This window comes from Caulobacter sp. Root343 (assembly GCF_001425745.1).
Classification (GTDB): domain Bacteria; phylum Pseudomonadota; class Alphaproteobacteria; order Caulobacterales; family Caulobacteraceae; genus Caulobacter.
Window position 1 is genome coordinate 556369 of record NZ_LMDF01000005.1, and the last position, 228597, is coordinate 784965.

Annotated in this window: 194 protein-coding genes, 1 tRNA gene and 7 pseudogenes (2 of these 202 cut by a window edge); 118 read left to right on the top strand and 84 right to left on the bottom strand. The window is 68.7% G+C overall.

Going from position 1 to position 228597, the window contains the following annotated elements; genetic code table 11:
• The 3 genes and pseudogenes from ASC70_RS06620 to wrbA form a co-directional block, all read right to left on the bottom strand.
• The coding region annotated (locus ASC70_RS06620; RefSeq protein ID WP_082547411.1) for a flagellin crosses the window boundary (this coding region is incomplete at its 5' end): on the bottom strand, positions 1–102 show 102 of its 635 nt. 533 nt of the annotated region lie to the left of the window's left edge.
• Position 103: 1 nt separating this feature from the next.
• Positions 104–389 (bottom strand): annotated as a pseudogene (locus tag ASC70_RS24405) (flagellin); the annotation flags it as partial.
• Between the two features lie 611 nt (positions 390–1000).
• Positions 1001–1600, bottom strand: a complete 600-nt coding sequence (gene wrbA / locus ASC70_RS06630; RefSeq protein ID WP_056047822.1) for an NAD(P)H:quinone oxidoreductase — start codon at positions 1598–1600, stop codon at positions 1001–1003.
• A gap of 141 nt (positions 1601–1741) precedes the next feature.
• On the opposite strand from wrbA, the gene ASC70_RS06635 reads away from it, so the two are divergent.
• Positions 1742–2674 carry a LysR family transcriptional regulator gene (locus tag ASC70_RS06635; RefSeq protein ID WP_056048491.1) on the top strand — a complete coding sequence of 311 codons (933 nt, stop codon included), beginning with the start codon at positions 1742–1744 and terminating at the stop codon, positions 2672–2674.
• Positions 2675–2760: 86 nt separating this feature from the next.
• On the opposite strand, the gene ASC70_RS06640 is transcribed toward ASC70_RS06635, so the two are convergent.
• The 5 genes from ASC70_RS06640 to ASC70_RS06660 all read right to left on the bottom strand — a co-directional run bounded on the left by ASC70_RS06640 (position 2761) and on the right by ASC70_RS06660 (position 12237).
• Positions 2761–5904: a TonB-dependent receptor gene (locus ASC70_RS06640; protein WP_056047825.1), complete on the bottom strand. Its 3144-nt coding sequence runs from the start codon at positions 5902–5904 to the stop codon at positions 2761–2763.
• Between the two features lie 113 nt (positions 5905–6017).
• A complete protein-coding gene (locus tag ASC70_RS06645) occupies positions 6018–7010 on the bottom strand; it encodes a FecR domain-containing protein (protein ID WP_056047828.1) in 993 nt (330 codons plus the stop codon).
• Positions 7010–7621, bottom strand: coding sequence for an RNA polymerase sigma factor (locus tag ASC70_RS06650; protein WP_200939240.1), 612 nt, complete (start codon positions 7619–7621; stop codon positions 7010–7012). Before ASC70_RS06650 ends, ASC70_RS06645 begins: the two co-directional genes overlap by 1 nt.
• Before the next feature lie 227 nt (positions 7622–7848).
• Positions 7849–9168, bottom strand: coding sequence for a BNR repeat-containing protein (locus ASC70_RS06655; protein ID WP_056047830.1), 1320 nt, complete (start codon positions 9166–9168; stop codon positions 7849–7851).
• Positions 9169–9321: 153 nt separating this feature from the next.
• Complete coding sequence (locus ASC70_RS06660; RefSeq protein WP_056047833.1) at positions 9322–12237, bottom strand: TonB-dependent receptor; 2916 nt, start codon at positions 12235–12237, stop codon at positions 9322–9324.
• Positions 12238–12417: 180 nt separating this feature from the next.
• On the opposite strand from ASC70_RS06660, the gene ASC70_RS06665 reads away from it, so the two are divergent.
• The gene (locus tag ASC70_RS06665) at positions 12418–13089 is read left to right on the top strand and encodes a hypothetical protein (protein WP_156396144.1); all 672 of its coding nucleotides are present in this window, start codon (positions 12418–12420) and stop codon (positions 13087–13089) included.
• A gap of 55 nt (positions 13090–13144) precedes the next feature.
• On the opposite strand, the gene ASC70_RS06670 is transcribed toward ASC70_RS06665, so the two are convergent.
• The 4 genes from ASC70_RS06670 to ASC70_RS06685 all read right to left on the bottom strand — a co-directional run bounded on the left by ASC70_RS06670 (position 13145) and on the right by ASC70_RS06685 (position 20490).
• A complete protein-coding gene (locus ASC70_RS06670; protein ID WP_200940380.1) occupies positions 13145–14479 on the bottom strand; it encodes a 2-hydroxycarboxylate transporter family protein in 1335 nt (444 codons plus the stop codon).
• On the bottom strand, positions 14476–16425 hold the full coding sequence (locus ASC70_RS06675) for a CocE/NonD family hydrolase (protein ID WP_056047839.1): 1950 nt from the start codon (positions 16423–16425) through the stop codon (positions 14476–14478). The genes ASC70_RS06670 and ASC70_RS06675 overlap by 4 nt, the downstream gene beginning before the upstream one ends.
• 19 nt (positions 16426–16444) lie before the next feature.
• The gene (locus ASC70_RS06680) at positions 16445–19276 is read right to left on the bottom strand and encodes a TonB-dependent receptor domain-containing protein (protein ID WP_235519280.1); all 2832 of its coding nucleotides are present in this window, start codon (positions 19274–19276) and stop codon (positions 16445–16447) included.
• Between the two features lie 92 nt (positions 19277–19368).
• Positions 19369–20490 carry an ABC transporter substrate-binding protein gene (locus tag ASC70_RS06685; protein ID WP_082539838.1) on the bottom strand — a complete coding sequence of 374 codons (1122 nt, stop codon included), beginning with the start codon at positions 20488–20490 and terminating at the stop codon, positions 19369–19371.
• A 71-nt stretch (positions 20491–20561) separates the two neighbouring features.
• Between ASC70_RS06685 and ASC70_RS06690 the strand changes: the two genes are divergently transcribed.
• Together ASC70_RS06690 and ASC70_RS06695 are read left to right on the top strand one after the other, a co-directional pair.
• Entirely contained in the window at positions 20562–21221 is a 660-nt protein-coding gene (locus ASC70_RS06690; protein ID WP_047408020.1) for a response regulator transcription factor, read from the top strand.
• Positions 21221–22600 carry a sensor histidine kinase gene (locus ASC70_RS06695; RefSeq protein ID WP_056047844.1) on the top strand — a complete coding sequence of 460 codons (1380 nt, stop codon included), beginning with the start codon at positions 21221–21223 and terminating at the stop codon, positions 22598–22600. Before ASC70_RS06690 ends, ASC70_RS06695 begins: the two co-directional genes overlap by 1 nt.
• Before the next feature lie 35 nt (positions 22601–22635).
• Here the strand turns inward: ASC70_RS06695 and ASC70_RS06700 are convergent, their stop codons facing one another.
• From ASC70_RS06700 to ASC70_RS06720, 5 genes and pseudogenes are all read right to left on the bottom strand, one after another.
• Positions 22636–24264 carry an ABC-F family ATP-binding cassette domain-containing protein gene (locus tag ASC70_RS06700; RefSeq protein ID WP_056047847.1) on the bottom strand — a complete coding sequence of 543 codons (1629 nt, stop codon included), beginning with the start codon at positions 24262–24264 and terminating at the stop codon, positions 22636–22638.
• Between the two features lie 159 nt (positions 24265–24423).
• Positions 24424–27374 (bottom strand): annotated as a pseudogene (locus ASC70_RS06705) (TIM-barrel domain-containing protein).
• Entirely contained in the window at positions 27275–28915 is a 1641-nt protein-coding gene (locus ASC70_RS06710) for a DUF5597 domain-containing protein (RefSeq protein ID WP_056047854.1), read from the bottom strand. The pseudogene ASC70_RS06705 and the gene ASC70_RS06710 overlap by 100 nt, the downstream one beginning before the upstream one ends.
• A 336-nt stretch (positions 28916–29251) precedes the next feature.
• Complete coding sequence (locus tag ASC70_RS06715; RefSeq protein WP_056047857.1) at positions 29252–30769, bottom strand: tryptophan halogenase family protein; 1518 nt, start codon at positions 30767–30769, stop codon at positions 29252–29254.
• A gap of 154 nt (positions 30770–30923) precedes the next feature.
• Entirely contained in the window at positions 30924–33854 is a 2931-nt protein-coding gene (locus tag ASC70_RS06720) for a TonB-dependent receptor (RefSeq protein WP_056047859.1), read from the bottom strand.
• 330 nt (positions 33855–34184) lie between these two features.
• Between ASC70_RS06720 and ASC70_RS06725 the strand changes: the two genes are divergently transcribed.
• From ASC70_RS06725 to ASC70_RS06780, 12 genes and pseudogenes are all read left to right on the top strand, one after another.
• On the top strand, positions 34185–35921 hold the full coding sequence (locus ASC70_RS06725) for an IlvD/Edd family dehydratase (RefSeq protein ID WP_056047864.1): 1737 nt from the start codon (positions 34185–34187) through the stop codon (positions 35919–35921).
• Positions 35921–36835, top strand: coding sequence for a 2-dehydro-3-deoxygalactonokinase (locus ASC70_RS06730; protein WP_056047866.1), 915 nt, complete (start codon positions 35921–35923; stop codon positions 36833–36835). The genes ASC70_RS06725 and ASC70_RS06730 overlap by 1 nt, the downstream gene beginning before the upstream one ends.
• Positions 36836–36840: 5 nt before the next feature.
• A complete protein-coding gene (locus ASC70_RS06735; protein WP_056047868.1) occupies positions 36841–37452 on the top strand; it encodes a 2-dehydro-3-deoxy-6-phosphogalactonate aldolase in 612 nt (203 codons plus the stop codon).
• A gap of 49 nt (positions 37453–37501) precedes the next feature.
• Positions 37502–39073, top strand: coding sequence for a sodium/sugar symporter (locus ASC70_RS06740; RefSeq protein ID WP_056047870.1), 1572 nt, complete (start codon positions 37502–37504; stop codon positions 39071–39073).
• A gap of 188 nt (positions 39074–39261) precedes the next feature.
• On the top strand, positions 39262–39990 hold the full coding sequence (locus ASC70_RS06745; protein ID WP_056047871.1) for a FadR/GntR family transcriptional regulator: 729 nt from the start codon (positions 39262–39264) through the stop codon (positions 39988–39990).
• A gap of 139 nt (positions 39991–40129) precedes the next feature.
• A complete protein-coding gene (gene mgrA, locus ASC70_RS06750) occupies positions 40130–41167 on the top strand; it encodes an L-glyceraldehyde 3-phosphate reductase (protein WP_056047875.1) in 1038 nt (345 codons plus the stop codon).
• Between the two features lie 181 nt (positions 41168–41348).
• Positions 41349–41402, top strand: a pseudogene (locus ASC70_RS25500) (hypothetical protein); the annotation flags it as partial.
• Positions 41403–41622: 220 nt separating this feature from the next.
• Positions 41623–41967, top strand: coding sequence for a hypothetical protein (locus ASC70_RS25505; protein ID WP_047408062.1), 345 nt, complete (start codon positions 41623–41625; stop codon positions 41965–41967).
• 197 nt (positions 41968–42164) lie between these two features.
• Positions 42165–42521: a hypothetical protein gene (locus ASC70_RS06765; protein ID WP_056047880.1), complete on the top strand. Its 357-nt coding sequence runs from the start codon at positions 42165–42167 to the stop codon at positions 42519–42521.
• A gap of 95 nt (positions 42522–42616) precedes the next feature.
• The gene (locus ASC70_RS06770) at positions 42617–43075 is read left to right on the top strand and encodes a hypothetical protein (protein ID WP_056047881.1); all 459 of its coding nucleotides are present in this window, start codon (positions 42617–42619) and stop codon (positions 43073–43075) included.
• A gap of 198 nt (positions 43076–43273) precedes the next feature.
• Complete coding sequence (locus tag ASC70_RS06775) at positions 43274–44374, top strand: efflux RND transporter periplasmic adaptor subunit (RefSeq protein ID WP_235519281.1); 1101 nt, start codon at positions 43274–43276, stop codon at positions 44372–44374.
• A gap of 10 nt (positions 44375–44384) precedes the next feature.
• The gene (locus ASC70_RS06780) at positions 44385–47474 is read left to right on the top strand and encodes an efflux RND transporter permease subunit (RefSeq protein WP_056047887.1); all 3090 of its coding nucleotides are present in this window, start codon (positions 44385–44387) and stop codon (positions 47472–47474) included.
• Between the two features lie 257 nt (positions 47475–47731).
• Here ASC70_RS06780 and ASC70_RS06785 read toward each other — a convergent pair whose 3' ends face one another.
• A complete protein-coding gene (locus ASC70_RS06785) occupies positions 47732–48397 on the bottom strand; it encodes an arylesterase (protein ID WP_056047890.1) in 666 nt (221 codons plus the stop codon).
• Between the two features lie 76 nt (positions 48398–48473).
• Between ASC70_RS06785 and ASC70_RS06790 the strand changes: the two genes are divergently transcribed.
• Positions 48474–49802 carry a sorbosone dehydrogenase family protein gene (locus ASC70_RS06790; protein WP_056047892.1) on the top strand — a complete coding sequence of 443 codons (1329 nt, stop codon included), beginning with the start codon at positions 48474–48476 and terminating at the stop codon, positions 49800–49802.
• Here the strand turns inward: ASC70_RS06790 and tetR are convergent.
• A complete protein-coding gene (tetR, locus tag ASC70_RS06795; protein WP_056047896.1) occupies positions 49786–50409 on the bottom strand; it encodes a tetracycline resistance transcriptional repressor TetR in 624 nt (207 codons plus the stop codon). The genes ASC70_RS06790 and tetR overlap by 17 nt on opposite strands.
• An 87-nt stretch (positions 50410–50496) precedes the next feature.
• Here tetR and tet point away from each other — a divergent pair, with 87 nt between their 5' ends.
• From tet to ASC70_RS06865, 15 genes and pseudogenes are all read left to right on the top strand, one after another.
• Positions 50497–51723, top strand: coding sequence for a Tet(A)/Tet(B)/Tet(C) family tetracycline efflux MFS transporter (gene tet / locus ASC70_RS06800; RefSeq protein WP_056047897.1), 1227 nt, complete (start codon positions 50497–50499; stop codon positions 51721–51723).
• A 73-nt stretch (positions 51724–51796) separates the two neighbouring features.
• Positions 51797–52435 (top strand): hypothetical protein, encoded by a 639-nt coding sequence (locus ASC70_RS06805; protein ID WP_056047903.1) that lies wholly within the window; start codon positions 51797–51799, stop codon positions 52433–52435.
• A gap of 68 nt (positions 52436–52503) precedes the next feature.
• Complete coding sequence (locus ASC70_RS06810) at positions 52504–52830, top strand: hypothetical protein (RefSeq protein WP_056047906.1); 327 nt, start codon at positions 52504–52506, stop codon at positions 52828–52830.
• Between the two features lie 57 nt (positions 52831–52887).
• Positions 52888–53196, top strand: a complete 309-nt coding sequence (locus ASC70_RS06815; RefSeq protein WP_056047909.1) for a hypothetical protein — start codon at positions 52888–52890, stop codon at positions 53194–53196.
• A 53-nt stretch (positions 53197–53249) separates the two neighbouring features.
• A complete protein-coding gene (locus tag ASC70_RS24855) occupies positions 53250–53396 on the top strand; it encodes a hypothetical protein (protein WP_156396145.1) in 147 nt (48 codons plus the stop codon).
• 144 nt (positions 53397–53540) lie between these two features.
• The gene (locus ASC70_RS06820) at positions 53541–54935 is read left to right on the top strand and encodes an NAD(P)/FAD-dependent oxidoreductase (protein ID WP_056047912.1); all 1395 of its coding nucleotides are present in this window, start codon (positions 53541–53543) and stop codon (positions 54933–54935) included.
• 126 nt (positions 54936–55061) lie between these two features.
• On the top strand, positions 55062–55313 hold the full coding sequence (locus ASC70_RS06825) for a DUF2164 domain-containing protein (protein WP_056047917.1): 252 nt from the start codon (positions 55062–55064) through the stop codon (positions 55311–55313).
• A gap of 92 nt (positions 55314–55405) precedes the next feature.
• On the top strand, positions 55406–56041 hold the full coding sequence (locus tag ASC70_RS06830) for a TetR/AcrR family transcriptional regulator (protein ID WP_047408821.1): 636 nt from the start codon (positions 55406–55408) through the stop codon (positions 56039–56041).
• 19 nt (positions 56042–56060) lie between these two features.
• Positions 56061–57128, top strand: a pseudogene (locus tag ASC70_RS06835) (alpha/beta hydrolase); the annotation flags it as partial.
• A 131-nt stretch (positions 57129–57259) separates the two neighbouring features.
• The gene (locus tag ASC70_RS06840; protein ID WP_162247188.1) at positions 57260–58255 is read left to right on the top strand and encodes an NADPH:quinone oxidoreductase family protein; all 996 of its coding nucleotides are present in this window, start codon (positions 57260–57262) and stop codon (positions 58253–58255) included.
• Positions 58256–58483: 228 nt separating this feature from the next.
• Entirely contained in the window at positions 58484–58618 is a 135-nt protein-coding gene (gene rpmH, locus ASC70_RS06845; protein WP_012284717.1) for a 50S ribosomal protein L34, read from the top strand.
• Positions 58619–58711: 93 nt separating this feature from the next.
• Complete coding sequence (gene rnpA, locus ASC70_RS06850; protein WP_056047927.1) at positions 58712–59173, top strand: ribonuclease P protein component; 462 nt, start codon at positions 58712–58714, stop codon at positions 59171–59173.
• Between the two features lie 7 nt (positions 59174–59180).
• Positions 59181–61040, top strand: a complete 1860-nt coding sequence (gene yidC / locus ASC70_RS06855; protein WP_056047931.1) for a membrane protein insertase YidC — start codon at positions 59181–59183, stop codon at positions 61038–61040.
• Positions 61037–61720, top strand: coding sequence for a ribosome biogenesis GTP-binding protein YihA/YsxC (yihA, locus tag ASC70_RS06860; protein WP_082539836.1), 684 nt, complete (start codon positions 61037–61039; stop codon positions 61718–61720). The genes yidC and yihA overlap by 4 nt, the downstream gene beginning before the upstream one ends.
• A 230-nt stretch (positions 61721–61950) precedes the next feature.
• On the top strand, positions 61951–62427 hold the full coding sequence (locus ASC70_RS06865; RefSeq protein WP_056047933.1) for an ASCH/PUA domain-containing protein: 477 nt from the start codon (positions 61951–61953) through the stop codon (positions 62425–62427).
• A 167-nt stretch (positions 62428–62594) separates the two neighbouring features.
• Here the strand turns inward: ASC70_RS06865 and ASC70_RS06870 are convergent, their stop codons facing one another.
• From ASC70_RS06870 to ASC70_RS06885, 4 genes are all read right to left on the bottom strand, one after another.
• Positions 62595–63047, bottom strand: a complete 453-nt coding sequence (locus ASC70_RS06870; protein WP_047408125.1) for a chemotaxis protein CheW — start codon at positions 63045–63047, stop codon at positions 62595–62597.
• A gap of 142 nt (positions 63048–63189) precedes the next feature.
• Positions 63190–63309, bottom strand: a complete 120-nt coding sequence (gene cydX, locus ASC70_RS06875; RefSeq protein WP_035043223.1) for a cytochrome bd-I oxidase subunit CydX — start codon at positions 63307–63309, stop codon at positions 63190–63192.
• A gap of 14 nt (positions 63310–63323) precedes the next feature.
• Complete coding sequence (gene cydB / locus ASC70_RS06880) at positions 63324–64475, bottom strand: cytochrome d ubiquinol oxidase subunit II (RefSeq protein WP_056048499.1); 1152 nt, start codon at positions 64473–64475, stop codon at positions 63324–63326.
• Between the two features lie 12 nt (positions 64476–64487).
• A complete protein-coding gene (locus tag ASC70_RS06885) occupies positions 64488–66053 on the bottom strand; it encodes a cytochrome ubiquinol oxidase subunit I (RefSeq protein ID WP_056047936.1) in 1566 nt (521 codons plus the stop codon).
• 123 nt (positions 66054–66176) lie between these two features.
• On the opposite strand from ASC70_RS06885, the gene cydD reads away from it, so the two are divergent.
• From cydD to fixJ, 4 genes are all read left to right on the top strand, one after another.
• Positions 66177–67808: a thiol reductant ABC exporter subunit CydD gene (gene cydD / locus ASC70_RS06890; protein ID WP_056047939.1), complete on the top strand. Its 1632-nt coding sequence runs from the start codon at positions 66177–66179 to the stop codon at positions 67806–67808.
• Entirely contained in the window at positions 67805–69382 is a 1578-nt protein-coding gene (locus ASC70_RS06895) for an amino acid ABC transporter ATP-binding/permease protein (RefSeq protein ID WP_056047942.1), read from the top strand. Before cydD ends, ASC70_RS06895 begins: the two co-directional genes overlap by 4 nt.
• A gap of 312 nt (positions 69383–69694) precedes the next feature.
• The gene (locus tag ASC70_RS06900; RefSeq protein WP_056047945.1) at positions 69695–71170 is read left to right on the top strand and encodes a PAS domain S-box protein; all 1476 of its coding nucleotides are present in this window, start codon (positions 69695–69697) and stop codon (positions 71168–71170) included.
• Positions 71163–71771 carry a response regulator FixJ gene (gene fixJ, locus ASC70_RS06905; RefSeq protein ID WP_056047951.1) on the top strand — a complete coding sequence of 203 codons (609 nt, stop codon included), beginning with the start codon at positions 71163–71165 and terminating at the stop codon, positions 71769–71771. The genes ASC70_RS06900 and fixJ overlap by 8 nt, the downstream gene beginning before the upstream one ends.
• Before the next feature lie 102 nt (positions 71772–71873).
• Here fixJ and ASC70_RS06910 read toward each other — a convergent pair whose 3' ends face one another.
• The gene (locus ASC70_RS06910; RefSeq protein WP_235519284.1) at positions 71874–72197 is read right to left on the bottom strand and encodes a nucleoside transporter; all 324 of its coding nucleotides are present in this window, start codon (positions 72195–72197) and stop codon (positions 71874–71876) included.
• A 156-nt stretch (positions 72198–72353) separates the two neighbouring features.
• On the opposite strand from ASC70_RS06910, the gene ASC70_RS06915 reads away from it, so the two are divergent.
• Positions 72354–72998 carry a helix-turn-helix domain-containing protein gene (locus tag ASC70_RS06915; protein ID WP_056047957.1) on the top strand — a complete coding sequence of 215 codons (645 nt, stop codon included), beginning with the start codon at positions 72354–72356 and terminating at the stop codon, positions 72996–72998.
• Positions 72999–73131: 133 nt separating this feature from the next.
• Here the strand turns inward: ASC70_RS06915 and ASC70_RS06920 are convergent, their stop codons facing one another.
• Positions 73132–74457 (bottom strand): MFS transporter, encoded by a 1326-nt coding sequence (locus tag ASC70_RS06920; protein ID WP_082539835.1) that lies wholly within the window; start codon positions 74455–74457, stop codon positions 73132–73134.
• 127 nt (positions 74458–74584) lie between these two features.
• On the opposite strand from ASC70_RS06920, the gene motA reads away from it, so the two are divergent.
• From motA to mnmD, 3 genes are all read left to right on the top strand, one after another.
• A complete protein-coding gene (motA, locus tag ASC70_RS06925) occupies positions 74585–75451 on the top strand; it encodes a flagellar motor stator protein MotA (protein WP_056047961.1) in 867 nt (288 codons plus the stop codon).
• Between the two features lie 128 nt (positions 75452–75579).
• Positions 75580–75927, top strand: a complete 348-nt coding sequence (locus tag ASC70_RS06930; RefSeq protein ID WP_056047965.1) for a hypothetical protein — start codon at positions 75580–75582, stop codon at positions 75925–75927.
• A gap of 207 nt (positions 75928–76134) precedes the next feature.
• Positions 76135–77946, top strand: a complete 1812-nt coding sequence (gene mnmD, locus ASC70_RS06935; RefSeq protein WP_056047969.1) for a tRNA (5-methylaminomethyl-2-thiouridine)(34)-methyltransferase MnmD — start codon at positions 76135–76137, stop codon at positions 77944–77946.
• 248 nt (positions 77947–78194) lie between these two features.
• Here mnmD and ASC70_RS25825 read toward each other — a convergent pair whose 3' ends face one another.
• Entirely contained in the window at positions 78195–79427 is a 1233-nt protein-coding gene (locus ASC70_RS25825; RefSeq protein ID WP_056047971.1) for an OmpA family protein, read from the bottom strand.
• A gap of 294 nt (positions 79428–79721) precedes the next feature.
• On the opposite strand from ASC70_RS25825, the gene ASC70_RS06945 reads away from it, so the two are divergent.
• Positions 79722–81644, top strand: coding sequence for a M10 family metallopeptidase (locus tag ASC70_RS06945; RefSeq protein ID WP_235519296.1), 1923 nt, complete (start codon positions 79722–79724; stop codon positions 81642–81644).
• A 108-nt stretch (positions 81645–81752) separates the two neighbouring features.
• A complete protein-coding gene (locus ASC70_RS06950; protein ID WP_056047976.1) occupies positions 81753–82010 on the top strand; it encodes a DUF5961 family protein in 258 nt (85 codons plus the stop codon).
• Between the two features lie 4 nt (positions 82011–82014).
• Here the strand turns inward: ASC70_RS06950 and ASC70_RS25780 are convergent, their stop codons facing one another.
• The 6 genes from ASC70_RS25780 to cpdR form a co-directional block, all read right to left on the bottom strand.
• A complete protein-coding gene (locus ASC70_RS25780; protein WP_255355011.1) occupies positions 82015–82137 on the bottom strand; it encodes a hypothetical protein in 123 nt (40 codons plus the stop codon).
• A gap of 2 nt (positions 82138–82139) precedes the next feature.
• Positions 82140–82334, bottom strand: a complete 195-nt coding sequence (locus ASC70_RS06955) for a DUF3606 domain-containing protein (RefSeq protein ID WP_056047978.1) — start codon at positions 82332–82334, stop codon at positions 82140–82142.
• A gap of 49 nt (positions 82335–82383) precedes the next feature.
• Complete coding sequence (locus ASC70_RS06960) at positions 82384–82776, bottom strand: hypothetical protein (protein WP_056047979.1); 393 nt, start codon at positions 82774–82776, stop codon at positions 82384–82386.
• A 112-nt stretch (positions 82777–82888) separates the two neighbouring features.
• Entirely contained in the window at positions 82889–85570 is a 2682-nt protein-coding gene (locus ASC70_RS06965; RefSeq protein ID WP_056048502.1) for a TonB-dependent receptor, read from the bottom strand.
• Positions 85571–86048: 478 nt separating this feature from the next.
• A tRNA-Val gene (locus ASC70_RS06970) sits at positions 86049–86123 on the bottom strand.
• Positions 86124–86235: 112 nt separating this feature from the next.
• On the bottom strand, positions 86236–86592 hold the full coding sequence (gene cpdR, locus ASC70_RS06975) for a cell cycle two-component system response regulator CpdR (RefSeq protein ID WP_004616083.1): 357 nt from the start codon (positions 86590–86592) through the stop codon (positions 86236–86238).
• Positions 86593–86760: 168 nt separating this feature from the next.
• Between cpdR and ASC70_RS06980 the strand changes: the two genes are divergently transcribed.
• The gene (locus ASC70_RS06980; protein ID WP_056047981.1) at positions 86761–87693 is read left to right on the top strand and encodes an N-formylglutamate amidohydrolase; all 933 of its coding nucleotides are present in this window, start codon (positions 86761–86763) and stop codon (positions 87691–87693) included.
• A 166-nt stretch (positions 87694–87859) separates the two neighbouring features.
• Here ASC70_RS06980 and ASC70_RS06985 read toward each other — a convergent pair whose 3' ends face one another.
• Positions 87860–88246: an energy transducer TonB gene (locus tag ASC70_RS06985; protein ID WP_369815093.1), complete on the bottom strand. Its 387-nt coding sequence runs from the start codon at positions 88244–88246 to the stop codon at positions 87860–87862.
• 597 nt (positions 88247–88843) lie between these two features.
• Here ASC70_RS06985 and typA point away from each other — a divergent pair.
• Together typA and ASC70_RS06995 are read left to right on the top strand one after the other, a co-directional pair.
• A complete protein-coding gene (gene typA / locus ASC70_RS06990) occupies positions 88844–90679 on the top strand; it encodes a translational GTPase TypA (protein ID WP_047408173.1) in 1836 nt (611 codons plus the stop codon).
• A 221-nt stretch (positions 90680–90900) separates the two neighbouring features.
• Entirely contained in the window at positions 90901–93318 is a 2418-nt protein-coding gene (locus ASC70_RS06995; RefSeq protein ID WP_082539832.1) for a bifunctional diguanylate cyclase/phosphodiesterase, read from the top strand.
• Positions 93319–93472: 154 nt separating this feature from the next.
• On the opposite strand, the gene ASC70_RS07000 is transcribed toward ASC70_RS06995, so the two are convergent.
• Positions 93473–93718: a GlsB/YeaQ/YmgE family stress response membrane protein gene (locus tag ASC70_RS07000; protein ID WP_056047986.1), complete on the bottom strand. Its 246-nt coding sequence runs from the start codon at positions 93716–93718 to the stop codon at positions 93473–93475.
• A 99-nt stretch (positions 93719–93817) separates the two neighbouring features.
• Between ASC70_RS07000 and ASC70_RS07005 the strand changes: the two genes are divergently transcribed.
• Complete coding sequence (locus tag ASC70_RS07005) at positions 93818–94978, top strand: aminotransferase (protein WP_056047988.1); 1161 nt, start codon at positions 93818–93820, stop codon at positions 94976–94978.
• Here the strand turns inward: ASC70_RS07005 and ASC70_RS25930 are convergent.
• The 4 genes and pseudogenes from ASC70_RS25930 to ASC70_RS07020 form a co-directional block, all read right to left on the bottom strand.
• A pseudogene (locus ASC70_RS25930) lies at positions 94973–95056 on the bottom strand (hypothetical protein); the annotation flags it as partial. The gene ASC70_RS07005 and the pseudogene ASC70_RS25930 sit on opposite strands and share 6 nt — an antisense overlap.
• Before the next feature lie 94 nt (positions 95057–95150).
• A complete protein-coding gene (locus ASC70_RS07010; protein ID WP_056047991.1) occupies positions 95151–97703 on the bottom strand; it encodes a response regulator in 2553 nt (850 codons plus the stop codon).
• A gap of 300 nt (positions 97704–98003) precedes the next feature.
• Complete coding sequence (locus ASC70_RS07015; RefSeq protein ID WP_056047993.1) at positions 98004–98768, bottom strand: SDR family oxidoreductase; 765 nt, start codon at positions 98766–98768, stop codon at positions 98004–98006.
• A 317-nt stretch (positions 98769–99085) separates the two neighbouring features.
• Positions 99086–99271: a hypothetical protein gene (locus ASC70_RS07020; RefSeq protein ID WP_047408186.1), complete on the bottom strand. Its 186-nt coding sequence runs from the start codon at positions 99269–99271 to the stop codon at positions 99086–99088.
• 129 nt (positions 99272–99400) lie between these two features.
• Between ASC70_RS07020 and ASC70_RS07025 the strand changes: the two genes are divergently transcribed.
• Positions 99401–99883: an SRPBCC family protein gene (locus tag ASC70_RS07025; RefSeq protein WP_056047995.1), complete on the top strand. Its 483-nt coding sequence runs from the start codon at positions 99401–99403 to the stop codon at positions 99881–99883.
• A gap of 144 nt (positions 99884–100027) precedes the next feature.
• Here ASC70_RS07025 and ASC70_RS07030 read toward each other — a convergent pair whose 3' ends face one another.
• A complete protein-coding gene (locus ASC70_RS07030; RefSeq protein WP_056047998.1) occupies positions 100028–100780 on the bottom strand; it encodes an extensin family protein in 753 nt (250 codons plus the stop codon).
• 160 nt (positions 100781–100940) lie between these two features.
• Here ASC70_RS07030 and ASC70_RS07035 point away from each other — a divergent pair, with 160 nt between their 5' ends.
• Positions 100941–102320 (top strand): MFS transporter, encoded by a 1380-nt coding sequence (locus ASC70_RS07035; RefSeq protein WP_082539892.1) that lies wholly within the window; start codon positions 100941–100943, stop codon positions 102318–102320.
• 116 nt (positions 102321–102436) lie between these two features.
• On the opposite strand, the gene ASC70_RS07040 is transcribed toward ASC70_RS07035, so the two are convergent.
• The 3 genes from ASC70_RS07040 to ASC70_RS07050 form a co-directional block, all read right to left on the bottom strand.
• Entirely contained in the window at positions 102437–104425 is a 1989-nt protein-coding gene (locus ASC70_RS07040) for a protein meaA (RefSeq protein WP_056048004.1), read from the bottom strand.
• A gap of 28 nt (positions 104426–104453) precedes the next feature.
• Positions 104454–105269 carry a hypothetical protein gene (locus tag ASC70_RS07045; RefSeq protein ID WP_056048007.1) on the bottom strand — a complete coding sequence of 272 codons (816 nt, stop codon included), beginning with the start codon at positions 105267–105269 and terminating at the stop codon, positions 104454–104456.
• A gap of 64 nt (positions 105270–105333) precedes the next feature.
• Complete coding sequence (locus ASC70_RS07050) at positions 105334–106065, bottom strand: enoyl-CoA hydratase/isomerase family protein (protein WP_056048010.1); 732 nt, start codon at positions 106063–106065, stop codon at positions 105334–105336.
• A 269-nt stretch (positions 106066–106334) separates the two neighbouring features.
• On the opposite strand from ASC70_RS07050, the gene ccrA reads away from it, so the two are divergent.
• The gene (gene ccrA, locus ASC70_RS07055; protein ID WP_056048012.1) at positions 106335–107609 is read left to right on the top strand and encodes a crotonyl-CoA carboxylase/reductase; all 1275 of its coding nucleotides are present in this window, start codon (positions 106335–106337) and stop codon (positions 107607–107609) included.
• Between the two features lie 170 nt (positions 107610–107779).
• On the opposite strand, the gene ASC70_RS07060 is transcribed toward ccrA, so the two are convergent.
• Together ASC70_RS07060 and ASC70_RS07065 are read right to left on the bottom strand one after the other, a co-directional pair.
• Positions 107780–108970, bottom strand: a complete 1191-nt coding sequence (locus ASC70_RS07060; protein ID WP_056048015.1) for an MFS transporter — start codon at positions 108968–108970, stop codon at positions 107780–107782.
• 245 nt (positions 108971–109215) lie between these two features.
• Positions 109216–110568 (bottom strand): M1 family metallopeptidase, encoded by a 1353-nt coding sequence (locus ASC70_RS07065; RefSeq protein ID WP_056048019.1) that lies wholly within the window; start codon positions 110566–110568, stop codon positions 109216–109218.
• Between the two features lie 98 nt (positions 110569–110666).
• On the opposite strand from ASC70_RS07065, the gene ASC70_RS07070 reads away from it, so the two are divergent.
• The gene (locus ASC70_RS07070) at positions 110667–110888 is read left to right on the top strand and encodes a hypothetical protein (RefSeq protein WP_056048022.1); all 222 of its coding nucleotides are present in this window, start codon (positions 110667–110669) and stop codon (positions 110886–110888) included.
• Position 110889: 1 nt separating this feature from the next.
• Here ASC70_RS07070 and ASC70_RS07075 read toward each other — a convergent pair whose 3' ends face one another.
• Entirely contained in the window at positions 110890–111219 is a 330-nt protein-coding gene (locus tag ASC70_RS07075; RefSeq protein ID WP_056048025.1) for a hypothetical protein, read from the bottom strand.
• 327 nt (positions 111220–111546) lie between these two features.
• On the opposite strand from ASC70_RS07075, the gene ASC70_RS07080 reads away from it, so the two are divergent.
• From ASC70_RS07080 to ASC70_RS07095, 4 genes are all read left to right on the top strand, one after another.
• Positions 111547–113025: a M20 family peptidase gene (locus tag ASC70_RS07080; protein WP_056048028.1), complete on the top strand. Its 1479-nt coding sequence runs from the start codon at positions 111547–111549 to the stop codon at positions 113023–113025.
• A gap of 286 nt (positions 113026–113311) precedes the next feature.
• The gene (locus ASC70_RS07085) at positions 113312–114430 is read left to right on the top strand and encodes an aromatic ring-hydroxylating dioxygenase subunit alpha (RefSeq protein WP_056048031.1); all 1119 of its coding nucleotides are present in this window, start codon (positions 113312–113314) and stop codon (positions 114428–114430) included.
• 153 nt (positions 114431–114583) lie between these two features.
• Positions 114584–115105 carry a type II CAAX prenyl endopeptidase Rce1 family protein gene (locus ASC70_RS07090; RefSeq protein ID WP_056048034.1) on the top strand — a complete coding sequence of 174 codons (522 nt, stop codon included), beginning with the start codon at positions 114584–114586 and terminating at the stop codon, positions 115103–115105.
• A gap of 52 nt (positions 115106–115157) precedes the next feature.
• Positions 115158–115889, top strand: coding sequence for a hypothetical protein (locus tag ASC70_RS07095; RefSeq protein WP_056048037.1), 732 nt, complete (start codon positions 115158–115160; stop codon positions 115887–115889).
• A 163-nt stretch (positions 115890–116052) separates the two neighbouring features.
• On the opposite strand, the gene ASC70_RS07100 is transcribed toward ASC70_RS07095, so the two are convergent.
• Positions 116053–116673 carry an SH3 domain-containing protein gene (locus ASC70_RS07100; RefSeq protein WP_082539831.1) on the bottom strand — a complete coding sequence of 207 codons (621 nt, stop codon included), beginning with the start codon at positions 116671–116673 and terminating at the stop codon, positions 116053–116055.
• A gap of 254 nt (positions 116674–116927) precedes the next feature.
• On the bottom strand, positions 116928–117554 hold the full coding sequence (locus ASC70_RS07105; protein WP_056048041.1) for a glutathione S-transferase family protein: 627 nt from the start codon (positions 117552–117554) through the stop codon (positions 116928–116930).
• 123 nt (positions 117555–117677) lie between these two features.
• On the opposite strand from ASC70_RS07105, the gene ASC70_RS07110 reads away from it, so the two are divergent.
• From ASC70_RS07110 to ASC70_RS24860, 5 genes and pseudogenes are all read left to right on the top strand, one after another.
• Complete coding sequence (locus tag ASC70_RS07110; protein ID WP_056048044.1) at positions 117678–119384, top strand: acyl-CoA dehydrogenase family protein; 1707 nt, start codon at positions 117678–117680, stop codon at positions 119382–119384.
• Between the two features lie 206 nt (positions 119385–119590).
• Entirely contained in the window at positions 119591–121198 is a 1608-nt protein-coding gene (locus ASC70_RS07115; RefSeq protein WP_056048047.1) for a serine hydrolase, read from the top strand.
• Positions 121199–121337: 139 nt separating this feature from the next.
• Entirely contained in the window at positions 121338–127169 is a 5832-nt protein-coding gene (locus ASC70_RS07120) for a HAMP domain-containing protein (RefSeq protein WP_056048050.1), read from the top strand.
• A 5-nt stretch (positions 127170–127174) separates the two neighbouring features.
• The gene (locus tag ASC70_RS07125; RefSeq protein ID WP_056048053.1) at positions 127175–129169 is read left to right on the top strand and encodes a response regulator; all 1995 of its coding nucleotides are present in this window, start codon (positions 127175–127177) and stop codon (positions 129167–129169) included.
• Positions 129170–129172: 3 nt separating this feature from the next.
• A pseudogene (locus tag ASC70_RS24860) lies at positions 129173–129342 on the top strand (hypothetical protein); the annotation flags it as partial.
• Between the two features lie 8 nt (positions 129343–129350).
• On the opposite strand, the gene ASC70_RS07130 reads toward ASC70_RS24860, so the two are convergent.
• Positions 129351–130259, bottom strand: coding sequence for an AraC family transcriptional regulator (locus ASC70_RS07130; protein ID WP_056048056.1), 909 nt, complete (start codon positions 130257–130259; stop codon positions 129351–129353).
• A gap of 195 nt (positions 130260–130454) precedes the next feature.
• Between ASC70_RS07130 and ASC70_RS07135 the strand changes: the two genes are divergently transcribed.
• A complete protein-coding gene (locus ASC70_RS07135) occupies positions 130455–131495 on the top strand; it encodes an NAD(P)-dependent alcohol dehydrogenase (RefSeq protein WP_056048059.1) in 1041 nt (346 codons plus the stop codon).
• A gap of 99 nt (positions 131496–131594) precedes the next feature.
• Positions 131595–131670: pseudogene (locus ASC70_RS25935) on the top strand (cysteine methyltransferase); the annotation flags it as partial.
• Here ASC70_RS25935 and ASC70_RS07140 read toward each other — a convergent pair.
• The 3 genes from ASC70_RS07140 to ASC70_RS07150 form a co-directional block, all read right to left on the bottom strand.
• Positions 131664–132272: a TetR/AcrR family transcriptional regulator gene (locus tag ASC70_RS07140; RefSeq protein WP_056048062.1), complete on the bottom strand. Its 609-nt coding sequence runs from the start codon at positions 132270–132272 to the stop codon at positions 131664–131666. The pseudogene ASC70_RS25935 and the gene ASC70_RS07140 overlap by 7 nt on opposite strands.
• Before the next feature lie 78 nt (positions 132273–132350).
• A complete protein-coding gene (locus ASC70_RS07145) occupies positions 132351–132998 on the bottom strand; it encodes a TetR/AcrR family transcriptional regulator (RefSeq protein WP_047408244.1) in 648 nt (215 codons plus the stop codon).
• Positions 132995–133222 (bottom strand): hypothetical protein, encoded by a 228-nt coding sequence (locus ASC70_RS07150; RefSeq protein WP_047408247.1) that lies wholly within the window; start codon positions 133220–133222, stop codon positions 132995–132997. Before ASC70_RS07150 ends, ASC70_RS07145 begins: the two co-directional genes overlap by 4 nt.
• A gap of 366 nt (positions 133223–133588) precedes the next feature.
• Here ASC70_RS07150 and ASC70_RS07155 point away from each other — a divergent pair, with 366 nt between their 5' ends.
• Both ASC70_RS07155 and ASC70_RS07160 read left to right on the top strand, forming a co-directional pair.
• The gene (locus tag ASC70_RS07155; protein WP_047408250.1) at positions 133589–133789 is read left to right on the top strand and encodes a twin transmembrane helix small protein; all 201 of its coding nucleotides are present in this window, start codon (positions 133589–133591) and stop codon (positions 133787–133789) included.
• A 40-nt stretch (positions 133790–133829) separates the two neighbouring features.
• Positions 133830–134408 (top strand): cob(I)yrinic acid a,c-diamide adenosyltransferase, encoded by a 579-nt coding sequence (locus tag ASC70_RS07160; protein ID WP_056048064.1) that lies wholly within the window; start codon positions 133830–133832, stop codon positions 134406–134408.
• Between the two features lie 211 nt (positions 134409–134619).
• Here the strand turns inward: ASC70_RS07160 and ASC70_RS07165 are convergent, their stop codons facing one another.
• A complete protein-coding gene (locus ASC70_RS07165) occupies positions 134620–134907 on the bottom strand; it encodes a hypothetical protein (protein WP_056048067.1) in 288 nt (95 codons plus the stop codon).
• 207 nt (positions 134908–135114) lie between these two features.
• Here ASC70_RS07165 and ASC70_RS07170 point away from each other — a divergent pair, with 207 nt between their 5' ends.
• Together ASC70_RS07170 and ASC70_RS07175 are read left to right on the top strand one after the other, a co-directional pair.
• Entirely contained in the window at positions 135115–135861 is a 747-nt protein-coding gene (locus ASC70_RS07170; protein WP_056048072.1) for an electron transfer flavoprotein subunit beta/FixA family protein, read from the top strand.
• The gene (locus ASC70_RS07175) at positions 135861–136802 is read left to right on the top strand and encodes an electron transfer flavoprotein subunit alpha/FixB family protein (protein WP_056048076.1); all 942 of its coding nucleotides are present in this window, start codon (positions 135861–135863) and stop codon (positions 136800–136802) included. Before ASC70_RS07170 ends, ASC70_RS07175 begins: the two co-directional genes overlap by 1 nt.
• A 228-nt stretch (positions 136803–137030) precedes the next feature.
• On the opposite strand, the gene ASC70_RS25785 is transcribed toward ASC70_RS07175, so the two are convergent.
• Complete coding sequence (locus tag ASC70_RS25785; protein ID WP_255355012.1) at positions 137031–137159, bottom strand: hypothetical protein; 129 nt, start codon at positions 137157–137159, stop codon at positions 137031–137033.
• A gap of 143 nt (positions 137160–137302) precedes the next feature.
• On the opposite strand from ASC70_RS25785, the gene gcvA reads away from it, so the two are divergent.
• Positions 137303–138184 (top strand): transcriptional regulator GcvA, encoded by an 882-nt coding sequence (gene gcvA, locus ASC70_RS07180; RefSeq protein WP_047408264.1) that lies wholly within the window; start codon positions 137303–137305, stop codon positions 138182–138184.
• Positions 138185–138187: 3 nt separating this feature from the next.
• Here the strand turns inward: gcvA and ASC70_RS07185 are convergent, their stop codons facing one another.
• On the bottom strand, positions 138188–139063 hold the full coding sequence (locus tag ASC70_RS07185; protein WP_056048078.1) for a PhzF family phenazine biosynthesis protein: 876 nt from the start codon (positions 139061–139063) through the stop codon (positions 138188–138190).
• A gap of 123 nt (positions 139064–139186) precedes the next feature.
• On the opposite strand from ASC70_RS07185, the gene ASC70_RS07190 reads away from it, so the two are divergent.
• Positions 139187–140077 (top strand): LysR substrate-binding domain-containing protein, encoded by an 891-nt coding sequence (locus tag ASC70_RS07190; protein ID WP_056048081.1) that lies wholly within the window; start codon positions 139187–139189, stop codon positions 140075–140077.
• A gap of 11 nt (positions 140078–140088) precedes the next feature.
• On the opposite strand, the gene ASC70_RS07195 is transcribed toward ASC70_RS07190, so the two are convergent.
• Entirely contained in the window at positions 140089–141087 is a 999-nt protein-coding gene (locus ASC70_RS07195) for an NAD(P)H-binding protein (protein WP_056048084.1), read from the bottom strand.
• Positions 141088–141179: 92 nt separating this feature from the next.
• Here ASC70_RS07195 and ASC70_RS07200 point away from each other — a divergent pair, with 92 nt between their 5' ends.
• From ASC70_RS07200 to ASC70_RS07210, 3 genes are all read left to right on the top strand, one after another.
• Positions 141180–142094, top strand: a complete 915-nt coding sequence (locus tag ASC70_RS07200; RefSeq protein ID WP_056048087.1) for a LysR family transcriptional regulator — start codon at positions 141180–141182, stop codon at positions 142092–142094.
• Positions 142095–142219: 125 nt separating this feature from the next.
• Positions 142220–146242, top strand: a complete 4023-nt coding sequence (locus ASC70_RS25830) for a hypothetical protein (RefSeq protein WP_056048089.1) — start codon at positions 142220–142222, stop codon at positions 146240–146242.
• A gap of 130 nt (positions 146243–146372) precedes the next feature.
• The gene (locus tag ASC70_RS07210; protein ID WP_056048092.1) at positions 146373–148853 is read left to right on the top strand and encodes a TonB-dependent receptor; all 2481 of its coding nucleotides are present in this window, start codon (positions 146373–146375) and stop codon (positions 148851–148853) included.
• A 187-nt stretch (positions 148854–149040) separates the two neighbouring features.
• Here ASC70_RS07210 and efp read toward each other — a convergent pair whose 3' ends face one another.
• Positions 149041–149607 carry an elongation factor P gene (gene efp, locus ASC70_RS07215; protein WP_047408280.1) on the bottom strand — a complete coding sequence of 189 codons (567 nt, stop codon included), beginning with the start codon at positions 149605–149607 and terminating at the stop codon, positions 149041–149043.
• Positions 149608–149727: 120 nt separating this feature from the next.
• Here efp and epmA point away from each other — a divergent pair, with 120 nt between their 5' ends.
• The 4 genes from epmA (at position 149728) to ASC70_RS07235 (ending at position 153744) form a co-directional block, all read left to right on the top strand.
• Positions 149728–150786, top strand: a complete 1059-nt coding sequence (gene epmA, locus ASC70_RS07220) for an EF-P lysine aminoacylase EpmA (RefSeq protein ID WP_056048095.1) — start codon at positions 149728–149730, stop codon at positions 150784–150786.
• Between the two features lie 142 nt (positions 150787–150928).
• Positions 150929–151969 carry a lysine-2,3-aminomutase-like protein gene (locus ASC70_RS07225; protein ID WP_056048099.1) on the top strand — a complete coding sequence of 347 codons (1041 nt, stop codon included), beginning with the start codon at positions 150929–150931 and terminating at the stop codon, positions 151967–151969.
• A gap of 138 nt (positions 151970–152107) precedes the next feature.
• Entirely contained in the window at positions 152108–152986 is an 879-nt protein-coding gene (locus ASC70_RS07230) for a 3-hydroxybutyryl-CoA dehydrogenase (RefSeq protein ID WP_056048102.1), read from the top strand.
• Positions 152987–153057: 71 nt separating this feature from the next.
• The gene (locus ASC70_RS07235) at positions 153058–153744 is read left to right on the top strand and encodes a hypothetical protein (protein WP_056048105.1); all 687 of its coding nucleotides are present in this window, start codon (positions 153058–153060) and stop codon (positions 153742–153744) included.
• Here ASC70_RS07235 and feoB read toward each other — a convergent pair.
• Complete coding sequence (gene feoB / locus ASC70_RS07240; protein ID WP_056048108.1) at positions 153741–155657, bottom strand: ferrous iron transport protein B; 1917 nt, start codon at positions 155655–155657, stop codon at positions 153741–153743. The genes ASC70_RS07235 and feoB overlap by 4 nt on opposite strands.
• A 4-nt stretch (positions 155658–155661) precedes the next feature.
• Complete coding sequence (locus ASC70_RS07245; RefSeq protein ID WP_082009241.1) at positions 155662–155985, bottom strand: FeoA family protein; 324 nt, start codon at positions 155983–155985, stop codon at positions 155662–155664.
• Between the two features lie 300 nt (positions 155986–156285).
• On the opposite strand from ASC70_RS07245, the gene ASC70_RS07250 reads away from it, so the two are divergent.
• On the top strand, positions 156286–157554 hold the full coding sequence (locus tag ASC70_RS07250; RefSeq protein WP_197056690.1) for an EAL domain-containing protein: 1269 nt from the start codon (positions 156286–156288) through the stop codon (positions 157552–157554).
• A 171-nt stretch (positions 157555–157725) separates the two neighbouring features.
• Here the strand turns inward: ASC70_RS07250 and ASC70_RS07255 are convergent, their stop codons facing one another.
• Positions 157726–158349, bottom strand: a complete 624-nt coding sequence (locus ASC70_RS07255) for a glutathione binding-like protein (RefSeq protein WP_056048111.1) — start codon at positions 158347–158349, stop codon at positions 157726–157728.
• 80 nt (positions 158350–158429) lie between these two features.
• On the opposite strand from ASC70_RS07255, the gene ASC70_RS07260 reads away from it, so the two are divergent.
• The 3 genes from ASC70_RS07260 to ASC70_RS07270 all read left to right on the top strand — a co-directional run bounded on the left by ASC70_RS07260 (position 158430) and on the right by ASC70_RS07270 (position 160566).
• Positions 158430–159056 (top strand): TetR/AcrR family transcriptional regulator, encoded by a 627-nt coding sequence (locus ASC70_RS07260; RefSeq protein WP_056048112.1) that lies wholly within the window; start codon positions 158430–158432, stop codon positions 159054–159056.
• 101 nt (positions 159057–159157) lie between these two features.
• Positions 159158–159883: a methylated-DNA--[protein]-cysteine S-methyltransferase gene (locus ASC70_RS07265; RefSeq protein WP_056048117.1), complete on the top strand. Its 726-nt coding sequence runs from the start codon at positions 159158–159160 to the stop codon at positions 159881–159883.
• Complete coding sequence (locus ASC70_RS07270) at positions 159880–160566, top strand: 2OG-Fe(II) oxygenase (protein ID WP_056048120.1); 687 nt, start codon at positions 159880–159882, stop codon at positions 160564–160566. The genes ASC70_RS07265 and ASC70_RS07270 overlap by 4 nt, the downstream gene beginning before the upstream one ends.
• A 160-nt stretch (positions 160567–160726) precedes the next feature.
• Here the strand turns inward: ASC70_RS07270 and ASC70_RS07275 are convergent, their stop codons facing one another.
• Positions 160727–161293: an NnrU family protein gene (locus ASC70_RS07275; protein WP_056048122.1), complete on the bottom strand. Its 567-nt coding sequence runs from the start codon at positions 161291–161293 to the stop codon at positions 160727–160729.
• Between the two features lie 146 nt (positions 161294–161439).
• Between ASC70_RS07275 and ASC70_RS07280 the strand changes: the two genes are divergently transcribed.
• From ASC70_RS07280 to ASC70_RS07310, 8 genes are all read left to right on the top strand, one after another.
• Positions 161440–162300, top strand: a complete 861-nt coding sequence (locus tag ASC70_RS07280; RefSeq protein WP_056048125.1) for a TIGR01459 family HAD-type hydrolase — start codon at positions 161440–161442, stop codon at positions 162298–162300.
• Between the two features lie 58 nt (positions 162301–162358).
• Complete coding sequence (locus ASC70_RS07285) at positions 162359–162784, top strand: MaoC family dehydratase (RefSeq protein WP_162247192.1); 426 nt, start codon at positions 162359–162361, stop codon at positions 162782–162784.
• The gene (locus ASC70_RS07290) at positions 162784–163737 is read left to right on the top strand and encodes a bifunctional riboflavin kinase/FAD synthetase (protein WP_056048128.1); all 954 of its coding nucleotides are present in this window, start codon (positions 162784–162786) and stop codon (positions 163735–163737) included. The genes ASC70_RS07285 and ASC70_RS07290 overlap by 1 nt, the downstream gene beginning before the upstream one ends.
• A gap of 190 nt (positions 163738–163927) precedes the next feature.
• Positions 163928–165019, top strand: a complete 1092-nt coding sequence (locus ASC70_RS07295) for a S1C family serine protease (RefSeq protein WP_056048131.1) — start codon at positions 163928–163930, stop codon at positions 165017–165019.
• A 148-nt stretch (positions 165020–165167) separates the two neighbouring features.
• On the top strand, positions 165168–165212 hold the full coding sequence (locus tag ASC70_RS25265; RefSeq protein ID WP_181242883.1) for a hypothetical protein: 45 nt from the start codon (positions 165168–165170) through the stop codon (positions 165210–165212).
• Between the two features lie 77 nt (positions 165213–165289).
• Positions 165290–168190, top strand: coding sequence for an isoleucine--tRNA ligase (ileS, locus tag ASC70_RS07300; RefSeq protein ID WP_056048135.1), 2901 nt, complete (start codon positions 165290–165292; stop codon positions 168188–168190).
• Positions 168191–168315: 125 nt separating this feature from the next.
• A complete protein-coding gene (lspA, locus tag ASC70_RS07305) occupies positions 168316–168840 on the top strand; it encodes a signal peptidase II (protein ID WP_082539829.1) in 525 nt (174 codons plus the stop codon).
• A 109-nt stretch (positions 168841–168949) separates the two neighbouring features.
• Complete coding sequence (locus ASC70_RS07310; protein WP_056048141.1) at positions 168950–169522, top strand: DUF3035 domain-containing protein; 573 nt, start codon at positions 168950–168952, stop codon at positions 169520–169522.
• A 135-nt stretch (positions 169523–169657) separates the two neighbouring features.
• Here the strand turns inward: ASC70_RS07310 and ASC70_RS07315 are convergent, their stop codons facing one another.
• Together ASC70_RS07315 and ASC70_RS07320 are read right to left on the bottom strand one after the other, a co-directional pair.
• Positions 169658–170605 (bottom strand): TraB/GumN family protein, encoded by a 948-nt coding sequence (locus tag ASC70_RS07315; protein ID WP_056048143.1) that lies wholly within the window; start codon positions 170603–170605, stop codon positions 169658–169660.
• 54 nt (positions 170606–170659) lie between these two features.
• Positions 170660–171664, bottom strand: a complete 1005-nt coding sequence (locus ASC70_RS07320; RefSeq protein ID WP_369815092.1) for a TraB/GumN family protein — start codon at positions 171662–171664, stop codon at positions 170660–170662.
• 155 nt (positions 171665–171819) lie between these two features.
• Between ASC70_RS07320 and mutL the strand changes: the two genes are divergently transcribed.
• Both mutL and ASC70_RS07330 read left to right on the top strand, forming a co-directional pair.
• Positions 171820–173721, top strand: coding sequence for a DNA mismatch repair endonuclease MutL (gene mutL / locus ASC70_RS07325; RefSeq protein ID WP_056048150.1), 1902 nt, complete (start codon positions 171820–171822; stop codon positions 173719–173721).
• 163 nt (positions 173722–173884) lie between these two features.
• The gene (locus tag ASC70_RS07330; protein ID WP_056048153.1) at positions 173885–174295 is read left to right on the top strand and encodes a VOC family protein; all 411 of its coding nucleotides are present in this window, start codon (positions 173885–173887) and stop codon (positions 174293–174295) included.
• 6 nt (positions 174296–174301) lie between these two features.
• Here the strand turns inward: ASC70_RS07330 and ASC70_RS07335 are convergent, their stop codons facing one another.
• On the bottom strand, positions 174302–175624 hold the full coding sequence (locus ASC70_RS07335; RefSeq protein ID WP_056048157.1) for a hypothetical protein: 1323 nt from the start codon (positions 175622–175624) through the stop codon (positions 174302–174304).
• 88 nt (positions 175625–175712) lie between these two features.
• Entirely contained in the window at positions 175713–176309 is a 597-nt protein-coding gene (locus ASC70_RS07340) for a GNAT family N-acetyltransferase (RefSeq protein ID WP_056048160.1), read from the bottom strand.
• A gap of 145 nt (positions 176310–176454) precedes the next feature.
• On the opposite strand from ASC70_RS07340, the gene ASC70_RS07345 reads away from it, so the two are divergent.
• A complete protein-coding gene (locus tag ASC70_RS07345) occupies positions 176455–177759 on the top strand; it encodes an acyl-CoA dehydrogenase family protein (RefSeq protein WP_056048163.1) in 1305 nt (434 codons plus the stop codon).
• 175 nt (positions 177760–177934) lie between these two features.
• Positions 177935–178453: a methylated-DNA--[protein]-cysteine S-methyltransferase gene (locus ASC70_RS07350; protein WP_056048506.1), complete on the top strand. Its 519-nt coding sequence runs from the start codon at positions 177935–177937 to the stop codon at positions 178451–178453.
• Here the strand turns inward: ASC70_RS07350 and ASC70_RS07355 are convergent.
• Positions 178450–178875 carry a DUF4345 family protein gene (locus ASC70_RS07355; RefSeq protein ID WP_047408351.1) on the bottom strand — a complete coding sequence of 142 codons (426 nt, stop codon included), beginning with the start codon at positions 178873–178875 and terminating at the stop codon, positions 178450–178452. The genes ASC70_RS07350 and ASC70_RS07355 overlap by 4 nt on opposite strands.
• 29 nt (positions 178876–178904) lie before the next feature.
• Entirely contained in the window at positions 178905–179288 is a 384-nt protein-coding gene (locus tag ASC70_RS07360) for a VOC family protein (RefSeq protein ID WP_056048166.1), read from the bottom strand.
• Positions 179289–179462: 174 nt separating this feature from the next.
• Between ASC70_RS07360 and groES the strand changes: the two genes are divergently transcribed.
• From groES to ASC70_RS07380, 5 genes are all read left to right on the top strand, one after another.
• Positions 179463–179753, top strand: a complete 291-nt coding sequence (groES, locus tag ASC70_RS07365; RefSeq protein ID WP_010918572.1) for a co-chaperone GroES — start codon at positions 179463–179465, stop codon at positions 179751–179753.
• A 58-nt stretch (positions 179754–179811) separates the two neighbouring features.
• Positions 179812–181455 (top strand): chaperonin GroEL, encoded by a 1644-nt coding sequence (groL, locus tag ASC70_RS07370; protein ID WP_056048168.1) that lies wholly within the window; start codon positions 179812–179814, stop codon positions 181453–181455.
• Positions 181456–181621: 166 nt separating this feature from the next.
• The gene (locus tag ASC70_RS07375; protein WP_056048174.1) at positions 181622–182449 is read left to right on the top strand and encodes a hypothetical protein; all 828 of its coding nucleotides are present in this window, start codon (positions 181622–181624) and stop codon (positions 182447–182449) included.
• Between the two features lie 170 nt (positions 182450–182619).
• Positions 182620–182751 carry a hypothetical protein gene (locus ASC70_RS25540; RefSeq protein WP_235519285.1) on the top strand — a complete coding sequence of 44 codons (132 nt, stop codon included), beginning with the start codon at positions 182620–182622 and terminating at the stop codon, positions 182749–182751.
• Positions 182752–182803: 52 nt separating this feature from the next.
• Positions 182804–183118 carry a hypothetical protein gene (locus tag ASC70_RS07380; RefSeq protein ID WP_056048179.1) on the top strand — a complete coding sequence of 105 codons (315 nt, stop codon included), beginning with the start codon at positions 182804–182806 and terminating at the stop codon, positions 183116–183118.
• Position 183119: 1 nt separating this feature from the next.
• On the opposite strand, the gene ASC70_RS07385 is transcribed toward ASC70_RS07380, so the two are convergent.
• Positions 183120–184142, bottom strand: coding sequence for an IMCp domain-containing protein (locus tag ASC70_RS07385; protein ID WP_082539828.1), 1023 nt, complete (start codon positions 184140–184142; stop codon positions 183120–183122).
• Positions 184143–184301: 159 nt separating this feature from the next.
• Between ASC70_RS07385 and ASC70_RS07390 the strand changes: the two genes are divergently transcribed.
• A complete protein-coding gene (locus ASC70_RS07390) occupies positions 184302–185480 on the top strand; it encodes a DUF3089 domain-containing protein (RefSeq protein ID WP_056048182.1) in 1179 nt (392 codons plus the stop codon).
• Positions 185481–185560: 80 nt separating this feature from the next.
• Here ASC70_RS07390 and ASC70_RS07395 read toward each other — a convergent pair whose 3' ends face one another.
• Complete coding sequence (locus tag ASC70_RS07395) at positions 185561–185743, bottom strand: DUF1328 family protein (RefSeq protein WP_047408368.1); 183 nt, start codon at positions 185741–185743, stop codon at positions 185561–185563.
• 108 nt (positions 185744–185851) lie between these two features.
• Between ASC70_RS07395 and cobT the strand changes: the two genes are divergently transcribed.
• The 4 genes from cobT to ASC70_RS07415 all read left to right on the top strand — a co-directional run bounded on the left by cobT (position 185852) and on the right by ASC70_RS07415 (position 189952).
• Positions 185852–187789, top strand: coding sequence for a cobaltochelatase subunit CobT (gene cobT / locus ASC70_RS07400; protein WP_056048185.1), 1938 nt, complete (start codon positions 185852–185854; stop codon positions 187787–187789).
• Complete coding sequence (locus ASC70_RS07405) at positions 187786–188871, top strand: esterase-like activity of phytase family protein (protein WP_056048187.1); 1086 nt, start codon at positions 187786–187788, stop codon at positions 188869–188871. The genes cobT and ASC70_RS07405 overlap by 4 nt, the downstream gene beginning before the upstream one ends.
• 205 nt (positions 188872–189076) lie before the next feature.
• Positions 189077–189388: a hypothetical protein gene (locus ASC70_RS07410; protein ID WP_056048190.1), complete on the top strand. Its 312-nt coding sequence runs from the start codon at positions 189077–189079 to the stop codon at positions 189386–189388.
• A 264-nt stretch (positions 189389–189652) separates the two neighbouring features.
• Positions 189653–189952, top strand: a complete 300-nt coding sequence (locus ASC70_RS07415) for a hypothetical protein (RefSeq protein ID WP_047408380.1) — start codon at positions 189653–189655, stop codon at positions 189950–189952.
• 151 nt (positions 189953–190103) lie between these two features.
• Here ASC70_RS07415 and ASC70_RS07420 read toward each other — a convergent pair whose 3' ends face one another.
• Complete coding sequence (locus tag ASC70_RS07420; RefSeq protein WP_156396146.1) at positions 190104–190442, bottom strand: hypothetical protein; 339 nt, start codon at positions 190440–190442, stop codon at positions 190104–190106.
• Positions 190443–190645: 203 nt separating this feature from the next.
• Complete coding sequence (gene rpmB / locus ASC70_RS07425) at positions 190646–190948, bottom strand: 50S ribosomal protein L28 (RefSeq protein WP_047408390.1); 303 nt, start codon at positions 190946–190948, stop codon at positions 190646–190648.
• A gap of 278 nt (positions 190949–191226) precedes the next feature.
• Here rpmB and ASC70_RS07430 point away from each other — a divergent pair, with 278 nt between their 5' ends.
• On the top strand, positions 191227–191712 hold the full coding sequence (locus tag ASC70_RS07430) for a DUF3617 family protein (RefSeq protein ID WP_056048196.1): 486 nt from the start codon (positions 191227–191229) through the stop codon (positions 191710–191712).
• A gap of 370 nt (positions 191713–192082) precedes the next feature.
• Here ASC70_RS07430 and ASC70_RS07435 read toward each other — a convergent pair whose 3' ends face one another.
• Positions 192083–192658, bottom strand: coding sequence for a methylated-DNA--[protein]-cysteine S-methyltransferase (locus ASC70_RS07435; protein ID WP_056048199.1), 576 nt, complete (start codon positions 192656–192658; stop codon positions 192083–192085).
• Between the two features lie 81 nt (positions 192659–192739).
• On the opposite strand from ASC70_RS07435, the gene ASC70_RS07440 reads away from it, so the two are divergent.
• The 4 genes from ASC70_RS07440 (at position 192740) to ASC70_RS07455 (ending at position 198847) form a co-directional block, all read left to right on the top strand.
• Complete coding sequence (locus ASC70_RS07440) at positions 192740–194371, top strand: amidohydrolase (protein ID WP_056048203.1); 1632 nt, start codon at positions 192740–192742, stop codon at positions 194369–194371.
• 780 nt (positions 194372–195151) lie between these two features.
• A complete protein-coding gene (locus ASC70_RS07445) occupies positions 195152–197698 on the top strand; it encodes a helicase-related protein (protein WP_056048206.1) in 2547 nt (848 codons plus the stop codon).
• On the top strand, positions 197695–197994 hold the full coding sequence (locus tag ASC70_RS07450) for an RNA-binding S4 domain-containing protein (RefSeq protein ID WP_056048209.1): 300 nt from the start codon (positions 197695–197697) through the stop codon (positions 197992–197994). Before ASC70_RS07445 ends, ASC70_RS07450 begins: the two co-directional genes overlap by 4 nt.
• Positions 197995–198046: 52 nt before the next feature.
• Entirely contained in the window at positions 198047–198847 is an 801-nt protein-coding gene (locus tag ASC70_RS07455) for a hypothetical protein (RefSeq protein ID WP_056048211.1), read from the top strand.
• Positions 198848–198941: 94 nt separating this feature from the next.
• On the opposite strand, the gene ASC70_RS07460 is transcribed toward ASC70_RS07455, so the two are convergent.
• The gene (locus ASC70_RS07460; protein WP_056048214.1) at positions 198942–199886 is read right to left on the bottom strand and encodes a pepsin/retropepsin-like aspartic protease family protein; all 945 of its coding nucleotides are present in this window, start codon (positions 199884–199886) and stop codon (positions 198942–198944) included.
• Between the two features lie 155 nt (positions 199887–200041).
• On the opposite strand from ASC70_RS07460, the gene ASC70_RS24420 reads away from it, so the two are divergent.
• Entirely contained in the window at positions 200042–200392 is a 351-nt protein-coding gene (locus ASC70_RS24420) for a hypothetical protein (RefSeq protein ID WP_200939239.1), read from the top strand.
• A gap of 54 nt (positions 200393–200446) precedes the next feature.
• Here ASC70_RS24420 and ASC70_RS07465 read toward each other — a convergent pair whose 3' ends face one another.
• Positions 200447–202531 (bottom strand): bifunctional diguanylate cyclase/phosphodiesterase, encoded by a 2085-nt coding sequence (locus ASC70_RS07465; RefSeq protein WP_056048218.1) that lies wholly within the window; start codon positions 202529–202531, stop codon positions 200447–200449.
• 266 nt (positions 202532–202797) lie between these two features.
• Here ASC70_RS07465 and fdxA point away from each other — a divergent pair, with 266 nt between their 5' ends.
• Positions 202798–203139 carry a ferredoxin FdxA gene (gene fdxA, locus ASC70_RS07470; protein ID WP_047408863.1) on the top strand — a complete coding sequence of 114 codons (342 nt, stop codon included), beginning with the start codon at positions 202798–202800 and terminating at the stop codon, positions 203137–203139.
• Positions 203140–203503: 364 nt separating this feature from the next.
• Complete coding sequence (locus ASC70_RS07475; RefSeq protein WP_047408402.1) at positions 203504–204007, top strand: CarD family transcriptional regulator; 504 nt, start codon at positions 203504–203506, stop codon at positions 204005–204007.
• A 72-nt stretch (positions 204008–204079) separates the two neighbouring features.
• Here ASC70_RS07475 and ASC70_RS07480 read toward each other — a convergent pair whose 3' ends face one another.
• Together ASC70_RS07480 and ASC70_RS07485 are read right to left on the bottom strand one after the other, a co-directional pair.
• Positions 204080–204289: a hypothetical protein gene (locus ASC70_RS07480; RefSeq protein ID WP_056048221.1), complete on the bottom strand. Its 210-nt coding sequence runs from the start codon at positions 204287–204289 to the stop codon at positions 204080–204082.
• Positions 204290–204664: 375 nt separating this feature from the next.
• Positions 204665–206404: a bifunctional diguanylate cyclase/phosphodiesterase gene (locus tag ASC70_RS07485; protein WP_082539825.1), complete on the bottom strand. Its 1740-nt coding sequence runs from the start codon at positions 206402–206404 to the stop codon at positions 204665–204667.
• A gap of 188 nt (positions 206405–206592) precedes the next feature.
• On the opposite strand from ASC70_RS07485, the gene ASC70_RS07490 reads away from it, so the two are divergent.
• Positions 206593–208341: an ATP-binding protein gene (locus ASC70_RS07490; RefSeq protein ID WP_056048224.1), complete on the top strand. Its 1749-nt coding sequence runs from the start codon at positions 206593–206595 to the stop codon at positions 208339–208341.
• Between the two features lie 12 nt (positions 208342–208353).
• Here ASC70_RS07490 and ASC70_RS07495 read toward each other — a convergent pair whose 3' ends face one another.
• Positions 208354–209106 (bottom strand): FadR/GntR family transcriptional regulator, encoded by a 753-nt coding sequence (locus ASC70_RS07495; RefSeq protein WP_056048225.1) that lies wholly within the window; start codon positions 209104–209106, stop codon positions 208354–208356.
• 212 nt (positions 209107–209318) lie between these two features.
• Between ASC70_RS07495 and dgoD the strand changes: the two genes are divergently transcribed.
• Genes dgoD through ASC70_RS07510 form a run of 3 tightly spaced genes read left to right on the top strand, consistent with a single transcriptional unit; the run spans position 209319 to position 212620 of the window.
• A complete protein-coding gene (gene dgoD, locus ASC70_RS07500) occupies positions 209319–210479 on the top strand; it encodes a galactonate dehydratase (protein ID WP_056048227.1) in 1161 nt (386 codons plus the stop codon).
• A complete protein-coding gene (locus ASC70_RS07505) occupies positions 210473–211204 on the top strand; it encodes an SDR family NAD(P)-dependent oxidoreductase (RefSeq protein WP_056048229.1) in 732 nt (243 codons plus the stop codon). The genes dgoD and ASC70_RS07505 overlap by 7 nt, the downstream gene beginning before the upstream one ends.
• Positions 211205–212620 carry a sugar porter family MFS transporter gene (locus ASC70_RS07510; protein WP_200939238.1) on the top strand — a complete coding sequence of 472 codons (1416 nt, stop codon included), beginning with the start codon at positions 211205–211207 and terminating at the stop codon, positions 212618–212620.
• Positions 212621–212860: 240 nt separating this feature from the next.
• Here ASC70_RS07510 and ASC70_RS07515 read toward each other — a convergent pair whose 3' ends face one another.
• Together ASC70_RS07515 and ASC70_RS07520 are read right to left on the bottom strand one after the other, a co-directional pair.
• Positions 212861–215743, bottom strand: coding sequence for a sugar-binding domain-containing protein (locus ASC70_RS07515; protein WP_056048232.1), 2883 nt, complete (start codon positions 215741–215743; stop codon positions 212861–212863).
• A gap of 182 nt (positions 215744–215925) precedes the next feature.
• Positions 215926–217989: an MHYT domain-containing protein gene (locus ASC70_RS07520; protein WP_056048234.1), complete on the bottom strand. Its 2064-nt coding sequence runs from the start codon at positions 217987–217989 to the stop codon at positions 215926–215928.
• Between the two features lie 292 nt (positions 217990–218281).
• On the opposite strand from ASC70_RS07520, the gene ASC70_RS07525 reads away from it, so the two are divergent.
• The gene (locus ASC70_RS07525) at positions 218282–219571 is read left to right on the top strand and encodes a DUF5690 family protein (RefSeq protein WP_056048237.1); all 1290 of its coding nucleotides are present in this window, start codon (positions 218282–218284) and stop codon (positions 219569–219571) included.
• 1 nt (position 219572) lies between these two features.
• Positions 219573–220757: a Na+/H+ antiporter NhaA gene (gene nhaA / locus ASC70_RS07530; protein WP_056048241.1), complete on the top strand. Its 1185-nt coding sequence runs from the start codon at positions 219573–219575 to the stop codon at positions 220755–220757.
• Positions 220758–220850: 93 nt separating this feature from the next.
• Here the strand turns inward: nhaA and ASC70_RS07535 are convergent, their stop codons facing one another.
• Positions 220851–221354, bottom strand: coding sequence for an Lrp/AsnC family transcriptional regulator (locus tag ASC70_RS07535; protein WP_056048244.1), 504 nt, complete (start codon positions 221352–221354; stop codon positions 220851–220853).
• Positions 221355–221455: 101 nt separating this feature from the next.
• Here ASC70_RS07535 and ASC70_RS07540 point away from each other — a divergent pair, with 101 nt between their 5' ends.
• The 4 genes from ASC70_RS07540 to ASC70_RS07555 all read left to right on the top strand — a co-directional run bounded on the left by ASC70_RS07540 (position 221456) and on the right by ASC70_RS07555 (position 224371).
• Positions 221456–222439 carry a pyridoxal-phosphate dependent enzyme gene (locus ASC70_RS07540; protein WP_056048248.1) on the top strand — a complete coding sequence of 328 codons (984 nt, stop codon included), beginning with the start codon at positions 221456–221458 and terminating at the stop codon, positions 222437–222439.
• Positions 222436–223056, top strand: coding sequence for a glutathione S-transferase family protein (locus tag ASC70_RS07545; RefSeq protein WP_056048251.1), 621 nt, complete (start codon positions 222436–222438; stop codon positions 223054–223056). Before ASC70_RS07540 ends, ASC70_RS07545 begins: the two co-directional genes overlap by 4 nt.
• 74 nt (positions 223057–223130) lie before the next feature.
• Positions 223131–223517 carry a DUF6491 family protein gene (locus ASC70_RS07550; protein ID WP_197056692.1) on the top strand — a complete coding sequence of 129 codons (387 nt, stop codon included), beginning with the start codon at positions 223131–223133 and terminating at the stop codon, positions 223515–223517.
• Positions 223518–223579: 62 nt separating this feature from the next.
• The gene (locus ASC70_RS07555) at positions 223580–224371 is read left to right on the top strand and encodes a YciC family protein (RefSeq protein WP_056048253.1); all 792 of its coding nucleotides are present in this window, start codon (positions 223580–223582) and stop codon (positions 224369–224371) included.
• A gap of 22 nt (positions 224372–224393) precedes the next feature.
• Here ASC70_RS07555 and ASC70_RS07560 read toward each other — a convergent pair whose 3' ends face one another.
• The 5 genes in view from ASC70_RS07560 to ASC70_RS07580 are tightly spaced (at most 4 nt apart) and all read right to left on the bottom strand, a layout consistent with a single transcriptional unit that may run on beyond the window.
• Positions 224394–225281, bottom strand: a complete 888-nt coding sequence (locus ASC70_RS07560; protein WP_056048257.1) for an RDD family protein — start codon at positions 225279–225281, stop codon at positions 224394–224396.
• Entirely contained in the window at positions 225274–226281 is a 1008-nt protein-coding gene (locus ASC70_RS07565; protein ID WP_056048259.1) for a stage II sporulation protein M, read from the bottom strand. The genes ASC70_RS07560 and ASC70_RS07565 overlap by 8 nt, the downstream gene beginning before the upstream one ends.
• Positions 226278–227588 carry a DUF58 domain-containing protein gene (locus ASC70_RS07570; protein WP_056048263.1) on the bottom strand — a complete coding sequence of 437 codons (1311 nt, stop codon included), beginning with the start codon at positions 227586–227588 and terminating at the stop codon, positions 226278–226280. The genes ASC70_RS07565 and ASC70_RS07570 overlap by 4 nt, the downstream gene beginning before the upstream one ends.
• Positions 227585–228541, bottom strand: coding sequence for a MoxR family ATPase (locus ASC70_RS07575; protein ID WP_056048511.1), 957 nt, complete (start codon positions 228539–228541; stop codon positions 227585–227587). Before ASC70_RS07575 ends, ASC70_RS07570 begins: the two co-directional genes overlap by 4 nt.
• 4 nt (positions 228542–228545) lie before the next feature.
• Positions 228546–228597, bottom strand: partial view of a DUF4350 domain-containing protein gene (locus tag ASC70_RS07580; protein ID WP_056048266.1) — the 3' portion only. Its footprint extends 1163 nt past the window's final position; the window shows 52 of its 1215 coding nt (coding positions 1164–1215); the start codon falls outside the window, past its right edge; the stop codon is at positions 228546–228548.

Below are 228597 nucleotides of genomic sequence, written 5' to 3' on the forward strand. Positions count from 1 at the left end.
TTTCCTTCATCTTGCCCAGCAGGTCGGTGATGGTGTCGCCGGCGGCCAGCGCGACGTCGATGGTGGACTGACCGCGTTGCAGCGAGTCCTTCACGGCGTTCANTTTCCTTCATCTTGCCCAGCAGGTCGGTGATGGTGTCGCCGGCGGCCAGCGCGACGTCGATGGTGGACTGACCGCGTTGCAGCGAGTCCTTCACGGCGTTCATGCTGTTGGCGGTGGCGGTCTGGCCCTTGGCCATGGCCCAGATGGCGCCGTTGTCCTTGGCGCTACCGACCTTCTTGCCGGTGTTGATGCGCTGCTGGACGGTCTGCAGTTCGGCGTTCGTCGCGTTCAGGTTTTGCAGGGCGATCAGGGCCCCGCTGTTCGTGTTGATGCTGTTCAGCGCCATGACGAAACAACTCCTATTCGAGGTGTTCCGGCGTCATTTTGACGGCCGGTGGGCATTTTACCCACGGCCAGTATCCAAGCTTTAGCTTTCTACTTCGTTGAGGAAATAATGTCGCATGCTTAAGATTAGGAACTATTTTATTAATGATCAAATGAGCAGAAAGTAAAAACTCGACCTCGAAATGAGTCGAGATTGTCTCAAAATGGCACAACTAATCTATGACTCTTCGGGCTGGCAGACTCGCTCGATTCAGCTCGATTAAGGCGCGCAGAGTCTAGGCGATTCAGGCGTCCCGGCGCCGGCGCGAGATCCACGGAATCCTTGTGGGGCGGCTCTTCAGCATGCGTCCGGACGCACCGACGGCGCTCAGCGACCGGCCAGGTATAGGCGTCGCGACCGATAGGGTTTGGCGACCGCGCGCAGGGTCAAGACGAAGACCACGGCCTTCCAGAGCTCGAACAGGAAACTGAACCGACGACGCATCGAGAGACTCCTTTTCCTAACTCAACGAAGAAAAGGCCGACCGGCTCCCGGGAGGGGGAAAGGAACCGGCCGGCCTCCGACGGCCGGTCGCTGGGAAATGCGGCCGGCCTACAGCGCGGTGACTTGGATCAGCCGTGCAGCTTGATGGCGGTCTCGGCGATCTTGCGGCCCTGGTAGCGGGCGCCGACCAGTTCGTTCTCGCTGGGCTGACGCGAGCCGTCGCCGCCGGCGATGGTGGTCGCGCCGTAGGGGCTGCCGCCGGTGACCTCGTCCAGGGTCATCTGGCCCGCGTGGCCATAGTCCAGGCCCACGATTGTCGTGCCGAAGTGCAGCAGGTTGGTGATGATCGAGAACAGGGTCGTCTCCTGGCCGCCATGCTGGGTGGCGGTCGAGGTGAAGGCCCCGCCGACCTTGCCGTGCAGCGCGCCGCGCGCCCACAGGCCGCCGGCGGCGTCAAAGAAGGCGGCCATCTGCGAGGCCATGCGGCCGAAACGGGTCGGGGCGCCGACGACGATGGCGTCGTAATTGGCCAGGTCCTCGACCGAGGCGATCGGGGCTTCCTGGTCGAGCTTGAAGTGAGCGCCCTTGGCGATGGCTTCCGGAACGGTTTCCGGCACGCGCTTGATGTCGACGGTCGCGCCGGTTTCGCGCGCGCCCTCGGCGATGGCCTTGGCCATCGTTTCCAGGTGACCGTAGGACGAATAGTAGAGAACCAGAACCTTGGCCATGACGGCCTCCTTGCCTTGAGATCGGAGGCGAGGACGTCGCGTCCCCGTCGTTGAGGGAGGTTTTGGCGCCGGTTGGACTTGCGCGATATCCGAATAAAATCGTCTATAACGTTCGGATAATTCGAACGATGGCGAGCCATGATGAGCGAACCCGGAACCCCGACCCTGGACCAGCTGACCGTCTTTCTGGCGATCGTCGAGACGGGCGGTTTCGCGGCCGCCGCGCGGCGGCTGAACCGGGCCAATTCGGTGGTCAGCTACGCGATCGCCAATCTCGAGGCGCAGCTGGGCCTCACCCTGTTCGACCGCGCCGCGGCCAAGACGCCGGTGCTGACCGAGGCCGGCAAGGTGGTGCTGGCCCAGGCCCGGGTGATCGCCGGCGACGTCGCCGACTTGAAGGCCAAGGCCAAGGGCCTGCTGCAGGGCCTGGAGGCCGAGGTGCATCTGGTGCTGGACGTCATGCTGCCCACGGCCCGGGTGGTCGACGCGTTGCGGGCCTTCCGCGAGGCCTTTCCGACCGTGACCCTGCGCCTGCATGTCGAGGGCCTGGGGGCGGTGACCCAGATGGTGCTGGACCGCGGCGCCACCCTGGGCGTGGCCGGGCCGCTGGACGTGGTCAACGGCGGCGACGAGTTGGTCACCATCGCCATCGGCTCGACCCTGCTGATCCCCGTGGCCGCGCCCAGCCATCCGCTGGCCCAAGGCGCGAACCTGCCGGGCGCAGGCCGTAGCCACACGCAGTTGGTCCTGACCGACCGCTCCAAGTTGACCGAGGGTCGCGACTTCGCCGTCGCCAGCGCTCACACTTGGCGGCTGGGCGACCTGGGGGCCAAGCACATCCTGCTGAAGGAGGGCCTAGGCTGGGGCAACATGCCCGAACCCATGGTCCGCGAGGACCTGGCGGCCGGCCGCCTGAAGCGGCTGGACATGCCCGAGCTGGTCGAGGCGCACTATCCGCTGCACGCCATCTATCGTGGGGATACGCCGCCGGGGCCGGCGACGGGGTTCCTGATCGAGCGGCTCAGAGGCCAATCCAACGACCCTTATCCCTCGGGGGAATCTGGCCGTCCTTGACGACCAGCCCCCCGCTCGACCTCGTCAACGCATATCGGCAAGCCGGATCAACCGCGACCAAGCGGCGACCGGCGAGAACGCGCGATCTAGAAGGCGCCGCGCAGGGAGACCGTCACGGCGCGACCGTCGTAATCGTTGGCGCGCGGAACCTGCTCGATGTTCTGGTATTGAGTGCGCCGGGCGTTGGTCAGATTGTAAACGTCGACGGCGAGGTTCAGCCACCCGTTGGCGGCGAAGGCGATCGAAGAGTCGACCTGCCCCCGCGCCTTGACCCGGCTTGTCCCGCCCGTGAACGTGTTCAGCCCCGAGAGGATGTACTCGTCCCGATAGTTGTAGACGACGCGCACGCCCAGGCGCTTGGTCTCATAGTAGCCGATGACGTTGTAGCTACCCGCTGACACGCCCGGCAGGATGGCTGGCGATCCATCTGGATTGCGGCCGTCGATCCGGGTCCGGGAATAGTTGACGACGCCGCCGAAGTTCTTCCAGAAGCCGGGCAGGAAATCCAGGTTCTGCTGCAGGCTGAACTCCAGCCCCGTCACGCGCAGCGGCCGCACCTGGTTGAAGGCGCCCGACGCGGTGATCACCGCGCGTTGTCCGTTGACTAGAATATCGCTGAGGCACTGGTCGCCGCTGATCGTCAGTCGCCCCAGCCCGAAGGCGGCGGCGTCGGCTGGGCAGAGTTTCTCCAGCCGGTTTTCGATCGTCGCGAGATTGCGGATATTCTTGCGGTAGAGGTCGAGCGACACCATCCCGCCCGAGCGGTTGTACCACTCCAGGGACACGTCGTGGGACACGGCGGTGAACGGCTTCAAGTCATAGCCGCCATAGACGATGTTGAAGCCCTGGTCGGTGGCGGTCACCGAGCTGGCGGGACTGAGGTTGCGCGGCTGCGGCCGGACAAAAGTCTTATAGGACGCCAGCCGCAGGACGACGGTGTCGCTGAGATCGGCCGCGACCAGCAGGGACGGCAGCCACTCGCCGTAGTCGCTCTCGAAGCGGGCCGGGTCGTAGCGGATGTCGCCTGACAGCGCGGTGCTGCGGTTGAGCGTGACGATGGTCTGCTGGGTGTGCTCGTACCGCAGGCCCACGTTTCCTCGGACGGGAACACCAAGGGCGCGGCGGTCGAAACGGCCCTGGACGTACAGCGCGCTGGTCAGGCCGGACACCCGGAAATTGTTCGCCGAATAGGACTCGTTGGACGGATCGTTGACCCAGCCGGTCTGGGTGAGGGTGTCGCCCGGCTGAAGGCTGACGGGTTGCAGGCGCGCGACGGCGTAGTCGTAGTCGATGCTGGTGAACGGGTTGAGATAGCCCTTGGCGGCTCCGCCGAAGAAGTCGGCGGCATAGGCGCTGCTCTTGAGGAAACTGGCGTCGATGTTGTCGGTGCGTATGCCCTTGGCGCTGGCGCGGTAGCCGCGCGAGACGAACCGGGTGCGCTCGAGCCTCGCGCCGCCGGAGACGGCCTCGAACAGGCCGCCCGGCGAGGCTTGGTCGAGATCCAGCTGCGCCGCGTCGATCGCGTTGCGCGTATAGCCGGCCGTCCCGGCGACGATCAGCTGGTCGCCCAGGCTGTTCTGCTGGAAGGCGGGATTGGCCGCGGCCAGCCAGGTCCAAGGACCCGGCGTGACCTGCGGGACCGACCGCGGCGACAGGGTCAGGACGTAGTTTCGGATGTCGCCGCCGCCCGAAAAGAAGGTTCCCGACGTGCCGTTGCCACCGGACTTGGAGACGTTGCGCCAATCGATCTGGGTCTGGGTGTAGTCGTAGGCGCCGCGCGAACTGACCAGTGATCCGGTGGCGGTCCAGGGCCCGTCCGACCACAGGGCGCGGCCGCTCAGGCTCCAGGCCTCCTGAACGATCGGCTCCGATCGGTAGGAGGTGTTGATCTGGGCGTTGGAAAAGGTCAAGGCGTCGACATAGGCCATGCCGTCCGACAGTCGACTCACGGGACTGGTCGGCGCGACGATGGTCGTCATCGGTCGCATGTCGACCTCGTTCATCTCGGTGAAGTTCTTCGCCAGGTCGCGGCGCGTGAAGAACCCGTCGAGGCTGAGCTTGAGGGTCGCCGAGGGGGCGAACTCGACACCGGCGGCGGCCGTGAGCAGCGTGCCTTTGTTCAGCTTGACCACCTGGCGGACGTCCGACGGGAACAGCACGCCGGTGCGCGCCAGCCGCCCCGTGCCCATGGCGCTGCAGGCTTCCGCGCGGGCGCAGGTCCCGTCCGGCGCCGGCGGAGCGAAATAGTCCGCGTAGAGGGCCGCGAACCCCGGCGAGAGGTCGTTCAGCGGCGTGTACTGGTTGAAGTTGATCGAATCCCGCCGAAACCGCTCCTGCTTGAAGGCCACGACGCCGAATGCCGCCAGGTTGGAGCGAAAGTGATGGGCGGCGGACAGGGTCACGGCGGGCGCGCCCAGCTCGCCCAGGCTGTCCTTCTCGTAGGAGAGCTTGTAGGCCGCGCCGTCCCGGCGGCTGAGCGCTGGCTGAATCTTCAGGTCGATGTTGCCGCTCAAGCCGCCGGACTGGTCCGAGGCGGACGGGGACTTGTTGATGGTGATCGCCGAGAAGATGTCGGAGTTGAACGCGCCCAGCGGCGTCGAGGAATCCAGCATAGGCTCGGCGAACGCCTGGCCGTTGATGGTCGTCCGCGCGAACGTGCCGGGCAGCCCGCGCAGGTTGATCGTCGCGTTGCGGGAGTCGGCTTCGCGGTTGATCTGAACGCCCGTGATGCGCTGGATCGCCTCGCCGACATTGAGATCGGGAAACCGCCCGAGACCGTCCGACGAAATGGAATCCGTGATCCCCGGAGCGGCGCGCTTCATGCGGATGGCGTCGGCGTAGCTCTGGCGGAAGCCCGTGACGACGACGCTCGTCACGATCGTCGGCTCTTCGGCGGCCGCGATGGGCTGTTCGGGCTTCGGCGGCGCGGCCTTGACGATCAAGACCGTCCCGTTCGGGCGAGGCTGGGCCTCCAGTCCCGTGCCTTGCAGCAGGATCCGTAGCGCCGCGTCGGTCTCGAACGCTCCCGTCAGGGCCCGGGTGGAGACGCCCTTGAGGTCGGCGCCGTTGGCCAGGACCTGGAGGCCCGACTGGCGGAAGAAGGCCTGCAGGGTGTCGACCGCCGGCCCCGCGGCGATGTCGAAACGCTTCGGGCGGGCCTGGGTCGGCGCGGAGGTCGTGGTCTGGGCCTGGGCGTGACCGGAGGCCAGCAGGAGGCAGGTCGCGATCACCAGCGACAGCCTCTCACCTCCCCGACCGCGACTGGTCGCCCCCATCCAGCGCTCACCCCTTCGTTCCGGCTTCTTCGACCGCTAGGCGATCGCGAGCCTTTCTGGCCCTTGGACTAGCTGCGGTCCGAGGGCATGTTCGCGGAGCCTCTTCCGCCGATCGTGAGGTGGTCGCCCACCCTGGCCACGGGGACGCCCAGCAGGGCCTGGACCGCATCGACGAACTGCTCCGGCTGGTCGGCGCGATACTGTCCGACCAGGCGGTGCGATCCCAGCGCCGGATCGGCGATGACGATCTTCAGCCTGTTGTAGCGATTGAACTCCAGCGCGGCCTCGGCCAGCGTCTGGTTGTTCAGGATGATGTCGCCTTCACGCCAGGCGAGCTGGCGCTCGATCTCCTGGGGCGCGGCGCGCACCGAGATCGGCTCGGCGCGATAGGGCACGAAGGCCTGCTCGCCGGCCGAGATGCGCCGGGCGCCGCCCGTCCCGCCAGCGTTCCACGCCTCGACCACGCCCTCGGTCACCAGGACGTCGGCCCCCGTCGTCCGCCGCCGGACGCTGAACGCCGTCCCGACGGCCCTGACGGAGACCTCGCCGGCCTCGACGACGAACGGCCTCTCGGGGTTCTTGGCGACTTCGAACAGGGCTTCGCCGCTGACGAGGACGACGCGGCGCAGCTTCGGCGTCATGCTCACCTCGAGGTGGCTGTCGCTGTTCAAGCTGGCGATCGTCCGGTCCTCGAGCGGAACTTTGCGGACTTCGCCAAGGGTCGTCCTCAGGGTCGCGCCGCCGGTCAGGCGCGGGCCCAGCACCACCGCGACCAGGCCCGCCGCCGCGCTGGTCGCAACGCCGGCGGCCAGGAGCGCGCGACGAGATGGCCGATGGACGGCGCGCGCCTTGGCGCTTCTCCGGGTGGCCTCGGGCCGCAGGTCGGCCTGGACGGTGGCCTTGTCGAGGCTGCGCCAGATCGCCTGGGCCCGCAGATAGGCGCCCTGCTGTCGCGAGCCGGTGTCGTACCAGGCCTCGAACGCAAGTTGAGAGGCCGCGTCGAGCGGGCCCGACGCCTGCCGCACGACCCAGTCCGAGGCTTCTTCGTCGATCGTCGACATCAGCGGCCGCTTCGCGCCGGGACGCTCGCGCCACCCGCTTGGCGCCGAGCGTCCTGGTGGCTGGAAACGCTCACCCGCGCGACCGTGTCGGAGATGATGTGCATGCCACGCATGGTCTCCTTCTCGACGACATTCTCGCTCAGGCCAAGCTGCTGCGCGGTTTCAGCCTGGGACAGGCCGTAGACCTTGCGCATCTGAAAGACCTCCCGGCATCGTTCCGGCAGCTTGGCGATCACGCCCAGAACCCACTTCAGTTCGGCTCGCGCCATCGCCACGCGCTCGGGCGACGGGGCGCCGTCGAAGACCGCCAGTTCGTCCAGGCTCTGCGCCGCTTCGATATTGACCACCCGCTTGCGGCGAAGGTGGTCGATGACGAGGTTGCGGGCCATCTGGAAGACGTAGTTCCGTGGATCGTCGATGTGATCGACCGACCGCATCTTGAGGAAGCGATAGTATATTTCCTGCACGAGGTCGTCGACTTCGTGCGCGGTTCCGCAGATGTGCCGGAGCTTCTGACGCAGATCCGCCTCGAACGGCACCACGTGCGAGCTGACCCAGGCGACGATCTCCGGATCAGCGCCGCGCATGGTGTGTCCCAAGACGTCCAGCATCCATGTTCGTCCCTCCCGAGGCCCTGCCCTATTCCAAGGGCTTGAGGGCCGTGTGACGTCCCGGCGGGGCCGGCGGCCGACATGGCGTCGGCCTAAACAACCTATGCGTTCCATTATTTGGAACGGAAAGTCATATATTGACATCATCTTTAAGGCGGGCGGAGTCGTCAATCGAATAGCGCGCCGGGCAGGTAAAACGCCCCGGAAGATCTCTGGCGCGCGAGCCTTCAACGTGCCTGGGACCGCAGGGTCATGAACAGCAGGGTGGTCGGGTCCGGGATGTCCGCGGCCGGCAGGTCCCGATGCGGCGGCCGGGCGTTCCAGACCAGGGCGTAGATCTCGCCATGGTCGCCCTCGACGTTGACGATATTGACCTGCATATCGTCAGGCGTCTTGACTGTCTTCTTCAGCTGGTCGGCCAGCGAGAGAACGGGCCGCGCCTCGACCAGGGACAGGTCCGAAGAGCGCACGATGAAGTCGATCGACTGGCCAAGCCGGATCACCGGGACCTTCAGCAGCCCGCCGCCGATCGGCTGGGCGCCGCCGACAAAGATCTCGGACTTCAGCGACCCGCCGCCGGAAAAGTCCCAGCGGTAGTTCGTCCACTGGCTGATCTGGGCCCGTTCCCAGCCCGTCTTCGAGGCCTTGCCCAGGTAGCGCGCCAGGTAGATCTGCGTGTTCCCGGCGGAATCGAACTTGTGATAGGTGATCGTCGGCCGCCCCTGCTCGTCGAAACCCAGCAGCGTGTTGTTGTTGATCATGCCGCCCCGCTCGGGGACGGGATCGACGATCTCGGCGTCCTTCAGCTTGATCGGCAGCGGCAGCGGCGTCCCGTCCGCCTTGAACCAGTGGATCAGGTCCGGGCTCTTGGCGTAGCTGAGATCGTGGTTCGTCTCGGCCATCGGCGTCTCGCGCCACACCCAGGCGATGTGGAACCAGTTGTCCGGCCCGATCACCGGACCCATGAAATAGGCGTTGCGCTGGCCCTCTCCGTCGACGAGCGGCGCGGCCGTGAGGCGCGCCCATTTCCCCGTCTCGGCGTCGAGCACGTCGTAGATTTCGTCGCCATTGCCGCTGGAGCCGTTGCGGTATTTGAAGATCAGGCGGCCGGCCCGATCGCGCAGAAAGATCGGATAGGTCGCCGCCCGCTCCAGCGCCTCGTCGACCAGCACGGGAACGCGCTTGAGGGTGCGCACCGCCCCCGAGGTATCCGAGACGAACATGGTCATCGGGCTGGAATGCATGTTGGCCGCCACGTGCAGGCGACCGGCCGGGTCCTCGGCGATGGCGATGTAGTTGTGGCTGTCCCAGTCGTTCCAGGTGTCCAGCTTCTGGTAGGTCCACCCGCCGCCGGTCTTGCGCCGACGCGCCACGGTCAGCTGGCGATTGGCGTCGTAGTAGCCGATCACGATGTCGGTCTTGGTCGTCACCAGGGCGAATCGGACGCTGTGTCCCGACCAGACCCGGTCGATCGCCTCGGTGGAGACGACCTCGGCGCTCATGGTCGGCGAGGCCCCGGGCGACGGGGTGAAGGTCTGGGCGTTCACCCCGCCACACCAGAGCGCAGAAACGACAAGCAAGCTCGATATGAAACGATTCATCGCGAAGGGACGTCCTGATCTGGTGGCGCGAGCCGGCAAGAGCGGTGGTGAGGCAAAAAATCGCCAGGCGGGCGGGACGACCCGCCTGGCGCAGTTAGCCTAGAACGAGCCGCGCAGGGTCAAGGTGTAGGTCCTGCCGTCGTAGTCGTTGGCGCGCGGCATGGTCTCGACATTCTGGTACTGGGTGCGGCGCTGGTCGGTCATGTTGTAGGCGTCGAACGACAGCGAGAAGCGATCGTTGAGCGTGTAGGACAGCGACGCGTCCAGCTGCCCGCGCGCCTTCACGCGGCTGGCCCCGCCGGTGAAGGTGTTGCCGCCGGCCAGGATGTACTCGTCGCGATAGTTGTAGACGATGCGCGCGCCGTACTTCGCGGTCTCGTAGAAGCCGATGAGGTTGAAGGCGTTCTTCGAGACGCCGGGCAGGATCGCCTTGGTCCCGTCGGCATAGGTCCCCGAGATCTTGGCGTACGAGTAGTTGAACACGCCGCCGAAGTTTTTCCAGAAGCCGGGCAGGAAATCGAAGTTCTGCTGGATGCTGATCTCGACGCCGTCGACCTTGATCGGCTTGTCCTGGTTGTAGTTGCCGCTGATCTGGACGACGGCGGGCTGGCCGTTGACCAGGATGTCGCTCTGGCAGGTCGTGCCGTTCAGCGACAGATGACCCAGGCCATAGGCGGTCGCGTCGGCCGGGCACAGGCGGCTGAGACGGTTCTCGGCGATCACCAAGTCGTTGATCGTCTTGTGATAGACGTCGACCGACACCAGGCTGTTGGCGCGATTGTACCACTCCAGCGAAATGTCGTGTGAGATGGCCGTGTAGGGCTTCAGGTCATAGCCGCCATAGGCCAGCTGGAAGCCATTGCCCGTCTTGGTCAGCGAGGTCGTCGGGCTGAGGTTGCGCGGCTGGGGCCGGACGAAGGTCTTGTACGAGGCTCCGCGCAGCACCAGCGTGTCGGTCAGATCCGCCGCCAGCATGATCGACGGCAGCAGGTTGTCGTACTTCTGCTGGTAGATCGTCGGCGTGTAGGTGACGTTGCCGGCCGCGTCGAACGTCTTGTTCAGAGCGTTGATCGTCTGGTCGGTGGACTCGTAGCGCGCGCCGAAATTGCCGCGCACGCGGACGCCGAGCACCTCGGTGTCGACCTTGCCCATCAGATAGGCCGAGGTGATGTCGTTCTTGACCGAGAAATTGAACGCCGAATACGAGCCGTTGGTCGGGTCGTTGATCCAGCCCGATGGCGTGACCAGGTCGCCCGCCGTGGTCGTCACCGGCTGCAGGCGCGAGACCGCGCGGGCGTAGTCGATGCTGTACCAGTTGCGCGCATAGGCGCCGCCCGAGCCGCCGAAGAAATCATCGGCGTAGGGGCTGAGCTTCAGGAAGCTGCTGTCGACGTTCTGGCCCTGGACGCCCTTGGCGCTGGTCCGGTAGCCCCGCGACCTGAACTCGGCGCGTTCGGCCCTCAGGCCGGCGACGATGCTGCTCAGCGGGCCGTTCTCGATGTACCGCTCGATGTCGCCCTGGGCCGAGTTGAGCTCGTTGGTCAGATAGCCCAGGCTGCCGGCCACGATCAGCTGGTCGCCGGCGGCGTTCTGCGCCGTGGGGCTGTTGCCAGCGCCTTGCCAGACATAGGGGCCCGCCGTGACCGTCGGCGCGCCGCTCGGGTTGAGCGACATCAGGTATTTGCCGATATCGCCGTTGCCGGAGAAGAAGCTGCCCGACACGCCGTTACCGGCGGCCTTGGCCAGGTTGCGGACGTCGATCTGGGTCTGGACCAGGTTGTTCGAGGCCTTGGACGTCACCAGCGTACCGGTCAGGCGCCAGTCGTCGGTGCGGTACTCGGCGTTGGCGCTGACGTCCCAGGTCTTCTGGATGGTCGGCTCGGACCGGAAGGAGCGGTTCACCTGGGCGTTCGAATAGTCGAAGGCGTTGATGTAGTTGAAGCCGTCCGCCAGCGTGAACACCGACCCAGCCGGATTGACGGCCGTCGTCGTCGGGCGCGCATCCACCTCCAGCAGGTCGGTGTAGTTCTTGTCGAGGTTTCGCCGCGTGTAGAAGCCGCTCAGCCCGACCTTCAGCGCCTCGTTGACGCGGTATTCGAGGCCTGCGGCGGCGGTCCACAGGTCGCCTTCGTTGTATTTGACGATCTGGCGATTGTCGGAGGGGAACAGTACGCCGTTGGTGGCCTTGGCGCCCGTGCCCCACGGACGGCATTGCTGGCCCGAAGGACAGGCCGCGCCGCCCGCTGGCGTCGGCGCGTAGTAGGCGGCGAGATTGGCGTTCGGCGTCGCGAGCGCGTTCAGCTGGGTATATTGGACGAAGTTGATGGAATCCCGGCGGAACTTCTCCTTCTTGTAGGCGACCACGCCGAAGACGGCCAAGTCCGAGGTGATGTGCTTGTTGTAGCCCAGCGTCATGGCGGGGCTGTTGAGATTGCCCAGCTCGTTGGCTTCGTAGGCTAGCTTGATCGTGCCGCCGTCCCGACGCCCGAGGGCCGGGGCGATCTGCAGGTCGATGATCCCGCTCATGCCGCCCGACTGGTCGGCCGCCGACGGCGACTTGATGATCGAGATGGCCGAGAAGATGTCGGAATTGAACGCCCCCAGCGGCGTGGACGAGTCCAGGATCGGCTCGGCGAACGCCTGGCCGTTGATGGTCGTGCGGGCGTAGGTGCCGGGCAGGCCGCGAAGATTGATCGTGGCGTTGCGGGACTCGGCCTCGCGGTTGATCTGGATGCCCGGCAGGCGCTGGATGGCCTCGCCGACATTAAGATCGGGGAAGCGGCCCAGGCCGTCGGACGAGATGGAGTCGGTGATGCCGGCGCTGTCGCGCTTCATCCGCACCGCGTCGGCGTAGCTCTTCTTGAAGCCCGTCACGACGACTTCGGTCACCGTCTCGGAGTCTTTCGCGGCGCTGGCGCCCGCCGTGGCCTGCGCATGGGCCGAAGCCGACAGCGCGATGAAGCTCGTCGACGCGAGCATGAGCGTCCACGTCGTCCGACCGATCTTGAGAGTCATCTGGTTCGTTTCCTCGGATTGCCGTTCAGCATTGTTGTTCGCTGGAGCAAGCCAGGACCCGCCCCCCGACACCGAGACGAGCGGCCAGATTTTTTCCGCCGAGTTTTTTGAAATGGCGGTTCGAGGCGCCAGACGTGCTGGATCCGAAAGACCGTATGGCTGGCCGCGGATCGCCCACCGATGGTCCCGCGCGCCTTGGTCTGGCCCAGGTTTCTCCTAAGTCTGATCCGTGGAGGGCGCATGGACTCACCAACACCACACCTGATCCTGGCCCACGAGGGTCCGGTCCCGCTCGATATCCTCGAAGCCTTTCAGGCGGCCGTGGCGGTCGATGGCCTGAAGTTCCGCCGCGAGGCGCGAATGGGGGAACGCGCGTCGGGGTCGATGACGCTCCTGGCGTTCAGCGGGGTCGGTCTTTTCCTGACCAAGGCCTATTTCCACGACCCGCTCGGGGCGTTGGGTCCGGCCCATGCTCCGGTGCTCGACTCCGCCCTTCGCGAGCTTGGTCGAAGGTTGATGGCGTTGCCGTTCCGGCGCCCGACGGCGCGAGATCCAGTCGAGGTCGCGGACCGGTATTCTCCCGTCCTTTCGGTATGGACGGAGCGCGACGCCGATAGCCGCTTCAAGATGCTGATCCCGGTCGATCCGTCGCCCGCCAGCCTGGACGCCGCGCTCAGCACGTATCTCACCTTCGCCCAGGCCTATCACACCGGCGCGCTCGAGCCCGAGGACCTGGAGATCCTGGCGGGCGTGCGACCGCTCGCCGGCGTCGCGCTCCTGGCTTACGACGACGCCAGCGGCACCATTCAGCCCGTCGATCCTTTCGAAGGACGGGGTGTCGTGGCGCGGTGATCGGACGGCGACGCCGCGTCGACATCGAGGCGGCCCGCTGCTTGAACAGGCTTTTTCAACGCCAGCGCGCGAACGCCGCCAGGACGATCGTCACCGTAATCGCCCCGCCGATGCGGGTGGCGATCTGGGCGAAGGGCATCAGCTGCATGCGGTTGGCCGCGGTCAGTATGGCCACGTCGCCCGTGCCGCCCTGCCCCGAGTGCGTGGCGTTCACGATCGCCGCCTCGATCGGATGGAGGCCTACCCAGCGCGAGGTGACGAAACCGGTGGCGATCAGCGAGACCACCGTGACAAAGATCGTCACGAGGGTCGGCAGGTTGAAAGCCTCGATCAGCTTCTCCCATGGCGTCTTGGCCACCCCGATCGCGAACAGCAGCGGATAGGTCACGCAGGTCGAGAAGAAGCGGTAGTTGGCGTAGGCCGCCTGCTCCAGGGCCGGCGGCGCCAGGCGGGCCAGCTTGATGACCACCGCCAGGCCCAGCATGACCACTGGTCCCGGCCAGTGGAACAGCGACTGGGTCAGGCCGCCCAGCAGATAGAGCACCGCCACCATCAGAAGGGCGGCGCCGAGGGTCTGCGGCGACGAGGCGCCGCCGACCGACGCATGGGCGGCCGGGGACACGGTCTCCTCGCCCGGCTGCAGCCGCCCCTCGCCGGTCAGCTTGGGAAAGCGACGGCCCAGGAAGTTCAAACCACCCGCCAGGACGATGGCGCTGAGACTGCCCAGCATGACCGGCGGCAACACCTCGGCGAAAGCCTCGCCCTGGGGCTGGCCCGAGAAGTGGGCGTAGCCGATCGACAGCGGGATCGCCCCCTCTCCCACGCCGCCGGCCATGATCGGCGCGACGACCTTGAACAGGGTGTGCTTGAAGCCCAGGCCCAGCGCCACGCCGGTCGAGCAGCCGACCGCGAAGGCGACGATCGAGCCCAGGATCAGCGGGATGAAGGTCTTGCCGAAGCCCGTGATCAGCGACCTGCGGTCCATGCCCAGGATGCTGCCGACCACGATCGAGGCGATGAACAGATAGAGGAAGTTCGAGCTTTCGGTGAAGTCCGAGATCGACGTGACCAGCACCTTGGGCAGCAGGCCGGCATATTCCAGGTAGGACGGGGCGAAGGTCGCGAAGATCGCCGCGAAACCCAGGCGATTGAGGATCGGGATCCGCTTGCCGATCTCGGCGCAGACGAAGCCGCCGGTGATCAGGAAGGCGATGTTGGCCAGGATGTCGGACGGGGCCTTGCCCATGGCGACATAGGCGCTGGCCAGTCCCAAGACGATCAGCAGCAGCGGCAGCGGCGCCACGCCCAATCGCGTCTCCATCAGCCTCCACCAGCGGGTAAGGATCGGCCCGGGCGGGTCGGCGAGGTGGGGTTCGGCCGACGGGGTCATGCGCGCCTCGGGATGATTGGCAGCACCACGTGCGAAGGCCGCGCGGCGTCGAGGTGGAGGGTGTTGCGGGCTACCTCGCGGGTCAGCCCCACGCCTTCCGGCGCGCCGGTGTTGGGATTGACGTCGAACTTGGGGAAGTTGCTGGACGACACGTCCAACCGGATCCGGTGGCCCTTCTTGAACAGGTTCGAGGTCGGGAACGCCTCGACCTTGATCCGGTAGACCTGGCCAAGCGTCATCAGCTCGGGCTTTTCCCAGCTGTCTCGATAGCGGCAGCGCAGGATCCCGTCGGTCAGGTTCAGGGCGTAGCCGGCGGGATAGTCCTCGCTGGGCGGATAGAGGTCGATCAGCTTGACGACGAAATCGGTGTCGACCGCGTCCGACGAGACCCACAGCTCGGCGGTGATCGCCCCCGTGATCTCGACGTCGTCCTTCAACGGCTCGGTCTGGAAGACCAGCACGTCCGGCCGGGCCTCCAGCGGCAGAAAGGGTTCGCGGGCGCCATAGACGTCCGCCGTCTCGCGTTGGTCGAAGCCGCCGCCCCGCATCAGCGGCTCGCCCGAGGTGACCGCGCCGCCGATCGTCGGGACGGGATCGGACGGGTCGAAGTCATAGCTTAGCGACGCCGCGTCGGCGGTCGGCTGGTCGGTCCGCAGGCCGCCATCGGCGCCCAGATAGAAGGCCGTCTCGCGCCGGTCCGGGATCGGCCAGGCCGTCTCGCTGCGCCAAGCGCCGCCGTGGTTCAAACGCTCCTCGGCGGTCTTGCGGCCATCGCCGCCGCCCATGACGAACAGGCGCACCGACGGCTCGGCGGCCTTGGCCGGCAAGCCCTTCAGGTGGCGATCGAACCAGGTCAGCCGCTGGGTGAAGAAGTCGGCGCCGCCGTCGGCGTCGATCGTCGAGGCCGGACCGAACTCGACATCGCCCGCGTGCGAGGTCGAGCGCCCGCCGTGGGTCCAGGGCCCCATGATCAGCCGCTGGACACGGCCGGCTCCGTTCAGCCCCGCGAAATTGTCCGTGGCCGTGCGCGAATAGGGATCGTACCAGCCCGACATGTGGACGAGGTCGACCTTCGGGAAGGTCGCGTAGTAGCCCTCGGCATAGATTCCGGCCTGCTTCCAGAACCCGTCGAAGTTTCCGTGCTCCCACTGCTCGTAGACATAGGCCTCGTAGTCCGGCTGCAGGCTGATCGGCGTATGGCCCCGCTTCCAGGGCATGCTGGCGAACCAGGCCTTGAGGTCGACGGTCTTCAGCGCGGCCAGCAGGCGCGGATCGTTCTGCGCCGCCCGGCTCTCCAGGCCGAGATTGTAGGCCCAGGTCACCTGCTTCAGCTCGAACGCCCCGCCCTGCCGGATGCCGCCCTGATAGGCGTTGGAGAAGCCGCCGCAATCCAGGAACATGGCCTTCAGGCCCGGCGCGTTCAGACAGCCCAGCGCCATCTGGGTATGGGCGGCGTAGGACAGGCCCATCGTCCCGATCCGGCCGTCGCTCCACGGCTGGCGGACGACCCAGGCGCAGGTGTCGTAGCCGTCCGCGCCCTCGCTCAGATACTTGATGAACTCGCCCTCGGAGTCGTAGCGCCCCCGGCAGTCCTGGAAGATCACCACATAGCCCCGCGAGACATAGACCCGGGCCACGTCGGCGCGGCTCCGGGGCGTCTTGTCGGTGGCGGTGATGTCGCGGAAACTCGCGACGTTCCGGCCATAGGGCGTGCGCTCCATGATCACCGGGAAGCGGCCGGCCACGGCCTTGCCGTTGCGCGCGGGCCGGTAGATGTCGGTCGCCAGCCGCACGCCGTCGCGCGTCTTCACGCCGACATCGCTCTCCAGCACCATGTCGAAAGGCTCTTCGGGGGTCGGCGCGGCCAGCGCGCCGGCCGAGCCGAACAGCCCGAGAAGGGCCGCCGCGCCCCCGAAGGCGCGGCGGGTGATCGGCGAGGTCGCCATGGACGCGAACTCCGACCGACTAGAACGACTTGCCGAAGCGGACGTAATAGTACCGCCCCATGACGTCGTAGGTGTAGATGTCGAAGTTGATCGGCGCGTTGGCGTAGGACAGTGGCGGCGAGGTGTCGAAGAGGTTGTTGACGCCCACCGTCACATGGGTTCGCACCGTCTCGAACGCCTTCTCCAGCTGCAGGTCCTGGTAGGTCACCGTCTTGACGCGGTCGCCCTTGATCGGCGTCGTCGGCAGGGCTGGCGCGGCGCCGTCCTTGGTCGAGCCGATATAGCGGCCGCGCCACGTCACCGCCCAGTCGTCGTTCGACCAGCGCAGCGAGGCCAGGCCCTTCCAGCGCGGATAGGTGGCGCGGGCCGTGGCCGGGGTGGTGCCGCCGGTCGAGGTCCCGACGGCGTGGGTGATCAGCGGCGCGCCGCCGGCCGGGTTCGGCGAGGTGACGTCGAACTTCTGCAGGCGCGTGCCCGAGACCGAGGCGTCCCAGATCCCGAAGTCCGTGGCGCGGTGATAGCGCACCGCTACGTCGTAACCGGCCGTCTTGATCTGGTTGAGGTTCATGAACGACGAGCTGAAGTTCAGCACCTGGCCCGTCGTCGCATCGCGGGTCAGGGCGCCGCAGAAGTCCCCGGCCTGGACCGCGCACAGCTGCAGGGCGTTGGCCACCGACGGCGTCGAGATCGCGTTCTTGATGGTGATCTCGTAGCCGTCCAGCGTCAGGCTCAGCCCCGGCGCGAAGGCTGGCTGCAGGGCCACGCCGTAGCTCCAGGTCTCGGCCGTTTCGGGATCGAGCTTGCCGTTGCCGGAGACCGTCAGCGGCAGCAGGCCGCCGTTGTACGAGCTCTGGTTATAGGTCGACGGCACGCCCGCGCAGCCGGGGAGATTGGGGTGCGCCGCCGCGCCGCCGTTGCAGGGGTCGGTATTGCTGCCCGCGAGGTTGGACTGACGCGAGCCGGTGTAGAGCTCGATCAGCGAGGGCGCGCGGAAGCCTTGCGACCACGTGCCCCGGAAGAGGACGCCGTCGATCGGGCGATAGCCGACGCCGACCTTGGAGGTCAGCTTGGAGCCGGCCGTGTCGTAGTCCGAATAGCGGGTGGCGACGTCCAGCTCGAGCTTCTTGACCAGCGGCAGGTCGGCCAGGATCGGCGCGGTGAACTCCAGGAACGCTTCCTTGACGTTGTACGAGCCGTTGGCGGTCGGCGTGCGCATCACGTTGCTGGTGGTGGCCGTGGTCGAGGGCAGCGGCAGGGCGCCGGTCCCGGTCGAGACGGTGTTCACATAGGCGTCGGGATGGTCCTCGCCGACGTTCTTGCGCCACTCGAAGCCGAACGCCACGGCCAGCGGCCCGCCCGGCAGCCGCATCAGCTCACCGTTCACGTCGAAAGTCAGGTCGTAGAGCTTGGTGAGGTTGGTCTCACGCGCCGTGGAATTGATGTAGGCGGCCTGCTGCGGCGTCATCTGGCCGAAGATGTTGATCGGGATGCAGCCCGCCTGCGCGGCGCAGACCGACGGGGCCGACAGGCCCAGCGCCAGGTGCTCCAGGTCGATGCCGCCCGGCGAGGAGAACTTCATCTGGTTCTGCGAGGCCGAGCCGAACAGCGACCAGTTCCAGTTGCGCGACAAGAGGTCGGCGTCGCCGGCCAGCTCGCCCGACACGCGGTAGGTGTCGACCTGCTGGTTGCTGATCCGATTGCCGACCTGAGGCGTGAAGATCTGGATGTTCCAGGCCTGGTTGGCCGCGAAGCCCGCGCCGAACGGGTTATAGGGCTGGTTGGCCGCGATCGAGAAGCCGCGATAGGTGCCCGCCGTGCCGCCGATCGACAGATTGGTCGGCGAGAACACCTGTTGGCTGCTGCGGCGGTTCCACATCACGTCCATGGTCAGCTTGACGTGATCGGTCAGGTCCTGATCGACGCGCGCGAAGATGCCGTAACGCTCGCTGGGGCCGACGGCGTAAACGCCCTGGGCCATGGTGTTGTAATAGTCGTCCGGCAGGGCGGCGCGGTGATAGCTGCCGACGCCCGTGGCGACCGTCACCCCGACATTCTGGGTCAGCGGCGCGGCGGTCGTGGAGAAGCCCGGCAGGATATAGAGGCCGCGTGGGCTGGACGGGGCGGCGCTGAGGTTGTTCGGCCCGGCGGTCAGAGACACTCGGGTGAGGTCGCGATCCTTGGTCTCGACCGGATCCTCGTTGACGTAGCTCAGCGACACGAAGACCGAGCCACGCTCGAACTTCTTGCCCCAGTTGGTCTGCAGGCTGAACGACTCGCCGTCGCCGCGCGAGGACACGCCGTATTTGCTCTCGACCTGGAAGCCGTCGAGGTTGCGTTTGGTCTTCAGGTTCACGACCCCGGCGATGGCGTCGGCGCCGTAGATGGCCGAGGCGCCGTCCTGCAGAACCTCCATGCTGCCGACCATGCCGATCGGCACGGTGTTGAGGTCGACGAAGTCGCGGATGCCGCGCGCGCCGACGCCGTCCACCCAGCGGTGGCCATCCACCAGCACCAGGGTGCGGTCGGCCGCGCCGTCGGTGTTGGCCAGGTAGCGCAGGCTGATCGAGCTGCCGCCGTACGAGGTGCCCTGGGTGCCGTTCGAATTGTAGCTGACGCCGGCGCTGGGCAGCTTCTGCAGCAGTTCGCCGACCGAGGCGACGGCCGCTCGCTGCAGGTCCTCCTCGGTGATGCTGGTCAGCTGACCGACCGAGTCGGCGTCGCGGCGGCGGGTCTTCGAACCCGTGACGATCACGGCGTCGAGCGTGGTGGCCTCGGCGGCCGGCCCGGCTGGAGCGGTCTGCGCCATGGCCTCGCCCGCGCCGAACACGAGGGCCAGAACCGAAACGCTCACGAAAGCAGACGAAATTCTGTTCACCGGAGATCCCCCTCCTACCGGCGATTCCGCCGGCATTGTTGCGCGGCTCCCCGCCGCTTGACCGGAGGCTAGGGTCGGTTACCTGTCACCAGACTGTCGCGAACACGACGGTAGTCGTCGATGTGGTTGGGGCCGAGGGCGTCGCGCCAGTCGGCGACCAGCCGCCGCCGCCGCATCTGGTCGAGATTGGCCAGCAGGGACGGGCCCACCTCGATCGGCCGCGCCGAGGCCGCCGGCGCCTTCCCCACGCCGCCCGGCACGTCGGTGCGCACGGGCGTCAGGTTGCGCTCGGCCAGCAGCCTTTGGCCTTTCACCGAGAGCAGGAAGTCCAGGAACAGCTTCGCGGCGTTGGGCCGGCGGGCGCTGGCCGAGATGAAGGCGATCCGCGACATCACGAGGGTGTAGTCTTCGGGAAAGATCAGGCCGAGGTTCGGGTCCTCGCCCAGGCGCTCCAACGCGTAGGAGCCGATGACGTTGTAGCCCAGCACGATCTGCTGAGCGGTGACCGCCTCCAGCAGCGTGAACGTGGATTCGTAGAGGTGCGGCGTGGTCTTTCCGATCGCCCGCGTCAGGGCCAGCGTGTCGGCCGAGGCGAGACGATCCTGGGAATAGTAGAGGAAGCCCACCCCCGACCGGCCGGTGTCGAACAGGCCCACCGAGCCTTTCAGGTCGCCCGCCTCGAGCATCTGGCGCAAGGCCGCGTGGCTTCGGGGCGCCTTGTCGTCGGGCAGCCGGCGACGGTCGTAGACGAAGACGATCGGCTCGGCCGTCACGCCGAAGCCCTGGCTTTTCCAGATTGTCCACGGCGGCAGCATGGCGCGGGCCGGAGTGTCGAATGTTTGGGCGTAGCCGTCGTTGATCAGCTTGATCTGCAGGTCCATCGCCGAGCTCCAGACCAGGTCCGCGCTGGGTTGGCCGGCCCGGCGTTCGGCCAGGTAGCGCTGATAGAGCTCGGCCGAGTTCTGCCGCTGGAAGTCGACGCGCACCTTCGGATGGTCGGCGTGAAAGGCGTCCAGCACCGGACCGATCTCCGTGTCGCCGGTGTTGGCATAGACGGTCAGCCCCCCTTCCCGCTCAGCGGCGCGGAGGCGCGCGGCGCGCTCCAGGCCGCTCAGGATCGGGATGTCGGTCCGCCCGCAGCCAGTCAGCAGAGCGGCCGCCGGGGCGAGGAGAAGCTGTCGTCGAAGCATGGCCGCCCTGTTCACTTCGAACGACGTTGCATGATAGGGGCGGAGTCGTCCAACCCCGGGGGGTCGACCGCATGCGGCTGTTGTTCGTGGAGGACGACGAAGCGTTGGGACGCGGCGTCGTGGCCTTCCTCAGGTCCGAGACCTTCACGGTCGACTGGGTCACCGACGGCGAAACCGCGCTGGAACAGCTGGCCGAACCCTATTCCGTCATCGTGCTGGACCTGGGCCTGCCCGACATCGGAGGCCTGGAGGTGCTGGTGCGTCTGCGTCGGGCCGGCAACCGCACGCCGCTGCTGATCCTGACCGCCCGCGACGCCCTGAAGGACCGCGTCAGCGGCCTGGATCTCGGGGCCGACGACTACATGCTCAAGCCTTTCGAGCCCGAAGAGCTGGCGGCGCGGATTCGCGCCCTGGCCCGCCGGCGAGGCGGCGATCCCTCGCCCACGCTTTCGGTGGGCAGCCTGACGATCGACCGCAACGGCGCCCGGGCCTATGTCGACGGCCGCGACCTGGAGCTGCGCCGGCGCGAGCACACGGTGCTGCTGGTGCTGGCCGCCAGCGCTGGCAAGGTGGTATCGCGCCAGCGGCTGATCGGCGAAGTCTTCGGCCATGACGACGAGGCCGGGCCCAACGCCCTGGACGTCTATGTCGGCCGGGTTCGCCGCAAGCTGGAGCCGAACGGCCCCAGGATCACGACCTTGCGCGGCCAGGGCTATCTGCTCGAGCCGTGATGGTCCGGATCCAGTCCCTCACCGCCCGCCTGCTGGTCGCCCTCGTGGCGCCCCTGGTCGTGTCGGCCGTGCTGATCGGGATTGGCGACGCCTGGATCACCCAGCGGGTCGTGGACTACACCTCCGACCGCCTGCTGGCCGGCTCGGTCCGCGCGATCGCCGAGTCCGTCACGCTCAAGAACGATCACGTCGAGGTCGACCTGCCGCCCTGGGCCTTCGGCCTGCTGGACAGCCCGCAACGCGACAGCGTGTTCTACAATGTTCGCCAGTCGGGGCGGGTGCTGACCGGCTACGACGACCTTCCCGACTTCGACGCCGACGCGATCGGCGCCAATGGCGAGCCGGTGTTCCGGACCCTGGTTTATCAGGCCCGCCGCGTACGCCAGTCCGCCGTCGCTATCCGCATCCCCGGCGCGCCCGGGCCGGTCGTGATCTCGGTGGCCCAGACGCTGGAGTCCCGCGCCGCCGTCCGCAAGACCCTGATGGCCACCGTCGGGGCGATCGAGGCGGGGCTGGTCGGGCTGGTCGCCCTGCTGATCTGGCCGGCGGCGACCTGGAGCCTCAGCCCGCTGGACGGCCTGCGTCGCCGCCTGGCCGAGCGTTCGGACGCCCGCGATCCCGACTTCGCGCCGGTGGCGGTCGGCGACGTGCCGCGGGAGCTGCGACCGGTCGTCGTGGCCTTCAACAGCCTGCTGGGCCAGTTGGAACGGTCCGTCGACGGCGTCCGTCGCTTCACCGCCGACGCCTCCCACCAGATCCGGACCCCTCTGGCGATCGTCAAGACCCACCTGGCCGTGCTTGCGCGCGGCAAGCGCTCGGCGGCGGATCAGGCGTCGCTGGCCGATGCTCTGGAAGCGGTCGATCGATTGCAGCGCCTGATCGAGCAGCTTCTGGCCCTTGCCCGCGCCGAGGCGATGGAGAGCGACGGACATCAGGCGGCGGATCTGGCCGCCTGCGCGCGCAGTCTCGTCGACCGATGGACGCCCCGCGCGGCCGCCGAAGGCGCGCGCCTGAGCCTTCAGGTCGAGATCGCGCCCGCCATGGCGCCCCTGGCCGCGCCGCTGGTCGACCAGATGCTGGAAAACCTCGTCGACAACGCCTTGAGATACGGCGGGCGCGGCATTGTCATAGGTGTACGGCAGGCCGATGGGCGATCGGTCCTCTGGGTGTCCGATGACGGTCCGGGCCTGCCCGCCAATCTCAAGCCGCGGCCGTTCGAGCGATTCACGCGCGGCCCGCAAAGCTCCGGGCACGGCAGCGGCCTGGGCCTCTCCATCGTCAAGGCGTTGGCGATGCGCGCCGGGGGCGATGCGTTTCTGGACGACGTGGCTGGAAGCGGCCTGACCGTCAGCGTCATCTTCCCGCCCGACACCGCCTAGCCCGACCGCCGAAAGGGATTTGGGCGGTTTGAACGCTACCCGCCCGGATGCAGCCCCGGCGCTTCCTGGCCCGTGCGGGCGACATATTCCGTATAGCCACCGCCGTACTGGTGGACGCCCTCGGGCGTCAGTTCCAGCACGCGGTTCGACAGCGCCCCCAGGAAATGGCGGTCGTGCGAGACGAAGAGCATGGTGCCCTCGAAGTCCGCCAGGGCCGTGACCAGCATCTCCTTGGTCGCCATGTCGAGGTGGTTGGTCGGCTCGTCGAGCACCAGCAGGTTCGGCGGATCGAACAGCATCTTGGCCATGACCAGGCGCGCCTTCTCGCCGCCGGACAAGACGCGGCAGGGCTTTTCGACATCGTCGCCGGAGAAGCCGAAGCAGCCCGCCAGGGTGCGCAGCGCGCCCTGGCCCGCCTGCGGGAACGAGCGCTCCAGAGACTCGAAGATCGTCTCTTCGCCGTCCAGCAGGTCCATCGAGTGCTGGGCGAAATAGCCCATCTTGACGCTGGCGCCGATGCTGACCAGGCCCTGGTCGGGCTTGGTGTCGCCGGCCACCAGTTTCAGCAGCGTCGACTTGCCGGCGCCGTTGGCGCCGAGAACGCACCAGCGTTCCTTGCGGCGCACCAGGAAATCGAGGCCTTCATAGATCCGCTGGGCGCCATAGCCCTTGTGGACATTGCGCAGGTTGATCACGTCTTCGCCCGACCGCGGCGGACTCTGGAAGTCGAACTGGACCGACTGGCGACGGCGCGGCGCCTCGACGCGTTCGATCTTGTCGAGCTTCTTGACCCGGCTCTGGACCTGGGCGGCGTGCGAAGCGCGCGCCTTGAACTTCTCGATGAACTTGATTTCCTTGGCCAGCATGGCCTGCTGGCGCTCGTACTGCGCCTGCCGCTGCTGTTCGCCCAGCGCGCGCTGTTGGTCGTAGAAGTCGAGATCGCCCGAATAGGTAATCAGCGAGCCGCCGTCGATCTCCACCACCTTGCCGATGATGCGGTTCATGAACGCGCGGTCGTGCGAGGTCATCAACAGGGCGCCGTCGTAATTCTTGAGGAAGGCCTCGAGCCAGATCAGGCTTTCCAGGTCGAGGTGGTTGCTGGGTTCGTCCAGCAGCATGCCGTCGGGCCGCATCAGCAGGATGCGGGCCAGCGCCACGCGCATCTTCCAGCCGCCGGACAGCATTCCGACATCGCCGTCCATGCGCTCCTGGCTGAAGCTCAGGCCGGCCAGCACCTCGCGCGCCCGCGCTTCCAGCGCATAGCCGTCCAGTTCCTGGAAACGCTCCAGCACCTCGCCGTAGCGCTCCATGATGGCGTCCAGCTTTTCCGCCTGATCAGGATCGACCATGGCCGCCTCGAGCGTAGCCATTTCGGCGGCCAACGCGCTGACCGGACCGACGCCGTCCATCACCGCCGCGACCGCGCTCTGGCCCGACATCTCGCCGACATCCTGGCTGAAATAGCCGATCCTCATGCCGGGATCGATCACGACCAGGCCGTCGTCCGGTTGCTCCTGACCGGTGATCATGCGGAACAGCGTCGTCTTGCCGGCGCCATTCGGGCCGACGAGCCCGACCTTTTCACCCTTCTGGATGCCCATCGAGGCTTCGATGAACAGGATCTGGTGGCCGTTCTGCTTGGAGATATTGTCGAGGCGGATCATGGGGCGGTCTGCTAACGCGGGCGGACGGAGAACGCCAGCCTTAGAGTCCCGTCAATTCCAGACCACGAACAGAAACGCCGCGATTGGCCGATGGGCTTGTCGCGGCGTTTCCGTCTTCAGCGCTTCATCCGTCCCGCAAGGGAGAAGGAAGAAAGGCCCCTACTTCTTCCGCGTCACCACCACCGGCTCGCCGGCGTAGTCCACGGTGGCGTCGGCCGCCGCGTCGAAGTCGGTCGGCTTGGCGCCCGCCCCGATGAAGCGAATCTTGAACACGCGCTTGTCGACCATGCCGTCGAACTTGCCCGAACGAGCGCCGATCGTGACCCGGCCGGCGGCGTTGTCGAAAGCGATCGGGATGCGGCTGTAGGCGCCGCGCTTGTAGGCCATCGACAGGCCGTCATCCTCGTACAGCTCGAACTTGCCGTCCTTGCCCGTGTAGATCACCAGGGTGATCGGCAGGTCGGGCTTTTCGCCGACATATTGCTGGACGTCCGTAGTCGGCACGATCGCGCCGGCCTTCACGAACAGCGGCATCCGCGACAGCGGCGCGTCGGCCTTGATGGTTTGGCCGCCGGCGTGGGCCTTGCCGGTCTCGAAGTCGTACCAGGTGGCGCCGGCGGGCAGATAGACCTCGCGCGAGCGGGCCTTGAAGCTGGTCACCGGGGCGACCAGGAAGGCCGAGCCGTACAGGTACTCGTCGTTGACGTCCCGCGCCTTCAGGTCGTTCGGGAAGTCCATCACCAGGCCGCGCATGATGCTGCCGTCGTGGTGATAGGTCTCGCCCGCCAGGGTCAAGGTGTAGGGCATCAGCCGGTAGCGAAGCTCGTCGTACCAGGCCAGGCTGTCATAGACCTCGGTTCCCTTGTCCGCGAGGTTCCAGATCTCGCGGAAGGGCTCCTCGCCATGGCTGCGGAACAGCGGGCTGAAGGCGCCGAACTGGAACCAGCGCAGGTTCAGCTCCTGCCACTCGGGCCAGTGGGCCGCCTCACGGTTCAGGTAGCGGTCCTCGACCGAGAAGCCGCCGATGTCGGTGGTCCAGTTGGGCACGCCGGCCATCGACAGGTTCACCCCGGCCGAGATCTGGTCCTTCAGGTCATCCCAGCGGGCCACGACGTCGCCGCTCCACAGGGCCACGCCGTTACGCTGGATGCCGCCGAAGCCCGAGCGCGACAGGATGAAGCTGCGCTTGTTCGGGTTCAGTTCATGCTCGCCCTCGAACACGCCCGAGGTATGGATCAGCGGATACGAGTTGAAGAATTCCGCGCCCGGGCCCATCGCGGTCGGGCCCATGCGCAGAGTGCGTTCGGGGATGTCGAGATTGGAGTGCATGTCCGGCTCGTCGCTGTCCATCCACCAGGCGTCGACGCCATAGACCTTCAGGCTCTCCTTGACCTGGCGCCAGTAGATGTCGCGCGCCTCCTTCGAATAGGGGTCGTAGAACGAGTTCAGATAACCGGGGCCGACCCAGTCCAGCGCGCCCTGCTCGATGTTGCGCTTGTACATGTGGCCCTTGGCGTCGAGCTCCTTGAAGTGCTCGGTCGTCGGATAGAACTTGGCCCAGATCGAGATCATGAAGTGGCCGTTCATCCCGTGGATGTCGTCCAGCATCTTCTTCGGATCGGGGAAGCGGGTCTCGTCGAACTTGTGGCTGCCCCAGCTGTCGTCTTTCCAGTAGCGCCAGTCCATCACCACGTTGTCGATCGGCAGCTTGCGGTCGCGATACTCCTTCAGCACCCCGACGATCTGGTCCTGGGTCTCGTAGCGCTGGCGGCTCTGCCAGAAACCGTAGGCCCAGCGCGGCATCGCCTCGGCCTTGCCGGTCAGTTCGCGATAGCCGCTGACCACCTGGTCCAGGTTGTCGCCAGAGACGAAATAGTAGTCGATGGCGTGGGCCACGTCCGAGGTCAGGGTCAGCGACTTCTGCTGCGCGGCCGGGATCGGATCGTTGTGCAGCAGGGCGACGTAGCCGTCGTTGGGCTCCCACTCGACGCGGACCTTGTGACGGGTCCCGGCCTTCATCGGGGCGGTGAAGTTGTGGAACCACGGGTTCCAGTTCTGCCGCCAGCGGTCGATCTTCAACTGGCCGTCGACATAGAGCTTGGCGTAGCTGGAGGAGTAAAGCTTGAACTTCTGGACGCCGCTGGTCTTGGGCTCGACGAAGCCTTCCCAGACCACGGTCGCGCCCTTGACCGGCTTCTTGTCGGCGCCGGTCAGCTCGGCCGGCCAGCTCGGCAGGTCCTTCAGATAGCGGTAGTTGATGTCCGCCTCGGTGCGCGTCAGCTTCAGCTCGCCCTTGACGTAGTACTTGGCCGTGAAGCCGCCGGCCTTGCCCTTCTCGTCGAAGATCTTCAGGTCGCGCGAGGCCAGGTCGTAGGGCGTCGGGTCGCCGAAGCGGGTGATGCCGTTGTTGTCCCACAGCAGGCCGTAGTTGCGGGTCGACAGCACGAACGGGACGGCGATGTCGCGATTGTACTGGGCCAGCTCGACGTCCTGACCGTTGTAGTTCATCTGGCCGTTCTGGTGCTGGCCCAGGCCGTAGAAGGCTTCATCCGTGGACGGATTGAATCGCTGACTGACGGCGTAGAAGCCCTTTCCGTCGATGGTCAGCGGCTTGAAGGCCTGGCGGCCCTGCTCGGCCAGGACCGTCTTGCCGGCCGCGTCCTTGAACGACACCGCGCCGGTGGCCAGGGCGACTTCGGCCGTGGCCTTGCCGGCCTTCAGCACCACCTTGCCGGCCGCCTGCTCGACGGTGAAGCCGGAGGTCTTCGGCGGGGCGACGACCTGCAGGCTGGGCGGGACGTCGATCGCGTCGGTGGGCGAGGCCGTGACGTGGATCGTCCGGTCGTTCATCACCTGCAGGCGGATCTTCTTGGCCGGGCCCGAGGCTGGGGTGACGACCACGCCGTCGGCGGTCTTCTCGAAAGCGCCGTCGAGGGCGAGCGCCGAGGTGGAAGCCAGCAGAGCAAGGCTGAAAGCGGAGAGGGCGAGAATACGCATTGGCGAGCTTCCGTCAGTAGGTGGCGAGCTTGACCCGCAGGATCTGCGAGCCGCCGGTGAAGTTGAGGCCGTAGTCTGTCTGGTCGCCGTTCCACAGGCGGTCGAAAACCCACTGGCCGTTCTCGAAGTGACCTTCCTCGACGCGGGCCACCATCATCGGCTTGGCGTCTTGAGCGGCGCGGCCGAATTCGATGCGGACGTTGCGGCCGGTGACCAGGAATTCGTCGGGCGACAGCTGGGCGACGACGCCGCCGCCGTCGGGACCTTGCGGGCCGGGCGGGCGGTCCTTCAGCCAGGCCCAGTCCGACGCCCCGAACTGCCACTTGCCGTAACGCAGGGTCACGGTCCAGGCGCCCAGGGTCGCGGACTGGGGCGCGCGGTCGTCGGGCTCGGCACCGCCGAACACCTTGCCCTCGAACGACAGCTTGGCCCACTCGCGAGCCATGCCGCCCAGCAGGCGGTAGTTGGCGGCAAAGGCCTCGACCGTGGCGTCGTCCAGCTTGGCCGCGCCGAGCGGGAAGTTGGCGTAGCCGGTATAGTCCATGCCGAACGGCGAGAAGCCGATGGCCTGCTTGCCCAGCGCCTCGAACACGTAGCGGGCATAGACCTGATCATTGCCGGTCTCGGCCACCAGCAGGGCGTTGTCGGGCCGCTTGTAGTGCTTGAGCGCCGCCTCGTACTTGACCGACTCCTTCATGTAGATGTCGGGCGCGATCAGGTCGACCGAGGGGGCGGCGGCCTTCCAGACGTCCAGCACGTTGTCGGTCGGGCCGCCGGCCGAATAGCTCTTGGGCTCTCCCGGCTTGATCGGGTCGCGCAGGGCGGCGTTGACGTACATCGGCAGCGGATAGACCGCCTTGCCGGCCGCCGCCACCTGGTCGACGAAGCGGCCGATGTGCCAGGCGTGGAAGTATTCGTCGGCGTCCTTGCCGAAGGCTTGGCTCCAGGTCCCGGGCTTGGCGCCCACGGCCTTGACCAGCGTCGCGGGCGCGGGACCGTCGAACAGTTTCTGGGCGGCGGGGCCGAAGTCGCGGACCGTGCCGTAGGTGCCGGTCTCATTCTCGACCTGGACCATGATCACCGTCCGATCGGCCGAGTCCTTGGCCTTCAGGTGGGTCATCATGGCCACGAAGGCCTTGCGGTCGGCGTCCAAGGTCGATTGAGCCAACGGCGACATCGAGTACGAGCGCTCGCCGGTCTCCTTCTTCAGCCGCGGGAAGCGCTTGTCGTCCAGCTTGACCCATTCGGGGGCATAGGACGGCGAAGAGTTCTTCCAGGTGCCGAACCACAGCAGGACCAGGCGGACGTTGTGCTCGCGGGCCTGGGTCAGCAGCAGGTCGAGATACGAGAAGTCGAACTTGCCCTCGACCGGCTCGATCTGCTCCCAGGCGATCGGGACCATCACGGTGTTGGCGGCCATCTTCTCGACGGCCGGCCAGACCTTGGGCATCTGCGAGGGCCAGGCGCTGGAATTGTTGACCTGGGCGCCCAGCAGCAGCCAGGGCGCGCCATCGACCATCAGGGCGTGGCGGCCATCCTTGGCGACCAGGCGCGGCGTCTCGCGGTCGGCCGCGACGGCGCCCGTCGCGCTGATGGCGAGAATCGAGGCCGCTCCGAGGGCCGCCCCAAAAGCCGTAGTGAAGCGTGAAATCACCGTTCCGCCTCCTCCCGTTTGTCGAGCGCTATTGTGGTAGCGCTACCAGTTTTATTTGTCGGACCATTGTCCCGCTGAGCGGCGATGACAAGCCCAGATCCACGGTTCTCATCGGTCAAAAAAATCCGCGCATCGCCGCAGGTGACGATGCGCGGGAAAAGACGCCGCGCGGCCTCGGGGAGAGGTTGCCGCGCGAAGCACGGAAAGGGCGATGAGGCCCGCTCCATGCCGCCGATCCGGTAATGGCCCCGGCCCGGCTGAGCTTGTCTGAGTATAATCATATTATTCAGACCAGCAAGCGGATTTGATAGCGTTGTCATTTGCGCTGAGGCGGTCCTAGGAGGCTAGCGGATCGGCCTTGCAGGTGGCCGCGATGAAGGCGTCGTGGCTGGGCAAACCCGAGGCGATGCCGGCGATTTTCTGACCCACGCCGCGCAGCCGGCTGGCCACCACCGCGTAGTCCGGGACGTCGGCCAGATGGTCGTAGTCGCGCGGCGCGATCCCCTGCCCCAGAAACACCGCCAGCCAGCTGGGCTCGGCGAACAGTTGGTCGTCGAAGCGCGCGATCTTGGCCCGGTTGCGGAACAGCTCGATCTTGTGGGCCAGGCTGTCGGGGATGGCCATCGTCCGGCAGTGGTTCCACAGCGGCGAGTCTGTCCGCTCGGTGGCGTGGTAGTGCAGGATGATGAAGTCCCGGATCTGCTCGTATTCGATCTGGGTGAGGCGGTTATATTCCAGCTCGGCCGCCGGGTCGTAGCCGCCAAAGGGCAACAGCGACAGCAGGCGCATCGCGCCGGTCTGCACCAGGTGGATGCTGGTCGATTCCAGCGGCTCCATGAACCCGCCGGCCAGGCCCAGGGCGACGACGTTCTTGCTCCAGCTCTTCTTGCGGCGGCCGGCGGTGAAGCGCAGCGGGCGCGGGTCGGCCTGCGGCTTGCCGTCAAGATTGGCCAGCAGGGTGGCGGCGGCCTCGTCGTCGCTGATGAAGCTGCTGCAATAGACGTGGCCGTTGCCGATCCGGTGCTGCAGCGGGATGCGCCATTGCCAGCCGCCCGCCCGCGCCGTCGCCCGAGTGTAGGGCGTCATCGGCGAGACGCTCTCGCATGGCACGGCCAGGGCCCGGTCGCAGGGCAGCCAGTGCGACCAATCCTCGAACCCGGCCTCCAGGGCCTGTTCGATCAGCAGGCCGCGGAACCCCGAACAGTCGACGAAGAAGTCGCCCTCGACCCGGCGGCCGTCGGCCAGGGTCAGGCCCGAGACGAAGCCGTCCTCGGGGCGCAGCTCGACCTTGGCGATCTTGCCCTCGGTGCGCTTGACGCCCCGCGCCTCGGCATAGGCCCGCAGGTACTTGGCGTAGAGCCCAGCGTCGAAATGGTAGGCGTAGCCCAGGCCCGGCACGCCCGGCGGCAGCTCCTTGGGCGGCACCGCGAACTTGCCCATCCGCGCGGTGACGGTGGCCATGGCGTAGTCGTCCAGCGAGCCGCCCTCGCCCTGGGCCCTCAGCCGCAGCCAGTAATGGTGGAAGCCGACGCCCTCGAACGGTTCGCCATAGGGGCCGAACGGATGGAAGTACTGGTCGCCCAGCTTGCCCCAGTCGCGGAACTGGATGCCCAGCTTGAACGTGGCCTGGGTCTTCTTGATGAAGTCGAACTCGTCGATGCCCAGCAAGCCGTTGAGAAACTGGATCGGCGGGATGGTGGCCTCGCCGACCCCGACCGTGCCGATCTCGTCGGACTCGATCAGCTCGACCTCGCCGACCTTGCCCTTGAGGGCCTGGATCAGGGTCGCCGCCGCGATCCAGCCGGCCGTGCCGCCGCCGACCACCACGAACTTGCGATAGGGTTGGTCGGCCATGGATGTCTCGTCACGACTTTTGAGGCGCTGTCATCCCGGCCGGAGCGAAGCGGAGAGCCGGGACCTCGGGAAGCTCTGCGCTTCCGGCGGTCCCGGCTCGGCGCGCTGCGCGCTTGGCCGGGATGACAGGTGTAGGGGTGTCTGAAGCCGTCGCCTAGAACGTCCCGCGCAGCACCACCGAGTAGCGGCGGTCGGCCACCACCCAGTTGTGCTTGGTCAGGCCCTCTTCCGGACGGCCCGGATAGCTGACCAGGATCTTGGTCCGGGTATTGGTCAGGTTCACGGCCTGGAAGCCGATCTTCAGCTTGTCGTTGACGGTGTAGAACACCGAACCGTCCAGCTGACCGTAATCGCCGTACCAGGCGGGGATGTTGATGTTCGCCGCCGTCGTGGTCAGCAGGTAGCGCTCACGCCAGTTGTAGGCCAGGCGAGCCGACACCTTGCCCTGGTCGTAGAGGGCGGCGACGTTGTAGCTCTTCTTCGACAGGCCCTCGAGCGGCAGCTCGTCGCCGTTGTTGCGGATATTGCCGACCTGCGTGCTGTCGTACGGGTTGGACGCCGCGTTGCGCGTGCCCTCGCTGTCGACATAGGTGAAGTTGGCCTGGGCGCCGAAGCCCTTCAGCAGGCCCGGCAGGAAGTCGTAGTACTGCTGATAGGCGAGCTCGAAGCCTTTGATCTTGCCGTGGCCGGCGTTGTACGGCTGCACCACCTGGACCGTGCGCGTGACCCCGTTGTTGACGAAGGTCTGGTTCTGCGCGCCGTTGGTGATGAAGTTGTAGATGTCCTTGTAGAACACCGTCGCCGTCAGGCTGCCGGTCGGGGCGAAGTACCACTCATAGGCCAGGTCGTACTGGGTCGAGCGGGTCGGCTTCAGGTCCGGGTTACCCGCATTGGCCGTGTACTGATAGACGCAGTTGGCCTGGAGACCGCCGGGGATCGAGTTGGCGCAGACCCCGCCCGTCAGATAGCCGTTGGTGGCGCTGATCGCGTAGTTCGGCTGCAGCTGCGAGAAGTCCGGACGCACCACCGCCTTGGCCGCCGCGAAGCGGATGAACATGTCCGGCGTGACCTTCAGCCTGGCGTTGAAGCTGGGCAGGATGTTCACGTAGTCGCGACCGCCGACATAGGCGCTGCGGGCGCCGTTGGCGAAGGCCAGGTCGGCCGCCGGGACGGTGTTCTGGGTATTGGCGTTGAAGACCTGGATGCCTTGGCTGTCGGTCTCGGTCTTGACGATCCGCACGCCGATGTTGCCGTCGAGGTCGCGATCCTCGCCGCCCAGCGACAGCTCGTGGCCGAACCGCAGCAGGGCGTAACCCGCGAGGGTCTTTTCCTTCTGGTGGTTGGTGCTGCCCCGGCCGCCCGTCTGGCCCTGGCTTTCGAAGTCGCCCGCGAACGGACGCCAGCCGCCGCCGTTGGCCGCCGCGATCGGGCCGATGATGCTGGCGAAGGAAGCGTAGTCGTGCACGAACTCGGCGTTCGGCATGACGAAGGTCGCCGGCAGGTGGGCCGCGCCGCGGAAGTAGTTGTCGAACGGATAGAGACCGTAGTGACCCTGATAGGTCGGCAGCTTGTCGATCGACGGCGCCGACCAGCTGGGGGCGACCGTATCCCAACGATAGGTCGTCTCGCGGGTCGTGGCCTGGCGATAGGTGCTGCGCAGACCGAACTTCAGCGACTTCAGCCAGCCGCCGTCATCGAACTCGTAGGCGCCGTCGACGCGCGTGGCCAGCTCGCTGCCCTCGTTGCGGTCGTGGTGATCCATCACGGCCTGCAGGTAGTAGCTGGCCGGGTTGGACGTATACGCCTTGTCGTTGTTCATCGTGATGACCGGCAGGCTGCCCGTGAGGTCCAGGCTGGCCGGCGAGGCGTCGCCGCTGAGGGCGTTGAACGCGGTCGTGTCGACGGTCTTGGTCTTGGCGTAGATGTACTGGACGTCGCCGCTGAACGACCACTTGTCGTTCGGATTGTACTTCAGGTTCAGCGAGTAGTCCGACGTCACCGAGCTGCGCTCGGCGTAGCGGGTGTCGATGGTCGACGAGCCCAGGCTCGTGCCGCCCGGCGAACCGGCCAGCGTGCCCTTCACGAAGTGGCCGTCCGAGTCGTAGGTGAAGGTCGTGCCGGCGGCGGGGCCATTGCCCGAGCCGGGATTGAAGCCGACGGCGTGTTCCGACGAGGCCTGCAGGGCCGACGAGCGCAGGAACTGCAGCGTCGCTTCCCACTGGTCGTTGGGACGCCATTGCACGGCCGCGTCGATACCCTTGCGCTCGCGGTCGAAGTCCAGGCTGCGGTAGCCGAAGCCGCCGGGGACATAGACCGTCTTGCCCGGAACCAGGTTGGTGCGCGCGTTGAAGGGGTCAACCGAGATCGTGTCGGTGCGGCTCTTCAGCTTGGAGTCGGACAGGTCGACCAGGAAGCCGATCTCGCCGATGCCGGTCTGGAAGCGGTCGCTGTAGAGGATCGAGCCGCCGGGCTTCCACTTTTTCGACATGTCGCCGTAGCTGGCGTCGATCGAATAGGCGATCTGGCGCTTGGCGCTGTCGAACGGCAGGCGCGTGCGCAGGTTGACGGTGCCGCCGATGCCGCCTTCGACGATGTCGGCCGAGGGGTTCTTGTAGACGTCGACGCCGGCCATCAGCTCGGGCGGGATGTCCTCGAAGCTCAGCGTGCGGCCGCTCTTGGCCGAGAAGCTGTCGCGGCCGTTCAGTTCGCCGCGCACCCACGACAGGCCGCGCACCTGGACGCCCGAGCCTTCGACGGACAGGCGGTCGGCGTCGCGACCGTCTGAGGTCCGACCAATGGTGACGCCGGCGACCCGCTGCAGGGCCTCGGTCACCGAACGGTCCGGCAGGGCGCCGATGTCGGTCGAGGTGATCGAATCGACCAGCTGTTCGGCGTTCTGCTTGATCTTCTGGGCCGACTGGATCGAAGCGCGCTGGCCGGTGACCACCACCTCTTCGACGACGTCGGCGTCCTTAGGCGCGGTCTGCGCCTGAGCCTGCGCCATGGCTGGCGCGGCGGCGCAGAGCACGAGCGCCGAAGCGCCGGCGAGCATGAATTTGCGATGAGACGAATTGAGGCGCTGCATGGCCGGTTCCCTTCCCCCTGTTTGAGAGCCGTCCCGGTCCGTTCTAGGGCGTCCGGTGACGTGCGGCGTTTGGCGCCGCGTGCTCCATGTCGGTAGCTATAATCGTATAATTGCGACCTTCAAGGCGAAATTGATAGCGCTATCATTTCACCGGCGAAACGCGATTTTTCCGCCACACCCCTAAGCTACGGTTGCAAATTGGCGGTTTCGCGCGTGGGAAAACCGGAAGCGCTTCCATCTTTCCCCCGACATTGCGTCGATCATTATTATATTATAAATGGCGACCAACAGGATGCGGATCGGTCCCTGCGGCCGGCGTTAGGGACGGATATGAGCGACGGGAACGCGGGCAAGCGCCTGCGCAGCGGCGGCACTTACGGCAAGCTGGATCGGGACGGGTTCATCCATCGCAGTTGGATGAAGAGCCAGGGGCTTCCCGACGACGTCTTCGACGGCCGCCCGGTGATCGGCATCTGCAACACCTGGTCGGAAATCACCCCCTGCAACGCGGGCCTGCGCGAGATCGCCGAGCACGTGAAGCGCGGCGTCTGGGAGGCCGGCGGCCTGCCGCTGGAATTCCCCGCCATGTCGCTGGGCGAGACCCAGATGCGGCCGACGGCGATGCTGTTCCGCAACCTGCTGTCGATGGACGTCGAGGAGTCGATCCGCGGCAATCCGATCGACGGCGTCGTGCTGCTGGGCGGCTGCGACAAGACCACGCCGGGCCAGCTGATGGGCGCGGCCAGCGTCGACCTGCCCACCATCGTCGTCTCCTCGGGTCCGATGCTGAACGGCAAGTTCCGCGGCAAGGACATCGGCTCGGGCACCGACGTCTGGAAGTTCTCGGAGGCGGTCCGGGCCGGTGAGATGTCGCTGGCCGACTTCATGTCGGCCGAAAGCGGCATGAGCCGCTCGCCGGGCACCTGCATGACCATGGGCACGGCCTCGACCATGGCCGCCATCGTCGAGGCGATGGGCCTGTCCCTGCCCTACAACGCCACCATCCCCGCCGTGGACGCCCGCCGCCGGGCGATGTCGCACGAGACCGGCCGCGTGATCGTGGACATGGTCAAGCAAGGCCGGACGCTGTCGCAGGTGGCCACCCGCGCGGCGTTCGAGAACGCCCTGCGCGTCCACGCCGCGATCGGCGGCTCGACCAACGCCGTCGTCCACCTGCTGGCCCTGGCCGGCCGCCTGGGCGTCAAGCTGGACCTCGAGGACTTCGACCACCTGTCGCGCCACGTGCCGCTGCTGGTCGACCTGCAGCCGTCGGGCCGCTTCCTGATGGAAGACCTGCACTATGCCGGCGGCATGCCGGCGGTGATGAAGCAGCTGCAAGCGGTGCTCGACCCCGAGGCCATGACCGTGGCCGGCCACCGGATCGGCGCCCAGTACGAGACCGCCGAGGTGTTCAACGCCGAGGTGATCCGCACGATGGACGCGCCGGTGAAGCCCGACAGCGGCATCTGGGTGCTGCGCGGCAACCTGGCTCCCGGCGGGGCGGTGATGAAGCCCAGCGCCGCGTCGCCCGAACTGCTCAGCCATCGCGGCAAGGCGGTGGTCTTCGAGACCATCGAGGACTTCCGCGCCCGCATCGACGATCCGGACCTGGACGTCGACGAAACCTCGATCCTGGTCTTGAAGGGCTGTGGTCCCAAGGGCTATCCGGGCATGCCCGAGGTCGGCAACATGCCGCTGCCTCGCAAGCTGCTGGAAAAGGGCGTCAAGGACATGCTGCGCATCAGCGACGCCCGGATGAGCGGCACCGCCTATGGCGCGGTGATCCTGCACGTCTCGCCCGAGTCTGACGCCGGCGGCCCGCTGGCCGTGGTCCGCGACGGCGACGAGATCGTGTTCGATGGGCCCAGCCGCGTGCTCAACCTGGCGATCACCGAGGGCGAGCTGGAAAGCCGCCTGGCCGCTTGGCGCGCCGACCGCCCGGCTCCGAAATACACCCGCGGCTACGCCAAGCTCTATGTCGACCACGTGCTGCAGGCCGACCAGGGCGCGGACCTCGACTTCCTGGTCGGGGCCTCGGGCTCGGTCGTGACCCGCGAGAGCCACTGATGGACCAGGACGTCGTGATCGTCGGCGACTGGGGCACCTCGCGCCTGCGACTCTGGCTGCGCCAGGGCAAGAGCGTGATCCATCGCCGCGACGGCCCGGGGGTCTCGGCCCTGACCGACACGCCGGAGAAGACCTTCCTCGACCTGGTCGGCGACTGGCGCGAGGCCGGCCCGACCGGCGCCCTACTGTGCGGCATGGTCGGCTCGCGCATCGGCTGGGTGGAAGCGCCCTACGCCACCTGCCCGGCTGCCCCCGCCGATGTCGCCGACAAGACCATCCGCATTGAAGCCGGCGGCCTGTCGGTGACGATCGTTCCCGGCCTCTCGTGCACGAACCCGCTGGGCGGTCCCGACGTGATGCGCGGCGAGGAGACCCAGGTGTTCGGGGCCCTGGCCCTGGACGAGGCCTTGCGGACCGGCCGCCACCTGCTCGTTTTGCCCGGCACCCACAACAAGTGGACCGTGGTCGAGGACGGCAAGATCATGGGCTTCGTCACCGCCCCGGTCGGCGAGACCTTCGCCCTCTTGAAGCAGCACTCGACGCTGGCCGCCGGCGGCGGGTCCCAGGCCGACGGCTCGGCCGAGGGCTTCGCCAGGGGCCTGTCCCGCATCGCCGAGCACGGCGCGGCGCGCCTGACCCACCTGATGTTCGAGACCCGCTCGCGCCAGCTGCTGGACGGCCTCTCGCCCGCCGATGCCATGGGCTACCTGTCGGGCCTGCTGGTCGGGGCCGACGTGGCCGCCGCCCGCGACTGGTTCGGCCCCATGGACGCCGTGACCGTGATCGGCGCCGGCGCCCTCAGCGACCTCTATGTCCAGGCCCTGGCCAGGATCGACGTCGGCGCGACCGTCGTCGATGGCGACGCGGCCGTCCTTGCCGGCCTATCGGCGATTTCCAGATCTCAACAGAAGTGACGCTTATGACCGACGCCGCCCCGCCCCCCATCGTGGCCATCCTGCGCGGCGTGAAGCCGGACGAGATCGTCGACATCGCCGCCGCCCTGGTCGCCGCCGGGATCAAGGGCATCGAGGTGCCGCTGAACTCGCCCGACCCGCTGGAGAGCATCAAGCGCCTCTGCGACGCGTTCGGCGATCAGGCCCTGTGCGGGGCCGGCACGGTGCTGACGCCCCAGGCCGTCGACGACGTCGCCGGGGTCGGCGGCAAGCTGATCGTCACGCCCAACACCGATCCCGAGGTCATCGCCCGCGCCGTGGCGCTGGGCCTGACCGCCATGCCCGGCTTCGCCACGCCGTCGGAGGCCTTCGCCGCCGTCAAGGCCGGGGCCAAGGCGCTGAAGCTCTATCCGGCCGGCTCGTTCGGCCCGGGTCACATCAAGGCCGTCAAGGACGTGCTGCCCAAGCATGTGCTGGTCTACGCCGTCGGCGGCGTCGGCGCGGCCAATCTCGAACCATGGCGCGCCGCCGGCGCCGCCGGCATCGGCGTCGGCGGCGAGCTCTATCGGCCGGGCTACACCGCCCAGGAGGTCGGCCAGCGCGCCGCCGCCCTGGTCGCGGCCTGGAACGCCGGCTAGCCGGACCAGACCGGCCGCCAACGATAAAAGCCCATAAGGGGGAGGAACAATGAACCTAGCAGCCATCGATATCGCGGTGCTCGCGGTCTACGCGGTCGCCATCTTCGGCCTCGCCCAGTGGGTGTCGCGCGACAAGGGCGGTCACCAGAAGGACTCGACCGACTACTTCCTGGCCGGCAAGGCCCTGCCCTGGTGGGCGATCGGCGCCTCGCTGATCGCCGCCAACATCTCGGCCGAGCAGATCATCGGCATGAGCGGCTCGGGCTACGCCATCGGCCTGGCCATCGCCTCGTACGAATGGATGGCGGCCCTGACCCTGCTGATCGTCGGCAAGTTCTTCCTGCCGGTGTTCCTGAAGAACGGCGTCTACACCATGCCGCAATTCCTGGAGCAGCGGTACGGGCCCAGCGTGCGGACCCTGATGGCCGTGTTCTGGCTGGGCCTCTACGTCTTCGTGAACCTGACCTCGATCCTTTGGCTGGGCTCGATCGCCATCCACACCGTCACGGGCCTGGACCAGATGTGGGCCCTGGCCGCCATCGGCGCCTTCGCCCTGGCCTATCAGATCTGGGGCGGGCTGAAGGCCGTGGCCCTGACCGACATCGTCCAGGTGGCCCTGCTGGTCACCGGCGGCCTGATCATCGCCTGGCTGTCGCTGGGCAAGATCGGCGGCGGCGACGTGCTGGCCGGCTTCCATCAGCTGACCACCCAGTTCCCCGACAAGTTCGACATGATCCTGAGCAAGGACAATCCGCACTACAAGGACCTGCCCGGCATCGCGGTGCTGGTCGGCGGCCTGTGGATCATGAACATCAGCTACTGGGGCTTCAACCAGTACATCATCCAGCGCGCCCTCGGGGCCAAGGACCTGAAGGAAGCCCAGAAGGGCATCGCCATGGCGGCCTACCTGAAGCTGCTGATGCCGGTGATCGTGGTGCTGCCGGGCATCGCCGCCCTCGTGCTCGCCCCGCAAGGCATCAAGCCCGACCAGGCCTATCCGGAGATGATGAAGCTGCTGCCGCCCGGCCTGCTGGGCCTGGTGTTCGCGGCCCTAGTGGCGGCGATCGTCGCCTCGCTGGCGGCCAAGATCAACTCGATCGCCACCATCTTCACCCTCGACGTATACGCCAAGGCCCGGCCGGGCCAAAGCGAGCGGCGGCTGGTCGCGGTCGGGCGCATCACCGCGATCGTCGCGGTGATCATCGGCATCCTGACCGCCAAGCCGCTGCTGGGCGGGGCCGAGCAGGCGTTCCAGTTCATCCAGGAGTTCACCGGCTTCTTCACGCCGGGCATCGTGGTGATCTTCATCCTGGGCATGTTCTGGAAGAAGGCGACCACCGCCGGCGCCCTGACCGCCGCCATCGGCTCGGCCGTGCTGTCGGCGCTGTTCTGGTGGCTGCAGAAGGAGGCGATCTACACCATGCCGTTCATGAACCGCGTGGGCGTGGTCTTCCTGCTGTCGCTGGCCGGCGCCGTGCTGGTCTCGCTGGTCGCGCCGCAGAAGACGCCGGTCAGCGTCGTGACGCTGGAAGGGGTCAGCTACAAGACCTCGACCGGCTTCAACATCGCCGGCGTCGGGGTCATCCTGATCCTGATCGCGCTCTACGCCACCTGGTGGTGAGCAAGGATGGGCGGCTTCCGAGTCGCCCATTTTTTCCGTTTTGGTCAGACCACATGTCTGAACACTCTTGCCGAAACCGCGCCGCGCGGCTGTATTCAACCGCAACCGTCGCGTTCGCGAACGGCGCGAACCAAGGTACACAGCGGCGAAACCCTTTGTTTCGTTGTCGCAGGAAAGAAGAGTAGCCGATGCGCACCCAGCCCGGCCTGAGTTTGACCTACGGTCTGGTCGAGCAACTTGGTCAGGCCATCGTGACCGGCGAGTACGTCGAGGTGGGCTTCCCGACCGAGGGCGAGCTGTCCAAACAGTTCGGGGCCAGCCGCACGGTGACCCGCGAAGCGGTCAAGATGCTGACCGCCAAGGGCCTGCTCAGCGCCCGCCCGCGCCACGGCACCGTGGTCGAGCCCGAGGCCGAGTGGAACATGCTCGACCCCGACGTGCTGCGCTGGCTGCTGGAGCGCAAGTTCTCGCTGCGCCTGCTGGCCGACTTCACCGAGATGCGGCTGGGCATCGAGCCGGCCGCCGCCGCCCTGGCCGCCCGCAACGCCGACGAGGCGGGGCTGGAGGAGATCCGCAAGGGCCTGCGCCGCATGAAGTCCGCCGCCGAGGGCGAGGACGACCCGTTGTCGGCCGACATCGCCTTCCACATCGCCATCCTCAGCGCGACCAAGAACCCGTTCTATCGCGAGCTGCACGAGCTGGTGAACACCGCCCTGCGCATCTCGATCCGCTTCACCAACCGCATCAAGGGCCGCACCGCCTCGATCCCCTCGCACGAGGACGTGGCCGAGGCGATCATCGCCCGCGACGCCGACAAGGCCTCGTCGGCCATGCGCGAGATCATCGTCGACGTGCTGGAGCTGATCCGCGCCGCCTCGCCGTCGACCGAGAGCGAAGCGGCCCGCCGCGAGGCTTAGGCCGTTAAAACGTAATAGATTGTCATCCCGGCCGCAGCGAAGCGGAGAGCCGGGACCGCCACGAACGCCGAGCTTGCCGCGGTCCCGGATCTTCGCGCTTCGCGCTCGTCCGGGATGACAGCTTTGAAGGACCCTCCCCATGCAGATCCCCTACGTCGCCGCCGCCGACCGCTACGCGTCCATGCCCTACCGCCGCACCGGCCGCAGCGGCCTGGACCTGCCGGCGATCTCGCTGGGCCTGTGGCAGAACTTCGGCGGCGCCGACGTGTTCGAGACCGGCCGGGCTATCCTGCGCCGGGCCTTCGACCTGGGGGTCACCCACTTCGACCTCGCCAATAACTACGGCCCGCCCTACGGCTCGGCCGAGGAGAACTTCGGCAAGGTGCTGGCCACCGACTTCAAGGCCCATCGCGACGAGCTGGTGATCTCGACCAAGGCCGGCTGGGACATGTGGCCGGGCCCCTATGGCGGCGTCGGAGGGTCGCGAAAGTACCTGATCGCCAGCTGCGACCAGAGCCTCAAGCGGATGGGCGTCGACTATGTCGACATCTTCTACTCCCACCGCGTCGATCCCACGACGCCGCTCGAGGAGACCATGGGCGCCCTGGCCCACCTGCACCGCCAGGGCAAGGCGCTGTACGTCGGCATCTCGTCCTATTCGCCCGAACTGACCCGTCAGGCCCACGCGATCCTGAAGAGCGAGGGCGTGCCGCTGCTGATCCACCAGCCGTCGTATTCGATGCTCAACCGCTGGATCGAGGACGAGCTGCTGGGCGCGCTGGATGACCTGGGCGTCGGCTGCATCGCCTTCTCGCCGCTGGCCCAGGGCCTGCTGACCAGCAAGTACCTGAACGGCGCGCCCGCGGACTCACGCGCCGCCAAGAACGGCTCGTTCGGCGGCCACCTGCTGAGCCAGGACAATCTCGACCGCATCAAGGCCCTGAACGCGATCGCCCAGCGGCGCGGCCAGACCCTGGCCCAGCTGGCCCTGGCCTGGGTGCTGCGCGATCCGCGCGTCACCTCGGCCCTGATCGGGGCCCGCACGGTGGCCCAGCTGGAGGATTCCCTGGCGGCGCTGAACGGTCTTTCGTTCTCGCCCGAGGAGTTGGCCGAGATCGACCGCCATGCCTCCGAAGGCGGCGTCGACCTCTGGAAGGTGTCGTCGGAGCTCACCTGAACGTGTCGACCGTAACCATAATAGCAAAGGTTTAATGTTCCGGCGGCTTGCCGAACCGAAACGTTCGCCTAAAGTTCCCCTCGCGATGGACAAGGGTGACCCTTCCCTTTCTGACCAGGTCGATGGCCTCGACCGCCTCACCGAGCGTGAGCGGGAGTGTCTTCGACTCGTCGACCGCCACATGAGCTCCAAGGAGATCGCCCGCGAGCTGGGCCTCTCCAAGCACACCGTCGACTGGCATCTGGACAAGGCGCGCCGCCGGCTCGGGGCGGCCGACCGCTACGACGCCGCGCGCCGGGTCTTCGACCGAGCGCATCAAGGGGCGCACCAGGGGATCCATCAGGGGGGCGCCCCCCCTGTCACCCCCCCTCCTACCGCGTCGGGGTCCGATCCGTCCCGGCTAGGCGAACGCCCTTCCTCGAGGTCAGTTGACCGCATCGAGGAAGGAGTTCCCAGTGAACGAGTTGACCCCCCATCAGAAAGACGCGATTGGCCGCGCCACTCATCTGCGCCAGGAAGTGACGAGCTTCCGGGACACGTGGCCCCGGCTGAATTCGGCCGAGATGCTGCCGCCGATCACCTGGAGCGAACTCGAGCGCCAGCTCCAGAGCCTCTCGGCCAGCCCGGCCGGTTCGGCGATGGTCCACGATCTGGTGGCGGCCACGCGCAAGCAGGCTTCGTTCAAGCCCAACGAACTGGTGATGCGGGAGATCCTGTGCATCGCCAGCGCGGTGATGGACGAGACGTTCCTGTCGGACTCCTCCTCATCGGACTTGGAGGAGCAAGACCCAATCATCTGAGTCTGCCCCTGAGGCTGGCCTTCATCGCGGCCGTGATGATCGTGACCGCTTTCGCGTTCGGTTCGATCCTGGCGGGGCTCCACGCCCTGGAAAGCCTCTTCCCCTAAGACGGCGTCGCCCGCGGAACCGGGCGAGCAATCCGACCATCATCAACATCTGGCAACGCGCCGACACCGTCGGCGTGAGGGAGACTTCGTATGCTCAAGCAACGCCGTGCGGCCGCCGAAACCGTGGCCGAAGCCCTGTTCGCCGCCGAAAAGGCCATCGACGCCGCCATCGCCACGACCGCCACCCTCGCCGCCCTGATGCCCAGCAGCCGCCAGGCCGCCAACCTGTCGGCCCTGATCGGCCAGGACGCCATCATGTCGGCCATCACCACCATGCAGGCCCTGGGCGTGGCGCGCGAAGGCATCGTCACCACCCACAAGCACCTGACGGTCGCCCAGCACGACATCGGCCTCTCGGCCGTGACCTTCGACGACGGCTTCGGCGAAGCGCCCGTCAAGCCGGTGGGCACGATCAAGACCAACGGTCGCCTGACCATCGCCGCCTAGAGGCCGCCGCGCTCGAAGGCGCAACGCCCCGATCCTCGCCGATCCCGATCAGCGAGGATCGTTGCAATCTGGCGGAAAGACGCCACCCTGGCGCGATGTCGCCACTTAGCTACCTCTACCAGTGGGCCAGCCTCGCCGCGTTGCTGATCGCGACCGGCGTGGCGCTATGGCGTGGCGGCTGGCCTGAGCGCCTGGCCGGCGCCGCCATGATCGTCGCCTGGTTCGCCACCGGCTTTCTCTACAACAGCCATCAGCGGTTCGGGCCGCAGACCGCGGTGTTCCTGGTGGACGTGGCCCTGATGCTGGTGCTGCTGTTCATCGCCATGCGATCGAACCGCTGGTGGCCGATGTGGGCTTGCGGCTTTCACGGCCTGACCCTGACCCTGATGCTGGCGACCCTGGTCGATCCCAAGATTCCCAATCGCGCCAGCCTGATCGCCGGCGGCGGCGTCTTCAGCTACCTGACCATGGCCGCGCTGTTCTGCGGCGCGCTGCCGGGCCGGCGCCTGGCTCCGAAGTCCCCACACCCTGAAGCCGCGCCACCTCTGGCATAGCTTCGAACCTGTCTCACTTCCCCCGACGGACGGCCCGGGGCGCTCCCCTCTCTCGCAAGGGAATGGGCAGCGCCTCGATTTTTATCGTCTTACGGCAAATTAACTCAGCAACCGTGGGTTTGTCGGCTAGAAGGCCACGGGCTTTCAACAGTGCTGGGGATGATCGTGCTTTACCGGATCAATGGGCGCCGCCCGAACTTGAGCGCGCTGGTCTTGGTCCTGGGCGTGAGCGCGATCGCGCTGGCAGGCTGCGGCGACAAGAAGCCGAAGACGGAGAAGGCCTCTCCGACCGCCTCGGCCACCGTCAGCGTCGCCCCGGTCTCCAGCCAGCCGATCTCGCGCCAGATCAACGCCACCGGCACCATCTCGCCGTGGGAAGAGGTGCCGGTCGGCGCCGAGACCGGCGGCCTGACCGCCGTGTCGGTCAATGCCGAGGAAGGCCAGATCGTCAGAGCCGGCCAGGTGCTGGTGCAGCTCAACGACAGCGTCATCTCCGCCCAGCTGCGCCAGCAGCAGGCCAGCGTCGCCAGCGCCAGGGCCACCCTGGCCGAGGCCCAGGCCGCCCTGGGCCGCGCCCGCGAGCTGCAGGCCAAGGGCTATCTGAGCCAGGCCTCGCTGGACACCGCCACCGCCAAGCAGGCCACCGCCGCCGCCAACCTGGCCGCCGCCGAGGCGTCCCGGGGCGAGACCGCCGCGCGCCTGGGCCAGACCTCGATCCGCGCCCCGGTCGGCGGCCTGATCAGCCGCCGCAGCGTCACCAAGGGCCAGATCGTCACATCCGGCAGCGAGCTGTTCCGCATCGTCCGCGACGGCCGCCTGGAGCTGGACGCCGAGATCCCCGAAACCGACCTGGCCTCGGTCAAGGCCGGCATGCCCGCCAAGATCTATTCCGAGAAGGTCGGCGAGATGACCGGCCATGTCCGCATCGTCACCTCCGAGGTCAACGCCACCAACCGCCTGGGCGTGGCCCGCGTGGCCCTGTCGGCGATGGGCGGCTTCCGCCCGGGCATGTTCGCCCGCGCCACGATCGACGCCGGCGACCAGCCCGCCCTGGTCGTGCCCAGCGCCGCGGTGCTCTATCGCGAGAACCGGCCCGGCGTGTTCGTCATTGACTCGGCCAAGAAGGTCCACTTCCGTCGCATCACCATCCTGGCCAACACCGGCGACCGCGTCGCCGCCACCGGCCTGACCGCCGGCGAGCGGGTCGTGGTCGATGGGGCCGGCTTCCTGGGCGAGGGCGACCTGGTCCGCGTGGGCCTCGCGCCCGCGCCCTCGTCGCCTTCCAAGCCCGCTCGCTGAGGACGCGCCCATGCGCAACATTTCTTCCTGGGCGATCAAGAACCCGATCCCCGTCATCCTGCTGTTCATCCTGCTGACCATCGCGGGCGTGGCCGGCTTCAAGGGGATGCGGATCAACAACAACCCCGACGTCGACCTGCCGTTCGTCGTCGTCACGGCCGTGCGCCCCGGCGCCGCGCCCAGCGAGCTGGAGACCCAGGTCACCCGCCTGATCGAGGACTCGATCGCGGGCCTGGGCCAGGTGCGCCACATCAACTCCACCGTCGTCGACGGCGCCTCGACCACCTTCATCGAGTTCGAGCTGGGCGTGGACCACGAGCGCGTCACCAACGACGTGCGCAACGCCATGTCCAACCTGCGCGGCTCGCTGCCGCAGGACATGCAGGAGCCGATCGTCACCCGGATCGACATCTCCGGCGACCCGCTGATCACCTATGTCGTCAAGGCCCCGACCCTGACGCCCGAGCAACGCAGCTGGTTCGTCGACAATGACATCAGCCGGGCTCTGCTGGCGCTGAAGGGCGTCGGCGAGGTCAACCGCCAAGGCGGCGTCAGTCGCGAGATCGAGGTCGCCCTCAATCCCGACCGCCTGGCCGCCCAGGGCGTCACCGCCGCCTCGGTCAGCCAGGCCCTGGTCTCGTCGAACGCCGACCTGCCCGGCGGCCGGGTGACCATCTCCGGCGCCGAGCGCGCCATCCGCACCCTGGGCGCGGCCGGCTCGGTCGAGCAGCTGCGCGAGACCCGCGTGCCCCTGCCCTCGGGCGGCACGGTGCGCCTGGCCGACCTCGGCGCGGTCACCGACCACTGGGCCGAGCCCCGCTCGCTGGCGCGCTACGACGGCCAGGAAGTCGTGACCTTCAACATGGTCCGCTCGCGCGGCGCCTCCGAGGTCCAGACCGCCGAGAAGGTCCGCAAGACCATCGAGAAGCTCGACAAAGAACACCCCGAGCTGCAGATCGAGGAGATCACCTCGAACGTGAAATACATCGAGGAGAGCTATATCGCCTCGATGGAAGCCCTGATCATCGGGGCCGTGCTGGCCGTTCTCGTCGTGCTGCTGTTCCTGCGCGACTGGCGCGCCACCCTGCTGTCGGCCGTCGCCATCCCGATGTCGCTGCTGCCGACCTTCGCGGTGCTGGCGCCGATGAACCAGTCGCTGAACGGCGTCACCCTGCTGGCCCTGTCGCTGACCGTCGGCATTCTCGTCGACGACGCCATCGTCGAGATCGAGAACATGGTCCGCCACATGCGCGGGGGCAAAAGCCCATACGCGGCGGCCATGGAGGCGGCCGACGAGATCGGCCTGGCGGTCGTGGCCACCACCTTCACCATCGTGGCGGTGTTCGCCCCCGTCGGCTTCATGCCCGGCATCATCGGCCAGTTCTTCAAGGCCTTCGCCCTGGCCGCCTGTATCTCGGTGCTGTTCTCGCTGGTGGTCGCCCGCCTGCTGACGCCGCTGATGGGCGCCTACATGCTGAAGGCCGACCACAAGCACGAGGACAAGGACCCCGCCTGGATGGGTCCCTACCTCAAGAGCCTGAACTGGGGCCTGCGCAATCGCTGGAAGGTGCTGGCGATGGGCATCCCGATGTTCGCGTTCTCGATCTTCCTGGCCACGCGGCTGCCGTTCGAGTTCCAGCCCCAGGCCGACCGCGGCCGGGCCGAGTTCTCGGTCGAGCTGCCGCCGGGCGCGACGCTGGACGAGACCGACCGTGTCGTGCAGCGCGTCACCCGCGAACTGCGCGCCCGTCCCGAGGTGATCAGCGTCTACGCCTCGGTCGGCGGCAACGCCGTCAACAAGGGCCAGATCACCGCCGACCTGACCGAGAAGGGCAAGCGGATCAGCCAGCAGGCGTTCAGCCGCCAGATGGTCGACCAGTTCGCCCAGATCCCGGGCGCGCGGATCGGCGCGGGCAGCAACAATGGCGGCGGCCCGTCCAGCGGCGGCAGCTACACCCTGCGCCTACTCAGCGACAACGGTCCGGCCCTGGAGGCCGCGGCCCGCAAGGTCGAGGCCGAGATGCGCGCCGTGCCGGGCCTGGCCCACGTGGTCAACACCGCCGCCATCGCCCGTCCCGAGATCGTCGTGACGCCCAAGCCCGACCAGGCCGCCCGCGCCGGCGTCTCGGCCGGGGCCATCTCGCAGGCGGTTCGCGTCGCCACGATCGGCGACGTCGACCAGAACCTGCCCAAGTACAATCTGGGCGACCGCCAGGTGCCGATCCGCCTGCGCCTGGACCAGAGCGCCCGCGAGGACATCGCCGTCCTGCAGACCCTGCAGGTGCCGTCGGCGACCGGTTCGGTGCCGCTGAATGCGGTGGCCGACGTGCGCTTCGGCGCCGGTCCCTCGCAGATCGACCGCCAGGACCGCTCGCGCGTGGCCACCATCACGGCCGAGCTGGACGGCATCGTCGTCGGCGAGGCGGCCAAGCGCGTCCACGCCCTGCCCTCGGTCAAGAACCTGCCGAACGGCGTCAAGGAAGTGGCGGCCGGCGACGCCGAGTTCATCGCCGAAATGGTCAGCGGCTTCGTCGGCGCGCTGATCACCGGCATCCTCCTGATGTACGTCGTGCTGGTGCTGCTGTTCCGCAGCTTCGCCCACCCGATCACCATCATGGTGGCCCTGCCCCTGGCCATCGGCGGCGCCTTCGGCCTGCTGGTGATCGCCCACTCCAGCTTCTCGATCTCGACCCTGATCGGGATCCTGATGCTGATGGGCATCGCGGCCAAGAACTCGATCCTGCTGGTCGAGTACGCGATCATGGCGATGAAGGAACACGGCATGGACAAGCGCACGGCGATCATCGACGCCGCGCACAAGCGAGCCAGGCCGATCCTGATGACCACCGTGGCCATGGGCGCGGGCATGCTGCCCACCGCGATCGGCCTTGGCGCCGAAGTCGAGTTCCGGGCTCCGATGGCCATCGCGGTCATCGGCGGCCTGATCACCTCGACCCTGCTGTCGCTGCTCTACATCCCGGTGGTCTTCATCCTGATGGACGGCCTGAAGACCCGCTCGGAACGCCTGATGCGCCGCATCTTCGGCGGCCACCACCACGTGGCGGTCAAGAAACCGGAACTGAAGGAAGCGGCGGAGTAGGCGTACGAACTCCCTCTCTCATGGAGAGAGGGAGGGGCCCGCCGCGAAGCGGTGGGAGGGTGAGAGGTTTCACTCTCACCGAATAGGGCTCTGACGAAGACGCCGGACGTTGCCGGCTGGCCGCGGCGGGAGTCGAAATCAGCTTGGGCTCGATGGAGCGCCTGGGATTTTCCGGCTGACGGTGAAACCTCTCACCCTCCCATCGCCATGGGCGATGGGCCCCTCCCTCTCTCTATGAGAGAGGGAACTTAGCTAGCTCACCCCCGCAGCGCCTGGGCCACCACCGGCGCAAGCCGTTCGGCGATGATCCTCGCGCCCTCGGCGTTCGGGTGGATGCCGTCGCGCTGCATGTAGCGCGAGACGCCGATCACCCCGGTGAAGAAGTCCGGCGCGTAGAACACGCCCTGTTCGCGCGCCAGCTCCGGATAGAGGGCGGTGAAGCGGCGGGCGTAGTCGACGCCCAGCAGGGCCGGCGCCCTGACCCCGGCCAGCACCACTCGGATGTTCCGCTCCTTCAGCCGCTGGACGATGGCCCGCAGGTTGGCGCGGGTCCACGACGGCTCGGCGCCCTGCAGCAGGTCGTTGCCGCCCAGGGCCACGACGCAGACCGAGGTTCCGGCCGGCACCCGCTCGACCCGGGACAAGCCGCCCAAGGTGGTGTCGCCCAGCGCGCCGAAGCCGAAGACCCGCGCATGCACGCTCATCTGGCCGAGCACCGATTGAAGCCGCGCGGGCAAGGCGAGGTCGCTGGCCACGCCCAGGCCCGCCGTGATCGAATCGCCCAGCAGGGTGACCAGCGGCGGAGACGGCGGCTTGAGAGCCTTTCCGTGCGGTGACGCGAGGGCGGCGCTCGGCGCGCCCAGGGCCAGAAAGCCGGCCAGAAGACGACGACGATTAATGGTGTTGGATTGGAACTTCACCATGGTCGAATCCGTATCAACTACCAGCACCGAGTAGACCCGCCTTGCGTTGAACGCTGGATGAAGAAGGAAAGCGGCCATGCGTCGCAGGCTTCGCGAAATCTTGATCGTCGGCGGCGTGGTCGCGGCCCTCGCCGCCTGCGGCCAAAGCCAAGGCCAGCAAGGCGGTTCCGTCGGCTACGGCCCTAACCCGGCCCTGCCCAAGCCCAATCGCACGCTCTTGCCCACTGTTAAGGTTTCCGAGGTGGTCGGCTGGCCGGCGGGCGTGACGCCTCGGGTCCCGGCGGGCTTCCGGGCGCAGCCGTTCGCGACTGGCCTCGATCATCCGCGCTGGCTGCTGGTCCTGCCCAACGGCGACGTGCTGGTCGCCGAGAGCAACAAGCCGGCGGGCAACGACAAGCCGAAGGGGATCAAGGGCTTCTTCGAGACGCGGCTGATGAAGAAGGCCGGGGCCGGCGTGCCCAGCGCCGACCGCATCACCCTGCTGCGCGACGCCGACCACGACGGCGCCGCCGAGCTGAAGACGCCGTTCCTGACCAGCCTCCACTCGCCGTTCGGCATGGCCCTGGTCGGCGGGACGCTGTACGTGGCCAATGCCGACGCGATCGTCGCCTTCCCGTACACGGAGGGACAGACCCGCATCACCGCCGCGCCGCGCAAGGTCACCGACCTGCCGGGCGGACCGATCAACCACCACTGGACCAAGAACATCCTGGCCAGCCAGGACGGGACCAAGCTGTTCGCCACCGTCGGCTCCAACAGCAATGTCGGCGAGAACGGCATCGACGCCGAGACCGATCGGGCCGCGATCCTCGAGGTCGACCTGGCGACCGGGACCAAGCGCGTCTTCGCCTCGGGCCTGCGCAATCCCAATGGCCTCGGCTGGAACCCGGCTAATGGCGAGCTGTGGACCGCGGTCAACGAACGCGACGAGCTGGGCAACGACCTGGTGCCCGACTACATGACCGCGGTGCGCGAGGGCGGCTTCTACGGCTGGCCCTACAGCTATTTCGGCCGCCACGTCGACAAGCGGGTCAAGGACAAGGACCGCCGCCCCGACCTGGTCGAGCGGGCCATCGTCCCCGACTACGCCCTGGGCGCCCACACCGCCTCGCTGGGCCTGACCTTCTACGAGGGGACCAGCTTTCCGGCCCGCTATCGCGGCGGCGTGTTCGTGGGCCAGCACGGCTCGTGGAACCGCAAGCCGCAGGCCGGCTACAAGGTGGTGTTCGTGCCGTTCAGCGGCGGCAAGCCGGCCGGCGAGGTCGAGGACTTCCTGACGGGGTTCCTCGACGCCAACGGCAAGGCCCAAGGGCGGCCGGTGGGCGTGACGGTGGATGCGTCGGGCGCGCTGCTGGTGGCCGACGACGTGGGCAACGCGGTGTGGAGAGTTAGCGCGGCCCGCTAGCCAGCTCCGCCTCCGCGCCCCGCACCATCAGCTCCAGGCCGCGCTCGAACAGCCCCGCGTGGCCGCTCTCGCGGTAGTGGGCCATGGCCTCGGCCAGGATCGGATAGGCCTGGGCGGCTTCGTCGAGCCGGGCCTGCTCGGCCGAACCGGTCGCGGGCGAGGCCTGCTCCTCCAGCACGCAGCCGACCACGTAGCGGCTGACCGCGATGAACAGCTGCATGGCCTGGGCCGGCGAGAACCCTGCCCGCACCAGGACCATCGCCTGGGCCTCGACATGGTCCAGGTCGTCGGGCTCGGCCTCGGTGCCGGCATGGACCCGCGCCCCGTCGCGATAGGCCAGCAGGGCGGCCCGGAAGCTCCTGCCATTGCGGCGCAGGAAGTCCTGCCAAGTCTCGCCGGGCCGGGGAACGCGCGCCTCGTGGGCCCGCGCAAGGATCTCGCCGTTCATGGCGTCCAGCAGGGCCCGCTTGTTCTTGAAGTGCCAGTAGAGCGCCGGCTGGCGCACGCCCAGGCGCTCGGCGATCAGCCGGGTCGACAGGGCGTCGACCCCGACCTCGTTCAGGAGCTCCAGCGCCGCCTCCAGGATTCGCCGACGATCGACCTTCATTTAGCGCCCTCGTAGGAATCGGCTTGACCGCGCGGCCGATCCGGACTTTATCGCCGATAAGGAACTTTATCGATGATAAATTTACATATGCGCCCTTTGGGTAACCGCTCGAAACTCGCCTTCCCCCTGATCCTGGCCACCGTGGCCCTGGACGTCGCCGGCATCGGCCTGGTCATGCCGATCATCCCGCGCCTGCTGCGCGAGGTCGGCCATACTGGCGACCTGGGCTGGCGGTTCGGGGCGTTCCTGGGCCTGTACGCCCTGATGCAGTTCCTGTGTTCGCCGGTGCTGGGGGCGATCAGCGACAAGGTCGGCCGCCGGCCGGTGCTCCTGGTCTCGCTGGCCGGGGCGGCGATCGACTATGTGTTCATGGCCCTGGCGCCGAGCCTGGCCTGGCTGTTCGTCGGCCGCGCCATCGCCGGGATCACCGGGGCCAACATGGCCGTGGCCCAGGCCTATATCGCCGACATCACGCCGGAAGAGCAGCGGGCCCGGCGCTTTGGCCTGTTCAGCGCGATGTTCGGGATCGGCTTCATCCTGGGCCCGGTGCTGGGCGGCTTCCTGGGCGGGTACTGGGTGCGCGCGCCGTTCCTGGCGGCGGCCGCCCTGAACGGTCTGAACTTCCTGATGGCCCTGTTCGTCCTGCCGGAGTCGCACAAGACCCTGGGCAAGACCGAGGGTCAGCCCATCGGCCGCGCCGCTTTCAGCCCGTTCGCGTCGCTGCGCTGGGCGGCGGCCTTCCCGGCCCTGCTGCCGCTGATGGTCGCCTATGCGGCGCTGAACATCGTCGGCGAGGTCGGCGGCACGATCTGGGTGCTGTACGGCGAGGACAAGTTCGCCTGGGATCCGTGGACCATCGGCTTCTCCCTGGCCGGCTTTGGCGTCTTCCAGGCCCTGACCCAGGGCTTCGTCGCCGGCCCGATCTCGGAACGGTTCGGCGAGCGGCGGGCCCTGGTCATCGGCATCGTGTCCGACGCCTTCGCCTATGTCGCCATCGCCCTGGCCACCAAGGGTTGGATGGCCTTCCTGCTGCTGCCGATGTTCTGCCTGGGCGGCGTGGGCCAGCCGGCCCTGCAGTCGCTGCTGTCGCGCCAGGTCGACGAGGACCAGCAGGGTCGCCTGCAGGGGGTGCTGGCCAGCCTGGCCAGCCTGGCCTCGGTGATCGGCCCGGTAGTCATCGCCCAGGCCTATTTCGCCAGCCGAGCCTGGTTCCCGGGCCTGGTCTGGACTCTCGGCGCGGTGCTGGGGCTGATGTGCCTGCCGATCTTCCTGGCCAAGCCGCCGGCGAGGGACGGAATCGACGCTTCGGCTTGATCGCCCGCCCCTAATCCCGGAACCGCCGCGAGGCCGTGGCTTTTGCTCTACGACAACAGCCGGGAGCTCTATCGTGGTCGAGGATTCCAACGTCGCCCTGAGCGCCGAGGTCGCCGCGCTTCGTCGGCAGATGGCGCAACTGCGCGCCGCCTTGGTGGCGGTCGTCGCCGGCGGCCTGCTGGTCGGCGCGGTCGGCGCGCCGGAGGTGGTGCGCGCTCGCCGGATCGTGCTCGAGGACGCCGAAGGACGCGAGCGCATCATCCTGGACGCGTCCGGCGCCGACACTCGCCCGTCGCTGCGGTTTCGTTCGCAAAGCGGCGCGACGCGGCTCAGCCTCGGGGAACAGCCGGACCCCGTCATCGACGGGAAGGCCTATCCGCGCCTGTCGCCGGCCTGGGGCATGCTGATCTACGATCCGGCGGGCGACGAACGCGGCGGCTTCACCTACCTGGATACGGGCCGCTCGGTCATCTCCCTGGATCGCCGCCATGGCGAGGGCGTCTACATGACCGTCAACGAGAAGAGCGGCTTCGCGGGCGTGGTCGCCAACTACGACACAGGCAAGGTCGGCGACTATGCCGAAGGCCTGCGGATCGGGACGCTCGGGAACCAAGCCTTCGCGCAGGCTTCGAACCGAGACGCGACACCAGCCGGAGCGATCGTCGCCGGCCCGGGCGGCAAGGTCCGGCTTACCGACGTGGTTCAGAAGTAGAGGCGCGCGAGGGACCGCACGGAAACATGGTTAATCGGCCTTTTACCATAGGGTCGTAATCTCTCCCCATGCGCCGCGCCCTGCTCGTCCTGCTGATCCTCGCCGTGGCCGGTCCGGCCGTCGGCGGTCAGGCGACGATCCCGGCCCAGCCCAAGCCCAGGAAGCTGGCCGCCCCGGTCCAGGCCCCGATCGCCGCGCCCAGCTTCGTCCTGCCCGCGCCGATCCCGCTGGCCAGCGCCCGGCCGGCCGGCGACACCCAGCAGTGCAAGGCGACCTGCTCCAAGACCCTCTACTTCTGCCAGTCCGGCGGCGACGACGACGGCTGCGCCGGCCGCTGGGCCCAGTGCAGCGCCAGCTGCGCGGCGACCTACGCGCCGGTGCGCTTCGGGCGGTGAACCCCGTAAGGGGCCAAGGCGGCTTGCCGCCGGCCCGCTGGCGGCTATCGTAGCCTCATGACCGCCCCGGCGATCCGTGTCCGCGTCCTCGCGCGACTGCTGTCCCTGCTGGCGGCGGTGCTGCTGGTCGTGTCGCCCCTGGCGCCGGCCATGGCCACGCCGATGGACTGCTGTCCGGACGCGCCGTGTCACGACCTCGACAAGTCGATGTGTCCGCAGGTCTGCGTCACCGCCTGCGTGGTGGTTGCCGCGCCGGTCGAGACCCTGGCCGAACCGGTCCGTCTCGAGATCGCGTCGCCCGAACCGCGTCCCATGCCCCGCCTGGTCGGCCGGAGCATCACGCCGGAGCCGCCCCCGCCCCGTTGAGACCCGCATTCCAGGACGAATTTCCATCAACCTGAAAATCGGACTCTCAAATCATGAAACGCATCGTCTCGATCGCGGCGTTCGCGCTGCTCGCCTCCGCCTCGGCCGCCTACGCCGCCGCGCCGGACGCCGTCCACAAGGCCGTCGAAGCCTGCTGCGCCCTCGGCGCGGCCTGCTGCAACGGCGGCCCCTGCTGCTAGGCTAGGCGACAGCTGAAAGCCGGAGCGCCCGTCTCGCGAGAGGCGGGCGCTTTGCATTCCAAGCCTTCCCCAACGGCCGCTTGCCGGGCCGGATAACGCCGGTATGCTCACCTGAACAATGATAAGTCGGGATGGGCGGCCAAGATGGGCGGAACAGCCGAAAAGCTCCCCAAGGCGTGCGTCATCGGCGCCGGCTGCAGCGGCTTCACCACGATCAAGCGGCTGAAGGACCTCGGCGTCCCCTACGACTGCTTCGAGATGTCCGACGAGATCGGCGGCAACTGGTACTACAAGAACCCCAACGGGATGTCGGCCTGCTACGAGAGCCTGCACATCGACACCTCGAAATGGCGGCTGGCCTTCGAGGACTTTCCAGTCCCGGCGGGCTGGCCCGACTTCCCGCACCACGCCCAGCTGTTCCAGTACTTCAAGGATTACGTCGACCACTTCGGCCTGCGCGAGACGATCACCTTCAACACCCGGGTCGAACGCGCTCAGCGCACGGATGAGGGTCTGTGGTCGGTGACCCTGTCGACCGGCGAGACGCGGCTCTACGACGTGCTGTTCGTCTGCAACGGCCACCACTGGGATCCGCGCATCCCCGACTATCCCGGCGAGTTCGACGGCCCCGCCTTCCACGCCCACGCCTATAGCGACCCGTTCGATCCCGTGGACATGCGCGGCAAGAACGTCGTCGTGGTCGGCATGGGCAATTCGGCCATGGACATCGCCAGCGAGCTTTCCCAGCGGCCGATCGCCAAGACCCTGTGGGTCTCGGCCCGGCGCGGGGTCTGGGTGTTCCCCAAGTACCTGAACGGCAAGCCGGCGGACAAAAGCGCCATGCCGGCCTGGATGCCGCGCAAGCTGGGCCTGTCCATCGCCCGCCAGGTGATCAAGCAAGCTATTGGTAAAATGGAGGACTACGGCCTGCCCAAGCCCGACCACCAGCCGCTGGAGGCCCACCCGTCGGTCTCAGGCGAGTTCCTGACCCGGGCCGGCTGCGGCGACATCAAGTTCAAGCCGGCGATCAAGGCGCTGGAGGGCAAGCGCGTGCGCTTCGCCGACGACAGCGTCGAGGACGTCGACGCCATCGTCTTCGCCACCGGCTACAGGATCAGCTTCCCGTTCTTCGACGATCCGGCGCTGAAGCCCGACGCCGACCACCGCTTCCCGCTGTTCAAGCGGATGATGAAGCCGGGCGTCCGGAACCTGTTCTTCATGGGCTTGGCCCAGCCGCTGCCGACCCTGGTGAACTTCGCCGAGCAGCAGGCGAAACTGGCGGCGGCCTATCTGGTCGGCGCCTACGCGCCGCCGCCGGAGACCGAGATGGTCCGGATCATCGCCAGGGACGAGGCGCGGCACACCAGCCAGTTCTACAAGTCGGACCGCCACACCATCCAGGTCGACTTCAACGTCTATTGCGCCGACCTGAAGACGGAGATCGCCAGGGGCGCGGTGCGGGCGCGGAGGAACGGCGGCAAGCTGCCGGTGCCGGCGCTGGCGGAGATCAAGATGGAGCCGCTGCTGGCCCCCACCTGACCATGCTCCGCATGGTCGTCCGCCCCCGGAGGGAGCGGAAGGGGATCACCTTCTTCCCCCTCCGGGGGAGGAGCGCCGTAGGCGCGGAGGGGGCAAGTGCGGTAGCTCTCCCTAAAAGGAGCCCCCATGCCCAAGATCACCTTCGACAAGGACACCCGCGCCAAGCTAGTCGGCGGCCTCTCGGACTATCTGAAGTCCGAGCTGGACCTGGACGTGAAGGGCTTCGACGCCGAGTTCCTGCTCGACTTCGTCAGCGAACGGCTGGGTCCCTACTACTACAACCAGGGCCTCCACGACGCCTCGGCGCTGTACCGCGAGAAGCTGGAGGCGATCAGCGAGGCGGTCTGCGACATCGAGCAGCCGGTGAAGCCGCTGTAACCGTCCCAAACCAAGCCCCTTGCCACCTGCCCCAGAGTAAGGCTGTGATCCTGACGGGGCGTCACCATCGTCCCGCCTTCGAGTCGCGGTCCATGTCGAATGTCGCCTACTTCCCCAAGCCCCATGTCGATCAACGGCCGGGCAAGCGGGAACGCACCAAGGTCGCCAACCGCCAGGCGATCCTGGACGCTGCGCGCGAGGTGTTCGGCGAGCTGGGCTACGACGCCGCCACGGTGCGCGACATCATCCGCCGCACGGGTTTGGCCTCGGGCACCTTCTACAACTACTACAAGTCCAAGGAGGAGGTGTTCGACGCCCTGGCCGACGACGGCGCCCGCCGCTTCCGGCCCCTGCTGCGCGAACAGTCCGAGAAGGCGACCGACTTCGAGTCGTTCGTGCGCGGCGCGATCCTGGCCTATTTCAACTTCGTGGCCGTCGAGCAGGAGAGCTGGCGTCTGAACCGGCCGGCCGGCGAGCAGATCCCGCACGCCCGCCTGACGCCCGAGGTGGCGGCGGTGTTCGACGAGGTTCGCGAGGCCTTCGCCCGGGTGCTGGAGCGCGAGCACGCCCCGCCGGTGGACCTGGATTACCTGACCTCGGCCTGCATCGCCGTGGCCCGCGAGATCGGCGACAAGATGCTGGAGCGCCGGCCGGTCGACACCGAGGGCGCCGCCGACTTCGCCGTCAAGCTGATCCTGGGCGGCCTGCCCGCCTTGCCTAGGCTATAGAAGAACAACAACGACAAGAACGCAGAGAGTGGGGGAAACCATGGCCTCGGACGCCGCCCAGAAGACCATACTGAAGCTGATCCTTTCGCTGCCCAGCCCGATCCTGCGGGCGATGTCGGGCGGCGGGGTCGTCTACAAGGGCGGCCGCACGCTGGACCCGCGCTTCCAGTTCTTCGCCCACGCCGGCAAGAAGATGCCGCCGATGGAAAGCCTGTCGCCGGCCGAGGCCGTGGCCGGCAGCGCCAAGGCCTTCGCCGCCGTCCAGGGACCGCTGGAGCCGGGCGTGCGCACCGAAAGCCTGTCGATCGAGGGCCCCAATGGCCCGGTTCCGTGCCGCGCCTATCGCCCCGAGAACCAGGACGCCGACGCGCCGCTGATCGTCTACGCCCACATGGGCGGCGGGGTGATCGGCGACCTGGAGGCCTGCCACGCCTTCTGCGGGATCCTAGCGAGCATCGCCCGCACGGTGGTGATCTCGGTCGACTACCGCCTGGCGCCGGATCACAAGTTCCCGGCCGGCCTGGAAGACGTGCTGGCCGCCTATCGCTGGGCGCGGGACAACACCAACCGCTTCGGCGCGCCGCCTGTCGCTCCGGCCATCGGCGGCGACAGCATGGGCGGCAACTTCTCGGCCGTCGTCGCCCAGGAGATGAAGCGCAAGGGCGAGCCGACGCCGGCCCTGCAGTTGCTGATCTATCCCGCCGTCGACGTGGCCAGCGAGACGCCGTCGATGACCACCTATGCCGACGCCTATCCGCTGACCCGCAGCGTGATGGACTGGTTCATGGGCCATTACATGGGCGCCGACGCCGATCCGGCCGACCCGCGCCTGTCGCCGGACAAGACAGCCGACCTGTCGGGCCTGGCGCCGGCCGTGATCGCCACCGCCGGCTTCGATCCCCTGGTCGACCAAGGCCAGGCCTACGCCCAGCGCCTGCAGGCGGCGGGCGTGCCGGTGCTGTACCGCTGCTACGACAGCCTGGCCCACGGCTTCACCGCCTTCACCGGCGCGATCCCGGCGGCCGATGGCGCGTGCCGCGAGATCGCGGGGCTGGTGCGGGAGATGTTCGACCGGCGGGCGGCTTAACGCACCCAATCCGTGTCATCCCGGACAAGCGCGCAGCGCGCCGATCCGGGACCGCCGGAAGCGCGGCGTTTCCGGCGGTCCCGGCTCTCCGCTTCGCTGCGGCCGGGATGACAAGCTTTTTGGGATTGAGGATGACCCTTCCCCCCACCATGCGCGCCCTCGTCGTCGAGGCGCTGGCCGCCGACTTCGCCGGCTGCGCCGTCCGCGAGGTCGCCACGCCATCACCCGGTCCCGGTGAAGTCCTGGTCCGGGTCCGCGCCGCCAGCGTCAACTTCCCCGACCTGCTGATGACGCGCGGCGAGTACCAGTTCAGACCGCCCCTGCCCTTCACCCCCGGCCTGGACCTCTGCGGCGAGGTCGCGGCGTTGGGCGAGGGCGTGACGGCTTTCCAGGTCGGCGACGCCGTGGTCGGCGGGGCGCGGCTGGGCGGGTTCGCGCAATACGCGGTGCTGGCCGCCGAGAGCCTGAAGCCCAAGCCCGCGCGGCTGTCGTTCGCGGAAGGCGCCGCCTATGGCGCGGCCTACCTCACCGCCTATGTCGCCCTGGTCCGCCGGGCGCGGCTGGAGCCGGGCGAGTGGGTGCTGGTCCACGGCGCGGCGGGCGGGGTCGGCCTGGCCGCCGTCGACCTGGCCAAGGCCCTGGGCGCGCGAGTGATCGCCGCCTCGGCCTCGGACGCGAAGCTGGAGCGGGTGCAGGCGCTCTACGCCCCCGATGCCGTGGTCAACGTCACCGGCGGCTTCCGCGAGCGCGTGAAAGAGATCACCGGCGGCCGCGGGGCCGACGTGATCTACGACCCCGTGGGCGGCGACGTGTTCGACGAGAGCGTCCGCTGCATCGCCTTCGACGGGCGGCTGCTGGCGGTCGGCTTCACCTCGGGGCGGATCCCGACGCTCTCGGTCAACATGCCGCTGATCAAGGGCTTCTCGGTGATGGGCGTGCGGGCCGGCGAGTACGGCCGCCAGTTCCCGGACAAGGGCCGCGAGAACGCCGAGGCGGTGTGGCGGATGGCCGACGAGGGGGTGATCCGGCCGCATGTCCATGCGGAGCTGCCGCTGGACCGCTGGCGCGAGGCGTTCGCGCTGCTGGCGGGGCGGAAGGTGGTGGGCAAGGCGGTGATTGTTCCGTAGGACTTGCCCCCTCCGGATGCTGCGCATCCTCCTCCCCCGGAGGGGGAAGAAGATCGCGCGATATCCTTCTTCCCCCTTCGGGGGAGGAGCGCGAAGCGCGGAGGGGGCAAGTTCGTAAGTCCCTGAACCGACTCAGGTTGACATCCCCGCCTCGTTCTTCTATCCACCGCCCCTCACTCGCGGGGACCTGGTCACCGCGTTCAACGTTTTGCATTTCGGAGCCACGTCGTGAAGCGCACCTTCCAGCCGTCGAAGCTCGTGCGTGCCCGCCGTCACGGCTACCGCGCGCGTATGGCCACCAAGAACGGTCAAAAGATCGTCGCGCGCCGCCGCGCCAAGGGCCGCAAGCGCCTGACCGCCTAATTGCTCCTCCTCCTTCGGGAGGCGAGACCATGATCAAAGCCGCCTTTTCCAAGAACCTGTCCTCAGGTTTGCGCCGGAAAGGCGGCTTTTTTCATGTCTGAAGTCCAGGCTCTAAAGTTCGAGCGCCTACGCAAGCGCCCCGACTTCCTGCTGGCGGCCAAGGCCCCGGCCCTGTCGCGCGGCGCGGTCTTCGTCCAGATGCGCAAGCGCCCCGACGAGGATCCGACCGTTCGGGTCGGCTTCACCGCCACCAAGAAGATCGGCGGCGCCGTCGAGCGCAACCGCGCCAAGCGCCGCCTGCGCGAGGCCGCCCGCCTCGTCCTGCCCCTTCATGCGCGGCCTTCGCACGACTATGTGTTCATAGCGCGCGGCGGTACGACCGCCCGCGAATGGGGGCGTTTGCTTGACGATGTCAAAACCGCGCTGATAAGCCTCGCCGCCGAGCACGATCGGGCGGGAGCCAAAGTCCCGCAACCGTCGTCCGGCGCCCCATCCAAAGACGTCACGTCCGAAGTCGCCTCTTCCCAACAACCCGATCTCAAAGTTTCCGGTTAAGCGCTCCATGCAGAACGACAACAAAAACACGCTGATGTTCATCGTCAGCGCGTTCGTGATCCTGATCGGGTACCAGTTCTTCATCCTGGGTCCGCAGCAGAAGAAGGCCGAGGCCGAGCTTCAGGCCAAGAAGGCGGCCAACGCCAAGCTGGCGACCCAGCCGGGCGTGACGCTGGACGCCAACGGCAATCCGGCCCCGCTGCGCCTGTCGCGCGATCAGGCCAAGGCCCAGAGCCCGCGGATCGTGGTCGACACCCCGGCCCTGTCGGGCTCGATCGCCCTGAAGGGCGGCCGCATCGACGACCTGCTGCTGCGCAAGTACGCCGAGACCGTCGACAAGAACTCGCCGCCGGTCGAGCTCTTCCGCCCCGAGGGCGCCGAGCACGCCTGGTTCGCCGATTTCGGCTGGGCCGGCGCCAACCTGCCGGGCCTGCCCGACAGCCGCACCGTCTGGACCGCCGCGCCGGGCCAGGTGCTGCGCCCCAACTCGCCCGTCACCCTGACCTATGACAACGGCATCGGCCTCAACTTCACCCGCGTGATCTCCGTCGACGACCAGGCGATGTTCACGGTCACCGACAGCGTCCGCAACGTCGGGACCCAGGGCCTGCAGCTGGCCCCCTACGCCACCGTCCAGCGCCAGGGCATCACCGACAAGCTGGGCAAGACCCAGATCGTCCACGAAGGCGCCATCGGCGTGTTGGGCTCGGGCAAGGACCAGAAGCTGGAGCTGAACAAGTACGGCAAGTGGAAGAAGGACAAGCCGCTGAGCACCTTCGACTCGGTCGGCGGCTGGGCGGGCATCACCGACAAGTACTGGCTGGCGGCCCTGATCCCCGGTCAGGACCAGACCATCAAGGCCCAATACCGCGTCACCCAGGCCGGCGGCACCGACATCTACGACGTCAACTTCGTCGGCCCGACCCAAGCCCTGAACCCGGGCGCGACCCTGACCCAGAAGACCCGCCTGTTCGCCGGCGCCAAGACCGTGCCGCTGCTGCGCAAGTACGAGTACGGCGCGACGACCCCGCCGGCCATCTGGGAGTTCTGGAGCACCGCCAAGGCCGAGATCCCGCGTTTCGACGACGCCGTGGACTGGGGCATGTTCCGCTTCTTCACCCGCCCGATCTTCAACATCCTGGAGATCTTCTACAAGCTGGTCGGCAACTTCGGCCTGGCCATCATGCTGCTGACCGTGCTGCTCAAGCTCATCCTCTATCCGATGGCGGACAAGAGCTATGAGAGCATGGCCAAGATCAAGAAGATCTCCCCCGAGGTCGAGAAGCTGAAGGCCAAGCACAAGGACGACCCCGCCAAACAGCAGCAGGAGATGATGGCTCTGTACGCCAAGGAGAAGATCAACCCGATGATGGGTTGCCTTCCGATGCTGGTGCAGATCCCGGTCTTCTACTCGCTGTACAAGGTGCTGACCGTCACCATCGAAATGCGCCACGCGCCGTTCTTCGGCTGGATCCACGACCTGTCGGACCGCGATCCGACGTCGATCTTCACGCTGTTTGGCCTGATCCACTGGGATCCGGCGACCGCGCCGCTGATCGGCTCGTTCCTGGGCGGTCCGCTGCACATCGGCGTCTGGCCGCTGCTGTACGGCTTCACCATGTGGCTGACCACGGCGATGAACCCGCCGGCCGGCGATCCGGTCCAGCAGCGCATCTTCCAGCTGTTCCCGCTGATCTTCACCTTCACCCTGTCGCAGTTCGCGGTGGGCCTGGTGATCTACTGGTGCTGGAGCAACATCCTGACCATCGTCCAGCAGTACGTGATGATGCGCCGCTACGGCGTCGAGAACCCGATCGACAAGATCATCGCCCGATTGCAGGGCAAGACCGTCGGCGCGACCGGATGAGCGAGGACCTCACTCCCAAGCTTCCCACCGTGCTCCCGGGCGCGCCCGGGTTCACGGAAGACGAGATCGAGGCGGCGCGGGTGTTCTTCGCCCAGCCGGTCTCGTTCATGATGGGCGCGGTGCGCATGGACACCATGCCGCCGTCCGACCTGCCCGAAGTGGCCTTCGCCGGCCGCTCCAACGTCGGCAAGTCCAGCCTGATCAACGGCCTCGTCGGCCAGAAGTACCTGGCCCGCGCCTCGAACGAGCCGGGCCGCACGCGGGAGATCAACTTCTTCCTGCTGGCCGAACAGGTGCGGCTGGTCGACCTGCCCGGCTACGGCTTCGCCCGCGTCTCGCGCTCGATCGCCGACAAGTTCCAGGACCTGGGCCGGGCCTATCTGCGCGGGCGTCCCAACCTGAAGCGCGTCTACGTGCTGATCGACGCCCGTCACGGCCTGAAGAAGGTCGACCTGGAGGCGCTGGACGCCCTGGACGTGGCGGCGGTCAGCTACCAGATCGTCCTGACCAAGGCCGACAAGATCAAGCCGGCGGAAGTCGACAAGGTCGTGGCCGAGAGCCAGAAGGCCATCGCCAAGCGCGCCGCGGCCTTCCCGCGCGTGCTGGCCACCTCGTCCGAAAAGGGCCTGGGCATGCCGGAACTGCGGGCCGAGATCGTCCGGCTCTGCATCGACGAGTAGAGCTGACCGCCCCAACCGTGTCATCCCGGAAGCCTCGCAGAGGCTATCCGGGACCGCCGGAAGCGCTGAGCTTCTTGCGGTCCCGGCTCTTCGCTTCGCTACGGCCGGGATGACACGAGAGTATTGGATCACGAGGCTATCCACAGCCCTCTTGCCGTCCATTAACCCTGCGCTAGGTTCCGACCGTCAGAACCGCCCGCTTCCGCTTTCCTAGAAAAGTCCGCCGCCCCATGACCCGCCACGAACTCAAGACCTGGCCCAAATATTTCGCCGCCGTCCGCTCGGGCCAGAAGCGTTTCGAGATCCGCCGCAACGACCGCGAGTTCAAGGTCGGCGACATCCTGGTGCTGCGCGAGTTCGATCCCGAGGACGACGCCTATACCGGCCAGGTCGAGGAGCGTCAGATCACCTTCCTGCTGTCGGAAGAGGATTACGGCGTCATCCACGGCTTCGTGGCCATCGGCTTCGGCGAGGTGGCGCCGCATCCGGACGCGGCCGCCGAGGTCACCGCCGACAGCCTGGCGCAATGGCACGAGACCGCCGCCTCCAACGCCGCCCTGCGCGCCCAGGAGGCCCGCAAGGTCTCGGAGAGCTACGCCAAGAGCAATATGAGCGTCGCCAGCGACCGCCACGGCGCGGTGGCCGACCTGGCCGCGACCGAAGCCGGCTTCCACGCGGCGGCGGCGCGGATCGTGCGCAAGGGATGATTTGAGTTTGTTCTCCTCCCCCTCTGGGGGAGGGGGACCGGCGAACGCCGGTGGAGGGGCCCATGGGCGGCGGCTAACGCACGACCCCTTCGCGGACCCCCTCCGTCTCGCCGCGTATTCGCGGCGATCCACCTCCCCCTAATGGGGAGGAGAGGTCTCCGTGGGCCTTAAGCCGCTTCGCTGATGACCGTCGGGAAGACGTCGTCCATGCGCAGATAGGTGATCAGGCGGTTTTCCATCGAGATGATCGCCTGGATGTAGCGCAGCTCTTCGACGCCGACGTCCGGGGCCGGCTGCAGGCTGTCGCGCGGCACGGTGAAGGTTTCCGACACGGCGTCGACCAAGATGCCGGCCAGGCGGTCGCGGCACTCGACGACGACGATCACGTGGCGGGTCTCGGGGATGGTGACGCCCAGGCCCAGGCGGTTGCGCAGGTCGATGACCGGCATGATCGCGCCGCGCAGGTTGATGACGCCGCGCATGTAGGACGGGGCGTGCGGGATCGGGGTGGCCGGGGTCCAGCCGCGGATTTCACGCACCGTCTTCACGTCGATGCAGAATTCCTGCTCGCCGATGCAGAACGAGATCAGCTCCAGCGCGGGCGCGGTGGTGTCGGTCATGGCGAAAAAATCCCCGGTAGAATGAGCCGGTCAAGGCCGCGTCGTCGCGCTTCGACCGATCCCTACAAGAGCCCGCGCCCCCTTTAACAAGCGTTAAGGCTGAGGTTGGAAGGGCGCGGTCGAATGTCGCGGCCGCCGGTCCCTAAGGCTCCGACAGCCCCTCGTCCCCGTCGTCGGACAGGTTGAACTCGTACCAGACGCCGTTCAGCACGCCGAAGGCGACGGCCAGGCCCAGGCCCAGGATCCAGGTGAAGTACCACATGGCGCTCTCGCTCCTCAGTACAGGTCGGGGTTGGTGGTCAGGGCGCCGGTGGTGCTGCGGCCCCACAGCACCCGGTAGACGAAGGCCGTGTACAGCAGGATCAGCGGCAGGAAGACCACCGTCACGATCAGCATGACGAACAGGGTCAGATGGGTCGACGAGGCGTTCCAGACCGTCAGGCTGGAGCGCGGGTCGAAGCTGCTGGGCAGGATGAACGGGAACATCGACAGGCCCACGGTCCCGACGATCCCGGCCGTCGAGATCGACGAGCCGCCGAACGCCATCCAGGCCTTGTTCCAGCGCATGCCGGCCAGGGCCAAGCCGGCGCCGACGAAGCCCATGACGGGCGCGAGGATCATCCAGCCGTGGCGGCCGTAGTTGTCGAGCCAGGCGCCCGGCGCGTGCACCGCCGGCGTGCCGCGCAGGGGATTGGAAGGCCCCGCCGCGTCGGCCAGGCCCTCGATCCGGAAGCCCAGCCCCCCGAACGCCACCCAGAAGCCGCCGGCCGCGAACAGCACGATGCTGGCCAGGCCGGCGATCTCGCCGATGCGGCGGGCGCGCTCGGTGACCGGGCCCTCCTCGGCCTTGACCGTCAGCCAGGCCGCGCCGTGCAGCACCAGCATGGCCACGGACAACAAGCCGCACAGCAGGGCGAACGGCGAGAAGAGGCCGATGAAGCTGCCCTCGTAGAAGGCGCGCAGGTCGCTATCCAGCCGGAACGGCGCGCCCTGCAGCACATTGCCGATGGCCACGCCGAAGCACAGCACCGGCACGAAGCCGCCGACGAACAGGCCCCAGTCCCAGAACGAGCGCCAGCGCGGGTGGGGTCGCTTGGACCGGTACTTGAAGCTGACCGGCCGCATGATCATCGCCGCCAGCACCACGAACAGCGCCAGGTAGAAGCCCGAAAAGGCGATGGCGTAGGCGAACGGCCAGGCCGCGAACAGGCCGGCGCCGCTGACGATGAACCAGACCTGGTTGCCTTCCCAGGTGGCGCCGAGGGTGTTGATCACCATCCGCCGCTCGGAGTCGTCCTTGGCCACGAACGGCAGCAGGGCGCCGACGCCCATGTCGTAGCCGTCGGTCAGGGCGAAGGCGATCAGCAGGATCCCGATCAGGGCCCACCAGATGACGCGCAGGGTGGCGTAGTCGACGGGGAGTTCCATCATGAGATCTCCTTAAGCGGTCTGGGGCTCGGGCTCGGGCGACGCGCCGTCCGGGACGGGGTCGTGCTGAGCGAACGGGCCCTTCTTGATGGCGCGCAGGATCAGGCCGACCTCGACCACGGCCAGCGCGCCGTACAGCAGGGTGAAGACCGCGATGCTGGTGATCAGCTGCGGCACGGAAAGGCTGGAGGCCGACAGGAAGGTCGGCAGCACGCCGTCCACCGCCCAGGGCTGGCGGCCCATCTCGGCCAGCACCCAGCCCAGCTCGGTCGAGATCCAGGGCAGCGGGAGGGCCGCCACGGCGATGACCAGGAACCACTTGGTGTCGTGCCGGCGCAGGGTGACCAGCAGGAAGGCGGTGGCGAACAGGGCGATCATCAGCAGCCCGATCCCGGCCATGATCCGGAAGCTCCAGAACATCACCGGCACGTTGGGCACCGAGTCCCAGGCGGCCTTCTTGATCAGGTCCGGCGAGGCCTGGCGAGGATCGGCGACATAGCGCTTCAGCAGCAGGGCGTAGCCCAGGTCGCGGCGGTGCTGCTCGAACGTGGCGCGGGCGGCCTTGTCAGTCGGATTGCCCTTCAAGGTCTCGACCGCGCCATAGGCGACCACGCCCGACTCGATGCGGTCCTCGGCCTTGGCGACCAGCTGGAAGATGCCCTCGACCGGCCGGTCGAAGCTGCGGGTGGCGATCAGGCCCAGGACGTAGGGGATCTTGACCTCGTAATGGGTCTTGCGAGCCTTGAGGTCGGGGATGCCGAAGGCGGTCAGGCCGGCCGGGGCGGGTTCGGTCTCCCACATGGCTTCCAGCGCCGCGAGCTTCATTTTCTGGTTGTCGGTCAGGGCGTAGCCGCTCTCGTCGCCCAGCACGACGACCGACAGCGACGAGGCCAGGCCGAAGGCGGCGGCGACGGTCATCGACCGCTTGGCGACGCCGATGTGCTTGCCCTTCAGCAGGTACCAGGCCGAGATCCCCAGCACGAACACCGAGGCGATCACGTAGCCGGCGCTGACCGTGTGCACGAACTTGGCCTGGGCCACCGGGTTGAACAGCACGTCGCGGAAGCTGGTGACTTCCATGCGCATGGTGTCGGGATTGAACGCCGCGCCCATCGGGTTCTGCATCCAGCCGTTGGCGACCAGGATCCACAGCGCCGACAGGTTGGTGCCCAGGGCGACCAGGAAGGTCACGGCCAGGTGGCCGACGCGCGTGAGCTTGTCCCAGCCGAAGAACATCAGCCCGACAAAGGTGGCCTCCAGGAAGAAGGCCATCAGCCCTTCGATCGCCAGCGGGGCGCCGAAGATGTCGCCGACATAGTGCGAGTAGTAGGACCAGTTCATGCCGAACTGGAATTCCATGGTCAGGCCAGTGGCCACGCCCAGGGCGAAGTTGATGCCGAACAGCACGCCCCAGAACCGGGTGACGGTCCGCCAGATCGGCCGCTTGGTCATCACATAGATGCTCTCCATGATGACCAGCAGGAAGCTCAGCCCCAGGGTCAGGGGCACGAACAGAAAGTGGTAGAGAGCGGTCAACGCGAACTGGAGGCGTGACAGGTCGATGACGGCGGGGTCCATGGACAGCTCCGAGACGAACGGCCGATGATCACGCCGCTCGAGAGCCTAGCCCTAAACCGACCCGACCGTCCGGTCCTTGATCGGGATCAAGGCTTCCGGACGAAACCAACCTACACTCAACCCATGGGCGCCGGCATAGTACAGATCGATCGTTTCTCGGCGCCGAAGGCCTGGCTGGACCAAATCGGCCAAAACGCGGGCCCCGCCTCGGGCCGCGCCCGCCTGTTCACCCTGCTGGACGGCTTGGCCGCGGTCGGCTTCGCGGCCGGGCTGGCGTTCGGGATCGACGCGATCGCGGCGCGGCGCGGCGCGCTGGCGCTGAGTCTTTGGCTGTTGCTCGCCATCGTGGCCATGGTCGCGCGCGGCCTGCTGGCCAGAGCGGCGGGAACGGCCGGGGCCCGGGCGGCGGCCCAAGCCAAGGCCGGCGTGCGCGCCAATCTTGCCCGCGCGGTGTTCGGCGGCGCGCGACGCCCGACCGGCGAGGCGGCCACCGCCCTGGTCGAGGGGGTCGAGGCCCTGGACGGCCATGTCGCCCGCTTCCTGCCCGCGCGGCTGTCGGCCGCCGTCCTTCCCCTGGTCTTGATCGCCGTCGCCGCGATCGCCAGCCCGATCTGCGCGGCGATCCTGCTGGCCACCCTGGTCCCGTTCGTCGCGGCCATGATGCTGGCCGGCACGGCGGCCGCCGCCGAGAGCCGCGCCCAGTTCCTGGCCCTGGAGCGGCTGTCGGGCCTGTTCCTCGACCGCGTCCGCGCCCTGCCGGTAGTGCTGACCTTCCAGGCCGAGGGGACGACCACCGCCGCCCTGCGCCGCTCGGCCTCGGAATTGGCCGAGCGCACCATCCGGGTGCTGCGGGTGGCGTTCATCTCGTCGGCGGCGCTGGAGTTCTTCGCGGCCCTGTCGGTGGCCCTGGTCGCGGTCTATTGCGGCTTCAACCTGCTGCGCCTGCTGCCGTTCCCGGTTCCCGAGACCCTGGACCTGAAGCGGGCCTTCTTCGTCCTGGCCCTGGCCCCGGAGGTCTACGCCCCGATGCGCCGCCTGGCCGCCACCTATCACGACCGCCAGGCCGCCGAGGCCGCGGCCGCCAGCCTGTCGACCTTCGAGCCGCCGGTCGCGAGGCTCGCCGCCCCGCCGCTCACCCAGGCGCCGACGATCCGCTTCGAGGGCGTCAGCGTCCGCTATGCTGACGCCGACGCGCCGGCCTTGCGAGGCTTCGACCTGACCGCCCGAGCCGGGACCATCACCGCCCTGCTCGGCCCCAGCGGCGTGGGCAAGAGCTCGATCCTGAACCTGCTGCTGGAGCTGGCGCCGCTGAGCGCGGGCCGGATCCTGGTCGACGGGGCCGAGCGCCCGGACCTGGCCCGCGACATCGCCTGGGCCGGCCAGTCGCCGCTGATCCTGCCCGCCTCGATCGCCGACAACATCGCCCTGGCGCGCCGCGAGGCCACGCGCCCCGAGATTGAGGCGGCGGCCCGGGCCGTCGGCCTGATCCTCGATCGCCCCGGCGGCCTCGACTTCGTGCTGGACGAGCGCGGATCGGGCCTGTCGGGCGGCGAGCGGCGGCGGCTGTCGCTGGCCCGCGCCTTGCTGAAGCCCGCCCCGATCCTGCTGCTGGACGAGCCGACCGCCAATCTCGACGCGCTCGCCGAAGCCCAGTTGCTGGCCGCCATCCGCGAAGCCGCCAAGGGCCGCACGACCCTGATCGCCACCCATTCCGAGGCGGTGGCGGCCTTGGCGGATCAGGTGGTGAGGCTGTGACCCCCTCCCCCCTCGACGCCCTGATCCGCGCCCAGAAGCGCCAGCGCGCTGACGCCCTGCGGCTGGCCCTGCTGAGCGCTGTCGTGGTCGGCGCGACCTCGACCCTGCTGCTGGGCCTGTCGGGCTGGTTCATCGTCGCCAGCGCCATCGCCGGCGCGGCGGGGCTAGCGACCGCCCACGCGTTCAACGTGCTGCTGCCCAGCGCCATGATCCGGCTGCTGGCCATCCTGCGCACCGCCGCCCGCTACGGCGAGCGGCTGTCCGGCCACGCCGCCGCCCTGCGGGCCCTGGCCGCCATCCGCCCGGCGGTGTTCGAGAGCCTGGCCGCCGCGCCTCCCGAGCAGTCTCTGACCCTGTCGCGCGGCGAGGCCTCGGCCCGGCTGGTGCAGGACGTCGACGCGATCGAGACCCGCTTCGTCCGCCTCTCCGCGCCATGGAACGCCGTCGCCGGCCTCGGCGCGGGCGTGGCCCTGGCCGCCCTGGCCGGCTGGGCTCCGGCGCTGGTCATCCTGCTCGCCGCCGGCGTCGCGATCGCCACGGCCCGCGCCCTGGCCCGCCGCTTCTCGACCCCCGCCCGCGCCGCCGTCCAGGCCGGAATCGGGACGCTGAAGGAGACCACCGCCGCCCTGGTCGCCGCCTCGGCCGAACTGCGCGCCTACGGCCTGGAGGCCTGGGCCGGCGAGACCTTGAACGCCAAGGCCGCCACCTTGGACGCCGCGCGGCTCGCGGCCGTTCGCGCCCAGGGCCTGATCCTGGCCAGCCAGGCGGCGATCCTGGGCCTCGCTGTCGCCGCCGCCGTGGCGTGCGCCGCCCCGGCCGGCGCGCCCCTGGCGGCGTTGGCCGGCCTGGCCGCGGCCATGAGCGTCGAGGCGCTTTCGGGCCTCGCCCACGCCTTCGACCAGGACGGCGCGGCGACGGAGGCTCGCGAGCGGCTGGACGAAATCCTCCGCCATCGGCCCAAACCCGCCGAGGCGCCGCTCGAGGCCGCGCCTAGCCTGGCGATCCTGGGCCGCACCCTCGCGCCCGGCGAACGCCTCGCCGTCGTCGGCCCGTCCGGCTGCGGCAAGACCACCGCGATCGAGACCCTGCTGGGCCTGCGCGGCGAGGCCTCGCCCCCGCCCCGCTCGGCCTTCGCCTGGCTGCCGCAGGACGCCGGCCTGATCGCCGGCGCGGTGCGCGACAACCTGCGCCTGGCCGCGCCTAGCGCGACCGACGACCAGCTGTGGGCGGTGCTGGAAGACGCCGCCCTGGCCGACCGGATCCGCGCGGCGCCCGAGGGCCTGTCCGCCTATCTCGGCGACGACGGCGAGCGCCTGTCCGGCGGCGAGCGGCGGCGGCTGGCCCTGGCTCGAGCCTATCTGCGCGACGCCCCCTGGCTGCTGCTGGACGAGCCGACCGAGGGGCTGGACGCGGCGACCGAGGCCTTGGTGGTGGCGCGGCTAGAGCGCCGGCTGGCGCGCACCGGCCAAGGCCTGGTGCTGGTCAGCCACCGCGCGGCGCCGGCGGCGGTTTGCGGGGCGAGGGTGGAGATGGGCGCTTCCATCAACAACCGTGTCATCCCGGCCGAAGCGTAGCGTAGAGCCGGGACCGCGGCAGGCGCGGCGCTTCCGGCGGTCCCGGATAGCCTCTGCGAGGCTTCCGGGATGACACGGGATTTGATGTGAAGCCGCCCCCCTACTTCCAGTTCACCCGCAGATACGTCACGAACAGCACCACGGCGAACACCGTGAAGGCCGCGATCACCAGGCCCAGATACGCCATTTGCCCACCCGACATGAGGCTCTCCCTTGGATTGGAAAGCTTCAGCGTGGGACCTACGCAATGACCCCGCCTTGACCTGCCTCAAACGGCTGCCGCTATAAGGGCCTGCCACGTCTGGAGCGCCCATGAAGCCGGCCCGAGGCCTGTCCTCGACCCTGTTTAGCGACCCGCACCCCACCGCCTATCTGGCGGCCTTCGCGGCCGTGATGGCGACGGCGGTGGCGCGGCTGTACCTGCCCGAAGCCTTCACCGCGCCGTCGTCGTTCCTGCTGTTCGTGCCGGCCGTGCTGGTCAGCGCGGCCCTGGGCGGCCTGGCCCCCGGGGTGTTCGCGACGACCTTCGCCTGGGGCAGCGTCTGGTGGGTGACGCGGGAGATCCCGTTCGACATGGTCAGCGGCCTCAGCGCCGCGATCTTCCTGTCGGTCGGCTTCGGCATGGCCGTGGGCGGCGGCTGGTTCCACGCCGCGCGGCGGCGGGCGGCGGCGATCAACGACCACCTGCGCTCGATCCTCGACACGGTGCCCGACGGGGTGGTGGTCATCGACCGCGCCGGGATCATGACCTCGTTCAGCCCCGCCGCCGAGCGGATGTTCGGCTGGACCGCCGCCGAGGCCATCGGCCGCAACGTCAACCTGCTGATGCCCGAGCCGCACCACTCGGCCCACGACGGCTATATCCAGCGCTACCACCGCACCGGCGAGAAGCGGATCATCGGGGCCGGCCGCGTCGTGGTCGGCCAGCGCCGGGACGGCTCGACCTTCCCGATGGAGCTGGCGGTCGGCGAGACCAAGGGCTCGACGCCCTCTTATACCGGCTTCATCCGTGATCTGACGGAAACCCAGGAGACCGAGACCCGCCTGCAGGAGCTGCAGAACGAGCTGGTCCACGTCTCGCGCCTGACGGCGATGGGCGAGATGGCCTCGACCCTGGCCCACGAGCTGAACCAGCCGCTGTCGGCGATCGCCAACCTGTTGACCGGCTCGCGCCGCCTGATCGACCGGGGCCGCGAAGCCGACCAGGCCAAGGTGCGCGAGGCGATCGACAAGGCCGCCACCCAGGCGCTGCGGGCCGGCGACGTCATCCACCGGATGCGCGACTTCGTCCGCCGAGGGGCCAGCGAGCGCGACGTCGAGAGCCTGTCCAAGCTGATCGAGGAGGCCAGCGCCCTGGCCTTGATCGGCGAGAAGGACCGCCAGGTCGACGTGCGCCTGGCCCTGGATCCCGCCGCCGACGCCGTCTATGCCGACCGGGTCCAGGTGCAGCAGGTGCTGCTGAACCTGATCCGCAACGGCATCGACGCCATGCAGGACGGCAACAGCCGCCGCCGAGCCCTGCTGATCACCAGCGACGTCACCGAGGAGGGCTGGTCGCGGGTCAGCGTCGCCGACACCGGGCCAGGCATCGCCGACGAGGTGCGCGATCGCCTGTTCCAGCCGTTCATGACCACCAAGCCGCAGGGCATGGGTGTGGGCCTGTCGATCTCGCGCTCGATCATCGAGGCGCACGGCGGGCGTATCTGGGCCGAGGCCAATCCCGGCGGCGGGGCGTTGTTCCGCTTCACCTTGCCGCCCGCCGATCAGAAGGAAACCGTCGATGAGTGACGCCCCCGTCGTACATGTGGTCGACGACGACGAAAGCGCCCGCGAGTCGCTGGCCTTCCTGTTGGAGTCGGCCGATTTCGAGGTGGTCGCCTACGCCAGCGCGCCGGCCTTCCTCGACGCCTTGCCGGACGCCAAGCCGGGCGTGGTCGTCACCGACGTGCGCATGCCCGAGATGAGCGGCCAGGAGCTGGTCGCCAGGCTGGCGGCGCTGAAGGTCAAGATGCCGATCATCATGATCACCGGCCACGGCGACATCCCGATGGCCGTCGAGGCCATGCGCTCGGGGGTCGTCGACTTCATCGAGAAGCCGTTCTCCGAAGCGCGGATGCTGGACGCCCTGAGCCGCGCCATGAAGGCCGCCGAGGCCGCGCCGGTCACCGACGACCAGGCCGCCGTGCTGCATCGCCTGGAGACCCTCTCCGAGCGCGAGCGTCAGGTGCTGGACGGCGTCGTCGCCGGCCACGCCAACAAGGTCATCGCCCGCGAGCTGGGCATCAGCCCGAGGACGGTGGAGATCTACCGCGCCAAGCTGATGACCAAGATGCAGGCGGACAATTTGGCGGCGCTGGTGCGGATGACGCTGTCGGTGCGGGGGGGATAACGCCCCGCCATCCGATTTCTCGTGTCATCCCGGAAGCCTCGCAGAGGCTATCCGGGACCGCCGGAAGCGCTGAGCTTTCCGCGGTCCCGGCTCTTCGCTGCGCTACGGCCGGGATGACAGGATTGAAGGTTTGAGGAGCTGTTCCAGCCGCACGCTCAGCGCATCCCCCAGCAGCGGCTTCTCCACCAGCGACACGCCGCCCACCCCGCGCCGCCGAAACCGCTCCACGTCGCCGGTCAGCACGACGGTCGGGCTCTCTCCGGGGTCCGGCAACGCCTCGCCGCCGTCGTCGATCACCACGGCCGCCACGGGTCGCCCATCCGGCCGCGCGGTCACCGCGTAGCCCTCGGTCTCCAGCGAGAAGCGCAGGGCCTCGCGCAGGGGCTCGTCCTCGACGAGCAGCAGGATCAGGGGAAGGTCGGACATGGCCCGGAACATGGACCCGAGCCGACCGCGAGGCCTTGATCGGCCTCAAACCAGGCTGGTCCGCAGCGCCGCGTAAGGGGGTTTCCTTAGGCGCGGCTCCCGAGTGTCGCGACCGCTGGAAAAGGCGCAAGACCCTAGCAACAGAAGGGTCTTTCCATGCTGTCTCCGCTTCGCATCGACGCTGCTCCCATGGCCTTGGATTCGGTGCTGGCCATTCCCGGCGCCTGTCCGCGCTTCGCCCGCGACGAGGAGATCTTCGGCGAGGGTGAGGCCGCGACCCATGTCTACCAGGTGATCTCGGGCGCGGTGCGGACCTACCGCATCCTGCGCGACGGCCGCCGGCAGATCGACGAATTCCACTTCGCCGGCGACTATTTCGGCCTGGAGATGAGCGACACCCACCGCGTCACCGCCGAGGCGATGAGCGACGCCAGCGTGCGGATGATCCGGCGTGGAGCGCTCAGCGACCTGGCCGCGACCCGCGGCGACGCGGCCCGCGCCCTGTTCCGCCTGACCGCCGAAGGCCTGCGGCGCAGCCAGGACCATGTGCTGATGTTGGGCCGCCGCTCGGCGCTGGAGCGCGTGGTCGGCCTGCTGCTGGACATCGCCGAGCGCACCCACGCCGAGGCCGAGCTGGACGTGCCGATGAGCCGCCAGGACATGGCCGACTATCTGGGCCTGACCATCGAGACCGTCTCGCGCGCCCTGACCAGCTTGCAGGACGAGGGCCTGATCGCCTTGCCCACCGTGCGTCACGTGGTGCTGAAGGCGCGGCGGGCGCTGGAGCGGATGGTTCAATAGCAACTGTCATCCCGGACAAGCGCGAAGCGCGCAGATCCGGGACCGCCGGAAGCTCGGAGCCTGTTGCGGTCCCGGCTCTCCGCTGCGCTGCGGCCGGGATGACACGGGATTTGAGCTTCGAAGGGTTTGCCCCTCAAACACCCCCCTCGTCCGACCGCTCCAGCCCGGCGATGGTCGCCTCTTCGCGCGCGCCGCCCTTGTCGATCGAGGCCAGCACCGCCTGGCGCAGGGCATAGGCGAGCAGCGCCGTCAGGATCAGGGCGTTCAGCACGAACGGCCCCCAGCCGATCTTCTCGTAGAGCAGCACGAACAGCGGCGCGACCACGACATTGAGGCCGTTGATCGCCGCGATCGCCCCGGCCGCCCCGGCCTGGTCCTTGGCCTCCACCGACAGCGAGGCGCCGGCGGTGAAGCCCGGGCGGGCGAAGCCGTAGCCCAGGCTGGCGATGGCGTAGCCGATGGCGACGGCGGCGTAGTCGGGCGCGAAGGCGACGATGATGTTGCCCAGGGCCGCCGCGCCGACGCCCCAGCGCATCAGGTCGCGCGGACCCATGCGGAACATGCGGATCAGGCCCCACTGGGCCAGCAGGCCGGCCACGGCCCCGGCCGCCATGGCCAGGGTGATGAAGCCCTGGGCCTTGACCGGCGGCAGGCCCAGCTTGTCGATGATCAGGAAGCCCAGGGTCTGGGTCTGGGCCGTCTGGCACGAGGCGACCAGGAAACCGAAGATCAGGAACGGCTTCAGCCGCGGGTCGCGCCACGGGGCCGCGCCCTGGCCGCGCCAGGGCAGCCCTCCGAGAATGCCCAAGCGGCGGCGCGGCGGGGTCTCGCCGCGTCCCGGCTTGAAGGTCTCGGGCAGGCCGCGATGCACGACGACCAGCATCACGGCCGCCATCGCCGCGAAGGCGAACATCGGACCGGCCAGGCCCACGAACGGCAGCACGAACAGCGGGGCCAGCAACGGCCCGACCACGGTGCCCAGGCCGAACGCGCCGGCCAGGGTGGCCATGGTCTGGGTGCGCTCCTCGCGGCTGGTCCGCTCGGCCATATAGGCCTGGGCGGACGGATTGGTCGCCGAGCCGAAACCGCCGAACAGGGCGCGCGACAGCAGGAACAGGCCGAAGATCACCATCGGCGGCGCCAGGTGATGCAGGCCGGCCGAGACGACGATGGCGCACAGGGTCATGGAGACGCAGAAACCGGCCAGGCCCAGCAGGATCAGCGGCTTGCGCCCGCGCAGGTCCGACTGCCGGGCCCAGAACGGCGAGGTCACCGCCCACAGCACCGCCGACAGCGAGAAGATCCCCGCCACCAGGGCGTCCGGTATGCCGATCTGGCGGCCGATCGCCGGCAGCACCGACAGCATGCCGGTGTTCCCCATGGCGGTCGCGACCGACACGCCGAAGAGGATCGCGAACGGGCCGCGGTTGGCCCGGGCTTCTGGAGTCTCCCCACTCATCAAACAATCGTTAGAGCCTGTCCGTCGGGCGCGCAATGTGTCGCAGGTCACAGCGCGACGGGCGGGAACCTTGGATTAATGATTAATCGCGATCATGCGCCGTCATTCTCGGGGTCGGCCTAGCACCATGTTCCAGATCATTGGCATCGTCATGCTCTTCGGCATGGTGTTCGGCAGCTACCTCATGGGTGGCGGCAAGCTGGACGTGATCGTCGAAGCCGCCCCGCACGAGCTGATGGCCATTCTGGGCGCGGCCGTCGCCGCCTTCCTGATCTCCAACTCGATGACCGTGATCAAGGCCACGGGCGCCGGCTTCGGCAAGATCTTCAAGGGTCCTAAGTGGAAATCGGCCGACTATCGCGATCTGCTGTCCCTGCTGTTCCTGCTGACCAAGACGATGAAGTCCAAGGGCGTTATCGCGCTGGAAAGCCACATCGAAAAGGCGCACGAGAGCACGATCTTCGCCCGCTATCCGAAGGTCACCAACGACCACTTCGCCGTCGACTTCATCTGCGACACCCTGCGGATGATGACCATGAACCTGGAGGATCCCCACCAGGTCGAGGACGCGATGGAAAAGCAGCTCGAGAAGCACCACCACGAGGCGCTCGAGCCCGCCCACGCCCTGCAGAGCATGGCCGACGCCCTGCCGGCGCTGGGCATCGTCGCGGCCGTGCTGGGCGTCATCAAGACCATGGGCTCGATCACCGAGCCGCCGGCCGTCCTGGGCGCCATGATCGGCGGCGCCCTGGTCGGCACCTTCCTCGGCGTGTTCATCGCCTATGGCATCGTCGGGCCGATGGCCACGCGCCTGCAGGCCGTCGTCAACGAGGACGGCGCCTTCTACAAGATCATCCAGGCCGTGCTGGTCGCCCACCTGCATGGCAACGCCGCCCAAATCTCGGTCGAGATCGGCCGCGGCCACGTGCCCAGCCCGTCGCAGCCCAGCTTCAACGAGCTGGAAGAGGCCCTGTCCCAGATCCCGCCGGAATAGGTCGGCGTCCCAGGATAGCGTCCCTGGCGAGGCAGGTTAGCGCCTCGTAACTTGCACCGGCTTTCGAACCGGTATTCCTTTCGCCCAAAGCCGTCGCCGACCAGACGCCGGCCAGCAAGGGAAGCCTCATGAGCATGATCCGCAAACTCCTCATCGCCGGCGTGGCCGTCTCGGCCCTGTCGCTGGCCGCCTGCGGCAAGCATGAAGCCGCCGAGAGCGACAGCGCCGCCGCCAAGGCCGCCGCCGCCGACGCCAGCACCGTAACCGACGCCGCCTCGGCCAAGGAACAGGCCGCCGCCGACGCCAACAAGGCCGCCGCCGACGCCGCCGCCGCCCCGGCCGACCCGGCGGACGCCGCCACCCAGACCGCCAACGACGCCGCCGCCACGGGCTCGACCCAGGCTCCGGCCGCCGCCTCGGCCACCGCCGCCGCCGACGCCGCGTCCAAGCCGGAAGAGAAGAAGCCGGCGCACTAGCGGCTTACAGGTTCCACTCAAATCCGATCTCCCCGGCGAAGGCCGGGGCCCAGATCGAACCCACCCGCGCCCTTCGTCGATCCTCGGCGGAGGGCGCTTTCGCGTCTGATGCTCCGGATGAATCTGGACCCCGGCCTTCGCCGGGGAGGTCGGGTGTTGGGGAAGCAGACTTGACGCCCGCCGCCCCGCGGCGCTCTAGCAGGCGCCATGGATTCCACCGCTTCCGAAGACGGATCGCCGCTGGTCTGGCGCGAGGACGGCCTGCCGCAGTCCAGCCTGTACGGCGACGTCTATTTCTCCAGCGTCGACGGCCTGGCCGAGACGCGGGCGGTGTTCCTGGCCGGCTGCGGCCTGCCGGAGCGGTTCGTCGGGCGGCGGGACTTCGTGGTCGGCGAACTGGGCTTCGGCTCGGGCCTGAACATCGCCGCCCTGCTGGACCTGTGGCGGCGCGAGAGGCCTCCAAATGGCCAGCAAGCTGGCCGTCTCCACATCTTCTCGATCGAGGCCCATCCGCTGGCCCGCGACGAGGCCGCCCGCATCCTGGCCCACTGGCCCGAGCTCGGCGACGCGGCCCAAGTGCTGCTGGACCACTGGCCCGGCCGGGCGCGCGGCTTCCACCGGATCGACCTGCCCGGCTTCGACGCCGTGCTGGACCTGGCCGTCATGGACGTGGTCGAGGCGCTGGAGGCCTGGGACGGGACGGCCGACGCCTGGTTCCTGGACGGCTTCTCGCCCGCCCTGAACCCGGCCATGTGGCGCGACGAGGTCCTGGCCGCCGTCGCCGCCCGCTCCGCCCCTGGAGCTCGCGCGGCGACCTTCACCGTGGCGGGGGCGGTGCGGCGGGGCTTGCAGGCGGCGGGCTTCGAGATCGCCAAGCGCCCCGGCTTCGGCCGCAAGCGCGAGCGGCTGGAGGCTTGGCTGCCGGGTCAGCGGGAGGTCGCCTCGCGTCCCGAGACCCTGGCCATCATCGGCGGCGGCATCGCCGGCGCATCCCTGGCCCGCGCCGCCCGGGCCGAGGGGCTGGCCGTCACCGTGATCGACGATCCGGACGGTGTCGCCGCCTCCGGCAATCCCGCCGCCCTGGTCACCCCGGCCCTGGACGCCGGCGGCGGCCCGCGCGCGGGCCTCTACGCCCAGGCCCTGGCCAGGGCCGCCAGGCTCTACGAAGCCGAGCCCGGCGCGGTGATCGCCCGCGGCGTGCTGCAGCTGGCCACGGCCGAGCGCGACGCCGCCCGCTTCGCCAAGGTGGCCGAACAGGATCTGTTCGAGCCCGGCGCCATGACGCCCCTCTCCCCCGACGAGACCGCCGGACGGATCGGCGCCGAGATCCCGGCCCTGGCCATGACTTCCAGTCTGGTCATCGCGCCGCTCGAGGTCACCGCCGCCTGGTCCGGCGAGGTCGTGCGCCGGCGCGTCGCCCGGCTGGAGCGCGACGGGCCAAACGAAGAGGGGGACGGATGGCGGCTGCTGGATGAAGCCGGCGCGCTGATCGTCCGCGCCGACCGCGTGGCCTTGGCCAGCGGCGCGGCGACGGCGGCCCTGCTCCCCGGCGTGGCCCTGCGCCCCGTGCGCGGCCAGGCCAGCTGGACCGAGGGCGTCTCGACCGCGCCCGTCGCGTTCGGCGGCTATGCGATCCCCACGTCTTCGGGCGTCCTGTTCGGCGCCACCCACGACCGGGACGAGACCGCCGTCGACGTCCGGCCCGAGGATCACGCCCGCAACCTCGACACCCTGGCCAAGGGCCTGCCCGCCCTGGCGCGGCAGCTGGCCGGCAAGGCCTTCGAGGGCCGGGCCGCGATCCGCGCCACCACGCCGGACCGCGCCCCGCTGGCCGGGATCCGCGACGACGGGGTGCTGGTGCTGACCGGCCTGGGCTCGCGCGGCTTCTGCCTGGCGCCGCTGCTGGCCGAGCATCTGGTCGCGCGGATGCTGGACCTGCCCTCGCCCCTGCCGCGCCATTTGTCGCACCCGCTGGACCCGAGTCGTTTCGACTCGCCCGCCGCGAGTATCGGCGTATAATCGAACACTGTTCTTTGGAGTGCGCGCCACCGCTCTTCGGGTTCGCGCGTTCCTGTCTGATGAGGCCGGCGCCCCATTGCATGCCGGCCGCATGACGGCGGTCCTCCGCCCTCTTGGCCCGCCGGATCTGACGCTCCCGACGCCCCATCGGGAGCGTCTTTTCGTTCAGGGGTCGCTTCCCGTTTAGCGCGCAAAGAAAAAGGGGCCGGCCTTTCGGCCAGCCCCCAGATCTTTCGATCTTGATCGTCTTAGAAGTTGATCGAGACCGTCGAGCGGCGGTTCAGCGGTTCCTTCACACCATCGCCAGTGGCGACGGCCGGAGCGCTTTCACCCTTCCAGTCGACCGACAGGGCCGTGGCGGGCACGCCCAGGCCAGCCAGGCCGTCGGCCACCGCCTTGGCGCGGCGTTCCGAGAGCTTCTGGTTGTACTTGTCCGAGCCCGAGGTGTCGGTGTGACCCGTCACCACGACCTTGGTCGCGTTGCCGCCCTTGGCGTAGTCGGCGGCCTGCTGGACCACGGCCTGGGCTTCCGGCGTCAGCACGTACTGATCGAACGGGAAGTAGACCACGAACTCACGCGCCTCGTAGGCCGGAGCAGCCGGAGGCGGCGGCGGCGGGGGAGGCGGCGGGGGCGGAGGCGGCGGGGGCGGCGGAGGCGGAGGCGGCGGGGGCGGCGGAGGCGGGGGCGACCCGAAGGTGTACCGCAGGCCCAGGGTCACCGAAGTGTCCTTGTAGCGGCCCGAGAAGGTGCCGACGTCGGTGATGCCGCCGCCAGCCGGACCGGCGTTCTGCGTCACCGAACCCCAGTCGAGCTTGGTGGTGCGCAGGTAGCGGCCGGTCAGGTCCAGCGACCAGTTCTGGGCGAAGTTCCAGCCCAGGCCGATGATGCCCTGCATGGCGAACGCCTGGTCGACGTCGTCGAAGCTGGTGTTCTGGTAGATCGCCGCGCCGGCCGGAACGCCCGACAGCTGGCCATAGACCTTGTTATGCACCCAGGCCGTACCGACGCCGGCGCCGATGAACGGGTTCAGGGCGGAGTTGGGGGCCGCGTCGAAGATGACGTTGGCCATCAGCGTGGAGGCCTTCCACTTGCCGTCCGGCTCGCCGCAGGTCGGGGCGGCCGAGGTGCGGCCCACGCCGGCGGTGCAGAGGCCGAACGGTTGAGTACCCGTGGTCCCGCCGGAAGAGCCGACGGCGCCGGCCCCGCGCACGCTCTGCACGTCGCTGGGGCGGTAGCCGTATTCGGCTTCGACACGCCAGTTCGGCGTGAACTTGTAGCCGAGGCGACCGAAGGCGGCCCAGTCCTTATCGGTGGAGAAGTTCCACTGATAGTTGTTGGTGGAGGTGGCTTTGACGTCCGCCGGCTCATGATAGCCCGCGTCGGCCGCAACGTACCAACCACTCGTCGCGCTTTGGGCCAAAGCGCCGGAGGCCGCGCCCAGCGCAACCGCCGCGACGCCGACCAGCAACCGCATTTTCATATCCAAACCCTCTTGTTCGTATGTCGCGGGCCCGACATGTCCCCGGAACCCTGCACGACAAACGCGCCATCTAAGAATTCGGGTGTGGCAGATGCGCCACAAAATGCGTCTATTATGAAGTTATCGCGACCGCTGCCGCACCAAGGCCGCGCTTAGCTTGACCGGAACACTGTGCTGGTTTGTCGCAAATAGCGGAGATTGCAGAAGAATTCGCCCCTGGTCATACTTCTTGCGTGGGGCGAGTGGAGTATGGCCGTGAGTATTGAACCGTTCCCCTTGGCGTCCGACGACTCCATGGCGATCGCCGGCGGCGAGACGCCAAACGCCTTCGTCAACGCCGACGCCCGCGCGGGCGTCGTGGCGGGCAAGACCAGCCTGACGGTGGCCGAGGCCGCGCTGCAGCTGCTGCGCAGCGAGCCGGGCTGGTCCAACGCCTTCAATGTCGGGGCCACGGTCAGCTACGCCTTCCGCGCCACCGCGCCGACCACCATGCCCAGCGACACCGCGGGCTTCTCGACCTTCAACGCCACCCAGATCGTCCAGGCCGAGAAGGCCCTGACCGCCTGGTCGGACGTCGCCAACGTCACCTTCGTGCGCGTGGGCGAAGGCGCCAGCGGCGACGCGGCCTACAGCAACAACGCCGCCATCCTGTTCGGCAACTACGGCTCCGGCGAGTCCGGCGCGGCGGCCTTCGCCTACTATCCGGGCAACTATTCGGCCAGCAACAGGTCGGGCGACGTCTGGGTCAATTCCAGCCTGGGCTACAACGCCAGCCCGACCGGCACGAACTACGGCGGCATGGTGCTGGTGCATGAGCTGGGCCACGCGATCGGCCTGGCCCACCCCGCCGACTACGACGCCAGCGCCGACAAGACCCTCACCTACGCCAGCGACGCCGGCTATTACGAGGACAGCCGCCAGTACACGGTGATGTCCTATTTCGGCGAGTCGAACACGGGCGGCTCGTTCAGCGGGATCTACGCCTCGGCCCCGCTGCTGGACGACATCGCCGCCGCCCAGCTGGCCTATGGCGCCAACATGACCACCCGCACGGGCGACACGACCTACGGCTTCAATTCCACCGCCGGCCGCGACTGGTTCAACGCCGCCTCGTCGTCGACCAAGCTGGTGTTCGCCGTCTGGGACGCCGGCGGGACCGACACCTTCGACTTCTCCGGCTACAAGGTCGCCCAGACCATCGACCTGCGCGCGGGCTATTTCTCCAGCGTCGGCGGCCTGACGGGAAACGTCACCATCGCCATCGGCGCGACCGTCGAGAACGCCATCGGCGGGACGGCGGCCGACACCGTCAACGGCAACGCCGTCGCCAACCGGATCACGGGCGGCCAGGGCGCCGACACGCTGGACGGCGGCCTGGGCATGGACACCGCCGTCTATGCCGGCAAGGCCTCGGCCTATGCGATCACCGCCAACGCCAACGGCGGCTGGTCGGTGCGGGACAACGGCGGGACCGACGGGATCGACAGCGTCATCAACATCGAGACCCTGGCCTTCACGGACCGCGCGGTGTCCCTGGTCGACAGCCGGGTCGCCTCGGCCATGGCCAGCGTGCTGCGCCTGACGCCCCTATCGGCCGGCGCGGACGCCATGACCAAGACCCTGGGCGCGGCCATGGCCTCGGGGACCAGCTACGCCGACGCCATCACCCAGGTGACCAAGGCGGCGATCTCGACCAGCGCCGTGGCCGCCCTCACCTACCAGTTCTTCACCGGCAAGACCCCGGGGGCGGCCGGCATGGACTATCTGGTGGCCCCCGACGGCGCCAACGCCACCAACCTCAACAGCGCCTACTACCAGAGCTTCAACTACGAGAACCGCTACATCAACTTCGCGGTCAATCTGGGCAAGGTCGGCGAGGGCGCGGCCAGCTTCAGCGCCACGTACGGCGGGCTGTCGCTGTTCGACGCCACCCGCAAGGCCTATGCCGCGATCTTCGGCCTGACGCCGACGGACGAGAAGATCCACGCCATGATCGACACGCGCGCGGACTATCTCGCCGCCTATGGCCAGGACGGGACCAACGGCCAGGGGACCAAGGCGGCCATGGTCGGCTGGCTGATCGCCGAGGCCGAGAAGGCCGACGTCGGCGTCTACGCCAAGTCCGCCGACGCCTTCTTCGCCGACCAGGTCACCCACAACGTCTACGGCGTCGACCTGATCGGGACCTACGCCAAGCCGGAATACAACCTGGTCTGAAGACGGACTTTCGAACTAACGACACGGCGGCGGGCCCCGGCTCGCCGCCGTTTTCGCGTGCGCTGAATCCATTCCCCGCCGTGCGCGTTCTCCAGCCAGGAGACCGCCATGCCCGATCAAACCGCCCCCCAGACCGATCCCCAGACCCATCGCTTCGCCGTCCGCGCCCGCCACCTGCACGGCCACCACGCCCGCGTGCTGGACGAGCCCAGCCCCGAGGCGGCGGCCGCCGCCTATCTGGAGGACTTCGCTCACGATCCGGACGAGGACGACGCGGTGGCGGTCATCGTCCGCGACGAGGCGACCGGGCGCGAGCAGTGCTTCCGCGTGGACCTGACGACCGGCGAGACGGCGCCGTGCGGCTGATCACTCAGCCCTGATGGCCGAAGCCGATCGCCACCAGCATGAAGCTGGCGACGCAGGCGACCACGAACACCAAGGCGATGAGCAGGGCCGGGCCGCTGAAACGTTGCTTGGGACGCGGCTGGCCCATGGTCAGCTCCCGCTGCCCAGATAGTGGCGGACCGCCTCGACCTCGGGGCCGGCGTGGTCGACCGCCTCGCGCAGGATGTCCTCCGAGACGCCCAGCTCGCGGGTCCAGTAGCGGACCTCGGCGGCGGCCCCCAGGTCGATCCGCGCGGCGTCGTTCGGGGTGCCTTGGCGAGCGGTGACGGCTTGATCCTCGGACATCCCGAAATCTCCCTGTCAGGACCAAGGCCCGGACTTGCGTTTCGGTTCCTCAGCGGCCCTGCGGCCTGTCTTTTGGCCTATCGCGCGGCATGGCCTTCAGGACGTCCAGCGCCTGCCACGGCTTGCCCTTGACCAGCACGCCGGCGGCCAGGCCCGCGACGAAGGCGCCGCTGGGATGGGCCTGGACCAGGTCGACGATCCGCTGCTCCAGCGGCGGGCGCTTGTGCTTGGCGCGGTGCTGCTTCTGGAGGAGGCTCCAGACCGTCACGGTGACGCCGGCCAGGGCCGCGACCACGACATAGGCCCAGGCCGGGCCCAGGTGCGGCGCCAGGAACGCGTAGATGGCCATGGCCCCGGTCACCCCGGCGATGCCGGCGGCCATGATCAACCCGGCCCCGGCCATCAGCTTCGAGATCAATGTGTCGATGAAGTCGTCCAGCATCCTCGCCTCCAGCGTGTCGCTGGGCTTCAACGCCGGAGACGGGGGTTTGGTGGCGGGACGCTTGTGAGCGCGCCGGGCGAGGCCTCGCCCGGCGCGCGCGCAAGCCGCCTGGCTACATCTTGTACTGGAACGACAGATAGTAGCTGGGCCCGGTCGACGAGCTCATCTGCCAGCGGCTCTTGTCGATCAGATAGGCCTTCTCCTCGGCGTTGTTGAGGTTCATCGCCGCGAAGGACAGGCTGAGCTTCTCGTTGATGTTGTAGCCGAGGTTCAGGTCGAACTGGGTGCGCGAGGCGACCGTATGGCCCAGCGGCCCGGCGAAGAAGCTCTCCACCGAGGTCTGGTCATAGGCGCTGCGATAGTTGGCCGACAGGCGGGCGCTGAAGGTCTGGTTTTCCCAATAGACCGTGCCGTTGGCCGTGTGCTCCGACAGGTTGGCCAGCTTGAAGCCGGTGGTCGAGGTCGCCGGGCTGACGTGGGTGTAGTTGGCCACGAGGCCGAAGCCGGCGATCGGCAGCCAGGCGTCCAGCGACTGCTGCCAGTTCAGCTCGTAGCCCTTGATCGTCACTTCGCGCGTGTCGTTCTGCGTCTCGGTGATCGAATAGGTGTCGCCGGCGCTGGAGACGCAGACGCCGCTGGCGTCCTTCGACAGGCTGACGCCTTCGTAGGTGGTGGGGCAGATCACGGTGGTGAAGGTGCCGTTCTTGACCTTCTTGGTGAAGAAGCCGGCGCTCAGCCCGTTGCCCTTGCCGTAGTACCACTCCAGGCCGACGTCGATCTGGTCGGCGGTCAGCGGGTTCAGCGAGCCCTGGCCCAGGGCGATGGTGTTGACCCGCTTGCCGGTGCTGTCGGTGGTGGTGGTGACGGTGGTGGCCAGCTGGTTGCTGGAGTCGATGATCGGGCGGACCAGCACCTTGGCGGCGGCGAAGCGCAGCAGCAGGGTGTCGGTCAGGTCGACGCTGAAATTGGCCGACGGCAGGGTGTTGTCGTAGGACTTCGGCGTCGAATAGCGGCCGCTGACCAGGCGCACCTCGGTGTTCTGCGGGTTGGCCGCGCCGCCGACGAAGCCGTTGACGGTCTGGTCGGTGCTCTCGCGGCGCACGCCCACATTGCCGCGGAACGGCAGCGAGAAGATCTCGCCCTTCAGATTGGCCATCGCATAGAGCGAGGTCAGGTCGCGATCGACATTGTAGCTGCCCAGCGGGTCGAAGGCCTCGTAGACCTTGAAGCCTTCCTGGGTCAGGGCGTCGCGATAGGCCTGGATGCTGGGCGAGATCCAGCTGCCCGGCAGGGTCATGCCGCCATCCAGGAAGTCGGAGACGGCGATGCCGGTCTTGGCCAGGCTGGGGGCGTAGGCGACCGGGACGCTCTGGTCCTGGCGATCGAAGCGGTTGACGTGGCGCTTGAGCACCTCGTGGCGGGTCTTGGCCCCGACCACGATCGACTCCAGGACCCCGTAGTCGATGTAGCGCTTCACATCGAACTGGGCGGCCTCTTCATAAGAGTCGACCGTCCGGTAGGCGCCGGTCGGATAGGTGTTCCGGAACAGGTTGGCCGGCGCGTACTGGGCGGCGTCGGTCAGGGCGTTCGAGGTGGTGAAGACGATGTTCTTGGGGTCGCCGATGTCCAGCGTCGCGCTGGGCACGACCACGCCCAGGATCGCGGCCTCTTCGTTGAAGATCGCGTGGCCGCGCGAATAGTGGGCCGTCCCCTTCAGGTCCCATTTGTCCCAACCGGTCCAGTGGACGTCCGTCGTGAAGGCGCCGGTCGATTGCGGGCGGTTCTCGAACTGGTGGTTGTTCTCGAGGCGGAAGTTGTTGATCTGCGTCTTGGTCGCGGTGTTGTTGGCGCTCGCCAGGGTCACGACATTGGCGGCCGAGGGGCTGGTGAACAGGAACACCTGCTGGTGCAGGTCCTGGGTGGTCTTGTCCTTGGCGTAGGTGGTGATCACGTCGACCTGCAGGCCGTCGATCGGCTTGTACTGGACCGCGCCGTTGATCATGCTGCGCTTGGTCTCCCGCTCGATGCGGCGGAAACGCAGGCGGGCCGGGGTGTAGACGCCGCCGTTGACGGTCCAGCGGTCCATCCAGACGTAGTCGCCGCGATCCTTCAGCTCCTGATAGCCGCCGCCCAGGAAGACGGCGAGCTTGTCGTCGAAGAAGTGGTCGACATAGGTCGCGCTGAGCTTGCCGGTCGGGTCGCCCTTGGCCTGCTTCTGTTTCTGCAGCTTGCCGGCCAGGATGAACTGGCGGTCCTTCACGTCGAACGGATGGACGGTGTCGATATTGACCGTGCCGGCCAGGCCGCCGGCGTCCATGTCGGCGGTCGGCGACTTGATCACCTGGATGGCCGATGCCAGCTCGGTCTGGATCACGTCGTAGCGGAAGCCGTCGGTGAAGTTGGCGCTCTTGAACGTCTGGCCGTTGACCGTGGTCATCGCGTATTGCGGGCCCAGGCCGCGGATGCTGATCGTCGAGCCGCGCCCGTTGATGTTGGAGATCTGGACGCCGGGGATCCGCTGGATGGCCTCGGCGATGTTCTCGGACGGGAACTTGCCGATATCCTCGGCCGAGATGCCGTCCGACACCCGGATGTCCTCGCGCTTGGCGTTCAGGGCGGTGGCCAGGCTCTTGCGGAAGGCGGTGACCACCACTTCATCGACGTCGCCCGCCGGGTCGACCGGGGCCGGGGCCGTCTGGGCCGAGGCGACGCCGGTCAGGCAGGCGCCCGCCAGCAGGGCCAGAAGGAACGCCTTCCGGCGGTCGACGCCGACCGTCGTACGCGAGTGACGCATCATGATGGTATCCCCTCAAGTCGATAAATCCGGCCGCCGCGCCATTCGGCGTCAGACGTCCGGGACAAACAAAAGAGCGGACCATTTAGAGACCTATTTGGCGCCGCTTCCGGGGGCAAGCTAGGGCGGAGCGCGCGGCGGCCAAAGGGAACAACCCGTTATTCCTGATGATCTTTTTGCGACGGGCGCGCATTAGGCGCCGGGCGCAGAGGTCATAGCGAGCCGAAAACGGCCGCCTCCATCATCTTAATGATCATATTCATAGGCTTAATGGGAATTGAGGCACGGCTATTCGCCTGCTTCGACAATACCAATTTAATGCCTTTTTTGCGACCAGCCGGTCGCTTGCGGGCCGCCGCGACCCGACGCGCTTCCTCGACGCCGAAGAGGCGTGGGGCAAGGCGTGAAGGACGGCGCGATCAGCCGCCGGGCGGAGCGAGTCCGACCAGGCACAGGCCACTGAAAAGAAAGGAGAGAATGGTGGACGCGACAGGGATTGAACCTGTGACCCCTACGATGTCAACGTAGTGCTCTCCCGCTGAGCTACGCGTCCGCCGAAGCGAGCCGAAGCGCCTTCAAGAAGACGTCCCGGCCGGGAAGGTGTGGGGGTATAGCGGCGGCTTGGCCGAGGCGCAAGCCGCCCCCAAAACTTTTTCGGAAGCTTTTTAGGCGGCCATCATCTTTTCCACCTCGGCGACCAGGTCGCGCAGGTGGACGGGCTTGGACAGCACCTTGGCGCCGGCCGGGGCGCGGTCCTGGGCCGAGAGGGCGACGGCCGCGAAGCCGGTGATGAACATGATGCGCAGGGACGGATCGCGGGCGGCGGCCTGGCGGGCCACCTCGATGCCGTCCATGCCGGGCATGACGATGTCGGTCAGCAGCAGGTCCCACGGATGTTCGAGGTGCTGGACGGCTTCCTCCCCGTCGGCGCAGGCCTGGACTTCGAAGCCGGCGCGTTCCAGCGCCCGGGCCAGGAAGCCGCGGAGGGAATCATCGTCTTCGGCGAGGAGGATGCGGGCCATGAGGTCACGTGTCCGGAGAGAAAAGTCTTCGATCGAGGAGCCACCTTAGCGCGTTGTCCGTAAATCGGGGATGAACCTAAATGTCGCGTCCTGTGGACGAATGACGTTCGTGGCTTCGCGCGACGTATTGCCGTTTGACCCGGCGCGGCCGGACTTCGATGATGAAGCATGAGCGCTTGGCGGCCGATCGCGGCCAAACACCCCCTGGCCACGGACGCGCCGCTGGAGACGATCAGCGGCCCGGCGTTCGAGGTGCTGCGCGCCGCGCCGGCCGGCGCGCCGCCGCCGACGGCCCTGGTGTTCGCCTCGCCCCACTCCGGCGGCGTCTATCCGCAGGACATGATCGCGGCCGCGCGCCTGCCGGTCGAGACCCTGCGCGCCTCCGAGGACGCCTTCGTCGACCAGATCGTGGCCGGGGCGCCGGCCCTGGGGGCGGGCGTGATCCGGGCCCGCTTCGCCCGCGCCTATGTCGACCTGAACCGCGAGCCGTGGGAGCTGGACCCCTCGATGTTCGACGGCGACCTGCCCGAATACGCCCGCGGCCGCACGGCCCGGGTGGCGGCGGGGCTGGGGACCATCCCCCGGGTCGCCGGCGAGGGCCGGCCGATCTACGGCCGCAAGCTGACCTTCGCCGAGGCCAAGGACCGGGTGGAGCTGGCCCACCGCCCCTATCACGACGCCCTGGACCGCCAGCTGGCGGCGGCGCGGGCCGCGCACGGGTCGGCGATCCTGATCGACTGGCACTCGATGCCGGCCGCCGCCGCGCGCGGCCAGCGGGCCAAGGGCGGCGGGCCGTGCGACATCGTGCTGGGCGACCGCTTCGGCGCGGCCTGCTCGCCCAAGCTGACCGGCCTGGTCGAGCGCGAGCTGGAGGCGATGGGCTACCGCGTCACCCGCAACGCCCCCTATGCCGGCGGCTACACCACCGAGCACTACGGCCGCCCGGCCCGGCGCACCCACGCCCTGCAGATCGAGATCAACCGCGCGCTCTATATGAACGAGACGACCCGCGAGCCGACCGAAGGCCTGGCCCGGCTGACCGCCGACGCCGAAAAGCTGACCCGGACGCTGGCGGGGTTGGACGTGGCGGAGCTGCGGTAGGTTTCCTTCTCCCCTTGCGGGAGAAGGTGTCGGCGAAGCCGACGGATGAGGGGTCGATAGCCCTGTCGGCTTGGCGCCCAGCCTCGACCGCCTGTCGCGGCGGATACTTTCTTCGACCCCTCACCCGGCCCTTCGGGCCACCCTCTCCCGCATGGAGAGAGGGAAGTTACTTCGCCGCCATCTCCCCCGGCGGCAAGGCGAACCGGATGGTGATCCCCGACAGCCGCCGCGACACCTGCGCCGCGTTGGGGCCGTCGACGCTCACTTGATAATAGGCCATGGCCGCGCGGGCCGCCTCGCCGAAGCCCAGGCCGCGCGGGTTCTCGCCGGTGACCTCGCAGTCGCCCAGCGAGCCGTCGCGGCGGATCACGCAGGCCAGGGTCGCGCCGCCCTCGACCCCCGCGCGGCGGGCGGTGGCCGGAAACAGGCGGGCCAGGGCCTCGGGCGACGGCGATTTCAGGATCTTCAGCGGCGGCAGGCGCGGGGTTGCGCTCGCGGCCTGGCCCTGCCCTTGCCCCTGGGCTTCCGCGCCAGACAGGCCCAAAGCCGCCACAAAGGCCGCCAATATGAAAAGTTTCAAAGCCCGCCCCCCGGTCAGCTTCGTCGCCGGAAGGGTGGGCCGATCGTCCGGTCGCTGTCAAACGACGTCGCCTGCGAGGCTATTACGACCGCGTCGCGCTCGCCCCAAAGGCCTCTCGGACCTCGAGGCCAAAAAAAAGCCCGGCGAAACCGCCGGGCCAGTTCATTAGGGAGGAAACGCCCAGGAAGGGCAGAAGCGGCAGCGCCGCCTCACAGGATTGTTTATAGGGTGCGGCGCAAAATTAGGCAAGCAAAAAAACGAACTTCAATGTCGATTTTCTGAGAGGGGATTCGCGCAACCCTTTGCAGGGTAAGGATCGCAGAACGTCGCTATTGAAAACCGCCTTATTTTTGGGCATGTTGCAGTGCACAATTTGTTGCGTTTGAAACGGTCTCTCGCGAGATCACCGCGCAAACCCAAGCCTGGTAAGGCTTTGATGATGACACCGGTTTCCTGCGACAAGTGTTTCGTGGTGGTAGGGGTGGATAAATCGAGCGCAGTCGCGTAAAAGCCGCGCGCCTGACGCGTGACGCGTCATCCCCTATTCTTCCCGAAAGTCCGTCCGTTCCCATGTCCATGCGAAATATCGCCATCATCGCGCACGTCGATCATGGCAAGACCACCCTCGTCGATCAGCTGCTGGCCCAGTCGGGCGTCTTCCGCGCCAACGAAGCCACGACCGAACGCGCCATGGACTCCAATGACCAGGAGCGCGAGCGCGGCATCACCATTCTGGCCAAGTGCACCAGCGTGCTGTGGCACGGCGAAGCGGGCGAGACCCGCATCAACATCATCGACACCCCCGGCCACGCCGACTTCGGCGGCGAGGTCGAGCGGATCCTGGGCATGGTGGACGGCTGCGTCCTGCTGATCGACGCCGAGGAAGGCGTCATGCCGCAGACCAAGTTCGTGCTGACCAAGGCGCTGAAGATGGGCCTGAAGCCGATCCTCTGCATCAACAAGGTCGACCGCGCCCACGCCGATCCGGACAAGGTCCACAACGCCGCCTTCGACCTGTTCGCGGCCATCGGCGCCACGGACGAGCAGCTGGACTTCCCGCACATCTACGCCTCGGGCCGCGCCGGCTGGGCGACCCTGGACATGAACGTGCCCAGCGACAACCTCGGCCCGTTGTTCGACCTGATCGTCCGCCACGTGCCGGAGCCGAAGCAGATCGCCAAGAAGGACGCCCCGTTCCAGATGCTGAACGTGCTGATCGAAAGCGACCCGTTCCTGGGCCGCCTGCTGACCGGCCGCATCGAGAGCGGCAAGGCCGTCCCCGGCATGGCCATCCACGCCCTGGACCGCGACGGCAAGGAAATCGAGCGCGGCCGCATCACCAAGGTGCTGGCCTTCCGCGGCCTGAAGCGCCAGCCGGTCGACGAAGGCGCCGAGGCAGGCGACATCGTCGCCATCGCCGGCATGAGCAAGGCCACGGTCGCCGACACGCTGTGCGCCATGGACGTCACCGACGCCCTGCCCGCCCAGCCGATCGATCCGCCGACCATCTCGATGACCGTCTCGGTCAACGACAGCCCGCTGGCCGGCAAGGAAGGCGACAAGGTCCAAAGCCGCGTCATCCGCGACCGCCTGCTGAAGGAAGCCGAATCGAACGTCGCCATCAAGGTGACCGAGACCAGCGAAGGCGACGCCTATGAAGTGTCGGGCCGCGGCGAACTGCAGCTCGGCGTCCTGATCGAGAACATGCGCCGCGAAGGCTTCGAGGTGTCGATCAGCCGTCCGCGCGTCGTGTTCCAGACCGACCCGGAAACCGGCAAGCGCCTGGAGCCGATGGAAGACGTCATGATCGACGTCGACGACGAGTTCTCGGGCATCGTCATCGAGAAGCTGTCGCTCCGTAAGGCCGAGCTGAAGGACATGGGCCCGTCGGGCGCGGGCAAGACCCGCATCCAGCTGACCGCTCCGTCGCGCTCGCTGATCGGCTATCAGGGCGAATTCCTGACCGACACGCGCGGTTCGGGCGTGCTGAACCGCGTGTTCAGCCACTACGAGCCGTACAAGGGCCCCATCGACCAGCAGCGCAAGGGCGTGCTGATCAGCAACTCGGACGGTGAAACCGCAGCCTACGCGCTGTGGAACCTGGAAGAGCGCGGCGTGATGTTCGTCGGCGCCAACGAGAAGTGCTATCTCGGCATGATCATTGGCGAGAACGCCCGTCAGGACGACCTCGACGTCAACCCGATGAAGGCCAAGCAGCTGACCAACGTCCGCGCCTCGGGCAAGGACGAGTCGATCCGCCTGACCCCGCCGCGCCGCATGACCCTCGAACAGGCCATCGCCTATATCGAGGAAGACGAGCTGGTCGAGGTGACCCCGAAGAACATCCGCCTGCGCAAGCAGATCCTGAACCCGTCGTTCCGCAAGCGTCGCGTCAAGGAAGAGTAGGGTTCTCGGACCTTCGAGATTTGGGCCGCCGTTCGAAAGGACGGCGGCCTTTTTCTTGAGGGGCGCTGCGTCGAATTCCCTCTCTCTGAGAGAGAGGGAATTCGATACGCCCCTCACCCCGCAGGTTGCCCCAAGGAAATCGCGAACTTAACCGTGAATTTACCCGGCCGAACGATGGTCTCCGCGGGGGATTTCGCTCCGGAAGATCGAAGGGCCGCGCCTTGCGCACAGCCGCCAGTACGCTGATCCAGAGCGGCGCGTCCGCCCTGCTCGCCCGCATGCTGCCCGAAGTGCCCGAGGCCATGGCCGGTCGCGTGCGCTACGAACAGGTGCAGAGCATTCTGCGCATGACGCCCGTGATGATGGGCGCCAACATCGTCATCGCCCTGCTGGTGGGCCTGGCCGGCCTGACCAGCCCGCACCGCATCGCCTTGTCGATCTGGTCGGCCCTGGTCGTCAGCTACGCCCTGCTGGGCCTGCGCGGCTGGATCGCCGCCCAGCGCCGCAAGAGCGGCAAGAGCACCGTTTCCGTGCGCGGCGTGCGTCGCATGACCTGGCAGGCGGGCATCCTGGGCCTGCTGTGGGGCGCGCTGCCGATCCTGACCATGCCCAAGGAGCAGGGCTTCGCCGGCGCCATGCCGATGCTGGTCGCCTCGGTGATCGCCGGCATGATCGGCTGCGGCGGCTTCGCCATGCTGACCCTGCCGGCCGCCGCCATCGCCTATTCGACCCCGATGGTCGTGGGCTCGCTGTGGGTGCTGGCCACCAGCAACGACCCGATCCTCTACGCCCTGGGCGGCCTGCTGATCTTCTGCCACATGGTGGTCAGCGTCTCGTGCCTGTCGCACGCCAAGATCTTCGCCGACCGCCTGGTCGCCGCCGAGGAGCTGGAAAAGCAGAAGCAGGTCGTCAGCCTGCTGCTCTCCGACTTCGAGGAAGGCGCCAGCGACTGGCTGTGGGAAGTCGACGCCGCCGGGCGCATGACCTACGTCTCCGACCGCATGGCCGCCGCGGCCGGCGCCGACAAGGACGCCCTGATCGGCCGGCCGATGTCGGACCTGTGCGGCGCGGCCGAGGCCCCCGCCGGCCCGGTCGCCGCCCTCTCGGCCCTGTTCGTCGAGCAGAAGACCTTCCGCGACGTGATCGTCTCGATCGGCGTCGGAGAAGCGACGCACTGGTGGTCGCTGTCGGCCAAGCCGGTGCATGACCTGGACGGCTGCTTCGTCGGCTTCCGCGGCGTCGGCGCCGACATCACCCGGGCGCGCGAGGACCAGGCCCGCATCTCGCGCCTGGCCCATTACGACGTGCTGACCCAGCTGCCCAACCGCCTGTCGTTCCTGCAGGCCCTGGGCAAGGCCTGGACCGAGCATGGGCGTCCAAAGGGGCAGAACGGTTCCGGGGCCGGCTGCGCGGTGCTGTGCCTGGACCTCGACCACTTCAAGGGCGTCAACGACAGCCTGGGCCATCCGATCGGCGACGACCTGCTGATCCAGGCCTCGGCGCGCCTGCGCGACTGCGTGGCCGACACCGGCTTCGTGGCCCGCCTCGGCGGCGACGAGTTCGCCGTGGTGGTCGCGCCCTCGCCCGGCCACGAGGCCCTGGCCGCCCTGGCCCAGGCCATCGTCCTGGACCTGTCCAAGCCCTATGACGTGCGCGGCCATCACGTGCTGATCGGCGCCAGCATCGGCGTCGCCGTGGCCCCGATGGACGCCGACGACCCGGACGGCCTGCTCAAGCACGCCGACCTGGCCCTCTATCGCGCCAAGGGCGACGGCCGCGGGGCCTATCGCTTCTTCGAGACCGCCATGGACGTCTGGGCCCAGGAGCGCCGCGAGCTGGAGCTCGATTTGCGCGACGCCCTGGCCAAGAACGAGCTGAAGCTGTTCTTCCAGCCGCTGATCGGCAGCCAGGCCCACGAGACCACCGGCTTCGAGGCCCTGCTGCGCTGGCAGCACCCGCGCCGGGGCCTGGTGCCGCCGGCCGACTTCATCGAATGCGCCGAGCAATGGGGCCTGATCGGCGCGATCGGCGAGTGGGTGCTGCACGAGGCCTGCCGCACCGCCGCGACCTGGCCCGCGCACCTGACCGTGGCCGTCAACCTGTCGCCCAACCAGTTCGCCTCGGGCGACCTGGTGGCCCAGGTCAAGGCCGCCCTGAAGGGCTCGGGCCTGTCGCCCGCGCGGCTGGAGCTGGAGATCACCGAGGGCCTGCTGCTGCACGACAGCGCCAAGACCCTGGAACAGCTGGCGGCCCTGAAGGCCCTGGGCGTCAAGATCGCCATGGACGACTTCGGCACCGGCTATTCCAGCCTGGCCTATCTGTGGCGGTTCCCGTTCGACAAGATCAAGATCGACCGCTCGTTCGTGGCCGAGATGCAGGACAATTCGGCCATCGCCGACATCCTGCGCACCATCGCCCTGCTGGGCCAGACCCTGAACCTTGAGGTTACGGCCGAGGGCGTCGAGACCACCGCCCAGGCCCGCCTGCTGGCCGACATGCGCTGCGACACCTTCCAGGGCTTCCTGTACGGCCGCCCGATGCCGGTCGGCGACATCCCCAGCTTCCTGGTCGCCAACCTGGCCCGCCAGATGCGCCGCGAGGTCGAGGGGGATGGCGCGGACGAGGCGGCGACGGGGTAGGCCCGATCTTTCCTCCCCCTTTTGGGGGAGGGGGACCGGCGAACGCCGGTGGAGGGGCCCTGTGAATGGGCCAACACACCACCGCTTCGCGGACCCCCTCCGTCTCGGCGCGTACTCGCGCCGATCCACCTCCCCCTAATGGGGAGGAGATCCCCTACTTCTTCACCAGGCCCAGCAGCCACAGCAGCAGGATCGCGCCCAGGCTGGAGATGACCAGGCTGCCGATCCAGCCCCAGAAGTGGATGCCCAGCATCCCGGCCAGGAACGCGCCCAGCAGCGATCCGACCAGGCCGACGATCAGGTTCATCCAGAACCCGTGGTCGCGGTTCAAGACCTTCTCGGCGATCCAGCCGGCGAAAACCCCGATGATGATGGCTCCGATAAAGCCTACGCCGTGCATGTGACTCGTCTCCCAATGCGTGTTGAAGCCAGGCTATGGAAATGCGCGGCCCCTGCCTAGAGCCTCCACGCTCCGGCCGCGTCGTGCTAGGCAAACGCCATGGTCCATCCCGTCTTCGACAACCTGCCGACCACGATTTTCGAGCGCATGAGCGGCCTGGCCCGCCAGCACGGGGCGATCAATCTGGGCCAGGGCTTTCCCGACGACCAAGGCCCCCTGCCCGTACGCGAGGCCGCCGCGCGGGCCCTGATCGAGAGCTCCAACCAGTATCCGCCGATGCGCGGCCTGCCCGAGCTGCGCGCCGCCGTGGCCGGCCACTACGAGCGGACGCAAGGCCTGACCATCGATCCGGACACCGAGGTCACCATCACCTCTGGCGCCACCGAGGCCCTGGCGGCGGCCTTCCTGTCGCTGATCGCGCCGGGCGACGAGGTGGTGCTGTTCCAGCCGCTGTACGACGCCTATCTGCCGCTGGTCCGCCGGGCGGGCGGCGTGCCCAAGCTGGTCCGCCTCGCCCCGCCGCACTGGCGCTTCGACCGGGCGATGCTGGAGGCGGCCTTCTCGGACAGGACCCGGATGGTGGTGCTGAACAGCCCGCTGAACCCGGCCGCCGTGGTCGCGTCCGAGGACGACCTGGCCCTGCTTGCCGAGCTCTGCGTCCGCCACGACGCGATCGCCGTCTGCGACGAGGTCTGGGAGGCCGTGGTGTTCGATGGCCGCCGCCATCGGCCGCTGATCGGCTTCCCCGGCATGGGCGAGCGGACGGTGAAGATCGGCTCGGCCGGCAAGCTGTTCGGCATGACCGGCTGGAAGGTCGGCTTTCTCGTGGCCGCCCCGCCCCTGACCAGGGCCCTGGCGGCCGCCCACCAGTTCCTGACCTTCACCACCCCGCCCAACCTGCAGGCCGGGGTGGCCTGGGGGCTGGAACACCACCGGACCTGGTTCGAGACCATGCCCGCCGACCTGCAGCGCTCGCGCGACCGCCTGACCGCCGGCCTGCGCGCCGCCGGCTATGTCGTGCTGGAGAGCCAAGGGACCTATTTCCTCAACGTCGACCTGGCCGCCTCGGGGATCGCCGTCGACGACGTGACCTTCTGCGAACGCTGCGTGGCCGAGTTCGGCGTCGCCGCGATCCCGGTGTCGGCGTTCTTCGCGGAGGATCCGGTGCGGACCGTCGTCAGGCTGTGCTTCGCCAAGGCGGACGCGACGCTGGACGAGGCGGTGGAGAGGTTGGCGGCGGCGCGGGTGGCGTTTAGCTGAGAGCCCCTCTCCCCTTGCGGGAGAGGGTGGCCCGCGAAGCGGGTCGGGTGAGGGGTTGAAGAACGCCTCCGCCGCGACAGGCGGTAGCGGCCGGGCGCCAGGCTTACAGGGCTATCGACCCCTCATCCGACCGCCTTCGGCGGCCACCTTCTCCCGCATGGGGAGAAGGAAATCAGAGGGCCCCGTACCCCGCCGCCAGCTCGCGCGCCGCGCCGCGGGCCAGGCAGCGGTCCATGGCCGACAGCAAGTTGCGCAGGTCGATCGGCTTGGCCACATGGGCGTCGCAGCCGGCGTCCAGGCAGGTCTTGATCTGGGCCGACATCACGTCGGCGGTCAGGGCGATCACCGGCAGGCGGGCGAAGCGCGGATCCTGGCGCAGGCGGCGGGTGGCCTCCAGCCCGTCCATCACCGGCATGTTGACGTCCATCAGCACGATGTCGATCGGCTGGTCCGCCAGGGCGTCCAGCGCCCGCTGGCCGTTCTCGGCCTCGACCAGCTCGCACGCGAACGGCTCGAGGAAAAGGCGGATGACCCGGCGGTTGACCGGATGGTCGTCGACAACCAGCACGCGGCGGCCCTGCAGGGCGGCGAAACCGCCCTCGTCCTCGCCCGCCTCGTCCTCCCAGACCGGGACCTCGGAAGCCTCGGCCGCGTCGACGATCATCTCGATGGTGAAGACCGAGCCGACCCCCTCCTGGCTCTCGACCGCGATGTCGCCGCGCATCATCTCGACCAGGCGGCGGGTGATGTTGAGGCCCAGGCCGGTGCCGCCGAAGTTGCGGGTGGTCGAGGCGTCGGCCTGGGTGAACGGGCGGAACAGCTTGGCGACCGTGGCCTCGTTCATGCCGATGCCGGTGTCGGCGACCCGCAGGCGCACGCGTATGCGCCCATCGTCCTCGGGATAGCAGACCAGGGCGACCTCGACCTTGCCGTGGGTCGTGAACTTCAGGGCGTTGGAGACGAGGTTGGTCAGGCACTGGCGCACCCGCACCCCGTCGAACATCAGCGGGCCGGGCGGTGGGCCTTCCAGCTTGAAGGTCAGGGCCACACCCTTCTCGCGGGCGGTGGGCTGGTAGCCGCCGACCAGGCGGGCGCAGGTCTGGACGATGTCGCCGACCGTCGGCGCGATCTCCAGCTTGCCGGCCTCGATCTTGGACAGGTCCAGGATGTCGTTCAGCAGAACCAGCAGCGTGTCGCCGCTGTCCATGATCAGGTCGACCTGTTCTCTCTGTTCGGATGTCAGCTGGCCGCTGCGCAGGGCCTGGGCCAGGCCCAGCATGCCGTTCAGCGGCGTGCGCAGCTCGTGGCTCATCACGGCCAGGAACGAGGACTTGGCCTGGCTGGCGGCCTCGGCGCGCTCCTGGGCCCCCTTGAACCGGCGCGAGGCGCGGCGCTGGTGGACGGCCCAGGCGACGCCGCCGGCGACCAGCACGCCCAGCAGCAGGGCGATGACCACCGAGGCTCGCGCCAGGCTGCGCGACAGGCGGATCTCCTCGGTCAGGCGGCGGCTCTCGTCGCGCTTGGCCCGCAGCTCGCTGTCCAGGGCCGAGGACATCTCGGCCACGCTGCGCGCGTGAGCGCGCCGTTCCTCGGCGGTGTCGGTCTTGCGCCAGGCGTCCAGCTTGCGGAACGCCTCGGCGCCGCGGCCTTCGGCCTGGTCGATATAGGCCTCGATCAGGGCTTCGGCGTGCGGATCGCGCGGGGCCAGCGCCTCCGGCACGACCTTCAGCCGCTCCAGGTCGGCGCGCGCCTGGACGCCTTGACCCAGCTGGGCCCGGGCCAGGGCCCGCTGGCTCAGCATCAGCACCCGCAGGCGACGATCGGGATTGACCAGGTCGGCGGCGGCCGGATCCAGGCAGGCCAGAACCCGGGCCGGAAGTTCGCGATGGGCCGCGATGCGGGCGCACAGGAAGCGGTCCCAGGTCAGCAGGTCCCGGTCGCCGTCCATCGTGGTCATGTGGTGGTGCAGGGCCGCGAAACGCTCGGCGGCGTCCAGCTCGCCCAGCTCGGCGGCGGTATAGGCGATGTCGTAGATCCGCTCGATCTTGCGGACGTAGAAGGCGTCGCGCTCGTCCAGCCGCGCGGCCTGGGCCATGTGGTCCAGGGCCCCTTCCTTGTCGCCGATGTCCGACAGCGTGTAGCTGTGCACCTGGTGCAGCTCGGCCAGCAGCGGCTGGGCGATGCGGCCGCGCTTCTCCAGATCGGTGGTCAGGTCCGCGGCCAGGCGCGCGGCCTGCGCCCAGCGCCCGACCTGGCCCAGGTGCCGGACCCGCTCGATCCCGGCCATCAGCCGGATGTCGGGACCGGACCGGTCCATGAACCGGCGCCAGTCGGCGTCGGTGAAGGCGCGGTAGCCGTGGGTTTCGTGGCGATAGGCCACCGTCTCCAGGTCGACCAGGGCGGCCAGGGCCGGATCGTTGTCCCGCGTCGCCGCCTCGCGGGCCTGGGCGGCCCAGGCGTCGAAGCGGCCCTCGATCTGGTTGCTCTTGTAGGCGTACAGCACCCGCCACAGGCCGTAGAGCCGCGACTGGCCCCGTTCACGCAGGGCGCGCTTGCCGGCCCGCTCGATGTCGAGGTTGTCGCGCGGCGGGTCGCGCAGCTCGTGCGCGCCGATCTCCTGGCTCAGCTGCTCCAGCCGCTGACCTAAGGGCGCGCCCGTCTGGGCCCCCGCAACGCCGGCCGTCAGGGCTCCGATCAGGACGAGAAAAGTGAAAAGCCGCCGCAAGTCGGTTCCCTGGATACTGCGGCGCAGCCTTCGGCGGAACTGATGTAGGACGGGTTAAGCTTACCGCCGAAGTTGCAGGGCTAGATCGTCGCGCTATTCATCTTGGGCAGGTACCAATCCCACTGCCTTCCTGGGCCTTGTGCCCAGGACCCATGTTCGAGGCAGGTGCGGACTCTCTGGGTTTGCGCGGCCGAAGGACCCTGAACTCAGCCTCGGGTCCGTTGAAGCTGAACCCTGGGTCCTGGGCACAAGGCCCAGGAAGGCGGGTTAATTCGCCTCACAGTGAATGGGCGACTGGCCCTAAGCCGTCGCGCCGCCGTCCACCACCAGGGCTTGTCCGGTCATGAAGCTGCCGGCGTTGGACGCCAGATAGACCGCCGCGCCGGCGATCTCGTCCGGCTCGCCGATCCGGCGCAGCGGCACGCCGGTGGTCGCGCGCTTCAGGGTCTCGGGATCGTCCCACAGCGCCTTGGCGAAGTCGGTCTTGATCAGGCCCGGCGCGATGCAGTTGACCCGCACATTGTCGGGACCGAACTCGTGCGCCAGGTTGCGAGCCAGCTGGAAGTCGGCGGCCTTGGAGATGTTGTAGGCCCCGATCACGGCGTTGCCGCGCAGGCCGCCGATCGACGAGACGATGATGACCGCCCCGTCCTTACGCTCCCGCATCTCGGGCGCGACCATCGCGATCAGCCAGTGATTGCTGATGATGTTGTTGTCCAGGATCTTGCGGAACTGGTCGTCGGCTATGCCCGACAGCGGGCCGTAATAGGGGTTGCTGGCGGCGTTGCAGACGCAGATGTCGACCTTGCCGAACGCCTTGCGGGTCTCGTCGACCAGGTTTTGCAGATCGTCCTTCGAGGCGATGTTGGCCGGAACCGCGATGGCCGTCCCCGCGCCGTGCTTTTCGTTCAGCGCCGCCGCCGCCTCGTCGCAGGGGCCGGCCTTGCGCGAGGAGATCACCACCTTGGCGCCGTGCTCGGCCATCCGCTCGGCGATCGCCTTGCCGATCCCGCGCGAGGATCCGGTGATGATCGCCACCTTGCCCGAAAGGTCGAAGAGGCTCATGGCGCGCTCCCTAAACGTTTGTTTGAATTGGGAGCACAGTGCGGCGGGAAGCGCGGGCGGTCAAGGTGCGCCAAGCCTGAGCACACTCGCCAAAAAAATCCCGCCTTCCTGGGCCTTGTGCCCAGGACCCATGGTTCAGATGCAACGGAATTGAGGCTGAGTTCACGGTCTTGCGGCCGTGCGGACCCGAAAAGTCCACACCTGCCTCGAACATGGATCCTGGGCACAGGGCCCAGGAAGGCAATGGGATTGGCGCCTGCCCCAGATGAAAGTCGATAAGCCTAGGAAGGCAGGGGTTTGGTCAGGAACCGAAGCGACTATTCGTGCGGATGCGCCCGGCCGATCGGCTCGCTCGGGGCGTCGTCCTCGTCGGCGTCCTCGGGGACCACGTGGGCGGGCTCGGCCTGGCGGGACAGGTCGCGGGCCCCGACCCCGCCGCCTTGCTGGATGTTGCGCTCGACCTCGACGCTGGTGGGTTCGTAGGCGTCCTCGCGTTCGGGCATGACGGTCGCTCCTGTCGTTCGTATCGAAGGCCAACGAGCCCCCGCGAAAAAAGTTTCGCGGCGATGTCGGGGGTGATGGGCGCCCGCCGTCCTTGGGGCGATAGTTCACTTCAACACCGGGAGAACCCCATGCCCCTCGACACCGCCAACTTCCCCGCTGACCGCGAGCTGGTCCTGGAACGCATCATCGATGTGCCGGCCGAGAAGCTCTACAAGTGCTGGACCACGCCGGAGCTGATGCCGCAGTGGTTCTGCCCCAAGCCCTGGACCGTCTCTAACGTCCGCAGCGACGTTCGCACCGGCGGCAACACCTACCTGGAAATGAACGGCCCGAACGGCGAGGTCATGCCGCAACCGGGCGTCTATCTGGAGGTCGTGCCGAACAAGAAGATCGTCTTCACCGACGCCTTCACCGAGACCTGGCAGCCGTCCGAGAAGCCGTTCATGGTCGCCATCGTCACGTTCGAGGACCTGGGCGACGGCAAGACCCGCTACCGCGCGGTCGCCCGCCACTGGAGCGCCGAGGACAAGGCCGCCCACGAACAGATGGGCTTCCACGAAGGCTGGGGCATCGTCGCCGACCAGTTGGCCGCGCTGGCGGCGACGCTGTAGGGCGCGTTCCCTCTCCCCTTGCGGGAGAGGGTGGCCGCCGGAGGCGGTCGGGTGAGGGGTCGCACCGCCCTATCGGACATGCCTATCAACCCCTCATCCGTCAGCTTCGCTGACACCTTCTCCCGCAAGGGGAGAAGGAAGACGCTAAGCGCACTTGTTCCACCCGCTCATGTCGAGGTGGAAGTGATCCCGATGCTCGGCGTTGTAGTCCGGGCTCAAGGTGGTCAGGAACACCTTGCACGCCCCGTCGCGCACCCGGCGCAGGAACTGGCCGCGCGGGCCCGGATCGGTCCAGTCGGCCGCCACGCTGACCACCTGGCCGTCGGTCAGCTTGAAGGCGGCGATGTCGATGGCGTCGGCGCTAGCGTGCTGGCTGATCGGGCCGTCCGGTAGGCCGTACTGCCGCCGGCACGCGTAGCTGCCATAGTGCTGGAAGGCGACCACGCCCTGGCCCAGCAGTTCGTCGGCGGCCGGCTGCACCACCTGCCGCTCCCAGATGGTCAGGGCCAACGCCTCCTTGCAGGCCAGCGGCGCGTCGGCCGGCTCGAACCGGGCCAGGCCGGTCTCCAGCCGCACCGCGTCGCGCATCCTGCACAGGTCGCCCTCGGTGCGGTCGGGGACCTCGGCATAGACCACGCCGGCCCGGCTCATGATGCCGCGACACAGCCTGGGATCGGCCCCGGCCCGCGCCGCCTTGACCCGGGTGGCCAGGCCGACCGGATCGACGACGCTGAGCGGCTTCCACGGCAGGTGCTGGTCAGGGATCTGGCGCTCGGCCACGAACGCCATCAGCAGCACGATCAGCCACAGGATGACCAGGCCGGCATAGCGGGCCAGGCGGGCGCGGTGACGAACCTCGTGCTCGATGCGCGGATTGTGCGGAACGCGGTAGCGCATGGGGGCGGGGGAGCGCCTTACGAAAGCGATGCGGAAAGGGTTAACGCCGCACCCAAGCACGACCATGGCGACCGGTTCAACCTCCGCATGGCTGTCAGGCTTCAGCGGGCTTGGCCCCGTGCACTTGGCTAGGTCGCCAAAAAGGGCCATGCAGCCTCACATGACTTCTTCCGACGCCCCCACGCGCCTGGTCGACAAGGCGCTCGCCCCCCGCTTCGCCCTGCTGTGCCTGGGCATCTGGCTGAACGCCGCCGACACCCTGGTGACGGCCACCATCATGCCCAGCGTCGCCCGTGAGATCGGCGGCTACCAGTATTTCGGCTGGTCGGTGGCGGCCTATCTGACCGGCTCGATCGTCGCCGGCGCCTGTTCGGGCAAGCTGTCGATGGCCCTGGGCCTGCGCACGGCCACGGCCCTGACCGGCCTGGTCTACGCGATCGGCTGCGCGATAAGCGCCCTGGCCCCGGAGTTCGTCACCTTCATCCTGGGCCGGCTGATCCAGGGCCTGGGCGCGGGGGCCGTGGTCGCCCTGTGCTACGTGGCCATCACCGCCCTGTTCCCCGAGAGCCTGTGGCCGCGCGTCTACGGCGCGGTGGCGGGGGTGTGGGGCGCGGCGACCCTGCTGGGACCGATGCTGGGCGGACTGTTCGCCGCCGCCGGCTTCTGGCGGGGGGCGTTCTGGCTGTTCGTGGTCCAGGCGGTGATCTTCGTCGGGGCGGTGCTGGTCATGCTGCCGGCCGGCAAGCGCGACGAGGGCCGCAGCCGCATCCCGACCTTGCAGCTGATCCTGCTGGTCGTCGGGGTCAGCCTGATCGGCGCGGCCGGGATCGTCGCCTCGCCGCGCTGGGTCGTGGTCCTGGCCGTCGGCGGGATCGCCGGCATGGCCGCCATGCTGGCCGCCAACACCCGCACCCATGACCGCCTGCTGCCCAAGTCGGCCGCCGACCTGCGCACCGCCACGGGCCTGGGCCTCTTGACCATCTTCGCCTGCGAGGCGGCGGTGATCGGCTTCACCGTCTACGGCCCCGCCTTCATCCAGGCCCGCCACCACGCCTCGCCGCTGACGGCCGGCTATGTCACCGGCGCCATCGCCGCCGGCTGGACCCTGTGCGCCATGGTGTTCGGCCACACCCCCGCCGACAAGGACGGCCGCCTGGTCAGGCTCGGCGCGGGGGTGATCCTGCTGGGGGCCCTGGCCAGCGCCTGGGCCGTGGCGCGGAGCGGGCTGGTCGAGATCGCCCTGGCGTTCGGCGTGATGGGCTGCGGCTTCGGCCTGGCCCACGCCTTCATCGCCCGCCGCGCCATCGCCGGCGCTCCCAGCGAGGAGCAGGCCATGGCGTCATCGGCCGTCCCGACCGCCCAGCTGATCGGCGGGGCGGCGGGTTCGGCGGGTGCGGGCGCGATGGCCAATGTTCTCGGCTTCAGCCACGGCATCGACCTGAGCCTGGCGCCGACCCATGGCCTAGTGCTGTTCGCCGCGTTCACGCCGCTGGCGCTGGTGGGGTTCGCGGCGGCTTGGCGGTTGGGGCGGAACACCTAAGCTGTCATCCCGGGCGAAGCGCAGCGCAGACCCGGGACCGCCACAGGCTCCAGCGCTTCCGGCGGTCCCGGATCGGCGCGCTTCGCGCTTGTCCGGGATGACAGTTTTCACGGACCTCACGCCCGCTCTAGCGCCGTCCGCTCCACCAGCTTGACCACATCGCCCATGATCTCCGTGATCTTGAAGTCCTTGGGCGTGTAGATCCGCGCCACGCCCATCTGCTTCAGGACCAGGGCGTCGGCCTCCGGGATGATGCCGCCGGCGACGACGGGGATGTGCTCCAGGCCCTCGGCGCGCATGACCCGCACCACCTCCTGCACCAGGTCGAGATGCGAGCCCGACAGGATCGACAGGCCGACCACGTGGGCGCGGCTCTCCTTGGCGCGGCGGACGATCTCCTCAGGCGTCGAGCGGATGCCGTCATAGACCACCTCCATGCCGCAGGCCCGGGCGCGGGTGGCGATCTGCTCGGCGCCGTTGGAATGGCCGTCCAGGCCGGGCTTGCCGACCAGATAGGTCAGGGTGCGGCCCAGCACCTCGGAGACCCGCTCGACCTCGCGCTTCACGGCCTCGACGTCCTCGGCTTCGCCGGTCGAGACGACCACAGCCACCCCGGTCGGGCCGCGATATTCGCCGAACACCTCGCGCAGGGCGCCGGCCCATTCGCCGGTGGTGACGCCGGCCTTGGCGGCGACGATCGAGGGCTCCATGACGTTGCGGCCGTCGCGGGCGGCGGCCTTCAGGTCGGATAGAGCGGCCTCGACCGCGGCCGTATCCCGGGCCTGGCGCCAGGCCTTGATGCGGACGACGACGTCCGCTTCGAGCAGGGGATCCACCGTCTCGATCGAGCCTCCGCCGGCGGAGAGCGGCGAGGCCTCGCTGTCGGTCCAGCGGTTGACCCCGACCACGGCCATGTCGCCGGTCTCGACCGACCGCACCCGCCGGGCGTTCGAGGCGACCAGCTCGGTCTTCATGTAGTCGATGGCGCTCGTGGCTCCGCCCATCTCGTCGATCAGGGCCAGCTGCTCCAGCGCCCCCTTGGAAAGCTCGGCGACCTTGGCCTCGACGACGTGGGAGCCGTCGAACAGGTCCTCGTATTCCAGCAGGTCGGTCTCGTAGGCCAGCACCTGTTGCAGGCGCAGCGACCACTGCTGGTCCCACGGGCGCGGCAGGCCCAAGGCCTCGTTCCAGGCCGGCAGCTGCAGGGCCCGGCAGCGGGCGTCCTTGCTGAGCGTGACGGCCAGGGCCTCGATCAGGATGCGGTAGACGTTGTTCTCGGGCTGCTGCTCGGTCAGGCCCAGGCTGTTGACCTGCACCCCGTAGCGGAAGCGGCGGGCCTTGGGGTCCTGGACGCCGTAGCGCTCCAGCAGGATCTGGTCCCACAGCCGGGTGAACGACCGCATCTTGCACAGCTCGGTGACGAACCGCACCCCGGCGTTGACGAAGAAGCTGATCCGCGAGGCGACGATCTCGAAGTCCTGGTCGGGCACCTGGCCGCCGGCCTTGACGGTGTCGAGCACGCTGATCGCCGTCGCCAGGGCGAAGGCCAGCTCCTGCTCGGGCGTCGCCCCGGCCTCCTGTAGGTGATAGCTGCAGACGTTCATCGGGTTCCATTTCGGAACCTCGCGATAGCACCAGGCGATCATGTCGCCGATCAGCCGCAGGCTCGGGCCGGGCGGGAAGATGTAGGTGCCGCGGCTCAGATATTCCTTGATCAGATCATTTTGCGTCGTGCCCTGCAGCAGCTTGCGGTCGGCCCCCTGCTCGTCGGCCAGGGCCACGTACATCGCCAGCAGCCAGGCGGCCGGCGCGTTGATGGTCATCGAGGTGTTCATCCGGTCCAGCGGGATCTCGCTGAACAGCTGGCGCATGTCGCCCAGGTGGCTGACCGGCACCCCGACCTTGCCGACCTCGCCGCGCGCCAGGATGTGGTCGGGGTCGTAGCCCGTCTGGGTCGGCAGGTCGAAGGCCACCGACAGCCCCGTCTGGCCCCGCGCCAGATTGGCCCGGTACAGCGTGTTGGACTTCTCCGCCGTCGAGTGCCCGGCATAGGTCCGGAAGATCCACGGCGGATCCGGCGCGTGCTGGTACGGCTTCGAGGACATGGCGGGCTCCCGGCGTTTTTAGTTCTTGTTATCGCCGATCATGATCTGGGATTTGCTGCGATGCAACGTGGGGGTTCGCGGGTGCGGGAGTAGGCGTGGCGAACGACGTGTTTCCTACGCTTCCCGGATGAAGCGACGGCGAAGGCGACGCTACTGAGGCTGTGGATGAAGTCAGGGGCGGAATAGCGGATTGACCGCCATCGCTACTTAGGATTTTGGCGGTAACAGCAGGCGCAGGCGGCTTGGATTTCTCGGGCTGAATGCCGGAAACGGCGGCGAAACCCAGAGCGATAGCGGCCGCCAACCCTAATCCAATGGCGGCGCTCTGCAGGCGGATGAAAAGCGTCCGCTCCTTGCCAACTTCTCTCCCGATTTCCTCGCGCTCGGCGTCCGTCTCCTTCCAGGCCTTATCCGTTTCGGCATCACGCTTCTGATCGGCGGCGATCCTGTCGTGCATCAAAGTGAGGTAGGCCTGCAGAGCAGCTTCCTCGCTGCCGAAGACGTGCTTGGCTCCGCTCAAATCAAGTGGCGCGAACGGATCGGCGGGCGGGGTACCTGCCCGATCAATCAGCCAGTCACGCTGGTGCATGACCACATCGATCCGAAGCTGATAGGCCCGAAGCACGGCGTGTCGTTGTGCAGCCCAGACGCCGAAGGTAAGGCCTAATCCCGATAGCACCAGAGGCACTTTGAATGCCGCAATGGCAAAGTTCGGGTCATCGAGATTGCCGATCATGCCCCCGATCGTGACTAGAGCAACGCCGTGGGCTGCGGCAATACCCCAAGCAGTCCGCGCCTCGTCGGCTAGCATCGCTGCGTGGTTTTCCTTGTAGTTCTCAAACATCTCGCCCTCCGCCGTGCAGCGACGCTTCCACAACTCTACCGGGTAAGCAAGCCTGGGAGGTGGCTCACCCTCCCGTGAACACCGCCGGCCGCTTGGCCATGAACGCCGCCCGGGCTTCCGCGTGATCGGCCGTCGCCGCGAGAGCCGGCGCTTCGGCCTCGGTCGTCGATAGCCCCGACGCCACCCGCTTGGTCGCCTCGACGGCCAGCGGCGCGCGGGAGGCGATCACGTGGGCCATGCCCAGCGCCGCCTCCAGCAACCCAGCCGCCGGATGGACCTCCGCCACCATCCCGTCCGCCAGGGCCCGGGCGGCGTCGAACGGCGCGCCGGTCAGCAGGTGAGGCTTGGCGCGGCTCTCGCCGACCAGCCGGACCAGCCGCCCGGCCGAGGCCGTCAGCCCCATCCGCACCGCCGAGCAGGCGAAGCTGGCGCGCTCGCTGGCCAGGCGGATGTCGCAGGCCAGGGCCAGCTCCAGCCCACCGCCGACGCACCAGCCGTCGATCGCGGCGATCACCGGCGCGCGGCATGCGGCCACCCGGTCGACCATGGCCAGGAAATGCAGGATCGCCGCGCTCTGGGTTTCGACGTCGCGCGACAGCGACTCTGCCAGGTCGTCACCGGTGCAGAAGGCCCCGTTCCGCCCGGTCAGCACCACGGCCCGCACCGCCCGGTCGGCCTCGATCGCGGCGAAGGCCTCCAGCAGCCGCGCCCGCGCGGCCATGGCCAGCACGTTGGCCGGCGCGACGTCCAGTTCGACGAGGGCGATCGAAGGTTCGGGATGCGACAGGTGGATCATGGCCCCGCCACCGTGGCCCGCGCCGCGCCGGCCCGCAACCTTCCCCCAAGGCAGCCGGCGCAACCATGCTGCGACGCACAAGATTCCGCTTGCCAGTTTCAAACAACTGTCTCAGCGTAGGGGGCTCCGGGCCAATTTCTTGCGCCCGAGAGCCAAAAAAAGATCCGAAGGCGAGACGTTTTCATCGTTTCGACCGCCGGACGCGCAGCCGAGTTTGTCCGTCGCGCGTTGTTGCAGCGCGGAATGGCGGGCCAGGAACGGGGAGTGAGATGACGACGCAGACGCTTGAAAAGACCGCGCTGAAGGACCTCTACGAGATCGGCGAGATCCCGCCGCCCTTCCACGTGCCGAAGACCATGTACGCCTGGAGCATCCGCAAGGAGCGCCACGGCAAGCCGACCCAGGCCATGCAGGTCGAGGTCGTGCCCACCTGGGAGATCGGCGAGGACGAGGTGCTGGTTCTCGTGATGGCCGCCGGCGTCAACTACAACGGCGTCTGGGCCGCGCTCGGCGAGCCGATCAGCCCGCTGGACGGCCACAAGCAGCCCTACCACATCGCCGGCTCCGACGCCTCGGGCATCGTCTGGGCGGTCGGCGCCAAGGTGAAGCGCTGGAAGCTGGGCGACGAGGTCGTCATCCACTGCAATCAGGACGACGGCGACGACGAGGAGTGCAACGGCGGCGACCCGATGTTCTCGTCCAGCCAGCGGATCTGGGGCTACGAGACGCCGGATGGCAGCTTCGCCCAGTTCTGCCGGGTGCAGTCGCGCCAGCTGCTGCCGCGTCCCAAGCACCTGACCTGGGAAGAGGCCGCCTGCTACACCCTGACCCTGGCCACCGCCTACCGCATGCTGTTCGGCCACAAGCCGCACGAGCTGAAGCCGGGCCAGAACGTGCTGGTCTGGGGCGCGTCGGGCGGCCTGGGCGTCTTCGCCGTGCAGCTGGCCGCCGTGGCCGGGGCCAACGCCATCGGCGTGGTCTCCAGCGAGGACAAGCGCGAGTTCGTGCTGTCGATGGGGGCCAAGGCGGTGCTGAACCGCAACGAATTCGACTGCTGGGGCCAGCTGCCCAAGGTCAACGGCCCCGAATTCACCGACTACATGAAGGAGAGCCGCAAGTTCGGCAAAGCGATCTGGCAGATCACCGGCAATCGCGACGTCGACCTGGTGTTCGAACATCCCGGCGAGGCGACGTTCCCGGTCTCGGTGTTCGTGGTCAAGCGCGGCGGCATGGTCGCCATCTGCGCCGGCACCAGCGGCTTCAACCTGACCATGGACGCCCGCTTCCTGTGGATGCGCCAGAAGCGGGTGCAGGGCAGCCACTTCGCCAACCTGATGCAGGCCTCGGCCGCCAACCAACTGGTCATCGACCGCCGCGTCGACCCGTGCCTGTCGGAGGTCTTCCCCTGGAACGACATCCCCGCCGCCCACGAGAAGATGCTGGCCAACCAGCACCTGCCCGGGAACATGGGTGTGCTGGTCTGCGCCCAGCGGCCGGGCCTGCGGACGTTCGAGGAAGTGCAGGAGCTTAGCGGGACGCTGTAATTCCCCCTTCTCCCCTTGCGGGAGAAGGTGTCAGCGAAGCAGACGGATGAGGGGTCGATAGCCCTGTCGGCTTGGCGCCCGGCCTATCCGCCGTCGCGGCTCGGTTCGTGCGCCCCCTCACCCAACCCGCTTCGCGGGCCACCCTCTCCCGCAAGGGGAGAGGGAGACCTCTAGCTTTCCCTACGCCCCACCCACGCCAGCACCGCCGCCGCCGCGCCGGTCGCCAACGCCACCGGGACCAGCGCCCCGACCACCGTCCCGCCGCCGGCCCCGCCGCCGATCAGCTGCGCCGCCGCCAGGGGACCGAAAATCGAGCCCAGGCGGCTGGCGGCGATGGCCGCGCCGACCCCGGCGCCGCGCACCGCGTCGGCATAGAGCCTCGGCGCCAGGCCATAGAGGGTGAACTGGCCGCCCATCAGCAGGAAGCCGGCGGCGAAGGCCAGGGCCGCGATCTGACCGCCCGCGCCAGCCGCCGCCAGGCCCAGCAGCGCCACGGCCAAGCCCAGGAACCCGCCGACCAGCGGCCAGCGCGGGCCGAAGCGGTCGGCCAGCAGGCCAAAGACGATCCCGCCGCTGGCCCCGCCCAGATTGAACAGCGCCGCCGCCGCGAACGCCGCGCTCTTGGGCAGGCCGCGCGCGACCAGCAGGGTCGGCAGCCAGTTCAGCAGCAGGTGCAGGATCAGGGCCGTCAGGGCCACGGCCAGCCACAGGCTGACGGTGACCGGCAGCCGGGCCGGCGCGAACAGCGAGGCCAGCGCCGCCCGGCCCTGGCGCGCGATCGCCTCGGGCCGCCCCAGCGGCAGGACGAGGTGCAGCAGCGGCGCGGCCAGCAAGGGCGCGATCCCGCCGAACACGAAGATCATCCGCCAGTCCTCGGCCAGCGGCGAGCGCGCCAGCAGGCCCGCCAGCGCCCCGCCCAGCGGTAGGCCGGCCGTGACCACCGCCACCATGGTCGCCTTGCGCGCCGCGCCCGCCTGCTCCGAGGCCAAGGCGATCAGCATCGGCATGGCCCCGCCCAGGCCCAGGCCCGTCAGGAAGCGCACCGCCAGCAAGGGCTCGAAACCGCGGGCCAGCGGCGTGGCCAGCGAGAACAGGCCGAACGCGATCGCGGAAAACACCAGCACCGGCCGGCGGCCAATGCGGTCGGCGATCGCCCCGCCGCCCGAGGCGCCCAGCATCAGCCCGATCAGGCTGGCGCTGAACGCCCAGCCGGCCTGGCCGGGCGACAGGCCCAGGGCCGGGACCATGCGCGGCGCGGCCACGCCCATCGACTGGATGTCGAAGCCCTCCAGCATCGCCGCCAGCAGGCAGACCACCCAGATCATCCACGCCCTGCTCGGCGCTCGCCTATCCGCGTCCATGGCCGCCTCCCCGTTGGGCTAATCGATATACGCTGAGAGTTGAATTTACCCGCCTTCCTGGGCCTCGTGCCCAGGACCCAGGGTTCAACTTCAGCGCAATTGAGGCTGAGTTCACGGCCTTTCGGTCGCGCGGCCCCAAAGAGGCCCCACCTGCCTCGAACATGGGTCCTGGGCACAGGGCCCAGGAAGGCAGTGGGATTTCCCCAGATGAATGTCGATCGGCTCTAGGACGAGACTAGGACAGACTAGGGACGGGGAACAGAACCGGGCGCGTCGGCCCCGAACACCCATTCCGCGAAGAGCGGGCGCAGATCCCGGCCGCTGGACGCTTCCATGGCGCGCTCGAAGTCGAGGCTGGTGACCGCGCCGCCGGCATGGGCTCGCGTATAGCGTCGCAAGCCGGCCCAGAAAGCCCGTTCGCCCAAGGTGGTCCGCAGATGATCCATGAACAGCGCGCCCTTGCTGTATTGGACCGCCCGCCGCGTCGCCAGGCTCGGATAACGTCCGTCCCAGGCCAACGGCTTGTCGAAGCCCGCCGCCCGCGCCTTGTCCAGGCGGCCACGCGCCACGGCCAGTTCGGCGTCGTAGGCGGCGCGCCCGTAGCGATGCTCTTTCCAAGCGGCGGTCATGAAGGTCGTGACGCCCTCGTTGAGCCAGAAGTCCTTCAGCGTCGCGCAGGTGACCAGATTGCCCCACCACTGGTGGGCCAGTTCGTGGGCGATGGCCCAGTCCTGGGCGGGGTCGTCCGCATTGGTCGCCAGCGCCTCGACGCCCAGGACGGAATAGGTCGCCGCCTCCTGCGCCTCGCGCCCCTTGACCAGCAGCTGGCTGTATTCGGAGACGGGCAGCGGCGCGCCGGCCTTGTCGGCGAAGAACCGGACCATGTCGCCCGTCGGCGCGAACCGCCGCTTCAGTTCGTCCGCGTCGGCGACCTCGCTGAGATAGGTCAGCCTGGCCGACCCGACCCGTTCCTCGACGCGGGCGAACCGGCCGACCGCGAAGCCGAACAGATAGGCCGAATAGGGCCGCGGCGCCGTCCAGCGATGAAGTTCGCCGCCGTCGGGCGCCGGTGTCTTGGCCACCTTCCGGCCGACCGACAGCGTCTCCATCCCGGCCGGCACATGGAGCGCCAGCGAGAACGCCGCCTTGTCGCCGAACTGGTCCTGAAGGCAGATCATCCAGTCGCAGGCGAAGTAGCTGGTGTAGAGCGACGTCGCCGACCCAGACAGGCCGCGCGCGGGCCGGCCGTGATACTGCACCTCCAGCCTGACGGCGCGTCCACGCTTGAGCGGCTGCCCCAGCGCGAAGCCGAGACCGTCGTCCTCGGACCGGGCGGTGACGGGAACGCCGTCGAGGGTCGCCTTGTCGATGGTCAGCCCGTTGCCCGAGAAATCGAGGCGCTGGAGCCCATCCCGCGTCGCGCGCAAGGTGATGACCTCGCGCCCGGCCACCGTTCCGTTCGGGATGTCCGGCGTCAGCGCCAGATCATAGCGCGTGACGTCGAAGCCTTCGCCCGGCGCGGCGGCGGCCAGGGCGGGGCCGGTCAGCAGGCCGATCGCCAGCGCGGCCCGGACAAGCTTGGTCTTCACATGCGCCATCGCCGCTCCCTGCTTCGGCCGAAGCTTGGCTTTACGAAAAACTCAACTTCGGCTGGCATTTATCGCTTTGGCCCATTTGGGGGCGAAAGGGAACGACGATGTCGAAGAGAAACCTAGCGGACCTCGTAGCGATCGCCGAGAAGGGCGGCGGCTTCGACCTCAGCGCCAGCGACTACGCGGCCACCGAGCTGGTCACGGTCGCCGACAGCCTCTGCAGCGGCGCGACGCTGCGGATCCGTGACGCGGACGCCTTGAGCACGGCGGAGCTCGGCTCGATCGCCCAGCACGGGCCGCCCGGCGCGGTGCAGTTCGCCTTCTAGGTCACAATCGGCCGCGTCCGCCGCCCCGGAGCCGGTCGAGGCCGCGCGTCGGGGCGTCTTCGGCGTCGAGGTCCCGCATTGCCAAAACCGAGGTGGGGGCCGACGCGGCCGCGAAGACCGCGCCGGCTCGGGCCGGCTTGGGCGGGGGCGTCATCGCCGCGATCTTGCGGGCGTTGGCGGCCATCTCGCCGCAGGCCCTGGCCTTGTCGCGGGCCTTGCGGATCAGGACGGGATCGTCGCTGGAGGCGATCGTCTCCCAGACCGCGTCGAGCGCCTTCATGAGCTTGGCTTGCAGGTTTTCGCACCAGGTGCGTGAGGAGGATTGGGTCATGCCTCCAGCTTGAGGCCGGTCGGAGCACCGGGGATAAGAAACGTGCGTTTTCCCACAAGCCTTTGAATTCGTTGTGGCGAGGTCGAAAAAGTACGGGGATTGAGTCCTCCCCCGCGCTGCGGGGGAGGTGGCCCGGAGGGTCGGAGGGGGCCAGCACGGCCGACCTCCAGCTAGCCCCCTCAGTCGCTCCGCGACAGCTCCCCCGCGTCGCGGGGGAGCATCGCCGCCCCCGCTCGCCCTGTGGATAACTTTCGCCGCGACGGCGGGATTGCCAGTCGCCCTCCTCCGCCGCACAGTCGCGCCCAACAAGTGTTCGGGGAGGTTGCGATGGGTGTCGGGGGAAGGGTCGCGCTGACGGCCGTGGGTCTGGTCCTGGCCGTGGCCGGCGTGGTCGCCGTGCGCACCGCCACCTTCAAGGCTCCGGCCCAGGTCGATCCCGGCGCGGTCAGGCTTGCCGCTGGACGTCCGCTGGACGTCGGCAAGGTCGCCGGACACTTGGCCGAGGCCGTCCGCTTCCAGACGATCAGCCACCAGGACAAGGCCGAAGACCAGCCGGCCGAGTGGGACAAGCTTCACGCCTGGCTGCAGGCGACCTACCCGCAGGCCCACAAGGTGATGACCCGCGAGGTCGTGGCCGAGCACACTCTGGTCTACACCTGGCCCGGCTCGAACCCGGCCCTGCCGCCGATCGTGCTGATGGCCCACCAGGACGTGGTGCCGGTCACGCCCGGCAGCGAGGGCCAGTGGAGCCATCCGCCGTTCGACGGGGTCATCGCCGACGGCGCGGTCTGGGGCCGGGGCTCGATCGACGACAAGGGCTCGCTGGTCACCCTGTTCGAGGCGCTGGACGCCGTCGCCGCCAGCGGCTTCAGGCCCGTGCGCACGATCATCGTGGTCAGCGGCCATGACGAGGAGGTGCGCGGCGTCGGGGCCCGGGCCGCCGCGGCCCTGCTCAAATCGCGCGGAATCAAGGCCCAGTTCGTGCTGGACGAGGGCATGGCCGTGGTCGCCGACCATCCGGTCACCGGCCAGCCCGCCGCGATCATCGGCACGGCCGAGAAGGGCTATGCGACGATGAAGGTCGTGGCTCCGGCCGTCGGCGGCCACTCGTCGGCCCCGCCCAAGGACGGCGGCGGCGTCGTCACCCTGTCGCGCGCCGTGGCGGCGATCAGCGACCATCCGTTCCCCATGAAGTTCCAGGGTCCGGGCGCGGACATGCTGAAGGCCATCGCCCCGCACGCCTCGCCGGTGGTCAAGATCTTCGCCGCCAACACCTGGCTGTTCTCGCCGCTGCTGGTGAAGGTCACGGCCAAGACCCCGGCCGGGGCGGCCATGCTGCACACCACCATCGCCCCGACCATGCTGAAGGGCTCGCCCAAGGAGAACGTGCTGCCGCAGGACGCCACGGCCTGGATCAACTACCGCATCGCGCCCGGCGACACCTCGGCCAGCGTGATGACCCGGGCCAAGGGCGCGGTCGGCGACCTGCCGGTGCAGCTGTCGTGGACCAAGACCCCGGACGAGCCCTCGGCCGTGTCCTCGACCAGCTCGGACGCCTGGAAGACCCTGGCCGGACTGGCCGCCGACGAGAGCAAGGCCCCGGTCGTGCCGGGCCTGGTCACCGCCGGCACCGACAGCCGCTACCTGGGCGAGGTGGCCAGCGACGTCTACCGCTTCCAGCCGTTGGTGCTGAAGGTCGACGAGACCAAGATCATCCACGGCACGAACGAGCACATCAGCCTGGACAATGTCGAGCGGATGGTGCGCTTCTACCAGCGTCTGGTGGAGACGGCCGCGTCGCGATAGTGGCCCTCTTCCGAACCGCCCCCTCAACCGCCTTCCAGGCCTTGTGCCTGGGACCCATGGCGGGACCGGGCTCGGGTCATCCGAAGTGACGCCGTCAGCGTGGCCGCGCACAATCCAGCGACTGGGCGGCGGAACGATGGGTCCCAGGCACAAGGCCTGGGAAGGCGGAGTATTTTTCGGCTTTCAATCTTGAAGCCGCCAAAAGCTTGAGCGTGACGCAGGGACCCGAACGCGCGACATTGGGCCTCAAGTGACGGCGTTCACAAACCCACGTTAGAAGCTTTCCATGCCTCCCGCCGACGACTCTCCGCTCCTGAAAGCCAAGCTGGCCAAGCCAATCGTCGACAAGTTCGGCGAAGGCTTCGTCTGGGACGCCTGGTACGTGGCCTGCCTGTCGCCCGACCTCAAAGCCGGCAAGATGGACAAGCGCGAATATCTCGGCGAGCCGGTGCTGCTGGGCCGCACGCGGGCCGGGGCGGTCTACGCCATCCGCGACATCTGCCCCCACCGCGCCGCCGCCCTGTCGGCCGGCCGGGTCCACCGCGAGGCCGACGGGACCGACAGCGTCGAGTGTCCCTATCACGGCTGGCGGTTCGGACCGGACGGGGCCTGCAAGGCGATCCCGTCCCTGACCGGCGACAGCGACTTCGACATCTCCAAGGTGCGGGTGCGCCGCTATCCGACGGTCGAGCAGCAGGGCCTGGTCTGGATCTGGATGTCCTCGGACCCGCGCTTCGACGGCGCCCCGCCCGAGCCGCCGCCGACCATCCCCGGCGTGGTGGGCGGCAAGCCCAAGCTGGTCGACCACCTGGACTACGACATCCATATCGACCACGCGGTGCTGGGCCTGATCGATCCGGCCCACGGCCCCTATGTCCATCAGCAATGGTGGTGGCGGACCAAGACCAGCCAGCACGAGAAGAACAAGCGCTTCGCCCCCTCGGAGGCTGGCTTCACCATGGTGCGGCACGAGCCGTCCAAGAACTCCAAGGCCTACGCCATCCTGGGCGGCGAGCCGCTGACCGAGATCACCTTCCGCCTGCCCGGCCTGCGCTGGGAGCACGTGACGGTCGGCGACAAACAGGTGCTGGCCCTGTCGGCCATGACGCCGATCAACGCCCACAAGACCCGGATGAACCAGATCATGTGGTCGGATCACTGGGCCTTCACGGCGCTGTATCCGATCATCCGGATCGCGGCCCGCGCCTTCCTGCGCCAGGACGGCGCCATCGTCGCGGCCCAGACGCCGGGGCTGCGCAGCAATCCGCCGCTGATGTGGGTAGGCGACGCCGACCAGCAGGCCCGCTGGTACCACCAGTGCAAGCGCGAATGGGCCGCCAGCCGGAGCGAGGGGCGGGCTTTCGTGAACCCGGTCAAGGATTCGACGCTGCGGTGGCGGACTTAGGGGATTTCCCCCTCTCCCCTTGCGGGAGAGGGTGGCCCGCGAAGCGGGTCGGGTGAGGGGTCGCACTCCGCTTTCGGATAGGCTTTTCAACCCCTCATCCGTCAGCTTCGCTGACACCTTCTCCCGCAAGGGGAGAAGGGAAGGGCTTGGGAAATGGCGCTGAGCTGCAAAATTTATCAGGCGCGACTGCTCGCCAGCCTCCGCACCCTGCCCTCGGCGCGCGGCTGGGCGTTCTGCGGTCTCGTCTCCGCCGCCACCCTGGCGCTGATGATGCTGATCGGCTTCACGACCGGATTCTACACGCTCCAGCCCGCCGAGCCCGGCCTGCCCCTGCGGCTGCTGGTGGTGTTCTTCGTCCCGGCCCTGGGCGAGGAGATCCCGTTCCGAGGCCTGCTGACACCAGGCCCCGAAGAGACCCAACGTCCGAAGCTCGAGATCGCCGTCTCCACCGCCCTCTACACCCTCTGGCACGTGGTCGAGGCCGTGACCTTCCTGAAGTCCGCCGCCAGCGTATTCCTGCGGCCCGACTTCCTGCTGTGCTGCGCGGTGCTGGGCCTGGGCTGCGCGGTGATGAAGCGCCGGACCGGCTCGGTCTGGCCGGCGGTGATCCTGCACTGGGCCCTGGTGGTGATCTGGCAGACCTGGCTGGGCGGGGTCCGCGCGCTGGGCGGTTGATGCCGGCGGCGCGTCGGGCCACTCTGCGTCGCTAAACCTCCGGAGGAGTTACATGCGGCGCGCCATCGGTCTCTGCCTAAGCCTACTCATCGCCGCGCCCGCCTTCGCGGCGCCCGAGACGCCGTTCGCCCACTATCAGGCGGTGACCGCCAAGACCCCCGGCGGCTGTCCCGGTTTCGGCGACCTCGACCTGGCGCGACTGCCGCCGGACGCCTGGACGACGCCGCCGCCGGTCCTGGCCGACCACCAGGCCTTGCGCGCCAAGACGGGCGCCGCGCCGCCGCCGACGGCGGGCCAGCGCCTGATGATCCTGTGGAGCGGCGGCCACCACGAGTCGGTCTCGGGCAGCGTGGCGGTGGTGCGCGGCGCCGACGGAGTCTGGCGCGCCAGCGGCGTCGACACCTACGAATCCTGGGTCCCGCCGCCGCCGTTGACGACCTTGAAGCCGGCGCCCCTGGGCCAGGAAGCCGCGCCGACGCCGGATCCGACGCCGCGGCGTCCCAGCGTCTCGCGGCGCGAATGGGTGCTGAGCGCCGGCGACAGCGCCAGGATGGACGCCCTGGTCGCCAGCCCCTGCCTCGAGGCCGAGCCGCGCGGCGTCATCCTGCACACCCGCCCCTACCGGCTGGATGGAAGTCAGGCGTTCTGCGTCGGCGGCGTGGTCACGACCCTGGAAGTGTTCGACGCTCGCGAACGGCGCCTGGCCAGCACCCAGCATTGCGGCCGCTGGGGCGTGGCGGGGCAGATCGTCGACCTGGCCTTCACGAGCGCGCCACCGCGATAGCTCATATGAAAAGCCCGTCCGGTCAGGGGGTGACCGAACGGGCTCTCTTGTCGAAGCGCGGCCAGAGGGACGGAGCGGACGCGCTCCGAAAGCTCGGCGAGGGTGACAGCCGAAAGTGGAAGCCGGTTTCGGCGCCCGTCACCCTCGAAAGCCTAGGTCCCGATTAGGCGCGGTAGACGTAGGCGCTGGAGACGTAGCCGACGCCGACGCCGTCCTGGCCGACCAGGATCCACTTGCCGTCACCGGTGCGGCCCAGGGCCTGGAAGGTCGTGCCCGACTCCACGGCGCCCAGACGTTCGCCCCGGGTCGAGGCGGCGGCGCGCAGGTTCAGGGTCGAGCGGGCGACGTACTTCTTCTCGATCTTGACCAGCGGCGCGGCCTGGACGGTCTGGGCGTAGCGGTAGCCGCCCGACTTGTAGATCCCGCCGACCTCCTTGGCCGCGTCGCTCTTCTGCATGCCGCAGCCGACCGCCGAACCGGCGCCCGCGCCGACCACGGCGCCGATGGCCGTGCCCGTACCACGATCGCCCTTGCCGGCGATCTTGTTGCCGGCGACCGCGCCCAGCAGGCCGCCCAGCACCGCGCCGACTTCCTGCTTGGAGCCCGAGGCCTTGCAGCCGACGACGCCGGCGCTGGCTTGCGGGGCGGCGGTCAGGGCCAGGGCCGAGGCGGCCGCGCCGATGGTCAGGGTGATGGTCTTGATCTTGGTGGTGATGGTCATGGTCTTGTTCCTTCGTCCCTTGTGATGTGTCCGAGGCCGTCTCGACCTCGTGAGACGCAACATGACAAGGCGAAGCTGAACGGTGTCGGCGACCCGACTGACAGAGTTCGTTCATGTTGGAAAAAAGTTTGGGGGAGCGTCCCCAACCCCTCTCCCCTTGCGGGAGAGGGTGACCCGCGCAGCGGGTCGGGTGAGGGGTTGAAGGACCGAGCAACCGCGACCGCCATCGATGCCAAGCGCCAAGCCGACAGGACTATCGACCCCTCATCCGACCGCCTTCGGCGGCCACCTTCTCCCGCATGGGGAGAAGGAAGACTTCAAGCCCCCAGCGCGTAGGGCCCGCTCTTCTCCAGGGCCGCCTTCCAGGCCGGGCGTTCGTGCATCCGCCCGATCCAGGCGGCCATGTGCGGATAGTCGGCCAACTTGCCCATGGCCCGGGCGACCTCGGGCACGAAGCTCATCTGGATATCGGCCCCGGTCAGGGTCTCGCCGACGAAGACCTCGCGGCCCGCCAGGTGATCGTTGACGAACGACAGGTGGTTGCCGATCTCACCCTGGATGCGCGGGTGCAGCGGCGCGCCTGCCTCGCCCAGGCGGCCGACATACATGTTGAGCATCAGCGGCAGCATGGCCGAGCCCTCGGCGTAGTGCAGCCATTGCTGGTAGCGGTCGAAGTCGGCCGAGGCCGGATCGGGGGCCAGGCGGCCCTCGCCATGGCGGCGGATCACGTAGTCGATGATCGCCCCGGACTCGATGATCGTCAGATCCCCATCCACGATCACCGGCGACTTGCCCAGCGGATGGATCGCCGTCAGCGACGGCGGGGCCAGGCGGGTCTTAGGATCGCGGGTGTGGAAGACGATCTCGTAGGGCAGGCCCAGCTCCTCCAGCAGCCAGAGGATCCGCTGCGAGCGCGACTCGTTCAGGTGATGGACCGTGAGCATGTTTCTTCCCCTTTTATGACTTTTATGCTGCGCTGCGACATTGCTCGCAGATGCGAAATGAGCCACGGTGAAAGAAAACAACTGTTTGGCCCAAGACGCCACTTGGGAATGGGGAGCAAGCTAATGACCGATACGGTCAGCCAGGACACCGCCGAGACTCTCATCTTGCCAGGCTTGATCGGCCTGCTGCGCGAAGCGGCTGACTCCGCCAGCTTGTTCGTGGCCGAGGCCAAGCCGCAGGTGCTGGCCCACATCGCCGGCCCCAATGGCCCCAATGGCGGCAAGGTCGACCGCAAGCTGGCCGACGTCCACCAGCACCGCGTCCACGGCTATGGCTGGTACGCGGCCTATGCCGAGCTGATGAACCAGGTCGCCGGCTGGGCCGAGCGGCTGCAGGCCGAGGGCCGGTTCGGCGAGATCGAGGCGCTGCTGGCCCAGCTGCTGTTCTCCGAATACGCCGCCCAGCTGATCGGCGGCGTGCCGATGAACCAGGGCGAGATCGTCCGCCCCGCGCACCTGATCGAAGACCGCGCGGTGATGAACCGCCTGTTCTCGAACGGCATCATGAAGCTGATGGTCGAGGGCGGCACGCAAGCCGTGAAGACCCGCATCGCCCGGCGCCTGGCCGAAGCGCGCGGCCGGCCGACCCTGGAGCACACCGGCCTCGACGAGACGTTCGAGATGGTCCGCGACCAGTTCCACGCCTTCGCCGAGGAGAAGGTCACCCCCTTCGCCCACGACTGGCACCTGAAGGACCAGCTGATCCCGATCGAACTGGTCGAGGAGCTGGGCGCGCTGGGCGTGTTCGGCCTGACCATCCCCGAGGAATACGGCGGCAGCGGCATGGGCAAGACCGCCATGTGCGTGGTGTCCGAGGAGCTGTCGCGGGCCTGGATCGGCGTCGGCTCGCTGGCCACCCGCTCGGAGATCGCCGGCGAGCTAATCCTGACCGGCGGCACCGACGCCCAGAAGCAATATTGGCTGCCCCGGATCGCCAGCGCCGAGATCCTGCCGACCGCCGTCTTCACGGAACCCAACACCGGCAGCGACCTCGGGTCCTTGCGCACCCGCGCCGTGCTCGACGGCGACCGGTATGTGGTGACCGGGAACAAGACCTGGATCACCCACGCCGCCCGCGCCGACGTCATGACCCTGCTGGTCCGCACTGACTCGGCCACCACCGACTATCGCGGCCTGTCGATGCTGCTGGCCCCCAAGCCGCGCGGCGTCGAAGGGAACGACTTCCCCGCCCAGGGCATGGGCGGCGGCGAGATCGGGGTGATCGGCTATCGCGGCATGAAGGAGTACGAGCTGGCCTTCGACGGCTTCACCGTGCCGGCCGAGAACCTGCTGGGCGGTGTGCCGGGCCAGGGCTTCAAGCAGCTGATGGCCACCTTCGAGAGCGCCCGCATCCAGACCGCCGCCCGCGCCATCGGCGTGGCCCAGGCGGCGCTGGAGACGGGCCTGGCCTACGCCCTGGACCGCCAGCAATTCGGCCAGGCGATCTTCGAATTCCCCCGCGTCGCCAACAAGCTGGCCATGATGGCCGCCGAGATCATGGGCGTGCGCCAGCTGACCTACTACGCCGCCCGCCAGAAGGACGAGGGCAAGCGCTGCGACCTCGAGGCCGGCATGGCCAAGCTGATCGCCGCCCGCGTCGCCTGGGCGGCGGCCGACAACGCCCTGCAGATCCACGGCGGCAACGGCTTCGCGATGGAGTACGCGGCGAGCCGGCTGCTGGCGGATGCGCGGATCCTCAACATCTTCGAAGGGGCGGGGGAGATCCAGGCGCAGGTGATCGCGCGGCGGCTGCTGGACGAGGGGAATTAGAAAAATCCCTTTCCCCGAGGGAGAGGGCGGGGCCCGCGCCAAAGGCGTGGGAGGGTGAGGGGTTAAGCGGCCAACGGTGAAACCCCTCACCTCCCATTGCTGCGCAATGGGTCCCTCCTCTCCCTCTGGGAGAGGAACGATAATTGCGCCTTGTCCGTACGCTGAGGCTCAGCCTAGCCTCACGACCCAGACAAAAGGACGCTTCCATGCTCGCCACGACCCGCCGCGCCGCCCTCCTCTCGGCTTTCGCGACAACCGGCCTGGCGGCATTCGAGAACAAGGCCTGGGCCCAGGAGACCGGCGCGGTCGGGGCGGCGGTCGACCGTTACGCGCAGGAGGTCATGGCCGCCTTCCCCGACCAGCCGGGCCTGGGGATCACCGTCGTCGAGAACGGCAGGGTCACCCTGGCCAAGGGCTATGGCGTCAAGAAACTGGGAACCCAGGACCGCTGCGACGAGAACACCGTCTTCGGCATCGCCTCGAACACCAAGGCCATGACCGCCGCCCTGATCGCCATGCTGGTCGAGGAAGGCAAGGTCGAGTGGGACGCGCCGGTCACCAGGTATCTCCCGCAATTCCAGATGAGCGACCCGGCCATCACCAAGCTGATGACCGTCCGCGACCTGCTGGTCCACCGCAGCGGCCTGACCCTGGGGGCCGGCGACCTGATGATCTGGCCGGCCCCGACCCACACCCGGGCCGAGATCGTCGCGGGCCTGAAATACCTGCCGATCGGCGGCCAGTTCCGGGGCGGCTACGCCTATGACAACGTCCTCTATGTCGCGGCCGGGGCGCTGATCGAGGCGGTCACCGGCCAGACCTGGGAAGCGGTGATCAAGGCCCGGATCTTCGATCCCCTCGGCATGACCAGCACCGTCTCCAGCCCCGCCCTGGTCGACCGCGCCCGCCGGGCCGAGCCGCACGCCCGCCTGGGTCCGCCGGTGCGCGGCCTGGGCCCCCAGACCGTGCTGCCGTTCGACGCCAGCTTCGACGCCGCCGGTCCGGCCGGCGGGGTCAATTCCACGCCCAAGGACATCGCCAAGTGGATGCAGGTGCAGCTGGCCCTGGGCATGCTGCCCGACGCCCGCCGCCTGTGGAGCGAGCCCACCGCCCGCGAGATGTGGAAGCCGCAGACCATCACCACCTCGACCGACGGCCCGACCGACGAGAACCCGGTCCGCCCCTCGATCCAGGCCTACGCCCTGGGCTGGTTCGTCCAGGATCATCGCGGCGAGCGCCTGCTCTGGCACACCGGCGGCCTGGCCGGCTTCATCTCGTACACCGGCCTGCTGCCGGGCCGCCGCAGCGGGATCATGGTGATGACCAACGCCGAGGAGACCCCGGTGCTGCGGTCGCTGCGCTACGGCGGCCCCGACCGGCTGCAGGGGCGCGCCGACTTCGACTGGATCGCCTCCAGCAAGCGCGTCCAGGCCGAGGCCGACGCCCAGACGGTCAAGGACGCGGCCCGGGCCGTCGCCCCCAGCAGCGGGGCCAAGCCCAGCCTGCCGCTCTCGGCCTATGCCGGCGTCTATCGCGACCCCTGGTACGGCACGGTGACGATCAGCGTGGTGGGAAAAGGCAAGGCCCAGTCCCTGCACGTCTCGTTCGACAAGACCCCCGCCCTGCGCGGCAAGCTCGACCCGTTCGACGGCGAGACCTTCAAAACCACCTTCGACGACCGCACCCAGGAGGACGCCTTCTTCACGTTCGACCTGAAGGACGGCAAGGTGATCTCGACCCTGGTCAAGGCCGTTTCGCCGCTGGCCGACTTCAGTTTCGACTACCAGGACCTGCGCCTGATCAAGGAAAGCTAGACCGCACCGGAAGCTTGGAACCCACAATCAACAGCCGCGTTCAGAAAATAGTTTGGGGTGGGTCTGTGTGGGCGAGGGCTCCTGAGCTCGGCCCCACCCCTGATGTCGCCCCGAGGGGCGCAGTTGGGGGAAGCTGGGCATGCAAGGCGTTCTGGAACGGGCCTCGGGCCGAGAGCTCGACGGGCATCAATTGCTGGCGGCGCTGCGGGCGTTCCGGCGCGGTGATTTCTCGGTCCGTCTGCCCACGGATCTCAGCGGCCTCGACGGCGAGCTGGCCGAGGCGTTCAACGACGCGGTCGACCTGAACGACCGGCTCTCGAAGGAATTCGAGCGCCTGCGCGACGTGGTCGGCCGGCAGGGCAAGATCAACCAGCGAGCCCAGCTGCCCGGCGCGGTGGGGGCCTGGGCCGACAGCGTCGAGGCGGTCAACAGCCTGATCACCGACATGGTCCACCCGACCGCCGAAATGGCCCGGGTGATCGGCGCCGTGGCCAACGGCGACCTCTCCCAGACCATGAACCTCGAGAACGAGGACCGTCCGCTGCGCGGCGAGTTCCTGCGCATCGGCAAGGTCGTCAACACCATGGTGGGCCAGCTGGGCTCGTTCGCCTCCGAAGTGACCCGCGTGGCGCGGGAAGTCGGCACCGAGGGCAAGCTGGGCGGTCAGGCCCAGGTCAAGGGCGTCGCCGGGACCTGGAAGGACCTCACCGACAACGTCAATCTGATGGCCGCCAACCTGACCGGCCAGGTCCGCAACATCGCCGAGGTGACCACCGCCGTCGCCAACGGCGACCTCTCGCGCAAGATCACCGTCGACGTGAAGGGCGAGGTGCTGGAGCTGAAGAACACCATCAACACCATGGTGGACCAGCTCAACAGCTTCGCCTCGGAAGTCACCCGCGTGGCCCGCGAAGTCGGCACCGAAGGCAAGCTGGGCGGCCAGGCCAACGTCAAGGGCGTGGCCGGCACGTGGAAGGAGCTGACCGACAACGTCAACCTGATGGCCGGCAACCTGACCGGCCAGGTCCGCAACATCGCCGAGGTGACCACCGCCGTGGCCCGCGGCGACTTGTCCAAGAAGATCACCGTCGACGTGCGCGGCGAAATCCTGGAGCTGAAGGACACCATCAACGTCATGGTGGACCAGCTGAACGCCTTCGCCTCGGAAGTGACGCGGGTGGCCCGCGAGGTCGGCACCGAGGGCAAGCTGGGCGGCCAAGCGCGAGTCGAGGGTGTGACCGGGGCCTGGAAGGACCTGACCGACAACGTCAACTTCATGGCCGCCAACCTGACCGGCCAAGTGCGGAACATCGCCGAGGTGACCACCGCCGTGGCCATGGGCGACTTGTCCAAGAAGATCACCGTCGACGTGAAGGGCGAGATCCTGGAACTGAAGTCGACCATCAACATCATGGTCGACCAGCTCAACGCCTTCGCCTCGGAAGTCACCCGCGTGGCGCGGGAGGTCGGCACCGAAGGCAAGCTGGGCGGCCAGGCCAACGTCACCGGCGTCGGCGGCACCTGGAAGGAGCTGACCGACAACGTCAACCTGATGGCCGGCAACCTGACGGGTCAGGTCCGCAACATCGCCGAGGTGACCACCGCCGTCGCCACCGGCGACTTGTCCAAGAAGATCACCGTCGACGTGAAGGGCGAGATCCTGGAGCTGAAGAACACCATCAACGTCATGGTGGACCAGCTGAACTCCTTCTCCTCGGAAGTGACCCGTGTGGCCCGCGAAGTCGGCACCGAGGGCAAGTTGGGCGGCCAGGCCCAGGTCAAGGGCGTCACCGGGGCCTGGAAGGACCTCACCGACAACGTCAACTTCATGGCCGCCAACCTGACCGGCCAGGTCCGCAACATCGCCGACGTCACCACCGCCGTGGCCAACGGCGACCTCAGCAAGAAGATCACCGTCGACGTGAAGGGCGAGATCCTCGAGCTGAAGAACACCATCAACACCATGGTGGACCAGCTCAACGCCTTCGCCTCGGAAGTGACCCGCGTGGCGCGCGAAGTCGGCACCGAGGGCAAGCTGGGCGGCCAGGCCCAGGTCAAGGGCGTCGGCGGCACGTGGAAGGAGCTGACCGACAACGTCAACCTGATGGCCGGCAACCTGACCGGCCAGGTGCGGAACATCGCCGAGGTGACGACCGCCGTGGCCATGGGCGACCTCAGCAAGAAGATCACCGTCGACGTGAAGGGCGAGATCCTCGAGCTGAAGAACACCATCAACGTCATGGTCGATCAGCTGAACTCGTTCTCGTCGGAAGTGACCCGCGTGGCCCGCGAAGTCGGCACCGAGGGCAAGCTGGGCGGCCAGGCCCAGGTGAAGGGCGTCGCCGGCACCTGGAAGGACCTGACCGACAACGTCAACTTCATGGCCGCCAACCTGACCGGCCAGGTGCGGAACATCGCCGACGTGACGACCGCCGTCGCCAAGGGCGACCTTTCCAAGAAGATCACCGTCGACGTGAAGGGCGAGATCCTCGAGCTGAAGTCGACGATCAACGTCATGGTCGATCAGCTGAACGGCTTCGCCTCGGAAGTGACCCGCGTGGCGCGGGAAGTCGGCACCGAAGGCAAGCTGGGCGGCCAGGCCCAGGTGCCCGGCGTGGCCGGCACCTGGAAGGACCTGACCGACAACGTCAACATGATGGCCGCCAACCTGACCGGCCAGGTGCGCAACATCGCCGACGTCGTCACCGCCGTGGCCCAGGGCAACCTGAAGCGCAAGCTGACCCTGGACGCCAAGGGCGAGATCGCCTCGCTGGCCGACACCATCAACGGCATGATCGAGACCCTGGCCACCTTCGCCGACCAGGTGACCAACGTGGCCCGCGAGGTGGGTTCGGAAGGCAAGCTGGGCGGCCAGGCGCGGGTGCCCGGCGCCGCCGGCCTGTGGCGCGACCTGACCGACAACGTCAACGAGCTGGCCGCCAACCTGACCACCCAGGTCCGCGCCATCGCCGAGGTGTCGACGGCCGTGACCAAGGGCGACCTGACCCGCTCGATCACCGTCGAAGCCTCGGGTGAAGTCGCGGCCCTGAAGGACAACATCAACGAGATGATCCGCAATCTGAAGGATCAGACTCTGAAGAACACCGAGCAGGACTGGCTGAAGACCAACCTGGCCCGGTTCAGCCGCATGCTGCAGGGCGAGCGCGACCTGTCGACGGTGTCGAACCTCGTCCTGTCCGAGCTGGCCCCGCTGATCAACGCCCAGCACGGGGTGTTCTACGTCTCCGACACCGACGAGAGCGGCCAGGCCGTGCTGAACCTGGCCGCCAGCTACGCCGGCAATCGCCGCAAGCCGCCGGCCGGCCAGCTGCGCCTGCGCGAAGGCCTGATCGGCCAGTGCGCGGCGGAGAAGGAGCGCATCCTGCTGACCAACGTCCCCAAGGACTATGTCAAGGTCAGCTCGGGCCTGGGCGAGAGCGCCCCGCGCAGCATCATCGTCCTGCCCGCCTTGTTCGAGGGCGAGCTGAAGGCGGTGATCGAACTGGCCAGCTTCGGCGAGTTCAACGAGACCCAGCAGGCCTTCCTGGACCAGCTGATGGAATCGATCGGCATCGTGCTGTCGACCATCGCCGCCAACATGCGGACCGAGGGCCTGCTCGAGCAGTCGCAGCTACTGACCGCCGAACTCCAGGCCCAGCAGGGCGAGCTGAAGAAGACCAACGACCGCCTGGAACTGCAGGCCGCCTCGCTCCGCCAGTCGGAGGAGCTGCTGCGCTCCAAGCAGGAGGAACTGCAGCAGACCAACGCCGAACTGGAAGACAAGGCGATGCTGCTGTCGGCCCAGAACAAGCAGGTGGAAGCCAAGAACACCGAGGTCGAACAGGCCAAGGCGGCGCTGGAGGAAAAGGCCGAGCAGCTGGCCCTGACGTCCAAGTACAAGTCCGAGTTCCTGGCCAATATGAGCCACGAGCTGCGCACGCCGCTGAACAGCCTGCTGATCCTGTCCAAGATGCTCAGCGAGAACGCGCAGGGGAACTTGAGCGACAAGCAGGTCGAGTTCGCCCGCAACATCCACAGCGCCGGCGCCGACCTGCTGGGCCTGATCAACGATATCCTCGACCTGTCCAAGATCGAGAGCGGCACGGTCACCCTGGACATCGGCCAGATGCCGTTCGCCGCCCTGCGCGACCAGACCCAGCGCACCTTCGCCCAGCTCGCCCAGGACAAGAAGCTGGACTTCCTGATCGAGATCGACCCCGCCCTGCCGCCGGCCATGTACACCGACGACAAGCGCCTGCAGCAGGTGATCAAGAACCTGCTGTCGAACGCCTTCAAGTTCACGCAACAAGGCTCGGTCAAGCTGGCCGTGCGCCGCGCCGAGTCCGGCTGGGCGCTGGGCAACGACCACCTGAACAAGGCCGGCCAGGTGCTGGCCTTCGAGGTCGAGGACACCGGCATCGGCATCCCCGAGGACAAGCAGCGGATCATCTTCGAGGCCTTCCAGCAGGCCGACGGCACCACCAGCCGCAAGTACGGCGGCACGGGCCTGGGCCTGTCGATCAGCCGCGAGATCACCCGCCTGCTCGGCGGCGAGCTGAAGGTGGTCTCGACGCCCGGCGTCGGCAGCACCTTCACCCTCTATCTGCCGCTGAACTTCAGCCCGACCGCCCAGCAGCAGCCGACCATGCCCGCGCCGCGCGCCCCGAGCAGCTCGGCGACCTTCACCTTCTCGACCGCCGACGCCCCGTCGTACGAGCCGGCCGAGACGGTGATCGATGACCGCGAGTCGATCACGCCCAACGACGCCACCGTGCTGATCGTCGAGGACGACCCCCGCTTCGCCTCGATCCTGCTGGCCCTGGCCCGCGACAGCGGCTTCAAGGGGGTGGTCACCGCCGAGGGCTCCAGCGTCCCGTCCCTGGCCCGCCGCTTCGCCCCCGAGGCCATCCTGCTGGACGTCGGCCTGCCCGACATGGACGGCCTGGCCCTGCTGGACCTGCTCAAGCGCACCCCCGAGACCCGGCACATCCCGGTGCAGGTGATCTCGGCCGACGACCGCGGCGGCCTGTCCCTGTCGATGGGCGCCCTGGGCTTCACCAGCAAGCCGGTCGAGCAGGAGGCGGTGGTCTCCACCCTCGACCGCGTCCGGCGCCTGGCCGACCAGCCCGAACGCACGCCGATCCTGGTCGGCGGCGATCCCGAGACCGCCGAGCTGTTGACCTCGGTGTTCGGCGCCGCGCGAACCGAGACCGGCCTCAACGCCCTCCCCGCCGAGGCCTTCACCGGCGAACGGGGCTGCCTGGTCGTGGCGGTCCGCGGCGGGACGGTCGGCCACACGCTGGACCTGCTGCGCCAGCACGGCGCGGTGTCGGGTTCGACGGTGCTGTACGCGCCGGGCGAGCTCGACGCCGAGGACGAGCGTCGCCTGCGCCTGGCCGTCTTCACCGGCGCGGCGCGGCTGGCCCGCACCAGCGAGCAGCTGATCGACCACGTGGCCCTGATCCAGCACGCGCCGTTCGAGCGCCTGCCCGACACGGCCCGCGCCATGCTGACCCGCACTCGCCACGCCGACACAGTGCTGATGGGCCGGACCGCCGTGGTCATCGACGACGACATCCGCAACATCTTCTCCCTGGCCAGCGCCCTGGAGGAGTACGGCATCGAGCTGCGCTACGCCGAGAGCGGCCGCGCGGGGCTGGAGCTGCTGGACAGCCTTCCCTCGGTCGACATGGTCCTGGTCGACATCATGATGCCCGACATGGACGGCTACGAGACCATGCGCGAGATTCGCGCGCGCGGTCGTTTCGCCGATCTGCCGGTGGTGGCCGTCACCGCCAAGGCCATGAAGGGCGACCGGCAGAAGTGCATCCAGGCCGGCGCTTCGGACTATGTGTCCAAGCCCGTCGACCTGGACCAGCTGATCTCGGTGCTGCGGGTCTCGGTGCAGCGGGCCGACGCCCGTCGCCTGGCCGGTGACAATATCATCAACCTGTCCAGCGTGGCCCAGTGACGACCATGTCGACACCCGCGGTCCAGTTCCCGCCCGAACCCATCCCGATCGACCGGCCTCGAGCCAAGGTGCTGATCGTCGACGACGACGAGCGCAACGCCTTCGCCGCCAGCCAAGCGCTGGAGTCGCTGGGCCAGGAGCTGGTCGTCGCCCGCTCGGGCCCCGAGGCGCTGCGCCGGCTGCTGACCGACGACTTCGCGGTCATCCTGCTGGACCTGCACATGCCCGACATGGACGGGTACGAGACGGCGGCCCTGATCCGCGAGCGCCGCCGCACCCGCGACGTGCCGATCGTCTTCCTGACCGCCGTGTTCCGCGACGAGGGCCACATCTTCAAGGCCTATTCGGCCGGCGCCGTGGACGTGGTGTTCAAGCCCGTCGACCCGTTCATCCTGCGCTCCAAGGTCCAGGTGCTGGTCGACCTGCACCTCAAGCGGGTCGAGCTGGCCCAGGAGCTGGAGAACCGCCAGCGCCTGATGGAGGAGAACGCCCGCGTCCACGCCGAGAAGCTGGAGGCCGAGCGCTCGCTGCAGACCAGCCTGCGTCGCCAGCAGGCGATCCAGCGGGCCCTGCCGATCGTGTTCTATTCCCGCGCCGCCGACCCGCCCTACGCGGCCCTGTCGGTCAGCGACAGCGTCAAGGGCCTGACCGGCTTCGAAGCCGACGACTTCACCGGCGACCCAGCCTTCGGCTTCGAGCGCGTCCATCCCGACGACCGGCACATCGTCGCGCGCGCCCAAGAAGAGGCCCGCCGGGTCGGGGCCTATGCCTGCGAGTACCGCTGGCAGTGCGCCGACGGGACCTACAAGCTGCTGATCGACCAGGGCATCCTCAGCGAGGACCAGGACACCGGCGCCCCGGTCGTGTTCGGCACCATGCTGGACAATACCGAGCGCCGCGCCCTCGAGGAGGCCTTGGGCCACGCCCGTAAGATGGAGACGGTCGGCCAGCTGACCGGCGGCGTCGCCCACGACTTCAACAACCTGCTGACCGTTATCCTCGGTAATGTCGACCTGATCCAGCGGCGCTGCGGCGACACGTTCCCGTTCGTCCGCCAGGTGTCGGCGATCCGCCAGGCCACCGAGCGGGGCGCGGCCCTGACCCGGCAGCTCTTGGCCTTCTCGCGCCGGCAGCGGCTGGACCCGGCGGCGGTGGACCTCAACGACCTGGTCCGCGAGTTCTCGCCGCTGATCCGCCAGGCGGTCGGCGAGGCGGTGTCGATCCAGCTGGAGGCCGCCAGCGCCCCGGCCTTCGTGCACATCGACCCCGCGCAGATGGAAAGCGCCCTGCTGAACCTGGCCGTCAACGCGCGCGACGCCATGGAGGGCGCCGGCGGCATCACCATCACGGTCCGCGCCGATCCCGCCGCCGGCCACCGCCTGATCGTTCGCGACACCGGGCCGGGCATGGCCCCCGACGTGGCTTCGCGGATCTTCGAGCCGTTCTTCACCACCAAGGACGTCGGCAAGGGCTCGGGCCTGGGCCTTAGCCAAGTCTACGGCTTCGTGCAGCAGTCCGGCGGCGAGGTGACCGTCGTCACCGCCCGGGGCGAGGGCGCGGCGTTCGAGATCACCCTGCCGGCCATCGAGCCGCCCGCCGCCGTCAAGACCGCGCCCGCGCCGCGCTCGGAGGCGGCCACCGGATCGGAGCACATCCTGGTCGTCGAGGACGATCCGTCGGTGCTGGCCCTGGCGGTCGACACCCTGGAGTCGCTGGGCTACCGCGTCACTACCGCCCGCAACGCCGCCAGCGCCTTGCGCCGGCTGAAGGGTCCGCAGGCGTTCGAGATGCTGTTCTCCGACGTGGTCATGCCCGGCGGCGTCAGCGGCCTGGACCTGGCCCGCCGCGCCCGAGGCTGGAACCCCGGCCTGAAGGTGCTGCTGACCTCCGGCTTCATCGGCGCCGAGGCCATCGACTGGGCCGACGAATATCCGATGATCGACAAGCCGTATGACTCGCCCTCGCTGGCGGCCAAGGTGCGGTCGGTGCTGGACGCTTGAGGAATTCCCCTTCTCCCCTTGCGGGAGAAGGTGTCGCCGGAGGCGACGGATGAGGGGTCGATAGTCCTGCCGGCTTGGCGCCCAGCGGCAACCGGTGGGTCACGGCGGATACTGTCTTCAACCCCTCACCCGACCCGCTTCGCGGGCCACCCTCTCCCGCAAGGGGAGAGGGGCGCAGGGATCACTCCGCCGCCAACGGCGCCCTTAGCGCCTCCAGGTCCCGGGCCGGCGACAGGCCGTACAGCCGCCGATATTCGCGGCTGAACTGCGATGGGCTCTGGTAGCCGACGCTGTAGCCAGCGGTCCCGACGTCCATGTTCTCGACCAGCATCAACCGGCGGGCCTCATAGAGCCGCAGCTGCTTCTGGTACTGCATCGGCGTCATGTTGGTGACGGCCTTGAAGTGGTGGTGCAGCGACGACTCGCTCATGCCCACGTGGTCGGCCAGGGCCTCGATGCGCAGCGGCTGGGCGAAGTGCTCGCGCAGCCAGGCGACGGCGCGGGTGACGCGGTGGCCCTGGCCCTCGGCCATCGCGATGTGCAGCAGCCGCGCGCCGTGCGGGCCGCTCAGCAGGCGGTAGAGGATCTCCTGCTCGATCAGCGGGGCCATGGCCGCCACGTCCGCGGGGCGTTCCAGCAGGCGCAGCAGGCGAAGGGTGGCGTCCAGCAGCTCCGGCGAGGCCGGGTTGACCGCCACGCCGCGCATGCCGCTCGGGCTCGCCGAGGCCTGCTCCGGCAGCCGGCCGATCAGCTCGGCCAGCCGAGCGGGATTGATCGCCACGCCGACGCACAGGTGCGGCTCCGCCTCGCTGGCCTGGAGGATCCGCGCGGTCGCCGGCAGGTCCAGGGCCACCAGCAGGCAGTCGCCGACGCCGTAGTGCAGCTCCTCGTCGCCGACCGTCAGGCACTTGCGCCCGCCCGCCACCAGCCAGAACGACGGCCGCTGGTCGATGTGCAGCCGGCCGCTGGGCGAGCAGCGGCGGGTCAGGTACAGGCCGCCGATCGCGGACTCGGGACTGTCGTCGTCGGCGTAACGGGCGACGAGCTCGGCGATCTGGGCATAGACGTCGGCGTCGGCAGAAGGGCTCAAGGACTTGGTTTTCCGGGCTTTCGCGAGGCCTAAGGTCTATCCTCGCGCTCGCGAGGGGAAAACCGCTTTCGCGGCGGTTTGCAGGATCGTGCAAGAGACTCGCAGGATCGGCGTAACGCTCCGGCCCCGCCGCGTGGCAATCCTTGCGGCGTTCGATCCTCCCCGATCGCTCTCCCAAATCAAGGACCCATCCGAATGGCCAAAGCCAAAGGCTATGCGGTGCCCGCCGCCGGCGCGCCCCTCGCGCCCTTCACCTTCGACCGCCGCGAACCGAACGCCGACGACGTCGTCATCGCCATCAAGCACTGCGGCGTCTGCCACTCCGACATCCACATGGTCGACAACGGCTGGGGCCAGAGCGTCTATCCGATCGTGCCCGGCCACGAGATCACCGGCGTGGTTACCGCCGTCGGCTCGGGGGTCACCAAGTTCAAGGAAGGCGATCGGGTCGGCGTCGGCTGCTTCGTCGACAGCTGCACCACCTGCGCGGCCCGCGACCTGGACCGCGAGCAGTACATGCCGGGCCTGGTCCTGACCTACAGCGGCTTCGAGCCTGGGAGCGACCTGCCGACCTACGGCGGCTATTCCGACCACATGGTGGTCAAGGAAGGCTACGTCCTGTCGATCCCCGACAACCTGGCCCTCGACGCCGCCGCCCCGCTGCTGTGCGCCGGCATCACCCTCTATTCGCCGCTGCGCCACTGGAACGCCGGTCCCGGCAAGTCGGTCGCCATACTCGGCATGGGGGGCCTCGGCCACATGGGCGTCAAGCTGGCCCACGCCCTGGGCGCGGAGGTCACCGTCCTCAGCCAGACCCTGTCCAAGCAGGAAGACGGCCTGAAGATGGGCGCCGACCACTACTACGCGACCAGCGACCCGAAGACCTTCGAGACCCTGGCCGGGACCCTGGACCTGATCATCTGCACCGTCTCGGCCGGCATCGACTGGGGCGCGTATCTGAGCCTGCTGAAGGTGGACGGGACCATGGTGCTGGTCGGCGCGCCGGAAGAGCCCGTGCCGCTGAACGCCTTTGCCCTGATCCCCGGCCGCCGCACCCTGGCCGGCTCGATGATCGGCTCGATCAAGGAAACCCAGGAGATGCTCGACTTCTGCGGCCAGCACGGCATCGTCGCCGACATCGAGACCATCGCCATCGACCAGATCAACGAGGCCTACCAGCGCATGGCCAAAAGCGACGTGCGCTACCGCTTCGTGATCGACATGGCGACGCTGTAGGAAAAAGACCCCTCTCCCCTTGCGGGAGAGGGTGGCCGCCGAAGGCGGTCGGGTGAGGGGTCGCACCAACAGAAACGCCGCGACGGCCGAAAGGCTTGTCGCGGTGGTTTCGTTCTTCGACCCCTCATCCGGCCTTCGGCCACCTTCTCCCGCAAGGGGAGAAGGAAGCTATCGCGGCCGCCAGCCCTCGGCGATCACGCCGATCTGCTTGTCCATCACCGCCGACATCTCGGCCGCCGGCAGGGTCGCCCCCGCCGCGGCCGTCATGCGGTAGTTCCAGGCATAGGCGGCCTTCAGGGTGTCGACCACCAGGCGCAGGTCCAGGTCGCCCCGCACCTCGCCCTTGCGCACGCCCTCTTCCAGGACGTCGAGCAGCATCTGGGTCAGGCGCGGATTGCGGCCGTAGGGCGTGACGCCCGGATCGTTGTTCGGATTGTACGAGGCCGCGATGTGGGCCAGGAACAGCTTGGACCGCCGGGTCTCGAACTCGTAGTGGATGGCGAAGATCGAGCACAGCCGATCGGCCGTGCTGCCCCGCAGGAACGGCACCACCCGGTCGAACTCGGCATAGAGCTCGGTCAGGCGATGCTCCATGACATGGCTCAGCACCTCCGCCTTGGAGGCGAAGGTGGTGAACACGCTGCCGACGGAAACCCCCGCCCGCTCCGCGATGGCGCGGATGGTGGTCTCCTCGTAGCCGACGTCATTGAAGAGGTCGCGCGCCGCTTCGAGAACCTTCTCGCGCGTCGCCGCCTTCTGATCATCTCTCACGCCCACGCACGTCCCCCTCGAACACGCTAGCGTCATTGTTCAATCGAAGACGCCCCGTTCCCCCGAACGGAGCGTCGTTCGGGCTTAAGCGCGGGCGCCCGCGAAGATGACTTTCAGTTGATCCGAAAGCCGCGCTAGCAGAGCTTCCACCGACCAACCGTCGTAGACGGCGCGGCGATAGTTGGCGACATACACGTCCCAGGTGATCTCAGCCAAGAGCTTAGCGTCGATATCTTTCTTCAACTGGCCTTGATCGACGCCGCGCTGCAGGGCGTCGGCGATCAGTCGGAAGATGTGCTTGATGTCGGCGCGGGCGCGACGCTCGGCGGCCTCCGACCGGGTCCACGACACCGCGATGCTGGCGCGCAGCAGCGGCAGTTGCTCGACATGGAAGCTGTAGGCGACGCCGAACAGGCCCAGCAGGGCTTCGTCGATCGTCTTGGCGGTGCGCGAGGCCTGGGTCATCTGGGCGTAGATGACTTCGTAGTCGGCGGTCAGGATTTCCTCGAACAGCTCCGACTTGTCGGCGAAGCTGGCGAACACGGCGCCGGTTGACATGCCGGCGGCCTGGGCGATGTCACGGATCGTGGCGCCCTCGTAGCCGCGCTCGCTAAATAGGCGGCGGGCGGCGGCCAGGACGCGTTCGCGGGTGCGCTGCTTGGCCAGGGCCCGGCGGGTCAGCTTCACCGGAGAGTCGGTGGCCGACTCGATATTGACGGACACAAAGCTCATGCGGCGGACTCCAAACGGGCGAGAGCGGCTTCGGCGCGCTTCTCGAATTCGATGCAATATTCGTCGACGACGTTCTGAAGAACGTCGGCGTAGCGGCGGGCCAGTTGACGGCCGTCTTGCGCGGCGTCGCGCAGGTCGATGATCAGTTGGCGGGCTTCGGCCAGGGCCTCTTCGCGATCGGTCGCGGAGAGCGCGGCGGTCGAGAGCAAAGCGCTCTGAGCCATTGCGGTTATCTCCTGCTCCCCGCTGGGGTGAGTGAAAGCGTTGAACGATCCGCGGTGGGGGAGGTGATCATGTTCAACGAACGCGTACAGGGAAAATAGGAAGCGGGCGCAATAACGCTAGGGGGACGTCATTGCAACCGCGAAATTGAACTGAATTCGCCGAACAAAGGCGAGGGATTATAGATATGGGAGCGCTTTCAAAGCGTCACTGCGACAAATGCGCTCAGCGAACAGGTTCGACGAATCAATTCAGCGGACAGCGCTCGTCGAACCGAATCGCGGGTGCGAGGCGGGAGAAGGCGTGAGGTCCCTTACGGCTCCGGCCTCTATGGCGCGGCCGAGCTCCACGGCCTATTCTCGGCGGCCATGAGCCACCTGTTCGACTTTCTCGTCCCCGCCGCGCTCGTGGCGGTGCTGATCGCCCTGGCCGCCGGCCTCTACGCCCTGTTTCGCGGGGGCGACTTCGGCCGCTCCTATTCGAACAAGCTGATGCGGCTGCGCGTGCTTTTGCAGTTCATCGCCATCATCGTTCTGGTCGCCGCCGCCTTCTGGTGGCGTAAGGCCTGAGAAAACATAGCCTTATTCGCATAACGAAGGTCCGCGACCGATGGTCACGCTGAACCGCATCTACACCCGCACGGGCGACGGCGGCTCGACCCGCCTGGCCACCGGGGCTCCCGTCAGCAAGGCCTCCACGCGGGTCGAGGCCTATGGCGGGGTCGACGAGACCAACGCCGCGATCGGCCAGGCCAGACAGCACACCGCGGCCGACCCGGCGCTCGACGCGATCCTGGAGCGGATCCAGAATGACCTGTTCGACCTCGGCGCGGACCTGGCCACCCCCGAGCAGCACGGCAAGCCCGACTGGGAGCCGCTGCGCATCGTCGACAGCCAGGTCGAGCGGCTGGAGCGCGAGATCGACCTGCTGAACGGCGAAATGGCGCCTTTGACCTCGTTCGTGCTCCCCGCCGGGTCGCCGGCGGCCGCGGCCCTGCACGTGGCCCGCACCGTCTGCCGGCGGGCCGAGCGGACCTGCGTGGCGCTGTCGGCGATGGAGGACGAGATCGTCGGCGCGCCGGCCATCAAATACCTGAACCGGCTCTCCGACCTGCTGTTCGTCGCCGCCCGCTGGAGCAACGACAAGGGCGCGGCGGACGTGCTCTGGAAGCCGGGCGCGACGCGGTAGGACTCTGCCTGTTCAGCACCTGGCTTAGAGGCCGTTTCTCAAAACCCCGCCTTCCTCGCCCTTGTGGCGATGACCCATCGCGCGGCCAGACTCGGCGATTGTCTGTGGCCTCCGCCAACGTCGGCGGGCGCTTGTCCCGCGCAACGCCCATTGAACACTGGGCCCTGGGCACAAGGCCCAGGGAGGCGGGAGTTTTGGTGCTGCGGAAGATCTATTTCTTCGCCGGAGCGGGCTGCGTCGCCGGGGAGGTCGGAGAAGAAGCCTCCGGCGTCACCCGCGCCTCGCCATTGATCGGCGGCAGATTCACCGGCCGGCGGGTCAGGGTCTCGATCGAATAGCTGGTGGCGCACTTCATCCACTTGCCCGCCCAGAGACGGCCCTGCTTCTCGCACTTCTCTTTCGGCCAGACCCACACGACGTGGTAGGTCAGGGCCGCGCCGCTCAGCAGCACGAACAGGCCCAGGAAGATGTACTTCAGGCGGGTGAAGGTCTTGTTCATGGGCGCCCCTTACCGCCTTTTCGCGCGCAGGGGAATTGGCTCGGCCGATGCGGCGGGACCACACGGCCTCAGAAATCGTACAACTGTTTGAACGATACATCCCTCAATGCATTACGCTTACGCGAAGGGAAACTTGCATTGCGGCGCCGAAGCGGTAAGTCGGTTGCCTACACACGATAAAATGCAGCCTGGAGGCGGTGGAAACCGATGAAGGTCCTAGTCCCGGTCAAACGGGTTATCGATTACAACGTGAAGGCCCGCGTGAAGGCGGACCAGACCGGCGTCGACCTGGCGAACGTCAAGATGTCGATGAACCCCTTCTGTGAGATCGCGGTGGAAGAAGCCGTGCGCCTCAAGGAAAAAGGTGTGGCCACCGAGGTCGTCATCGTCAGCATCGGCCCGGTCCAGGCCCAGGAGACCATCCGCACGGCCCTGGCCATGGGCGGCGACCGCGGGATCCTGATCACCACCGACGCCGACCCCGAGCCGCTGGCCGTGGCCAAGCTGCTGGCGGCCGTGGTGGCCGAGGAGAATCCGAACCTCGTCCTGATGGGCAAGCAGGCGATCGACGGCGACAACAACGCCGTCGGCCAGATGCTGTCGGCCCTGCTGGGCTGGCCGCAGGCGACCTACGCCTCGGCGCTCGAGGTTTCCGGCTCGACCGCCAAGGTCACCCGTGAAGTCGACGGCGGCCTGCAGGTCCTGGACGTCGACCTGCCCGCCATCGTCACCGCCGACCTGCGGCTGAACGAGCCGCGCTACGCCTCCCTGCCCAACATCATGAAGGCCAAGAAGAAGGAGATCGCCCAGAAGGCGGTCGCCGACTATGGCGTCGACATCGCGCCGCGCCTGAAGGTCGTCAAGGTCACCGAGCCGGCCAAGCGTTCGGCTGGCGTCAAGGTCGAGACCGCCGCTGATCTGGTTTCGAAACTCAACACCGCGGGGGTGCTGTAATGGCTGTTCTCGTCGTCGCCGATAACGACAACGCGCACCTGCGCGACGGCACCCACAAGACCGTCACCGCCGCCCTGAAGATCTCGGGCGACGTCGACGTGCTGGTCCTGGGCAAGGGCGCCAAGGCCGTGGCCGACGCCGCCGCCAAGATCGCCGGCGTTCGCAAGGTCCTGCTGGCCGAGTCCGACGCCCTGGGTCACGGGATCGCCGAGGCCCAGGCCGACGCCGTCCTGGCGCTCGCGGGCGGCTACGACGCGATCCTGGTTCCAGCCACCTCGGGCGGCAAGAACTTCGCCCCCCGCGTCGCCGCCAAGCTGGACGTCGCCCCGATCTCGGACATCGTCGAGGTCGTCTCGGCTGACACCTTCACGCGCCCGATCTATGCTGGCAACGCGCTGGAGACGATCCAGTCGTCGGACGCCAAGAAGGTGATCACCGTCCGTCCGACCGCCTTCACGGCGGCGGCGGAAGGCGGCTCGGCCTCGGTGGAAACCGTCGGCGGCGCCGACGCCGGCAAGACCCGCTTCGTCAGCGAAGAGATGGTCAAATCGGACCGTCCGGAACTGGCCGCGGCCAAGATCGTCGTCTCGGGCGGTCGCGCCATGGGTTCGGCCGAGGAGTTCCAGCGCGTGATCGAGCCGCTGGCCGACAAGCTGGGCGCCGCCGTCGGCGCCTCGCGCGCGGCCGTCGACGCCGGCTACGCCCCGAACGACTACCAGGTCGGCCAGACCGGCAAGGTCGTGGCCCCGGCGCTGTACGTCGCCATCGGCATCTCGGGCGCCATCCAGCACCTGGCCGGCATGAAGGACTCCAAGGTGATCGTCGCGATCAACAAGGACGCCGACGCGCCGATCTTCCAGGTCGCCGACTTCGGCCTGGTCGCCGACTACAAGACCGCCGTGCCGGAACTGATGGACGCTCTGACGGCGGCGGGGAAGTAGGTCTTCTTCCTTCTCCCCTTGCGGGAGAAGGTGTCGCCGCCAGGCGACGGATGAGGGGTCGCGCGAGCTTGTCGGATAGGGTCTTCAACCCCTCATCCGTCCGCTCCGCGGCCACCTTCTCCCGCAAGGGGAGAAGGAAGACATGAGAAAGGCCCGGAGGCTTTCCTCCGGGCCTTTTGTTTTGCTGTCCTGAACCGGGCGCGCCCCCGCGCGCATCGTCCGGCACGGTTACCGCACCGTGTGAGGCGTGATGCCCTCGGCCCAGCGGAAGTCGTCGTGGGTCAGCAGCGGGGCCTTGGCGGCGGCGCCGGCGAACAGGGCGAGCGTCAGCACGCCCGCGAGAAGCAGGGTCTTCATCGTTTCCGTCCTTTTGAGAAGCGAGAGGAGAAAGATCGTCAGTGCGGCGCCGCGATGAGGACAATGCCAAACCCATCGGTGCTTTACGAACGATGGTATCTGCGCGGACTTGTGAGCTGGACTAACATCCCTACATCTTGATCATGCGCCTGCCGCCCTTCTCGTCCCTGGTCGCCCTGGAGGCCGCCGCCCGCCACAGGAGCTACAGCCGGGCGGCCGACGAGCTGTTCGTCACCCACGGCGCGGTCAGCCAGCAGGTCCGCAAGCTGGAGGAAGAGCTGGGAGTCCAGCTGTTCGCCCGGCGCGGCAATCAGATGGAGCCGACCCCGACCGGCGCGGCCCTGGCGGCCCAGATCGGCGCGGCGATCGACACGCTGCGCCAGGGCGTCGACGGCGCCCGCCGCGCGGCCAGCGGCCCGATCGTCATCTCCACCGGCGCGGCCTTCGCCACCCGCTGGCTGGTCACCCAGCTGGCCCGCCTGTCGGCCGAGACCGGCGAGCTGGACCTGACCATCCGGGTCGAGGACCGCATGTCCGACCTGGCCACCGACGGCGCCGACGTCGCCCTGCGCTTCGGCGAAGGCCCGTGGCCGGGCGTGGAGTCGGTGCGCCTGATCGACGAGGTGCTGTTCCCGGTCTGCAGCCCGGCCCTGCTGGAGCGCCACCCGATCGACAAGCCCGAGGACCTGCTGCACGCCCCGCTGCTGCGTCACACCGGCCTGCCCTGGTCGACCTGGTTCCACGCCATGGGGATCGAGGCGCCGCAGCTGCCGCCGGCCCTGGGCTTCGACGACTCGTCGATGATGCTGGACGCCGCCGCCCAGGGCCTGGGTGTCGCCCTGGCCCGCAGTGGCATCGCCCGCCGCGACCTCGGCGACGGCCGCCTGGTCCGCCCCCTGCCCGGCGAGGTCGACGTCGAGACCGGCCACCACTTCGTCTGGCGCGCCGAGAACCCCAAGCTGCCCAGAATCCTGAAGCTGCGCGACTGGTTCCTGAAGGAGACGGAGGGCGAGCGGGCGCGCTAGGCCTTAGAGGATCAGCTCGCCCCGCAGGACCACGACCGCCGCGCCGGACAGTTCGGGATCGGGCCCGAGCCGCAGGCTGAGCAGGCTGCGACGGCCCATCTTCACGCCCTGCTCGACCACGAGGGCGGCGTCCGGCCCGATCAGACCCGATGCGGCGAGATAGGCGATCAGCGGCCCCGCCGCCGTCCCCGTCGCCGCGTCTTCCCAAAGCCCCACGGTGGGATTGAAGAAGCGGGCATAGGCCGCGCCGGGCGCGCCTTCGTCGAAGGCGTAGACATAGCAGCCCTCCGCGCCGGTGGGGCCCAGCACCGCCAGCAGCTGGGCGGCCAGCGGCGCGCAGCGGTCGACCGCCGCCTTGCCGTCGACCCGGACCATGAGGTGCGCCGCGCCGCTGTCGGCTCCGCGTGGCGGCGGGAACGGCAGGATGTCCCCCGGCTCGAGACCCAGGCTCCGGGCAAGACCGTCGACCTGCGTCAGCGGCTCCAGCAGCCGCAACGGAGCCTGCCGCATGCGCCCGTGGATCCGCCCCTCGCGCGTCTGAAGGACGATCGGCAGAACATGCTCGCCGATCTCCTGATGGAACGTCCTCTCTTCGGCCAGGTCGCCGAGCAGGCCGAAGTGCGCCAGCCACAGCCAGGCGCCCAGCGCGTTGTGGCCCGCGCCGAAGACTTCCGAGCCGTCGGCCGTGAACGAGCGCAGCTTCCAGTCCGCCCGCGTGCTGGCCATGATGAAGGTCGTCTCGGCCTGGTTGAACTCGCCGGCGATGCGGCGCAGGACGGCGTCGTCCAGGTCCTCGCCGCCCTCCACGACCGCCAGCGGATTGCCGCTCAGCGGCGTGTCGGCGAAGACGTCGATGAGACCGGCGACGAGACGAGGCATGCGGCGAACGCTCCTGAACAGGATGATCAGGGATCATCCAGGATAGATTCCCGCAAACCTTGTCCTCAGCCATGTCGGGGCGCAAAATCGAATTTCTCAGCGAAAAGATGAATCCTATTCAGCATGAGCGCTTTCGATCTTCCGCCGCTCGGCGCTCTGCGCGCGTTCGAGGCGACCGCCAGGCTGGCCAGCTTCAAGGGCGCCGCCGCCGAGCTGTTCGTGACCCCCACGGCGATCAGCCACCAGGTGCGTCAGCTGGAGACCCATCTGGGCGTCCGCTTGCTGGACCGCGGCCCGCGCCGGGTGGCCCTGACGCCCGAGGGCCGGATCCTGCATGACGCGGCCACCACCAGCTTCGCGGAGATCGGGCGCGCGGTCGGTCGCCTCCGCCGCGCGCCCGCCGAGACGATCCTGACGCTGTCGGCCACACCCGCCTTCCTGGGCCAATGGCTGGTTCCTCGGCTCGCCGACCTGCAAGCCCGGCTTCCGGACCTGGAGCTGCGGCTGCAGGGGTCCGGCCAGGTCGCCGAGCTTCGCCCCGGCGGGGTCGAGCTGGCCATCCGCTATGGCCGAGGTCCCTTTCCCGATGTGGCGACGACCCCGCTATGCGAGGACGTCTTCGCCCCGGTCTGCAGCCCCAGCCTTGACCTGAGGACGATCGAAGACCTGGCGCGGGCCCGGCTCATCCATATCGACGGCTGGGTCGTACCGCGCCCCGCGCCCGACTGGCGGCGCTGGTGCGACGCGGCCCGCGTGACGGGCCTCAACATCGACGGCGGGGTGCGGTTCACCGACAGCCTGCACGCGATCCAGGCCGCGGTGGCCGGCCAAGGCGTGGCCATCGTCAGCCTGGTCATCGCCGCCGACGCCCTGCGCACCGGCGCGCTGGTCACCCCGTTCGCGACGACCCTGCCGGGCGAGGCCTACCACTTCGCTTGCGCGCCGGCCTTGAGCGACCGCCCGCACGTCGCGGCGCTCCGCCAGTGGTTCGTCGACGCCCTTCGGCCAGGCTGACGCGCGCGCCTTCAGGCCGCCTTCAGGATACGCCGAGGCGCCGCCGCTTCCACCACCGGAACCTCCAAGCCCTTCATCGTCGCCCGCACCGCCACGTCCAGCGGCGTGCGCGGCTCCTCGCCGAGGAAGACGACCAGTTTCCGGTTTTCCAGCCGCAACGAGTGACGCCAGAACGGCCGCATCTCGGCCAGTTCGCGCAGGGTCTCGCTGAACAGGCCCGCGACCGGGAGCAGCGCCCACGGCAGCTGGCGAACGTTGGGGCGCTGCAGCCCCGCCGTGCGGGCGATGGCGCGGACCATCGCCGTCCCGTCGGCGTCCCAGACGCCTTCGAAGTGGAAGTGGGCGAAGGCCGGCAGTTCGGTCTCGCGGTCGGCCAGGCGGGCGAAGGTCTCGCCGACGTCGGGCAGATAGGCCCAGGCGTGGCCGACGCCCTTGTCGCCGGGATAGAGGATGGTCTTCACCGGCTTGCCCGGCGTCACCAGGCCCGAGGCGAACCAGCTGTTGGTCGTCGAGCGCGGTCCGAAATAGTCGCCGGCCCGCAGGATCAGAGACCGAACGTTCTCGCTGGCGGCGGCTTCGAGCCGGGCCTCCATCGCGATCCGGATCTTGCCCTTGCGGGTCGCGGCGCGCTGGGGCGTCGTCTCGTCGATCACCGGATGAGCGGCGGGGTCGTAGTTGTAGATCGTGCCGGGCAGCAGGATCCGCGCCCCGCTGGCCCGGGCGGCGGCGATGGTGTTGTCCAGCATCGGCAGCACCAGCTGCTTCCAGCCGCGATAGCCGGGCGGGTTGACGGCGTGGACGATGACCGACGCACCTTCGGCGGCCGCGACCACGGCGGCGCGGTCCAGGACATCGCCCTGCAGATAGCTGACCCCGGCCAGGCGGCCCTTGCCCGGATCGCGGACCAGGGCGCGGACGGTCCAGCCCTTGCGAACGAGCGCGGCGGCGGTCTCTCCGCCCACCCCGCCATTGGCGCCGAGGACGAGTGCGATGCGGTTCTGGGCGGTCATGGCCGGCTCCTGCGTTTGCGATGACCACAAGATGCCGCCCGCCAGCCTCGATAGAAATTGCCGAGAACGATCGATCGGCCTATCAAAAATAGATGAGCCAAGATTTGCCCACCGCCGTCGACTGGGAGCGCCAGCGCGCCTTCCTGGCCGTGATCGACACCGGCAGCCTGTCGGCGGCCGCCCGCCAGCTGGGCGCGGCCCAGCCCACGGTGCGGCGGCGGGTCGAGGACCTGGAGGGCCAGCTGGGGGTCGCCCTGTTCACCCGTTCGCCCTCGGGCCTGACCCCAACGCCGCTGGCGCGGGAGCTGGCCCAGCACGCCCGGGCCATGGCCATCGCCGCCGCCTCCCTGGCCCGCGCCGCCTCGGCCGAGGCCGACGCCGCCTCGGGCGCCGTGCGGATCACCGCCAGCGAGGTGGTGGGCATGGAGGTGCTGCCGTCGATCCTGGCCGACCTGCGCGAGGCGCATCCGGGCCTTGTCTTCGAGCTGGCCCTGACCAACCGCAGCGAGGACCTGCTGCGCCGCGAGGCCGATATCGCCGTGCGCATGGTGCGACCCACCCAGGAGGCGCTTCTGGCCAAGCGGGTCGGAAACATCACCCTGGGCATGCACGCCCACAAGCGGCTGCTGGACGCCTGGGGCCGTCCGACCAGCCTGGACGAGGCCCGCCGCCTGCCGCTGATCGGCTACGAGACCGAGACGATCGGCGTCCGCGCCATCAAGGCCCTGGGCCTGGACCTGCGGCCCGACGAGTTCACCTTCCGCACCGACAACGACGTGGCCCAGCTGGCGGCGATCCGCGCGGGCCTTGGCCTGGGTCTCTGCCAGGTTGGGCTGGCCGCCCGCGACCCGATGCTGGAGCGCGTCCTGCCCGAGGTGTTCAGCTTCGACCTGGAGACCTTCGTCGTCACCCACGAGGACCTGAAGGACGTGCGCCGCGTACGGCTGGTGTTCGACGCCCTGGTGACGGGCTTGACCCGCTATGCCAAGGTGGGAAATACAGTTTGAACTAAACACGTTTCCACTTAAAGTGGAGGTTAGAGATTCGTCGCCCGGAACGTTGGCGACCCTATCGGCCGCGCCATCCTCGAATAGGATGCCCGGACCGCTTCGAGATCGGTGGGAGTTTCGTGATGGCGGTCGTTGGTTCGGACCCCTCCGCCCTGTCCAGCCTGACGCCGGCGAAGATCGCGGCGCTGAACGGCGCGGCCATCGCCGCGGCGCCGCCCTCCGAATTCGCCAAGCTGACCAAGGCCCAGGTCGCGGCGATCTCGGTCACCGCCATCGGCGGCCTCAGCGCCGAGCAGTTCGCCAGGTTCAACGCCAACCAGCTGGCGGGGCTGACGGCCGCCCAGCTGCCGCGCCTGCCCACGACCATCGCCTTCAGCGCCACCCAACTGACCGTGCTGAACCAGGGCCAGGTGCAGGCCCTGTCGCGCACCCAGGTCGCGGCCATGAGCACCGAGTTGCTGGACAGCCTGCGGACCACCCAGGTGGCCGCCCTCAGCGCGACCGCCGTCTCGGCCCTGTCGCGCGACCAGATCCAGAGCCTGTCGGCGGTCCAGGTGCGGTCGCTGTCGGCGACCCAGCTGCGCGGCCTTTCGACGGCCGACATCGGCGAGTTCGGCGCGGAGCAGGTCGGAGCCCTGACCGCGACCCAGGTCGGGGCGCTCAACGCCACCCAGGTCAGGAGCCTGTCGGACGAGCAGTTCGGCGCCCTGACCTCGACCCAGTTCGGCGCGCTGTCGGCGGCGACCGTGCGCGCCCTGCCGGCCTCGACCCTGGCCCTGACCACGCCCGACCAGTGGTCCAATGTCACCACCGCCCAACTTTCGGTGCTGAACGCCGACCAGCTGAAGGCCCTGGGCGCCAGCGGCCTGGCCCTGCTGAAGCCCACCCAGATCCGGGCGCTGTCGGCCACCGAACTGGGCCGGGCCGGGCCGGAGTTCCTGGCGGGCCTGTCGACCACCCAACTGACCGGCCTGGCCGCCAACCAGGCCGCGGCCCTGTCGGCGACCGCCGTCGCCGGCCTCAGCGCCAGCCAGATCGCCGCCATCGACCCGGCCGCGATGGGCGGACTGACGGCCACTGGCCTCTCGGCCCTGGACGCCACCCAGGTGGGCGCGCTCAGCGCCAGCCAGATCGCCCGCCTGCAACCCAGCCAACTGAAGGGGCTGGACGGCGAGGACTTCAACGAGTTCACCCGCGCCCAGCTGAAGGCCTTCACCGCCGCCCAGATCCGCGAATTGCCGCCTGAACAGCTGGCCGGCCTGTCGGACGAGGACTTCGGCGCCTTCTCGACCACCCAGCTTCGGGCCTTGTCGCCGCTGCAGCTGAAGGCCCTGTCGACCAGCGACCTGGCGGCCCTGACGCCCGAACAGGCGGGCGCCCTGGCCGCGGGCCAGATCAGCGCCTTGACCGGAACCCAGCTGGCCGTCCTGCGCGGCGTCGCCCCCTTGGGTCCGGGCCAATGGCCGGGCGTCACGCCCACCCAGTTGGGCGCCTTCTCGACCACGGATGTCGCCCGCCTGACCACCACCGAGATCGGGGCGTTGAACGCCGTGCAGATCGGCGGCTTCACGGCCGAGGCGCTGTCGGCCTTCGACGCCAGCCAGACGGCCCGCCTGACGACCGGCCAGATGAAGGGGCTGACGGCCACCCAGCTGAAGGGCTTGTCGGACATCGATGTCAGCCAGCTCAGCGCCACCCAGATCGGGGCGCTGGACGGGACCCAGGTCGGGGCCCTGGTCGCGCACCTGCCCGCGTCGGCGATCGCCAGCCTGGGCGCGACCCAGGTGGGCAAGCTGGCGTCGACCGCCCTGGCCAGCCTGTCGTCCGCCCAGGTCGCGGCGCTGGGCCAGACCCAGCTGCGCGGCCTGACCACCGACCAGATGGCCAGTCTGGCGTCGGATGTCGCCCGGGCCCTGACCGCCACCCAGATCGGCAGCCTCTCCGCGACCCAGCTGGGGGCCCTGTCCCCCGCCAATTTCGGCCGCCTGGCGCCCGAGGGGCTGCAGCGGCTGGAGCCCGCCCAAATCCGCGGCCTGACCACCACCCAGGTCAAGAGCCTGGAGACCACGACCTTCGGCCTGTTCAGCGCCACCCAGGTGGCGGCGTTCAGCGCCGCCCAGGTCGGAGCGCTGCCGGGCGACCTGGTCGGCGGCCTCTCGGCCACCCAGTGGGCGGGCCTGACCACGACCCAGATCCAGGGGCTGAGCACCACCCAACTCGCGGCCCTGGACGCCGCCGACCTGGGCAAGCTCGGCACAAGCCAATGGACCGCCCTGCGCTCGACCCAGATCGCGGGCCTGTCGACCACGGCGGTGGCGGCGCTGGAGACCGAGCGCCTGGCCTTGCTGACCCCGGCCCAGGTGAGCGGCCTGACGCCGAGCGCGGTCTCGGCCCTGGACGCGGCCCGCGTGGCGGCCCTTTCGACCAGCCAGATCGCCGCCCTGACCGCCACCCAGCTGCGCGGCTTGACGACCGAGGACATGGCCGAGTTCAGCGCCACCCAGGTCGGCGCGATCTCGACCGCCCAGCTGGCCGCCCTGCCCGCCACCGACGTGGCGGCGCTGAGCGCCGCCCAGCTGGCCGCGCTCACCACCAGTCAGGTCAAGGTTCTGGCCCCGTCGCAGGTCTCGGCCCTGCGCCCCACCCAGGTCGGCGGCCTGTCGACCGCCCAGCTGGCGGCGCTGAGTTCGGCGCAGCTGGGCGCCCTGGCCAGCGACGCCCTGCCGGCGATGACGACGACCCAGGTCGCCGGCCTGACCTCCAGCCAGTTGGCGGGCCTGTCGACCACCCAGGTCGGGGCCCTGACCGGAACCCAGCTGGCGGCCTTGGCCGAGACCCAGGTCGGCGGCCTGGCCGGCGGCTTCCTGGCGGCCTTGTCGGCCACCGCCTTCAGCGCCCTGACCGCCACCCAGGTCGCCAGGCTGTCGACCACCCAGGTGCAGAGCTTGAGCGCCACCCAGGTCGGCGCGCTGTCGGCCGCCGACTTCGCCGAGCTTTCGGCCACCCAGATCAAGGGGCTGACGGCGGCCCAGGTGGGCGCCCTGTCGGCGACCAACCTGGCCAGCCTGCCGACCACCGCCATCGCCGACCTCTCGGCCGCCCAGTTCGCGAGCCTCTCGGCCACCCAGCTGGCCGCCCTGCCCGACAGCGTGTTCCAGGGACGGCTGGGCCAGTTGAACGCCAGCCAGATGGCCGGCCTGTCGACCACCCTGATCTCCAACCTCTCGACCACGGATCTGGCCAGCCTCGCGCCCGGCCAGATTGGCGCCCTGTCCTCCTCGGCCTTCGCGGCGCTGGGAACCTCGCGGTTGTCGCTGTTGTCGGTGACCCAGGTCGGCGGGCTGTCGACCACCCAGGTGGCCGGGCTCGACGCGAGCGGCTTCGGCCTGTTGTCGAACACCCAGGTGGCGGCCCTGTCGTCCAGCCAGATCGGGGCGGTGCGCGGCGAGATCCTGTCGGCCCTCGACGCCACCCAGTTCGCCCGCCTGACCACCAACCAGGTGCGAGGCCTGACCGCCAGCCAGATCGAGCGGCTGACCGCCACCGACATCGGCGAGATCACCACCACCCAGATCGGCGCCCTGGGCGCCCAGCAGCTGGAAGGCTTCTCGGCCGGCGACATCTCGGCCCTGAGCGTGACCCAGGTCGCGGCCCTGACCGCCGGCCAGATCGCCGCCCTGACGCCGGTGCAGCTGCGCGGCCTCTCGGCCGGCGACATCGGCGAGTTCAGCAAGACCCAGGTCGCGGCCCTGACCGGCGCCCAGGTCGGCTCGCTGTCGCTGATCGCGATCGGCGCGCTCAGCGGCGACCAGTTCGCCAGCCTGACCGCCACCCAGGTGCGCGGCTTCACCAGCGAGCAGCTGACGGCGTTCGGCGCCGAGGGCCTGGCGCGGCTGTCGGGCGCGCAGCTGGGGGCGCTGACCACCACCCAGGTCGGCCAGCTGCCGGCCGTGGCGATCCAGAGCCTGACGCCCACCCAGATCGACCAGATCATGCCCAGCCAGATCCCCGGCTTCACCGCCGGCCAGATCGAGGCGTTCACGCCGGGCCAGCTGACCGAACTGTCGCGCGCCCAGGTCAACAAGCTGACCGCCGCCCAGCTGGACGCCATGAGCCGCGCTCAGCTGGAAGCCATCGGGCTGTAGTTCGTCTCCCCACGGAGACTGTTGCCCTGGAGCATCGTCACGGCAGCGTCGCGTAACGGTCGCGGAGCCGTCTTGAGGCCTCCCTATCCCCGCCCCTGGAAGTCGCGTGTCGCGAAGGGGATAGGGCAAGATGCAATCGACCAAGATGATCAACGGCCGCCTGTGGTGCGGCGTGGCCCTGGCGGCCCTGATGGCTGGCGGGATGGCCACCGGCGCCCGGGCCGCCGACACGGCCGCGCCTGTCGCCGCCGCGCCTGCCGAGGCCGACTCGACCAGCGTCGAACAGCTGATCATCACCAGCACCCGCGAGACCCGCTCGGCCGTGGCGATGGAGAGCCAGCAGATCCAGCGCGTGCTGCCCGGCGCCAGCCCGCTGAAGGCCATCCAGTTCCTGCCCGGCGTCGTCTATCGGACCGCCGATCCGTGGGGCAACAACGAGCAGAACCTGTCGCTGTTCGTCCACGGCTTCTCGACCCAGCAGCTGGGCTTCACGATGGACGGCGTGCCGCTGGGCGACCAGCAGTACGGCAACTACAACGGCCTGTCGGTGTCGCGCTCGATCACCAGCGAAAACGTCAGCCGCGTGACCCTGTCGTCAGGCGCCGGCTCGCTGGGCGTGGCCTCGACCAGCAATCTGGGCGGGGCGATCGAGACGTTCAGCCGCGCGCCCTCGGCCGAGCGCGGCCTCGACATCCGCCAGACGGTCGGCAGCAACGAGACCAGCCGCACCTTCGTCCGCCTCGACACGGGCGAGATGGCCGGCGGCTTCAAGGGCTACATCTCGTACCTGCGCCAGGACGCCAAGGCCTGGGACTTCGACGGCCACCAGCGCGGCCACCAGGTCAATCTGAAGATCGTCCACGACGACTCTCACGGCCAGCTGACCTTCTACGCCGACTGGCAGATGAAGGTGGAGCCCAACGAGGACGCCACCGCCCGGGGCAACCAGCAGACCGCCGCTGCGGCCGGCTTCACGCCCTATAGCCGCCCGTTCCTCTATCCGGACCTGGCGGCCTGCACGAGCAACCTGACGGGCGGCCCGGGCACCCCGCCGCCGGCCCAGGGCAACAACTTCTCGAACTGCTTCAGCGCCGCCCAGCGCGAGGACATCCTGGGCTACCTGAAGTACGCCTGGACGCCGGTCGAGGGCTTCACCTGGACCAACCAGGTCTATTATCACTACAATTTCGGGCGCGGCATCGTGGCGGGCCCGATCAACACCGCCGGCCTGCCGGGCCTGTTCGCGACCTACTATCCGGGCCTGGTCGTCGGCGGCTCGGCCACCAGCCCCGGCACCCTGACCAACATCGTCAACCTGTTCGGCGGCAGCGGTAACGCGGTGCGCACCACCGAGTACCGGATCAACCGCCCGGGCGCGATCTCGACGGTCGAGTGGACCTTGGGCGACCACCAGATCAAGGGCGGCGCCTGGTTCGAGCACAACGAGCCGGCCCAGCATCGCGTCTGGTATCCGATGACGGCGCAGAACAACGACCTGTCGCCCTACGACGTGCCGCGCGGCAAGAAGGCCCTGACCCAGTACTTCGCCGAGTTCTTCACCAACGACATCCAGCTGCACCTTCAGGACCAGTGGCGGATCCTGCCGAACCTGCTGCTGCAGGCCGGCTTCAAGTCCAGCCTGCAGGACGCCACCGGCAAGTTCCCGATCAACCAGCAGAACCTGCCGACGGTGGCCGTGCCGGTCCACTATCCGACGGGCAGCATCACCTCGAACAAGTGGTTCCTACCCCAGGTCGGCGCGCTGTGGGACGTGACCGACAAGGACCAGGTGTTCGTCAACGTCCAGCAGAACATGCGCCAGTTCATCCCCTATGGCGCGGGCAGCGGCTTCTACGGCTTCTCGCCGTGGAGCCTGGGCACCCAGGCGGCGTTCGACCTGTTCAAGTCGACCGTGAAGCCCGAGACCTCGTGGACCTACGAGATCGGCCTGCGCAGCCGCCGCGACGTGGCCTGGGGCCCGATCACCGGGGTCGAAGGCCAGGTCAACGCCTATGACGTCAAGTTCAGCAACCGCCTGCTGAACATCGCGCCCTTCAACTTCATCAACCCGGCGCCGGCCATTCTGGCCAATGTCGGCGGGGTGACCACCAAGGGCGTCGACGTCGCCGGGACCCTGAAGTTCGGCCAGCACTTCCAGCTCTACAACGCGCTGTCGTACAACGAGTCCAAGTACGACCAGAACTATCAGAGCGGCACGACGATCGTCGGCGGCGTCTCGACCCCAGTCACCGTCGCCACCGGCGGCAAGTATGTGCCGCTGACGCCCAAGTGGATGAACAAGACCATCGCCCGCGTCGACCTCGGCAAGTTCGACGCCCAGATCAGCGGCGACTATGTCGGCAAGCGCTTCGTGACTTATCTGAACGACCTGTCGGTCAAGTCGATGATGCTGGTCGACCTGCAGGCCGGCTACACCTTCGACATGACCGACAAGGGCTTCGTGAAGGGCCTGCGGATCACCGGCAACGTCACCAACCTGTTCGACAAGAAGGGCGTCTCGACCGCCGGCGTGACCAGCAACTCGGGCGGCTACACGGCCTTCCCGCAAGCGCCGCGCATGGGGTTCGTGACCTTGGCGGCGGAGTTCTAGGCCCTAGAAACTGTCATCCCGGACAAGCGCGCGTAGCGCGCCGATCCGGGACCGCCGGAAGCGCCGAGCTTTCCGCGGTCCCGGGTCTCCGCTTCGCTCCGCCCGGGATGACAGTTTTAAATGAAAAAAGGCCCGGCGGATCGCTCCGCCGGGCCTTCTCTTTGTGCGGATAGAACCCGAAGAACCCTTAGTCCTTGGCGCGTTCCTGGTAGCTGTTGTCTTCCGTCAGGATCACCACGCGGGTGCCGACCGTGATGTACGGCGGCACGGTCGTCTTGACGCCGTTGCTCAGCAGAGCCGGCTTGTACGACGACGAGGCGGTCTGGCCCTTCACCGACGGTTCGGTGTCGACGATCTCGAGGATCATGGTGCGCGGCAGTTCGATGGCGATCGGCACGTCGTTGTGGGTCGACAGCTGGACCGTCATGTTCTCTTGCAGGTACGGGGCGGCGTCGCCGATCACTTCCTCGGTGGCCACGAGCTGGTCGTAGGTTTCCGGGTTCATGAAGTGGAAGCCGTCGCCATCCTGGTACAGGAAGGTGTGGTTGCGCTGGTCGACGAAGGCGCGCTCGACCTGCTCGGTGGTGCGGTAGCGCTCCGAAACCTTAACGCCATCCGAGATGCGGCGCATGTTCAGCTGGGTCACCGGGGTGCCCTTGCCGGGGTGGATGTTCTCGACCGTCAAGACGACGTAGAGCTTGCCGTCCATGTCGACGACGGCGCCTTTGCGGAGCGAGCTGGCTGCGACCTTCACGTACTTACCGTCCTTGGAAGAAAGCGCGCGCGAAGCCGCGGGCGCGATCGTGCTATTGATCCTTGCCCGACCTCCTATAGCGATCGGGTCGAAATCTCCAGCGTCTTCGGTTTTCCGCCCTTGTCCTCATCCTCGACCCCGGCCTGGTGGCGCGCCGCCGTCCACCACGACCGCCGCCCGTTCCTGCTGGCCCGCAACCGGATTACCAAGGCATTCCGCGCCTGGTTCGAGGCCGAGGGCTTCGAGGAAGTCGAGGCGGCCGCCCTGCAAGTCTCGCCGGGCAACGAGGCGCATCTGCACGCCTTCGCCACCCAGGCCCTGACGATCTCGGGCGAGGCCAGCCCGCTCTATCTGCACACCTCGCCGGAGTTCGCCTGCAAGAAGCTGCTGGCGGCGGGCGAGGAAAAGATCTTCAGCCTGGGCAAGGTGTGGCGCAACCGCGAGCGCGGGCCGCTGCACCATCCCGAGTTCACCATGCTGGAATGGTACCGGGCCAGCGCGCCGTATCAGGCCCTGATGGACGACTGCGCAACGCTGCTGGCCCTGGCGGCCGAGACGGCGGGGACCCGGCGCTTCGACTTCCGGGGCATGGGCTGCGATCCGTTCGCCCAGCCCGAGCGGCTGTCGGTGGCCGAGGCGTTCGATCGCCACGCCGGGATCGACCTGCTGGCCAGCATCGCCGCCGACGGTTCCACCGACCGCGACGCCCTGGCCGCCGCCGCCCGCGCCGCCGGGATCCGCGTGGCCGAGGACGACGGCTGGGCCGACGTCTTCAGCCGCGTCCTGGTCGAGAAGATCGAGCCCCGCCTGGGCGAAGGCCGCGCCACGGTGCTGTGCGAATACCCGATCTCGGAAGCGGCCCTGGCCCGCCCCAAGGCCGCCGATCCGCGCGTCGCCGAGCGCTTCGAGCTCTATGCCTGCGGGGTGGAGCTGGCCAACGCCTTCGGCGAACTGACCGACCCGGCCGAGCAGCGCCGACGGTTCCTGATCGAGATGGACGAGAAGGCGCGGATCTACGGCGAGCGCTATCCGATCGACGAGGACTTCCTGGCGGCCCTGGAAGATATGCCCGAGGCGTCGGGGTCGGCGCTGGGCTTCGACCGCCTGGCGCTGCTGGCGACGGGGGCGCGGCGGATCGAGGATGTGATCTGGACGCCGGTGGCGTCTCCCCCCACCTGACCTCGCTGCGCGAGGTCGTCCGCCCCCAAAGGCGGGCGGAAGGAAACGCGCACCTTCTTCCCCCTCCGGGGGAGGAGCGCGCGAGCGCGGAGGGGGCCTGAATTTGCCTCGCACCCCAAAATCCCGCATATCCCCGCCCCTCATGCCCCCCGTCACCAAGACCCTCCGCGACGCCCGGTCGCTAGCCGAGGCCGGGCTGGTCCCGCCCGAGCGCCTGCCCGCGCTGGAAGCGGTGGCGGCGCGCTATGCGGTGGCGATCACACCGGCGATGGCCGAGCTGATCGATCCGGCCAACGCCAATGATCCGATCGCCCGGCAGTTCGTCCCCTCGTCCGAGGAGCTGGTCGCCAGCCCCGGCGAGGATGGCGACCCGATCGGCGATGTTATCCACAGCCCTGTGGATGGAATCGTGCATCGCTACCCCGACCGGGTGCTGCTGAAGCCCACCCACACCTGCGCGGTCTACTGCCGGTTCTGCTTCCGGCGCGAGATGGTCGGGCCCGAGGGGCTGGCGAACCTGACCCCCGCCCAGCTGGACGCGGCCCTGGCCTATATCGCCGGCCGGCCGGAGGTCTGGGAGGTGATCGTCACCGGCGGCGACCCGTTCGTACTGTCGCCCCGCCGCCTGGCCGACCTGATGGAGCGGCTGGAGGCGATCGCTCACGTGCGGATCGTGCGCTTCCACACCCGCGTCCCGGCGGTCGAGCCCAGCCTGGTGACCGACGACCTGGTCGCGGCGCTGAAGCGCACGACCAAGACCGTCTATGTCGCCCTGCACGCCAACCACGTCCGCGAACTGGCCCCCGCCGCCCGCGCCGCCTGCGCCAGGATCATCGACGCCGGGATTCCGATGCTGAGCCAGACCGTGCTGCTGCGCGGCGTCAACGACGACCCCGCCGTGCTGGCCGCGCTGATGCGGGCCTTCGTCGAGACGCGGATCCGGCCCTATTACCTGCACCACGGCGACCACGCGCCGGGCACCGCCCACCTGCGCACCACCCTGGCCGAGGGCCAGGCGATCATGAAGGCCTTGCGCGGCGCGGTCTCGGGCCTGGCCCAGCCGACCTATGTGCTGGACATCCCCGGCGGCCACGGCAAGGTTCCGGTCGGTCCCAACTACCTGGCCGAGGGCGCGGTCGAGGATCCGAACGGGGCTGTCCGACCCTATCCGCCGACCGCCTGACCGCGACACGCGGCCGCGCTTGCGTTGCGTCGCAGCAAAGCCTTGGCGGCGCCACGGTTTCTCGTGCTAGAAAAGTCGGCATATCCAAGGGCCCGGGCGCGGACGCCTGGCGCGTATTCAAGCGAAGGCTTGGCTTTTATGAGTGAAATCAAGACGGTCGGCGTTATCGGCGCTGGCCAGATGGGGTCTGGCATCGCGCATGTCGTCGCCCTGGGCGGCTACGACGTACGTCTTCACGACGTGTCCCGCGAGCGGATCGACGCCGGCCTGGCCCTGATCGAGAAGAACATGGCCCGCCAGGTCGGCCGCGGCATCATCGACGACGCCGCGATGCAGACGGCCATGGCCCGCATCACCGCGGCCGAGGGTCTCGAGGACATCGGCGCCACCGATCTGGCGATCGAGGCGGCCACCGAGAACGAGGAGATCAAGAAGTCGATCTTCCGCAGCCTGCAGCCGCACCTGGGCCCCAATACCCTGCTGGCCTCGAACACCTCGTCGATCTCGATCACGCGCCTGGCCTCGGCCACGGATCGCCCCGAGCGCTTCATCGGCCTGCACTTCATGAACCCCGTGCCGCTGATGAAGCTGGTGGAGATCATCCGCGGCATCGCCACGGACGTCCCGACCTACGAGCGCGCCGTCGCCTTCGCCCAGTCGCTGGGCAAGATCACCAGCAACGCCGAGGATTTCCCCGCCTTCATCGTCAACCGCGTGCTGGTGCCGATGATCAACGAGGCGATCTACACCCTGTACGAGGGGGTCGGCACGGTCGACGCCATCGACACGGCGATGAAGCTGGGCGCCAACCATCCGATGGGCCCGCTGGAGCTGGGCGACTTTATCGGCCTGGACACCGTGCTGAGCATCATGAACGTGCTCCACGAAGGCCTGGCCGACAGCAAGTATCGCCCCTGCCCGCTGCTGGTGAAATATGTCGAGGCCGGTTGGCTGGGCAAGAAGACCGGCCGCGGCTTCTACGACTATCGCGGCGAGGTCCCGATCCCGACCCGCTAAGGTCGCAAGTCTACTCGTTCAGCTGGAGTATCCGTGTTACGCGGAAGCTCTGGCTCGGGGGAGCGGACCCAATGCGGAACTTGTATCTGGCCTTTCTAGTGGCCTTCGCCGTCATGCTGCTGGGCTTCTGGCCCAGCTTCACCGGCGCCTTCGGACCGCTCGATCCGATGCGCGAGATCCATGGCGCCCTTGCGGTGACCTGGATGGCTTTGCTGGTCGTGCAGAGCTGGCTGATCGGCCACGGCCACAACCGCTGGCACCGCTGGATCGGCCGCACCTCGCTGGTCATCGTTCCCGCCCTGATCATCAGCGCCTTCGTCGTGATCCACGACATGCTGGGTCCGCACTCGCATTTCAGCCGCGAACTGCGCCTGACCCTGGCCTGGATCGACATCTGGTCGCTGCCGCTGTTCGGTCTGCTGTTCGTCCTGGCCCTGGTCTATCGGCGGACCATGTTCCTGCATTCGCGGTTCATGGCCTCGACCGTGTTCATCGCCCTGATCCCGGCCCTGGGGCGTCTCTACGGCATGAACATCCCGGCGTTGCACGGCCTGAAGGGCGCGCTGGATCCCAGCTTCCTGACGGTCGAGATCGTGCTGGCGGGCCTTGTCGTGCGCGATGGCCTCAACGGCCGCTGGCTGACGCCCTGGTGGGTGACCCTGGTCGCGCTGGTCGCCTTGCAGCTGACCATGTTCCACGCGCCGCACTGGCCCTGGTTCCTAGGCGTGGCCCAGATGATGGGCCTGCCCGCGACCTAGCCCGCGCCCAGCGCCACGGCGATGTGGTAGGTCGCGAACGAGGCCAGATAGGCCAGCGAGGTCATGTAGACGAACATCACCGTCGGCCAGGTCCAGCCGTTGGTCTCGCGCTTGACCACGCCCAGCGTCGCCGCGCATTGCGGGGCGAAGATGTACCAGGCCAGGAACGACAGGGCGCTGGCCAGCGACCACTTGTGGGTCAGGATCGTGCCCAGGGTCGTCGCGGCGCTGTCGGCGTCGCCGCCCACCGCATAGACCGTGCCCAGGGCCGCCACCGCCACCTCGCGAGCCGCGAAGCCCGGGATCAGGGCGACCGTCATCTGCCAGTTGAAGCCGATCGGGGCCATCAGCGGCGCGATGAAGTGGCCGATGCGGCCGGCGAAGCTGTAGTCGATGGCCGGTCCCGTCGCGCCTTCCGGCGGATAGGGGAAGGTCGACAGCACCCACACCGCCACCATCAGCGGCAGGATGATCCGGCCGGCGCGGCTCATGAAGATCCGGGCGCGGGTCCACAGGTTCATCAGCACGTTGCGCGGCTCGGGCCAGCGATAGGTCGGCAGCTCCATCATGAACGGCTCGACCGTGCCGCGCCAGAACACGCGGCGGATCACGAACGACACGGCCAGGGCGCTGACGATGCCGCCCGCATAGAGGCCGAACATCACCAGGCCTTGCAGGGACAGCACGCCCCACACCGTCTGCTTGGGAATGAAGGCCCCGATGATCAGGGTGTAGACCGGGATCCGCGCCGAGCAGGTCATCAGCGGCGCGACCAGGATGGTGGTCAGCCGGTCCTCGCGGTTGTCGATCACCCGCGTCGACATGATGCCGGGAATGGCGCAGGCGAAGCTGGACAGCAGCGGGATGAACGCCCGGCCGTGCAGGCCGGCCCCGCCCATGATCTTGTCCATCAGGAAGGCCGCGCGGGCCATGTAGCCGCTGTCTTCCAGCAGCAGGATGAAGAAGAACAGGATCAGGATCTGCGGCAGGAAGACCAGCACGCTACCCACCCCGGCGATCAGGCCGTCGGAGATGAAGCTGGTCAGCAGGCCTTGCGGCAGGTGGGCGCTGGTCCAGCCGGCGATCGCCGCGAACGCCGCGTCGATGCCGTCCATGACCGGCGTGGCCCAGGTGAACACCGCCTGGAACATCACGAACAGCAAGGTCATCAGGATCAGCAGGCCCGCCGCCGGGTGCAGCAGCACGTCGTCGATCTTGCCGGTGATGGTGTCGGGCCGCTCGGGCGGCTTCACGCAGGCCTTGAAGATGCGCTGGGCCTCGGCGTGGGCGGCGCGGATCTCGGCCGGCGTCGGCTCGCGCCAGACGTTCTCGACCTCGGGCTTGCGGGCCGCGACGATGGTCTCGACCTCGGCCAGCAGCTCGGCCAGGCCGCGCTTGCGGGTGGCCACCGTGGCGACGATCGGCGCGCCGAGCTCGCGCGACAGGCGCTCCAGATCGATGCGCAGGCCCTGGCGCTGGGCGATATCGAACATGTTGAGGGCCAGCACGAACGGGCGGCCGACCTGCTTCAGCTCCAGCACCAGGCGCAGGACCAGCCGCAGGTTGGTGGCGTCGGCCACGCAGATCAGGGCCTCGGGCGCGATCTCGCCGGCCAGCTTGCCCAGCACCGCGTCGCGGGTCACCGCCTCGTCGGGGCTACGGGCTCGCAGGCTGTAGGTGCCCGGCAGGTCCAGCACGCGCATCTGGCGGCCGGCGGCCGTGGTCAGCACGCCCTCCTTCCGCTCGACGGTGACGCCGGCGTAGTTGGCGACCTTCTGGCGGCTGCCGGTCAGGGCGTTGAACAGCGCGGTCTTGCCGGAGTTGGGATTGCCCACCAGGGCGACCCGGGCGGGATCGGCGAACGGGGTCTTCGAAGCGATTTGCGTGGCGGCGACGCCGGAGTCGGGGGTCAAGGGCCTAGCGTCCGTCGAACTTCACGCTCACCGCGCCGGCTTCCCGCCGACGCAGGGCCACGCGGGTGTCGTCCACCCGCACGGCGATCGGATCGCGGCCGAACAGGCCCTCGTGCAGCACCTCGATGGCCGCGCCCTCGACGAAGCCCATCTCCAGCAGGCGACGCTCCAGTTCCTCGGCGTCCACCGCCTCGGCCGCGCCGGTGGCGCCGGTGACCTTGACGATCACCCCACGGTCGCCGCGCCCGGCCGCGCCGAGCGAGCGCACGCCGGGGCCTTCGCTCTCGGCGGAGTTGAATTGGGAGGACAGCACGAACGCTTCGGACATAATGGCTCCGATAGGATTGCGAACGATTATCAGTCTAAGAGACCAATGTCGATTCAGCGATCCTGGCGTTTTGAGGTATGCTGAACGCTTAAGGGCGCGTTCCGCCGAAGTGTTTGCGGTTCGGCGGCAAGAACGCGCCCCAGGTATAGAGGATCGAGCCTGTTTATCCGGTTCGGATGATCCATCCGAACCGGACAGGCTCGAGGGCTGTTGGGACCGAATGGCGCAGGGTCGTTAATAGATTCGACTCCGCGACGCCGGGTCGGTCTGATTGCGTGTAACGATTCGTATGGGCGGATTATGCGTAGGCTGATGCTGGCGCTCCTGACGGGCGCCTATCTTTGTTTGGCTCTGATCGTCTCGCTCTTCCTGTGGAGGATGGGCGCGACGCCGGCTATCGGCGTCTCGGCGTTCATCGGCACGCTGGGCCTGTGCTTCGCGTTCCATGGCCTGCTGGGCCAGACCTTCCTGGCGGCCGCCCTGCGCGGCGACATCGACACCGTCCGCGAAGCGCACGCCATCCTGCTGGACCAGATCGAGAAGGTCGACGCCCGGGTCAGCGACCTGGTCGAGACCGTCGCCGCCGATTCCCAGCGCCGCACCGAGGAGTTGTCGACCGAGGTCCACCAGCTGGAAGACCTGATCCAGCGGATGAACGACCGGATGGAGCACCAGCTGACCCACCAGGTCGCCGCCGCCGCCCGCAACACCCTCGGCCGCGAGCGCGCCCCCCAGGCCAGCCACATGCTGCAGGTCGTGCAGGACGCCCTGGCCGAGAACCGGGTCGACCTCTACCTGCAGCCGATCGTCAGCCTGCCCCAGCGCCGGACCGTCTTCTACGAGAGCTTCTCGCGCCTGCGTGACGAGACCGGTCGCGTGATGATGCCGGCCGAGTACCTGGCCGTGGCCGAGCCGGAAGGCCTGATGACGGCCATCGACAACCTGCTGCTGTTCCGCTGCGTGCAGATCGTCCGTCGGCTGGCCAAGCAGGACCGCAAGGTCGGGATCTTCTGCAACATCTCGCTGGCCAGCCTGGGCGACGAGAGCTTCTTCCCGCAGTTCCTGGAATTCATGCAGGGCAACAAGGACCTGGCCGGCGCGGTGATCTTCGAGCTGGGCCAAGCCGCGTTCGAGCGCCGCGGTCCCGTCGAGGCCCGTCACATGGCCCGCCTGGCCAGCCTGGGCTTCAGCTTCAGCCTCGACAAGGTCGCCGACCTCGATCTGGACTTCCAGGACCTGGCCCGCGCCGACGTGAAGTACCTGAAGGTCGGCGCCCAGATGATGCTGGACCAGCTGGAAGAACAGGACGGCAAGCTGGTCATCGCCTCGCTGCCCGACCTGAACGCCTCGGACTTCGCCGCCCTGACCCGCCGCTACGGCATCGAGGTCATCGTCGAGAAGGTCGAGGCCGAGAAGCAGATCGTCGACATCCTGGATCTCGACATCGGCTATGGCCAAGGCCACCTGTTCGGCGAGCCCCGCGCCATCCGCGACTCGGTGCTGGCCGAGGCCGAGCCGCCGCAGGACTTCATGCGCGGAGCGCTGCGGCGCCGCGCGGTGGGCTGGTAGCAGCGCTCCGACCGGACAAGCAAAAGGGCCGTCGCTGGCAAGGCGACGGCCCTTTCCTTTTTTGTCTGTCATCCCGGCCGCAGCGCAGCGGAGAGCCGGGACCGCGACAAGCTCAGAGTTTCCGGCGGTCCCGGATCGGCGCGCTACGCGCTTGTCCGGGATGACCGGTTATCAAGCCGCCTTCTTGTACAGCCCGAACTCCTCGCTGAGCGCCTTGGCCACCGCCGGCCGCGCCTGGACGCGGTCGCGATAGGCCAGCACCGCCGGAAAGGCCGACAGGTCCATACCGATCGCCCGGGCCCAGTTCAGGATCACGAACAGATAGGCGTCGGCGACGCTGTAGGCGTCCAGCAGATAGTCCTGCTTGGCCAGGTAGGCGTCGAGGAACGCGAAGCGCTCAGCGGCTTCCTGGCGGGCAAAGGCCTTGGCGCCATCCGGCGCGTCGGGCCGCAGCAGGGCGATGAACACGCCGGTGTGCAGCTCCGAGCCGATGAAGCTGAGCCAGGTCTGCAGCTTGCGGCGGCCGGCCGGATCGGTCGGGGCCAGCTTGGCGTCCGAGAAGCGTTCGGCGACATACTGCAGGATCACCGGATTCTCGCGGATTAGCTCGCCGTCGTCGGTGCGCAGCACGGGTACCTGGCCCATGCCGTTGATCGTGGCGAACAGCGTCCCGTCCTCGACCCGCTTGGGCGAGGCCTTGGTGTCGACCCGCAGGTAGTTGGCCGGCTGGCCAGCCTCGTAGAAGGCGATGCGCGTGGCCATCGAGCAGGCCAGGGGCGAGAAATAGAGGTCCATGGGGCGTCTCCGCTTGTTTTTTGTATCGTTTCGCACAAAATCAGCGCGCGTCAAGAATTTCATGCGAGATGGTACAAAACATGGAAGGCGAACCCGCCCCGGAGAAGCGCCGCGGCCGCCCTCGGGCCTATGACCCGGACCAGGCCCTGGCCAAGGCCACCGAGACCTTCTGGGAGGCCGGCTACGCGGCCGCCTCGCTGGACGCCCTGTCGGCCGCCACCGGCATGAACCGCCCCAGCCTGTACGGCGCGTTCGGCGACAAGCAGGCGCTGTTCCAGGCGGCGATGCGGCGCTATCAGGACCAGGCCCGGGCCGGGATGAAGGTCGCGCTGGGCTCGCCCGGGACGCTGCGCGAGAGCCTGGCGCGGTTCTACAAGGCGGGCCTGGACACCTATCTGGCGGGCGGGCCGCGCGGCTGCTTCCTGATCGGCTCGGGCCTGTCGCAGGCCGCCGCCGACCCGGCGATCCGCGACACCGTGGCCGCCGGTGTCCGAGAGCTGGACGCGGGCCTGACCCTGCGGCTGACGATGGCCCAGGCGGCCGGCGAGCTGCCGCCCTCGGCTGATCCGCCCGCCCTGGCGCGGGTGGTCTGCGGCATGTTGAACGCCCTGGCCGTCCGCGCCCGCCTGGGCGAGAGCCGGGCCGAGCTGGAGGCCATGGCCGCGACCACCATCGACCTCGTCTGCGGGCCGCCGGCCTCGGCGTGAGGTCGGTCGATTGCTGACACTTCTGGGCGCATCGCCGCAAGCATCGGAATGACCGGCCCCGTGGCCGGGCGCATGGTCTCCCTACGAAAGGAGACCTACCGATGACCGCTCCCATCTATCCCGATGACGACGCCCGCTGGGCCGCCGCCCGCGCCAAGGACCGCGCCGCCGAAGGCGTCTTCTACATGGGCGTGCACACCACCGGCGTCTATTGCCTGGCCAGCTGCGGCGGCCGCCCGCTGCGCAAGAACGTCAGGTTCTACGCCACCCGCGAGGACGCCCGCGCCGCCGGCCTGCGCGCCTGCCTGCGCTGCAAGCCGGACATCGATCGCGAGACCCTGCGTTGGGGGATCGCGCAGACCAGCCTGGGCCTGGCCCTGGTCGCCCGCTCGGAGACGGGCCTGCGCCTGGTCACCTTGGGCGACGACGCCGAGACGCTGAAGGCGGATCTGGAGAAGCGCTTCAAGCACGCCCGCATCGTCCTCGACGCCGAGGGCCTGGCCGGCGACCTGAAGGCGGTGGCCGACCTCGTCGACCATCCCGACCACCGCCCGAGCCTGCCGATCGACGCCAGAGGCACCGAGCTGCAACAGGCCGTCTGGGCCGCCCTGCGCGAGATCCCGGCGGGCCAGACCGCGTCCTATGCCGACATCGCCCGCGCCATCGGCCGGTCCAGCGCTTTCCGCGCCGTGGCCCAGGCCTGTGGAGCCAACCCTCTGGCGGTGATCACGCCCTGCCACCGCGTGGTCCGCGCCGACGGCGGCCTGTCCGGCTATCGCTGGGGCGTCGAGCGCAAGCGAGCGCTCCTGGCACGGGAGGCGGCGTGACTCTAGACTGGAGCCGCATCGCCGCCGAGCTGGACGCCCGCGGCTGGGCCCTGACCGGCCCGCTGCTGAAGCCCGAGACCTGCAACGCGATCGCCGACCTCTATCCGCGCGACGCGGGCTTCCGCAGCCGGGTGGTGATGGCCCGCCACGGCTTCGGGCGCGGCGAGTACAAGTACTTCAGCTACCCCCTGCCGGACGTCGTGCAACGGCTCCGGCAGGGCCTGTACGGGCCGCTGTCGACGATCGCCAACCGCTGGGCCGAGCGGCTGGGCGAGGACCGGCGCTTCCCCGAGAACCTGGACGACATGCTGGCCCGCTGCCGTGAAGCCGGCCAGGTCCGGCCGACGCCGCTGCTGCTGACCTACGGCCCCGGCGACTACAACTGCCTGCACCAGGACCTCTATGGCGAACACGTCTTCCCCCTGCAGGCGGCCTTCCTGCTGGACGAGCCGGGACGCGACTTCGAGGGCGGCGAGTTCGTGCTGGTCGAGCAGCGCCCCCGCCAGCAGTCCGCGCCCCAGGTCGTGCCGCTGCGTCAGGGCGAGGGCGTGATCTTCGCGGTCCGCGAACGCCCGGCCGAAGGCGTGCGCGGCGTGCACCGCCGGGTGCTGCGGCACGGGGTCAGCGAGATCCGGGCCGGGAGGCGGCGGACCTTGGGCGTGATCTTTCACGACGCGACCTGACCGCCTCTAGCTCTCCTCCCCCTCTGGGGGAGGGGGACCGGCGAACGCCGGTGGAGGGGCCCTGGGTGTTTCAGCCGCACGACCGCTTCGCGGACCCCTCCGTCTCGATGCGTATTCGCATCGATCCACCTCCCCCTAATGGGGAGGAGGGTCCCCCCATTCATCCCAGCGGTGAAACCCCGAACAGCACCCGGTGCAGGAAGAACACGAACACGCACCACAGCACCGTCCCGGCCACCACCGCGATGACATCCGCGCGCGGCCTGACCACCACCGGGGCCGGCTCCTTGCGACCCAAGGCCGAGATCAGGTCGAGGATCGCCCAGACCAGGAACGCGCCGAACAGGGTCACCGAGGCCTGGTCGCCATTGGCCAGCAGGTGGCCGCTGGACCAGAAGATCACGCCCAGCAGCATCGGATGGCGCACGGTCGCCTTGATCCGTCCGGTCGGGGCGTTGGCGGTCGGCATCAGCACGAAGGCCATCCAGACCAGCACCCAGGTCACGCGACGTCCCCAGGCCGGCGGGTCGTAGAGCTGCGGCGCGGTCGGCCGGAACAGGATCCAGCCCCAGATGATCAGGCCCAGACCCACGAACGAGGCCAGCGAATAGAGGCCCTTCCAGCGCTTGGGACTGGCGGCGATCTGGGCGTCGCGATACGGCCCGGCCAGGATCCGCACCGAGTGGACGCCCAGGAACACGACCAGCCCCAGGATCAGAATCGTCATGCCCGCCTCCCGTTTGGGCGGAGGATAGTCACGGAACGCGGGTCTTCGAAAGCGTCGCGGCGAAGCTCTTGAATTCACGCCGATCAGCAACAGCTAAGGTTCCTGGCGACATTGACGCCTCGCCCTTACCCCCGTATCGCGCACCCATGATGGACTTCCCCGCCGGCCTTTCCGACCTTTCCGACCGCTATGACGTGGTGCTCTGCGACGTCTGGGGCGTGATCCACAACGGTGTGGCCAGCTTTCCCGAGGCCTGCGCGGCCCTGACGAAGTGGGCGGAGACCAAGGGTCCGGTGGTGCTGATCTCGAACTCGCCGCGCCCCTCGTTCGACGTGGTGGCGCAGCTGGACAGCCTAGGCGTGCCGCGCTCGGCCTGGAACGGCTTCGTCACCTCGGGCGACGCCACCCGCGCGCTGTTGCAGCCCCACGCCGGGACCAAGGTCTGGAAGGTTGGCCCCGAGCGCGACGCGCCGCTGTGGGCCGGCTTCGACCTCACCCTCGCCGGCTGCGAGGACGCCGACTTCATCCTGTGCTCGGGCCTCTACGAGGACGAGACGGAGGTCCCCGAGGACTATCGCGACCGCCTGAAGGTCGCCGCCGACCGGGGCCTGCTGTTCATCTGCGCCAATCCCGACCGCGTGGTGCAGCGCGGCGATCGGCTGATCTTCTGCGCGGGATCGCTGGCCGACCTCTATGAGAGCCTGGGCGGCCAGGTGGTGATGGCAGGCAAGCCCTATGGGGCGATCTACGACCTGGCCCTGGCCGAGGCGGCCAAGCTGCTGGACCGCCCCGTCGATCGGGACCGCGTGCTCTGTGTCGGCGACGGCGTCATCACCGACGTCAAGGGCGCCCACGAGCAGAAGCTGGCCTGCCTGTTCGTCGCCAAGGGCATCCACGGCGAGAAGGCCGTCGGTCCCGACGGCCGCCTGAACCCCGACGCCGTCCAGGCCCTGCTGGACGCCGAGGCGGTGGGCGCGACCCACGCCATCGGCGATCTGGTCTGGTGAACACGGATTGTCCCGCTAAACTGTGGTGCAATGCACAATAAAAACCGCAGGGGAACGCATCATGCAGGGTAAGTTTCTGGAAGAGCTGAGCGTCGGCCAGTCGGCCGAACTGGTCCGTACGGTCGGCGAGGCCGACATCGAGGCCTTCGCCGACGTGACCGGCGACAACAATCCCGTCCACCTGGACGCCGACTACGCCGCCACCACCAGCTTCGGCGAGCGCATCGCCCACGGCATGCTGTCGGCCGGCTATATCTCGGCGGTGCTGGGCACCACCCTGCCGGGTCCGGGCGCGATCTACCTGTCGCAGGCCCTGCGCTTCAAGCGCCCGGTCCGGATCGGCGACGCCGTCACCGCCCGCGCCACCGTCACCGAGATCGACCAGGCCAAGGCCCGCGTCACCTTCGCCACCGTCTGCCTGGTCAACGGCAAGCCGGTGGTCGACGGCGAGGCCGTGGTCATGGTTCCCCGCAAGGCCGCCTGATGCACCTGAAGACCGTCCACGCCTGGAAGAACCTGCCCCCCGAGGAGCGCGGCGCATCCGTGGCGCTCGGCAATTTCGACGGCGTGCATCGCGGCCACCAGCAGGTCATCGCGCAGGCGGCGAAAGCGGCCCTGGCTGGCAAGACGCCGCTGGGCGTGGTCAGCTTCGATCCGCATCCGCGCCGGCTGTTTCGCCCGAGCGAACCGGCCTTCAAGCTGATGACCCACGGCCAGCAGGCCCGCGCCCTGGGCGGACTGGGCGTGGACCTGTTCTACCTGCTGCCGTTCGACTTCGAGATGGCCAGCTTCGGCGACCGCGAGTTCGTCGAGAAGGTGCTGGTCGAGGCCCTGGCCGTGAAGCACGTGGCCGTCGGCTTCGACATCTCGTTCGGCCGAGGCCGATCGGGCAGCGCCGACCTGATGAGGACCTACGGCGCCGAGTACGGCTTCACCGTCTCGGTGGCCGAGCCGGTGGCCGAATTCTCGGCCGGGGGGGACGGCGAGAAGTTCTCGTCCACCGGCGTGCGCGACGCCCTGCGCGACGGCCATCCGGAGCAGGCCGCCCGTATCCTGGGGCGGCCGTTCGCCATCGAGGGCGTGGTGCGCCGGGGCCAGCAGCTGGGCCGCCAGCTGGGCTTCCCGACCGCCAATGTCGAGGTCGAGGACTATGTGGTGCCCAAGCTGGGCGTCTACGCCACCCGCACCCGCCTGCCCGACGGCCGCGAGGTGCCGGGCGTGGCCAATCTCGGCAACAATCCGACCACCGGCGAGGTCGAGACCCGGCTGGAGACCTGGCTGTTCGACTTCGACGAAGACCTTTACGGTCAGGTGATCGAGACCGACCTGATCGCCTTCCTGCGCCCCGAGCTGAAGTTCGACAGCATCGACCTGCTGGTCCAGCAGGTGCTGAAGGACGAGCAGGCCGCCCGCGCGATCGTGGCGCCGGGGTTTTAGCGTCCTTCTCCCCTTGCGGGAGAAGGTGGCTCGCGAAGCGAGACGGATGAGGGGTCGCGCCGCCCTATCCGGACAGGCCTATCGACCCCTCATCCGTCAGCTTCGCTGACACCTTCTCCCGCAAGGGGAGAAGGGGTTTCCGATCCTCACCCCACCCGTTAACCTTCCTGAACGGCTGGGTGGGGACCGCATGCTCAAGGGACGCAAGTACGATCTGTTCGCGCGCGCCAAGCAGCCCGCGCCCCTACGTCGGCACGAGATCCTGGCCTATCCGGACGGCGCCCAGCTGGTGTTCGACACCGGCAAGGCGCTTGAGGTCGAGGGCGGCTATTGCGCCCTGCCCGACGGCGATCTGCTGGACGCCTATTCCAACGCCGTGGTCCGCGCGGTCGAGCGGGTCGGGCCCAGCGTGGTGCGCATCCATCCGATGCTGGAGGACCCGCGGATGGCGGGCGTGGGCTCGGGCTTCGCCATAGGCGAGGGCGGGCTGATCCTGACCAATAGCCACGTGATCCAGGGCGCCAGCCGCTTCGTGGTCATCACCGCCGAAGGCCGCAGCCTGACGGCGCGCTGCGTCGGCGACGATCCCGACACCGACCTGGCGGTGATCAAGGTCGACCAGGCCGCCGATATCCCGGTGGCCCGGCTGGGCGACTCCAAGAAGCTGCGGCGCGGCCAGCTGATCATCGCCATCGGCGCGCCGCTGGGCTTCGAGGCCACGGTGACCACCGGCGTCGTCTCGGCCCTGGGCCGATCCTTGCGCGGCGAGCGCGGCCGGCTGATCGAGGACCTGATCCAGACCGACGCGGCGCTCAATCCGGGCAATAGCGGCGGGCCGCTGGTCAATTCCACCGGCGAGGTGGTCGGCATCGCCACGGCGATCATCGCCGGCTACCAGGGCCTGTGCTTCGCGGTCGCCGCCAACACCGCCCGCTTCGTGATCGCCGAGCTGCTGGCCCACGGCCACGTGCGGCGCGGCTCGATCGGGCTCATAGCCCAGCAGGCCCCGATCCCGCCGGCCCTGGCCCAGGCGACAGGCGTGCGCCAGCCCTATGCGGTCTATGTCGCCCACGTCGATCTGGGCGGACCGGCGGCCAAGGCGGGGCTGCGCGAGGGCGACCTGCTGGTGGCGGCCGGCGACCAGCCGCTGACCGGGCTCGACGACTTGCTGCGGGCGCTGGACCACCACAGCATCGGCCGCCCGACCGTGTTCACGGTGATCCGCCAGGCGAGATTGATGAGCGTGACGGTGACGCCGAAGCCGCGAAAGCCGGGGGCTTAGGGTCACTTGCCCCCTCCGGGCCTTCGGCCCTCCTCCCCCGGAGGGGGAAGAAGGGATCGCGTCTTCTTCCCCCTCCGGGGGAGGAGCGCGTCAGCGCGGAGGGGGCAAGTACTGGCGTCTCCTCCCGCCCTCTGCTATCCCCCACGCCATGAGTTCCGTTCGGAAGATTTCGCGAATTATCCGCCCGGCGTGACGCCGCCGGACGATCCTGCAGCGCGCGCCGGGTTCTCACGCCCTCTTCCGACCCCTTTCAAAGCCGGACCTTTTTCCATGGCCGACGACGCCACGACCGCCCGCGACTATCGCGAAACCGTCTTCCTGCCCGACACCCCGTTCCCGATGCGTGGCGGCCTGCCCAAGAAGGAGCCCGAGATCCTGGAGGGCTGGGCCGCGCTTTCGGACAAGGGCCTGTACGGCGCGATCCGCGCCAAGCGCCAGGCCGACGGCGCGCCGCTGTTCGTGCTGCACGACGGCCCGCCCTACGCCAACGGGGCCATCCACATCGGCCACGCCCTGAACAAGACGCTGAAGGACTTCGTGGTCCGTTCGCGCTTCGCCCTGGGCTACGACGTCGACTACGTGCCGGGCTGGGACTGCCACGGCCTGCCGATCGAGTGGAAGATCGAGGAAGAGTTCCGCGCCAAGGGCCGCCGCAAGGACGAGGTCCCGGCCGAGGAGTTCCGCACCCGCTGCCGCGAATACGCCGGCGGCTGGATCGAGGCCCAGAAGACCGAGTTCCAGCGCCTGGGCGTGCTGGGCGACTGGTGGAGCCGCTACGCCACCATGGACTTCAACTCGGAAGCCACCATCGTCGCCGAGTTCCACAAGTTCGCCGCCTCTGGCCAGCTCTATCGCGGCTCCAAGCCGGTGATGTGGAGCCCCGTCGAGCGCACGGCCCTGGCCGAGGCCGAGATCGAGTATCACGACCACGTCTCGCCGACGATCTGGGTCAAGTTCCCGGTCGTCGAGGGCTCGGACGCCGCCACCGGCGCCAGCGTGGTGATCTGGACGACCACGCCCTGGACCATCCCGGCCAACCGCGCAGTCTCGTACAATCCCGACGTCGCCTACGCCGCTTACGAGGTCGTGGCGCTGGAGGAGAACCTCGAGTTCGCCCCCTGGTCGGCGCCAGGCGACCGCCTGGTCATCGCCGAGAAGCTGGCCGACGACGTGATGAAGGCGGCCAAGGTCGCCAGCTTCAAGAAGCTGGAGAGCGTCGACTGCGAAGGCATGGTCCTGGCCCATCCGCTGGCCGCGCTGGACACCCACTACGGCTTCGCCGTGCCGATGCTGGCCGGCGACCACGTCACCGACGACGCGGGCACGGGCTTCGTCCACACCGCGCCGGGCCATGGCGCCGACGACTACAATGTCTGGCTGGCCCACGGTCATCGCGAAATCCCCGACACGGTGGATCCGGACGGGGCCTACTACCCGCATGTGCCGCTGTTCGGCGGTCTGAAGGTGCTGGAGACCGAGGGCAAGAAGGTCGGCAAGTTCGGCCCCGCCAACGGCGCGGTGATGGACAAGCTGATCGAGGCCGGCGCCCTGCTGGCCCGCGGCCGGGTCGAGCACAGCTATCCGCACAGCTGGCGCTCGAAGGCCCCGGTGATCTTCCGCAACACCCCGCAGTGGTTCATCCGCATGGACCACGCCGATGAGACCGGCCAGACCCTGCGCGAGAAGGCCCTGAAGGCCATCGCCGACACCGCCTTCCACCCCGACGCCGGTCGCAACCGCATCGGCTCGATGGTCGAGGGCCGTCCCGACTGGCTGGTCAGCCGCCAGCGCGCCTGGGGCACGCCCCTGGCGATGTTCGTCGACAAGCACACCGGCCATCCGCTGATGGACCCGGAGGTCAACGGCCGCATCCTGGCCGCCATCCGCGAAGGCGGGGCCGACGCCTGGTTCAAGCGCCCCGACGCCGACTTCCTGGGCCATCACGATCCGGCCCTCTACGAGAAGGTCGGCGACATCCTCGACGTCTGGTTCGACTCGGGCTGCACCCACGCCTTCACGATCGAGGGCCGTGACGACAGCCACTGGCCGGCCGACCTCTATCTGGAAGGCTCCGACCAGCATCGCGGCTGGTTCCAGTCGTCCTTGCTGGAAGGCTGCGGCACCCGCGGCCGCGCGCCCTACAAGGCGGTTCTCACCCATGGGTTCACCCAGGACGAGAACGGCGAGAAGATGTCCAAGTCCAAGGGCAACACCGTCGAGCCGCAGACCATCACCAAGGAAAGCGGCGCCGAGATCCTGCGCCTGTGGGCGGCGATGGTCGACTATTCGGAAGACCAGCGGATCGGCAAGACGATCCTGGCCACCACCACCGACGCCTATCGCAAGCTGCGCAACACCACGCGCTACCTGCTGGGGGCCCTGGCCGGCTTCACGGAAGAGGAGCGGGTCACCGACTACGCCGACTTCCCGCCGCTGGAGAAGTACATCCTGCATCGCCTGTGGGAGCTGGATCGCGACGTCCGCGCCGCCTACGAGAGCTATCGCTTCAGCGACGTGACCCGGCCGCTGATCGAGTTCTGCCAGGGCGACCTTTCGACCCTGTTCTTCGACATCCGCAAGGACAGCCTCTATTGCGACGCGCCTAACGCCCTCCGGCGGAAGGCCTATCGCACGGTGCTGGACTATGTGTTCGAGCGCCTGACCATCTGGCTGTCGCCGCTGACCAGCTTCACCATGGAAGAGGCGTGGCAGACGCGCTTCCCCGAGGCGGGCTCCAACAGTCTGCGGGTGATTCCAGCCACGCCGGCCGGGTGGGAAAACCCCGCCGAGGCCGCGCGCTGGGCCAAGGTCGAGACGGTGATGTCGGTGGTGACCGGCGCCCTGGAAGTCGAACGTCGCGAAAAGCGGGTCGGCTCGGCGCTGGAGGCCGCGCCGGTGGTCCACGTCGCCGACGCCGACCTGCTGGCCGCCTTCGACGGCCTGGACGCGGCCGAGGTGTTCCGCACTTCCGCCGCTACGCTTTTGGCCGGTGACGCCGGCGCGTTCCGGACCGACGAGGTCAAGGGCGTCTCGGTGGACCCGAAACTGGCGGAGGGCCAGAAGTGCGCCCGCTCGTGGCGGATCCTGCCCGAGGTGGGAACCGACCCCCGCTATCCGGAGCTTAGCCTTCGCGACGCCGAAGCGGTGGCGTACTGGGACGCGACGCACTGAGAAGTCTCCCTCTCCCATAGGGAGAGGGGTAGGGGTGAGGGGTTACACCGGCTACCGATGTAACCCCTCACCTCCCACCGCTTCGCGGCGGGTCCCTCCTCTCCCTATGGGAGAGGGTTCAGATTATGAGCGGCGATAGAGTGACGACACCCTTGAACATCACCCGCCTCGGCTGGACCGCCTACGCCGTCGCCGCCGCCACGCTGGTCCTGGACCAGATCTCCAAGCTCTGGGCCTTGGGCCTGCTCGGCCGCGAGCAGGGCGGGTCCGTGCATGTGCTGGGTCCGCTGTACCTGACCATGGTCCATAACTACGGCATGAGCTTCGGCCTGCTGAAGGACAGCGACTGGGGCCGCTGGCTGCTGATCGGCTTTTCGATCCTGGTGGTCGTCGGCCTGGCCTTCTGGGCGCGGCAATCGACCAAGCTGCTGCCCGCGCTGGGGATCGGCATGATCATCGGCGCGGCGATCGGCAACAATCTGATCGACCGAGTGATGTACGGCTACGTCGTCGACTTCATCGACGTCTCGCGCCTGCATTTCCCCTGGGTGTTCAACGTCGCCGACTCCGGAATCAACATCGGCGTGGCCCTGCTGCTGATCGACAGCTTCCTCTACGGCGAGAAGAAACTGGCCGAGCAGGCCGAGTAAAATGGGCCGAATGACGCCGCAATCGCGTGGGAGATTGGCGCCCGCGCGATGATGTCGTATCGAGAGCGTCCGAAATTTGGGCCGGGGGTCGGCCGTGGAGCATGGTTTGATGAGTTTCAATCGGGTCGCGACCGTGAGCGCCCTGACCGCCGTGGCCGTGATCGGCTTGGCCGGCTGCACCTCCACCCAGAAAGCCCTGGGCATGAGCAAGGTGGTCCCCGACGAATTCCGCGTGGTGAGCAAGGCTCCTCTGGCCGTGCCGCCGGACTACGCCCTGCGCCCGCCGGCGCCCGGCGAGCCGCGTCCGCAGGAGCTGCAGCCGGAAAGCGCGGCCCGCGCCGCCCTGATCGGCCAGAGCAACGCCGCCGGCCGTTCGGAAGGCGAGAAGCTGCTGGTCTCGCGCGCCGGCTCCGACAAGGCCGATCCGCTGATCCGCTTCGTCGTCGATGACGAGAACGGCGACCTGGCCCACAAGGACGAGAGCTTCGCCAGCAAGGTGATGTTCTGGAAGAAGGGCCAGCCCAAGGCCGCCAATGTCGCCACCGCCGCCGAATCCGGCGCCAACGCCCCGGTGGAGGTCGACGCCGCCGCCGAGGAGGCTCGCCTGAAGAAGCTGGTCGGCTCGGGCGGCGTGGTCATCAGCCGCGAGAAGAAGACCGGCATCAAGCTGCCGGGCCTGTAGGCTCAGCCCACCGAGAATCGAACGGCCCGGGACCTAGCGGTTCCGGGCCGTTTTTCGTTTCGGGGGCGGCCCCTCGGAACGCCCGGGTCGCACACGAAGCCCCTCTCTCTATAAGAGAGGGATTTTTGGCGACCTCTACCCGTCCCCCGGCGTGCGCACCGTGATCCCCCGCGCCCGCAGCTTGTCCAGCACCCCGCCTTCGGCCACCAGGCCGCGCATCGGAAAGACGGCGATCGCGTGGCCAGGGGTCTTGAGCAGCTCGGCCAGGGTCCCGACCTCGTCGTCGACCGACTGGCGCTTGGCGTCGGCCACGCCGGGCAGCAGCAGCTCGCAGCGCTCGTCGCTGCGCGGACCGGCCAGGGCGGCCTTCACTCGCCCCTGGGCCCAGGCCTCGGCCGCCAGGCGGGGCGCGGCGGGGCCGGCCTCGACCGTGTCGAGCGTCTCGGCCAGGCAGACCAGGCCCGCCTCTTCGGTGTGGTCGCGGACCAGGGCCTTGAGCATCGGCATGGCCTTGTGGACCTGGGCCGGTCGAGGCTTGGCCTTGTGCTTGCGCGCCAGGGCCTTGATCGTCTTCTCCGGCTCCATCCCCTGCAGCTCGGCCTTGTGGTCCGCCTTGCTATCCAGCTGCAGGGCGACAATCAGCGGCTTCCAGTCTTTCCAGCCGTCGGGGTCCTTGGGGTCGGCCGCCGCCCAGGCGCGCCGCAAGCGGGCGGCCAAGGCCGGCGAGCGCTGGACCCAGCCGTCGTCGCCCTTCAGTCGCTTGCGCAACTTCAGCAGGCCCGGAAGGTCCGTCAGCCCCGCGCGCCACTCCGACGGCGTGATCACCGCGAAGGCGCCGTCCAGGCGGTGTTCCAGCACCGACTTGTCCCACGCCAGGCCCTTGGGCAAGGCGTTCGGCGTCCCCAGGACATAGATCGTGGTGTCGGCGTCGGTGACGCGCCACCAGGCCGGGCCGGGCAGCTTGGCGCTGACCACCAGGGCCTCGACCACATTGGCCTGCGGATCGTCGATGACCTGGGCGCGCGCGCCGCCAGCCATGACGGCGGCGACGGCCAGGGCCAGGCCGGTCAGTTTCAAATGCATGGTGTTCCCCGATGTCGCCGGACCTTGGTGGGTCACCGCGGCGAAAGCTTGGCCTTATTCAGGCGCTGTCACGGTGAAGCCCTTGGCGCGCAGGCGATCCAGCACCCCGCCCTGGGTCAGCAGCGAGCGCAGCTCGATGACGGCCACGCTCTTGCCGGGCTTCTTCAGGGCCGAGGTGATCGCGCCGACGGCGTCGTCCTGACCGTCCTTGAACTGGCGGGCGATCCAGGGCGTGGAGGCCAGGCACCGCTGATAGCCGCGCTCGGCCGAGACCACCTCGCGCACCTGGCCCTCGGCCCACTGCTCGGCGGTTTCACGGACGGTGGCCAGGCCGTTCTCGGCCTGCTTGAGGCCCGCGTCCAGGCACAGTTCCTGTAACGGTTGGGGGGCTTCGGCCAGCGACTTGACCATGCCGATCAGGTCGTAGTCATCCAGCTTCTTGACCCGAGGCTGGACGGCGATGTCCTTGCTCTTGGCCAGGTCGCGAAAGCGGTCGGTGAACTTCCCGACGGTGATCGAGACGCCGTCGCCCCCCCGGCTGTTGGCGACGATGAAGCCCGCCAGCGCCGGTTTGAACTTGTCGAACTCGTCGGCCCGCTTGCCCCGGGCCTTCAACTGCTTCTCCAGCCGCGCGCGCAGATCTGGCGGCAGGGTCTCGCGCATCGGCTGGCCCGTCATGAACTGCTTGCCGCGCCCGGGGATCAGGGCCAGCAGGCTGAGGATCCGGACCTCGGGCTGCTGGCCGATGATCAGCACATTGGCCCCGTTCAGCCGGCGACGCAGCACCGAGTCGTCGAAATCCAGCTTGTCCGGCGTGAAGGCCGGGATGCCCATCACATAGACCGTGGTGTCGCCGTCGGTGACCTTCCACCAGGCCGGACCGGGCAGACGGGCGTTGACGATCAGCTCCTCGACCAGGTTGGCCTGGCTGTCGACCGGCGTCAGGTCCACGGGCTTGCTCTGGTAAATCGAGACCTCGTTCTTCGCTTGGGCCAGGGCCGAGCCTCCGCACATCAATGAAAGCGCCAGGCCGGCGGCGGCGAAACGGGTCAGGATCACTATCTGTCTTCCTCGAACGGCGGCGGAATCGATCTAGAATGGTCGATCTCCTTCCTCGTTGGCCGATCGCGGTTCGCTCGGCAACTTAAGGAGTTGCAATGCTTGGCCTCGCCTCCCTCAGGAGACGGGCCGGCCTGCCTTGTGAAAGTCCGCCGATGCCCATCCGTCGCCTGCCGCCCGAGACCGTCAACCGCATCGCCGCCGGCGAGGTGGTCGAGCGCCCGGCCAGCGCCATCAAGGAACTGGTCGACAACGCCATCGACGCGGGCGCGACGCGGATCGAGGTCGAGGCGCATGGCGGCGGCCTGACCCGCATCCTGGTGGCCGACGACGGCTGCGGTCTGTCGGCCGACGAACTGCCGGTTGCCATCGAGCGCCACGCCACCTCCAAGCTGGCCCCGGACGCGGACGGCCTGTGGGACCTGCTGCGCATCCACACCATGGGTTTCCGGGGCGAGGCCCTGCCGTCGATCGGCTCGGTGGCGCGGCTGACCATCAGCTCGCGGGCCAAGGGCGCCAGCGACGCCCATTCGATCCTGGTCGAGGGCGGCCAGGTCGGCGACATCGCCCCCGCCGCCTTCCCCGGCCCGCACGGGGCGCGGATCGAGGTGCGCGACCTGTTCTACGCCACCCCCGCCCGCCTGAAGTTCATGAAGTCCGAGCGGGCCGAGGCCTTGGCGATCACCGAGGAGATCAAGCGCCAGGCCATGGCCAACGAGAGCGTCGGCTTCTCGCTAGACATCGACGGCCGCCGAGTGCTGCGCCTGCCGCCGGAGCATCCGGGTCCGCAAGGTCGCCTTGCCCGCCTGTCGGCCGTGCTGGGCCGCGACTTCCAGGACAACGCCATCGAGATCGACCAGGTCCGCGACGGCGTGCGGCTGTCGGGCTTCGCGGGGCTGCCGACCTACAACCGCGGCAACGCCGCCCACCAGTACCTGTTCGTCAACGGCCGGCCGGTGCGCGACCGCCTGCTGCAAGGCGCCCTGCGCGCGGCCTATGCCGACTTTCTGGCGCGGGACCGCCATCCGACGGCGGCGCTGTACGTCACGCTCGACACCGCCGAGGTCGACGTCAACGTCCACCCGGCCAAGGCCGAGGTGCGGTTCCGCGATCCGGCCCTGGTGCGCGGCCTGATCGTCGGGGCGCTGCGCCACGCCCTGGCCGGCGCTGGCCACCGCGCCTCGACCACCGTCGCCGCCCAGGCCCTGGACAGCATCCGCGCCCAGCAGAGCCCGTTCCCGGGTTACCAACCGGGCCCCTCCCCCGCCGGCTTCTCGGCCTGGCGCGAGGGCGGCTGGACCCCGCCGACCCAGCGGGCGATGGACCTGCCGGGCCTGTCGGACGTGTCGGCCCGTGTCGAACCCAGCTATGGGGGCGAGCTGGCCGAGGTGGTGCGCGAGGCCTACGCGAACATCGCGTTCGAGGATCGTCCGACGGCGGACTATCCATCGGCGACCGCCCCTTTCGACCCCGTCGACTTCCCGCTGGGGGCGGCCCGGGCCCAGGTGCACGAGACCTACATCGTCGCCCAGACTCGCGACGGCATGGTCATTGTCGACCAGCACGCCGCCCACGAGCGCCTGGTCTATGAGCGTATGAAAGGCGAGATGGCGGGCGGCGGCGTGTCCCGCCAGACCCTGCTGCTGCCCGAGGTGGTCGACCTGGATCCCGCCGAGGCCGAGCGCGTCGTCGCCCGCGCCGACGAGCTGGCCAGCCTGGGCCTGGTCATCGAGAGCTTCGGCCCCGGCGCGGTGCTGGTGCGCGAGACCCCGGCCCTGCTGGGCAAGACCGACGCTGCCGCTCTGGTCCGCGACATCGCCGACGATCTGGCCGAGAACGGCCAAGCCCTGGCCCTGAAGGAACGGCTGGAGGAGGTCTGCTCGACCATGGCCTGCCACGGCAGCGTCCGCGCCGGCCGCCGCCTGAACGGCGCCGAGATGAACGCCCTGCTCCGCGAGATGGAGGCCACGCCCCATTCAGGCCAGTGCAACCACGGCCGGCCGACCTATGTCGAACTGAAGCTGGCCGATATCGAGAAGCTGTTCGGGCGACGGTAGATATCCTCCCCCGCGATGCGGGGGAGGTGGCCCGGAGGGCCGGAGGGGGCCATCTGGACGCACGCCGCGTTAGCCCCCTCAGTCGCTCCGCGACAGCTCCCCCGCAGCGCGGGGGAGCATCTTTGGCTCCCAGGCGTTCGCCTCCAAATCTGGAGGTCTCGCCATGGAAATCCACCGCGGTCGCCTGATCGACCACATCCAGCTTCGCGCTAGGGATCTGGAGACGACCAAGCGCTTCTATCGCGCGGTGCTGGCGGTGCTGGACGTCCCGGTCAACGAGGACGGCGCCCACCTGGACGCCGACGAGATCTGGATCGACGAAGGCGAACCGGCCACCCACATCCACCTGGCCTTCCAGGCCAAGGATCAGGAAACCGTGAGGCGGTTCCATGCGGCGGGTCTGGCCGCCGGCGGCCGCGACAACGGCGGGCCGGGCGAGCGGCCCTATCACCCCGGCTACTATGCCGCGTTTTTGTGGGATCCGGACGGCAACAACATCGAGGCCGTCTATCACGGGCCCAGCGAGCGCTCGGCCGACAGCGTGGTCTTCAGCTTCGAGATGCCGAAGGGCTAGCGCCCCTTAGGCCGCGCTTTGGGCCAGGGCCAGCGGCGCGCCCTCGGCGGCGGCGACCGGCTTGTCCATCAGGTCGGTCACGGCAGGGCCCTGCACGCGGACGATGCCCCCGGCCCGGCAGGCCTCCAGCTCGACGGCCGAGCTCACATTGGCGATGGCCTGGGCCACGCCCTTGGCGGTGTAGCCGCCCTTGCGCTCGACGAACTTCAGGATCTGCTTCAGGCGGTCGTGCTCGGTCTCGCCGTTGAGGACGAGGGTGATGGTGTCGACCAGCTCGGGCGGCATGCCCTGGATCGGGAAGGTCGGGTCGGCGACCTGCACGTCCATCCGGGCGAAGCTGCCCTTCAGGAAGGCGCGCATCTGCTGCAGCATGCCGATCGAGGCTTCGCGCGGCGTGCAATAGATGGTCGCCGTCAAGCGGGGCTGATGGTCCAGCGGGTAGCGCGACAGCCGGCTCTTGTAGGCGTCCTGCGACGAGGGGGTGGTCAGATTCCAGAAGCCGAACGGCACCTGGATCTCGCCGAACGGCGCCAGCTTCAGGGCCGCCTGCACGTCGGTCAGGGCGATCAGGTCGCGCTTGAGCAGCTTGGCGTCGTCCTCGGGCGGCGGTCCGATCAGGTCGGCCCGCATGCCCATCTTCGAGCCGACGAACGCGCCTTCGGCCAGATCGTAGATCCCCCACCAGCCGGTCTCGGCCGGCGGCGGCGGGGCCTCGACCTTGGCCGGAGCCTTGACCATGGCCGGACCCGGCGGCGGATCGGACTTGGCGTGGGCGATGATCGGCGGCGCCTCGGGCGCCGGAGCGGCGGGCTTCGCCGGCGGCGCGACAATCGGAGCGACGGAAACCGGCGCGGCGGGTTCGGCCGCCTTGGCCTTCTCGACGGCGTAGGCCGCGGCCTCCTCGCGGGTGGAGGGCATCGGCTCCACCGAGTCGGCGGTGATCATGTGAATCCGGCCGGGCTCGCCGGCATAGCCCTCGCCCGCCATCAGGCCGGCCAGTTCCTTCTGCGACAGCGCCGCGAAGTTCAGCACCGCCGACTCGTCGCCTTCGAAGGTCATCAAGGCGATCTGGCCGATGGGGCGGCCCGGGAACAGCACCTTTTCCAGCTCGCCCGCCAGGCCTTGCACCTCGGTCGGGTCCAGGTGCTCGACATTGTGGTCGGCCAGGACGAAGGCCAGGGGCGCGACGGCCCCGCACTTGCGCGGCGCGCGCCAGCGGGCCTTCAGGAACGCGTCCGCGACCCCCTGAGCCTTGTGCTTGGGGATATCCCCCGGCCGGCTCTCGCCGTCGGCGGTGAACAGGATGCGCAAGCAGGCGATGGCCGTCATGGGACCCAAACCTAGGGCCTCAAGATTGGAAAAGTCTTACAACCGACGAGATAACGGCGATTTATTTTCCAGGGCAGTCAAGCTTAGCTTAGACGAAGGTTTCGCTGAGCCGGAACTCCAGCCGCTCGCGGATCGCCGGCCAGTCGTAGTCGGTGATCGAGAACACGGCGGTGTCGCGCACATGGCCGGTCCAGGTGACCTTGTGGCTGCGCAGCACGCCTTCCTTGCTGGCCCCCAGCTTCTCGACCGCGGCCTGGCTGCGGGCGTTGCGGACGTCGACATTGAACTCGACGCGGATAGCCCCGGCCTTCTCGAAGGCGTGGGCCAGCATCAGGCGCTTGCTCTCCGGATTGACCGGACCCGAGCGCGCCTCGGGGTTCAGGAAGGTCGAGCCGATCTCCAGCCCGCCGTGCAGGCGTCGGATGTTGAGGTAGCTGGAGGTGCCGATCACCTGGCCGTCCGACAGGCGGCGGATGGCATAGCCGACACGCTCGCCCCGGTCGGTCTCGCCCTGCAGCGCGCCCCAGAAGTCCTCGAAGCCCTCGCCGCAGCCGTTGACCGACATGATCTCCCAGCTGGCGGGATCGCAGTCGATGGCGGCCTTCAGTTCGTCGCGGTGGTCGACGGTGATCGGTTCGAGCCGCACGTAGCGGCCCTGCAGGATGTCGGCGGTCAGGTTCAGCATGGCGGTGTTTTCCGTCAGGACGGGCGGCCTGACAACCCGGTTCTGCGCTTGGGACCACGCTGCGTGCTTGCCCCGCGCGTCAGGGCGGTCTACAACCACTTCAAACAACTGTTTGACACAACGAGAAGCGGGTAGAGGGAACGCCATGGACTTCGACATCTCCCCCAAGCAACGCGTCTTCATGGATCGCGTCGTCGCGTTCATGGACGAGCACGTCTATCCGGCGATCCCGGCCTACGAGGCCGAGATGAACGTCCTGGGCGCCGAGCGCTGGAAGGTGGTCCAGGTCGTCGAGGAGCTGAAGAAGAAGGCCAAGGCCGCGGGCCTGTGGAACTTCTTCATGCCGCCGCACAGCGGCCAGACCCATGTCGAAGACACCTTCGAGTTCGAAGGCGAGCAGCTGACCAACCTGGAATACAGCCTGATCGCCGAGCAGATGGGCAAGGTCGGCTTCGGCTCGGAGGTCTTCAACTGCTCCGCGCCCGACACCGGCAACATGGAAGTGCTGATGCGCTACGGCACGCTGGCGCAGAAGGAGCGCTGGCTGCGGCCGTTGATGAACGGCGAGATCCGCTCGGCCTTCCTGATGACCGAGCCGGCGGTGGCCAGCTCGGACGCCACCAACATCGAGACCCGCATCGAGCGCGACGGCGACGACTACGTGATCAACGGCCGCAAGTGGTGGTCGTCGGGCGTCGGCGATCCGCGCTGCAAGGTCGCCATCGTAATGGGCAAGACCGATCCGGAGGCCTCGACCCACAGCCAGCAGAGCCAGGTGCTGGTGCCGCTGGACGCGCCGGGCATCGAGATCGTCCGCATGCTGCCGGTGTTCGGCTATGACGACGCCCCACACGGCCATGCCGAGGTCATCCTCAAGGACGTCCGCGTGCCGGTCGAGGAGGGGCTGTTGTTGGGCGAGGGCCGCGGTTTCGAGATCGCCCAAGGCCGCCTCGGTCCCGGCCGCATCCACCACTGCATGCGCACCATCGGCACGGCCGAGGTGGCGCTGGAGAAGATGGTCAAGCGGCTGATGACCCGGAAGGCGTTCGGCAAGTACATCTCCGATCACTCGGTCTGGGAGCAGCGCATCGCCGAGGCCCGCATCGACATCGAGATGTGCCGCCTGCTGTGCCTGAAGGCCGCCGACATGATGGACAAGGCCGGCAACAAGTCGGCCCGGCTGGAGATCGCCATGATCAAGGTCGCGGCCCCGCGCCTGGCTCTGAAGATCATCGACGACGCCATCCAAGCCCACGGCGGCGGCGGCGTGACCAGCGACTTCGGCCTGGCCAAGGCCTATGCCGGCATCCGCACCCTGCGCCTGGCCGACGGCCCGGACGAGGTCCACTGCCGCACCATCGCCCGCATGGAAATGTCGAAGTACGGGGATCTCGCCTACAAGCAGAAGGCCGAGCGCGAAGCGGCGCAGCAGGTGCCGGGGATCCGGTAGACCACTACTGACTTGCCCCCTCCGGGCCTGCGGCCCTCCTCCCCCGGAGGGGGAAGAAGGATCGTCGCGTCGTCTTCCCCCTCCGGGGGAGGAGCGCGAAGCGCGGAGGGGGCAAGCAGTCTGGGCCGCAAAATCCGGGCGGACAGGCTCCCCGCCCCCGGCGATGATCGCCGTCATGAGTCGTCCCGACCGCCTGATCCTGGACCGCGCGCCCTCGCCGATCGGCGAGCTGCTGATCGTCACCGACGAGCACGGCGCCCTGCGCGCCCTGGACTTCCACGACCATGAGCATCGGCTGGACCGTCTGCTGCGGACCCACTACCGGACGCTGCGGCCGGAGTCGGGCGCCGCGCCCGCCGCGATCCGCGAGGCCATGGCGGCCTATTTCGCCGGCGAATTCGCGGCCCTGCGCCGGATCGCCTGGGCGACCAACGGCACGGCCTTCCAGCACGCGGTGTGGACGGCGCTGACGGAAATTCCGGTTGGGGAGACGATCACCTATTCCGAACTGGCCCGCCGCGCCGGCCGCCCGGCCGCGATCCGCGCCGCCGGCCACGCCAACGGCTCCAATCCCCTCAGCATCGTCGCGCCCTGTCACCGGGTGATCGGCATGGATGGGTCGCTGACCGGCTATGGCGGCGGCGTCGAGCGCAAGCGCTGGCTGCTAGCCCACGAGGGCGCCCGGCCTCTTTAGGCCAGGCCCACGCCGCGCAGCACCACCTTGCCGACCTGGAAGAACGGCAAGCTCAGGGTGATCCCGATCAGGGCGTTGAAGATCATCGCGCCGCTGTTGTAGCGCCCCGCCTGGTCGTCCAGGGCCGCCGACAGCGCCCGGCCCGCCGCCGCGCCCAGCCAGGCGACCGCCAGGGCCAGGGCCATGGCCGCGCCGATCCGCGGCTGGTAGCCGAGATACAGCGCCGCCACCCCGTGCGAGGCGATCAGCACGCCGCCCAGGGCCCGTCCTTCGGCGAACAGCGGCGGCTTGGGGGTGTCCTCGTCGGCCAGACCGGCCAGGCCCAGCATGGTCTGCGGCCGGGCCAGGATCATGCCGCCCAGCGTCCCGCCGATCACGCAGGCCAGGACCGCCAGGAACAGCGACAGGACGTAACTCGACATGCGGCAGGGGCTCCCCTTGTGGACCAGCTCTATTCCGGCGCCCGGCAGACGGCTTCGACGTTGAAGCCGTCCGGATCCAGCACGAACGCGCCGTAATAGTCTTTATCGTAATGTGGGCGAAGTCCGGGCGCGCCATTGTCGCGACCACCGGCCTTCAGCGCGGCCTCGTAGAACGCGTCGACCTGGGCGCGGGTCGTGGCGGCGAAGGCGACATGCAGCTTGCCCTGGGTGGCGTTCCGATCGGAGATCCAGAACATCGGCCGCTTGGCGCCATAGCCGACGGCGTTTGCGCCGCCAGTGAATTCCAAGGGTACGACATACAACTGGCGAACCCCGAGCGGCGCCAGGGCGGCGTCGTAAAAGGCCGCCGAGCGCTGGAAGTCGGCCACGCCGAACCCCACATGATCGAACATCGAACCCTCCCGCGTTGATCGCGTCGAAAAAAGTTCGTCAGCGACGTCCTTGACTCCCCGGAGGCCGCTGCCTAACTCACGCACGGCGTTGGCACTCAAGAGGGGCGACTGCTAACAGCGCCGTTCCCCTCGCTGACGAAGCCCTTACACAAACCGTTCCGACGGAGAACAACAATGAAATTTCGTCCCCTGGGCGACCGCGTCCTCGTGAAGCGCGTCGAAGAAGAAACGAAGACCAAGGGCGGGATCATCATCCCCGACACCGCCAAGGAAAAACCGCAGGAAGGCGAAGTCGTCGCCGTCGGCCCCGGCGCGCGCAACGACAAGGGCGATGTCGTCGCCCTGGACGTCAAGGCCGGTGACCGCATCCTGTTCGGCAAGTGGTCGGGCACCGAAGTGAAGGTCGACGGTCAAGACCTGCTGATCATGAAGGAAAGCGACGTCCTGGGCGTGGTCGAGGCCTAAGCCTCCCCCGTTCCCAATCGCTTTCGAACCCACGTTTCTCTTTTAGAAGGGCTCTAACATGGCCGCTAAAGACGTCTATTTCTCCTCCGACGCGCGCGACAAGATGCTGCGCGGCGTCAACATCCTCGCCAACGCGGTGAAGGTGACCCTGGGCCCCAAGGGCCGCAACGTCGTCATCGAAAAGTCGTTCGGCGCCCCGCGCTCGACCAAGGACGGCGTCTCGGTCGCCAAGGAAATCGAACTGGCTGACAAGTTCGAGAACCTCGGCGCGCAGATGATCCGCGAAGTCGCGTCGAAGACCAACGACAAGGCCGGCGACGGCACCACCACCGCCACCGTCCTGGCGCAAGCCATCGTCCAGGAAGGCCTCAAGTCGGTCGCCGCCGGCATGAATCCGATGGACCTGAAGCGCGGTATCGACAAGGCCGTGCACATCGTCGTCGCCGAGATCAAGAACTCGTCGAAGAAGGTCACGACCAACGCCGAAATCGCCCAGGTCGGCACCATTTCGGCCAACGGCGACAAGGAAGTGGGCGACATGATCGCGCGCGCCATGGCCAAGGTCGGCAACGAAGGCGTCATCACCGTCGAGGAAGCCAAGACCGCCGAGACCGAACTCGACGTCGTCGAAGGCATGCAGTTCGACCGCGGCTACCTGTCGCCGTACTTCATCACCAACGCCGACAAGATGGAAGTTCAGCTCGAAGAGCCGCTCATCCTGCTGTTCGAAAAGAAGCTCTCGTCGCTGCAGCCGCTGCTGCCGGTGCTGGAAGCCGTCGTCCAGTCGGGCCGTCCGCTGGTGATCATCGCCGAGGACGTCGAGGGCGAAGCCCTGGCCACCCTGGTGGTCAACAAGCTGCGGGGCGGCCTGCGCGTCGCCGCCGTCAAGGCTCCGGGCTTCGGCGACCGCCGCAAGGCCATGCTGGAAGACATCGCCATCCTGACCGGCGCTCAAGTCGTGTCGGAAGACCTGGGCATCAAGCTCGAGAACGTGTCGCTCGACATGCTCGGCCGCGCCAAGAAGGTCTCGATCACCAAGGACGACACCACGATCGTGGACGGCATTGGTGAGAAGGAAGCGATCGAGGCCCGTATCGCCCAGATCAAGCGCCAGATCGAAGACACCACGTCGGACTACGACAAGGAAAAGCTGCAAGAGCGCCTGGCCAAGCTGGCCGGCGGCGTCGCGGTCATCCGCGTCGGCGGCTCGACCGAAGTCGAAGTGAAGGAAAAGAAGGACCGCGTTGACGACGCCCTGAACGCGACCCGCGCGGCCGCCGACGAAGGCATCGTCCCGGGCGGCGGCGTGGCTCTGCTGAAGGCCTCCAAGGCCCTGGCGAACCTGACCGGCGACAACGACGACCAGACCGCCGGCATCGCCATCGTCCGTCGCGCCCTGCAGGCTCCGATCCGTCAGATCGCCGAGAACGCCGGCGTCGAAGGCTCGATCGTGGTCGGCAAGATCCTGGAAAGCGACAACGCGACGTTCGGCTTCAACGCCCAGACCGAGCAGTATGTCGACCTGGTCGCCGACGGCGTCATCGACCCGGCCAAGGTCGTCCGTACCGCTCTGCAGGACGCCGCCTCGGTGGCCGGCCTGCTGATCACCACGGAAGCCGCCATCGTCGAAGCCCCGAAGAAGAACGCCGGTGGCGCTCCGGGCGGCGGCATGCCGGGCGGCATGGGCGACATGGACTTCTAATTTAAGAAGTCTGCGTCAGCTCAACGCTGAAACGAACGAGGGCGGGGCCGCGAGGCTCCGCCCTTTTTCGTGCTCTTGGCGCGGCCACTACCACATGCCAAAAACACCTCAGGTAGCGCTCGAGAGCGCACATGTCCTTGGGGGATGTTTCTTGAAGCACAAACTCATGGCGGCGATCTGCGCGGCCGCACTGGTTCCTCAACTCGCCTATGCTGGCGCATGCTCCACGCTGGAGAGCGGCGGGATCCCAGCGACCCAGGACTTTTCGGCCATCCTCGACAAGGCCCGGTCAGTCAACGTCACCAAGGACGAGTTCGAAACCACCGAGGCCTACAAAGCCCGCCTGGCGAACGTCGGCAAGCAGGCGTTCGGGGACACCGAAGAGCTGGTCTTCGCCTGGAAGATCCCACCGGAACTGATCACCTACAACGCGGACAACCAGAACATCTTCATTCCGCCCTATCATTATCGTTCATGCCCTGGCGTGTGGCCTCCTCGCTCGGCGGTGTTCACGGTGGGGAAGGTCAACCGCCTTCTCGGCAACAACTCGGTCGCCTGTCTGGCCCAGACCGTCTCGAAGCACGCGGAGCCTTCCTACACGGGCACGAACGCGATGGGGGCCCAGATCCAGATCGACGTCACGCGCGAGCAGCGCCAAGGCGTGTTCCTGGGCATGCATGACGGCTCCTACGATGCCGTACACGGTTACAACGCCAGCATGATGGTGATCCCGACGACAATGTCCGCCATCGTCCTGCCTCCGGACGGCGCGCGGTCGCTCAAGGAGAACGGGGCCTTCGTCATCGTCGCCCGCCCGCGCGCGCCGCTCTATTTCGAAAGCCGCGGCGAAAGCACGCCGACCTTCGACAAGCCGCAGAAGACCCAGTGGGAAAACCAAATGCTGGTTGCTGATGTCCTCTGCACCGCCGTGATCGACACCAAGGCCAATCAGGTGCGCAAGCTTCACTGGGACAAGCCCAAAGGCGTCCGCTAGATCTGTTCGCGCCGACGTCATCGACAAAGGGCGGGGCCGCGAGGCTCCGCCCTTTTTCACGGCCTTACGGCCAAGCCTGTCACTTTTTCGCCATTTTTTGATACGGCCACGCATCCAAAGCGCGGCCGTCGCGTTAACGCCTCCGCAACATCTCGAGCATGGAGGCGGTGATGGCGTTCGTGCGTGAACTTCCGAACCATCGGCGGCGGCGCTCGTCGCGGAGCACGGTGGTTCTTCTGGTGCTGTCGGGCTGGCTGGTGCTGGGCCTGATCAGCCAGGCGGCGTTCCAGCTGATCGGCTGACCTTCGCCCTTTCGATCTTTCGGCCGGGGGCGATGGGCGCTACATGCGGCGGATGTTCCGCCAGCGCCCCGACGCCGATCTGATCGTTCAAGGCTGGGTCATCGGCGTGATGGTCGAGGTCCCGGGCGAGCGTACGCCCGTCCGCCACTACTTCGCCGTCGGCAAGGCCGACCGGGCCCAGGCCGAGTGGGCGGCCGTGGACCTGGCGATGAATGCCGGCTCGGTGGCCTCCAGCCCCGTGGGCGGGGCCGAGCCGGTCGAGGCGCTGCGCGAGATCGTCGCCTATCGCATGCGCGAGCTGGGCCTGAGGTCAGGCGAGGCGCGGGCTCTCGGTGACAAGAGCCCGCGTCGCTGGCTGTCGCTCTGACCTAGTGGTGTTTGCCGCCGCCGCAGCCGCCGCAGCCGCCGCCACCCGAATAGCCGCCGCCGACATGGACCGAGCTGGACGCCGAGGCCGAGGCGGACGCCGCGCTCGACGCCGAACCGCTGGCATAGCCGCTGGACCAGCCGCCGCCGACCAGGCCGACGCCGCCATAGCCGCCGCCACGTCCGCCGGACGCGTGGCCGACATAGCCCATCGGCAGCGGCGGCGGTGCGACATAGCCCCAGGCGCTAGCCGGTTCGGCATGGGGGTTCCAGCCGCCGCCGACGCCATAACGCGAGCCGGATGAGTACCCCGAGGCGCCGTAGTAGGAACTGTCGCTGCTCTCCTCGTAGCGTGAGCTCTCGGACTCGTAGGTCTCTTCATAGGACTCGACCGCAGCGCCGCCGCGATAGTCGCGATAGCCGTGATCCTCGCGACGCGGGCCGCAATCGCAGTCCCGAACCGGCGGCGCGCGGTCCACGCGGACCGTGCGGTCGATATAGACGGGCCGCTCGACGATCCGGTCCACCGGAACCCTCACGATCCGTTCGACCGGAACCTCGACCCGCTTCTCGATGATGCGGTCGACGGGACGATCGACATAGACCGGCTTCTCCACGATGCGGTCGACGGGCACCTCGACGCGCTTTTCGATGATCCGGTCGACAGGGCGGTCGACATAGACCCGCTTCTCGACGATCCGGTCCACCGGCACCTCGACCAGCTTCTCGACCGGCACCTCGACGCGCTTCTCGACGACCACGGGCCGCTCGATCACGACCGGCTTCTCGACGATCTTCTCGACGGTCACCGGATGGTCGACATAGACCGGCACGCGCTTTTCCACGACGACCGGGCGGTCGACATAGACGACCTTGACGCGCGGCCTGGGTCGTTTCGAGACATGGGCCGGAGCGTGCGTTCGGACTGGCGCGCCGGGGAAGCCGTCGGCCAGCACCGGCGACACCGCCGCCCCGCCCACGAAAGCCGCCGTCGCGCCGGCGATCAGAAGAGTCCTGAGGTTCATCACCCACCTCGATACAAAGCTTTGCCGTCCCAGGGCGGGACAGCTCGAGGTTGTCCTCGCAACCCGCGGGCCAAAACCGACCGGCCCCTCTTGGCGACCACCGTTCTTTTGGTCATGCTCCGCGCCAAACAAGCGTTCGAGCGCTTTGGGGAGACGACGATGGCGAAGATTCTTGCCGGCAGGGCCTTGGCGGCCTTGGGCCTGACCGCGGGGCTGGCCCTGACGACCGTGGCCTGCGCCCAGGCCCCCGTCGCGTCCACCGCCCCCAACGACTATGGCAAGACCGAGAACTGGCTGTGCCTGCCCGGCCGCCAGGACGCCTGCGCCGTCGACCAGACCACCACCATCGTCCAGGCCGACGGTAAGACCTCGACCGAGGCCTTCAGGCCCGCCACTGACGCGGCTTACGACTGCTTCTACATCTATCCGACCGTCTCGACCGATCCGGGCGGCAACAGCGACATGGTCATCGACGCCGCCGAGCGGCGTGTGGTCGAGCAGCAGTTGGCCCGCTTCGGGTCCAGGTGCCGCGTCTTCGCGCCGATGTACCGCCAGGTTACCCTGGCGGCGCTGCGCGCGGTGATGATGGGCCAGCCCTCGCCCGGCAACGGCGCGCTGGCCTATGGCGACGTCCGCGACGCCTGGCGCTGGTACCTGGCCAACGAGAACAAAGGCCGGGGCGTGGTTCTGATGGGCCACAGCCAAGGCGCGCGGATGCTGCTGGACCTCTTGAAGAACGAGATCGACGGCAAGCCCGCGCAGAAGCAGATGATCTCGGCCTATGTCCTGGGCATGAACACGCCGGTCGCGGACGGCAAGTTCGGCTCGATCCCGCTGTGCGTGAAGGCCGACCAGGCCGGCTGCCTGGTGACCTATGTCTCGTTCCGCGAGACGAGCCCGCCGCCGGCCAACAGCCGCTTTGGCAAGACCGACGATCAGGGCCGCCGCGCCGGCTGCGTGAACCCGGCCGCCCTGCTGGCCGGCAAGGCCTCGACCGAGCCGGCGGTGCTGCATTCCTATCTGAGCAGCAAGGGCTTCGGCGCGGTTTCGGGCCAACCGCCGAAGCCGTTCGCCAAGGACCTGACGGTGTCGACGCCGTTCGTGTCCCTGCCCGGCCTGATCTCGGCCCGCTGCGTCAGCGAGGGCGACTTCACCTATCTGGCGGTCAAGGTGAACGCCGACCCCGCCGATCCGCGCGCCGACGAGATCACCGGCGACGTGGTGGTCGGCGGCGGCGTCCTGAAGGACTGGGGCCTGCACCTGATCGACGTGAATCTGCAGATGGGCGACCTGAACGCCCTGGTCGACCGGCAGGCCAAGGCCTACGCGGGACGCTAGGGCCCACCCACGGGTCCTAGCGTCATCTCATGCCGGCGGCGTGTCGACGATCGCTCCGGCCCGCGCAAGGCGCGCGGCGGCTATTTCGGGCCGGCCGCCGCCTTGAACACGGTCGCGCCCAGCAACATCACGATCACGAAGCCGAGCAGGAACAGGAAGAACAGGATCTTGGCGATCCCGGCCGCCGCGCCCGCGACGCCGGTGAAGCCGAGGCCGCCGGCGATCAGGGCGACGATGGCGAGGATGATGGCCCACTTGAGCATGCTGGTTTCCTTCCAAGGACGCACGAGAGGCGTCGTTGCAAAATTCAACGCCTCGTAGACGCACGCCGTTCCTTGTTTTCGCCGCCCGGCGCGGCTAACCCAGACGCCATGGCCTCCAAGCCCGAAAGCCCGACCGAACCCTTCAAGCGCGCCCTGGCGCACGCCGCGCGCTCGCTCGCCGAAACCCCCGATCTGGAGGTCGTATTCTCGGGCGACGGCCCGCAGCTTCTGGGCAACCGGGCGATCCTGCCGCATCCGCCGCGCGACCTGACCAGCCGGGAGGCGGCCCGCATTCGCGGCCTCGCCGACCAGATGGCCCTGCGCCTGGCTCACCACGATCCGATGGCCCACGCCCGCGCCCGCCCGGCCTCGCCCGACGGCCAGGCGGCCTTCGAGTCGATCGAGCAGGCCCGGCTGGAAGCCATCGGCGCCAACGCCCTGGGCGGCGTCCGCCAGAACCTCACCGCCGCCCTCGAGGCGCGGCTGGAGAAGCAGGGCCTGACCCGCGCCGTCGCCACCGACCGTCAGTCCGCCCCGATGGCCGAGATCCTGGGCCTGATGGTGCGCGAGCGCCTGACCGGCGACGCCCCACCCGACGGGGCCAAGGCCTTGGTCGACATCCTGCGCAACGATATCGAGATGAAGGCCGGCAAGGACCTGGATCGCCTGGCCGCCGCCATCGACGACCAGGCCGCCTTCGCGCGGGTGACCCGCGAGATCCTGCGCGACCTCGATCTCGGCGAGGAGATGTCCGACGCCACCGAGAGCGCCGACGACGAGGACGGCAACGAGGAAGAAAGCCCGACCGAGAACTCCGACGAGGATCAGGGCGAGGGTGAAGGCGAGCAGCCCGAGGGCTCCTCGCCGCAGGAAAGCGAGTCCTCGGACCGCGAGACCGAGGCCGGCGACGAGGAGATGGTCCAGTCCGACCAGGACGGCGAGGTTGAGGAAAGCGACGAGAGCCCGGACATGGGCGACGGCGCCAAGCCCGCCCGGCCAGACACCGGTCCGTCGCAGGGCGGCGAGCCGCTCTACAAGATCTTCACCACGGCCCACGACGAGATCGTCCCGGCCGAGGACCTGTGCGACGCCGAGGAGCTGACGCGGCTGCGGGCCTATCTGGACCAGCAGCTGTCGGCCCTCTCCAGCGTGGTCTCGCGCCTGGCCAACAAGCTGCAGCGCCGCCTGCTGGCCCAGCAGAACCGCGCCTGGACCTTCGACCTCGAGGAGGGAATGCTGGACGTCGCCCGCCTGACGCGGGTGATCATCGACCCGACCGCGCCGCTGTCCTTCAAGCAGGAGGAGGACCAGGAGTTCCGCGACACGGTCGTCACCCTGCTGATCGACAATTCCGGCTCGATGCGCGGCCGGCCGATCATGGTGGCGGCGATCTGCGCCGACATCCTGGCGCGCACCCTGGAGCGCTGCGGCGTCAAGACCGAGGTGCTGGGCTTCACCACCCGCGCCTGGAAGGGCGGAACCAGCCGCGACGAATGGATCAAGGCCGGCAAGCCGGGCGCGCCGGGCCGCCTGAACGACCTGCGCCACATCATCTACAAGGCCGCCGACAGCCCCTGGCGCCGGGCCCGCAAGAACCTGGGCCTGATGATGCGCGAGGGCCTACTGAAGGAAAACATCGACGGCGAGGCCCTGATGTGGGCGCACCAGCGGCTGATCGGCCGGCCCGAAGCCCGCCGCATTCTGATGGTGATCTCCGACGGCGCGCCGGTGGACGACAGCACCCTGAGCGTCAATTCGGGCCACTATCTGGAGCGCCACTTGCGCCAGGTCATCGCCGAGATCGAGGGCAGGAGCCCGGTCGAGCTGATCGCCATCGGCATCGGCCACGACGTCACCCGCTACTATCGCCGCGCCGTCACGATCGTCGACGTCGAACAATTGGGCGGCGTGCTGGTCGAGCAGTTGGCCGCCTTGTTCGAGGAAGAGCCTCGCGCCGTCGTCCGTGCGCGCGGCCTGCTGGCGCCGCCGCCGGTCGTCACGCCCCAGGCCGGCAAGCCTTCGAAAGCCGCCAAGGTCCCGGCGTGATCGGACTGCGCTCGGCCCTCGCCCTGTCGATGATCGGCGGCCTGAGCGGCTTCGCCACCCAGTGCACGCCGCGTAAGCCGCCGCCGGTAGTGGTCGCCACGCCCGCCGCGCCGGTGAAGGCTGGACCGGAAATCGGCGTGACCGCCACGCCCGTGCCGCTGGACGCCGCCAATCCCGCCAAGACGACGCTGGAGGGCGGCTTCGCCTATGCCGGCGGCCTGGCCCTGACCAGCGCCGACACGTCGCGCCTGCACGGCCTGTCGGACTTGGCGGTCGGGGCGGGCGGCCAGCTGATGGCGATCAGCGACGAGGGCGACCTGTTCGAGGCCCGGCTCCAGCTCGACCAAGCCGGCCGGCTGGTCGGCCTGACCGACGGCAAGCTGCGGCCTCTGGTCGGCCTGAACGGCCAGCCGCTGCAGGGCAAGCGCGAAAGCGACGCCGAGGGCATGGCCGTGCTGCCCAACGGCGACCGCCTGGTCAGCTTCGAAGGCAATCACCGGATCTGGCTCTATCCGGCCCTGCCGGACGGGACCTGGGGAACGCCCCGCCCCGCGCCCAAACCGGCCACCGTCTTCCCGGACAACGAGGGCATGGAGGCGCTGTCGGCCTATCCCGCCGCCGGCCCCGACGCCTATCTGGTGGGCGGCGAGGAGGGCGAGGTGTGGCTGTGCCGCCTGTCGGCCGACTGCAAGTCGCTGCCGCCGCAATCGGGCCCGGACTTCACCTGGGGCCTGACCGGTTTCGCGCCCTTCGAGGGGACGGCCGTCGGCACCCTGCATCGCGGCTTCGACCCGATCCGCGGCTGGCGGGCCGTGGTGCGGTTCATTTCCGACCCGACCAAGCCCCTGACCCAACAGCGCACGACCGCCGCCCTGCATATCGACGGCTCGGCGCCGCGCGACAATTACGAAGGCCTGGCCCTGACCCGCTCACCCACCGGCGGCACGCGGCTCTACCTGCTGTCGGACGACGGCGCGATCGGCAACCAGCGCACCCTGCTGCTGGCCTTCGACTGGACGCCGCAGCCCCTGCCGCAGCCGATGCTCTCGCCGGTGAAGAAGCGCCCCGTTCGCAGACGCTAAAGCCGTTTCGTTGCGAATGAGACCGTTTCGTTGGTAATTATATGATTGTATTGATATTTTTTCCCAAAGCAGCACCATCGCACTTGCAATAGGTACCGGTAACATATAGTCATGACCTCGACGGACGACGAGGCGAGAACCCGGGGCCGTCAGAGGAACGCACCTGGAGGCGGTTGAATCCAACCTCCTTTTCAGGACTATCAAAATGATCCGTCTGCTCGTTATCGCCATCAGCGCCCTGATGGCCACCGCCGCCGCCACCTCGGCCAGCGCTGGTGAAATCACCGTCAAGGTCGCCGGCCGCGCCACTCCCGCGGTCCACGCCGACATCGTCAACGCCGCCAAGCAGATCTGCGCGGACGACCTGACCGGCAATCCGTACGCCGCCGACATCGCGCCCTATTGCGTGCGCGAAGTGGCCCGTGACGCCATCAGCCGCACCAACAGCCGCGACCTGGTCGCCTACGACAAGGCCCAAGGCCGCAGCGTCTATTTCATGCGCGTCGCCAGCCGCTAATCCGCGGTCGAAGCGTCGAAATGAGGCCCGCGAGACTTCGGTTTCGCGGGCTTTTTCGCGCCTGCTCCAGATCGCGCAATCGGTTGTTCGCGCGCGAACCTTCTATTTTGCACGCGAAGGACGCATTGCAACATAACCATTGATAACCCAGTAGAACGTTGCTATATGCAACGGGACGGCCAAACAGGCGACAGACCGGAAACGGACCGTCAGGGGAACGCGTCTGGAGGGGGTTGCTCACAACCCTCTTTCGGGACCATCGAGATGATCCGCTCCATCGTTCTGGCCGCCTCGGCCATCGCTCTGTTCGCCTCCGCTCCCGCCTCGGCCGCCGAAATGCGCGTCAAGGTCGCCGGCAAGTCGGCCGCCGAAGTCCGCGCCGACATCGTCAAGGCCGCCTCGACCGTGTGCTGGCAGGACGTCCGTGGCGAAGCCCTCGCCGGCTATCTGTACCCGGCCTGCATCCGCGCCTCGGTCAATGACGCCGTGGCCAAGATCAACAACCCGGCTCTCAGCGCCTACAACTCGGCCAACCCGTCGTCGGGCGCCGTCGTCGCGCGTTAAGCGACGCCTGCAGTACCAAGCTTTCCAAACCCGCCGCGGCTCAGTCGCGGCGGGTTTTGCTTTGTCTGGATGCAGCTTCGGGCGCGGGACGAAGCTCCGCTTACGAGCAGAAGACCAATGACAACTTCGCCCCAGCGCAGACGTTCTGCGATCAGCAGGAGAACTCGTACGCCTGGTCTCCGATGGCATTCAGTCTCAACCGCTTGGCTGCAGCGCCCAGCGCCTTCTCAACGGTCGCAAATTCCAGCTCATCAGCACCTTGTGATTCCAAGTACTGAAGCAGCCTCCACGTGTCGATCACATCCGATCGGGGTAGGTTTTGGTGCATGTCGACGACGCGCCCGTCCACAGCGCTCGTGAACCTCAACCCGGCTCCATGGCGCTGAAAAGTCCAAGCGGCTCCGTCGGTATCGACGCGCCCTTGGCGGGGTATGTCCAAGACCACCTGCGTAAAGCTGATGCCGGGATAGAGGCTGGTAAACGCCGCCATGAGCTGGGCTTGCGTCCGACAGAACTGGGTAAGGACGCTCGGGTGCAATTCCATTGTCTCAGCCTACCGACGCGGGCGTCAGCCATCCACCCATCGCCGTCGCCCTGAACGCCCAGGGCGAATACCCCCCGCCCCCACCCACGACGAAAAGCCCGCCGGGAGCGATCCCGGCGGGCTTTCTGTCGTCGGTAGACCGTCGAGCCTTAAGCGGCGGCTTGGACGGCGGCCTTGGCCTTGGCCTTGACCTGCGACTTGATCTTCAGGGCGCGCGGCGACAGCTGCTCGTCCTTGGCGCCCAGCAGGAACACGTCCAGGCCGCCCTTGAAGTCGAGCGTGCGCAGGGCCGCGTTGCTGATCCGGAGCCTGAAGCTCTGGCCCAGCGACTCCGACTGGAGCGTGGCGGGCGACAGGGCCGGCAGGAAGCGGCGCTTGGTCTTGATGTTCGAGTGGCTCACATTGTGGCCGACCATCGGACCGATACCGGTAAGTTCGCAACGGCGCGACATAGTGATTACCTTGGCTTGGGCGAAGCCGTCCGGCTCAACAAAGAACCTGGCCCCGCATAAGATATGAATTCGGGCACACGGTTGGACCAGGCCGACCGCGCGAGAGCGGGCGATATAGGCGAAGGCTCCCCCCTGAGTCAAGGCTGGTTTGGCTCCTCGAGCCCCTTACTCGCACGTCAGATCTCGCGCGGCGCGAAGGAACTCCGCGCCTCACCGTCGCCTTCAAGCACGGTTCATTTGGCTCTCTATATATAGGCCGCACGAAGGAGACCCGCCGTATGCGTTCGACCACCCTCGCCGCCTCCGCCCTGGCGCTCGCCGTCGGCGTCGCCCTGGCCGGCTTCAGCCTGGCCCAGCCGGTGGTGCGCACGCCGGCCCATGCCGCCGCGAAGGCGACGATTCTCCCTGGCCACTGGGAGTATGACTACAAGATCGGCGTCATCCCGGTCAGCAGCGAGACCAAGTGCCTCAAGCCCGCCGACGCCGAGCAGTTCTCGCGCGGCATCTGCACCCGCCGCTATCGCTGCGACTACACGACCAATGTGGTCAAGGACGGCAAGATCCAGCTGAAGGGCACCTGGACCGACAAGAAGGACCGCGTCTCGCCGGTTTCGGCCGAGGGGGTCTATTCGCCCGAGAGCTTCAAGATGGACATCCATCTGAAGACGATCAGCGGCATGGCCCTGGCCGGCAGCCTCAACGCCAAGCGGATCTCCGCCGAGTGTCCGCCCGAAGAGAAGACAGGCGAAACGGCGGCGAAGTAGCCGCCGGCTCCGGAGACTCCGGCGAAACCGATTTGTGGTTAATCCGCCTTAAGCTACAATAGCTTGTAGGGAACAAACACTGAATCGGGGAACGTCGCCGATTCGGTCCTGATTCGTTTCGCCCCTGTTCGGCCGCGCGTTAGCACCTGTTAATCGGGGCGGGCGGAGGGGTTTCTCCCTTTAGGACTCACGGCCATCTTCCCTCTCCCCTTGCGGGAGAGGGTGGCCCGCGAAGCGGGTCGGGTGAGGGGTCGAAAGTCGTGTCCGCCGCGACCAGCGGCCGGTGCAGGGCGCCAAGCCGACAGGACTATCGACCCCTCATCCGTCGCCTGCGGCGCCACCTTCTCCCGCAAGGGGAGAAGGACGCTCCCTACCCCCCGCGCGGCGGCGCGATCGAGAACTCCAGGTCGAAAAGGGTCGGGACCTCGCTGGTCCTGGCCCGCTCGATGGTCAGCAAGCGGGCCTTGGTTTCCGCGCCGCCCGGGGCCGAGAAACCGCCCATGCCGCCGGAAGCCGCCAGCACGCGGTGGCAGGGCACCACGATCGGCCAGGGGTTCTCGCCCAGGGCCTTGCCGACCGCCCGCGCCGCGCCGGGTTCGCCCATCGCCTTGGCCACCTCGCCATAGGTCGAGACCTCGCCCGGCGTGATGGCCCGGGCGATCTCGTAGACCCGAAGGTTGAAGGCCGGCTGTTCGCCCACGTCCAGCGGGATGTCGGAAAGGTCGTCGCGACCGCCGGCCAGCAGGTCGCGGATCCGCTCGATGACCTTCTCGATCTCGGCGGGAGGATCGCCCTCGACCGCCTCGGGAAAGCACCGCCGCAGCCGCGCCCAGGCCGCGCCCGGCGAGCTTTCCGGCAATTGCACGCCGACCAGGCCGCGCTCGCCCCAGGCCAGGCCGCAGCGGCCGATCACGGTGTCGAAGAGGATGAAACCCTGGGCGGTCATCCGGAAAAAATAGCAGGCCTGTTGCGACTTTCGAGGGGTGCGCCATACGTTTTCCGATTCTTGCTGAGCTTGGAGAGCCCCGTGCGCCGGATCCTCATCGCCGCCTTGCTGGCCGCGACCCCGTTTTCCGCCGCTCACGCCGGCGATCTGCTGATCCACGGCGGCCCGATCCACACCGGGGTCGAGGCCGCCCCGACCGCCGAGGCGGTGCTGGTCCGCGACGACAGGATCCTGTTCGTCGGCCCGCTGGCCGCCGCCCGGGCCAAGGCGGCCAAGGGCGTCCGCGACCTCGACCTGAAGGGCGCCGCGGCCTATCCGGGCTTTGTCGACGCCCACGCCCATCTGACGGGCATCGGCCTGCGCGAGCTGACCCTGAACCTGGACCAGACCCGGTCGCTGGCCGAGCTGGTCTCGACGGTGAAGGCCTATGCCGCCGCCCATCCGGACGGGCCGATCTTCGGCCGGGGCTGGATCGAGACCCACTGGCCCGAGAAGCGCTTCCCGACCAAGGCCGACCTCGACGCCGCCGCGCCGGGCCGGATCGTGGTGCTGGAGCGGTCCGACGGCCACGCCAGCGTCGCCTCCAGCGCCGCCCTGGCCAAGGCCGGGGTGACGGGCGCCACTGCCGACCCGGCCGGCGGCAAGATCCTGAGGGGGACCGACGGCCGGCCCGACGGCATGCTGATCGACCACGCCCAGGCCCTGGTCGCCGGCGTCATCCCGCCGCCCAGCGAGGCCCTGAAGCGCGAAGCCCTGCGCAAGGCCGGGGCGCTGTATGCATCCCGCGGGTGGACCGGCCTCGACAATATGAGCGTCATGGCCGACGACCTGGCCTTGCTGCGCGACGAGGCCGCCAAGGGCAGCTTCCACATCCGGGTCGACAATTACATGGATCCCAGCGGCGCGGCCGAGGTGCTCTCCAAGGGCCCGCAGGTCGATCCGACCGGCCTGATCCGGGTGCGCGGGATCAAGCTCTATATGGACGGCGCCCTGGGCTCGCGCGGCGCGGCGCTGCTCGAACCCTACAGCGACGCCGAAGGCCTGGGCTTGCAGCTGACCCCCCAGGACAAGGGCCTGGCGCTGATGAAGCAGGCCAAGGCCGTCGGAGCCCAGGTCGCCATGCACGCCATCGGCGACCGCGGCAACCGCATGACCCTGGACTGGTTCGAGCAGAGCCTCGCCGGCGACAAGGCCGCCCGCTGGCGCATCGAGCACGCCCAGATCGTCGCCGACACCGATGTGCCGCGGTTCGCCAAGCTGGGGGTCATCGCCTCGATGCAGCCCAGCCACGCGATCGGCGACCTCTATTTCGCCCCCGCCCGCCTGGGCCAGGCTCGCCTGCACGAGGGCTATCGCTGGAAGGATTTCCTCACCGCCGGCGTCGTCGTGGCCGCCGGCTCGGACGCCCCGGTCGAGGTCGGCGACCCGCGCATCGAGTTCTACGCCGCCGTCTACCGCCACAGCCTGACCGGCTTCGCCAACGCCGACTGGCACCTGGAAGAGGCCGTCACCCGCGCCCAGGCCCTGAGAATGCTGACCCTGGCCCCGGCCTATGCGGTGTTCCGGGAGAAGGAGCTGGGCACCTTGGAGGCCGGCAAGAAGGCCGACGTCACGGCGTTCGACCAGGACCTGATGACGGTTGAGCCCAAGGCGATCCTGACGGCCCAGCCCGTGCTGACGGTGGTGGATGGCAAGGTGGTGTTCGAGAAGTAGGGTCACTGGCCCCCTCCGCGCCTGCGGCGCTCCTCCCCCGAAGGGGGAAGAAGGCGTCGCGCGATCCTTCCGCCCCCTCCGGGGGCGGAAGGCCGCGAAGCGGCCAGGTGGGGGCAAGTGACATCGGCTTCACGCGGTTTACCGCTGAAGTTGGTGGGGAGGCGACGGAGCGGCCGGGCGAACCCGGATCTGCAACAGCGCCAAGCTTGTCCAGGGGCTTCGCCTACCCACTCACCCTCCCACCGCTACGCGGCGGGCCCCTCCCTCTCTCCATGAGAGAGGGATTTTGGTGGATGCCCTCGCTTGCGTGGGACCCCCTTCTCCCCCGGAGAAGGAGCCCTCCCTACATCTCACGGCGAGACGATCGCAGGGCTGATCAGGTCACTCAAGGACCGCCCTCCGGGCGGCCGCGCGCGGCGACGCGGAGCGTCGTCCTTGACTGACCTGATCAGCCCTGCACGCTGCAGCCTCCAAGAGATTTAAGGATCGCACCAACCCGGGAGGTCGGCTCGCGACCCAAGTCGGACGTCTCCTCCCCCGCGCCGCGGGGGAGGTGGCCCGGAGGGCCGGAGGGGGCCAACGCGGCATGCGTCCTGCTTGCCCCCTCAGTCGCTCCGCGACAGCTCCCCCGCATCGCGGGGGAGCATCCAGTGTCGTCAACTTCCGCTAACCACCCATAGCCGCCCTTCACCGGCTCAGCCGGCCTTCACTCCCCGCCCCACCGTAGCCCTTCGCCGCACCCCGCTTGCCCCCGCCCGATTCCCATCCCACCTTCGTAAGATGAGTGACCGTTCGACCGGCCTGGCCCCTTCGAAGCTGACCGCGGTCCTGGGGCCCACCAATACCGGCAAGACGCACCTGGCCGTCGAGCGGATGCTGGGGCACGCCTCGGGGATGATCGGCTTGCCGCTGCGCCTGCTGGCGCGCGAGATCTACGACCGGATCGTCAAGCTGCGCGGCAAGGCCAGCGTCGCCCTGATCACCGGCGAGGAGAAGATCGTCCCGCCCCGGGCGGCCTATTTCGTCTGCACGGTCGAGGCCATGCCGCTGGGCCGCGAGGTCGATTTCCTGGCCGTCGACGAGATCCAGCTGTGCGCCGATCCCGAGCGCGGCCACATCTTCACCCACCGCCTGCTGCATGCGCGCGGCAAGTTCGAGACCATGTTCCTGGGGGCCGGGACCATGGCCCACCTGGTCCGCCGCCTGCTGCCGGACGCCGAGATCGTCGGGCGCGAGCGGTTCTCGAACCTTTCCTATGCCGGCTCCAAGAAACTGACCCGCCTGCCCCGGCGGACGGCGATCGTCGCCTTCTCCACCGACGCGGTCTACGCCATCGCCGAGCTGATCCGGCGGCAGCGCGGCGGGGCGGCGGTGGTGATGGGGAGCCTCAGCCCCCGCACTCGCAACGCCCAGGTCGCCCTCTACCAGTCGGGCGAGGTCGATTTCCTGGTGGCCACCGACGCCATCGGCATGGGCCTGAACATGGACGTCGACCACGTGGCCTTCGCCGGCCTGCGCAAGTTCGACGGCAAGCGCACCCGCTGGCTCTATCCGCAGGAGGTCGGCCAGATCGCCGGCCGGGCGGGCCGTTACACCCGCGACGGCACCTTCGGGGTGACCGGCGACTGCGAGGAGATCGACGAGGACCTGGTCGAGGCGGTCGAGAACCATACCTTCGAACCGATCATCGGCGCCGAGTGGCGCAACGCCCGGCTGGACTTCGGTTCGCTGCCCGGCCTGTTGCGGTCGCTGGCCGAGACGCCGCGCCGCAACGGCCTGTCGCTGTCGCAGGAGGCGCTGGACGAGCGCACCCTGCGGGCCCTGGCCAAGCAGGAGGACGTGGTCGCCCGCTGCAAGGCCGACCGCTCGGCCCTGTTGCGGCTGTGGGACGTTTGCCAGACGCCGGACTTCCGCAAGACCACCGACGACGACCACCAGCGCATGGCGCGCACCCTGTTCGACGACCTGACCACCGGCCGCAAGCGCCTGCCCGAGGACTGGGTCGGCGGCCAGTTCAAGGCGCTGGACCGGGTGGACGGCGAGATCGACAGCCTGGCCGCGCGGCTCTCCGGCGTGCGGACGCTGTCCTACATCGCCAACCGTCCCGACTGGGTGGCGAACCCCGCCCACTGGCAGGGCCTGACCCGCCAGCTGGAGGACCGGATCAGCGACACCCTGCATGAAAAGCTGATGGCCCGGTTCATCGACCGCCGCACCAGCGTGCTGATGAAGCAGCTGGGCGAGCGCGAGACCCTGCTGGCCGGCGTCGGCCAGGGCGGCGAGGTCACCGTCGAGGGCCACCTGGTCGGCCACCTGGCCGGCGTGACCTTCACCCCCGAGAAGGGCGCCTCGGCGCTGGAGGAGAAGGCCCTGCGCAACGCCGCCCAACGCGCGGTCGGGCCCGAGATCGCCCGCCGCCTGGGCGTGCTGGCCAGCGAGGCCGACGACGCCTTCGCCCTGACTCCCGACGGCGCGATCCTGTGGCGCGGCGAGATCGCCGGCGCGGTGCGCCACGACCTGCCGCTGCTGTCGCCCCGCGCCCGGCTGCTGGGCGATCTGGGTCCCCTGCACGCCCGCGAGCGGGCTGAGCGGCGGCTGGACGCCTTCCTGGCCGGCGAGGTCGACCGCGCCCTGGCGCCGCTGCGCAAGCTGGAACGGGCCCTGGCCGGCGGCGAGCTTCGCGGCCTGCCGCGCGGCATCGCCCACCGCCTGCTCGAGGCCGGCGGGGTGCTGGACAAGGGTCCGGTCGATCCGGAGCTGAAGGCCCTGAGCCAGGGCGAGCGGCGAACCTTGAAGAGCCTGGGCGTGCGGATCGGGGCGTTCAGCCTCTACTGCCCCGGCGTGCTGAAAGCCGAGGCCGTGGCCTGCGCTCGGGCGCTGAACCCGTCCGGCTGGCGCGGCGCGCTGACGACGCTGGAGGTCCTGCCCAAGCCCGAACCCTCGCCGCGCGAGCTGTCGGCCAGCGGCCTGCGCGCCGTCGCCGGCTTCAGCGTCCCGGTCGAGGCGCTGGAGACGCTGGACGCCCTGCTGCGCGCCGAACAACGCCCCGGGGGCGTGGTCGTGACGGAGGCCTCGCTGGAGACATTGGGCTGGACCGCGCCCCAGGCCTCGGCCGTGCTGCGGGCCCTGGACTACACGCCCGCCATCCGCGCCAAGCCCGACGCGCCGATCGTCTGGAAGCGGCGCGGCGCGGCCAGGCTGGAGCAGAAGCCGATCAAGGCCCGCCCGGACTCGCCGTTCGCGGCCCTGGCCAAGCTGACCGAGCCGCCGCCGCGGCGGAAGCGCCCGAAGCGCCGCAAGCCGGTCGTCCAGAAAGCCGCGTCATGACGGAGGCGACGCACGACGCCGCCAAGGATTCGGTGAGGGCGGACATCTGGCTGTGGCGGGCCCGCTTCTTCAAGACCCGCTCGCTGGCCGCCCGGTTCGTCGACGAGGGCCGGATCCGCCTAACCCGGTCGGGGGCCGAGAGCCGCGTCGACAAGCCCTCGCGGACGGTCAAGCCCGGCGACCTCCTGGTGTTCGGCCTGGCCGGTCGGCTGGTCGCGGTGCGGGTGCTGGACTGCGGCGAAAGGCGCGGCCCCGCCACCGAGGCGCGTGGGTTATACGAGGCGGTGCAGGGGTAGACCTTCGCTCCTGATCCGCTACCCTGGGTCATCACGGGGCAGGAGCTTTACCATGACGCGTCTCCTACCCCGCCTTCTCGGGCTGGCCCTGGCCGGCTTCACCGTCGTCGCCTCGCCGACGCTGGCCGAGACCCGGACACCGATCCGCACCTTCGACCTGCCGCAGCTGCAGCGCATGGGCCTGGCCCTGTACCGGCAGGACCTGTCGGCCTGGCGCGCCACCGACGCCGTGGCGGCCAAGGTCCCCGACCTGGCGGCCGCCGGCCTCAAGGGCTGGCTGGTCGAGGACGACGGCAAGGTCGCCAAGGTCCGCTTCCTGCGCGACCTCGGCCAGGGTCTGGAGGTCGGCTACGACGTCGAGGTCAGCGCCAAGGGCGTCGGCCCGGTCACCCAGCCGAGGCATCGCGGCCTGACCGGCGAGGAGCGGGCGATGTTCGCCGCGCGCCAGACCGCCGCGTCCTTCATGTCCGGCGGGTGCCGGCCCGGCTACAACAGCGCGGTGATCAAGGATCCGGACGGCGACGGCTGGCTGGTCTGGATGCTGGCCCCCAGCCCCGGCCAGGGGGTTATCCCGGTCGGCGGCCACTACCGCTTCACGATCAGCGCCGACGGCTCGACGGTCGAGGAGCGCGACGCCCTGTCGGCCAGCTGCCTGACCATCGCCCAACCCAAGCTGCCGCCCGGCGCCAAGACCGAGGGCATGGTGGTCTCGCACGTGGTGTCGCCGACCCCGGTCGAGACCCACGTGTTTCTGAGCCTGCTCTACCACCAGCCGATGTACGTCACCACGGGCAAGGGCGAGCTGTGGGTGGTCGGCAGCGGCCAGATCGCGCCGGTGCAGCTCAAGCCTTAGATGTAGAGCGCCGCCGGCTGTTCGTCGAAACGCCGGCCCTCTCCTCAGGGTCTTAGTCGACGGTGAATACCAAACAGAGCTCGCTGAAAACGCCCTAGCCGCCGCGCGACGACCCCGCCGGCGGCGCGAGCCAAATCGTGCCGGCCTTGGCGTCCAGCACGATGAACAGCTGATCAAGAAGGTCCATGCCAATGGCGCCTTCCGTATCATCGCCGGGCCACGGCATGATCTGGGTCCGTACATTTGTGTAGCGGTTGTTTCCAACGCTAACGGCAGGCAGGACGCCGAAATCGACGGCGCGCTCGCGTCCATCCACGCCAAGGGTTCCGCCACGCTCGACCCTTGCATTGGCGGGCCCGACCCGCGCCCAGGTCGCCGGTTCTAGGGTGAGGGCCCCGGAAGCCCCAAGATCCAGTTCGACGAGCACCGGCTTCCCATCGACGAGGACCTCGATCCGATAACCGCCTTTCAGAGGCAGGGACGGGAACCCCGCTGGCGGTCGCAACACGCCCGAAGGGTAGAGGTCCAAGGTCCGCTTGGCCGGATCCAGCTTGACCGCGGCCATGGACAGGAAGTCCGCCCCCAACACGAACTCGACCTTTCTTCCCATGGCTGCCGACATCGCGGTCATATCCAGACCCGCGACCGCGGGGCTGTGGATCTCCAGCTGATCGGGAATCTTGATCTCGACGTCAGACACGCGGCGCTTCGGTATTGAGGAGCCCGTGGACGTCCGCACCGTGCCCTGTGGCGCGTCAATCCGGAGGCCGGCGTCGGCCGCCAGGGCCGTGTCGATCAGGCTGCGCTCCGCCCCGGTGTCGACGAGAGCCCAGACATCCCTGCCCGCGACCACGGCCTTGAGGACAATGTGGCCGTGAACGAGCTCATAGGGCGCCGCCTTGTGCGCCGCCAACGGCGTGAAGCGGGCCTGCACTCGAATTTCAGAACTCTCCACGCCGGCCTTGGGCGGCGGGTTCGGCGGTATCGAGGCGCTCTGGCCGGCCAACAGGCCGCTGAGGATCAGAACAAGAGCCGACAAGCTTCCCCCCCACAAAACGCCGCCAGGCGCGGAGGTTAGGATCCCTAGCGCTGCCGTCAAGGTTGAGAGGGCGCGGGCGTGCCTCTATGGCCGCTCACGACCCGTTGCGGACTTTGCCGTGCAGGACTTAACCTCTCGAGATTGGAGTCAGCCTCATGACACAAGCAATATTGGCGATGGCAATAGCTTTGGTTGCCGTGGCGCTTCTCACAGCAATGTCACTGCGCGCCAACCGTCGCTTCGAAATGGAGCGTCGACTGCCGATGCAATGGTGGCTGGATGGCGCGGTCACCTGGGCAGCGCCACGCAGGATGGCGCTTGCGTTCACGCCTGTGCTTGCCGCGATCTGTTTGGCGGCTGTCGTTGCATTGACGATATTTGGCAAACCGAGACCCGGTCAGGAAGGTCTCGTCATACCTGTGAACATTTTCGTGGCGATCACCTTCCTCTGTGCGCACGCATTTCACCTAAGGATGATTCAGCGGACCGTTTGGCGAAAAGAGTAGCGTCCGCTTCCCACCCGTTGCAGCCAGCCCCACACCGAAGCCACCGCGCCGCCGCTAGACCGTAAACCCCTCGAGGAACCTCGCTACCTGGTCCGCCGGCATCGGGCGGCCGAAGTGGTAGCCCTGCACCTGGTCGCAGCCGTAGTGCTCCAGCGCCTTCAGCTGGGCGGCGTCCTCGACGCCCTCGGCCACCACCTTCATGCCCATCGAGGTGCCCAGGGTGATCACGGCCTTCACGATCGCCTCATCCTCGGTGTTCTGGACGAAGGACTTGTCGATCTTCAGGCGGTCGATCGGGAACTGGCGGAGGTTGGCCAGGCTGGCATAGCCGGTGCCGAAGTCGTCCAGGGCGATCATCACTCCCGCGTCGTGCAGCCGCTTGACGGTGTCGCTGACCAGGTCCGAGCCCCAGCCCATATAGACGTTCTCGGTGACCTCGATGGTCAGGCGGTCGCACGGTACGTTCCAGCGGGCCAGGCGGTCCTGGACCTCTTCGGCCAGGCGGCCGCTGCGGAACTGGGCGGCCGAGATGTTGACCGCCACGCGGCCGAACTCGACACCCTGGTCCATCCAGGTGCGCATCTGCTTCAGGGCCCGCTCGAAGGCGACGTCACCCAGCTTCAGGGACAGGTCCTGGTCCTCGAAGGCGGCCATGAACCGGGCCGGCGGCAGCACGCCCTGCTCGGGATGGTTCCAGCGCATCAGGGCCTCGAAGCCGGCGACCTTGCCCTCGCGGATGTCGACGACGGGCTGGTAGTACAGCACGAACTCGTCGGCGGTCAGGGCCGCGCGAACGTCGCGCAGCAGCTCGATCCGCTGCTCGACCTCGGAACGCATCGACGGCTCGAACAGGATGCTGCGGTTGCGGCCCGCCTCCTTGGCCCGATAGAGGGCGATGTCGGCGTTCTTGATCATGTGGGCCGGATCGGCGTCCGGATCGCCGTGCAGGGCCGCCCCGATGCTGGCGCTGGCGGTGAAGCTGCGGCCGGCGTGCTCGATCGGGCGGCGCAGCAGCTCCTGCAGCGTCGCGATCGGCCGCATCATGTCGGCCTCGCCGTGCAGGCCGCGCAGGATCACCGCGAACTCGTCGCCGCCCAGCCGCGCGACCGTGTCGCCGGCCCGGAAGGCGCGCTGCAGCATGCCCGCCAGCCGCTTGAGCAGGGCGTCGCCGGCGTCGTGGCCCAGGGTGTCGTTGATGTCCTTGAAGTGATCGACGTCGATCATGATCAGGCCGAACATCTCGCCCAAGGTTTCGGACGCCGTCACCGCCTCCTGGAAGCGGTGCTGGAACAGGGCCCGGTTGGGCAGGCCGGTCAGCGAGTCCTTGAAGGCCAGGGTCTCGATCGCCTCGGTCTGGCGGCGGCGGTCGGTGATGTCCTTGAACAGGTTGACCAGCTTCTCGGGCTTGCCGTCGGCGCCGACGAACACCTTGCCGACCGAGCGCACCCAGGTCTCGACCCCGTCGTCGCGGTCCAGCCGGAACTCGAACACCCGGGCCTCGCCCAGCTTGCGGGTCGCCACGGCGTCGGCGCAGCGCTGGCGGTCCTCGGGATGGACGATGTCCAGCGGGTCGTTCTCGAAGGTGCACCACTTCTGCAGCTCGGGCGCGGTGCCGGAGAAATAGATTTCCTTGGTGTGCAGGTCGTATTCGCGGACCAGCAGGTCGTCGAGCTCCAGCGCCATCTTCAGGCGTTGCTGGTCGCGCTCGGCGCGCAGCACGCTGTCGGCGTAGCCGGTGACGTCGCGGGCCGTGACCATGACGGCGAAGGTCTCTCCGCCTTCGCGGCAGGCGCTGAACTCGGTGCGCCAGACATGCTGGACGCCATCCTGGCCGACGGTGGGCAGGTAGCGTGAAAAGGCGAGGCCCTCTTCGGCGCAGGCCAGCAGCGCCCCGACGTCCTCGGACGCCACCAGGCCGCCCGCGCCGGCGTCGGCGCCGACCGAAACGGTCGCGGCGATGCCCTGCGCCGCCCATTCGCGGCTGATCGCCACGAGGTTCAGGTCTCGGTCCAGCAAGGCCGCCGCGAACGGAATTTCGCGGACGAACTCACCGAACGCACGCGCACGCGCCCTGGCGAGGGCGCGTGTGGCGGTGTCGGCTTCCACGCTGGTTTGGATAGCCAAGGCTTGTGTCTTCATGAAGTCGGCTTCCCGACGTTTGTTTTTATTGGACGTTTCTCGAGCGACATACTCACGTTCGTTCAATAAGAAATGGTTTGCGTCCAGACGGTCCGATGTCGCGCGACATCGCCGCGCGGGCCGCCGGCCGGTTTCAGAAACACGGCCCGCCCTGGTCGCGCCTAGAGAATTCCTGGGTCCCCAGGGCGCCAAGCCGCATTGACAAGCGGCCCCTAGACTTCGAAAACGCGGCCGCCGAACTCCGTCCGACCTCAACCGAGTTTTCGATGACCTATATCGTCACCGACGCCTGCGTCCGCTGCAAGTTCATGGACTGCGTGGAGGTGTGCCCGGTCGATTGCTTCTACGAGGGCGAGAACTTCCTCGTCATCAACCCCGACGAATGCATCGACTGCGGGGTGTGCGAACCCGAGTGCCCGGTCGACGCCATCAAGCCGGACACCGAGGACGAGGCCGACGGCAAGTGGCTGCGCGTCAACGCCGACTACGCCAAGGTCTGGCCGAACATCACGGTCAAGGGCGAGCCGCCCGCCGACCGCGAGGAATTCGAGCGCGAGACCGGCAAGTTCGAGAAGTACTTCAGCGAAAAGCCGGGCACGGGTTCCTGATCCCGCCGCCGGTCCAGGCGCGATTTCTCAAGCTCTAGCGATCACCGACCCGCGAAAGCTTGGCGGCGAGATCCCCCATGCCAGGACGCAACCCTTTCATAGGGCTGAATTTTATGCTATTGTCGCTGCCGACGTGACGGTTGCGGCTATTCGCGACGGTCCGTCTTGTCGAAGAAGCCGTTTCAAGAAAGCCAATTTGAACCGGCTCGCCCGATCGAAGGCGAAGGGTGTCTTAGAGGTCTATTCCAAATCCTGACAGGCTTGGCCCCGCGACCAGTATTCCGCGGAGCGGGAAGCTGTCGCCTTTGGTTTGGGACAGAACACGGCGTTCGGACCTGGCGGGTCCGCATTGATGAGGACGAACATGAGCAAGAGCGGTCTGGAATTCTCGGTCAGCGATCACGTCGTTTACCCCGCACACGGCGTTGGCACCATTCAGGCGGTCGAGACCCAGGAAGTGGCCGGTATGTCGCTCGAAGTCTACGTCATCACCTTCGACCACGAGAAAATGACCCTGCGGGTCCCCACCAAGAAGGCCAAGACGGCCGGCCTGCGCCCGCTGGCGGAAGGCAATGTCGTCAATCAGGCTCTCACCACCCTGAAGGGCCGCGCCCGGGTGAAGCGCACCATGTGGTCGCGTCGCGCCCAGGAATACGAAGCCAAGATCAACTCGGGCGACCTGATCTCGATCGCCGAGGTGGTTCGCGACCTGCACCGCGCCGAGAACCAGCCGGAACAGTCCTATTCGGAACGCCAGCTGTATGAATCGGCCCTGGACCGCATGGCCCGCGAAGTCGCCGCCATCGAGCGCATCGACCGCGAAGCCGCCATCGGCATCCTGACCAAGTCGCTGGTCAAGGCCGCCTAAACGGCCTTTCCCGACTTCCGAAGACACGAAGACGCCCTCCCTCGCGGGAGGGCGTTTTTGTTTGGGCGGACGTCACTCGAGGAGCGGAGGCTCGTCGTTCTCCGGCGATCCCTTCACGGGCTCGGCGGCCTCGATCGCATGTTTCGCCGGCTGATCCAGGACCGCGCCGAAACCCAGCAGGACCGAGGCGAGCATCAGGCCGCCCTTGGCCCTGGAGCCAAGCCGGTGGGCCAGCCACCCGATCAGCGGCGCCAGCACCAGGAGCGCGACCAGCGCGATCAAAAATTGAAGCCATCCAGCCATGCCACCTTAGTTAGGGCTTGATCGGCGCTAGCCAAGTCGCGGCTTGCGAAGGCGACTGAGGGTGGGAGCGGACTCCATTTCCTTCTCCCCTTGCGGGAGAAGGTGTCAGCGAAGCTGACGGATGAGGGGTCGATAGTCCTGTCGGCCTGGCGCCCAGCCGATCCGCAGTCGCGGCGGATCCGGTTTTCGCCCCCTCACCCGGCCCTTCGGGCCACCCTCTCCCGCAAGGGGAGAGGGGAAGGTCCACTTAGGGTCGCAAGCCGGTCGTAGGAGGGGGAGCTTCGATCGGCGAGACCGTAACCACTCACCCTCCCACCCTCTCTCTCAAAGAGAGGGAATTGGTGCGCCCGCCCCCTAAACCCCGCCAAACCCGCGCACGAACGCCGCCACCTCGCCGGCCGGCATCGGCTTAGCGAAATGGTAGCCCTGGACCTGATCGCAGCCATAGGCGCTGAGCGCGGCCAGCTGTTCGGGCTTTTCGACGCCCTCGGCCACGACCTTCATGCCCATGCTGGCGCCGAGGTTGATCACGGCGCGGACGATGGCGTCGTCCTCGGCGTTCTGGACGAACGACTTGTCGATCTTCAGGCGATCGACCGGGAACTGGCGCAAGTTGGCTAGCGAGGCGTAGCCTGTGCCGAAGTCGTCCAGGGCGATCTGCACCCCGGTGGCGTGCAGCGCGCACACCGTCTCGGCCACCACGTCGGCGCCCCAGCCCATATAGACGTTCTCGGTGACCTCGATGGCCAGGCGCTCGGCGGGCACGTTCCAGGCGCGCAGCTTGTCGGCGATGTCGCTGGCCAGGCGCCCGGTGCGGAACTGTTCGCTGGAGATGTTGACGGCCACCCGGCCGAACTCGACCCCCTCGTCCAGCCAGGCGCGCATCTGACCCAGCGCTCGCTCGAAGGCGACCTCGCCCAGCTGCAGCGAAAGGTCGGTGTCCTCGAACGCGGCCATGAAGGCGGCCGGCGGCAGCACGCCCTGCTCGGGATGGTTCCAGCGCATCAGCGCCTCGAAGCCGGCGACCTTGTTCGACACCAGGTCGACCACCGGCTGGTAGTAGAGATCGAATTCGCCCTGGGCGATCGCCAACCGCACCTCGCGCAGCAGCTCGACCCGCTGCTCGACCTGGGTGCGCATGGCGGGCTTGAAGACCACGCAGCGGTTGCGGCCGCCGGACTTGGCCTCGTACAGCGCCACGTCGGCGTTCTTCAGCAGGTGCAGCGGATCGGCGTCCGGATCGTCGTGGATCGCCGCGCCGAGGCTGGCGCTGATCGTGAAGCTGCGGCCCGAATGCTCGACCGGCTTGCGCAGCAGGCCCTGCAACACCTCGATCGGGCGCAGCAGATCCTCCGGACCGTTCAGGCCGCGCAACACCACCGCGAACTCGTCGCCGCCCAGGCGCGAGACGGTGTCGCCCCGGCGGAAGGCTTTGCTCAGCGTCTTGGCCAGGTTCAGCAGCAGGGCGTCGCCGGCGTCGTGGCCCAGGGTGTCGTTGATATCCTTGAAGTGGTCGACGTCGATCATGATCACGCCGAACATCTCGCCCTGGCGCTCGGCCGCCTCGACCGCGGCGTCGAAACCGCGCTGGAAGGCGGTGCGGTTGGGCAGGCCGGTCAGGGTGTCGCGATAGGCCAGGAACTCGATCTTGGCCGAGGCCTCGACCCGGTCGGTGATGTCCTCGTGGGTGGCGACATAGCCGACGCCTTCGATCGGCGTGTGCGAGATCCGCACGGTCCGGCCGTCGGCCAGGGCCAGCTCCCCGACGATCGACTGGCCCGGCCCGGCCTCGGCGCTGCGCGCCAGATATTCGGCCACGCCCGAGACCGGGCCCTGGCCGGTCGAGAAGCCGTATTCGAGGATCCTTTCGCGCGACGTTCCACGCCGCGTCAGCATCTCGGGCAGTCGGTACATGGCTCCGAACGCCGGGTTGCACAGGATCAGGCGGCCCTCGCCGTCCACCATGCACAGCCCGTGCGGCATGTTGTTCAGCGCGGCGGTGAACAGGGCGTTCTGCTCGGCGAGGGTGACGGCGGCGGTCTCTCTGGACGACAGGCCGCGGGGCTCGAGGGAAACGACGTTGGAAGATGACATGGCACTAACCTCAACTCAGGCCAGGATCGTGCGATGGGCATGCCTAACAACCGGTCGCCGAGCCCGCGTGGCTTTCTGTCGCGGCATGCGCGCGGGCTGTCGGCGACAAGGCGGGGCCGGCGCTGTGTCGCCATGACGCAGCGTTTCGCCAATGGCGCTTAAAGACTGGCGCGTCCAAGCTGGCGCGCATGAAAGCCGGCGCCTACAGGTCCTATTCGCAACAGGCGTTCGAGCAGTACTATGCTCGGACCTACTCCGGCCACGTCGTCATGCGCATCTGCAGCATCGCCGTGGTCGCGGTCCTGCTGCTGGTCCTGAAGGTGATCGGCCTGCCGATCGCCCTGGGTTGGGTCGCCGCCTTCGCGCTGTCGGAAGCCTACGCCGTGGCCTGGTGGCGACGGGTGGTCCCGCGCCTTCCCGAGGCTGGGCCTGATCAGATCCTCGCCTTTCGCAACCAGCTGATCGCGATCACGGCCCTGCTATCGGCAACCGGCGCGGGTCCCGTCCTGCTGGCCCACCCGACGAACAGCGCCGGCGCGGTCTCGATGATCATCGTCAGCGCCGGCGTCCTGATGACCATCGCCGCCCAGCACACCTTGACGCGCGGCATGTTCTTCTGGACCGCGCCCGTCCCGGCGGCCGCCCTGCTGTACAGCATGAGCCAGCTGCAGTCGGGGCTGGAAGGCTGGATCCTGCTGGCGCTGGGCGTCTGCTTCCTGGTCAACGCCCGGGGACTGCAGGTCGCCAACGCCAATTCCTATGCCGAGGTCATCAGCGGCCAGCTCAGCGCCGAGCAGGCCAACCAGGCCAAGAGCGCCTTCCTGGCGACGGTCTCCCACGAGATCCGCACGCCGCTGAACGGCGTGTTGGGCATGGCCCAGGCGATGCGGCGCGAGCCGATGTCGGCGGACCAGGCCGATCGCCTCAAGGTGTTGCAGCAGTCCGGCGCGACCTTGCTGACCCTGCTCAACGACCTGCTGGACATGGCCAAGATCGAGGCCGGCAAGGTCCAGCTCGAACCGCTCGACTTCGATCCGGAGGCGCTGGCGCGGGGCGCCTGTAGCGCCTTCGCCGGCATCGCCATCGAGAAGGGGCTGGACCTCCATTTCCAGAAAGAGGGCGAGCCGGCCTGCTATCATGGCGATCCGACCCGGGTCCGGCAGATCCTCTACAACCTGATCGGCAACGCGGTGAAGTTCACCGATCGCGGCCACGTCACGGTGCGCCTCGTGTTCGAGGCGACCGGCTTCGAGCTGACGGTCGAGGACACCGGCATCGGCTTTTCCGAAGAGGCCAGGGCCAGCCTGTTCGAGAAGTTCGGCCAGGCCGACGCCACCACCACCCGGCGCTTCGGGGGGTCGGGTCTGGGCCTGCCGATCTCGCGGGAGCTGGCCAACCTGATGGGCGGCGACATCGCGGTCGAAAGCCGCAACGGCGAAGGCTCGACCTTCCGTGTCACGCTTCCCCTGCCGCTGGCGGCCACCCCCGTCGCCGCGCCGGCCGTGGCAACGACGGAAGCCTCGGCCGAGGCCGCCGACCAGCCGCTCAGCATTCTGGTGGCCGAGGACAACCCGACCAACCAACTGGTGCTGCGGAGCCTGCTGGGCGACGACTTCAGCCTCGAGGTGGTCGAGGACGGCCGGCTGGCGCTGGAGGCCTGGCGCAAGGGGGCGTTCGACCTGATCCTGATGGACATCAACATGCCGATCATGGACGGCGTCAGCGCCACGCGGGCGATCCGGGCCGAGGAGCGCGCCGAGGGTCGCGCGCGGACGCCGATCATCGCCCTGACCGCCAACGCCATGGACCACCAGAAGCACGACTACCTGGCGGCGGGCCTCGACGCCCACGTCAGCAAGCCGATCGACGTGGCCGCCCTGTTTTCCGCCATCGCCGAGGCGGTGGCCGGTCCCGCCGACGCCGCCGCCTGCGCCTAGAAAGGTGTGGGCCTAGAAGTCGGGACGCGGCGGCTGTTTGCCCGCGGCGAGCAACAGCTGCAGAGCGCCGGCGATCAGGTCGCGCATCAACGTCGAGGCCTCCAGCGCGTCGCCCTCGACGATGGCGTTGGCCACGCGCCGGTGGTCGACCGCGCTGGCCCGGCTCACCCCGGCATAGGCGTTGGTGCGGCGGATGCTGAAGCGCAGCGTCGCCTCGGACAGGTCGGTGAACTGCCGCATGAAGCGGTTGTTGCTGGCCTCGATCACCGCGCGGTGGAAGGCGATGTCGGCCTCCAGCGGATCGTCCTCGCCGCCCTCGGCCGCGAACATCCGGTTGATCGCCTTGACGATCGCCGCGCGTTGCGGCCCCGTCGCGCTGTTGGCCGCCAGCCCGGCGGCGCGCGGCTCGATCGCCATCCGCATCTCGGTGAACTCGATCAGCAGGTCGATCGAGAAGTCCCGGTCGAGCAGCCATTTCAGCACGTCCGGATCCAGCAGGTTCCAGCTGCTTTCCGGCTGGACCACGGTGCCGGCCCTTTGCCGGGGCCGCAGCAGGCCCTTGGCGGTCAGCATCTTGACGGCCTCGCGCACGACCGGGCGGCTGGCGCCGTACTGCTCGCAGAGCTGGGCCTCGAACGGAAAGCCGGTCGCGGCGGTGAACTGCTCGGTGACGATGGCGCGCCCGAGGTCCTGCACGATCCGTCGCGTCAGGTTGGGGCCGCGCCGGGCGCCCGCCGCCAGAGGTTCCGCTTCGTCCGATTCCATGCGCCCACCATACCGCCAGGCTCGCGCCGGGCCAGCCATCGGCGGGTGATTTGCGAGGGCCGACGAAAAAGTATGATATTTTATTGACCGTCGCCGACGCCATTGTTACGGACCTTGAGGCGGCGAGGACCGGTGGAGGACAGCGTTTGTTGCAGGCTCGGCAAGCCCGACGGCGCCAGGACCGCCCCTTCGCGGGCCGGAGGATCGGCTAGATGGCGAGCGCCGTCGCCGACCGGATCGGCCGTATCGAGGTTTTCCAGGTCCGCCCGCGCTGGCTGTTCGTCCGCATCGAGACGGCGCAGGGCGCGGTCGGCTGGGGCGAGGCCACGCTCGAGGGCCATACCGAAGCGGTGGCCGGCGCGTTCGAGGCCGTGACCGATCGCCTGGTCGGCCACGATCCGGACCGCATCGAGGACGCCTGGCAGATGCTGCATCGGCTGGGCTTCTACCGGGGCGGCCCGGTGCTGCTGTCGGCCATAGCCGGCGTCGACCAGGCGCTGTGGGACATCAAGGCGCGCAAGCTCGGCGTGCCCGTCCATCAGCTGTTCGGCGGTCCGGTGCGCGAGCGCATCCCCGTCTATGCCTGGATCGGCGGCGATCGCCCCGACCAGGTGGTCGAGGCCGCCCGCCTGCGCCGCGAGCAGGGCTTCAAGGCGGTCAAGATGAACGGCGTGGACGAACTGGCCTGGCTGGACAGCCCGACCAAGATCGACGCCCTGGCGCAGCGGATCGCCGACGTGCGCGCGGTCGGCGTCGATGTCGGCGTCGACTTCCACGGGCGCGTTCACAAGCCGATGGCGCGGACGGTGCTGCGGGCCATCGAGCCGCTGGGCCCCCTGTTCGCCGAGGAGATCGTGCTCAGCGACAATCCGGCCGTGGTCGCCCAGCTCGCCGGGTTCACCAGCGTGCCGCTGGCGATGGGCGAACGGCTCTACAGCCGCTGGGACTTCCGCCCCTTCTTCGAACGCGGCGCGATCGACATCGCCCAGCCCGACCTGGCGCACGCCGGCGGTCTGTCCGAGTGCCGGCGGATCGCCGCCATGGCCGAGACCTATGACGTGGCGGTGGCGCCGCACTGCCCGATCGGGCCGTTGGCGCTGGCGGCCTGCCTGCACCTGGCCGCGGCCACGCCCAATTTCGTGATCCAGGAGATGTCGCTGGGCATCCACTACAACGGCCCCTCCGAGGACCTGACCACGCTGATCCGCAATCCCGATGTGTTCGCGGTCAGCGACGGCGGCGTGGCGATCCCGGACGGACCGGGCCTGGGGGTCGAGATCGACGAGGCGGCGGTGCGCGACATGGCCAGGACGCCCCACCGCTGGCGCAATCCCGCCTGGCGCGGACCGGACGGGGAGCTTCGCGAATGGTGACGCGCCGGAGTGTGATCGTGACGGGCGGGCTGGGCGATATCGGCATGGCCGTGGCCCGCGCCTTCGCCCAGGAAGGCGCGGCCATCCTGCTGGTCGACTCCCGACCCGCTTCGGAGGACGCCGTCGCGGCCCTGCTCGCGGCCGGCGCCGGCGCGGCGCGGGCCATCACCGCCGACGTCGGCGATCCGGACGCCGTGGCGCAGGCCGTGGATATCGCCTGCGACGTGTTCGGCGGCCTGGACGTCGTCGTCAATGTCGCGGGCATGATGATCTACCGCCCGATCGCCGAACTCGAGGCGGCCGACTGGCGCCGCCTGCTGGACGTCAACCTGATCGGCGCGGCGCTGTTCACCGGCCACGCCTTCCGGCGCATGAAGCCGGGCGGCTGCGTGATCAACATCGCCTCGGTCCATGCCCGCCGCACCTCGCCGCTGGTGGCGCCCTACGCCGCCGCCAAGGCCGCCCTGGTCAGCTTCACCCGCTCGGCGGCGATCGAGGGCAAGCCGCTGGGCGTGCGCGTCAACGCCATCCTGCCCGGAGCGATCGACACCGCCATGCTGCGCGACAGTCCGAACATCCGCTCGGGCGCCGAGGTGGTCGATCCGGCCGACCTGGGCCAGCCCGAGGACATCGCCGCCCTGACGGTGTTCCTGGCCTCGGACGCCGCGCGGTTCATCACCGGCGAGGACATCGTGGCCGACGGCGGCCGCATGGGGAGGCTCTAGATGCATATGGCCGATGTGGGCGGCGGGTCGATCGACGCGCCGACGAAAGCCTCGCGCGCGGTCTGGCTGGCGGCGGCGGTCTCGGCCCTGGGCGGCTTGCTGTTCGGCTATGACTGGGTGGTGATCGGCGGCGCCAAGCCGTTCTACGAGGCCAGCTTCGGCCTGGTGGCGCCATCGCAGCAGGCCTGGGCCGTCAGCTGCGCCCTGGTCGGCTGCCTCGTGGGGGCCATCGTGTCGGGCGCCCTGGCCGATCGCTGGGGACGCAAGCCGGCCCTGCTGGTCGCCGCCGCCATCTTCGCCGTGTCGTCGATCGGCACGGCCCTGGCGAGCGGGTTCGGCGCCTTCGTGGCCTGGCGCATCCTGGGCGGCGTGGCGATCGGCATGGCGTCGGGCCTGTCGCCGCTGTACATCGCCGAGATCGCGCCCTCCGGCAGTCGCGGCCGGCTGGTCTGCCTGAACCAGATCGCCATCGTGCTCGGCCTGCTGGCCGCCCAGATCGTCAACTGGCTGATCGCCAGGCCCGTCGCGCCGGACGCCTCGCTGGCGACCATCGCCGCCTCCTGGAACGGAACCGTCGGCTGGCGCTGGATGTTCGCCGCCGCCGCGGCGCCGGCGCTGGGCTTCCTGCTCGGCTGCCTGTTCATTCCGGAAAGCCCGCGCTGGCTGGCCCATCACGGCCGCTGGGACCAGGCCTCGACGGTTCTCGGCCGCCTCGGCGGGGAGGCCCACGCCACCGCCGCCCTGGACGAGATCCGCCGCGCCCTGGACGCCGCGCCTGGCCGCGACCTGAAGGCGGTGCTGGCCGAGCCGCGCTTTCGCCGCGTGCTGGCGATCGGCGTGATGCTGGCGGTGCTCCAGCAGTGGTGCGGCATAAATATCATATTTAATTACGCGCAGGAGATCTTCGCCGGCGCCGGCTACGCGGTGTCCGACACGCTGTTCAACATCGTCATCACCGGCGTCGTGAACTGTGTCTTCACGTTCGTGGCCATGGCCACGGTCGAGCGCTGGGGCCGCCGGCGGCTGCTGCTGATCGGCTGCGCGGCGCTGACGGTGATCTACGCCATCGTCGGCCTGGCCTATGTGACGGGCGTCCAGGGCTGGCCGCTGCTGCTGCTGGTCGTCGCGGCCATCGCCGCCTACGCCATGACCCTGGCCCCGGTGACCTGGGTGGCGCTGTCGGAGATTTTCCCGGGCGAGGCGCGCGGGGCCAGCATGGCCGTGGCCACCACGGCGCTGTGGGCCGCCTGTTTCCTGCTGACCTACACCTTCCCGCTGCTGAACGCCCGGGCCGGCACGGGGGTCACCTTCTGGATCTACGGCGTCATCTGCGCGGCCGGCTTCGCGGCCATCTTCCGGACCCTGCCGGAGACCAAAGGCAAGTCGCTGGAGCAGATCGAGGAAGACTGGCGCTAGGACCAATCGACATTCATCTGCGCAGATACAAATCCGCTGCCTTCCTGGGCCTTGTGCCCAGGACCCATGCTCGAGGCAGGTGCGGGCTCTTTGGGTCGGCGCGGCTGAAAGACCGTTAGCTCAGCCTCAATTCTGTTGAATCTGAACCCTGGATCCTGGGCACAAGGCCCAGGAAGGCGGGTGAATTCTACTCGCGGTGAATGTGGATCGGCGCTAGCCCGCTAGCGCTATCCACCCCGGTCAGACCGCCAGGCTTCGCAGCTGCTCGGGCGAAACGCGCGCGGCGGGCCGGAAGGTCGCGCCGACCATGTAGAGTTCGAGGCTGGCGACCAGCTGCTGGCTGACCGGATCCGCCGCCTCGGCCCCGTCGACGGCGAAGCCGCAGACGATGGCGCGGCCCTTACCGACCGCGACTTCGATCACCAGGCCCAGCGGCCGGGCGGTGAACCAGTCGTCGATGACCCGGACGATCGGCGCGACGCCGGCCGGCAGCAGGTCCAGCCGCAAGGCGCCGGCGCGGTGCAGCAGGTACCACCATTGCCAGTTGCCGTGCGTCTCGGTGGGGAAGTCGGCCAGGGCGGCGTGGCGGGGATCACAGAGGACGCCCAGCGTGGTCGGCGCCTGGCCCTGGGTCCACAGGGTGTTCCAGAAGATGCTGGAGAAGCCGAGCTTGACCGGCCGCTCGGCGTGGTTGGCCACCCGCGCGGCCGGCAGGCCGATCAGCGCGTCGCCGCCCCCGGCCAGATGGTCGAGCAGGGCCTGGTCGATCCGGTCGGCCCGGCGCAGGCTCGCGGCTTGGGTCGGCCTCTCGATGCTGGCGGGATAGACCCACAGGTCCCAGTCGTTCCGCGCCACCAGACGTCCCGCCCGCCGGACATCGACTACCAGCTTGGCGGTCATCGCCTTAGGAACGGTCAGGACCGGCGCGGCCGCAAGCTCAATCGGGGCGTTGCCGACTGCGATCGTCCGGGCCGGGAAGGTTCCACTCGCCAGCGCGGCGTTCCCGCCCGAGATCCGCCACGCGATCTCCGCCCCCTCGATCGGCGCGGGGCCGAAGTGGGCGACGTCGATCGAGAACGCGAACGGCGCGCCTGACCGCGCCACGCGGGTCGGCATCCGCGCCAGGGGGACGGTCGGCCCGCAGAAGCGGCGATACTCCGCCCCCGTCACATAGCCCTTGTCGTCCCAGAAGGGATCGACCACCCCGACCAGCGCCGTGCCCTGGCCCGGGAAGTCCTGCAGGCCCAGCAGCTGGAATCCGCCCATGCCGTGGGTGCGCAGGGCGCTTTCGATGTCTTCCTTGTAGCAGAGCACCTGCAGGCGGCCCGAGGCGTGGAGGAAGTCGGCCGCGTGGCTCGCCAGGCCGTTGTCGCGCAGGCGGTCGGCGAAGATGTCGAAGTTCTTGGCCTTCAGATAGCCGGTGTATTTCGGCCGTTCGGCCAGGTTGGGATAGACGCACCACTGGCCGATCTCGTGGCTGATCACCGGGACGCGATACTTGCTGACGAAGTCGCGATAGTCGGTCCGGGTCTCGGGCGGCTTGCTGTTGATGCGCGACTTCAAGCCGTCGCCCCAGGCCTGGATGCGCGGGGTCGGCGTGACGTGGAACTGGTTGTCCTCGAGGATCGGCCAGCCCGAGCCGGAGGTCCACAGCCGCCGCGGGTCGCGCTCGCGGTAGTGGCGGACATAGGCGCCGAGGAAGGCGTCGCGCTTGGCCTCGCCTTCCGGGGTGTGGCCGCCGCCGGGCTCGTTGCCGTGGGTCATCAGCACGAACGAGGGATGGTTGCCGTGCGCGGCCAGGATCCGGTCGGTCTCGGCATGGACCCACGGGTCGACCGCCAGGCCGCTGCCGATCCGCGTCGACTGGTTGGCCCACACGGTCTCGACCTGCAGGTAGACGCCGGCCTCGTCGGCGGCGTCGAACGCGGCTTCCGGCGGGCAGTAGCTGTGGAAGCGCAGGTGGTTGAGGCCGTAGTCCTTCACCCGGCGCATGATCCGCCGCCAGCTGGCGATGTCGGTGGCGGGATGGCCGGTCAGCGGAGAGATCGCGCACTCCAGCGCGCCCCGGAACATCATGGGCCGGCCGTTCAGGGTGAAGCCGTTCGGCGTCGCCGCCAGCGCGCGCCAGCCGAAGCGGCCTTTCCAGGTCTCGCCGTTGGCCAGCCGGACCGTGACCGCGTGCAGCACCGGATCGAATTCGTCCCAGGTCCGCATCGCCGCCGCATCGGCCGGATCGGGCCGGACCACGACCTCGACCGCGCCGTCCGCGCCGGTCCAGGTCACGGTGCCGCGGGTCGCGCGGCCGGCGAAGATCACGTCGACCGTGTCGACCGTTCCGGCCCCGGCGAGCCGGCCCAGCTTGGCGCGGACGGTCAGGGTCCGCTCGGCCAGGGCGGGATAAAGGTCGACCCGCTCGATCCAGACCGGCTCGGTCGCGCGAAGCTCGATCCGGCCGGCGATGCCGTTCCAGTTGCCCTGAGTGTGGTCGGTGACGCCGTGGCCGTTGTGGCCGATCTCGACGATCATCCGGTTGTCGACGCGGATCGTCAGGCGGTGCTTGCCCGGCTGGACCACGCCCAAGTCGTAGCAATGCGGCACGTGCAGCGCGTCGCCGCGGCCCAGCGCGCGTCCGTCGATCCAGACCCGGGTCTCCCAATGGGGACGCTCGAGAAACAGCTCCACCCGCTTGCCCCGCCACGAGGCCGGGATGTCGATGTCGCGCTGGTACCAGGCCGGGCCGCGATACCAGCTGTCGGGCTGCAGGAAGAACGGGACCTTGAAGTCGTCGGCGGCGCGATAGCGGGCGTAGCCGGGGGCGTTGAAGAACGACCGGTCGTTGACGTCGCCCGTCCACGGCGTGGCCAGCCCCACCGGCTCGCCGACGCCTTGCCGCTCCAGGCTGCCTGGCAGGGTCAGCGTGTCGGTCAGGACGCGGTCGAACCAGCGCTGGTCCAGGCCCGCGTCGTCCTTGTCCAGCGCGCGGCGCCAGGTCGCGCCGAGGTTGGCGGTTCCGCCCGCCGCGTCGGCGATGGCGGTGTCGATCAGGCCCAGGAACGGCGCGATCCCCAGCGACTGCACGAGCCGGCGGCGGCTGATCCGCCGGGAATTGATGGCGCTGTCCATGATCCGCTTCCTCCGGTCAACGCCCCGCGAAGGCTCCTCACGGCGTCTTTATGTATGATATAATTCGCATACCACGCCCGCGACAAGCGTCGACAATTCGATCTCTCGATCGAAATGCCCATAGGCTTATAAACATAAGTATTATTTATTTTGACTTCGCACAGCCGCCCGCGCCTGCGCGCTTAGACGGCCGCCGAGGCGATCCCGGCCAAAGCGGTCGGCGCGTTCAGCGATACGTCCAGTCGGCAGTCCAGCCCGTCGGGCGCGAAGACCATCCGGCTGGCGCCGCCCAGCTCGCCCTTGAGGCTGGTCTCGATCAGCCGTGAGCCGAACCCGCGCCGGATCGGCGCCCGGACCGGCGGCCCGCCCTGTTCGCGCCAGTGGACGATCAGGCGGCGTTCGCCGTCGGGCTGCAGCAGGAGCCGCCAGGAGACCTGCACCATCCCGGTCGCCGCCGACAGCGCCCCGTACTTGGCCGCGTTGGTGGCCAGCTCGTGAAACACCAGGCCCAGGGCCACCGCGAACCGCGGCGACAGGTCAACGACCGGTCCGTCCACCCGGATCTGTTCGGGGGCGTAGGGCGCGAGTTCCTGACCGAGCAGCTCGCCCAGGCTGACCCGCTTCCAGCCGCTGCGGTTCAGCAGGTTGTGGGTCTGAGACAGGGCGACCAGCCGCGCCTCGAACTTGTCGCGGAAGTCCTCGGGCGAGTCGGCCCGCCGCGCCGTCTGGGCGGCGATCGACTGCACGGTGGCCAGGGTGTTCTTGACCCGATGGTTCAGCTCGTTGATCAGCAGGCGTTGCTGCTCCTGGGCGCTCATCGCCTCGGTGACGTCGACATTGCAGCCGGTGTGGCCCAGGAACACGCCGTCCGAGTCGAAGCGGGGCGTGCCCTCGCAGCGCAGCCACAGGGTCTGGCCCTGGCGATCGGTGACCCGGGCGAAGATCATGAAGCCGCGCTGCCGCACGACGGCCTCGGTGAACTCCCGGTGGAAGCTCGGGCGGTCCTCGGGCCGGATCGCGCCGGCCCATCGGGGTCCTGGCATCTCCTCGTGCGAACGCCCGAACAGCACCTGGTAGTGGCGGTTGACGAAGACCGTCCGCCCTTGCGCGTCGGTCATCCAGATCAGCGCCGGGGCGCTGTCGGCGATCAGCCGGAAGCGATCCTCGCTCTCGGCCACGGCGGCGAAGGCGGCGTGGCGATCGGTGACGTCCATCACCACGCCGATCATGCGCGTGGGCCGACCGCGCGCGTCGCTGATCGCCCGTCCCCGGACATTGATCCAGCATACCTGGCCGTCAGGCCGCACCATGCGGTACTCGGCGTCGTAGTCGACATGGTCCGCCAAGGCCTGGGCCAGCTGGGCCTCGCGCCGCTCGCGGTCGTCCGGGTGGACGGCGGCCGCCCAGTCGGCCTGGCTCAGGGGCGCGTCGGGCGCGACGCCCACGATCTCGCGCCCGCGGGCCGAGACGTGCAGCGCACGATGGGGCAGGGCCAGCTCCCAATAGCCGACCCGGCCGGCGTCGAGCGCGCTCAGCACGTCCAGCCGACGGTCATAGAGCGAGGCCGCCAGGGCCAGGAACAGGATCACCAGGGCGCCGGCCGCGACGGCGAAGGCCAGGACCAGCGGCGGCACGCCCGAGGGCTCCGAAACATGGACCTCCACCCGCGTCAGGCGCAGGGCGGCCATGGCCGTATAATGCATGCCGACGATCGCCGCGCCCAGCAGCCCGGCCGCGACGGCGCGCCAGAGCATCGAGCGCTCACCGCGCGCGGCGACCAGGGCCGCGGTCGAGGCGCCGACCGCGATCAGCAGCGAGAACGCCACCAGACGCGGATCATAGCCTAGCGACACGGCCGTCCGCAGGGCGGCCATGCCGACATAGTGCATCAGGCAGATGCCCGCGCCCATGAACGCGCCGGCCACGGCCACCCGCCGCCACGGCGCGCCGGCTTCGGCCGCGGTGAAGAACGCGCCGCCGGTGGCCAGGACCGCCACGGCCAGGGACAGGGCGGTCAGCGGCGGATCGTAACGGACGGGCGCGCCGGGATCGAAGCCCAGCATGGCGATGAAGTGCATCGACCAGATGCTGGCGCCCATGGCGAAGGCGGCCACGCCCAGCCAGACGGTGCGGGCCCGGCCGACATGGGTGCGGACACGCCGGAAGAGGTCCAGGGCGGTCCACGAGCCTAGAACAGCGACCAATAGAGAAAGCAGCACGAACGCCGGTTGATGAAGGTGCTGCATACCGATCCTGCCCCGGCCCCGAGCTTGGTCTGGCCGAATACGAATGCCAATGGAAAATCGCGGTTCCATCCCCACGGTGGGGCTCGAATCTTAGCTAACCGGAACGCCGGGCCGCCAATATTTGCCCAATGTCCCGCATGACTTGCCCTCACGCCGCATTTCTCGCGAAAGACGATCTCGGAACGCCCGTCTGGAATGGCGACGAGATCGGTGGACGCGCGCCCGACTTCGATTGCCCCGGCCGAAGGAAGCGGGCTAGCTGAAGGCCGGTAGAGGGACGGAACAGCACAGCATGAACGCCATAGCCGACGCGGTCGTCCCCAAGGGTCGGGTCACCCGCTTTCTGACGACGGCTCCGCCCTGGCTGTTCGCCCTCTACGGCGGCCTGTCGTCGTTCGCCGTCTATTTCGCCATGTTCGGCTATCGCAAGCCGTTCACGGCCGCCGCCTTCGTCCATCCGGACGGCTGGCCGTTCGCCTTCGACTTCAAGATCGCCCTGGTGATCGCCCAGGTGGCCGGCTACGCCACCGCCAAGTTCATCGGGGTCAAGGTGATCTCCGAGATGCAGCCGCACCGGCGGGCGGTGGCCATTCTGACCCTGATCTTCGGGGCCGAGATGTCGCTGCTGCTGTTCGGCATCCTGCCCACCGTCATCGGGCCGATGGCCCTGTATCTGAACGGCCTGTGCCTGGGGATGATCTGGGGCCTGGTGTTCGGCTTTCTCGAGGGCCGCCGCCTGACCGAGGTGCTAGGGGCCATGCTGTGCGCCAGCTTCATCCTCTCGTCGGGCGTGGCCAAGTCGGTCGGCAAGATGCTGTTGCTGTCGAATGTCGACGAGCGCTGGATGCCGGCCGTGTCGGGCCTGATCTTCGCGCCGTTGATGCTGGTCGCCGTGATCGCCCTGGCCCAGCTGCCGCCGCCGACCCCGCAGGACGAGGCCGAACGCGTGCGCCGCGCGCCGATGGGCGCCAAGGACCGCGCCGCCCTGTTCGCCGCCCACGCTCCGGCCCTGATCCTGCTGATCGCCGTCTATGTGATCCTGACCGCCCTGCGCGACTTCCGCGACAACTTCTCGGCCGAGATCTGGGCCGAGCTGGGCTTCAAGAACGCCGCCTCGATCTTCACCCTGTCGGAGCTGCCGGTGGCGGCGATCGTGCTGGCCGGCCTGGCCGCCCTGATGGGGGTCAAGGACAACCGCCGGGCCGTTGCCTTCAACATCGGCTTCGTGGCCCTGGGCTTTGTCTTGCTGGGCGCCTCGACCCTGGCCTATCAGCTGCACGTGCTGCCGCCGGTCTGGTGGATGGTGCTGGCCGGGGCCGGGCTCTACATGGGTTACACGCCGTTCAACGCCATGCTGTTCGACCGGATGATCGCCGCCACCGGCAAGGTCGGCACGGCGGGGTTCCTGATCTATGTCGCCGACTCGTTCGGCTATATCGGCAGCATCTCGCTGCTGCTGGTGAAGTCGTTCGCCAAGCTGAACATCGAGTGGGGCCAGTTCCTGGCCGGCGGGGCTTATGTCGCCTGCGGCCTGGGCCTGGTCGGACTGTTCTTCGCCAACCGCTTCCTCAGGACGCTCTGACATGGCCTTGCGGATCATCAGCCTGAGAGCGCGGCAGGCGCTGAGCCAATTCCTGAAGGACGAGGCGGCCGGCGGCTATGTGCTGATGGCCGCCGCGGCCCTGGCGCTGGTCGTCGCCAACTCGCCTTTGGCGCCCGCCTATTTCAAGGCCCTGGACCTGCACTTCGGCTTCGCCCTCGGCCCCATGCATCTGGACGAGAGCGTCCTGCACTGGATCAACGACGGGCTGATGGCCCTGTTCTTCCTGCTGGTCGGGCTGGAGATCAAGCGCGAGGTGCTGGACGGCCAGCTGTCGCGGCCCGCCGACGTGCTGCTGCCCGGGGCGGCCGCCTTGGGCGGGGTGGCGCTGCCAGCGGTCATCTACCTGGCCTTCAATGCCGGCCATCCGGCCAGCGTCGCCGGCTGGGCGATCCCGTCGGCCACCGACATCGCCTTCGCGCTCGGGGTCCTGGCCCTGATGGGGCCGCGCGTGCCGACCTCGCTGAAGGTGTTCCTGACCGCCATCGCCATCATGGACGACCTGGCGGCCATCGTGATCATCGCCCTGTTCTATACCGAGCAGCTGCACCTAGCGGCCCTGGCCGGCGCGGGCGGGGTGCTGCTGGTGCTGATCGTCCTGAACCGGCTGAAGGTCATCAGCCTCTGGCCCTACCTGCTGCTCGGCGTCGTGCTGTGGTTCCTGGTGCTGGAGTCGGGCATCCACGCCACCCTGGCCGGCGTCGCCCTGGCCCTGACCATCCCGCTGCGCCCCGGCGGCGACTGCCCGCTGCACCGGCTGGAGCACGCCCTGCACAAGCCCGTCGCCTTCGGGGTGACGCCGATCTTCGGCTTCGCCAACGCCGGGCTTTCGTTCGCCGGGATCGGCCTGGCCGCCCTGCTGGATCCCGTGCCGCTGGGCGTGGCCTTGGGTCTCTTCGTCGGCAAGCAGCTGGGCGTGTTCGGCGTCGCCTTCGGCCTGATCAAGCTGGGCTGGGCGCGCCTGCCGCGCGGGGCTTCGTTCGGTCAGCTCTACGGCGTGGCGGCCCTGTGCGGCGTGGGCTTCACCATGAGCCTGTTCATCGGCGCCCTGGCCTTCAAGGATCCGCACCTGGTCGACGAGACCAAGATCGGCGTGCTGGCCGGCTCGCTGGCCTCGGCGCTGCTGGGCATGGCGATCCTGCGGGCGGCGAAGCCGGGGAGGGAGTAGTCCGAACAAATTGTCATCCCGGACAAGCGCGTAGCGCGCAGATCCGGGACCGCAGGAAGCGCTGAGCTTGGGCGGTCCCGGCTCTCCGCTTCGCTACGGCCGGGATGACAGGGTAGGGAGATCCTCCGCTCCCACCGGCGCACTCAAACCCACCTTGGTCCGCTCCATCACCACCGATGTCCGGAAGCGCCGAACGTTGCCGTTCTCGAAGAACAGCCGGTGGGTCAGGGCCTCGAAGTCGGCCATGTCCTTGGCCAGGCAGACCAGGGCGAAGTCGCTCTCGCCGGTGACGTAATAGGCCTGCTGCACCTGCGGCTCGTCGCGGATCGCGGCGCGGAAGGCGGCCAGCTGCTCGCGCCGCTCGCGCTCCAGCTCGACCATGATCACGAAGGTCATCGGCTGGCCCACGGCGGCCGGGTTCAACACCGCGACCTCGCGCTCGATCACGCCGGTCGAGCGCAGCCGCTTCAGCCGCCGCTGCACCGAGGCCACCGACAGGCCGCACGCGTGAGCCAGGGCGTCGATGCCCAGGGTGGCGTCCCGCTGCAGCTGGTCCAGCAGAATGCGGTCGGCCTTGTCGAACGTCGAGACAGACATGATCGCTTTCGCTCACACTGAAGTTCAATTTCGGGAAACTTAGTCGACTCCTCCTCGCCAGGCGAGACAAACAGCGCGCCGATCTCCGCTAGCTTGGCGACATGACCGACGTCCCGACCTTCCGCCCCGATCCCGAAGCGCCCCGCCGCACCCTCGGCGCCCTGCCCGGCTTCGCGGCCACGCCGCTGCGCAGCCTGCTTCAGCCGAACGGGCCCACCGTACTGATCAAGGACGAGCGCGACCGCATGGGTCTGGGCGCGTTCAAGGCCGTCGGCGGGATCCACGCGGTGGCGGTGCTGCTGGACGAGATCCGCCGCGAAGATCCCGACGCGGCTCCGACCTTCGTCTGCGCCAGCGCCGGCAACCACGGCTTCGCCGTCGCCGCCGGGGCGCGGCTGTTCGGGGCCAAGGCCCGCATCCATCTCTCCCGCGCGACGCCCTCCATCTTCGTCGATCGCCTGGAGGCCGCCGGGGCCGAGGTCGTGATCAGCGACGGCCGCTACGACGACATCCTGCTGGACGCCAAGGCCGACGCGGCGGCCACGGGGGCGATCCTGCTGTCCGACACCGCCGACGGCGACCACGTCCGGCCGCCGGCCCTGGTCATGGAGGGCTACACGATCATCGCCGAGGAGCTGCGGACGGTGTTCGAGGTCTCGGGCCGCTGGCCGACGGACGTCTATCTTCAGGCGGGAGTTGGCGGCCTGGCCGGCGCGATCGCCCACATGATCCGCGCGACCTGGCGCCAGCAGCCCCGCCTCGTGATCGTCGAGCCCGACGCCGCGCCCTGCCTGGCCGCCAGCGCCCAAGCCCGCCGGCCGGTGCGGGTCGAGGGTCCGGACTCGATCATGGGGCGGCTGGACTGTAAGGCGCCGTCGGTCCTGGCCCACGCCATCCTGGCCCGCTGCGACGTCGACTACGCGACCGTCGGCGACGCCGCCGCCCGGACCGCCGCCGACCACCTGGCCTTCGCCGGCCTGGCCACCACGCCCTCGGGCGCGGCCGGCTTCGCCGCCTATCTGGCGGAGACCCTGTCGCCGGACGCCCGCCCCCTGATCTTCCTGACCGAAGGACCGCTGTCGTGAAGCTGCTCTACCAGACTCACTCGCCGTTCGCCCGCAAGGCCCTGGTCTTCGCCCATGAGGCCGGCCTGGCCGACCGCGTCGCGGTGATCCACCACGAGACCAGCCCCACCGCCCGCAACGAGACGGTCTTCGCCCTGAACCCGCTGGGCAAGGTGCCGGTGCTGATCACGCATGAAGGCGAAGCGATCTTCGATTCCGGGGTGATCTGCCAGTATCTGGACGGCCTGCACGGCGGCGTCCCACTGATCCCCGCCGACCCGGCTGCGCGCATCGCCGCCCTGCGTTTGCAGGCCGTGGCCGACGGCCTGTCGGAGGCCGGGATCCTGGTCCGCTGGGAGACCACCCGCCGCCCGCCCGAACTGCGCTATCCGGCGCTGGGCGAAGGTCATCTGGCCAAGGTGGCGGCCGGCTGCGCCTTCCTGGAGGCCAGCTTCGAACCGCGCGAGACGCCCGGCCTCGCCGAGGTCGCCATCGCCACGGCGCTGAGCTGGCTGGAGTTCCGCGCCGTGTACGCCTTCCGCTCCGACTGCCCGCGCCTGACCGCCTGGTACGACGCCTTCAGCCAGCGCCCCTCGATGCGCGCCACGGCGCTGGAAGGCGAGACCGTGGACGTCTGAAACATACCCGCCTTGAGCCAGTCACGCTTTGGCGCGAGGATAGGGATGGCGGGCGCCAACTGGAGTGGAATGACATGCGTTTGCTGATCGGATCCGCCGCGCTGTGCGCGCTGCTCGTCGCCGGGCCCGCGCTGGCCGGCGACGCGCCGAAAACCAAGTCCGACCGGTCCTGCTTCCGGTCCGACGACGTCAACGGCTTCACGGTCGTCGACGACCAGACCGTCGACGTGACGATCACCCCGAAAAACGTCTACCGCCTGACGCTGTTCGCGCCGTCGCCCGACATCGACTGGTCGCTGCGCATCGGCATCGACTCGCGCGGCCGATCCTGGGTCTGCCAAGGCTATGACGCCGACATCGTGGTGCCGGCCGCCATCACCGGCCTGCGACGCTATCCGGTGACCGAGGTCCGCAAGCTGACCCCGGAAGAGATCGCGGCCTCGAGGAAGAAGAAAGGCTGAGCCGTTGCGGCGCGCCAGGTCGCGCTCTAAGCTCGCCTCAATCTTGAGGTGAGCGGACACAGATGACGACCTTGGACGCCGTCGGCGGCACATTTGATTTCGGCCGCGTGGTGCAGCGGACCTTTCAGGTCATCGGCCAGAACCTGGGCCTGTTCGCGTTGTGCGCGCTGGTGCTGGTGGTCGCGCCCGCCTTCATCGGCACATTGATCGGACTGAAAACCCAGCTGGCGGAGCAGGCTTTCTCGCCCGCCAGCCTCCTGGGTGGGCTCGCCGCAGGCGTTGGCGGCCTGATCCTGCAGGGCATGGTGGTCCACACCGTCGTCGCGCGGCTGAATGGTCGCTCCGTGCCGTTCGGCGACTCGTTGAGGGCCGGCGCGCGCTTCATGCTGCCGCTGCTGGGCCTGGGCATTGTCCAGACACTGGGTGTGATGGTGGGCTTCGTGCTGCTGTTCGTGCCGGGGCTAATCCTGGCGGTGATGTGGGCGGTGTCGGCCCCCAGCATGGTCGTCGAGGAACGCGGCGTCTTCGAGAGCCTGCAGCGCAGTCGCGACCTGACCCGCGGCCACCGCTGGTCGATCTTCGGCCTGCTTGTCGTCTACACCATCCTGAGCATGATCGTCGGCGGCGTGGTCGCCGGCGTCGGCTTCGCGGCGGGGATGAGCGGCGTGCGCGGCGTGCCCGCGGGCCCGCTGACGACCTACACCCCGATGGTGGTGATCTCGACCTTCCTGTCGTCACTGACCAACGGCTTCCAAGGCGTGCTGGTCGCGGCGGGCGCGGCGTCGATCTATTACGAGCTGCGCACGACCAAGGAAGGCGTCGCGCCCGAACAGATGGCTTCGGTCTTCGACTGAGGCTCGCCGTCAGACGTCGCGCCTAGACGTCGTGTTTGTCGCGGCGTCGCACGCCCATCAGCAGCCGCGCCTCCAACCGCTTTCGCAGGGCCGCGTAGTAGGCGCTGAGGAAGTCGTAGTCGTCCTCGTCGGCCGCCCGGATCCAGCCGATCTTGCCGACGATGCGGTCGGCCACGGCCCGCAGGGTGCGGCGGTCGCGCTGGCGTAGGACGTCCTCCAGCACGTGCAGCTCCTTGGCCCCGTAAGCGTCCATCTGCTCGACCGTGAAGGCGTAGCGGGCCAAGCGCTGGGCGCCCTCGTCGGCCATGTCGCGGGTCAGGGCCCGCTTGGGCGTCCGCACCACCCAGGTGCCGCCGACCAGGTCGCCGACCCGCAGGCGATCGGCGTTGAACAGCGGGAACAACGCGAAGATTGCCGCCCACGCGAAGCCCAGCAGGTACATCCAGCTCTCGACCCCGCCGTCGCCGGTCGGGGCGAACAGGATGATGATCGGCAGGAACACCTCCAGCTCGCGCATGGCGTTGCGCGCGAAGATCGCCCCGGGCCGCAGCCGGCCGCCGTCGCGGGCGGCGACGCGCAGGCCCATGATCCGCTTGCCCGGCGTGGCGGCCGCCGCCGACAGCTCGAAGCCGACGAAGTAGAAATTGCGCAGCAGGAAGAAGCCCAGCAGCCAGATCACCGCCATCAGCTCCGCGCCCTTGCCCCCCATGGCCCCGATCGCGCCCAGGCCCAGCAGCAGCACCGCCAGCGAGGCGACGATCAGCACGCCGACGATGATCGCCGCGTCCAACAGGAAGGCCCCGGCCCGCTGGCCGGCGTCGCCCAGCTCCAGCCGCAGGTCGACGCCCTCGGGCGTGACGAAGGCGCGGGTCATCCTGGCTTCGAGCGGGACGGTCGCGGCCTTAGCCATCCTGGCGCGCTCCGCGTCGTCCGTAGAAATAGGCGCCCCACATCACCGCGGTGATCGCCGCCACCGCGTAGCGCGCCGGGGTCAGGGTGATCAGCTGACGGCCGAAGCCCTCCAGCAGCCCGGCCAGGAACAGCATGACCACCACCCCGCCCATGACCGTGGCCGCGTGGCGGCCGGCCTCGGCGATGGCGTCCAGGCGTCGGTCTTCGCCCGGAAAGGCCACGGCCCAGCCGATGCGCAGGCCCGCCGCGCCCGACAGCACCACCGCGAACAGCTCGGTGACCCCGTGGATCAGCAGCCACCCGCCGGCCTCGACGCCGAGGCCCCGGCTGGCGAACAGGGTGAAGAAGGCCCCCAGGGTCGCGCCGTTGTAGAGCACCAGCGCCGCGGTCGGCAGGCACAGGGCGAAGCCCAGCGCGAACGCCAGGATGGCGATCTGGGCGTTGTGGGTGAACAGGAAGGTGGCGAAGACCGACAGCCCGTCCTTGCCGCCGCTGAACAGGGTGTCGCGCAGGGCCTGGGTCGAGGCGGCCGGGTCGCGCCCGCCTGCCATCGCCTTGGGCATGAAGGCGTAATACCAGTCGGCCTCGTGGCTCACGAGCCAGGCGGCGATCACGGCCCCGACCATCAGCAGGGCGAAGCTGGCCAGGGTCTCGCGCCACAGCCCCTTGACCGCCTTGGGCCAAGCCTCGCGGAAGAAGGCGGCCAGCTGCCCCCACAGCGTCTCGCGCGCGCCATAGACGAAGAAGTAGGAGCGCGCGCACAGCGTCTCCAGATAATCGATCAGTCCTCGGTCCAGCGAGGTGGCGCGGGCCACCGACAAGGCGGACAGGGCCGAGCGGTACAGCACCGGCGCGGCCAGGATGTCCTCGTCCGACAGGTCGGCCATGCCGCCCTTCTCGGCCTTGCCGATCAGCCGTTCCAGCCGCCGCCAGTCGGCCTCGCGCTCCTGACGGAAGCGCTGGCTCTTCAGGCGGGGGTCCATCTTGACGTCGATCACAGCAGGTCCCTCCGCTTGAGGTCGACATAGGCGTTGATCAGGGCGGGACCGATCCGGGCCGCCGGAGCCTCGACGATATGGGCGCCCAGCCGGCGCAGGCGGGCCACGACCGTGTCGCGCTCGCGCAGCAGGCCGGCGGCGACCACGGCGCGCGAGACGTCGGCGGGCTCGGCCGGCGGCGCGGCGGCCATGTCCTCCAGCTCCTCGTCCTGCATGACCACGAACAGCACCAGGTGCCGCTTCAGCAGCCGGGTCGAGGCCTCGATCATCAGCTCGGCGGCGGTGGGGTCGGTGAAGTCGGTGAACACCACCACCAGCGAGCGTCGTCCCAGCTTGGTCGCCAGGGTGGTCAGGGCCAGGGTGTAGTTGGTCTCCTCGGCCGAGTAGTCGATCTTGCCCGCCGCGTGCTGCAGCTGCCGGAAGGCGTCGGCCCCGCCGACCACCCCGGTCAGCAGGCGCGGCGCCGAGTCGAAGGCGAAGAAGCCGGCCCGGTCGCCCGACCTCAGGCAGGCGTAGGCCAGGAGCAGGCCCGCATTGATCGCCCGGTCGATGCGCGGCGCCCCGCCGACCGGCTCGCACATGGCCCGGCCGCAATCCATGGCCATCACCACGTGGTGGTTGCGCTCGGTGCGGAACTCCTTGGCCAGCAGGTGGCCGTGACGGGCCGACTGCTTCCAGTCGATGGCCCGGCGGTCCATGCCGGGACGGAACTCGCCCAGCGACTCGAACTCCGAGCCCTCGCCGCGATCGATCTGCGACTTGGCGCCGATCAGGGCGTCGCGGGCCAGCATCTTCACGGCCTCCTCGCGGACACCGCGCAGGTCGGTTCCGACGGGGGTATCCAGATCGAGGGCGAAGACCTTCTGCTTCCAAGCCAGGCCCAGCGGCCCGGTCCAGCGGACCCACAGCTGGCCCAGCCGCCCCTCCCCGCGTCGCTCGGGCGTCAGGGCAAAGGCGAAGGCCGCGACGCCGGCCTCGACCTCGCTCCGGGCGAACGGGGACACGAGTCCCAGGCGCGGATCGGCTTCCAGGGCGGCCTCGGCCCGCGCTGGCGCCCTGCCCGCGAACCGCGCCGAGAACGCCGCCTGCGCCGTCCGCGCCACCGCCAGGAACGGCCGCTCGGGCGCGTCCAGGGTCAGTTTGCCGCGCGAGCCGCCGGACAGGGCGTCCAGCGCCAGGGCCAGGGCGACGGCCGCGATCCAGGCCGGACCCGTCAGCCAGCCGGCCGGCGTCAGCACGCCGACCAGCAGCGCCAGCGGCAGGCCGACGGCGGCGGCGATCACGGCGCGGCGCGTGGGATAGATCACCGGGGCGCCGCCACCCGCTCGACCAGGCCCTTCAGCACCAGGTCGACCTTGCGACCCTCGATCTCGGCGGCGGCCGACAGGACCAGGCGGTGGCGCAGGGCGGGAACGGCCAGGCTCTTGACGTCGTCCGGCACCACATAGTCGCGGCCGTCCAGGGCCGCCGCGGCGCGGGCGGCGACGGCCAGCATGGCCCCGGCGCGCGGCGAGGCGCCGGTCTCGATGTCGGTGGACTCGCGCGTGGCCCGAACCAGGTCGACGATGTAGCCGACCACCTCGTCGGTCAGTCGCACCTGGGCCACCGTCTCGACGGCCGCGTCGATCGCCGCCCGCTCCAGCACGGCCCCGACGCCGAAGGCCGCCGGATCCATCTGGCCGCTGCGCGCGCCGTGGGCGACGATGATCGCCCGCTCCTGTTCCGGGGTCGGATAGTCCAGCACGTGCTTGAACAGGAAGCGGTCCAGCTGGGCCTCGGGCAACGGATAGGTGCCCTGTTGCTCGATCGGGTTCTGGGTCGCCACCACGGTGAAGCGCGGGCTCAGCGGGTGGGAGATCCCGTCGATGGTGACGTGGCGCTCTTGCATGGCTTCCAGCAGAGCGGCCTGGGTCTTGGGCGGAGTGCGGTTGATCTCGTCGGCCAGCAGCAGCTCGCAGAACACCGGCCCGCGCGTCAGGGTGAAGATCGAAGTCTGGAAGTTGAACAGGTTGGCCCCGATCACGTCGCCCGGCATCAGGTCCGGCGTGAACTGGATGCGGCCGTAATCCAACGCAACGCTACGCGCGAAGCTCTGGGCAAGGAGCGTCTTGGCGGTGCCGGGCGGGCCTTCCAGCAGCACGTGGCCGCCGGCGAACAGCGCCACCAGCAACAGGTTCACCGCCTCGTCCTGGCCCACCACGGCCTTGCCGATCTCGGCGCGGATCCTGGCGGCCAGCGCCCCGACTGCGGCGACGTCCACGACTTTACTGGCGTCCACGGATCAGCTCCTGTTTCCAAGCATGAAGGTCGCGCGCC

Bases quoted from the DNA above. Each gene is read 5' to 3' on its own strand.
- ASC70_RS07025 (WP_056047995.1), top strand. From the start codon at position 99,401: ATGCCCCTCGACACCGCCAACTTCCCCGCTGACCGCGAGCTGGTCCTG.
- cydB (WP_056048499.1), bottom strand. From the start codon at position 64,475: ATGGAACTCCCCGTCGACTACGCCACCCTGCGCGTCATCTGGTGGGCC.
- cpdR (WP_004616083.1), bottom strand. From the start codon at position 86,592: ATGGCCCGCATCCTCCTCGCCGAAGACGATGATTCCCTCCGCGGCTTC.
- ASC70_RS07105 (WP_056048041.1), bottom strand. From the start codon at position 117,554: ATGCTCACGGTCCATCACCTGAACGAGTCGCGCTCGCAGCGGATCCTC.
- ASC70_RS06865 (WP_056047933.1), top strand. From the start codon at position 61,951: ATGACCCGCCACGAACTCAAGACCTGGCCCAAATATTTCGCCGCCGTC.
- ASC70_RS06815 (WP_056047909.1), top strand. From the start codon at position 52,888: ATGACCGCCCCGGCGATCCGTGTCCGCGTCCTCGCGCGACTGCTGTCC.
- ASC70_RS07085 (WP_056048031.1), top strand. From the start codon at position 113,312: ATGCCTCCCGCCGACGACTCTCCGCTCCTGAAAGCCAAGCTGGCCAAG.
- ASC70_RS07210 (WP_056048092.1), top strand. From the start codon at position 146,373: ATGCAATCGACCAAGATGATCAACGGCCGCCTGTGGTGCGGCGTGGCC.
- ASC70_RS07310 (WP_056048141.1), top strand. From the start codon at position 168,950: ATGAGTTTCAATCGGGTCGCGACCGTGAGCGCCCTGACCGCCGTGGCC.
- ASC70_RS06900 (WP_056047945.1), top strand. From the start codon at position 69,695: ATGAAGCCGGCCCGAGGCCTGTCCTCGACCCTGTTTAGCGACCCGCAC.
- ASC70_RS24420 (WP_200939239.1), top strand. From the start codon at position 200,042: ATGACACAAGCAATATTGGCGATGGCAATAGCTTTGGTTGCCGTGGCG.
- ASC70_RS07475 (WP_047408402.1), top strand. From the start codon at position 203,504: ATGAGCAAGAGCGGTCTGGAATTCTCGGTCAGCGATCACGTCGTTTAC.
- ASC70_RS07375 (WP_056048174.1), top strand. From the start codon at position 181,622: ATGGCGGCGATCTGCGCGGCCGCACTGGTTCCTCAACTCGCCTATGCT.
- ASC70_RS07520 (WP_056048234.1), bottom strand. From the start codon at position 217,989: ATGCAGCACCTTCATCAACCGGCGTTCGTGCTGCTTTCTCTATTGGTC.
- groES (WP_010918572.1), top strand. From the start codon at position 179,463: ATGAAATTTCGTCCCCTGGGCGACCGCGTCCTCGTGAAGCGCGTCGAA.
- ASC70_RS06870 (WP_047408125.1), bottom strand. From the start codon at position 63,047: ATGACCGACACCACCGCGCCCGCGCTGGAGCTGATCTCGTTCTGCATC.
- ASC70_RS07015 (WP_056047993.1), bottom strand. From the start codon at position 98,768: ATGAGCCTCTTCGACCTTTCGGGCAAGGTGGCGATCATCACCGGATCC.
- cobT (WP_056048185.1), top strand. From the start codon at position 185,852: ATGGCCTCCAAGCCCGAAAGCCCGACCGAACCCTTCAAGCGCGCCCTG.
- fixJ (WP_056047951.1), top strand. From the start codon at position 71,163: ATGAGTGACGCCCCCGTCGTACATGTGGTCGACGACGACGAAAGCGCC.
- ASC70_RS07515 (WP_056048232.1), bottom strand. From the start codon at position 215,743: ATGGACAGCGCCATCAATTCCCGGCGGATCAGCCGCCGCCGGCTCGTG.
- ASC70_RS07355 (WP_047408351.1), bottom strand. From the start codon at position 178,875: ATGTCGAGTTACGTCCTGTCGCTGTTCCTGGCGGTCCTGGCCTGCGTG.
- ASC70_RS07145 (WP_047408244.1), bottom strand. From the start codon at position 132,998: ATGAGCTTTGTGTCCGTCAATATCGAGTCGGCCACCGACTCTCCGGTG.
- ASC70_RS07380 (WP_056048179.1), top strand. From the start codon at position 182,804: ATGTTCCGCCAGCGCCCCGACGCCGATCTGATCGTTCAAGGCTGGGTC.
- cydX (WP_035043223.1), bottom strand. From the start codon at position 63,309: ATGTGGTACTTCACCTGGATCCTGGGCCTGGGCCTGGCCGTCGCCTTC.
- ASC70_RS07505 (WP_056048229.1), top strand. From the start codon at position 210,473: ATGGTGACGCGCCGGAGTGTGATCGTGACGGGCGGGCTGGGCGATATC.
- ASC70_RS07060 (WP_056048015.1), bottom strand. From the start codon at position 108,970: ATGGACGCGGATAGGCGAGCGCCGAGCAGGGCGTGGATGATCTGGGTG.
- ASC70_RS07540 (WP_056048248.1), top strand. From the start codon at position 221,456: ATGACCGACGTCCCGACCTTCCGCCCCGATCCCGAAGCGCCCCGCCGC.
- ASC70_RS06720 (WP_056047859.1), bottom strand. From the start codon at position 33,854: ATGCAGCGCCTCAATTCGTCTCATCGCAAATTCATGCTCGCCGGCGCT.
- ASC70_RS07330 (WP_056048153.1), top strand. From the start codon at position 173,885: ATGGAAATCCACCGCGGTCGCCTGATCGACCACATCCAGCTTCGCGCT.
- ASC70_RS06740 (WP_056047870.1), top strand. From the start codon at position 37,502: ATGAACCTAGCAGCCATCGATATCGCGGTGCTCGCGGTCTACGCGGTC.
- ASC70_RS07040 (WP_056048004.1), bottom strand. From the start codon at position 104,425: ATGTCCTCGAAGCCGTACCAGCACGCGCCGGATCCGCCGTGGATCTTC.
- ASC70_RS07395 (WP_047408368.1), bottom strand. From the start codon at position 185,743: ATGCTCAAGTGGGCCATCATCCTCGCCATCGTCGCCCTGATCGCCGGC.
- ASC70_RS07080 (WP_056048028.1), top strand. From the start codon at position 111,547: ATGGGTGTCGGGGGAAGGGTCGCGCTGACGGCCGTGGGTCTGGTCCTG.
- mnmD (WP_056047969.1), top strand. From the start codon at position 76,135: ATGGATTCCACCGCTTCCGAAGACGGATCGCCGCTGGTCTGGCGCGAG.
- ASC70_RS07035 (WP_082539892.1), top strand. From the start codon at position 100,941: ATGACTTCTTCCGACGCCCCCACGCGCCTGGTCGACAAGGCGCTCGCC.
- ASC70_RS06730 (WP_056047866.1), top strand. From the start codon at position 35,921: ATGGACCAGGACGTCGTGATCGTCGGCGACTGGGGCACCTCGCGCCTG.
- ASC70_RS07095 (WP_056048037.1), top strand. From the start codon at position 115,158: ATGCGGCGCGCCATCGGTCTCTGCCTAAGCCTACTCATCGCCGCGCCC.
- rnpA (WP_056047927.1), top strand. From the start codon at position 58,712: ATGTCTGAAGTCCAGGCTCTAAAGTTCGAGCGCCTACGCAAGCGCCCC.
- fdxA (WP_047408863.1), top strand. From the start codon at position 202,798: ATGACCTATATCGTCACCGACGCCTGCGTCCGCTGCAAGTTCATGGAC.
- ASC70_RS07430 (WP_056048196.1), top strand. From the start codon at position 191,227: ATGCGTTCGACCACCCTCGCCGCCTCCGCCCTGGCGCTCGCCGTCGGC.
- ASC70_RS06685 (WP_082539838.1), bottom strand. From the start codon at position 20,490: ATGCTTCGACGACAGCTTCTCCTCGCCCCGGCGGCCGCTCTGCTGACT.
- ASC70_RS07315 (WP_056048143.1), bottom strand. From the start codon at position 170,605: ATGCATTTGAAACTGACCGGCCTGGCCCTGGCCGTCGCCGCCGTCATG.
- ASC70_RS07200 (WP_056048087.1), top strand. From the start codon at position 141,180: ATGAGCCAAGATTTGCCCACCGCCGTCGACTGGGAGCGCCAGCGCGCC.
- ASC70_RS07490 (WP_056048224.1), top strand. From the start codon at position 206,593: ATGAAAGCCGGCGCCTACAGGTCCTATTCGCAACAGGCGTTCGAGCAG.
- ASC70_RS07390 (WP_056048182.1), top strand. From the start codon at position 184,302: ATGGCGAAGATTCTTGCCGGCAGGGCCTTGGCGGCCTTGGGCCTGACC.
- ASC70_RS07420 (WP_156396146.1), bottom strand. From the start codon at position 190,442: ATGGCGGCGTTTACCAGCCTCTATCCCGGCATCAGCTTTACGCAGGTG.
- ASC70_RS07005 (WP_056047988.1), top strand. From the start codon at position 93,818: ATGGTCCATCCCGTCTTCGACAACCTGCCGACCACGATTTTCGAGCGC.
- typA (WP_047408173.1), top strand. From the start codon at position 88,844: ATGTCCATGCGAAATATCGCCATCATCGCGCACGTCGATCATGGCAAG.
- ASC70_RS07560 (WP_056048257.1), bottom strand. From the start codon at position 225,281: ATGGCTAAGGCCGCGACCGTCCCGCTCGAAGCCAGGATGACCCGCGCC.
- ASC70_RS25780 (WP_255355011.1), bottom strand. From the start codon at position 82,137: ATGGGCCAGCCGCGTCCCAAGCAACGTTTCAGCGGCCCGGCCCTGCTC.
- ASC70_RS07185 (WP_056048078.1), bottom strand. From the start codon at position 139,063: ATGCCTCGTCTCGTCGCCGGTCTCATCGACGTCTTCGCCGACACGCCG.
- ASC70_RS06745 (WP_056047871.1), top strand. From the start codon at position 39,262: ATGCGCACCCAGCCCGGCCTGAGTTTGACCTACGGTCTGGTCGAGCAA.
- ASC70_RS07250 (WP_197056690.1), top strand. From the start codon at position 156,286: ATGCGTAGGCTGATGCTGGCGCTCCTGACGGGCGCCTATCTTTGTTTG.
- nhaA (WP_056048241.1), top strand. From the start codon at position 219,573: ATGGCCTTGCGGATCATCAGCCTGAGAGCGCGGCAGGCGCTGAGCCAA.
- ASC70_RS07280 (WP_056048125.1), top strand. From the start codon at position 161,440: ATGATGGACTTCCCCGCCGGCCTTTCCGACCTTTCCGACCGCTATGAC.
- ASC70_RS06920 (WP_082539835.1), bottom strand. From the start codon at position 74,457: ATGAGTGGGGAGACTCCAGAAGCCCGGGCCAACCGCGGCCCGTTCGCG.
- ASC70_RS06960 (WP_056047979.1), bottom strand. From the start codon at position 82,776: ATGCTGGACGACTTCATCGACACATTGATCTCGAAGCTGATGGCCGGG.
- ASC70_RS07030 (WP_056047998.1), bottom strand. From the start codon at position 100,780: ATGCGCTACCGCGTTCCGCACAATCCGCGCATCGAGCACGAGGTTCGT.
- dgoD (WP_056048227.1), top strand. From the start codon at position 209,319: ATGGCGAGCGCCGTCGCCGACCGGATCGGCCGTATCGAGGTTTTCCAG.
- ASC70_RS25825 (WP_056047971.1), bottom strand. From the start codon at position 79,427: ATGAAAATGCGGTTGCTGGTCGGCGTCGCGGCGGTTGCGCTGGGCGCG.
- ASC70_RS06735 (WP_056047868.1), top strand. From the start codon at position 36,841: ATGACCGACGCCGCCCCGCCCCCCATCGTGGCCATCCTGCGCGGCGTG.
- ASC70_RS07385 (WP_082539828.1), bottom strand. From the start codon at position 184,142: ATGAACCTCAGGACTCTTCTGATCGCCGGCGCGACGGCGGCTTTCGTG.
- ASC70_RS07150 (WP_047408247.1), bottom strand. From the start codon at position 133,222: ATGGCTCAGAGCGCTTTGCTCTCGACCGCCGCGCTCTCCGCGACCGAT.
- ASC70_RS06825 (WP_056047917.1), top strand. From the start codon at position 55,062: ATGCCCAAGATCACCTTCGACAAGGACACCCGCGCCAAGCTAGTCGGC.
- ASC70_RS07225 (WP_056048099.1), top strand. From the start codon at position 150,929: ATGCCCCCCGTCACCAAGACCCTCCGCGACGCCCGGTCGCTAGCCGAG.
- ASC70_RS07115 (WP_056048047.1), top strand. From the start codon at position 119,591: ATGCTCGCCACGACCCGCCGCGCCGCCCTCCTCTCGGCTTTCGCGACA.
- ASC70_RS07190 (WP_056048081.1), top strand. From the start codon at position 139,187: ATGAGCGCTTTCGATCTTCCGCCGCTCGGCGCTCTGCGCGCGTTCGAG.
- ASC70_RS07110 (WP_056048044.1), top strand. From the start codon at position 117,678: ATGACCGATACGGTCAGCCAGGACACCGCCGAGACTCTCATCTTGCCA.
- ASC70_RS07255 (WP_056048111.1), bottom strand. From the start codon at position 158,349: ATGGACCTCTATTTCTCGCCCCTGGCCTGCTCGATGGCCACGCGCATC.
- ASC70_RS06915 (WP_056047957.1), top strand. From the start codon at position 72,354: ATGCTGTCTCCGCTTCGCATCGACGCTGCTCCCATGGCCTTGGATTCG.
- ASC70_RS07245 (WP_082009241.1), bottom strand. From the start codon at position 155,985: ATGTCCGAAGCGTTCGTGCTGTCCTCCCAATTCAACTCCGCCGAGAGC.
- ASC70_RS07165 (WP_056048067.1), bottom strand. From the start codon at position 134,907: ATGAACAAGACCTTCACCCGCCTGAAGTACATCTTCCTGGGCCTGTTC.
- ASC70_RS07050 (WP_056048010.1), bottom strand. From the start codon at position 106,065: ATGATCCACCTGTCGCATCCCGAACCTTCGATCGCCCTCGTCGAACTG.
- ASC70_RS07510 (WP_200939238.1), top strand. From the start codon at position 211,205: ATGCATATGGCCGATGTGGGCGGCGGGTCGATCGACGCGCCGACGAAA.
- lspA (WP_082539829.1), top strand. From the start codon at position 168,316: ATGAGCGGCGATAGAGTGACGACACCCTTGAACATCACCCGCCTCGGC.
- ASC70_RS06675 (WP_056047839.1), bottom strand. From the start codon at position 16,425: ATGGCGACCTCGCCGATCACCCGCCGCGCCTTCGGGGGCGCGGCGGCC.
- ASC70_RS06725 (WP_056047864.1), top strand. From the start codon at position 34,185: ATGAGCGACGGGAACGCGGGCAAGCGCCTGCGCAGCGGCGGCACTTAC.
- rpmB (WP_047408390.1), bottom strand. From the start codon at position 190,948: ATGTCGCGCCGTTGCGAACTTACCGGTATCGGTCCGATGGTCGGCCAC.
- ASC70_RS07230 (WP_056048102.1), top strand. From the start codon at position 152,108: ATGAGTGAAATCAAGACGGTCGGCGTTATCGGCGCTGGCCAGATGGGG.
- ASC70_RS06885 (WP_056047936.1), bottom strand. From the start codon at position 66,053: ATGGACCCCGCCGTCATCGACCTGTCACGCCTCCAGTTCGCGTTGACC.
- ASC70_RS25540 (WP_235519285.1), top strand. From the start codon at position 182,620: ATGGCGTTCGTGCGTGAACTTCCGAACCATCGGCGGCGGCGCTCGTCG.
- yihA (WP_082539836.1), top strand. From the start codon at position 61,037: ATGAGCGAGGACCTCACTCCCAAGCTTCCCACCGTGCTCCCGGGCGCG.
- yidC (WP_056047931.1), top strand. From the start codon at position 59,181: ATGCAGAACGACAACAAAAACACGCTGATGTTCATCGTCAGCGCGTTC.
- ASC70_RS07090 (WP_056048034.1), top strand. From the start codon at position 114,584: ATGGCGCTGAGCTGCAAAATTTATCAGGCGCGACTGCTCGCCAGCCTC.
- ASC70_RS24855 (WP_156396145.1), top strand. From the start codon at position 53,250: ATGAAACGCATCGTCTCGATCGCGGCGTTCGCGCTGCTCGCCTCCGCC.
- ASC70_RS07100 (WP_082539831.1), bottom strand. From the start codon at position 116,673: ATGTTGCGTCTCACGAGGTCGAGACGGCCTCGGACACATCACAAGGGA.
- motA (WP_056047961.1), top strand. From the start codon at position 74,585: ATGTTCCAGATCATTGGCATCGTCATGCTCTTCGGCATGGTGTTCGGC.
- ASC70_RS07075 (WP_056048025.1), bottom strand. From the start codon at position 111,219: ATGACCCAATCCTCCTCACGCACCTGGTGCGAAAACCTGCAAGCCAAG.
- ASC70_RS07485 (WP_082539825.1), bottom strand. From the start codon at position 206,404: ATGTCATCTTCCAACGTCGTTTCCCTCGAGCCCCGCGGCCTGTCGTCC.
- ASC70_RS06780 (WP_056047887.1), top strand. From the start codon at position 44,385: ATGCGCAACATTTCTTCCTGGGCGATCAAGAACCCGATCCCCGTCATC.
- ASC70_RS06945 (WP_235519296.1), top strand. From the start codon at position 79,722: ATGGCGATCGCCGGCGGCGAGACGCCAAACGCCTTCGTCAACGCCGAC.
- ASC70_RS06660 (WP_056047833.1), bottom strand. From the start codon at position 12,237: ATGACTCTCAAGATCGGTCGGACGACGTGGACGCTCATGCTCGCGTCG.
- ASC70_RS07350 (WP_056048506.1), top strand. From the start codon at position 177,935: ATGAGTCGTCCCGACCGCCTGATCCTGGACCGCGCGCCCTCGCCGATC.
- ASC70_RS06820 (WP_056047912.1), top strand. From the start codon at position 53,541: ATGGGCGGAACAGCCGAAAAGCTCCCCAAGGCGTGCGTCATCGGCGCC.
- ASC70_RS06695 (WP_056047844.1), top strand. From the start codon at position 21,221: ATGGTCCGGATCCAGTCCCTCACCGCCCGCCTGCTGGTCGCCCTCGTG.
- ASC70_RS07415 (WP_047408380.1), top strand. From the start codon at position 189,653: ATGATCCGCTCCATCGTTCTGGCCGCCTCGGCCATCGCTCTGTTCGCC.
- ASC70_RS06670 (WP_200940380.1), bottom strand. From the start codon at position 14,479: ATGACCCCGTCGGCCGAACCCCACCTCGCCGACCCGCCCGGGCCGATC.
- ASC70_RS07340 (WP_056048160.1), bottom strand. From the start codon at position 176,309: ATGCTGAACCTGACCGCCGACATCCTGCAGGGCCGCTACGTGCGGCTC.
- ASC70_RS06665 (WP_156396144.1), top strand. From the start codon at position 12,418: ATGGTCCCGCGCGCCTTGGTCTGGCCCAGGTTTCTCCTAAGTCTGATC.
- ASC70_RS07345 (WP_056048163.1), top strand. From the start codon at position 176,455: ATGGACTTCGACATCTCCCCCAAGCAACGCGTCTTCATGGATCGCGTC.
- ASC70_RS06635 (WP_056048491.1), top strand. From the start codon at position 1,742: ATGAGCGAACCCGGAACCCCGACCCTGGACCAGCTGACCGTCTTTCTG.
- ASC70_RS06645 (WP_056047828.1), bottom strand. From the start codon at position 7,010: ATGTCGACGATCGACGAAGAAGCCTCGGACTGGGTCGTGCGGCAGGCG.
- ASC70_RS07450 (WP_056048209.1), top strand. From the start codon at position 197,695: ATGACGGAGGCGACGCACGACGCCGCCAAGGATTCGGTGAGGGCGGAC.
- ASC70_RS07125 (WP_056048053.1), top strand. From the start codon at position 127,175: ATGTCGACACCCGCGGTCCAGTTCCCGCCCGAACCCATCCCGATCGAC.
- ASC70_RS07195 (WP_056048084.1), bottom strand. From the start codon at position 141,087: ATGACCGCCCAGAACCGCATCGCACTCGTCCTCGGCGCCAATGGCGGG.
- ASC70_RS07535 (WP_056048244.1), bottom strand. From the start codon at position 221,354: ATGTCTGTCTCGACGTTCGACAAGGCCGACCGCATTCTGCTGGACCAG.
- ASC70_RS07265 (WP_056048117.1), top strand. From the start codon at position 159,158: ATGACCGCTCCCATCTATCCCGATGACGACGCCCGCTGGGCCGCCGCC.
- tet (WP_056047897.1), top strand. From the start codon at position 50,497: ATGCGCCCTTTGGGTAACCGCTCGAAACTCGCCTTCCCCCTGATCCTG.
- ASC70_RS07455 (WP_056048211.1), top strand. From the start codon at position 198,047: ATGACGCGTCTCCTACCCCGCCTTCTCGGGCTGGCCCTGGCCGGCTTC.
- ASC70_RS07295 (WP_056048131.1), top strand. From the start codon at position 163,928: ATGCTCAAGGGACGCAAGTACGATCTGTTCGCGCGCGCCAAGCAGCCC.
- ASC70_RS07045 (WP_056048007.1), bottom strand. From the start codon at position 105,269: ATGTTTGAGAACTACAAGGAAAACCACGCAGCGATGCTAGCCGACGAG.
- ASC70_RS07275 (WP_056048122.1), bottom strand. From the start codon at position 161,293: ATGACGATTCTGATCCTGGGGCTGGTCGTGTTCCTGGGCGTCCACTCG.
- ASC70_RS07360 (WP_056048166.1), bottom strand. From the start codon at position 179,288: ATGTTCGATCATGTGGGGTTCGGCGTGGCCGACTTCCAGCGCTCGGCG.
- ASC70_RS06715 (WP_056047857.1), bottom strand. From the start codon at position 30,769: ATGGCCGACCAACCCTATCGCAAGTTCGTGGTGGTCGGCGGCGGCACG.
- ASC70_RS06965 (WP_056048502.1), bottom strand. From the start codon at position 85,570: ATGCGTCACTCGCGTACGACGGTCGGCGTCGACCGCCGGAAGGCGTTC.
- ASC70_RS06770 (WP_056047881.1), top strand. From the start codon at position 42,617: ATGTCGCCACTTAGCTACCTCTACCAGTGGGCCAGCCTCGCCGCGTTG.
- ASC70_RS07155 (WP_047408250.1), top strand. From the start codon at position 133,589: ATGAGCCACCTGTTCGACTTTCTCGTCCCCGCCGCGCTCGTGGCGGTG.
- ASC70_RS07495 (WP_056048225.1), bottom strand. From the start codon at position 209,106: ATGGAATCGGACGAAGCGGAACCTCTGGCGGCGGGCGCCCGGCGCGGC.
- ASC70_RS06690 (WP_047408020.1), top strand. From the start codon at position 20,562: ATGCGGCTGTTGTTCGTGGAGGACGACGAAGCGTTGGGACGCGGCGTC.
- ASC70_RS07445 (WP_056048206.1), top strand. From the start codon at position 195,152: ATGAGTGACCGTTCGACCGGCCTGGCCCCTTCGAAGCTGACCGCGGTC.
- gcvA (WP_047408264.1), top strand. From the start codon at position 137,303: ATGCGCCTGCCGCCCTTCTCGTCCCTGGTCGCCCTGGAGGCCGCCGCC.
- ASC70_RS07160 (WP_056048064.1), top strand. From the start codon at position 133,830: ATGGTCACGCTGAACCGCATCTACACCCGCACGGGCGACGGCGGCTCG.
- ASC70_RS07170 (WP_056048072.1), top strand. From the start codon at position 135,115: ATGAAGGTCCTAGTCCCGGTCAAACGGGTTATCGATTACAACGTGAAG.
- mgrA (WP_056047875.1), top strand. From the start codon at position 40,130: ATGCAGATCCCCTACGTCGCCGCCGCCGACCGCTACGCGTCCATGCCC.
- ASC70_RS07020 (WP_047408186.1), bottom strand. From the start codon at position 99,271: ATGCCCGAACGCGAGGACGCCTACGAACCCACCAGCGTCGAGGTCGAG.
- ASC70_RS06830 (WP_047408821.1), top strand. From the start codon at position 55,406: ATGTCGAATGTCGCCTACTTCCCCAAGCCCCATGTCGATCAACGGCCG.
- ASC70_RS06950 (WP_056047976.1), top strand. From the start codon at position 81,753: ATGCCCGATCAAACCGCCCCCCAGACCGATCCCCAGACCCATCGCTTC.
- ileS (WP_056048135.1), top strand. From the start codon at position 165,290: ATGGCCGACGACGCCACGACCGCCCGCGACTATCGCGAAACCGTCTTC.
- ASC70_RS07435 (WP_056048199.1), bottom strand. From the start codon at position 192,658: ATGACCGCCCAGGGTTTCATCCTCTTCGACACCGTGATCGGCCGCTGC.
- mutL (WP_056048150.1), top strand. From the start codon at position 171,820: ATGCCCATCCGTCGCCTGCCGCCCGAGACCGTCAACCGCATCGCCGCC.
- ASC70_RS07465 (WP_056048218.1), bottom strand. From the start codon at position 202,531: ATGAAGACACAAGCCTTGGCTATCCAAACCAGCGTGGAAGCCGACACC.
- groL (WP_056048168.1), top strand. From the start codon at position 179,812: ATGGCCGCTAAAGACGTCTATTTCTCCTCCGACGCGCGCGACAAGATG.
- ASC70_RS07070 (WP_056048022.1), top strand. From the start codon at position 110,667: ATGTCGAAGAGAAACCTAGCGGACCTCGTAGCGATCGCCGAGAAGGGC.
- ASC70_RS07175 (WP_056048076.1), top strand. From the start codon at position 135,861: ATGGCTGTTCTCGTCGTCGCCGATAACGACAACGCGCACCTGCGCGAC.
- ASC70_RS07550 (WP_197056692.1), top strand. From the start codon at position 223,131: ATGCGTTTGCTGATCGGATCCGCCGCGCTGTGCGCGCTGCTCGTCGCC.
- ASC70_RS07335 (WP_056048157.1), bottom strand. From the start codon at position 175,624: ATGACGGCCATCGCCTGCTTGCGCATCCTGTTCACCGCCGACGGCGAG.
- ASC70_RS06790 (WP_056047892.1), top strand. From the start codon at position 48,474: ATGCGTCGCAGGCTTCGCGAAATCTTGATCGTCGGCGGCGTGGTCGCG.
- ASC70_RS06650 (WP_200939240.1), bottom strand. From the start codon at position 7,621: ATGCTGGACGTCTTGGGACACACCATGCGCGGCGCTGATCCGGAGATC.
- ASC70_RS06910 (WP_235519284.1), bottom strand. From the start codon at position 72,197: ATGTCCGACCTTCCCCTGATCCTGCTGCTCGTCGAGGACGAGCCCCTG.
- ASC70_RS07525 (WP_056048237.1), top strand. From the start codon at position 218,282: ATGAACGCCATAGCCGACGCGGTCGTCCCCAAGGGTCGGGTCACCCGC.
- tetR (WP_056047896.1), bottom strand. From the start codon at position 50,409: ATGAAGGTCGATCGTCGGCGAATCCTGGAGGCGGCGCTGGAGCTCCTG.
- ASC70_RS07260 (WP_056048112.1), top strand. From the start codon at position 158,430: ATGGAAGGCGAACCCGCCCCGGAGAAGCGCCGCGGCCGCCCTCGGGCC.
- ASC70_RS25830 (WP_056048089.1), top strand. From the start codon at position 142,220: ATGGCGGTCGTTGGTTCGGACCCCTCCGCCCTGTCCAGCCTGACGCCG.
- ASC70_RS07555 (WP_056048253.1), top strand. From the start codon at position 223,580: ATGACGACCTTGGACGCCGTCGGCGGCACATTTGATTTCGGCCGCGTG.
- ccrA (WP_056048012.1), top strand. From the start codon at position 106,335: ATGACGACGCAGACGCTTGAAAAGACCGCGCTGAAGGACCTCTACGAG.
- ASC70_RS06955 (WP_056047978.1), bottom strand. From the start codon at position 82,334: ATGTCCGAGGATCAAGCCGTCACCGCTCGCCAAGGCACCCCGAACGAC.
- cydD (WP_056047939.1), top strand. From the start codon at position 66,177: ATGGGCGCCGGCATAGTACAGATCGATCGTTTCTCGGCGCCGAAGGCC.
- ASC70_RS07065 (WP_056048019.1), bottom strand. From the start codon at position 110,568: ATGGCGCATGTGAAGACCAAGCTTGTCCGGGCCGCGCTGGCGATCGGC.
- ASC70_RS06700 (WP_056047847.1), bottom strand. From the start codon at position 24,264: ATGATCCGCCTCGACAATATCTCCAAGCAGAACGGCCACCAGATCCTG.
- ASC70_RS06840 (WP_162247188.1), top strand. From the start codon at position 57,260: ATGACCCTTCCCCCCACCATGCGCGCCCTCGTCGTCGAGGCGCTGGCC.
- ASC70_RS07410 (WP_056048190.1), top strand. From the start codon at position 189,077: ATGATCCGTCTGCTCGTTATCGCCATCAGCGCCCTGATGGCCACCGCC.
- ASC70_RS07120 (WP_056048050.1), top strand. From the start codon at position 121,338: ATGCAAGGCGTTCTGGAACGGGCCTCGGGCCGAGAGCTCGACGGGCAT.
- wrbA (WP_056047822.1), bottom strand. From the start codon at position 1,600: ATGGCCAAGGTTCTGGTTCTCTACTATTCGTCCTACGGTCACCTGGAA.
- ASC70_RS07135 (WP_056048059.1), top strand. From the start codon at position 130,455: ATGGCCAAAGCCAAAGGCTATGCGGTGCCCGCCGCCGGCGCGCCCCTC.
- ASC70_RS06810 (WP_056047906.1), top strand. From the start codon at position 52,504: ATGCGCCGCGCCCTGCTCGTCCTGCTGATCCTCGCCGTGGCCGGTCCG.
- ASC70_RS07235 (WP_056048105.1), top strand. From the start codon at position 153,058: ATGCGGAACTTGTATCTGGCCTTTCTAGTGGCCTTCGCCGTCATGCTG.
- ASC70_RS25785 (WP_255355012.1), bottom strand. From the start codon at position 137,159: ATGAAGACCCTGCTTCTCGCGGGCGTGCTGACGCTCGCCCTGTTCGCC.
- ASC70_RS06980 (WP_056047981.1), top strand. From the start codon at position 86,761: ATGAGCGCTTGGCGGCCGATCGCGGCCAAACACCCCCTGGCCACGGAC.
- ASC70_RS07000 (WP_056047986.1), bottom strand. From the start codon at position 93,718: ATGCACGGCGTAGGCTTTATCGGAGCCATCATCATCGGGGTTTTCGCC.
- ASC70_RS06785 (WP_056047890.1), bottom strand. From the start codon at position 48,397: ATGGTGAAGTTCCAATCCAACACCATTAATCGTCGTCGTCTTCTGGCC.
- ASC70_RS07290 (WP_056048128.1), top strand. From the start codon at position 162,784: ATGCACCTGAAGACCGTCCACGCCTGGAAGAACCTGCCCCCCGAGGAG.
- ASC70_RS06930 (WP_056047965.1), top strand. From the start codon at position 75,580: ATGAGCATGATCCGCAAACTCCTCATCGCCGGCGTGGCCGTCTCGGCC.
- ASC70_RS06765 (WP_056047880.1), top strand. From the start codon at position 42,165: ATGCTCAAGCAACGCCGTGCGGCCGCCGAAACCGTGGCCGAAGCCCTG.